188 protein-coding genes and 1 riboswitch (2 of these 189 cut by a window edge) are annotated in these 230,686 nt (G+C 45.5%); of the genes, 41 read left to right on the top strand and 147 right to left on the bottom strand.

Features of this window, described 5'->3' with window-relative positions:
• The 49 genes from NYE58_RS33860 to fni all read right to left on the bottom strand — a co-directional run.
• A protein-coding gene (locus tag NYE58_RS33860) for a stalk domain-containing protein (protein WP_081387502.1) crosses the window boundary here: on the bottom strand, positions 1–2,671 show its 5' portion. The gene continues 62 nt to the left of window position 1, outside the view; only the first 2,671 of its 2,733 coding nucleotides appear in the window; the start codon lies at positions 2,669–2,671; its stop codon lies beyond the left edge, outside the window.
• A 215-nt stretch (positions 2,672–2,886) separates the two neighbouring features.
• Positions 2,887–6,921, bottom strand: coding sequence for an Ig-like domain-containing protein (locus NYE58_RS33865; RefSeq protein WP_341004062.1), 4,035 nt, complete (start codon positions 6,919–6,921; stop codon positions 2,887–2,889).
• Between the two features lie 202 nt (positions 6,922–7,123).
• The gene (metK, locus tag NYE58_RS33870) at positions 7,124–8,326 is read right to left on the bottom strand and encodes a methionine adenosyltransferase (RefSeq protein WP_076276914.1); all 1,203 of its coding nucleotides are present in this window, start codon (positions 8,324–8,326) and stop codon (positions 7,124–7,126) included.
• A gap of 340 nt (positions 8,327–8,666) precedes the next feature.
• Positions 8,667–8,936 carry an alpha/beta-type small acid-soluble spore protein gene (locus tag NYE58_RS33875; RefSeq protein ID WP_036681516.1) on the bottom strand — a complete coding sequence of 90 codons (270 nt, stop codon included), beginning with the start codon at positions 8,934–8,936 and terminating at the stop codon, positions 8,667–8,669.
• A gap of 153 nt (positions 8,937–9,089) precedes the next feature.
• On the bottom strand, positions 9,090–9,629 hold the full coding sequence (locus NYE58_RS33880; protein ID WP_076220031.1) for a hypothetical protein: 540 nt from the start codon (positions 9,627–9,629) through the stop codon (positions 9,090–9,092).
• 88 nt (positions 9,630–9,717) lie between these two features.
• A complete protein-coding gene (locus tag NYE58_RS33885) occupies positions 9,718–12,465 on the bottom strand; it encodes an S-layer homology domain-containing protein (RefSeq protein ID WP_076220030.1) in 2,748 nt (915 codons plus the stop codon).
• Between the two features lie 502 nt (positions 12,466–12,967).
• Complete coding sequence (locus NYE58_RS33890) at positions 12,968–13,309, bottom strand: hypothetical protein (RefSeq protein WP_036681520.1); 342 nt, start codon at positions 13,307–13,309, stop codon at positions 12,968–12,970.
• 219 nt (positions 13,310–13,528) lie between these two features.
• Positions 13,529–17,497 (bottom strand): S-layer homology domain-containing protein, encoded by a 3,969-nt coding sequence (locus tag NYE58_RS33895; RefSeq protein ID WP_076276915.1) that lies wholly within the window; start codon positions 17,495–17,497, stop codon positions 13,529–13,531.
• Positions 17,498–17,657: 160 nt separating this feature from the next.
• Entirely contained in the window at positions 17,658–18,785 is a 1,128-nt protein-coding gene (locus NYE58_RS33900) for a glycosyltransferase family 4 protein (RefSeq protein WP_036681523.1), read from the bottom strand.
• A 116-nt stretch (positions 18,786–18,901) separates the two neighbouring features.
• Positions 18,902–19,657 (bottom strand): WecB/TagA/CpsF family glycosyltransferase, encoded by a 756-nt coding sequence (locus NYE58_RS33905; protein WP_076276916.1) that lies wholly within the window; start codon positions 19,655–19,657, stop codon positions 18,902–18,904.
• Positions 19,658–19,663: 6 nt separating this feature from the next.
• Positions 19,664–20,797: a polysaccharide pyruvyl transferase CsaB gene (gene csaB / locus NYE58_RS33910; RefSeq protein WP_076276917.1), complete on the bottom strand. Its 1,134-nt coding sequence runs from the start codon at positions 20,795–20,797 to the stop codon at positions 19,664–19,666.
• Positions 20,773–22,809, bottom strand: a complete 2,037-nt coding sequence (locus NYE58_RS33915; protein WP_076219972.1) for a DUF5693 family protein — start codon at positions 22,807–22,809, stop codon at positions 20,773–20,775. Before NYE58_RS33915 ends, csaB begins: the two co-directional genes overlap by 25 nt.
• Before the next feature lie 128 nt (positions 22,810–22,937).
• Entirely contained in the window at positions 22,938–24,659 is a 1,722-nt protein-coding gene (locus NYE58_RS33920) for a phospho-sugar mutase (RefSeq protein WP_341004063.1), read from the bottom strand.
• A gap of 42 nt (positions 24,660–24,701) precedes the next feature.
• Positions 24,702–25,124 carry a 3-hydroxyacyl-ACP dehydratase FabZ gene (fabZ, locus tag NYE58_RS33925; protein WP_036681536.1) on the bottom strand — a complete coding sequence of 141 codons (423 nt, stop codon included), beginning with the start codon at positions 25,122–25,124 and terminating at the stop codon, positions 24,702–24,704.
• A gap of 263 nt (positions 25,125–25,387) precedes the next feature.
• Positions 25,388–25,612, bottom strand: coding sequence for a DNA-directed RNA polymerase subunit beta (locus NYE58_RS33930; RefSeq protein ID WP_036681538.1), 225 nt, complete (start codon positions 25,610–25,612; stop codon positions 25,388–25,390).
• A 10-nt stretch (positions 25,613–25,622) separates the two neighbouring features.
• Entirely contained in the window at positions 25,623–26,444 is an 822-nt protein-coding gene (locus NYE58_RS33935; RefSeq protein WP_076099680.1) for a flagellar hook-basal body protein, read from the bottom strand.
• A 51-nt stretch (positions 26,445–26,495) separates the two neighbouring features.
• Positions 26,496–27,374 carry a flagellar hook-basal body protein gene (locus tag NYE58_RS33940; protein WP_038573634.1) on the bottom strand — a complete coding sequence of 293 codons (879 nt, stop codon included), beginning with the start codon at positions 27,372–27,374 and terminating at the stop codon, positions 26,496–26,498.
• Positions 27,375–27,421: 47 nt separating this feature from the next.
• A complete protein-coding gene (locus NYE58_RS33945; RefSeq protein ID WP_036681546.1) occupies positions 27,422–28,420 on the bottom strand; it encodes a rod shape-determining protein in 999 nt (332 codons plus the stop codon).
• 129 nt (positions 28,421–28,549) lie between these two features.
• The gene (gene spoIIID, locus NYE58_RS33950; RefSeq protein ID WP_036681548.1) at positions 28,550–28,837 is read right to left on the bottom strand and encodes a sporulation transcriptional regulator SpoIIID; all 288 of its coding nucleotides are present in this window, start codon (positions 28,835–28,837) and stop codon (positions 28,550–28,552) included.
• 272 nt (positions 28,838–29,109) lie between these two features.
• Positions 29,110–29,853, bottom strand: coding sequence for a M23 family metallopeptidase (locus tag NYE58_RS33955; protein WP_341004064.1), 744 nt, complete (start codon positions 29,851–29,853; stop codon positions 29,110–29,112).
• 61 nt (positions 29,854–29,914) lie between these two features.
• Positions 29,915–31,057, bottom strand: coding sequence for a stage II sporulation protein D (gene spoIID / locus NYE58_RS33960; protein ID WP_341004067.1), 1,143 nt, complete (start codon positions 31,055–31,057; stop codon positions 29,915–29,917).
• A 216-nt stretch (positions 31,058–31,273) separates the two neighbouring features.
• Positions 31,274–32,650: a UDP-N-acetylglucosamine 1-carboxyvinyltransferase gene (gene murA / locus NYE58_RS33965; RefSeq protein ID WP_076123926.1), complete on the bottom strand. Its 1,377-nt coding sequence runs from the start codon at positions 32,648–32,650 to the stop codon at positions 31,274–31,276.
• Between the two features lie 199 nt (positions 32,651–32,849).
• The gene (locus NYE58_RS33970) at positions 32,850–33,107 is read right to left on the bottom strand and encodes a DUF1146 family protein (RefSeq protein ID WP_036681556.1); all 258 of its coding nucleotides are present in this window, start codon (positions 33,105–33,107) and stop codon (positions 32,850–32,852) included.
• A 195-nt stretch (positions 33,108–33,302) separates the two neighbouring features.
• Entirely contained in the window at positions 33,303–33,719 is a 417-nt protein-coding gene (locus tag NYE58_RS33975) for a F0F1 ATP synthase subunit epsilon (RefSeq protein ID WP_036681559.1), read from the bottom strand.
• A gap of 102 nt (positions 33,720–33,821) precedes the next feature.
• Positions 33,822–35,222 carry a F0F1 ATP synthase subunit beta gene (atpD, locus tag NYE58_RS33980; RefSeq protein WP_036681562.1) on the bottom strand — a complete coding sequence of 467 codons (1,401 nt, stop codon included), beginning with the start codon at positions 35,220–35,222 and terminating at the stop codon, positions 33,822–33,824.
• 238 nt (positions 35,223–35,460) lie between these two features.
• On the bottom strand, positions 35,461–36,330 hold the full coding sequence (gene atpG, locus NYE58_RS33985; RefSeq protein ID WP_036681564.1) for an ATP synthase F1 subunit gamma: 870 nt from the start codon (positions 36,328–36,330) through the stop codon (positions 35,461–35,463).
• A 191-nt stretch (positions 36,331–36,521) separates the two neighbouring features.
• Entirely contained in the window at positions 36,522–38,033 is a 1,512-nt protein-coding gene (gene atpA, locus NYE58_RS33990) for a F0F1 ATP synthase subunit alpha (protein ID WP_036681566.1), read from the bottom strand.
• An 11-nt stretch (positions 38,034–38,044) separates the two neighbouring features.
• Complete coding sequence (locus tag NYE58_RS33995; RefSeq protein ID WP_076123928.1) at positions 38,045–38,596, bottom strand: F0F1 ATP synthase subunit delta; 552 nt, start codon at positions 38,594–38,596, stop codon at positions 38,045–38,047.
• A complete protein-coding gene (atpF, locus tag NYE58_RS34000) occupies positions 38,593–39,081 on the bottom strand; it encodes a F0F1 ATP synthase subunit B (RefSeq protein ID WP_076123930.1) in 489 nt (162 codons plus the stop codon). Before atpF ends, NYE58_RS33995 begins: the two co-directional genes overlap by 4 nt.
• Before the next feature lie 97 nt (positions 39,082–39,178).
• The gene (gene atpE / locus NYE58_RS34005; RefSeq protein ID WP_036681574.1) at positions 39,179–39,391 is read right to left on the bottom strand and encodes a F0F1 ATP synthase subunit C; all 213 of its coding nucleotides are present in this window, start codon (positions 39,389–39,391) and stop codon (positions 39,179–39,181) included.
• 105 nt (positions 39,392–39,496) lie between these two features.
• A complete protein-coding gene (atpB, locus tag NYE58_RS34010) occupies positions 39,497–40,264 on the bottom strand; it encodes a F0F1 ATP synthase subunit A (protein WP_036681575.1) in 768 nt (255 codons plus the stop codon).
• A gap of 29 nt (positions 40,265–40,293) precedes the next feature.
• Complete coding sequence (locus NYE58_RS34015; RefSeq protein ID WP_036681578.1) at positions 40,294–40,671, bottom strand: ATP synthase subunit I; 378 nt, start codon at positions 40,669–40,671, stop codon at positions 40,294–40,296.
• Entirely contained in the window at positions 40,664–40,897 is a 234-nt protein-coding gene (locus tag NYE58_RS34020; protein ID WP_036681579.1) for an AtpZ/AtpI family protein, read from the bottom strand. The genes NYE58_RS34015 and NYE58_RS34020 overlap by 8 nt, the downstream gene beginning before the upstream one ends.
• 178 nt (positions 40,898–41,075) lie before the next feature.
• Complete coding sequence (gene wecB / locus NYE58_RS34025; RefSeq protein WP_076123932.1) at positions 41,076–42,236, bottom strand: non-hydrolyzing UDP-N-acetylglucosamine 2-epimerase; 1,161 nt, start codon at positions 42,234–42,236, stop codon at positions 41,076–41,078.
• A gap of 58 nt (positions 42,237–42,294) precedes the next feature.
• Positions 42,295–42,924 carry a uracil phosphoribosyltransferase gene (gene upp / locus NYE58_RS34030; RefSeq protein WP_036681583.1) on the bottom strand — a complete coding sequence of 210 codons (630 nt, stop codon included), beginning with the start codon at positions 42,922–42,924 and terminating at the stop codon, positions 42,295–42,297.
• Positions 42,925–43,346: 422 nt separating this feature from the next.
• Complete coding sequence (gene glyA / locus NYE58_RS34035) at positions 43,347–44,594, bottom strand: serine hydroxymethyltransferase (protein ID WP_038573642.1); 1,248 nt, start codon at positions 44,592–44,594, stop codon at positions 43,347–43,349.
• 115 nt (positions 44,595–44,709) lie between these two features.
• Positions 44,710–45,294, bottom strand: a complete 585-nt coding sequence (locus NYE58_RS34040) for a TIGR01440 family protein (protein WP_076099682.1) — start codon at positions 45,292–45,294, stop codon at positions 44,710–44,712.
• A gap of 74 nt (positions 45,295–45,368) precedes the next feature.
• A riboswitch (ZMP/ZTP riboswitch) is annotated at positions 45,369–45,451 on the bottom strand.
• Between the two features lie 48 nt (positions 45,452–45,499).
• Positions 45,500–46,087, bottom strand: coding sequence for a low molecular weight protein arginine phosphatase (locus NYE58_RS34045; RefSeq protein ID WP_076123934.1), 588 nt, complete (start codon positions 46,085–46,087; stop codon positions 45,500–45,502).
• Positions 46,088–46,132: 45 nt separating this feature from the next.
• Positions 46,133–46,705 (bottom strand): manganese efflux pump MntP, encoded by a 573-nt coding sequence (locus NYE58_RS34050; RefSeq protein WP_038573646.1) that lies wholly within the window; start codon positions 46,703–46,705, stop codon positions 46,133–46,135.
• A gap of 104 nt (positions 46,706–46,809) precedes the next feature.
• Positions 46,810–48,171, bottom strand: a complete 1,362-nt coding sequence (locus NYE58_RS34055; RefSeq protein ID WP_341004068.1) for an L-threonylcarbamoyladenylate synthase — start codon at positions 48,169–48,171, stop codon at positions 46,810–46,812.
• 105 nt (positions 48,172–48,276) lie between these two features.
• Positions 48,277–49,020, bottom strand: a complete 744-nt coding sequence (spoIIR, locus tag NYE58_RS34060) for a stage II sporulation protein R (RefSeq protein ID WP_076099806.1) — start codon at positions 49,018–49,020, stop codon at positions 48,277–48,279.
• Between the two features lie 98 nt (positions 49,021–49,118).
• The gene (locus tag NYE58_RS34065) at positions 49,119–50,306 is read right to left on the bottom strand and encodes an FtsW/RodA/SpoVE family cell cycle protein (protein ID WP_076276920.1); all 1,188 of its coding nucleotides are present in this window, start codon (positions 50,304–50,306) and stop codon (positions 49,119–49,121) included.
• 510 nt (positions 50,307–50,816) lie between these two features.
• The gene (locus NYE58_RS34070; RefSeq protein ID WP_076276921.1) at positions 50,817–52,001 is read right to left on the bottom strand and encodes an FtsW/RodA/SpoVE family cell cycle protein; all 1,185 of its coding nucleotides are present in this window, start codon (positions 51,999–52,001) and stop codon (positions 50,817–50,819) included.
• A 140-nt stretch (positions 52,002–52,141) separates the two neighbouring features.
• Positions 52,142–53,095 carry a peptide chain release factor N(5)-glutamine methyltransferase gene (prmC, locus tag NYE58_RS34075; protein WP_341004333.1) on the bottom strand — a complete coding sequence of 318 codons (954 nt, stop codon included), beginning with the start codon at positions 53,093–53,095 and terminating at the stop codon, positions 52,142–52,144.
• Between the two features lie 25 nt (positions 53,096–53,120).
• Positions 53,121–54,197: a peptide chain release factor 1 gene (prfA, locus tag NYE58_RS34080; RefSeq protein ID WP_036681601.1), complete on the bottom strand. Its 1,077-nt coding sequence runs from the start codon at positions 54,195–54,197 to the stop codon at positions 53,121–53,123.
• A gap of 233 nt (positions 54,198–54,430) precedes the next feature.
• On the bottom strand, positions 54,431–55,531 hold the full coding sequence (gene ychF, locus NYE58_RS34085) for a redox-regulated ATPase YchF (RefSeq protein WP_036681604.1): 1,101 nt from the start codon (positions 55,529–55,531) through the stop codon (positions 54,431–54,433).
• A 100-nt stretch (positions 55,532–55,631) separates the two neighbouring features.
• Positions 55,632–56,999 carry a S41 family peptidase gene (locus NYE58_RS34090; protein WP_143761912.1) on the bottom strand — a complete coding sequence of 456 codons (1,368 nt, stop codon included), beginning with the start codon at positions 56,997–56,999 and terminating at the stop codon, positions 55,632–55,634.
• A 167-nt stretch (positions 57,000–57,166) separates the two neighbouring features.
• On the bottom strand, positions 57,167–57,637 hold the full coding sequence (locus NYE58_RS34095) for a GNAT family N-acetyltransferase (RefSeq protein WP_232061473.1): 471 nt from the start codon (positions 57,635–57,637) through the stop codon (positions 57,167–57,169).
• Between the two features lie 36 nt (positions 57,638–57,673).
• Positions 57,674–58,813: a type 2 isopentenyl-diphosphate Delta-isomerase gene (fni, locus tag NYE58_RS34100; protein WP_081387504.1), complete on the bottom strand. Its 1,140-nt coding sequence runs from the start codon at positions 58,811–58,813 to the stop codon at positions 57,674–57,676.
• A 389-nt stretch (positions 58,814–59,202) separates the two neighbouring features.
• Here fni and NYE58_RS34105 point away from each other — a divergent pair, with 389 nt between their 5' ends.
• Entirely contained in the window at positions 59,203–60,633 is a 1,431-nt protein-coding gene (locus tag NYE58_RS34105) for a phospholipase D family protein (protein WP_081398271.1), read from the top strand.
• A gap of 51 nt (positions 60,634–60,684) precedes the next feature.
• On the opposite strand, the gene cls is transcribed toward NYE58_RS34105, so the two are convergent.
• Entirely contained in the window at positions 60,685–62,193 is a 1,509-nt protein-coding gene (cls, locus tag NYE58_RS34110) for a cardiolipin synthase (protein WP_076123942.1), read from the bottom strand.
• 226 nt (positions 62,194–62,419) lie between these two features.
• On the opposite strand from cls, the gene NYE58_RS34115 reads away from it, so the two are divergent.
• Positions 62,420–63,337 carry a TetR/AcrR family transcriptional regulator gene (locus NYE58_RS34115; RefSeq protein ID WP_076276923.1) on the top strand — a complete coding sequence of 306 codons (918 nt, stop codon included), beginning with the start codon at positions 62,420–62,422 and terminating at the stop codon, positions 63,335–63,337.
• A gap of 115 nt (positions 63,338–63,452) precedes the next feature.
• Positions 63,453–66,638: an efflux RND transporter permease subunit gene (locus NYE58_RS34120; RefSeq protein WP_341004072.1), complete on the top strand. Its 3,186-nt coding sequence runs from the start codon at positions 63,453–63,455 to the stop codon at positions 66,636–66,638.
• Positions 66,639–67,390: 752 nt separating this feature from the next.
• Here NYE58_RS34120 and NYE58_RS34125 read toward each other — a convergent pair.
• Positions 67,391–68,083, bottom strand: a complete 693-nt coding sequence (locus NYE58_RS34125) for a TorD/DmsD family molecular chaperone (RefSeq protein WP_076123947.1) — start codon at positions 68,081–68,083, stop codon at positions 67,391–67,393.
• A gap of 416 nt (positions 68,084–68,499) precedes the next feature.
• Here NYE58_RS34125 and moaA point away from each other — a divergent pair, with 416 nt between their 5' ends.
• Complete coding sequence (moaA, locus tag NYE58_RS34130) at positions 68,500–69,501, top strand: GTP 3',8-cyclase MoaA (RefSeq protein WP_076276925.1); 1,002 nt, start codon at positions 68,500–68,502, stop codon at positions 69,499–69,501.
• Positions 69,502–69,626: 125 nt separating this feature from the next.
• Here moaA and NYE58_RS37600 read toward each other — a convergent pair whose 3' ends face one another.
• Genes NYE58_RS37600 through NYE58_RS34145 form a run of 4 tightly spaced genes read right to left on the bottom strand, consistent with a single transcriptional unit; the run spans position 69,627 to position 73,277 of the window.
• A complete protein-coding gene (locus NYE58_RS37600) occupies positions 69,627–69,731 on the bottom strand; it encodes an S-layer homology domain-containing protein (protein ID WP_081387510.1) in 105 nt (34 codons plus the stop codon).
• 33 nt (positions 69,732–69,764) lie between these two features.
• Positions 69,765–70,817: a HAMP domain-containing sensor histidine kinase gene (locus tag NYE58_RS34135; RefSeq protein WP_341004073.1), complete on the bottom strand. Its 1,053-nt coding sequence runs from the start codon at positions 70,815–70,817 to the stop codon at positions 69,765–69,767.
• Positions 70,814–71,491: a response regulator transcription factor gene (locus NYE58_RS34140; RefSeq protein ID WP_076123953.1), complete on the bottom strand. Its 678-nt coding sequence runs from the start codon at positions 71,489–71,491 to the stop codon at positions 70,814–70,816. Before NYE58_RS34140 ends, NYE58_RS34135 begins: the two co-directional genes overlap by 4 nt.
• Positions 71,421–73,277 (bottom strand): ABC transporter ATP-binding protein, encoded by a 1,857-nt coding sequence (locus tag NYE58_RS34145; RefSeq protein ID WP_076192341.1) that lies wholly within the window; start codon positions 73,275–73,277, stop codon positions 71,421–71,423. Before NYE58_RS34145 ends, NYE58_RS34140 begins: the two co-directional genes overlap by 71 nt.
• Positions 73,278–73,639: 362 nt before the next feature.
• On the opposite strand from NYE58_RS34145, the gene NYE58_RS34150 reads away from it, so the two are divergent.
• Positions 73,640–74,875: an MFS transporter gene (locus NYE58_RS34150; RefSeq protein ID WP_305953522.1), complete on the top strand. Its 1,236-nt coding sequence runs from the start codon at positions 73,640–73,642 to the stop codon at positions 74,873–74,875.
• An 85-nt stretch (positions 74,876–74,960) separates the two neighbouring features.
• Here the strand turns inward: NYE58_RS34150 and NYE58_RS34155 are convergent, their stop codons facing one another.
• A complete protein-coding gene (locus NYE58_RS34155; RefSeq protein ID WP_341004335.1) occupies positions 74,961–76,667 on the bottom strand; it encodes a glutamine--tRNA ligase/YqeY domain fusion protein in 1,707 nt (568 codons plus the stop codon).
• Positions 76,668–76,896: 229 nt separating this feature from the next.
• On the opposite strand from NYE58_RS34155, the gene NYE58_RS34160 reads away from it, so the two are divergent.
• Positions 76,897–77,445 (top strand): GNAT family N-acetyltransferase, encoded by a 549-nt coding sequence (locus NYE58_RS34160; RefSeq protein WP_036681941.1) that lies wholly within the window; start codon positions 76,897–76,899, stop codon positions 77,443–77,445.
• Between the two features lie 90 nt (positions 77,446–77,535).
• Here NYE58_RS34160 and NYE58_RS34165 read toward each other — a convergent pair whose 3' ends face one another.
• From NYE58_RS34165 to NYE58_RS34250, 18 genes are all read right to left on the bottom strand, one after another.
• Positions 77,536–78,180 (bottom strand): MOSC domain-containing protein, encoded by a 645-nt coding sequence (locus NYE58_RS34165; RefSeq protein WP_081387505.1) that lies wholly within the window; start codon positions 78,178–78,180, stop codon positions 77,536–77,538.
• Positions 78,161–78,691, bottom strand: a complete 531-nt coding sequence (locus NYE58_RS34170; RefSeq protein WP_076276928.1) for a GNAT family N-acetyltransferase — start codon at positions 78,689–78,691, stop codon at positions 78,161–78,163. Before NYE58_RS34170 ends, NYE58_RS34165 begins: the two co-directional genes overlap by 20 nt.
• 68 nt (positions 78,692–78,759) lie before the next feature.
• Positions 78,760–79,980, bottom strand: coding sequence for an MFS transporter (locus NYE58_RS34175; RefSeq protein WP_076123961.1), 1,221 nt, complete (start codon positions 79,978–79,980; stop codon positions 78,760–78,762).
• A gap of 461 nt (positions 79,981–80,441) precedes the next feature.
• Positions 80,442–81,269 carry a formate/nitrite transporter family protein gene (locus tag NYE58_RS34180; RefSeq protein WP_036681949.1) on the bottom strand — a complete coding sequence of 276 codons (828 nt, stop codon included), beginning with the start codon at positions 81,267–81,269 and terminating at the stop codon, positions 80,442–80,444.
• 1,679 nt (positions 81,270–82,948) lie between these two features.
• Positions 82,949–84,313, bottom strand: a complete 1,365-nt coding sequence (locus NYE58_RS34185) for an FAD-dependent oxidoreductase (protein WP_076276237.1) — start codon at positions 84,311–84,313, stop codon at positions 82,949–82,951.
• 335 nt (positions 84,314–84,648) lie between these two features.
• Positions 84,649–86,283, bottom strand: coding sequence for a formate--tetrahydrofolate ligase (locus tag NYE58_RS34190; RefSeq protein ID WP_339188800.1), 1,635 nt, complete (start codon positions 86,281–86,283; stop codon positions 84,649–84,651).
• Between the two features lie 249 nt (positions 86,284–86,532).
• The gene (locus NYE58_RS34195) at positions 86,533–87,009 is read right to left on the bottom strand and encodes a glutathione peroxidase (RefSeq protein ID WP_036681956.1); all 477 of its coding nucleotides are present in this window, start codon (positions 87,007–87,009) and stop codon (positions 86,533–86,535) included.
• Between the two features lie 141 nt (positions 87,010–87,150).
• Positions 87,151–88,017, bottom strand: a complete 867-nt coding sequence (locus NYE58_RS34200) for a M15 family metallopeptidase (protein ID WP_076276238.1) — start codon at positions 88,015–88,017, stop codon at positions 87,151–87,153.
• 200 nt (positions 88,018–88,217) lie between these two features.
• The gene (locus NYE58_RS34205) at positions 88,218–90,017 is read right to left on the bottom strand and encodes a DEAD/DEAH box helicase (protein WP_081387414.1); all 1,800 of its coding nucleotides are present in this window, start codon (positions 90,015–90,017) and stop codon (positions 88,218–88,220) included.
• Positions 90,018–90,407: 390 nt separating this feature from the next.
• Complete coding sequence (locus NYE58_RS34210; protein WP_076219506.1) at positions 90,408–92,075, bottom strand: ABC1 kinase family protein; 1,668 nt, start codon at positions 92,073–92,075, stop codon at positions 90,408–90,410.
• Positions 92,076–92,423, bottom strand: a complete 348-nt coding sequence (locus tag NYE58_RS34215) for a phasin family protein (RefSeq protein ID WP_036681962.1) — start codon at positions 92,421–92,423, stop codon at positions 92,076–92,078. It abuts the gene before it with no gap.
• Positions 92,424–92,521: 98 nt separating this feature from the next.
• Positions 92,522–93,160, bottom strand: coding sequence for a ThuA domain-containing protein (locus NYE58_RS34220; protein WP_076123974.1), 639 nt, complete (start codon positions 93,158–93,160; stop codon positions 92,522–92,524).
• 205 nt (positions 93,161–93,365) lie between these two features.
• Positions 93,366–94,178, bottom strand: a complete 813-nt coding sequence (locus tag NYE58_RS34225; RefSeq protein ID WP_076123976.1) for a uroporphyrinogen-III synthase — start codon at positions 94,176–94,178, stop codon at positions 93,366–93,368.
• A gap of 103 nt (positions 94,179–94,281) precedes the next feature.
• Positions 94,282–96,294 (bottom strand): methyl-accepting chemotaxis protein, encoded by a 2,013-nt coding sequence (locus NYE58_RS34230; RefSeq protein ID WP_218640426.1) that lies wholly within the window; start codon positions 96,292–96,294, stop codon positions 94,282–94,284.
• A gap of 220 nt (positions 96,295–96,514) precedes the next feature.
• Positions 96,515–96,910 (bottom strand): Fur family transcriptional regulator, encoded by a 396-nt coding sequence (locus tag NYE58_RS34235; protein WP_076123979.1) that lies wholly within the window; start codon positions 96,908–96,910, stop codon positions 96,515–96,517.
• 91 nt (positions 96,911–97,001) lie between these two features.
• A complete protein-coding gene (locus NYE58_RS34240; RefSeq protein ID WP_076191747.1) occupies positions 97,002–98,099 on the bottom strand; it encodes a Ger(x)C family spore germination protein in 1,098 nt (365 codons plus the stop codon).
• Complete coding sequence (locus NYE58_RS34245) at positions 98,096–99,196, bottom strand: GerAB/ArcD/ProY family transporter (RefSeq protein WP_076276240.1); 1,101 nt, start codon at positions 99,194–99,196, stop codon at positions 98,096–98,098. The genes NYE58_RS34240 and NYE58_RS34245 overlap by 4 nt, the downstream gene beginning before the upstream one ends.
• On the bottom strand, positions 99,196–100,554 hold the full coding sequence (locus NYE58_RS34250) for a spore germination protein (protein WP_076123985.1): 1,359 nt from the start codon (positions 100,552–100,554) through the stop codon (positions 99,196–99,198). Before NYE58_RS34250 ends, NYE58_RS34245 begins: the two co-directional genes overlap by 1 nt.
• A gap of 159 nt (positions 100,555–100,713) precedes the next feature.
• Here NYE58_RS34250 and NYE58_RS34255 point away from each other — a divergent pair, with 159 nt between their 5' ends.
• From NYE58_RS34255 to NYE58_RS34265, 3 genes are all read left to right on the top strand, one after another.
• Entirely contained in the window at positions 100,714–102,261 is a 1,548-nt protein-coding gene (locus NYE58_RS34255; protein ID WP_076191737.1) for an FAD-dependent oxidoreductase, read from the top strand.
• Positions 102,262–102,410: 149 nt separating this feature from the next.
• Positions 102,411–103,130: a 3-ketoacyl-ACP reductase gene (locus tag NYE58_RS34260; protein ID WP_076221202.1), complete on the top strand. Its 720-nt coding sequence runs from the start codon at positions 102,411–102,413 to the stop codon at positions 103,128–103,130.
• A gap of 952 nt (positions 103,131–104,082) precedes the next feature.
• Positions 104,083–104,394 (top strand): antibiotic biosynthesis monooxygenase, encoded by a 312-nt coding sequence (locus tag NYE58_RS34265; protein ID WP_341004077.1) that lies wholly within the window; start codon positions 104,083–104,085, stop codon positions 104,392–104,394.
• 478 nt (positions 104,395–104,872) lie between these two features.
• Here NYE58_RS34265 and NYE58_RS34270 read toward each other — a convergent pair whose 3' ends face one another.
• The 7 genes from NYE58_RS34270 to cidR form a co-directional block, all read right to left on the bottom strand.
• Entirely contained in the window at positions 104,873–107,098 is a 2,226-nt protein-coding gene (locus NYE58_RS34270) for an MMPL family transporter (protein WP_341004078.1), read from the bottom strand.
• A gap of 211 nt (positions 107,099–107,309) precedes the next feature.
• A complete protein-coding gene (locus NYE58_RS34275) occupies positions 107,310–109,205 on the bottom strand; it encodes an ABC transporter ATP-binding protein (RefSeq protein WP_076123991.1) in 1,896 nt (631 codons plus the stop codon).
• Positions 109,202–110,962: an ABC transporter ATP-binding protein gene (locus NYE58_RS34280; RefSeq protein ID WP_076123992.1), complete on the bottom strand. Its 1,761-nt coding sequence runs from the start codon at positions 110,960–110,962 to the stop codon at positions 109,202–109,204. The genes NYE58_RS34275 and NYE58_RS34280 overlap by 4 nt, the downstream gene beginning before the upstream one ends.
• Positions 110,955–111,476 carry a MarR family winged helix-turn-helix transcriptional regulator gene (locus NYE58_RS34285; protein WP_081383179.1) on the bottom strand — a complete coding sequence of 174 codons (522 nt, stop codon included), beginning with the start codon at positions 111,474–111,476 and terminating at the stop codon, positions 110,955–110,957. Before NYE58_RS34285 ends, NYE58_RS34280 begins: the two co-directional genes overlap by 8 nt.
• Before the next feature lie 270 nt (positions 111,477–111,746).
• The gene (locus tag NYE58_RS34290) at positions 111,747–113,144 is read right to left on the bottom strand and encodes a DNA-binding protein (RefSeq protein ID WP_076105042.1); all 1,398 of its coding nucleotides are present in this window, start codon (positions 113,142–113,144) and stop codon (positions 111,747–111,749) included.
• A 164-nt stretch (positions 113,145–113,308) separates the two neighbouring features.
• Positions 113,309–113,617, bottom strand: coding sequence for an aspartyl-phosphate phosphatase Spo0E family protein (locus NYE58_RS34295; RefSeq protein ID WP_081382514.1), 309 nt, complete (start codon positions 113,615–113,617; stop codon positions 113,309–113,311).
• Positions 113,618–113,692: 75 nt separating this feature from the next.
• Positions 113,693–114,622: a cidABC operon transcriptional activator CidR gene (cidR, locus tag NYE58_RS34300; protein ID WP_076219737.1), complete on the bottom strand. Its 930-nt coding sequence runs from the start codon at positions 114,620–114,622 to the stop codon at positions 113,693–113,695.
• 111 nt (positions 114,623–114,733) lie between these two features.
• Here cidR and NYE58_RS34305 point away from each other — a divergent pair, with 111 nt between their 5' ends.
• Together NYE58_RS34305 and NYE58_RS34310 are read left to right on the top strand one after the other, a co-directional pair.
• Positions 114,734–115,108 carry a CidA/LrgA family protein gene (locus NYE58_RS34305; RefSeq protein ID WP_076219738.1) on the top strand — a complete coding sequence of 125 codons (375 nt, stop codon included), beginning with the start codon at positions 114,734–114,736 and terminating at the stop codon, positions 115,106–115,108.
• Positions 115,102–115,785: a CidB/LrgB family autolysis modulator gene (locus NYE58_RS34310; RefSeq protein ID WP_076123999.1), complete on the top strand. Its 684-nt coding sequence runs from the start codon at positions 115,102–115,104 to the stop codon at positions 115,783–115,785. The genes NYE58_RS34305 and NYE58_RS34310 overlap by 7 nt, the downstream gene beginning before the upstream one ends.
• 76 nt (positions 115,786–115,861) lie before the next feature.
• Here the strand turns inward: NYE58_RS34310 and NYE58_RS34315 are convergent, their stop codons facing one another.
• Together NYE58_RS34315 and NYE58_RS34320 are read right to left on the bottom strand one after the other, a co-directional pair.
• Positions 115,862–116,830, bottom strand: coding sequence for a Gfo/Idh/MocA family protein (locus NYE58_RS34315; RefSeq protein ID WP_076276244.1), 969 nt, complete (start codon positions 116,828–116,830; stop codon positions 115,862–115,864).
• A gap of 53 nt (positions 116,831–116,883) precedes the next feature.
• A complete protein-coding gene (locus NYE58_RS34320; RefSeq protein ID WP_341004079.1) occupies positions 116,884–119,196 on the bottom strand; it encodes a helicase C-terminal domain-containing protein in 2,313 nt (770 codons plus the stop codon).
• Positions 119,197–119,478: 282 nt separating this feature from the next.
• On the opposite strand from NYE58_RS34320, the gene NYE58_RS34325 reads away from it, so the two are divergent.
• Positions 119,479–121,344 (top strand): LTA synthase family protein, encoded by a 1,866-nt coding sequence (locus NYE58_RS34325; RefSeq protein WP_076124004.1) that lies wholly within the window; start codon positions 119,479–119,481, stop codon positions 121,342–121,344.
• A 112-nt stretch (positions 121,345–121,456) separates the two neighbouring features.
• Here the strand turns inward: NYE58_RS34325 and NYE58_RS34330 are convergent, their stop codons facing one another.
• Positions 121,457–121,888: a MarR family winged helix-turn-helix transcriptional regulator gene (locus NYE58_RS34330; RefSeq protein ID WP_081383619.1), complete on the bottom strand. Its 432-nt coding sequence runs from the start codon at positions 121,886–121,888 to the stop codon at positions 121,457–121,459.
• A gap of 243 nt (positions 121,889–122,131) precedes the next feature.
• On the opposite strand from NYE58_RS34330, the gene NYE58_RS34335 reads away from it, so the two are divergent.
• Positions 122,132–123,829 carry a methyl-accepting chemotaxis protein gene (locus tag NYE58_RS34335; protein WP_076303575.1) on the top strand — a complete coding sequence of 566 codons (1,698 nt, stop codon included), beginning with the start codon at positions 122,132–122,134 and terminating at the stop codon, positions 123,827–123,829.
• 77 nt (positions 123,830–123,906) lie between these two features.
• On the opposite strand, the gene NYE58_RS34340 is transcribed toward NYE58_RS34335, so the two are convergent.
• From NYE58_RS34340 to NYE58_RS34360, 5 genes are all read right to left on the bottom strand, one after another.
• Positions 123,907–125,922 (bottom strand): bifunctional diguanylate cyclase/phosphodiesterase, encoded by a 2,016-nt coding sequence (locus tag NYE58_RS34340; RefSeq protein WP_341004081.1) that lies wholly within the window; start codon positions 125,920–125,922, stop codon positions 123,907–123,909.
• Between the two features lie 233 nt (positions 125,923–126,155).
• A complete protein-coding gene (locus tag NYE58_RS34345) occupies positions 126,156–127,814 on the bottom strand; it encodes a hypothetical protein (protein WP_076220347.1) in 1,659 nt (552 codons plus the stop codon).
• Positions 127,807–128,613, bottom strand: coding sequence for an ABC transporter ATP-binding protein (locus tag NYE58_RS34350; RefSeq protein ID WP_036682032.1), 807 nt, complete (start codon positions 128,611–128,613; stop codon positions 127,807–127,809). The genes NYE58_RS34345 and NYE58_RS34350 overlap by 8 nt, the downstream gene beginning before the upstream one ends.
• A 680-nt stretch (positions 128,614–129,293) precedes the next feature.
• A complete protein-coding gene (locus NYE58_RS34355) occupies positions 129,294–133,013 on the bottom strand; it encodes an S-layer homology domain-containing protein (RefSeq protein ID WP_341004084.1) in 3,720 nt (1,239 codons plus the stop codon).
• Between the two features lie 73 nt (positions 133,014–133,086).
• Positions 133,087–133,857, bottom strand: a complete 771-nt coding sequence (locus NYE58_RS34360) for a hypothetical protein (protein ID WP_076219136.1) — start codon at positions 133,855–133,857, stop codon at positions 133,087–133,089.
• 356 nt (positions 133,858–134,213) lie between these two features.
• Between NYE58_RS34360 and NYE58_RS34365 the strand changes: the two genes are divergently transcribed.
• A complete protein-coding gene (locus tag NYE58_RS34365) occupies positions 134,214–135,569 on the top strand; it encodes a dicarboxylate/amino acid:cation symporter (protein ID WP_036682429.1) in 1,356 nt (451 codons plus the stop codon).
• Positions 135,570–135,657: 88 nt separating this feature from the next.
• Here the strand turns inward: NYE58_RS34365 and NYE58_RS34370 are convergent, their stop codons facing one another.
• From NYE58_RS34370 to NYE58_RS34385, 4 genes are all read right to left on the bottom strand, one after another.
• A complete protein-coding gene (locus NYE58_RS34370; protein WP_076219135.1) occupies positions 135,658–136,653 on the bottom strand; it encodes a Gfo/Idh/MocA family protein in 996 nt (331 codons plus the stop codon).
• Positions 136,654–136,815: 162 nt separating this feature from the next.
• Entirely contained in the window at positions 136,816–137,769 is a 954-nt protein-coding gene (gene menA, locus NYE58_RS34375; RefSeq protein WP_341004086.1) for a 1,4-dihydroxy-2-naphthoate polyprenyltransferase, read from the bottom strand.
• Between the two features lie 38 nt (positions 137,770–137,807).
• Positions 137,808–138,584, bottom strand: coding sequence for a DUF6081 family protein (locus NYE58_RS34380; protein ID WP_256721868.1), 777 nt, complete (start codon positions 138,582–138,584; stop codon positions 137,808–137,810).
• Positions 138,585–138,619: 35 nt separating this feature from the next.
• Complete coding sequence (locus tag NYE58_RS34385) at positions 138,620–139,537, bottom strand: prenyltransferase (protein WP_341004089.1); 918 nt, start codon at positions 139,535–139,537, stop codon at positions 138,620–138,622.
• A gap of 336 nt (positions 139,538–139,873) precedes the next feature.
• Between NYE58_RS34385 and NYE58_RS34390 the strand changes: the two genes are divergently transcribed.
• The 4 genes from NYE58_RS34390 to NYE58_RS34405 all read left to right on the top strand — a co-directional run bounded on the left by NYE58_RS34390 (position 139,874) and on the right by NYE58_RS34405 (position 143,104).
• Positions 139,874–140,497, top strand: a complete 624-nt coding sequence (locus NYE58_RS34390; protein ID WP_036682044.1) for an acetate uptake transporter — start codon at positions 139,874–139,876, stop codon at positions 140,495–140,497.
• Positions 140,498–140,551: 54 nt separating this feature from the next.
• Positions 140,552–140,869 carry a hypothetical protein gene (locus NYE58_RS34395; protein WP_076124017.1) on the top strand — a complete coding sequence of 106 codons (318 nt, stop codon included), beginning with the start codon at positions 140,552–140,554 and terminating at the stop codon, positions 140,867–140,869.
• Between the two features lie 121 nt (positions 140,870–140,990).
• Complete coding sequence (locus NYE58_RS34400; RefSeq protein WP_036682046.1) at positions 140,991–141,467, top strand: DsrE/DsrF/DrsH-like family protein; 477 nt, start codon at positions 140,991–140,993, stop codon at positions 141,465–141,467.
• Between the two features lie 125 nt (positions 141,468–141,592).
• Positions 141,593–143,104, top strand: a complete 1,512-nt coding sequence (locus NYE58_RS34405) for an aminotransferase class V-fold PLP-dependent enzyme (RefSeq protein WP_076219133.1) — start codon at positions 141,593–141,595, stop codon at positions 143,102–143,104.
• A 12-nt stretch (positions 143,105–143,116) separates the two neighbouring features.
• On the opposite strand, the gene NYE58_RS34410 is transcribed toward NYE58_RS34405, so the two are convergent.
• Positions 143,117–144,028, bottom strand: coding sequence for an aldo/keto reductase (locus tag NYE58_RS34410; protein ID WP_076276250.1), 912 nt, complete (start codon positions 144,026–144,028; stop codon positions 143,117–143,119).
• A gap of 59 nt (positions 144,029–144,087) precedes the next feature.
• Positions 144,088–144,705: a TVP38/TMEM64 family protein gene (locus NYE58_RS34415; protein ID WP_036682051.1), complete on the bottom strand. Its 618-nt coding sequence runs from the start codon at positions 144,703–144,705 to the stop codon at positions 144,088–144,090.
• Positions 144,706–144,885: 180 nt separating this feature from the next.
• On the opposite strand from NYE58_RS34415, the gene NYE58_RS34420 reads away from it, so the two are divergent.
• On the top strand, positions 144,886–145,404 hold the full coding sequence (locus tag NYE58_RS34420) for a GNAT family N-acetyltransferase (protein ID WP_341004091.1): 519 nt from the start codon (positions 144,886–144,888) through the stop codon (positions 145,402–145,404).
• A gap of 222 nt (positions 145,405–145,626) precedes the next feature.
• On the opposite strand, the gene NYE58_RS34425 is transcribed toward NYE58_RS34420, so the two are convergent.
• Genes NYE58_RS34425 through NYE58_RS34440 form a run of 4 tightly spaced genes read right to left on the bottom strand, consistent with a single transcriptional unit; the run spans position 145,627 to position 150,033 of the window.
• Positions 145,627–145,878, bottom strand: coding sequence for a hypothetical protein (locus NYE58_RS34425; protein ID WP_076219131.1), 252 nt, complete (start codon positions 145,876–145,878; stop codon positions 145,627–145,629).
• The gene (hydA, locus tag NYE58_RS34430) at positions 145,878–147,305 is read right to left on the bottom strand and encodes a dihydropyrimidinase (protein WP_076276252.1); all 1,428 of its coding nucleotides are present in this window, start codon (positions 147,303–147,305) and stop codon (positions 145,878–145,880) included. Before hydA ends, NYE58_RS34425 begins: the two co-directional genes overlap by 1 nt.
• 2 nt (positions 147,306–147,307) lie before the next feature.
• The gene (gene preA, locus NYE58_RS34435) at positions 147,308–148,597 is read right to left on the bottom strand and encodes an NAD-dependent dihydropyrimidine dehydrogenase subunit PreA (protein WP_076276253.1); all 1,290 of its coding nucleotides are present in this window, start codon (positions 148,595–148,597) and stop codon (positions 147,308–147,310) included.
• Positions 148,598–148,641: 44 nt separating this feature from the next.
• The gene (locus NYE58_RS34440) at positions 148,642–150,033 is read right to left on the bottom strand and encodes an NAD(P)-dependent oxidoreductase (protein WP_076179221.1); all 1,392 of its coding nucleotides are present in this window, start codon (positions 150,031–150,033) and stop codon (positions 148,642–148,644) included.
• Between the two features lie 318 nt (positions 150,034–150,351).
• On the opposite strand from NYE58_RS34440, the gene NYE58_RS34445 reads away from it, so the two are divergent.
• Positions 150,352–152,040 carry a PucR family transcriptional regulator gene (locus NYE58_RS34445; RefSeq protein WP_076181983.1) on the top strand — a complete coding sequence of 563 codons (1,689 nt, stop codon included), beginning with the start codon at positions 150,352–150,354 and terminating at the stop codon, positions 152,038–152,040.
• On the opposite strand, the gene NYE58_RS34450 is transcribed toward NYE58_RS34445, so the two are convergent.
• From NYE58_RS34450 to NYE58_RS34475, 6 genes are all read right to left on the bottom strand, one after another.
• The gene (locus NYE58_RS34450; protein ID WP_341004093.1) at positions 152,015–153,373 is read right to left on the bottom strand and encodes an aspartate aminotransferase family protein; all 1,359 of its coding nucleotides are present in this window, start codon (positions 153,371–153,373) and stop codon (positions 152,015–152,017) included. The two genes, NYE58_RS34445 and NYE58_RS34450, sit on opposite strands and share 26 nt — an antisense overlap.
• A 31-nt stretch (positions 153,374–153,404) precedes the next feature.
• The gene (locus tag NYE58_RS34455) at positions 153,405–154,868 is read right to left on the bottom strand and encodes a CoA-acylating methylmalonate-semialdehyde dehydrogenase (protein WP_341004094.1); all 1,464 of its coding nucleotides are present in this window, start codon (positions 154,866–154,868) and stop codon (positions 153,405–153,407) included.
• 104 nt (positions 154,869–154,972) lie between these two features.
• Entirely contained in the window at positions 154,973–156,073 is a 1,101-nt protein-coding gene (locus NYE58_RS34460; RefSeq protein WP_341004095.1) for an ABC transporter substrate-binding protein, read from the bottom strand.
• A 136-nt stretch (positions 156,074–156,209) separates the two neighbouring features.
• Positions 156,210–157,127 (bottom strand): ABC transporter permease, encoded by a 918-nt coding sequence (locus NYE58_RS34465; RefSeq protein ID WP_081387417.1) that lies wholly within the window; start codon positions 157,125–157,127, stop codon positions 156,210–156,212.
• Complete coding sequence (locus NYE58_RS34470) at positions 157,127–157,939, bottom strand: ABC transporter permease (protein WP_051491222.1); 813 nt, start codon at positions 157,937–157,939, stop codon at positions 157,127–157,129. Before NYE58_RS34470 ends, NYE58_RS34465 begins: the two co-directional genes overlap by 1 nt.
• Positions 157,940–157,941: 2 nt before the next feature.
• Complete coding sequence (locus NYE58_RS34475; protein WP_076218929.1) at positions 157,942–158,724, bottom strand: ABC transporter ATP-binding protein; 783 nt, start codon at positions 158,722–158,724, stop codon at positions 157,942–157,944.
• 282 nt (positions 158,725–159,006) lie between these two features.
• Between NYE58_RS34475 and NYE58_RS34480 the strand changes: the two genes are divergently transcribed.
• Both NYE58_RS34480 and NYE58_RS34485 read left to right on the top strand, forming a co-directional pair.
• Positions 159,007–160,599 (top strand): histidine kinase N-terminal 7TM domain-containing diguanylate cyclase, encoded by a 1,593-nt coding sequence (locus NYE58_RS34480; RefSeq protein WP_341004096.1) that lies wholly within the window; start codon positions 159,007–159,009, stop codon positions 160,597–160,599.
• 141 nt (positions 160,600–160,740) lie between these two features.
• Complete coding sequence (locus NYE58_RS34485; protein WP_036682065.1) at positions 160,741–162,213, top strand: alpha-amylase; 1,473 nt, start codon at positions 160,741–160,743, stop codon at positions 162,211–162,213.
• 48 nt (positions 162,214–162,261) lie between these two features.
• Here the strand turns inward: NYE58_RS34485 and mprF are convergent, their stop codons facing one another.
• The 8 genes from mprF to NYE58_RS34525 all read right to left on the bottom strand — a co-directional run bounded on the left by mprF (position 162,262) and on the right by NYE58_RS34525 (position 170,766).
• The gene (gene mprF / locus NYE58_RS34490; RefSeq protein ID WP_341004098.1) at positions 162,262–164,928 is read right to left on the bottom strand and encodes a bifunctional lysylphosphatidylglycerol flippase/synthetase MprF; all 2,667 of its coding nucleotides are present in this window, start codon (positions 164,926–164,928) and stop codon (positions 162,262–162,264) included.
• Between the two features lie 367 nt (positions 164,929–165,295).
• Positions 165,296–165,646: a FlxA-like family protein gene (locus NYE58_RS34495; RefSeq protein ID WP_076099710.1), complete on the bottom strand. Its 351-nt coding sequence runs from the start codon at positions 165,644–165,646 to the stop codon at positions 165,296–165,298.
• Positions 165,647–165,761: 115 nt separating this feature from the next.
• Positions 165,762–166,994, bottom strand: coding sequence for a multidrug effflux MFS transporter (locus NYE58_RS34500; protein WP_405168801.1), 1,233 nt, complete (start codon positions 166,992–166,994; stop codon positions 165,762–165,764).
• Positions 166,995–167,148: 154 nt separating this feature from the next.
• A complete protein-coding gene (locus NYE58_RS34505; RefSeq protein ID WP_076276259.1) occupies positions 167,149–167,769 on the bottom strand; it encodes an alpha/beta hydrolase in 621 nt (206 codons plus the stop codon).
• A complete protein-coding gene (locus NYE58_RS34510; RefSeq protein WP_076276260.1) occupies positions 167,766–168,716 on the bottom strand; it encodes a ring-cleaving dioxygenase in 951 nt (316 codons plus the stop codon). Before NYE58_RS34510 ends, NYE58_RS34505 begins: the two co-directional genes overlap by 4 nt.
• Positions 168,717–168,733: 17 nt before the next feature.
• A complete protein-coding gene (locus tag NYE58_RS34515) occupies positions 168,734–169,135 on the bottom strand; it encodes a DoxX family protein (RefSeq protein WP_036682076.1) in 402 nt (133 codons plus the stop codon).
• Positions 169,136–169,250: 115 nt separating this feature from the next.
• The gene (gene ypfJ, locus NYE58_RS34520) at positions 169,251–170,099 is read right to left on the bottom strand and encodes a KPN_02809 family neutral zinc metallopeptidase (RefSeq protein WP_076124048.1); all 849 of its coding nucleotides are present in this window, start codon (positions 170,097–170,099) and stop codon (positions 169,251–169,253) included.
• A 196-nt stretch (positions 170,100–170,295) separates the two neighbouring features.
• A complete protein-coding gene (locus tag NYE58_RS34525; protein WP_076124049.1) occupies positions 170,296–170,766 on the bottom strand; it encodes a MarR family winged helix-turn-helix transcriptional regulator in 471 nt (156 codons plus the stop codon).
• 281 nt (positions 170,767–171,047) lie between these two features.
• Between NYE58_RS34525 and NYE58_RS34530 the strand changes: the two genes are divergently transcribed.
• The 3 genes from NYE58_RS34530 (at position 171,048) to NYE58_RS34540 (ending at position 173,573) form a co-directional block, all read left to right on the top strand.
• The gene (locus NYE58_RS34530; RefSeq protein WP_081387418.1) at positions 171,048–171,743 is read left to right on the top strand and encodes a futalosine hydrolase; all 696 of its coding nucleotides are present in this window, start codon (positions 171,048–171,050) and stop codon (positions 171,741–171,743) included.
• Positions 171,743–172,594: a 1,4-dihydroxy-6-naphthoate synthase gene (locus NYE58_RS34535; RefSeq protein WP_076297019.1), complete on the top strand. Its 852-nt coding sequence runs from the start codon at positions 171,743–171,745 to the stop codon at positions 172,592–172,594. The genes NYE58_RS34530 and NYE58_RS34535 overlap by 1 nt, the downstream gene beginning before the upstream one ends.
• Before the next feature lie 157 nt (positions 172,595–172,751).
• The gene (locus NYE58_RS34540; RefSeq protein WP_076276261.1) at positions 172,752–173,573 is read left to right on the top strand and encodes a class I SAM-dependent methyltransferase; all 822 of its coding nucleotides are present in this window, start codon (positions 172,752–172,754) and stop codon (positions 173,571–173,573) included.
• A 66-nt stretch (positions 173,574–173,639) separates the two neighbouring features.
• On the opposite strand, the gene NYE58_RS34545 is transcribed toward NYE58_RS34540, so the two are convergent.
• The 7 genes from NYE58_RS34545 to NYE58_RS34575 all read right to left on the bottom strand — a co-directional run bounded on the left by NYE58_RS34545 (position 173,640) and on the right by NYE58_RS34575 (position 180,864).
• Entirely contained in the window at positions 173,640–174,620 is a 981-nt protein-coding gene (locus NYE58_RS34545) for an alpha/beta fold hydrolase (protein WP_341004101.1), read from the bottom strand.
• A 225-nt stretch (positions 174,621–174,845) separates the two neighbouring features.
• Positions 174,846–176,213 (bottom strand): sensor histidine kinase, encoded by a 1,368-nt coding sequence (locus NYE58_RS34550; protein WP_076278281.1) that lies wholly within the window; start codon positions 176,211–176,213, stop codon positions 174,846–174,848.
• Entirely contained in the window at positions 176,210–176,884 is a 675-nt protein-coding gene (locus NYE58_RS34555) for a response regulator transcription factor (RefSeq protein ID WP_076191697.1), read from the bottom strand. Before NYE58_RS34555 ends, NYE58_RS34550 begins: the two co-directional genes overlap by 4 nt.
• A 175-nt stretch (positions 176,885–177,059) precedes the next feature.
• Positions 177,060–178,133, bottom strand: a complete 1,074-nt coding sequence (locus NYE58_RS34560; RefSeq protein WP_341004103.1) for an ABC transporter substrate-binding protein — start codon at positions 178,131–178,133, stop codon at positions 177,060–177,062.
• Positions 178,130–178,963: an ABC transporter permease gene (locus NYE58_RS34565; RefSeq protein WP_036682094.1), complete on the bottom strand. Its 834-nt coding sequence runs from the start codon at positions 178,961–178,963 to the stop codon at positions 178,130–178,132. Before NYE58_RS34565 ends, NYE58_RS34560 begins: the two co-directional genes overlap by 4 nt.
• The gene (locus tag NYE58_RS34570) at positions 178,953–179,765 is read right to left on the bottom strand and encodes an ABC transporter permease (protein WP_036682096.1); all 813 of its coding nucleotides are present in this window, start codon (positions 179,763–179,765) and stop codon (positions 178,953–178,955) included. Before NYE58_RS34570 ends, NYE58_RS34565 begins: the two co-directional genes overlap by 11 nt.
• Complete coding sequence (locus tag NYE58_RS34575; protein WP_036682445.1) at positions 179,755–180,864, bottom strand: ABC transporter ATP-binding protein; 1,110 nt, start codon at positions 180,862–180,864, stop codon at positions 179,755–179,757. The genes NYE58_RS34570 and NYE58_RS34575 overlap by 11 nt, the downstream gene beginning before the upstream one ends.
• 309 nt (positions 180,865–181,173) lie before the next feature.
• Between NYE58_RS34575 and NYE58_RS34580 the strand changes: the two genes are divergently transcribed.
• Positions 181,174–182,274 carry an FUSC family protein gene (locus NYE58_RS34580; protein ID WP_052097383.1) on the top strand — a complete coding sequence of 367 codons (1,101 nt, stop codon included), beginning with the start codon at positions 181,174–181,176 and terminating at the stop codon, positions 182,272–182,274.
• Between the two features lie 86 nt (positions 182,275–182,360).
• On the opposite strand, the gene NYE58_RS34585 is transcribed toward NYE58_RS34580, so the two are convergent.
• Complete coding sequence (locus NYE58_RS34585; protein ID WP_076276263.1) at positions 182,361–183,251, bottom strand: DMT family transporter; 891 nt, start codon at positions 183,249–183,251, stop codon at positions 182,361–182,363.
• Between the two features lie 97 nt (positions 183,252–183,348).
• Here NYE58_RS34585 and NYE58_RS34590 point away from each other — a divergent pair, with 97 nt between their 5' ends.
• The 3 genes from NYE58_RS34590 to NYE58_RS34600 are packed head-to-tail and all read left to right on the top strand — an operon-like array spanning position 183,349 to position 186,665.
• A complete protein-coding gene (locus tag NYE58_RS34590) occupies positions 183,349–184,221 on the top strand; it encodes a LysR family transcriptional regulator (protein ID WP_076276337.1) in 873 nt (290 codons plus the stop codon).
• A gap of 35 nt (positions 184,222–184,256) precedes the next feature.
• On the top strand, positions 184,257–185,231 hold the full coding sequence (locus tag NYE58_RS34595; protein ID WP_076276264.1) for an aldo/keto reductase: 975 nt from the start codon (positions 184,257–184,259) through the stop codon (positions 185,229–185,231).
• A 42-nt stretch (positions 185,232–185,273) separates the two neighbouring features.
• Positions 185,274–186,665, top strand: coding sequence for an aldehyde dehydrogenase (locus NYE58_RS34600; RefSeq protein WP_076219755.1), 1,392 nt, complete (start codon positions 185,274–185,276; stop codon positions 186,663–186,665).
• 51 nt (positions 186,666–186,716) lie between these two features.
• Here the strand turns inward: NYE58_RS34600 and pgmB are convergent, their stop codons facing one another.
• The 5 genes from pgmB to NYE58_RS34625 form a co-directional block, all read right to left on the bottom strand.
• Positions 186,717–189,722, bottom strand: a complete 3,006-nt coding sequence (gene pgmB / locus NYE58_RS34605) for a beta-phosphoglucomutase (protein ID WP_081387419.1) — start codon at positions 189,720–189,722, stop codon at positions 186,717–186,719.
• Positions 189,723–189,768: 46 nt separating this feature from the next.
• Positions 189,769–190,860 carry a carbohydrate ABC transporter permease gene (locus NYE58_RS34610; RefSeq protein WP_076124061.1) on the bottom strand — a complete coding sequence of 364 codons (1,092 nt, stop codon included), beginning with the start codon at positions 190,858–190,860 and terminating at the stop codon, positions 189,769–189,771.
• Positions 190,860–191,978: a carbohydrate ABC transporter permease gene (locus NYE58_RS34615; RefSeq protein WP_445671776.1), complete on the bottom strand. Its 1,119-nt coding sequence runs from the start codon at positions 191,976–191,978 to the stop codon at positions 190,860–190,862. The genes NYE58_RS34610 and NYE58_RS34615 overlap by 1 nt, the downstream gene beginning before the upstream one ends.
• A gap of 143 nt (positions 191,979–192,121) precedes the next feature.
• Positions 192,122–193,543, bottom strand: a complete 1,422-nt coding sequence (locus NYE58_RS34620; RefSeq protein ID WP_341004104.1) for an ABC transporter substrate-binding protein — start codon at positions 193,541–193,543, stop codon at positions 192,122–192,124.
• 335 nt (positions 193,544–193,878) lie between these two features.
• On the bottom strand, positions 193,879–194,883 hold the full coding sequence (locus NYE58_RS34625) for a LacI family DNA-binding transcriptional regulator (RefSeq protein ID WP_036682112.1): 1,005 nt from the start codon (positions 194,881–194,883) through the stop codon (positions 193,879–193,881).
• A gap of 258 nt (positions 194,884–195,141) precedes the next feature.
• On the opposite strand from NYE58_RS34625, the gene NYE58_RS34630 reads away from it, so the two are divergent.
• The 4 genes from NYE58_RS34630 to pepT all read left to right on the top strand — a co-directional run bounded on the left by NYE58_RS34630 (position 195,142) and on the right by pepT (position 199,727).
• Positions 195,142–196,155, top strand: a complete 1,014-nt coding sequence (locus NYE58_RS34630; RefSeq protein WP_081383185.1) for an LLM class flavin-dependent oxidoreductase — start codon at positions 195,142–195,144, stop codon at positions 196,153–196,155.
• A gap of 477 nt (positions 196,156–196,632) precedes the next feature.
• Positions 196,633–197,709, top strand: coding sequence for a hypothetical protein (locus NYE58_RS34635; protein WP_341004105.1), 1,077 nt, complete (start codon positions 196,633–196,635; stop codon positions 197,707–197,709).
• A 36-nt stretch (positions 197,710–197,745) separates the two neighbouring features.
• Positions 197,746–198,399, top strand: a complete 654-nt coding sequence (locus NYE58_RS34640; RefSeq protein ID WP_076124065.1) for a sortase — start codon at positions 197,746–197,748, stop codon at positions 198,397–198,399.
• Positions 198,400–198,494: 95 nt separating this feature from the next.
• Entirely contained in the window at positions 198,495–199,727 is a 1,233-nt protein-coding gene (gene pepT / locus NYE58_RS34645) for a peptidase T (RefSeq protein WP_076220750.1), read from the top strand.
• Between the two features lie 95 nt (positions 199,728–199,822).
• On the opposite strand, the gene NYE58_RS34650 is transcribed toward pepT, so the two are convergent.
• The 3 genes from NYE58_RS34650 to hxlA all read right to left on the bottom strand — a co-directional run bounded on the left by NYE58_RS34650 (position 199,823) and on the right by hxlA (position 201,482).
• Entirely contained in the window at positions 199,823–200,200 is a 378-nt protein-coding gene (locus NYE58_RS34650) for a winged helix-turn-helix transcriptional regulator (protein ID WP_036682121.1), read from the bottom strand.
• 84 nt (positions 200,201–200,284) lie between these two features.
• Positions 200,285–200,842: a 6-phospho-3-hexuloisomerase gene (gene hxlB / locus NYE58_RS34655; protein ID WP_036682124.1), complete on the bottom strand. Its 558-nt coding sequence runs from the start codon at positions 200,840–200,842 to the stop codon at positions 200,285–200,287.
• A 7-nt stretch (positions 200,843–200,849) separates the two neighbouring features.
• The gene (gene hxlA, locus NYE58_RS34660; RefSeq protein WP_341004106.1) at positions 200,850–201,482 is read right to left on the bottom strand and encodes a 3-hexulose-6-phosphate synthase; all 633 of its coding nucleotides are present in this window, start codon (positions 201,480–201,482) and stop codon (positions 200,850–200,852) included.
• Between the two features lie 263 nt (positions 201,483–201,745).
• Here hxlA and NYE58_RS34665 point away from each other — a divergent pair, with 263 nt between their 5' ends.
• From NYE58_RS34665 to NYE58_RS34685, 5 genes are all read left to right on the top strand, one after another.
• Positions 201,746–203,137 (top strand): MATE family efflux transporter, encoded by a 1,392-nt coding sequence (locus tag NYE58_RS34665; protein WP_076124068.1) that lies wholly within the window; start codon positions 201,746–201,748, stop codon positions 203,135–203,137.
• A 152-nt stretch (positions 203,138–203,289) separates the two neighbouring features.
• The gene (locus tag NYE58_RS34670; RefSeq protein ID WP_076219649.1) at positions 203,290–204,963 is read left to right on the top strand and encodes a GAF domain-containing sensor histidine kinase; all 1,674 of its coding nucleotides are present in this window, start codon (positions 203,290–203,292) and stop codon (positions 204,961–204,963) included.
• Positions 204,964–204,979: 16 nt separating this feature from the next.
• Positions 204,980–205,672, top strand: a complete 693-nt coding sequence (locus NYE58_RS34675; protein ID WP_076219648.1) for a response regulator — start codon at positions 204,980–204,982, stop codon at positions 205,670–205,672.
• A 153-nt stretch (positions 205,673–205,825) separates the two neighbouring features.
• Positions 205,826–206,389 carry an NADPH-dependent FMN reductase gene (locus tag NYE58_RS34680; RefSeq protein ID WP_076276267.1) on the top strand — a complete coding sequence of 188 codons (564 nt, stop codon included), beginning with the start codon at positions 205,826–205,828 and terminating at the stop codon, positions 206,387–206,389.
• On the top strand, positions 206,386–206,847 hold the full coding sequence (locus NYE58_RS34685; protein ID WP_076276268.1) for a VOC family protein: 462 nt from the start codon (positions 206,386–206,388) through the stop codon (positions 206,845–206,847). Before NYE58_RS34680 ends, NYE58_RS34685 begins: the two co-directional genes overlap by 4 nt.
• A 69-nt stretch (positions 206,848–206,916) precedes the next feature.
• Here the strand turns inward: NYE58_RS34685 and NYE58_RS34690 are convergent, their stop codons facing one another.
• From NYE58_RS34690 to NYE58_RS34700, 3 genes are all read right to left on the bottom strand, one after another.
• Complete coding sequence (locus NYE58_RS34690) at positions 206,917–207,147, bottom strand: cold-shock protein (protein ID WP_036682139.1); 231 nt, start codon at positions 207,145–207,147, stop codon at positions 206,917–206,919.
• 118 nt (positions 207,148–207,265) lie between these two features.
• Positions 207,266–207,466, bottom strand: a complete 201-nt coding sequence (locus NYE58_RS34695; RefSeq protein WP_019914790.1) for a cold-shock protein — start codon at positions 207,464–207,466, stop codon at positions 207,266–207,268.
• A 262-nt stretch (positions 207,467–207,728) separates the two neighbouring features.
• Positions 207,729–208,007: a hypothetical protein gene (locus NYE58_RS34700; protein WP_076276269.1), complete on the bottom strand. Its 279-nt coding sequence runs from the start codon at positions 208,005–208,007 to the stop codon at positions 207,729–207,731.
• Positions 208,008–208,245: 238 nt separating this feature from the next.
• On the opposite strand from NYE58_RS34700, the gene gdhA reads away from it, so the two are divergent.
• The gene (gene gdhA / locus NYE58_RS34705; RefSeq protein ID WP_036682144.1) at positions 208,246–209,631 is read left to right on the top strand and encodes an NADP-specific glutamate dehydrogenase; all 1,386 of its coding nucleotides are present in this window, start codon (positions 208,246–208,248) and stop codon (positions 209,629–209,631) included.
• A gap of 93 nt (positions 209,632–209,724) precedes the next feature.
• On the opposite strand, the gene NYE58_RS34710 is transcribed toward gdhA, so the two are convergent.
• Together NYE58_RS34710 and NYE58_RS34715 are read right to left on the bottom strand one after the other, a co-directional pair.
• On the bottom strand, positions 209,725–210,438 hold the full coding sequence (locus NYE58_RS34710; protein ID WP_076219645.1) for an HAD family hydrolase: 714 nt from the start codon (positions 210,436–210,438) through the stop codon (positions 209,725–209,727).
• A 34-nt stretch (positions 210,439–210,472) separates the two neighbouring features.
• Positions 210,473–213,046: a DUF2339 domain-containing protein gene (locus tag NYE58_RS34715; RefSeq protein WP_076276270.1), complete on the bottom strand. Its 2,574-nt coding sequence runs from the start codon at positions 213,044–213,046 to the stop codon at positions 210,473–210,475.
• 191 nt (positions 213,047–213,237) lie between these two features.
• Here NYE58_RS34715 and NYE58_RS34720 point away from each other — a divergent pair, with 191 nt between their 5' ends.
• A complete protein-coding gene (locus tag NYE58_RS34720; RefSeq protein ID WP_341004110.1) occupies positions 213,238–214,278 on the top strand; it encodes a stalk domain-containing protein in 1,041 nt (346 codons plus the stop codon).
• 459 nt (positions 214,279–214,737) lie between these two features.
• On the opposite strand, the gene NYE58_RS34725 is transcribed toward NYE58_RS34720, so the two are convergent.
• The 8 genes from NYE58_RS34725 to NYE58_RS34760 form a co-directional block, all read right to left on the bottom strand.
• On the bottom strand, positions 214,738–217,455 hold the full coding sequence (locus NYE58_RS34725) for a CHASE3 domain-containing protein (RefSeq protein WP_081386188.1): 2,718 nt from the start codon (positions 217,453–217,455) through the stop codon (positions 214,738–214,740).
• Between the two features lie 214 nt (positions 217,456–217,669).
• The gene (locus NYE58_RS34730) at positions 217,670–218,377 is read right to left on the bottom strand and encodes a DNA alkylation repair protein (RefSeq protein ID WP_076218263.1); all 708 of its coding nucleotides are present in this window, start codon (positions 218,375–218,377) and stop codon (positions 217,670–217,672) included.
• Between the two features lie 33 nt (positions 218,378–218,410).
• Entirely contained in the window at positions 218,411–219,985 is a 1,575-nt protein-coding gene (locus tag NYE58_RS34735) for a histidine kinase N-terminal 7TM domain-containing diguanylate cyclase (protein WP_341004111.1), read from the bottom strand.
• 83 nt (positions 219,986–220,068) lie between these two features.
• A complete protein-coding gene (locus NYE58_RS34740; protein WP_341004112.1) occupies positions 220,069–220,590 on the bottom strand; it encodes a YcxB family protein in 522 nt (173 codons plus the stop codon).
• A gap of 131 nt (positions 220,591–220,721) precedes the next feature.
• A complete protein-coding gene (locus tag NYE58_RS34745) occupies positions 220,722–220,970 on the bottom strand; it encodes a type B 50S ribosomal protein L31 (protein ID WP_036682161.1) in 249 nt (82 codons plus the stop codon).
• 223 nt (positions 220,971–221,193) lie between these two features.
• Positions 221,194–221,982: an SDR family oxidoreductase gene (locus tag NYE58_RS34750; protein ID WP_076218249.1), complete on the bottom strand. Its 789-nt coding sequence runs from the start codon at positions 221,980–221,982 to the stop codon at positions 221,194–221,196.
• Between the two features lie 16 nt (positions 221,983–221,998).
• On the bottom strand, positions 221,999–222,769 hold the full coding sequence (locus NYE58_RS34755; RefSeq protein WP_076218250.1) for a DODA-type extradiol aromatic ring-opening family dioxygenase: 771 nt from the start codon (positions 222,767–222,769) through the stop codon (positions 221,999–222,001).
• Complete coding sequence (locus NYE58_RS34760; protein ID WP_076218251.1) at positions 222,766–223,419, bottom strand: alpha/beta hydrolase; 654 nt, start codon at positions 223,417–223,419, stop codon at positions 222,766–222,768. Before NYE58_RS34760 ends, NYE58_RS34755 begins: the two co-directional genes overlap by 4 nt.
• A gap of 144 nt (positions 223,420–223,563) precedes the next feature.
• Here NYE58_RS34760 and NYE58_RS34765 point away from each other — a divergent pair, with 144 nt between their 5' ends.
• A complete protein-coding gene (locus NYE58_RS34765; protein WP_076191653.1) occupies positions 223,564–224,115 on the top strand; it encodes a helix-turn-helix domain-containing protein in 552 nt (183 codons plus the stop codon).
• 6 nt (positions 224,116–224,121) lie between these two features.
• On the opposite strand, the gene NYE58_RS34770 is transcribed toward NYE58_RS34765, so the two are convergent.
• The 5 genes in view from NYE58_RS34770 to wsfD are tightly spaced (at most 52 nt apart) and all read right to left on the bottom strand, a layout consistent with a single transcriptional unit that may run on beyond the window.
• A complete protein-coding gene (locus tag NYE58_RS34770; RefSeq protein ID WP_036682174.1) occupies positions 224,122–224,973 on the bottom strand; it encodes a diguanylate cyclase domain-containing protein in 852 nt (283 codons plus the stop codon).
• Complete coding sequence (locus NYE58_RS34775) at positions 224,963–227,059, bottom strand: cellulose biosynthesis cyclic di-GMP-binding regulatory protein BcsB (RefSeq protein WP_081398165.1); 2,097 nt, start codon at positions 227,057–227,059, stop codon at positions 224,963–224,965. Before NYE58_RS34775 ends, NYE58_RS34770 begins: the two co-directional genes overlap by 11 nt.
• Before the next feature lie 52 nt (positions 227,060–227,111).
• Positions 227,112–228,362 carry a glycosyltransferase family 2 protein gene (locus NYE58_RS34780; protein ID WP_036682179.1) on the bottom strand — a complete coding sequence of 417 codons (1,251 nt, stop codon included), beginning with the start codon at positions 228,360–228,362 and terminating at the stop codon, positions 227,112–227,114.
• A 28-nt stretch (positions 228,363–228,390) separates the two neighbouring features.
• Positions 228,391–229,941, bottom strand: coding sequence for a hypothetical protein (locus NYE58_RS34785; RefSeq protein ID WP_341004114.1), 1,551 nt, complete (start codon positions 229,939–229,941; stop codon positions 228,391–228,393).
• Positions 229,938–230,686: the 3' end of a glycan biosynthesis hexose transferase WsfD gene (gene wsfD / locus NYE58_RS34790; RefSeq protein ID WP_076276275.1), read on the bottom strand. 805 nt of this gene lie beyond the right edge of the window; 749 of the gene's 1,554 nt are visible here — the last part of the coding sequence; its start codon lies off the right edge, out of view; it ends in the stop codon at positions 229,938–229,940. The genes NYE58_RS34785 and wsfD overlap by 4 nt, the downstream gene beginning before the upstream one ends.

Consider the following 230,686-nt stretch of genomic DNA (forward strand, 5'->3'; position numbering starts at 1 on the left):
CAGAAACCAGTCTCAGAGGTACTAAAGTCCTACCCTGTAAAATAATAGGTGCTACTTCAGCACTTTGTCGCTTACCATTTAACAGGTATTCCTTTTTATTTACCGTCAGATCCAGTGCCTTGGCTCCGCGCAACACCATGATCTTCTTATTCACCTGATCCCAGGTAGCATTCCCTCCAAAAGCATCCAGCACATAACGGATCGGCACATAAGTACTGCCGTCTTTCACAATTGGAGCTACATCAATAGCCTTCTTATTTCCATTTACAGTCATTGCTTTGGAGCCGATGCTCATCGAAGCTGTACCCTTTGGTAACCCTGCATCACTGGAAAGTGAAGGCATTGTGAAGGTGATATTATCAAAAGCAACGGTACCTGTCTTCGCCCGTTCATCTTGGCCTTCCTCTACGTTGACTACATAAAGTCTCTTCAGCGTAGCCGGGAATTTAATCCCTGATCCTGACAAGTCGATGTTTATGTTCTTCCAACCGTTCCAATCGATAATCTTCGCAAGATCTACATAGGCTGTAGCTCCACTATTGTCTACAAACTCAGCACGCAGCCAATTTAAGCTCATATCGCCCATCACATCAACTGACATCGAAGTTGCAAGCGCTGGAACGGCTTTTCCACTTGTGCCGTTAAGTTGAGCATAAGCGTACATTTTACCGCTGCCAGCCGTCATATCATAACTGAGTGACAGCACCTTGGAGCCTACTCTTTCAGCCGATCCGTCTACGATTGTTGCAGTCCCCTGTACCGCTGGCACATTGGTAGTAAAGTTGACTGGATAACTTACCTTCTCGAAATCTTCCCATGTTGTAGCTGCTGCTGTCGATAATACAACCGCTGTGCTAAATCCATCATAACGAGCAATAGCGTAACCTGTAGTAACCCCTGCATCCACAGAGTTTACAGTAAGCTTGCCATTTTGCACGACTCCCTTAAAGCCTACAAACTCCCACTTCAGCGCTGAATCTGGAACGCTTATGGTTGCTCCACTCTTCGTAGAGGCCTTTACAGGGACAGATACAGTTGTCCCAGCTGTCAGTGGCGCTGTAGCAGTGCCTACACTCATGCTGGATAGATCATCTCCACCCAAGACTGTAAGGGTTGTAGAAGCACTTGCTACGCCGCTTTTAGCCGTTAAGGTAACGGTGCCTGGCTTCACTGCCGTTACTTCTCCTGCACTTACAGTTGCGCTTCCTCCGCTTGATGTCCAAGTAGGATTGCCTGCTGCTACATCTATAGGGTTATAGTAAGTGTCATAACCTTTTAACGAATAAGTAGCCTTTTGTCCAACTAATAGCGAAGTGCTTCCGCTAATTTTAATTCCTTTTACTTCACCTTGTGGTGCGTTAGTATAAACACCAAGCGCGTTAACAATGCTGCGCTGCTCTGTGCCATACTCTGTATTAAAGGTTAGTGTGGCTGAGCTTTCACCAAGAGGCCGGTCTACCATCGTTGTAGAGCCGCCTCCGTCTAAGTTAAGCCCTTTCCAGACTCCAATATTGGTCATAAAAGATTGCAGCTCGGTCAATGACATTCCTGAGCTGTTGCCATTTTTTTCAGTAGCTATGATATATACATAACGTCCATCCTGAGAATATCCTAAAGCCGTACGTGCACGATAACCGCCAATACTGCTAGTCGAGCGAGAGAACGTTGCTGCTTTTCCGTTATTTACAAGAATCGTATGTCCACCAATCATTGTTTGCAGATTAGCAGGATCTAGCGATTGCTGTGTAGTCTTGGATTTCAGGGAGTACACACTTGTTACCGGTTGTCCTACAGTCAGATGGGCAGTAACATACCGTGCGGCTAAGCCATGGGCCCGCAAAATATAAGCTCCCTTTGGAACCGCTGTAGGAAGCGCAGCATTTTCAGATATTTGAGTAACTACGCCGTTTTCAACGAGCACCTCTGTCGGTGTGGTTGAGCTGTTTTTGGGACGATCGAGTGCGGTCCATACATCCGTATAGATATACATTGCATTAGCATGGCTATAAGTAGAGCTTCCACCTTCAGGACTATAAGCACCTTTATTGATACCGGATATCTCAAACTGTGCGCCGTCAGGTGCGGTTACCATTCCTTCAAAACTGAACTCATCAATAAGAGGCTTGCGATCCTTAGTCACTGCAAAGGCATACATGCCATCCAATTGCGAAGGGGTGGAAACCAAGACTCCACTGGATACTTGTCCACCAATCGGAGCGCCTTCCCCGCCTGTATTAAAATAATCTCCGTTTACTGCAGCCACGGCTCCAGTTTCCTTAGCCATCCCGCCAGTACTTTGACGTGTTGTCAGGTTTCCACCTTTACCTGTCATAACATCTAAAGATACATATGGATTGTTGAGGTCAACGCGAATAACATCCGCCAAGCCAGAAGCGCTCGCTCCTGAACGCGTAGCCGTATATTTGTATTTCATCATAATGGCGCCCGAAGTAATTACTTCTTCTCCCAGCTTGCTTACTTTAAAATTAGATGTGGCTGCGGCAGCAATTGGTGTGGAACTATGACCAAACATAGCTAAGCCTTCACTGCCAATTACCGGCATAATCCACAACACACCTGCTAATGAAGCGGCAACCCATTTTTTAGTAGATGATAATTTCATTCCCCGAACAATTTCTCTACTCTTCTTCTCCATGAAAACTTCATTCATTTCGACGTAACTCTCCCATCTCTTTTTTACTCTTCAAGTCCGTTATCAAAAGTTTGGAAACTGGTTCCTATTTTTCTAGTACTCTTTTAATAGACTGAAAATAAGCGAAAAAGTTGCGAAATTGAGAGATTTCAAGCTTTATAGAGTCACGTTACACAAACTATTAACATAAAAAAAAGCCCAGCAGAATGCCAGGCTTTACCAATCTATTAATTCTACAAATAATCTGTTTGCTTCAGCATCCGATGCAGCATCACAGCAGCTTGTGCACGAGTGGCATTACCCTGAGGTTGGAACTCACTTGTGGTCATTCCCAAAATAATCCCCGATTGCACAGCTTTAGCTACGAATTCTGCACTTTGATTCTGAATTTTGGACTTATCCTTAAAGCGAGCCAGTGTTGAGGCAGAAGTGCCGCTTAAAGTAATAGGATGTTTGGTGTATTCCATTGCCCGAATCATCATGATTGCCATTTGCTCACGAGTGATATTATCATTAGGCCGGAAGGAGCCATCCGTGTTCCCTGTAATAATACCAGCCTTAGCTGCTGCACCAATATAGTCTCCCGTTTGTGTGGAAGGTTGCACATCCCGGAAGCGCTGTGCGGTCTCACGATCGCCCAGCAAACCAAGTCCCCGGCTAAGCATTACTGCAAACTCTGCACGGGTAATCTTTTTTTCTGGACTAAATGTAGTCCCGTAGCTGCTATCAATGATAGTTTTTGCACTAAGCTCAGCTACAATCGAATTACTCCAATGCCTACTCATATCTGAGAAGGCCCGGGTTGATAAAAAGGTTCCTAACACCTGATTACCCTCTGTACGAGCACGAATAATTGTATAGCTACCAACCGTACTTACTTTTGTTGGCAGATAGGCTGCATCGTAATAGGAAAGATCCAGTCTAGCGGCAGATGTCTGCGCACTATTTAATGAAGAAGTTGTACGCACCGTGTATTCTCCAGGTACAGATAATGCCTTAGCATTAGAATAATTACTGCTAACTATCGCAGTCACCCGGACATCCATAAGACTTGTAACGCTCTGCATCCCCATAGTTTTTAGCTTTTGTTCAAATGGGGAGAACGTACCTGCCGGAACCTTTTCTAATCGGAACACCAACGAGATATTTTTACTGTCTGCAATCAAGCTACTCGCTAATCCGTTCATATCGATATCGTCTAATCCAACGCTATATAAGTGATCGCCATAACGAATCATAAATTTAGTGGCTTTACTACGGTTAACAGCATCAAGCATAGGCTTTAAAGGAACAGTCACATAGGCCGATTGTTCTGTAGCAGGCACCTCAAAAGCTAATGTATCACTACTCGCCTTATACAGATATTCATAACTGGCCGCCAGGCGATCTGCGTTTAAGGTATATCTTTTTACAGATTGATTGTATAACGAACGGTCATCCACGATTTGTGAAGAGTCACTCTTCAGCAACGCGTATTCTTTTCCAAACTCACTTGTTGCAAGCGTCCCTAGATAGGATGGACGATTTCCCGTTCCGGTGCTCACGCCGGTTAGGTTCTTAACAGAGAGAGAAGAGAATGAGGACAGTATATTACCGTTCAAATCCTTGATCGTACCTGAACCTGACATATAGGACAAATCGATAGTTTGCCCAGTCTTTACTAGTGAAGAGGTTGTTATTTTTAAAATATCCCCTGACAAAGAGTAATTTTGTACGCCCATACTGCTTCCATCTGCTCTAACTCCGAACTGATTAGCATAGAGGGAACCGGATGCCTGCATGTTTTTACTGAATGTAACCGTAAGCTCGTCGCCATTGATGGTAGCAGAACTAATTTCAGGAATGCTAGTACCGCTATTTTCCGAGATGGACACAGGCTGCAGGTTAATATAAGCTGCACGGTTTCCATTTAAATCGCTTATTCCGGTAGTTCCCGGAACATAGGAGACAGTAACATTCTGATTCACCGTCAAAGCACTCTGGAGCGTCAGCGTAACCTGTGAGCCACTGACCGATACATTCGTAACATAGTTAGGAGTGCTGCCAACAAGTACAGAGAACTGACTGTTCATCGGGAGGTTAGTTGTTGACAAGCCTTCATTGTAATTCAGAAGGATTTTATTTCCACCGCCGGTTGCACTTTGGAACACGGGTGGAATTGTATCGTTGCTGTTGCGAATATAGAAATCTGTGAAATCCGCAATATTTTGTCCAAAAGAATTCTGCAAAGGATAAGAGCCTGCATAATAGGAGACACGAACGGCCTGGCCGTTATATGCGTCGCTGTTTAACCCTAAATATACTGTGTTCCCGCTGGAGCTTATGGAGTTAACCCCTAGGGATCCCCCATCTGAAGTCACTAGAAACTGACTATGTGCGTAAGTGGAAACAGCCTTTAAGGTGTCATTGAAATTCAATGCTACGGTTCTACCTGTGATCCGCCCATCCTTTGGTGTAGGCATGGAGGACTCGATAGTGTTAGTGACCTGCTTTGAGCTAAAAGTGCTGGCTGCATTTCCACTTGGATCTTGAATAGTCCGCAGACCACCTGTATAGCTAACCTTCACGATTTGTCCAACCGCTACCCCTGTACTGAGCACCACATAGGCGCTGTCTCCCTGGATATAAACACTTTCAATTGTACGACTCTCATCATTCACCGTAGCACTAAAACTGGAGCTCAACAATGCAATGGAAGAGTTAAGCGTCTCATTGTATTTTAAACGAATGGTCCGATTGTTCTCGAGCGATGCAGATGTGAGCTGTGGAGCTGTCTTGTCCTGAGACAAGGTCCGGAAGCTCCATGAATTTTTGCCATTTAGTCCATCATAGATAACATTAGCATCAATAGCGTCTACAAAAGCCCCTTTAGCGATATCAATATAATAGGTTGAGTCGCTATCTAAAGCTGTTTTAGGCGTAATTACATATTCGTTTACTGCAGTTGTACTCCGGTTAACAGTAACTGGAACCTGTGCTCCACCATTTTTATAAAGCGCTACACCATTTGCCACAGCACTGTTATAATTCACATCACGATTGAATGTGATAGATAATGATCGGTTGTTAGCTATGGATTCGCTCCGGTCAGCTGGATTTAGCGCGCTTACGTTAAGTCCTGTCAAAGAAGCCGTTGTAAATGTCCAGGTATACACACCCGAAGCTGGAAATACATTCCCATCTTGATCGTAAAAAGCTCCCTGCGGAATCGTCACCGTATATTGCGTACTGTTTAGCAGGGGTGACGCTGTTGATGCCGGAATCAAGGTAATAGTCCTGCTGCTTCCTCCTGTAACGGCTGGGGAGTTTACATTAAGCCATCTCGTTCTAGCATCGTTAGCGGCCCCTGGAGATACTGTAATTACTCCGCCTGCAGGCATCATAGGACGATCAAAAGTAAGTTGCAGTCCTCCAGTGGTAGATACCCCACCTGCTCCATTTACTGGTGCGGGAGTCACTGGAATCTCAGCCACACCCTTAGTAGAAAAGCTCCATACATTACCGCTAGAAATGCCAGAATAAGTTCGATTATCAACATCCTTAAAAGCGTAGGAATCAATAAGAATATAATAATTAGCTCCGGTAGCCAATGCTTTATCCAATGTTAATTTAACTGTAGTAGAGTTAGCATCAGTCTGAACGTTTACTCTAGATTCGTCATCCTTTATTTTGAACTCCTGCACGGTTGCGTTATCTGCAGACGACAAAATTCGGATGGAACCTCCACCTTTTTTCAGGTTTTTATTTAAGGTTAGACTTAGCTCTTTAAGGGCTCCAGCATCCACTCTTGTATTATTAGCAGGTGTAAAGTTGCCTGCCGTAATCGCTGCATTACTCTCAGGTGCGGTGGTAAATGCCCATGAAGTATCTCCTGACTCATTACCATCATTATCCTTGAACAACCCCTTAGGGATTGTCACTGTATAGGTCTTGTTTGAAGTAAACTGTTGATTTAGCTTAAGCTCGTAATCTTTTGAACTACCAATTAGACCGTAACTACCAATAGGAATCGTTAAAAAAGGTGAACTATCACCCTGACCCGTGATGGTAATTTCACCAGACTGTGGGTTTACTTGACGATCAAAGCTCAGTCTAAGAGATGATCCGATATTTACATAACTTGCTCCAGGCGCTGGTGAGACTGTTATACCAAACTCTGATGCAGCATACACTGCTGAATTCCCTACTCCAATAGCAGGATATCCCGAACCAAGTACTAACTCTCCCGCTAGAATAAGTGCCGTCCATATTGAAATTTTTCTTTTCATTCCGTGATAGACTCCTCTCAAGCCATACTAACGTCTTTATGTATATTCTTATATTTCGGCTAAAAGGCTGGCAAAGTTTAGTAGTCTACTTCCCTATGGCTAGATTCGCTAGCCTTGCTCGTGTTCGCACGCAAAAATAGCCCGCAGAGCTGACAGTAGGTGCCAACTTGCGGGCTAACATATTATAAGACCGTATGATGAATTACAATCCAGCTTGATCTCTTAGCAATTCTGCCTTATCTACGCGTTCCCATGGAAGATCAACATCAGTACGTCCGAAATGACCGTAAGCTGCAGTTTGTCTATAAATCGGTTTACGCAAATCAAGCATAGAAATGATGCCCGCAGGGCGAAGATCAAAGTTGTCGCTGATCAGTTGAACCATTTTCTCTTCACTGATTTTACCTGTTCCGTATGTATCCACATTAATCGAGACAGGAGTAGCTACACCAATTGCATAGGCGAGTTGGATCTCACATTTGTCGGCTAAACCAGCAGCTACAAGATTCTTAGCTACATAACGAGCCGCGTAAGCTGCTGAACGGTCCACTTTAGTTGGATCCTTACCCGAGAATGCTCCGCCACCATGACGGGCATATCCGCCGTATGTATCGACGATAATCTTCCGACCAGTCAGACCTGCATCCCCCTGAGGACCTCCAATAACAAAACGTCCGGTTGGGTTAATAAAGTATTTGGTTTCTGCATCAAGCAGTTCCGCAGGAACAACAGGCAGAATAACATGTTCTTTAATATCCGCCTGAATTTGTTCAAGAGAAATTTCCTCAGCATGTTGTGTAGATACTACGATAGCGTCTACGCGTACAGGTTTTTCATCTTGATACTCAATTGTAACTTGTGTTTTGCCGTCTGGACGAAGATAGTCCAAGGTTCCGTTCTTACGAACTTCAGATAAACGACGTGCAATACGATGTGATAAAGCAATCGGTAGCGGCATCAGTTCAGGTGTCTCGTTCGTAGCAAAACCAAACATGAGCCCTTGATCGCCCGCACCAATATTAGCTGTTTCTTCAGCCACTTGAGCAGGATCACGGTGCTCAAGAGCAGAGTTAACGCCTTGAGCAATATCAGCGGATTGCTCGTTAAGAGAACTCAACACAGCACAAGTATTATAGTCGAATCCATATTTTGCACGTGTGTAACCAATCTCTTTAATGGTATTGCGTACGATGGCAGGAATATCAACATACTCTGATTTGGTACTGATTTCCCCGATCACCAATACAAGACCTGTTGCTACTGCTACTTCGCAGGCTACACGTGCATTTGGATCATTAACTAAAAATGCATCCAATACCGCATCGGAAATCTGGTCACAGATTTTATCCGGATGCCCTTCCGTAACGGACTCAGAAGTAAACAAATGACGCCCTTTAATAGACAAGTATAACAACCTCCCATATGGTTAGTCTGACACTGTATAAGGGATTCCTTAATGATCACAGGCCAAATAATAAAACTACATAATATAAATAAATTCAGGTTTGCCTGATTTCTTTTTATGAAGGATTTTCGCAAAATTTGATGTCTATATTCACTAAACTCTTCAAAAAATGAACCTTTTCCATATGGAAAAGGTTTAAGGCTTTCCTCAAAGGTCATATTATCTTATTTAGGGGGTGGTGTCAATTAAACACAAGCCCCCCCGTGACAGTATGAATATTGATTTTACGCTATAAAAAGCAATATCAGTTAAGGAAATAAGGGCATTCTACCCCCTGATATTATTGAAAAAGAGACTGTTCAGCTTGCTTAATGAGTCTCTTCGTAATTTCTCCTCCAACAGACCCATTATCCCTTGAACTCAGATGTCCAAGGTACTGACTACGGCCAGAACCACTGCCTCCGACTGCGCCTAACTCAGAAGCAAATTCCGTGTCTGCCCCGCCTCCATAATGAGCCCCATATAAACCAAATTCAGCTGCAATTTCATATTGCATTTGTTTCAGCATTGTCCGACTTTCAGGTACGACTGTACGATTATTACGTGCCATGTTACAGCACCTCCTGTGAATTTGTAAGATTACAGGAATATTGTGCGTCCATCACTTAATCTTCAATCGCGCCAATGATTTGTAACTTTGGAAAACAGTTTAAAGGTATGATTAAGTCCGTTTACGGGCATTATGAATATATATCATTACAGATTATTTCAAGGTATATCCACCACGAACCATCACAACAAGACCTAGCTTTTGACCCTCTTGAACAGCTATTCCACGACCATCACGAGGGAAGGACAATAAGTGGTTAGATGGTGCAGCTAGTCCATTTGTAAGATCTTTACCATCTGTTAAATCGGCCACTCCATTCGCATCCTGTGATACGATGACTGCTTTACCCGCGCGAACTATAAATTCAGCACCTGCCGAAGCAATTAAAGTTTGGCCAGGCTTCACATCGACAATTACAGATTCATCACTGCTATTTTGGCCAGGTGTAGCTACGGGTGCTGTGGTTGCACTAGGCGCAGGTGTAGCAGTCGCGATCGGAGTCGTTACTGTGCCACCCGAAAGTGCTTTCTGAATTTGCTGATCTACGTAGCTTTTCGTAACTACAGGATCATCCGATGTACCGGGTTGAGAACCAACACCTGCACCTTCAGCGGTAATGTTTAACAAAGAACCAGCCCATACACCACCAGCTAGTAATACAGCAGCGGTTGTTACTTTCCATACCGATTTCAAAGAAGTTCCTCCTCATTATTGGGGATAAAAACCTATAAAAAAAAGAATAGCCTCCGAAGAGGCTATTCTGTGCTTCAGTAATCGGAGATTACTTAGCGTACTGTACTGTACCAGTTGTGATGTCGTTGGAAGCTTCATCAGTAATCTTACTGGAATCAAGTACTTTAACTTCAATAGTATTGATGTTATTAGCATTCAAGTTAGGGTATTGAGTAAATGAAGCATAGTATTTACCAGCGTCACTTCCTGCACCTTTAGTAATTGTAATGCCAGATGTTACAGGGCTAGAGTTGATAATGAAACTGAAGTCAGATCCATCAACTTTAACGTTCTTAACATTTTCAGAGAAGCTCAATACCAAGATTGAGTTATCGCCTGAAGATACAGCAGCACCAGTAAATGTAGGAGCTACTCTGTCAGTCAGAACAAGATCCTTATCTTTAGCATAGCTACCGTTACCAGCAGCATCAGTAATACCAACTGCTACAAAGTTATAGGTATCATTTTTGCTAATTGCAGATTTAGGAATTGTAATTTCAACTGTTGCAGTAAGCGGCTTAGTAAGATCAGAACCAGTGGAATTAGTAATTACTGTGGTTGAACCAGCTGGAAGTGCTTTACCAGCCAAAGTATAGCTGTTCAAGTCACGCAATGATGATACATTCAAGCCTTTATCGTCAGATGCATTCACAACCACTTTAATATCAGCACCGTTTTTAACGCTGTCTGTATAAGTGATTTCACCAACTGTTGGTCTAGTAGTATCAGTTGAGGAAGCTGCTGCTGCAGTCACTGTAACAGAACTTGCTGCAAGAGTGTTTCCAGCAAGAGAAATATCTTTAACCAATTTTGCTGGCAGACGCAAAGTGTACGGACCACTTAGAGCAACATTTGGATAAGTTACAGTAGCACCGTCAATTTTAGCACCGCTAAAGTTAGCACCATCTTCAAATTTAACCAACTTACCAGTAGTATCGTTGACCAAAGTTGGAGTTTCAGTAGTACCGAAAGTACTATCGATATTTTCGGAGAATGTTACTACCAATCCTTTACCACTTGTGAACACAGCACTTACAACTGTAGGAGCTGTAGCGTCCTTAGTAAGAGTTACTGGTTGAGTAACAACAGCACCCAAAGTGTTACCTAGAGTATCTTTAATTGTTGCGCCAAACGAAAGTGTACCAGTGAAAGTACCGGATTCTGGAAGTTTAAATCCAGCTGGAACTTGCAGTCTGATAGTATCACTATTTTGTTTAGTTTCTACGCTCAATGTACCTTTGCTTTCGCCATAAGCATCAAGCAATTTCACATTAGCAATAAAGGACTCATAATTCACTTTTTTATTGAATTTAACATCAAGGTACTTATCACTTACTGGTGTGATGCTTGCAATTGTTGGAGCTGCAGTATCAGAAGTTACAGTTACAGTAGTTTTAATCGGGTTAGGATTAGCTACATTACCTGCAAAGTCAGTTAGATTCAACAAGGAAACATCATAAGTTTTTCCACTGTCAAGAGTTCCAGTAGTCAAAGTAATAGTGTCATAAGTATCGTTAGATACTGTTGCAGTGGAAGCTACACCGTTAACATAAGCAATGATTCCAGCTCTCTTAACAGGTTCGCTTACTTGAATAGTAACCGTATTAGTTGTTGTTTTAGCTACAGCTGTTGCACTCACTACAGTAGGAGCAACAGTATCAGCAACAGTTATAAGGTTAGTATAAGTAGCGAAAGATGTTCCGCTTGCTGTTTTAACAGCGTCTGTAACAACCACAGTATATTGGCCCTTCAAATAATCTGTGTTAGGGAAAGTAATTGTTGCTTCGTTAGTAGTTGTGTTCAAGGAAACGTAAGATCCGTCAACAGCAACTGCTGGTGCACCGTTCACTGGAACTACTTGCACAACGCCTGATTTGATTTTGTCACTGGAAATCAGTGAAGAAGCATCAATGGCACGGTTGAATTTCAGTACCAATTGTTTAGCATTTGGAGCTGTTGCAGCAAGTACTTTTGGAGCTGCCAAAGTTACTTTAGTTGTGTAATCACGATCATTGTGTTTGAAGGTAATTGGAGTTTCAACACCTTCTACTAGTGCAGTAGTCAAAGTTACAGTAGTAGTAGTTTTGTCAGAGAAAGTCACAACTACGCTAGTTGGGCTTACTGCTTCAGCAGAAGCTACAGTCAATTGTGGTACTGTAAGCTTTTGGTCAACAGCATAAGCTGTTTCAACTACCAAAGAACGGCTAGCGTTAGCTTTGAAGTTAGTGTCTTTAGCAACCAAACCTGCGTCGATTACTGCTTGAGCGTAACCTTTAGCCCATGCGGATGCAGAGTTGTCAGTTGTAGTTGGTTGTTCCAGTTTCAAAGCACGGAACAATACAGCCGATACTTCTTCAACAGTCACTTTACCGTTGTAATCAAAGATACCTTTAACAGTATCTTTACCTTGCATCAAGTTAGCTGCAGTAACAGCTTCGATGTAAGGAACTGCCCAGTTAGAAGCATTGTAACCTTTGTCTTTGTAAGACAATTTGTTAGTTACTTCTGTAAGATCAAACAATTTAGTAACGATCTTCGCGAATTCAGCGCGAGTAAGATCTTTTTCAAGGTGAGCTTGACCATCTGGGTATCCGTTAAGAATACCTTTCGCTGCCAAAGCATCAAATTTTTGTTGCGGAGTTGTTGCTGCGTCACCAAACGCTACAGAGGCAAACATCGAGAATGCCATTGCTGTAGATAATGCTACGGATAAAATTTTCTTCATAACCTTTTTTTCTCCTCCTTGGACGTTCATAAACTGAGATTTTTCTTTAGTTGAGTAGCTCATATCACTCATTAGCCGATGCACCCCCTTTCCAGAGTTGAGCAAATTAAGTATAAATAATGTCTGTGACGGGTATCACAGAAACTGGTAAACGATTTTAGGACATGACAATACTAGATTCCTAATTATACCTAAGTATTATACAATGTGCCTCAAGTCACGTAAAGCTAATTTTTCCATTTGTTCAAATTGGCTTTACCAGCGGTTAATTTCAGCCCCTGTGTAAATGACTCTACACCTTAAACGCAGAAGATTTGAAAAAGTTGCGGTTTCTCAAAAAAAAAATCTTCTTTTTATATTTTCCGGTGAGATCCCATTAGAAGATACATATGTATGTTCTACTAACTATTGCTAATCATGGGCGCCTACGGAAAATAGTATATCATAGTCGCTTTCTAAACGTCATTATGCAATATTTACTAAGAATCATTAACACTAGTGCTAATAATTTAAACATTCCTACAAATAAAACAAAAAAGCGCCGGTATCGGCGCTTGCTTCTATTACGTTGTTTCTAACGAATCTTCATAGATAACTGGATCAATTCCTGACGTTTCTCAGGACTCGAGTTCACATTGTCATACATTGCATCAATAGCTGCGCGGTTCTCGCGATAGCTCTTTTCATGCTTGATTGTAGTATGAGACCATTCGATCAGAGCGTTCTCAGTAACAACAAGCTCGTTGTACGAATCATGGAATCCTGTTGCTTGCACAAGCTCTTCCATGACCTCCTGAGTAATTTCCTGTAATGCGCGCTTAGCTGCAATTTCCTTTTCCAACACTTTTGCTCTATTCTCAAACATATTCTTGGCTTTCATGTAATCCAGCTGTGCTTTTGATAAAATCGGTTTCATCGATGGCTTTCACCTTTCAGAAAATAATATTTTCTACATTATTGTATCGTAAATCGGTGCAGATTACAAAATTTATGTCGCTGGTAAGTTTACGCTTTTTCCTCCACCGCCTTATACACAAATGGAAATGCGGGTTGTAGCTGCTCCACTAAAGTAGTAAGAAGAACGACCAATCCGCAAAAGTTCTCGCGAGATTGGCCGTTTTTTAATTCTAATCAATTAGTTAAATGTTTTTGGGAAAATACTTGTGCTCTTTTTAAGTAGCTCTACAGCAATCTTACCAGCCTCTGCACGAGTAAGCTTGCCCTTTGGATTGAAATTATATATAGGCTTCTTCTGCCCTGTAATCGTCACTGCACTGCCTTCCATGATCTTTGCCTTGGAAACTGCCTCAATGGCTGGTCGAGAGTAGAAATCCATATTACCGGTGTCTACAAAAGATTTGGATAGACTAGTTAACAGCTTGTTGTCATTTGTAGCCATCTTTAGCTTAAGTGCCCGAGCGATCATCACAGCCGCCTGTTCGCGTGTAACAGGTTGGTCAGGACCAAAGAACCCATCGCTTAATCCAGTAATAATACCTGCTCTTGCTGCAGTCTCAATATGCTTGAAGTCCCAAGTGGTAGAAACTGCCTCCGGAACAATATCGAAGAAAGTCTGCTGATTGTTATTATAGTTTAACGGAAGACTCAAGCCCTTCACTAACAATGTAGCAAACTCGCCCCGAGTAGTTGTATTATCCGCGCCAAATTGGTCAAAACGCAAATTTTTCATAATGCCTTTAGAATAAAGGCCATTCAGAACATTTCTTGCCCATGGATGATTAGTAATATCCGTATATCCACGACGAAGCTTCATTACAGTATAATACCCAAATTGATCAAATGGGACTGTAATCGTGTGCTTCTTTGTATCTACTTCTCCGCCAATATTCTCCCATTGACCGGAATCTGTATAACGGAAAACTGTAATCGTTGTGCCAACCTCATCAACAATATTTGGATTAAAGGTTAGTGTAAGTTCACCCCGCTGAGAAGGTACAATTTTGCGTTCAGCTTCAATTTGCGTGAAATTACCTTCTATAGAATATGGAGCGATCCCATTAGTTGCTGGTTTATAAAGAGCCGTACCTTTCGCACCCTTCTCTCCAAGTCCACCGCTGAGCCAATAAATATCAGACACACGTGAGAAGTTATTAGTTTCTACTGTTGAGTTAAACCGCAATACTAGATCTGAGGGAATCAACAGTGTACTCAAGCCCCCTGGTGTCCGGGCATCAGAATCAACGTTGATAGTATTCCCATAATCATTTTTACGTTCAACAACACCATCTACAGGATCAGCTATTCCGAACAATAGCTTTGTATCTGGATAATACTTAGCTGCCCCTGAGGTAGTGTAACCTTTCATAAGTGTTCCTTTAGGGAAGCTTAGCTCAAGTCCTTTATTAAACGCACTATACTTCGTTGCAACTTTCTCGGCCATATATTGCGTATCTACTTGAACCGCACTTGCATAATACACACTTACCGTATCACTGAGAGTAGAATCTGCTCGTACAATTTGAATTTTAATTGTTGTTGCTTTATCTGCTTTTAACCCCACATAGTCCAATGTGAAGCGATTTGGCAAATCTGTACGCTTTTCAGCCTCATATTTATCAATGATGACTTTAGTCGCACCTTCTGCTTCAATATCAAAGCGAACAAAGTTTTTGTTAACTACAATCTGTTCACCTACTGTTGCCACTGGAGACAGTATGCGATATGGAGATACTTCCCGAACAACTTCTAGACGTTGATTCGTACGTGCACCTGTATCATTAATTAATTCGAGATTATAAACAATGCTTCCAGCGGTTTCAGCTGGGATATCACGAATACGAAGCATAAATTCTGTGCTGTTACCCGAGAAATCATAATAATATTTTTGTTTATTATAAGTGAATTCATTCAACTTTCTATGTCCGGCAGCATCTGCTGTTAAAACTTCACTACCAAAAGAGAGAAAGAGATCTGATCCTTGGTACAAGTTAAGCTTAGTTGCAGCTCCACCCCTTAGTACCAAATCATATTTGGTTTGACTTGTAACGAACTTTTCATCTTTATAAATAAACTCTGAAGTTAACCCTAAAATGTCATTAAGCTCTTTTTCATTGTAGTCCTTCACTAAATCATGGGTAAAATCAACTCGCCCCTTTGATATAGCCGGATGGAATTGCGACAAATTCGAGACATTCGTATCGATAATATAAATTCGTAGTTCTTTTCGAATTTCTCTTTTATTATTTGCCTTATCCATCGAGGTTCCAACAAATACAATCTTGTTCTCGCCATAAACTAGTGGACCGGAAGAGGATATAGGTAAATCAAATGAAAACTTTGGATTAGCGAGCGTTACATCAAATTTGTATCCATCTTTATGTGCATCTGTAATTATTTTTTCATTCGAAATCCCATTAATGAAGAATTGAGGATTACCGATACTTTCAAATCCAATATATTCACCAGCAATAGTCATACTATTAGAGCCAGTAGCTGAATTAAAGGTATAAGTCTGCCCGTCATTCAAATTAGCTACATAAATATAGTTCTTCGAAACATAGGCAATATCGGCATTATAAAAAGACTGAGACCCCGAAAATTGAAATTTAACCTTTTGCTGTCCATTCGAGAAGCCTTCAACTTTATAAACCTTTTCATTATCCTTTAAGTTTGTAACATTAGTTTGTTCTGTTAACACTAATGAAGCACCTAAAGGCAGGTAAGAGGCCTGCAATTTCGCTGCAGCTTTTGCAGCAACATTTGTTTTCACCAGAATGTAGAAATCCGGTTTTTCGACCTGAGAACCATTTAACGCTAGTTTAGAAACGGAAGAAATGTCTACACTTCCCGATGTAGGTTCTGTATATCCAGAAAGATAGAACATATCTGTAATCACGGTCTCATCTTTCAGATATTTATAACTTTCCTTGGTTGAGGTTTCGTAAGATCCATATTTAATAGATAACACTACATTGCCAGAACCTGTAGCAAGGGTAAACGGTGATGTAGTCTCAAAAGAAACCAGTCGGTATTGAGGCGTCACACCGTCTGGGCCCGGAATAACTATTTCCTTCTGCTCTCCAGCATTCCCCGCCACTGATACATAAACACCATCTGCCGAAATCGTATATGACTTTAACACTTTAACCGGAACAACCTGATCATTAATTTTGACTGTATGATCATCTTCAAAAGATTTATCACTTGCACTATAAGGTAGGAGAACTTGTCCTATGATATTTGCAGTAGTATCTGAAGCAGTTAGTGTAGGAACATTATCAAGAATACTGTGGGCTCTATAATTCGTTCCATCCCCATGATAAATCTGCAAATCAGTAAAAGGTCTATTTGTATCAAAGTAATAAATTGAGCGTTTAATAGTAATCGAGTCCGCTGCATTCTGCACAACGATCTCCAAGGTATTTTCTCCTGATTTCAACGTTAATGCTGGTGTGAAAAACGTACCATCCTCAAGCAATGAGGTTTGCAGCGATGATCCTCCATTCAGAGAAACGCCAACTCGAGTGGCATTGGTCACATTACCTTGAAGCGTGATCTGTTGATTAGGAACAACAACCTTAGTTCCCTCATTCAGATTAATCGCAGAAGGTCCACCTCCGAGCACTTGCAGAGACGATATATAAGGAACCTTGTCATAGAGGACATAAAACGACTCTGAGCGTTCTAAAGTACCCTGCATCCCTGAGAAAGTAATTTTATTATAACCAGTAAACAATGTGAGACCGCTAGCAATAAAACGGTTAGTAGGATTCGTAGTATCAGTTGTAACCGCACCTGTTGTTGAGTGAGTAGCATCAGTAACCCACTTGCTACCATCCTGAGTCAATTGCTGCACAGTGACCTTCATTGTAGAAGTTGTTACTTGAGCATACGTACCAGTAATTGAGAAATTTGGGTTGCTTGTCTTGTAGACAGTTTGTCTAGAAATATTATATTTGGCATTCGAATCATTATCCGGCACAATCTCCTGTTTCAGCTCAATTGTATTCCGCAGCGTGAGATCATCCGGACTGAAGTATGTTGTGGTAGCCGCTGCCGCTATGGGCGTGTATTTACCTGGGAACATAGAAACGATCAAAGCCGCCAGCATCAGCCAAACGAACGGTCTCTTAAAGCGTTGCATGTGTTATATCTCTCCTTTGAGTATAAATTCTCGTAAACCTTCACTTTGTTCTTTATCGGTCATAGGAAGCGATATTTTTAGGGAAAACAACAAAAAACTCATCCGAAAAGGGATGAGTTTTGTTAGTTATAGAAAATATTAGAATAATACCATTAATAAATTAAGATTTGGAACCTCTTTCCGGATTAGCCTTCATACGAATTCTTAAAAAGAAATCAATCAGCGGACGTTTAGTCTTACCGATCAAACCTGTAACTTCCGCACCGATCTGCAAGAAGAAGAGCATGATGCAGATGACTACGAAGGTAACCCAGTTCGCCTCGTAAAGAGCGGCAGAGGATTGAATAACAGCTAAAACTCCAAAAAATGCAGCAATACCATAAATAATGAGCACAGTCTGACGATGACTAAAGCCTAGCTCGCGAAGGCAATGATGCAAGTGACCTTTGTCTGGTGCAAAGATTGGTTTCTTCTGCAGCTTACGGCGCACGATCGCAAAGAACGTGTCCGACAACGGTACACCAATAATAAGCAAAGGTGTAATAAACGAAACCACGGCAATCTGTTTAAACCCTAGCAAAGCAAGTAAAGCTAAGCAGAAGCCTAAGAACAGCGATCCCGTATCCCCCATAAAAATCTTGGCGGGATGGAAGTTGAAGAACAAGAATCCGATTATGCTACCCAGAAGCAACAGGCATAACATGGCAACCATCGTGTTACCCATCAAGAAAGCCATTACCGCAATCGTAGCAATCGCAATCCCTGATACACCAGCAGCAAGCCCGTCCAACCCGTCAATCAGGTTAACAGCATTGGTGACACCAACAATCCAGAAAATCGTAAGCGGGATAGCAATCCAGCTTTCCAATGAAGAATACGTATTGTTAAATGGAATATTCACAAAATCTACAGTAATACCAAAACCGAAAACTACAATACATGCTGCAACAATTTGGCCCAGCAGCTTCAACTTTGCTGATAATTCAAATCGGTCATCCAACCCTCCGATAAGTACAATCAGTCCGCCGCCACACAGCAGCGCTTTGATGAAGTTGGCCTCCCGCGGAGTGAACTCATATGGAATAATCGGCAATACGGCAAGCAGGCCTAACACAAACGCCAGAAAAATAGCTAATCCGCCAAGGCGGGGCATAATTTTCGTGTGCACTTTACGAGCATTCGGCACATCTGTCGCACCAATCTTAATGGCGAATTTCTTCACCAAAGGTGTGAGGCCAAGTGCGAGTCCCATGCATACGATAAATCCAGCGATGTATATGATTAACATTTGATCAGTCGACCCCCATTTCTCTACCGCATTGAATTATACGCTGTTACAAAAACAAATTCCAATCCCTTTTTTAGGCTATTCATCTGATTTTCTAGGTGAATATCGGCATTTGACTAGACTTTTGTTACTTTATCTTTCTCACGCGCCACTTTTAATGCGAATTTCGGCAACGCAAGCATTCTTTTGTACCGCGTAGGCTCTTTTAATAAACGGTACAACCATTCAATTCTCATTTTTTGGAAAACTTTTGGTGCTCTCTTGCTCTTGCCAGAAATTACATCAAAGCTGCCGCCGACCCCCATCATGATCGGAACACCTAACTTGGATTTGTGTTTTGCAATCCATGGTTCCTGACTATCCGCGCCTCTGGCCACAAATAATAAGTCAGGATTGGTTTTAACAATTCCAGCAATAATTTCATCGTCCGATTCCGGACCAAAATAACCGTCATGATATCCTGCAATAATAACACGCGGATATTGCAATTGTAACCTTTCAGCGGTTTCCTGAATCACCTCAGGTGTAGAACCAAGGAGATATACCTTCCAACCATATCTTTCACCCTGTTGCATCAATTCATGTAACAGGTCAAAACCAGCTACCCGTTCGGTTACAGGCTCCTTACAATAATTAGCAGCCCATACCACACCGGTTCCATCTGGGACAACCAATTCAGCTGACTTCATTATCTCCATATAAGCTGGATCTTCCAAAGCAGCCATAACCATGATCGGATTAGCTGTAATCACTTGATGCGGGATACGGGTATGAACCGCCTCTGTCAAATAAGCAACAGTTGCTGCCATATCAACCTTGGAGACTCTAATCCCAAAAATAGGAACTGTAGGTACCGCGCTTTCTGCTTTCACTTTAGATCATCCTTTATGGTGGAAATATTCTACGATTTGCCGTGCTGGAGCCCCTGCTTCTTGAATCAACGAGGAAAGGATCGTCTCCCGCTCATTTTTCCATCCCTCTGCTGTTTCCAAAAGATGGCCTATCTCAGCAGCAACTTGTCCAGCATCTAATGATTGGGTCGTGCCCACAGGCTGACACCGAACTCTGTCTAGAAAATGATCAATTTTCGGATCATAAGAGATACCAATCAGCGGAACTCGCCGCCCTGCGGCATAAATCAGGCTATGAAGACGCATTCCGATCAGCACTTCACATTGCCCTACTTCCCGCAGCATGTGTTGCGGATGACTGGCATCTTCACAAATACTGACCTGCCCCCCATGCTGGCTTATATTTTCTTCCAGCTTCTCCATCACATAACGTGAGGCTTCAATATCAGATGGAAGATGAAACGGAAGGAATCTTAAATGCAATGGTTTTTCAAGATTCGCCTTAATCAAGCCTTGAGCAAGAGCGTTCAGCTCCTTGTGATCTTGTTCCCAATAACGTACCGAAATACCTACTACCGGAAGTGAATCTGAAGACTCTGGTAATTCAGCAGCATCAGTATCTTCAGGTAAAGATAAGCCCATCACCGGGTCAGGAACAACCTCTATGTTCTTCCGTTCTAATCCCATAGAAAGTAAAAGCTCGCGGGATTGTTCATCCCGCACAGAGATATAGGTACATTTGCGAAACACTGATTTGATTAATGGGTGGAAAAGCTTACGATTCACAGGACCGATTCCTTGAGCATAAATAAAGGTCGGTTTACCCATCCACTGCGCAAGCTTGATAATACCTAAATAGTAAGGAATACTCTTGCTTCCTGTTACATCTTGCAGCAAGCTGCCTCCACCGCTGATCAGACCAGAACTCTCATAAATAGCTTGACGGACTTCAACCAGCTTCATCCGGTGCACAGATTTCACTCCATATGTGGCGCTAGTCCACTCAGGATCGATGGACAAGACAATGGGTTCTATCTCTATTCCTGCAGCTTGAGCATGTTGTTGCAGTGCAATCAATATAGATTGCAGTACCGCCTCATCCCCGCTGTTATGGAAACCGTAATAACCGGAAATAACTATCTTTTTAGGAGTGGCGACCATCGTTTCCAACACCCTTCTGCAATTTGCCATACGATTACGGCAATCACACCAATGATCAGTCCTAATCCAAGACCGAGCAAGCCACGAATGAGCGAGATCAGAACTGGCGAGTGAATATGAGCAAAGGTATCTACCATCGAGAGCTGACCGATTACAGCAATAATCATGATAAACGCTGCATTCCGATATCTAAAGGCCAAGAATGCGCCAAGAATTAATAACGGATGCGCTAGCAAAAACTCTTTATTACGCGGTCGAACGCCAACCGTATTTTCCAAGAATGTACGTAAAACCATTTCCAACGGACTCACACTGCCACCGTTACCTGTACGGGTCATGTAATAATAGCCAACAACCGCCAAAACAAAGGCAATAATAATCATCGCAAATGTGATTGGTGTCCGCAGCAGCTTACCTGTCTTGTTAAAAACAAAATCCCCGCGATACAAAAGCACGTAAAGTGCCACAAGACCGATAGGCGCCATATGAAGCAGACTGACACCACGGAACTGGTTGAGAACCAGGCTATAAGTAACATTATTAAGCAGTGCTATCATAAACGGCACAGCGCTCAAAGAGATCAGTGAAGTCTTAAAATAAAGCACTAAGCTATGTGTAAACCGGCGTTGCGGGCTCATAGCCTTATAGGTAAGGGGATTGCTCCGTAGAGGTGGCCCCATTTCATTAACCTTACGAATGGCAAGCACAACGGCAAGCGTTGGTGCACTTATCGCAGCGGCAAGCGCGAGCGCTTGTTCAAACATTTCAGGCTTCACTAGCATCAGGCCTGCACTTCCAATCAGACCTAACACCCAGGCAGCAAGCGTGAGCTGTGGAATGAAGTAAGAGACCAGCAGAGCCACTAAAGACACTGCCCCAACCACCGCAACTAGCTTAAAGTAACGTTGATAAGAGGAATCTACAACCTCAAATGCCGTAGCTTGTCCCAGTTTAAATCCATTGTCTTTAATCTGCTCAACTGCTCCGCCTGGTTCGCTTAGGCTGGTAATAAGGTTATCTAATGTATCTGTAACCTGTGCCTTAGCAGTATTTCTTGCAGGAATCGTGTTTAAGTAGATCATGCGGATATTCCGATCCTTTGTTGCCAGAGCGAAACGGTCCGAAATTACTTTTGGATCTAAGGCAGAATCTCCCTCACTAAGGGAATATAAACGTGTCACATTATAATCCAGCAAATAAGCGAGCCTGTTAAAGCCCTTTTGCTGTTTTTTAATATTCTCAATTGCTGCAATCCCCATTCCACGTTCCTTAAGGAGATTAGCAAAGTCAGTGATACTGCCAGTATCGGCATCATCATTAAACCCTTTAACAGACTCACCTTCAAATAGAATCCGTTTAACACCCAATTCCTCATAACGATCCAACAGCTTCTTTACCGTGGCTTCATTATAAGTCAGAGAATCCACAAGACGAGGTACAATACTGAATCCCTTGTTATGCAGCATGTCCAGTGTAAATGGATCGGGCTGCAGCGGCTTCAATGTAGCGTCTTCTAGCGGGGTCTCGATGATAAGACCCTGCTGTCCGCGGAAACTCCAGTCTCTTGAATTAATCCCAAGATTACTAAATGCTTCTTTAATTACAGGCGCTAAAGTATCGCTGTAATCAGCACTGGTAAAAAGAATATAGGTATAGTTTTCATTTTCAGGAATGATCGTGTCCGTAAGATTAGCTATATCAGCCGCACCCCATATCATTAGACGACGCGCCTTACGGTAATCTTCCAATGTGCTTTCGTAAATCGCCATGCTCTGTACACCAGCGTCTTTAAGGCGATCTAACTGTTCGGAAATATAATCTTGTGGATTTGCACGATAGCTGGCTACATCAACCAGATCACGATAATCAAATACAAATTCTACTGTCTTGGAAGACTTCTCCGTCTGCAGTCGATCATAGACCACAGGCAAGGCTGCTATAACGCCAACCACAACTATGATCCACAGCCACTTTCGGGAAGTAATATTCCAACGTTGCCATTTTTGCCGCACCAAAAGTACCTCCTCTTTCGCTTTAAAAACTCTTTTAACAAAAGTAGAAACGGATCGTCATCCTTTTAGAGACGGTACCCGTTTCTACGTAAAATATAATTCACAATATAGAAAGCACTCTATATTTATTATTGTCCCCCGTCAACGCGAGCCATAACCTGTTTCGACAGTGCAGCAACCTTATCCTTAGCATTCTGCAGGGAGTCACCCACTACTGCAAAATAAACCTTAATCTTAGGTTCTGTGCCGGAAGGGCGCAGGCAGAACCAAGATCCGTCAGCCAGCAAATACTTCAGTACATTTTCCTTCGGCAGTCCATTTAAGCCCAGGGAATAATCCTGAATTTCTGTTACGGCAGATCCAGCAATTTCTTGTGGTGCATTAGAACGCCAATCATTCATGATTCCTTGAATTTGCGCAACGCCATCTTTGCCTTTCAGCGTACGGGACTCCAAGCTTTCCAAGAAGTATCCGAACTGCTTGTACAATTCCTGAAGAACATCATATAATGTTTTGCCTTGAGCTTTATAATAAGCACCCGCTTCAGCGATAAGCATAGCAGCAAGAACAGCATCCTTATCACGAGCATAATTGCCTGCAAGATAACCATAGCTTTCTTCATATCCGAAAAGATATGTGTATTCTCCGGATTGTTCGAACTGGGTCATCTTTTCTCCAATATATTTGAAGCCAGTCAGCGTATTAAATACAGTTGCACCATAATGAGAAGCTACAGCAGCCCCCATTTCACTAGTAACGATAGTCTTTACAACCGCACCATTGCTAGGCAGCTTTCCTTGTTCCTGCAAACGACTCAAATAGTAATGAATCATCAGTGCTCCGGATTGATTACCGGACAGAACAACAAATTTACCTTCATTGTCGCGAACTACCGCACCCATACGGTCTGCATCAGGATCTGTACCAATCAAAAGGTCAGCATTCAACTCTTCGCCCAGCTTCATAGCCAGCGTAAAAGCTTCACGCTCCTCCGGGTTCGGCGATTTCACTGTAGAGAATTCAGAATCCGGCTGTTCTTGCTCAGGTACAACATGTACCTGGGTGAACCCGATTTTCTCAAGTACACGGCGGACTGGCAAATTACCTGTACCATGCAGCGGAGTGTATACGATTTTGAAGTCTTTTCCAAGCGTAGAGGCAATCTCTTCACTTGCAAGACTGACCGCAGCAACAGTATCGGTAAACGCTTCGTCATCCTTCTCTCCTATCCAGTGCAACAGCCCTTGAGCTTCAGCTTCTTCTTGCGAAATCCGCTTTACACCATCAAAAGTGTCAACCTCTAGTATGTAAGAAATGACCCTTTCGGCTTCGTGTGGTACAAGCTGTCCGCCTTCCGAATTATAGACCTTATAACCATTGTATTCAGGAGGGTTATGGCTCGCGGTGATTACAATACCACCCGTTGCTTTCAAATAACGCACGCTGAATGACAGCTGTGGTGTTGATCGAAGGGAGGTAAACAAATGCGCCTCGATGCCATTAGCAGCCAGTACAAGAGCAGCCTCAAGTGTGAATTCAGGCGAGAAGCGACGAGAGTCATGCGCGATAACAACCGAAGGTCTGCCTTCTCCAGTATGCTTTTCTAGAATATAATTAGCGAAGCCTTGTGTAGCTCTGCCAACAGTATAACGATTGATACGATTGCTGCCCGCACCAATAACCCCACGCAAGCCGCCTGTACCAAACTCTAAGTCTCTGTAAAAACGCTCTTCAAGCTCCTGTGGCTCATTCTCCAGAGCGCGAAGCTCTGCCTTTGTAGCCTCGTCAACAGAAGGGTCCTGCAACCAGCGGGATAATGTGTCTGCCGCTTTCGCACTTAATTGAGTCATATGAATCTCTCCTTTAGATATATTTATAGAAAAATAAAATATTTAGCTCAGAGCAAACATAATTTCTCCAGAGGCTACAACCTTACCTTCAACGGAAGCAGTAGCTTGTCCTTTTCCGATGCTGCCCTTAAGGCGGGTGATCTCTACTTCAAGAGTAAGTGTATCGCCCGGTACTACTTGACCGCGGAAACGGAATCCGTCCAGCCCAGCTAAAAAACCGATTCGGCCGCGATTAGCCTCTACTCCCAGGATAGCAACCGCACCCACTTGTGCAAGGGCTTCTGTAATCAGTACACCCGGCATTACCGGATAGCCCGGAAAGTGACCTACAAAGAACGGTTCATTGATCGTTACATTTTTGATTCCTACAGCTTTTTTGCCCATTTCAATCTCGATAATTTTGTCCACCAGCAGAAATGGAGGCCGATGGGGGATGATTTCTTGAATTTGGTTGATATCCAGCATTATGACAAAACTCCTTTCGGATGTTGCACATTTTCTTTTATTCTTTGCCGAAATGCATAAAATTAGGCAGGTTCGGTAAAAACTATATTTATCCTTCACCAACTGCAGAAGTGGAGGTTGAGATAAGGGGCTTTCTCCACCGGATGCGGCAGCATGGCGGAGAGGGCCCTTTTTGCTGCCCGAGGCCCCCCACCATTATACATTTTTCAGCATAAAAAAGAAAACTCCCTTGTATAACAAGGGAGTGGTTAAATCATCTTCATTTATGGAGCAAAAACCAAATCATATACATGTCTCCACGTGCTCCACTGCAGAGCATCGCTTAACTCTTTCTTACCCAGGACAACGTAACCGACGGCCAGGCCGCCTCCAAGTGCAGCTACGAGAAGCAAGGGAATAAGAACCCATTGTATCATGGTCCATTTGGAGATCCCTCGTGGAGAGGGTTCTTTCTTCTCTTCCGATTTAACTTTTTCCTGTCGATCCATTCCTTCACCTCTACGCGCGCATGTTATTGGCTAGACCAAACATCTGATCACTGGACGAAAGTGCCCGAGCTACGAGTTGATACGTGCGTTGAATCTGCATCATTTCTGTCATTTCTGAGGTCATATCGACATTCGACTGCTCCAGCCATCCTGAGCGCACTCCAATTCCAGATGCCTCGCCTGCCGCTCTTTGTACAAAAGCCTGCTGTGCTGTAACTCCATCTGCAAGCATATAGAAATTCCCGTCGACAGCCTTTAAGGCATTCTGTGTCTTAGGTTCTACTATCATTATAGTACCCGCTACCTGAACAGGTCCATTCTCTGTCTTTTTCGTTAACACACGACCGGATTCATCGATAGCAGCATTCACACCTACAGGAACCGTTAGAGGTTTGCCCTCTGTATTTAAAACAGAGTTTCCAGTGTTATCAACCAATACCATCTTTTTAGCATCAGTCGTATCAGGAATAAAGTGAAAATCACCCTGACGTGTGTACGCCGTAGTACCATTGACCTGAACACCAAAAAGCCCGTTGCCCTGAATGGCTAAGTCGGTCGGACTCCCTGTTTCTTTAAGGGGTCCCTCTTCCCAATTCGTTGAGATCGAAGGCACATAAGTCCCAAAACCCATATTAAAGCCTAGAGGTGTAGAACGGCCCGGTTGGTCATAATCATCTGATTGCTGTTGTACACGAGTCAGCACGTCCTCAAAAGAGCCCTGCTTGCTCTTATAACCATTGGTATCCATGTTGGCTAGATTATCCGCTATAATATCAAGCCGCTGCTGAAGGCTCGACATGGAGACTGCTGCACTAATCGTTGAGTTGTTCATAGATCAAACCTCCTATAAGCTCTACCTGTAAAGCTCATTCCTAAGCACTGCCTATACCCTGCCAACTTCACTTACAGCCTTCTGCAAGCTGCCATCATAATATTGAACAATCTTCTGGTTCGCTTCATAAGCCCGATAGGCGGCATTCAAATCCACAGTAACCTGAGTAGGATCTACATTGGAGCTTTCCAGGTAACCTTGGCGTACTTGCATGTTATCTGTTCCGTTAGAGAAACGGATATCTGCCGCCTCTACATCATCAGCGTGAAATACACCATTACCGTCACGTACAAGCTCCTGTGGCTTTGTTACTACACTCACACCAAGCTTGGTCCCTGTCGGAAGTCCTGTTACTGGATTAAGCAAATTACCCTGCCCGTCCACTTTAAGGGTGTCCTGATTTCCTGTCAAGACAAGGGGCTTGCCTGTGGAATCAAGAACCTTGAAGCCACCACTGCTCAGTACCTCTCCTGTAGCCGCGTTTATTGAGAAGCTCCCATTTCGCGTATACAGATTATTCCCTTCAGCATCCTGTACAGTAAAGAAGGCCTGTGGACGATAAACAACCTCACCCTCAGGGCTTACATATTTGCCTGAACCATCAAAGGAGATATTTTGACCTGTCACAGGATCAGCTACTTGCAAATCCGTAGATAAAGCAAAATCCATGGTCTTGCCGCTCTCCCTTAAATCACCCTGTAAATATTGGGATATCGATTGTTCTGCAAAAACCCCAGTGTTAAGGCGCCCCACTGGCTTTGTATTGCCATTACTCATAGCAGAGATCAATACATCCGGAAAAGCATGATTGACACTGTCAACCTGCTTGTACCCCGTTGTATTCAAGTTAGCGATGTTCTGTGTTGCCGTATCATGTCTACGCTGCTGTGTAACCATACCTGCAGCGGCTGTATATAATCCTCTTATCATGAAGGTAGTCCCCTTCCGAATCTTTTGCTACCTTTTATATCGGCTGCTTAGAACTTTTTCTTAACGACCTTGTCCAAATTATCTAGCATTATTCCGGTTCCCTTAACTACACAATGCATCGGGTCTTCCGCTATCCACACCGGAACATGTAATTCTTCTGAGAGGAGCTCGTCCAATCCATTAAGTAAAGCGCCACCACCAGTTAGAACAACACCCCGGTCAATAATATCTGCTGATAGCTCAGGCGGTGTACGTTCCAGAACGGACTTAGCAGCTGCCACAATAGAAGAAACCGGATCCCATAGTGCTTCTTTTACCTCGCCTGAAGTAATAGTGAGCGTCTGAGGGAGTCCACTTACCATATCACGACCACGAATATCCATTTCAGCCTGCATCAGGCCTGGACGCACGGTGCCAATTGTAACCTTAATATCCTCTGCCGTACGTTCACCGATTAACAGCTTATACTTTTGTTTAATATATCTTAAAATGGCCTCATCGAACTTGTCTCCTGCGACTTTAATCGAAGAAGCGGTAACGACGTCGCCCATAGAAAGTACGGCTACATCCGTCGTTCCGCCACCGATATCGACGACCATGTTCCCACTAGGCTGATAAATATCCATTCCCGCTCCGATTGCAGCGGCTTTTGGCTCTTCCTCCATAAAAACTTCCTTAGCCCCGCTCCGCTCTGCCGCTTCCCGTATGGACTTCTGTTCCACAGATGTAATATTTGTAGGGGCGCAAATCAGAATACGGGGCCGTGCGTACCAGGACCGGCCGCCAACGCGGTCGATAAAATACTTGAGCATCATTTCTGTGATTTCAAAATCTGCAATGACACCATCCCGTAGAGGACGGATTGTTATAATATTTCCAGGTGTACGTCCAACCATGCGACGTGCCTGTTCTCCCACCGCAAGGACTCTCTTCGTATCACTTTCAAGTGTGACCACGGAAGGTTCATCCAGAACGACTCCCCTTCCTTTAACATGTATGAGCACATTGGCCGTGCCGAGGTCGATTCCGATATCCTTGCTAAACATAATGAAAGAGCCCCCAAAGTGTTATTTTAATTGAAAAAACAGCAGTTAGTACTAAATTTAAAAATACCATACTTTAGGGGAAGTACACAATGTATTAAAGCTGAATATTTCCTTAAATTTCCGAAAATCTCATGGCTTTGATGCTACAGCAACCTCACGTTTTTTCCCCGTCGATTTTTTATATTTGATTTTTGTGGCTTCTCCCCCCCGAAGATGTCGGATGGACTTGTGATATTCGAGAATGTGCTTCACCTGATCGGCCAGATCAGGGTTGATCTCTGGCAGACGCTCAGTTAAATCTTTATGCACCGTGCTCTTTGAAACGCCAAATTCCTTGGCTATGGTCCGGACCGTATGCCTGGTTTCCACGATGCAGCGTCCGATTTTGATCGTACGTTCCTTGATGTAATCGTGCACGCTCCCGCCTCCCAACTGTGGATAGTTTGGTACATTATATGAGGGGCGGGCTTATATATTCGCGCTTTCAAGACATGACAAGCTATGGAGGGCTCATTTTATTTAATGGACAACCTAATAACCCGTGTTATTAGCATGATGAAAAGCCGTCGTTCTCCCTTTAGGTCAACAACCGTTTCCCGCGTAAACAAAAGGCTCATCACAAACACAACCTTAAAAATCCTTATATACACAAAAAAATAGGGGGCTTTCGCCCCCTGCTATAGAAATTTTTATCGCTGTGGCAGTAAATCCGATGGATTGACTACTTTGCCATCTTCGTACACTTCAAAGTGTACATGATTTCCAAGGTCCTTTTCGATCTCACTGCGACCAGCTGTGGCAAGAGTATCTCCTTGCTTCACTACATCGCCTTGTTTAACTTTTGTTTCACCAAGACTTTGGTATACAGTCTTCAAATTACCTTGATGGGTAATTTCAATCACTTTACCTAATACCGCAACATCTTCCACTCTGGTCACTTCACCGCTGAGCGCTGCTTTAACATCGAACGTATTGTTGTCTTCACGGGCAATATCGATTCCGACATTAGGAATAAATTTGTCGTTATATTGCACCATAGCGGCAACGTGATTGTCCTCTGTACCATTCTCATCATAATACGGCTTAACTACTTCTACTTCACCTGGATTAGCTACTGGCCAAGTCATACTTTCCGTTGAAGCAACAACTTCAAGTGCATCTGGACCACCGGTTGTTGTACCAGCTTCGTTAGCGGAAGTTCCTACTTGATGCGAAGTGGCGGCAGTGTCCTGGTTGAGCGGCTTCTGGCCGGCATCCTGATAGACCCACACCAAGGTTAGTATAATTGCCGCTGCCGCCGTGTAGACTGCTGGGAATACCCAACGTTTAGATACCAGTCTGTTCCATGAAGAAGGTTTTGCGCCAGGTAAATCTCCCTGAGTTTTTTTGAGAGATTCATCTTGGTTTGTTTTGTTTTTGTCTTGTTCATTCATATGGTTATCACCTCAGTAACCAGTGTTACCGGGGTTTTCTCTTTTATACGTATCTTTCAAGTTATTTTTTCAGAAGAGTTGAGATTTGTGTAAATGAGATACCACTATAATAGTGTTTGAGAATTTGGGTAGCAGTTCCACCCTCTTTAGCCATACCATTTGCCCCCCACTGGCTCATCCCTACTCCATGCCCATTTCCGAAGGTCGTGATTAAGATCTTATTCCCCTTACGACTCCAACTGAATTGGCTGGATCGTAGGCCCAGCTTCTCTCTCACTTCACGTCCAGTAAATATAGAGCCTCCAATTGAGACCTCTTTAATCCGATGTCCAGTGGTAAGAGACAACACTTCCATAGGTAATCTCGAAGATGATGAAATCTTCGTTGTAGTTCCTGAATTGGTAGTTTCTTTGGAGGCTGGAATGACTTTATCGTTCAGACCCAATCTAGTAAGTATTTCAGCAACAGTAAAGGTGTTAGTCACTGCATAGTTTGGGGTAATCTCTTTCTCCCAAGGACTCGTCACGCTGCGCAGATAGGGAATCGCTGCATTCCAATACTCTTCTGAGTTCTCAGTATATCCTCCACTGGAGGCGAAAAAGGAGGCCGTTATCGGCTGCCCTTTATAAGTCATGATCACTCCGCGCGTCTCAAGGACCGCGCGCTGCAGCTTTGCAAGGTCGGCGCTTCTTCCGCCGAGCTTCCATTGCCGTTCCAGCGTGTCCTTAGATATGTAAGCCTGATGGCTTACCGTATCGGTTACATCCGCCTCCGGAACGGGTACGCCGCTTCTGTCGCCAGCCACCAGGCGGCGCATGATAAAGGTGCGGGCCGCTACGGCCTGCGCTTTGAGCGCTTCAAGCTCAAAGTCGGCCGGCATCTCGGCCGCAAGCACGCCGCGGACGTAGTCCTCCAGCGGCAATGTCTCTATTTGTCCGCTGTGCGACAAATAGACAGAGACGTCCGGCTGCGGCGCTTCCTGCGCAGCCGTCTCCGGCGCCGCCGGAGGGGCCGTGACCGCCGGCACGGCCACAGGCGCCGGTTGTCCCCGGTGTAGCGGGACAACCGCCACCGGAATCAGCAGCGCCGCCAGGAAAGGCGCTGCGAGCCAGGCGACGGGGATGAGTCGCCTGCGCCGGGGAGCAAGGGGACGCGAGTGCCAGCGCGTTGTCTTGTTTCTTCGCAAGTAGCGGAAATCTTTCATCTCTATGGCTCCTTCCGTGAATCACTGGTGATTCTTATAGATATGAATTTGCAGCAACTGCTAGAACACAATTTGAGAGAAAGAGAGTTCCTGTCCTCAATCTATTACTAGACCACAGGCTATTAAATTGCATACAAAAAAATCCCCATCAAATGAGGATTCCATAAAAAAAGACCAAGCTGCAAACTGCAGCCTGGTCTCTCCTAATGATTGATATTATACCCAAGTTGGTTGAACCTGAAAGCGTGGTTTAACCTCTTCGTTTTTAGTCGATTCACTCTTGGATACTTCCGGTTTAAGAACTTCATCCTTCACGGTTTGCGCTGAAGTGTCTTCCATGGAGATGCGCCAAATTTCCGCACCCAGTCCGGACAGTTTCTCAGCCAAATGAACATACCCGCGGTCAATATGATGAGTTCCGCTTACTTCAGTAGTGCCTTCAGCAACCAGACCTGCCAAAATAAGCGCAGCTCCCGCACGCAGATCCGTAGCACAAACCTTAGCTCCGACCAATTGTGCATTACCTGTAACGATCGCCGAGCGACCTTCGATTTTAATCTCAGCGTTCATGTTGTGGAATTCATCCACATGCATAAACCGGTTCTCAAATACAGTTTCTGTAACGACACTGGTACCTTCAGAACGCAGCAATAATGCCATCATTTGCGACTGCATATCCGTAGGAAAACCTGGATACGGCAAAGTCTTCAAATCAACAGCTTTGAGAGGCTTGTCACTGATTACACGAATACCGTTCTCGTCAGGAATAATGGTTACACCCATTTCTTCCATCTTAGCAATAACAGGACCTAAGTGATCAGCAATTGCGCCTTCCACATATACATCGCCACCGGTAATTGCTGCAGCCGCCATGTACGTACCTGCTTCGATACGGTCAGGGATTACATGATGTTTGACCCCATGCAGACGTTCTACCCCTTCAATACGGATAACGCCTGTTCCCGCACCGCGTACGATTGCGCCCATACCATTCAAGTAATTGGCCAGGTCGACAATCTCAGGCTCCTTAGCCGCATTCTCGATAACGGTCACGCCTTCGGCTAGTGTAGCTGCCATCATTATATTTTCGGTCGCACCTACGCTTGCTACATCCAAATACACTTTGGCACCGCGCAGGCGTCCGTTGCTTTTCGCTTCAATGTAGCCCTGGCCGAGACTAATCTCCGCACCCAGTGCTTCAAACCCTTTCAAATGCTGATCAATCGGTCGTGTACCAATGGCACAGCCGCCTGGCAGGGAAATTCTTGTCTGACCAAGTCTAGATAACAGTGGGCCCATGACTAAAAAAGACGCCCGCATTTTTCGAACCCATTCATAAGGTGCTTCACAGGATGTGATATTTGTAGCATCCACTTGGATAATATCGTTCTGATATGTAACCCCTGCACCCAGAGATTCCAGCATTTTTGATATCGTCATCACATCATCAAGCGGAGGTGCGTCTACAATGACGCTTACTCCTTCTTCTGCCAATAGAGAGGCGGCTATGATCGGTAATACGGAATTTTTTGCGCCGCTAACTTTCACGCTCCCGGTCAATCTGTTGCCACCGCGGACGATAAATTTGCTCATTTTCGGTTTCCCTCCGCGTCCATTATTTCTTAAATTATTTTTTTAGATTAAAGTAATTGCAAAAAAGTTCTCTACTCCATCAATACGCCCATTTACTCGGGCATGTTCCTTAAAGTTCAGTGTTGACATAATAAAACCTTATTATTCGACACCTTTTGACCACTGCGACCTAAGACACTTATAACCAAACTACATCCCCTTAAAACATATATCGGATCATCCCACTCCAGCTCAGGTAATCCAGGAAGAACCCCGCTACAAAACGACCAAGTACAATGGCCAACAGCAAGTGCAGCAGCCTTCCCTGAGGACTCTTGGGATATCTTATGACCAAATCGAGCTTAAGGTTCTGCAATGCCCACCAAGATAATACAACACTGAGCAAAGATACAATCATTGAGACCATACTGCTGGTTCCAACTGCGCTAGACAACCCACCCGACAATATATCCTCCATGCTAACCCTCCGTGTTCGTATTACTCGGAAATCGACTCTTATATCATACTTGTGAAGGGCAAAAGAATCCAGTACTTTTACAAATTTTTAAACAATTCAACGCCATTATCCAAAATAATGAAGAAATTTTAACCTTTTTTCAATAGATTACTATAATAAAAAGCAGTCAAACCCTAAGGCTTGACTGCTTTTATCCTACTGTTGTCCTTTTCCAGTGGACACTTTAATCCGTGTAACAGCGCGTTGCAGCGCCAATTCCGCACGGCGGTGATCGATATCATCTTGTTTGCTCCGAGTCTGGAGACGGCGTTGAGCCCGTTCTCTAGCCGCTTCGGCGCGCTCAACATCGATATCTGTCGGCAGCTCGGCACTTTCAGCCAGCACGGTTACTTTGTCCTTATGCACTTCAACGAACCCGCCATGAACAGCGATGGAGATCGTAACACCGTCCGATTTGACGGATAACGGAGCAACCTGAAGTGGAGTCACAAGCGGAATGTGTCCCGGCAAAATACCCAACTCGCCTTCGACCCCTCTTACAATCAAGCTATTCACTTGCTTGGAGTAAACGAGATGCTCCGGCGTGACAATTTCCAACAAAAAGGTATTCACTTCCATTCCTCCTTAAAGCTTTACATTGTAAAGCTCGCTTCGAAAGCATGCACTAAGCTTTACGAAGTAAAGCTTGCATCGAAAGCATTAGCTAAGCTCAGGTTACATCGATTTCGCTTTTTCTACTGCTTCTTCAATCGTACCTACAAATAGGAAAGCTGCTTCTGGAAGATCATCATGCTTACCATCCAGGATTTCCTTAAAGCTGCGTACAGTTTCTTTGATTGGTACATATTTACCCTTAAAGCCAGTGAACTGTTCAGCCACGTGGAATGGCTGCGACAGGAAGCGTTCAACTTTACGAGCACGAGCTACGATAACCTTATCATCCTCACTCAATTCATCCATACCCAAGATGGCAATGATGTCTTGAAGCTCGGTATAACGTTGCAGCAATTGTTTAACACCTTGTGCCACGTTGTAATGTTCTTCACCAACAATTTCTGGAGCGAGCAAACGCGAGCTGGAAGCCAGTGGGTCAACCGCTGGGAAAATCCCCTTCTCGGAAATTTTACGCTCAAGGTTAGTTGTTGCATCCAAGTGAGCAAACGCTGTAGCCGGAGCAGGGTCAGTGTAGTCATCCGCCGGTACGTAGATTGCTTGAATCGATGTAACTGAACCTTTTTTAGTCGATGTGATACGCTCTTGCAGCTGGCCCATTTCAGTAGCCAGAGTCGGCTGATAACCAACCGCAGATGGCATACGGCCGAGAAGAGCGGATACTTCGGAACCCGCTTGGGTAAAGCGGAATATATTATCGATAAAGAGCAGCGTATCGCGGCCTTCCACATCACGGAAATATTCCGCCATGGTCAAACCGGTCAAAGCTACACGAAGACGTGCACCTGGAGGCTCGTTCATTTGTCCGAAGACCATTGCTGTCTTCTTAATAACGCCGGAATCCGTCATTTCGTGATAAAGGTCATTACCTTCACGAGTACGTTCACCGACACCTGCGAATACGGAAATACCACCGTGCTCTTGGGCAATGTTATTAATCAATTCCTGGATTGTTACTGTTTTACCTACGCCGGCACCGCCGAAGAGGCCGACTTTACCACCCTTAGCATAAGGTGCGAGCAAGTCGATAACTTTAATACCTGTTTCCAAGATTTCCGCTTGTGTTGACAATTCATCAAATGTTGGTGCGAGACGGTGAATCGGGTTCTTTTTCTCAGCAAGAACTTCACCAGCGTTATCAATTGGATTGCCAAGTACGTTAAATACACGGCCTAATGTCGCTTCCCCTACAGGAACCGAGATTGGACCTCCTTGATCGATCGCATCCAGTCCACGAACCAGACCATCAGTAGAAGACATCGCGATACAACGTACCAGATTGTCTCCCAAGTGATTGGAAACCTCAAGTGTTAGGTTAAGCTGACGACCATTGTCCAAGACGGTTTCAATTTTGATAGCGTTGAAAATCTCGGGCAACTGGCCGCGTTCAAATTCAATATCGACAACCGGACCCATAATGCTTACAACGCGTCCTTTGTTCATCTTCTTTTCCCTCCTCGAAAGCTGTTACATCAAGAAGAAACGACGTTGTCGTCATATAAAGATGACAACCGTTTCTCGTAGAAATATAAGCATTTTGTATAGTGTAAAACCATACTTTCTTATATTTTAAGAAGAACTTACAGTGCCGTTCTTAAGGAGCTATGCACCCTAAGCAAGCGACACTGTTTCTCGTAAAACACAAGACAAGTTAAGCACTTAGTTTAACTTTTCTTGTATTTTAAGACTGCGCGTTCGCTCCGGCCACGATCTCGGTAATTTCCTGCGTAATTGCCGCCTGACGGGCACGGTTGTACGTAAGGGTAAGTTCTCCGATCATTTTCGACGCGTTCTTCGTTGCACTGCCCATAGCTGTCATTTTCGCACCCAGCTCACTGGCCTTGCCATCCAGAATAGCGCTATAAATCAAAGTTTCAGCGTACTTTGGAAGCAATACTTCTAGCACGCCTTCCGGTGAAGGTTCATATTCGTAGTTTGCAGAAGCTTCATGATGCTCTTGATTCCCTACTCCATCCATAGGCAACAGTCGCTCAACGGTCGGGATCTGGGTGATAGCATTGACGAATTGATTGTAACAAACATACAACTCATCATACGTACCATCTACAAACTGCTGTACTGCCGAATTCGCGATAGACTTGATGTCAGCAAACTTCGGCGCATCCGATAGCTCAGTAACTTCCTGTACAATCGGATATTCACGGCGACGTAGAAAGTCACGGCCCTTACGACCAATAACAAACAATGCGTACTCATCTTTGGACTTATGCTTCTCCGCGATGAGCATCGTCACCTTACGCAAAATATTAGCGTTGTAACCACCTGCAAGCCCTCTATCAGAGGTAACGATTAGATAACCAGTCTTCTTCACAGGGCGGCTAACCAGCATAGGGTGTTGAACACCTTCTGTGCCAGCCGCAATGCTCGATACAACCTCTTTTAGCTTCTCAGCATAAGGACGGGCGGCAATTGCCTTCTCCTGAGCTTTTCTCAGCTTGGATGCGGCTACCATTTCCATCGCTTTTGTGATCTGTCTTGTGTTTTGAACACTCTTAATTTGACGTTTAATATCACGCATGCTTCTTGCCATGATTTCACCACCTTAGAGCTTTGACGGAGTCAAAGCTAACTTCGTAAGCATCATCTTAGCTTTGACGGAGTCAAAGCTAACTTCGTAAGCATTCTCTTAACTTTGACGAAGTCAAAGCTACTTCATAAGCACAGCCTGAGCTTCGGCAGAGCCAAAGCTCACTTAGTAAAATCCGTTAAAGTCTATCTATATTAGCTAGTAGCGAAACCTCTTTTAAAGGTATCAATCGCTGCTTTAAGAGCGGCTTCGTTATCAGCTGTCAAATCTTTTGTATCCCTGATGGATTGAGCTACATCAGCTGCACTGCTATCCATGTAAGCAAGGAATTCCTTTTCAAAACGTTTTACGTCTTTAACTGGAATATCATCCAAATATCCTTTTACAGCTGTGTACAAGCTAAGCACTTGATGCTCAACAGACAACGGCTGATTCACACCTTGTTTCAGAACTTCCATCATACGTGCCCCGCGATTCAGACGGGCAAGTGTAGATTTATCAAGATCTGAGCCGAACTGTGAGAAGGCTTGAAGTTCGCGATATTGGGCAAGATCCAAACGGAGCGAGCCGGCTACCTTCTTCATCGCTTTGATTTGAGCGGAGCCCCCTACACGGGAAACGGAGATACCGACGTTGATTGCCGGACGTTGACCAGAGTAGAACAGATCGGATTCAAGGAAGATTTGACCATCTGTAATCGAGATTACGTTCGTAGGAATGTAAGCTGATACGTCAGATGCCTGTGTTTCGATAAATGGAAGTGCGGTTAATGAACCACCACCGAGCTCATCACTAAGCTTAGCTGCACGCTCCAAAAGACGGGAGTGCAAGTAGAATACGTCACCCGGGAATGCTTCACGACCCGGTGGACGACGAAGCAGCAAGGACAATTCGCGATAAGCCGAAGCTTGTTTCGAAAGGTCATCGTAAATGATCAGTACGTGCTCGCCCTTGTACATGAAGTATTCGCCCATTGCGCAACCTGCGTATGGAGCAATATACAACAATGGGGACGGCTCGGAAGCCGATGCAGTTACAACGATTGTATATTCCAAAGCGCCATGACGGCGAAGAGTTTCTACAACCTGTGCTACTGTGGATTGCTTTTGACCAATGGCAACATAAATACATTTCATGCCGTTGCCTTTTTGGTTGATAATCGCGTCAATTGCGATTGCAGTCTTACCTGTTTGACGGTCACCAATGATAAGTTCGCGTTGTCCACGACCGATTGGTACCATCGCATCAATGGCTTTAAGACCTGTTTGCATCGGTTCATGTACCGATTTACGATCGATAACACCTGGTGCATTATTTTCTACAGGACGGAATTCAGTTGTAGCAATTGGGCCTTTGCCGTCAAGCGGCATACCAAGTGCGTTAACTACACGACCGAGCAGAGCTTCACCAACAGGAACTTGCATAATTTGTCCTGTACGTTTTACTTGATCGCCTTCACGAATTTCCTTGTACTCACCCAGAATAACAACACCGACGTTGCTTTCTTCCAGATTGAGCGCCATGCCCACTACTCCGTTGGAGAACTCTAGCAATTCGCCTGCCATTGCGTTTTCCAGACCGTAGACACGGGCGATACCGTCGCCGACTTGAATGACGGTGCCGACTTCGGCAACTTCGATATCGGCTTTATATTCCTCAATTTGACTTTTGATCAAAGTGCTGATCTCTTCAGGTCTGATGCCCAATATCCTCACCCCTATCTTCTATGCTTATCATTAAAGGATTTCTCGAGACGCTCCAATTTGTTAGACAGACTGCCGTCATACAGCGTATCGCCGATATAAACTTTCAGTCCTCCCAACAGGCTTGGGTCCACCACATTCGTAATCCGGATTTTACGGTTTACGAGTTGGCCGAATTCTGCAGCTACAGCTGCTTTTTCTTCTTCACTTAAAGAATAAACAGAGTATACCTTAGCATCACCAATGCCAAGAGCGTCTCCTTCAATCTTGATATACGTATCCAGCAGATCGGCAAAAATATCGGTTCTGCCTCGCTCTACTAACAATTCTACAATGTTCATCACGATGGGAGAGAGCTTATCTTGAAGCGCTGTGCGCAGCACTTTCAGCTTGTCGGACTCCGAGATGCGCGGTGCAAGAATAAACCGCTTTATCTCTTGGTCGGAATGTAATAATCCAACCACTGCCTTGAGCTCTTCTTCTACTTCAAGGGTAATCCCTTTCTCTACCGCTGCACTGTACAATGCTCTAGCGTAGCGCTTGGCAACTACCGTATCGCGGCTCATGATTGGCCTCCTACCTCTTTGAGGTATTGGTTCACAAGTTGCTCCTGCTCGCCGTTAGCACTAACTTCTTTCTTAAGAAGTTTAGAAGCAATACGAACAGATGCCGTTCCAATTTCGCTGCGCAACTCTTCCACTGCTTTGTTCTTTTCGTTCTCGATATCACGCACGGCCTCTTCTTTGACACGTGCTGCATCTGCTTTGGCTTGTGCCAAAGTTTGTTCTACCTGTAGATTGCTTGTGATTTGCGATTGTTGAATAATCTGTTGAGCTTCCTGGCGTGCACTGTTCAGCGCTTGCTTCTGCTCTTCCACATACGCGACCGCTTGTTCTCTAGTCTTCGCAGCTTCGTCCATTTGCTGCATTACCAGCTCACGGCGTTTCTCCATAACTGCAAAAAGTTTGCTGAACGCATACTTGCTAAGCAAGAAATATAAAATCCCAAAGGCGACAATTGAAAATACTATGTTTGTCCAAACAATATCCACTGAGGTCACTCCCTTCCGTTACCGCGTCATGCGGACGTATACAAAAGTAAGGCGCGGATGGCATCGGCCGTCCCCGCCAAACCGTAACTACGGTTTATTAAGTAAACATAATCAGGAATGCGATAACTGTTGCTGCCAACGGAATAACTTCGACGATACCTACACCAATAAACATTGTTGTTTGCAAAGCATTTTTCGCTTCTGGTTGACGAGCGATGGACTCAACTGTTCTACTAACGATCATACCGTTACCAAGACCTGCGCCAAGTGCACCCAATCCAACCGCTATTGCTGCTGCTAAAAATTCCATTTGTAAATATCCTCCTTTAATTTCGGTTCATATTTGTGTTTAATGATATAAGATATCTCCCACGAAGGAAAATCAGACGATAGCCGTTCTCTTCGCAGCAGTTCATTAATGTGCTTCTTCTTCGTGAATCGTCATCTGTGCGATATAAACCATCGTCAGAATCGTAAAGATAAATGCTTGTAGCGCCCCGACGAAAATACTGAAGCCCTGCCATACAGCCAGGAACGGAATACTGAGAATCCCCAGCTTCAAAATGACTGTAATTAGTACTTCTCCGGCGAAAATGTTAGCGAATAGACGAATAGCCAACGCTACAGGTTTTGCCAGGTTTTCGATAATGTTCAGTGGCAAAAAGATTGGAAACGGCTCGATGTAGTGTTTGAAATAATGTTTGCCGTTGAGCTTAATGCCCAGAAAGTTCATCAGTACAAATACTATGATTGCCAATCCTGCAGTGACATTAATGTCAGCAGTTGGCGACTTGTACCATAAAATTTCTGCATGCTCACCATTCGCCAAGTTCTTAGTTGCTTCAATCACGTGGCCAAACACTGTTACAGGTCCATGCGCCTCAGTTACAACGGAGAAAGGCAATCCAAGTAGATTGGAAACAAAGATAAACAGAATCAATGTCAACCCTAAAGATATGTAAGGTTTTCCTTTCTTCAGATCCATGGCACTGCTTATGACACCCTCTACAAATTCCACAACCCATTCCATGAAGTTCTGAAGCTTGGATGGATTTTCAACGGAAAGCTTACGAACCGAAAGCATAACCAGAACAAATACCACTGTACAACTGATCAGAAGCATCAACACGGCGGATAAATCTATCGGTATTCCCCCGACAAATATTTTCGGCATGTCATGCATAGTATCATCCCCCTTTCTCTTTAATCTGGTTAAAGCTTATTCTTCACACTCAGATATATCCCCGCAGGAATGGCGAGAAGCTGAGGAATGAATACGCCCGAAACAGTTGCTACCAGGGAGAAATGCTCAATCTTGACCGAGAACATGGTGACCAAAATTGCGAAGCTAATCCGTGTAACAAAACCGAGGCTGAAGGCATTCCCTTCGTTGCTCGCAATCGACTGCGTAACCCGTCGAACCTTGACGGCCAGATAACGAAAGTTTACCAATCCCGCCACCAGACCCAGAGTCATGCCCAGTGTAATTGCCCGGGTCTCATGATGAAGCACCCAGCCCATTAAGAGTCCTGCCATAAGGACGAGCGTAACTCTAGTGACGGTATTGATCATGGGAGTCATATTATCCATTCTGCTCCCCCAAAAATTTTTTAATTAACAAGGCGACATTCACAATTCCCAGAATCATTCCAGTTATAGTGCCAATGGCGAGCCAATATTTCGGCCCCTCCATCAGGTCTTTCAGCCATCTTGCCGCAAAAAAACCAATAAGAATGTAAGCGGCAAGCAAAGTGCCTGCACTTCCAATGACAAGCGCGGTCTGTAACAAGCTGTCCTTGCTATTTTGTTCTTTCATGGGCTACAATCCCAACTAATTTTACTGAATTTCCTGAGTCTTTGTCAATTCATTGAACATTGCCTAAAAACCCTTGAAAACATGAAAATAATCACAGCAAAACGTTCCAAAACCATATAAACCGTACAGTTTCACTGTATGTTGATTTTAATCAGATCAGATATTAGTTTAATTGAAATTATTTATTTTTTGTGAACATTCTGTGAAACTCTTCAGGACGTTCCTTATTAACACCAAAATGGTGCAAAATCGCATTGACAATCCGTTGGGAAGCCTTGCCATCTCCATACGGGTTGGCGGCCCGACTCATCGACTGATAGAGCTCATTATCAGTCAAAAGAGCATGTGTCCGTTGATACACCTTCTCCTCGTCCGTGCCCACAAGTTCCAGCGTTCCAGCCTCTATCCCTTCGGGACGCTCCGTTGTATCACGAAGCACAAGAACAGGCACTCCATAAGAAGGAGCTTCCTCTTGCAGACCGCCGGAATCGGTCAATATCAAGTGGGTATGCGGATAAAAATTATGCAGGTCCACGACATCCAGCGGATCAATCAGCTTAATTCTCGGATGTCCTCCCAGTATCTCATGCGCAGGTTCCTTAACGGCAGGACTCGGATGCACAGGATAAACAATGGCGACATCTTCGAATTCATCAGCGATTCTTTTAATAGCTCGGAAGATATTACGATGCGGTTCACCTTGAGATTCTCTGCGGTGAGCGGTCATCAAAATAAGTCTTTTTCCTGAAGCAAAATCCAAAACAGGATGCCGGTAATCCGGCTGTACGGTATATTGAAACACATCAGTTACGGTGTTGCCTGTGATATAAATACTTGATTCTTTTTTGTTCTCGTGTCTCAGATTGTTAGCTGACAAATCGGTTGGAGCGAAATGCAGATCAGCTAACACACCTGTGAGTTGACGGTTCATTTCTTCAGGATACGGAGACAATTTGTTCCATGTCCTAAGTCCTGCTTCTACGTGCCCAACCTGAATTTGCTGCAGGAAGGAAGCGTAACTAGCTAAAAACGTTGTTAAGGTGTCCCCATGCACCAGCACGAGGTCAGGTTTAACTTCTTTCAGTACAGGTTCCAAACCTTCAAGCACACGAATAGTAATCTCATTCAAGGTCTGACGGTCCTTCATCACGTCCAAATCGTAATCAGGGGTGATATTAAACACTTCCAACACTTGATCGAGCAGTTCTCTATGCTGTGCTGTTACACATACTATTGATTCGATATGCTCAGGATGCTTCTTCAGTTCAAGAACCAGAGGAGCCATCTTGATCGCCTCGGGGCGCACTCCGAAAATAGTCATTACTTTGATTTTGGACATAACCCCTACCCTCTCATCAAATATTCTCGCATTACTATACTTAATACTTAATTACTTATTACTTGGTTCCATAAAGACGGTCACCAGCATCACCAAGACCTGGCACGATGTAACCATGTTCATTCAAATGATCATCAAGCGCTGCTACATAAATATCAACATCCGGATGAGCTTCCTGAACTGCAGCAACACCTTCTGGCGCTGCAATCAAGTTCATCATTTTGATCTGTGTACAGCCACGGTTCTTCAGTGAGGTAATCGCAGCAATTGCGGATCCGCCTGTAGCAAGCATCGGATCAATTACTATCAATTCACGTTCCTGTACGTCCGTTGGAAGCTTGATATAATACTCCACTGGTTGAAGAGTGTCTGGATCACGGAAAAGCCCTACATGTCCTACTTTAGCCGCAGGTAGAAGCTTCAGTACACCTTCAAGCATACCTAAACCCGCACGAAGAATAGGAATAAGCCCCAGCATTCTTCCCGAAATCACTTTGCTTTCCGTCTCAGTGACCGGTGTTTGTACCGTAATGGTCTCTAGTGGAATATCACGTGTAATCTCATAAGCCATCAATGTGGCAACTTCGTCAACATGTTCTCTGAAATCCTTCGTGTTTGTTCTAACGTCGCGAATAAATGTTAGTTTGTGTTGAATTAAAGGATGATCGCAAATCACCAATTTTCCCATTTACTGTCCCTCCGGTAATTGTAAGTCTTGTCTATAGCCATAGAAAGCGCTTTGCTTCTCAGTGGCTAAATCCTGTCTATTATAGCACTCCCGCCGCTGCATTTCACCTCAGAATGGTACTTGAACTCACATTGAACATATTCCTTTGTATTTCCTTGTTTTTAAAGGTAATGATTGGCTTAATTAGGAAACCAATCACTTATAAAACCTAGATTATGTTGTGCAACTTTGGCTTTTTCATACTATTCACATTATTTTCACTAATTTTATTGAAAATTCCATGAACTTTCATGATTAATTTCATTCAATTTCATCTATTACCTACAGTGATATTTGTGAACAATATGCAACAAAAAAGCCTCCATCAAACCCGGAAGAGGGTATGGATGGAGGCAGAATCATTTCTTATTAGAAGCAAAGAATTAGTATTTCAACTCTGGATAAAGAGGGTATTGGTCAGTCAACTCAGCCACTTGACGCGCAGATTCTGCCAAGTTTGCCTCATCCTTCGGATTCTTTAGAACATTAGCAATGATACGTCCAATAGTGACCATCGCCTGCTCGTCCATACCACGGGATGTGACTGCAGGTGTACCAATACGAATACCGCTTGTTACGAAAGGACTTGTAGGATCAAATGGAATTGCGTTTTTATTCACAGTAATCCCGATGGAATCTAGTACTTTTTCCGCATCTTTTCCGGTAATGTTCAGATTACGGGTATCCAGCAGCATCAAGTGGTTATCTGTACCTCCGGATACAATGTTAACCCCTTCGCTGATCAACGTTTCTGCAAGAACATTAGCGTTCTTCACTACATTTTGAGCATAAGTCTTAAAGGATGGCTGCAATGCTTCACCAAATGCGACTGCTTTTGAAGCAATTACATGCATCAGAGGTCCACCTTGGGAACCAGGGAATACCGCTTTATCAATAGCAGCTGCCCATGGCTGTCTGCACATAATCATACCTCCGCGGGGACCGCGCAAAGTCTTATGCGTAGTAGTTGTAACGAAATGAGCATGAGGAACCGGGCTCGGATGAAGACCAGCAGCAACCAATCCTGCGATATGGGCCATATCTACCATAAATAGCGCACCCACATCATTGGCGATAGCGCCAAGTTTTTCGAAATCAATAATACGCGGATAGGCACTAGCACCAGCTACAATCATTTTTGGACGGTGTTTGAAGGCTGCTTTACGTACTTCATCATAATCAATTAGGAAAGTATCTTCTTGTACTCCATAAGCAACGAAGTTATAAAGCAATCCAGAAGCATTAACTGGGCTACCATGTGTCAAATGACCACCGTGCGCCAAATTCATTCCAAGAACGGTGTCGCCAGGCTTAAGTGCAGCCAGATAAACTGCCATATTTGCTTGAGCGCCGGAATGTGGTTGTACGTTGACATGATCCGCGCCAAACAATTCTTTTGCCCGATCACGAGCAAGGTTCTCAACGATATCTACATCTTCACAGCCGCCATAATAACGTTTGCCTGGATAACCTTCTGCATATTTGTTCGTAAGCACGGAGCCCATAGCTTCCATTACGGCTTCGCTAACGATATTCTCTGAGGCAATAAGCTCAATGTTGGCACGCTGACGTTTCAGTTCCAGTTCCATCGCTTCCAGTACTGCCGGGTCACTCTTACGCAATTGTTCCATGTTCTTATTTCCTCCCTAGTGTGTGTAGAAATGTTGTATTTAAGTAGAAACGATTTGCCCGCCATAAAGAGACTTAGGTCTACGTTTCTGCAAAAAATATAAAAACTAAAGTTCGTTAATCACAAAACTGTGAACCACTTTGTTCTGGAGCACGATATACCGCACGTTCCCCGCCAATTAGTGGGGGTCTGGTCCATGCCGCATTCACTCTGGCTGCTCCAATGTATCGTAGAGTCGGACGGAAAGGAACGGCTACCCGCCGTAAATGCATTCCTATCAGTGTCTCGCCAATATCTAAACCAGCATGAGCTTCTATCGTTTCCGCCAAAACAGGATCTTTCATAGCGTGATAAGCAGCCGTAGCCATCGAACCTCCAGCACCTCGTATAGGTACAGCTGATACTTCCTTCAGACCAAGTGACTCTAGCAGAGAGCGTTCCATGACAAGTGCACGATTTAAATGCTCGCAGCACTGATACACCGGATGAAATCCTTTTTCCGCTGCTACTAAACGAACACCTTCAAGCAGTTGTTCTGCAACTTCAAGTGCACCACCAGTTCCAATCCGGACACCAGCAACCTCACTTGTGCTCACTCCGACGACAACAATTTTGCCTGACCCAAGGTTACCAGCCTCCGCCAACTCCCTTAACACAGTGACGGTGGCTTCAGTTAATGATAGCTCCACAACTTCGTCCATCACTCTACCTCCTCAAACTTCAAACAAGCTTATTTTAAACAAAAAAGAGCAGTCCGCAGGTAGCTGCGGATTTGCTCTTTTGCCCAGGCGACCGGCCGTTTATTCCGATGCTCCATCGTGGTTTGATCCACATTTGTCGCCAGTTACATCGGAACCGATTATTTGTAACTTCATCTTAAAGCAAAGTGAACTGAAAATCAACCATTTACAAATGGCGGAAGGTTTCCAGCTTATCCAGCAAACTGAATAGCGCAGTGCGAATCTCAGCAGCAGTTAGCTCATAGTCCTCACGCGTGCCACCAAATGGATCAGAAATATCGAAGCTCGGAATACGCTGGCGAATCTCAATCATCCGCTGCAGATCCGTTGCATTCGGTTCACCACCAAGGGCTAAGCTCAACTCCGCATCTGCGTAAAGGCTGTCCAATTCCTTGATATCTTCCGTCACCGCATCTTCATTATGCACGTATTCCTTCAATGTATAGGTTTTCGTTACAGCATCCGGAAAATACTGCAGCAAATGCTGCTTATGCCCACCCGTCAAGGTCAGCACAAGGTCGGCCCAAGCGACAGCTTGACCTGTCAATTGTGACGACTCCATTGAATCATGAATTCCTTCTTCCTGCAGTATAGCTGCAGCATGTCTTGATATAGAAGTACCGGAAATGGCGGATACACCTGCAGACCGCACTTCCAGGTCGATTCCACGTTCCTTCGCGAGCTTTCGTAAAAGCCCCTCAGCCATAGGACTTCGGCATGTATTCCCGGTGCAGACGAATAAAATATGCAGCATGTTTTGCACCCCCATGAAATTAAATATTCTAATGCCGTTATTGTATCAAAAGATGAATAGCAAGCCAAACCCCAAAAGTATTGCACCGCCTAGCGCTTCTCCATAATCCCCGAGACCACGACTGACATGCCGTCCAATTAGCAACCCTAGAATCGACATTAGTCCCCCGCAAGCACCGAAGGCTAAGATGGTCAAAAGTACTCCATTCACAAACATCCCCAGTGATACCCCCACGGAGAAAGAGTCAATACTGACACTGAGCGAAAGAAGTATCATCCCCCACAAGGTTCGATGATCCATAGCTCGTGAGCTTCCTGTATCCGGACGAAAGGAGTTGTACACCATATGCCCGCCCAAAAGAACTAGAAGACCTCCAGCAGCATAAGTCGTTACTTGACCTAACAGGTGTCCGACATAACTTCCTGTCAATAAACCCAGGAGAGGCATCAGCATATGAAAAACAGCAATGAGCAGACTCATTTGCAGAACATGCAGCAGACGAATACCTTTCATCCCGATCCCTACACCGAGCGAAAAGGCATCCATCCCTAATGCAACCGCCATTATAGTAATGGTAACAATCTGCCCCCATTCGGTATATACATCTCCTAAGCCCATGCTTAACCCCCCAAGTCCGAAATATCTTGTACAACAACGATATGCGGACAAGGGGGTATTCATGACTTCATATGGGAGTCATATACGAAAAAGCAATGCCGTGGTCATCCGGCGTCGATGACAGATCCGCCGGCGGCTTTCATAAGCCGGTTCATAATGGCAGCGCCGAGGCCGGTATACGGGCAAGCCTCGGCTAAGATGTAAGTCGCTCCCGCTTCATCGAAGCGCCGCAAGGCGGCATATAGGGAGCGAGCCCCTTCCTCCGGCGAGGATAACGAGCCGAGGGAAAGGACACAGGCGGCAGGGTCGGCGGGATAAAGGGCCTTATGCTCCTCGAAGAGGAGTAAGCCCGTGACCTCGCCGTTTAGCTGCGCCGCCTGAAGTTGACTAGCGGCTTCATCCGCCACGCGCTGCGGGGAAGAGCCGCGCACTACAGCAAGCCAGCCGCGCGGTGCGTAGTGCGTGTACTTCATGCCCGGCGCGCGCGGCGCCGAAATATCGCCAGCAGCATCCGCACCATACTTCTCAATAGATGCGGAAGCCCTTTCGAAAGGCTCACGATTGTTAACATTCAGGCAATCCGCTGAAGATTGCGCGGTAGTTGCTTTAGCTGTGATTGGCTCAGCAGTACTGAAATCAATAACAGAGTTTGTCGTCCCCGAATCAGCCAAGACAGTAGCGGTTGCGGTTGCGGCAGCAGTTGTCTCAGCATTACCGGGCTCTGAGCTTACAGCTTCTGCTCCCACCACTGCAGCCAATTGTTCCGAAGTAATCCCGCCGGGGCGCAGCACAGCAACTTTTCCGTCAGGCTGTACCTGCACGACTGTTGACTCTAGTCCAACTCCAGCAGCACCACCATCAAGGACGCCATCAATGTATCCAGCCAAATCTTCCATCACATGCGAAGCTAATGTCGGGCTCGGGCGACCCGAACGATTAGCACTGGGCGCCGCAACTGGACAACCTGCGGCACTTATCAGTGCTAGAGCTACCGGATGATCCGGCATCCGCACACCAACCGTATCCAAACCCGCCGTCACACAGGGCGACAGTACACCTTCACGAACAGGAAGCACAACTGTCAGCGGACCAGGCCAATAAGCTGCCATCAACGCGGCCGCCTTAGGATGCACCTCTGCAACAAGCTCGTCCAAAGCTGCCGTATCCGCAATATGCACAATTAACGGATTGTCAGAGGGCCGTCCTTTTGCCGCAAAAACAGCCTCAACTGCCGCCGTATTTCGGGCATCCGCCCCTAGCCCGTAGACGGTTTCGGTTGTAAAAGCCACTGTTCCGCCTTCACGAAGCATTATTGCTGCCTCCGCTATCGCCAGCTTGTCAGCTTCATTCGGCTGAAATACCTCAGAGTTCGTTCCCTCAGCGGAATTCAACTTCCAGTATACAGTCTCATCTCTATTTCCACTCCGCCGCTGAACGGCGAATAAAGGATTATTGTGTTCACTCATTCTCATCACAGGCTTTCTAGAAGATATAATTTAGCTTAGCAAAAAAACGGCCCCAGTAGGGAGCCGTGATAGATCTGCTTATAAAATAGTAACATATCTGGGGTCTTACGACCATAATCCACTGATCCAGTTCCAAAGGTTCTGCAGCAGCTCCCAGACGAAGAACCGTACCTCTGGCTCAGCAGCAGTTTCTCCTGATGAAGCACTTCCTGCCGAGGAATCAGCCTGCACTGTTTTTGCAGCTGCTGATTTCACCTTAGCACTGTTATCCGCACCAGCAGCGGACACTGTTTTTGTACCTTTGTCAGCAGCAGGTGCTGCCGCATCTCCAGAGCCTGCATCGATAAAGCAAAGCGGAGGAAACAGTACACACCACCAATTTTGCCCCTTGCCCGCACCAAGTGTGACCCGAACAGCTTCATACTCCCCAGCAGGATAGACGGTGCCACCGTATAATTTGGTTGGAAAAGGGACTACGCCCAGCTCCACTTTATAGGAATATTCAATGCCCCGTTTCTCCAGCTCTGATCCAACCAACGCGTTAAGCTCCGGCAGATGATTTCTAATCAGAGCACGTGCCTGCTCCAAGCTCTGTGGATCCTCAAGAGCAGATACCCACTGGTTCATTTGCTCCACAATTTTATCGCGAATTTGCCGCTTCACCAGCTGATCTTGCGCTCCGTCAGAATTAGCCAGAATACGTAACCGGATAGATTCTTGGGGAATAGATACTTCAGCTACTGCAGCATCGGTTTTTTGACCTTCCCAAGCCATCATGAGGACCATAAAAAAACAAATTAAAATGGCAGTATACTTAAAAGTTACACGTAAGGAATCTCTTTTATCCATATGATTATCGTTCATTTGTTGCAGCCCCTCTCCTCTTAACTCTCATGCTAGTAGTATGCCCGGAGATAAGAGACTGCAAACCTATGAATCTATTAAATTTATAACTTCAATGCCAGCTCCTTATGCAGCTGCAAATCTTCCTCTACATCCTGCCCATAAAGATGCACGCTCATCACGACCCCCATGCTGGCCATATTAATCAGAAGAGACGTGCCTCCATAACTGATAAACGGAAGTGTTATTCCTGTCAACGGCATCAGGCCGATAAAAGCTCCAACATTCTCAAGAATTTGATACAACAGCATAGCCGTAATTCCAATGATTAGAAATGGTCCGCTACGCTCCTTACTCTCGAGAGCAATCAATATCATCCGATGCAGCAAAATAAAAAAGAGCAAGAGCAGCAGCGCAGACCCCACAAATCCAAACTCCTCGGCAATCTGCACGAATATCGCATCCGAATAGGTATATGGGACACGATTATTCTGCACAGAGCTGCCCTGCATATATCCCTCCCCACTCATTCCCCCGGAGGCTATAGCTATTTTGGCATTTTTCGTGTGATAGCTCGCCTTCTCTGTCGCTAAATCAGGTACCAGCCAAGGGTCAAACCGCTCCACTAAATGATCCTTACCAATGCCTTCAAAAAAATTGACTGCTTCATCATGATAGTTTATATAGCTCAAAATCCCAGCAAGACCAATCCCACCCACTATAAGCAAGCCGATGAGCGCATGCGACAATTTGATATTCCCAATCCATAAAAGTCCAATTAATATTACGATGTAGCTAAGGGCATTCCCCAAATCATTTTGCATAATCACTATACCAAATGGAATGAACGTAAGAATGGTGAGAGGAACAATCCCTTTCCAGAAGGTTAAGGTAGACCCTTGTTTTCGAATTAAGATCGATGATAAAAAAAGAATCAATACCAATTTAAACAGCTCGGCAGGCTGAAACCTAAGTCCACCGATCTCAAGTCCCAATTGAGCACCGTTCTCTACTTTACCAATAAAACTAACCGACACTAACAAGACTAAGCCCAAGAGATAAATATAAAGTGCATGTTTAACAAATATCTTAAAGTCCACAAAAGCGAGCACAATAAAAACTACAAAACCTAAAATATAGTATTTAAGCATTTGTAAATGAAATCCATCCAATTTCATCGGAGGCGTTATTCTTCCATTGGTTACACTGTATATTGAAAAAATACTAATCACCATCAACATAATCAGAACAGTAACGATTACCTTATCAATCTTTTTGAACTTTTGAAGCATCTGCAAGCCCCTTACTCTGTTAAGGTTTCAACTCTCCTCTCTCAGGGAAAGTCGTTCCTTTCTATTGTAGAACATTCGTGAATATAATTCCAAATTTATGTAGCCAATCTATAAAATATCTTTCTATTAAAATTACACTCTGACGTGATTTTACTCTATGATCCAAACCTAACGGACTCCGCAGACTTTATTTATGGATTTATTGCTTCACGGGAACTTTTGCGGACTCCAGAGTCGTTATTACTTGCCATTTTGCAGTAAATCCAGTCTTTTTGATCAAATAACGTCTTTGCGGTCCGATACTATCCAATACGTAGTTAATATTCGAGTATAAGGGCATCTGAGTCCGAGTCAGGATACAAATACGAATACGAATTACTTCCAGCCTGCTTACCTGAAACGGCCCGTATTACGTATTACACCAATCCGACGAAGCCGTCCTCCATCAAAAAGAACCGCCAGCACCCCTATTAAACAATAAGGACCTGACGGTTCTACTTTATTTCGTGGTTACACCTGTTTGGCAGCTGCATAAGGAGTAGGTTTAGGAAAATCCTCTTCCACTTCTTGCCCGTGCAGGCGCACACTCATTACCAGCCCGATGCTGGCCATATTAATGAGCAGTGATGTACCCCCGAAGCTGATGAAAGGTAACGTAATACCAGTCAAGGGCATCAAGCCGATAAATGCGCCGATATTCTCAAAAATCTGATACAACATCATCGCGACAACACCGACAATCAGGAAAGGGCCAGCTCTATCCCTAGACTCCAGCGCAATCAGAATCATCCGGTGAATCAAAATAAAGTACAGCAGCAACACAAACGCCGAACCTACAAACCCAAATTCTTCGGCAATCTGCACAAAGATAGAATCTGAATACGTATATGGCACCCGATCCGTCTGAACGGAGCTGCCGTTCATGTAGCCTTCGCCGCTCATTCCACCTGATGCAATCGCCAGCTTGGCGTTTTTAGTATGATAAAGGGCTTTGGATGTCGCTTTGTCTGGAACAAGCCAAGGATCAAAACGTTCAATCCAGTGAGATCGTCCAATATCCGTTAGGAAGGTTTTAATTTCATCGTGATAATGGATATAACTCATAATTCCTGCAATCGCAGAACTAGCCACGATGACCAGCCCGATTAATGCATGCGTGTATTTAATATTGCCAATCCACAACAGACCCGCAAGAATCACAACGTAAGACAAGGCATTCCCAAGGTCATTTTGGGTAAGGACAATAAGGAACGGAAACAAGGTCAGAAGGCCGAGCGGTACAACATCCCGCCAGAACAGAAGCTTACTCTTATTCTTGCGGACAAGCATGGCTGCCAGAAAAAGAATTAATATCAGCTTGAACAGCTCTGCAGGCTGCAGACTCAGGCCCCCCGGCAAGGTCAACCAACCTTGCGCATTATTTTTGGTCTCGCCCAAAAAGCTGACGAGCACCAGCATCCCTATCCCAAACAAATAAATATATATCGCATATTTCACTAATATTCTGTAATCCAAAAAGGTCATTCCAATAAAAGCTACAAAACCAATAGCATAATACATCATCATACGAATATGATGTCCGTCCAGCTTCTCTCTTCCATGAGTAACGCTATATATGGCGAAGATGCTGACCACCATGAGTAATAACAGAACGACTACAATAGCACCATCAATCTTTTTAATCTTCTGAAGCACGCTCTGCCTCCCTACTCTATATCTGGGCTTTCTTTATGATCCCCTAAGAAATCCTGCTAAATTCTATTGTAAAGGAAGTCGGATTGAAAATACAATTTCTCTACTCCGGACAAAATGAACCCTCTGCATAGCAGGCAATATTATCTCGTTATGCCTAGCACATGACGCGGGATTCCAGCCAGATCATTAATGGTGATAATCTCGGTCCAATGGCCCGCTGCCGCAAGGAGTGCAGCGACTTGCTCAGCTTGACCGAAGCCAAGCTCAAAGCCGATCAGGCGCGGCGGTGCCGGGAGCAGCATCAGCTGCTCCATCATGCGGCGGTACGGGTCCAGCCCGTCCGCTCCGCCATCCAGCGCAGTGCGCGGCTCATGGTCGCGCACCTCACGCTGCAGCCCGGCGATATCCTCGCCGGGGATGTATGGCGGGTTGGAGACGAGAATATCCGTCTCCATCCCCGCGAACGGCTCGAGCAGATCGCCGAGCCGAAAGTCCACAGCTGTGCCATTGCGCAAAGCGTTGCGCTCGGCCACAGCCAGAGCCGCCGGCGAAATATCGCCGGCGCAGACCCGCCACGCCGGCGCTTCCGCCGCCAACGTGACGGAGATCGCACCGCTGCCGGCGCCGATATCGACGGCGGTCAGCGGTCTTGCGGTGCGCGCGTCCCCCGCGCCGCCTCCGTTGCGGGCCGCAGCGCCGCCCGCGCTATCCAACGCCGCTTCGCCCGGCGTTACGACGCCTTCCGGCCAAAGCTCCGCACCGTAACGTAAAATCGCCTCGACAAGCAGCTCCGTCTCCGGCCGCGGAATAAGCACGTCAGGCGTCACCTCAAAAGGCCGCCCGTAAAATTCCTGCTCACCGATGATATACTGCACCGGCTCACCAGCACCCCGGCGGGTAACTCCCGCCTCAAATGCTTCCTTAACCGCAGCTGGAAAAGGATCTGCCAGCGCCATGTAATAAGCTGCGCCAGACACTCCAAGCACATGCTCCAGCAGCAATTGTGCACTGCGCTGCGGTTCATTGCAGCCGCTCCGGCTCAAAAAAGAAGAAGCCTCCGCAAAGGCTTCCCGGATGCTTTTGACTTCCGACATGACATATACGCCATCGTTCAAAGCATTATTCTCCATTATCCATATTATCCATCAAGTCAGCTTGTTCAGCGATTGAAAGGGCTGAGATAATTTCAGTGATTTCTCCGTTCATAACCTGCTCCAAACGGTGCAGTGTCAGGCCAATACGATGGTCTGTAACCCGGCTCTGCGGGAAGTTATACGTCCGAATGCGCTCACTACGGTCACCCGTACCTACTTTGCTCTTCCGTTCCCCAGCATACTTCGCTTCTTCTTCCTGCCGTTTCATATCAGAGATACGGGCACGAAGCACTTGCAGCGCTTTTTCTTTATTGGAGTTCTGTGACTTACCGTCCTGACAGGTAGCAACGATGCCTGTAGGTACATGGGTTACACGTACTGCAGACTTGGTCGTATTTACAGACTGTCCGCCTGCACCACTTGAACAGAAGGTATCCACGCGAATATCTTTATCATGGATCTCGATCTCAAAAGCCTCAGCTTCCGGCATCACAGACACCGTAGAAGTAGAGGTATGAATACGACCTCCGGATTCGGTCGCTGGGATACGTTGTACGCGATGCGCACCACTTTCGTATTTCAGCTTACTGTATGCACCACGGCCGTTAATAAGAAAGATTACCTCTTTGAATCCACCAAGATCACTCGCGTTAACATCCATTAACTCAACGCGCCATCCTTGTGCATCAGCATAACGAGTGTACATCCGGTAAAGGTCTGAAGCGAACAATGCTGCTTCATCTCCACCCGCTGCACCACGAATTTCAACGATTACGTTCTTATCATCATTCGGGTCTTTAGGCAGCAGCAATACGCGGATTCTCTCTTCCAGCTCCACTTGACGTTTGGAAAGGTCATCAATTTCCATCTTGACCATTTCTTTCATCTCATCATCAAGCTTTTCGCCTTGCATCTGCTTAGCAGCTTCAAGCTCTTCCATTACACTCTTATATTCAGTATACGCCTCAAATGCGGGCTGTAGGTCTGATTGTTCTTTGGAATAGTCCCTCAGTTTCTTACTGTCGTTTGCAACATCCGGATCACAAAGCAGTTCACTGAGCTTCTCATAGCGGTCCGCCAGGGATTGCAATCGGTCCAACAAGGGAATTCACCTCTCCTGATTCAATTTCAAATTCGCAAATATAACATCAAATTTGTACTGTCATAAAAATAGATATACGACTTTATATTATACCAAAGATATTGTGAAATGGCTACAGTTCCGTACGCACAATACCTTAATAAAAAGCTTATATTTTTAAAAAGGATCATCCCAGCAATAGAAACTCCCACTGCTCGAGATGACCCCTTTATCATTCGTACACTTAAAACTTCTTAAACGTTAAAACGGAAATGCATTACGTCGCCGTCTTGCACCAAATATTCTTTACCTTCAAGACGTAGTTGACCACGTTCCTTCGCACCGTTCATGGAACCAGCTGCCACAAGATCCGCGTAAGCCACTACTTCAGCACGGATAAATCCGCGTTCGAAATCTGTATGAATCACACCGGCAGCTCCAGGTGCTTTGGTGCCGCGGCGAATCGTCCACGCCCGAACTTCCTGAACGCCTGCTGTGAAATACGTATACAAGCCAAGCAGTTTATAAGCCGCTTTAATCAACCGGTTAAGGCCGGATTCTTCCAGTCCCAGCTCTTCCAGGAACATAGCTTTATCTTCGCCTTCAAGCTCAGCAATTTCTGCTTCCACCTTAGCACTGATCGGAACCACTTCTGCACCTTCAGTAGCTGCGAAATCACGAACTTGCTGTACATAAGGATTGTCCTCAGCACTTGCCACTTCATCTTCACTTACATTCGCCGCATACAGCACTGGCTTCAATGTTAACAAATGAAGATCACGAATAATAAGCTTCTCGTCATCAGACAATTCTATACTGCGTGCAGGTTTATCTTCGTAGAGCACTTCTTTGACGCGTTCTAGCAGTTCAACTTCTTGAGCGTATTTCTTGTCGCCGCCTTTGATATTCTTACGGGAACGCTCAATCCGCTTCTCAATGCTCTCAATATCAGCAAGAATCAGCTCCAGATTAATGGTCTGGATGTCGCTGATCGGATTTACTTTTCCATCAACGTGGGTAACGTTCTCATCTTCAAAACAACGAACCACATGCACGATAGCATCTACTTCACGGATATGGGCCAGGAACTTGTTGCCTAGTCCTTCTCCTTTACTCGCACCACGCACGAGACCAGCAATATCCACAAATTCAAAAGCAGTAGGTACGGTCTTGTTCGGCTGTACCAGCTCAGTCAGTTTATCAAGACGTTCGTCTGGAACTTCAACAACACCAACGTTAGGGTCAATGGTACAAAAAGGGTAGTTAGCGGATTCTGCTCCCGCTTGCGTTATCGCATTAAACAATGTGGATTTTCCTACGTTAGGAAGACCGACGATTCCAGCTTTCAAAGCCATTTATATGACAACTCCTATTTTCAGCTAAATTGATCATCCGAATAAGCTATACGATCTAAACCATTATATATTAGAACATATTCGCCAGCAACACCGGATGTCAAGCAGATGTGTCCGAACGCGCAAGCTCTAATACCTTTTTTATCGCCGGCTGGTCCAGTAATGGCTTAGATTTATCTGGATCAACCTCCACATCAGGCACAGTCTTTACCTCTTCATTACAACTTCCATCAGAATTCAGACCCATTTCAAAGGAAAACCTGAATACATAACCGCTATTTGGCAATGCAACAACAAGCGGATCTATCCCTAGTCCATCCCCACCTGTCCTGCCGCCTACAACCGTTGCAAACCCGGTGCCTTTTGCAAAGGCTGCAAGACCTTCCGCTGATGAATACACAGAGCTATCTACCAGCAAATAGATTTTCCCTTCAAATCCAACAGATTTATTAGGAGTTACTACATCATTTATTTTTCTATATGTCTTGAACATCTTTAAAGCCTCAGATGGCAGATTAGGCAGTTGCTCATCTTTGATGCCGGAAATAGGTTGTTGCCCGGCTGTGATCTGACGTGCCTGCATAAAAGTCTCCGCATATTTGCCTCTTGTATAAAGGAAGTATGTATTATATTCGATAGGTTTATTAATCAACAGAGGAACAATATGAATTCTCCAATAATTACTGTTTCCTCCCCCATTTCCACGGATATCTAATATTAAGGTCTTATAGTCCTTTACCTCTATTAAAAAATCATGGATCTCGGAGCTGTCCATCTCCATGAGACTCCCGTCAAAGCTTTGCATGCCGAGATAAGCGATTCGATCGGGCTCTATAATGACTTTTTTTACATTCCCAGAAGTCTTTTTTGTTACATCTCCTACTCCATCTCCACCATTATGTATATCGTTATTGAGTTCATTAGAGTTTTGCTGCTCCGTTAAAGGTTTCTGGTTGTAACGGGCCAATACGTTAGGCTGTTGAACCACGTCGATCCAAGGTTCATAACCAAAACCTGCCTGAACATAGGTATGTAGGTACCAAGGATATTCCTCCTTGGATATAAAATTCGTATGCCCATTGTTTAATCTGCTAAGGACAAATCTCATTCGTCTCAAAAACTCATCATCCGATTTCACGGCTGCTATTTTATTGCGGTATTCCTCTTTTTTAGCAAGCCAATCCTCTCCATTGAGACGTTTATTCACCTCTAGGAAAGGATAGTTCTCCTCAATAATCTTCCACATGTAATCAAAATCTTCTAGCCTTTTTTCCACTGTCAATGAAGGCAACGCTACTTTCGATTGTTCTTCAACTACAGCTGAAGAGGCTAGCGGTGCAACCGGACTTGCCTGAACTTGCTCAGACTCAGATTTCTTCTTTCCTGGTAAATTGCCACTGTTGCAGCTAACCAGTAATAGTAATACTACTGCGGAAACAACCACCCACGATACAGTCCTTGGCCTCACCTTAATCCCCCCTTTTCTCTCTTTATGACTTAATCCATTTTCAGGAATTTATTTTTTAATCATATTTTCCTAATCATCCTAAATCAAATATATTTATCACAATTATTTACATAATAATTCAGTAGAACAACAAAAAAAGACCTCTTTCGAGGTCCTCACCTTATGGACTATAGATCTTTAGACATCGTGATGTCAGTTACGATATACCCCATTTTTTTGTATAGCTCAAATGCACGATTGTTCTGGCCGAAGACGTGCAACCCGATTTTGGTAACATTCATCTCCCGGGCTTCTTCATCGAGTGCGATCATAGCCTGCTTGCCATAACCCTTACTCTGGAACGGTTCAAAAACATAAAAATCATAAATGAAAGCCTCGCGGCCACCACGGCCTTCACTTACGTTAAACCAGATATAACCCACCTGTTCATCACTGCTTATTTCTACTATGGAATATAGATAAGCACCATCTGTGTGCAGCCCTTTTGGCAAAGAGCGTGTTATAGCTTCCTCAGACAGCTTCATCGCGATCTCTGGATCCCAAGCACCGGCGCTGATCTTATCTTCCGCATAATCCCGGGTAGCTTGACCTAAGAAAAATTGAAAGGCCGACTCATCCATATGGATCAGTTTAATCATAATCTTACTCACTTCCTCGCTTCAATATTTACCATCCTATTTACGTATTAAACGGGAAGTTCCACGTAAAGTTGCTAAATCTGGAGCGCCAATACCAAACATTGCTATTTTTAGCTCCAGTTCTACCTGTGCTAATGCAGCATCCAGCGCCTCTTCAGAATCGACAGCCGGCCCTAACAGATTGCGGCCAAAGCCTGCCAGATCAGCTCCAAGTGCCAATGCTTTCGCTGCATCCACGCCATGTTTCAGTCCGCCGCTGCCAATCAAAGCGCCCTGCGGAGAAACTGCACGCACCTCTGTGATACAATCAGCTGTTGGAGTGCCCCAATCCGCGAAAACCTCCGCCGCTGCCCGCCGTATAGGATCTACACTGCGGAACTTCTCCACCTGACTCCAGGATGTCCCGCCTGCACCCGCAACATCAATAAAAGCCGCTCCTGCATTATAAAGACGTGCAGCTGCATCTCCATCAATGCCCCAGCCTACTTCTTTCACACCTACAGGGACTTCAAGTGCCCGGCATACCTTCTCTATCTGCGATAGCAAAGAGGCAAAACCAGTGTTCCCTTCCGGTTGAAAGACCTCTTGCAGGCCATTCAGATGTAGTACAAGAAAATCAGCACCTGCGATATCCACAGCCCGGCGACATTCCTCAATCCCAAAACCATAGGACAGCTGTACAGCACCAATATTGGCGATAACCGGAATATCAGGCGCTTGATCCCGCACATAAAAGGTTGCCGTAAGCTCAGAACGCTCCACTGCCGCCCGAACCGAACCTACACCCAGCGCCCAACCCCGACGCTGCGCAGCTGCGGCTAACCGGGCATTAATCGCTCCTGTAGCTGCACTGCCACCTGTCATCGAGCTGATGAGCAGCGGCGTACGCAGCTTACGATCCAAAAACGTAGTCTGCAATGATATATCGTCGAAATTCAGCTCTGGCAGAGCATTATGCTGAAATCTGTAATGTTCAAACCCTGTAGTCACACCGACGCCACCTACTTCCTCATTTAGGCAAAGGCGTACATGTTCAATTTTGCGTTCGCCTGTCTTCGATGTAGGCAATAAAGATCTTTTGTCAGAAGCCTCTGCAGCCGGTAGGTCCTTGCCATGATCTGCGCCAGACTGCCTAGTCGCATCATATGGCACGGCCTCTTCTGGCGAATGATTCATGCTGCGTTCCTCCTATTTCCAAACTCGATTTATTATAACATATCCCTACAGATGAATTTACAATATGAGGTTAGCGATTACAATTCTCCGGTTTCGTAATCATTAATTTCATAAACATCGTACTAATCGCTCAAACTCATTATAGCTAGCCGAATGTTATTTCATTACTGTTAAGGATATTTGGGCTGCTTCATTTCGCTCCACTAGGTGTTAATAGGTTGGTAATACACCGGAGCATAACAATCACAAGGAAGTGCTCTGCAATAATTTCAGGAGGAACTTCCATGAATTCAGATCGTCAGCAACCCGTTCACCCCTATAAACCTAAAGAAATAAACTACGCTCCCGGTTTAACTACGAAGAAACGTTCCGGTTCACACCGCCGTACAATGGTGTTATGGGCTGTCTTCATTCTAATTCTCTGGCTAATCGGCGTAATGACTTACCAGACCCACAAACCTTTACCCCGCGGCATTTCCTATGAAAGCCCTATATACAAAACGAATCATGTATCCTTCTGGCACGACCTGACCTATTCGGACGGTACAGCCACGGGCACTCAAGAGAGTCAGATTCTTTCGAGGATTCTACAAATTATCGAGGAGTCCAAAGAATTTTTGGTGATTGACCTCTTTCTTTTCAATGATTATACCCATAAAGATCAGTCATTTCCTCCGGTCAGCCGAATGTTGACGGACAAGCTTATTTTACAAAAAACAACTTATCCTGAGATGGAGATCGTCTTCATTACAGATGAGGTTAATACCAATTACAACTCTGCACCCAATCATCTTCTGGAAGAATTGAAGGCTTCGGGGATTAAAGTGATTTTGACCGATGTAAATGCTCTACGCGATTCTACGCCTGCTTATTCCGCTGTCTGGCGTACCTTTATTCAATGGTTCGGACAGTCGGGCGAAGGCCGGATTCCCAATCTTATGGCCAGCGGAGGACCGGATATTACCGCACGTTCTTATTTGAAGCTACTTAATGTGAAGGCTAACCACCGTAAGGTGGTTGTTAGTGAGAATACCGCTCTAGTCTCCTCAGGAAATATCCATGATGCCAGCGCCTATCATTCCAATATCGCTCTGGAAGTACAAGGCCCAATTATTGCTGATATTCTCCAGACGGAACAAGCCGCGGCCAATCTTTCGGATGCAGGGCCACTACTCACTTATGAGCCAGACTTCACCAAGGAGAAGGATCAGCACTCTGAAGAATCTATGGAGGTCCGCTATTTAACGGAAGGAAAGATATATAAATATGCACGGCAAGCCCTCCAATCTGCGCAGAAGGGTGACACCATTTGGATGGGTATGTTCTACCTTGCCGATGATGCCATTCTCGATGAATTGGTAGAGGCTACCGGACGAGGCGCTACGGTAAAATTGATACTGGACCCCAATCAGAACGCCTTCGGCCGTGATAAAATCGGCATTCCTAACCGTCCAGTTGCCATGAACTTGAACAAGCGCACAAACGGAGAGATCTCTATTCGCTGGTACAATACGACCAAAGAGCAATATCATCCAAAGTTGCTCTTCATTGCCAAACAGACTGGAAGTTCCATCATTCTTGGCGGTTCCACCAACTTCACGACACGCAATCTGGATGACTACAACCTGGAGAATAATCTGTGGGTATCTGTAAAACAAGACCAGCCTCTTTATGCCGAGATGGAAACCTACTTCAATCGACTGTGGAATAACGAGGACCATGAGTATACTCTGCCTCTTGAGGCTTATCAGGGCGAAGTGACTTGGTTCAAGTACATTCTGTTCCGGTTGCAGACCACCTTGGGTTTAACCACTTTTTAAAGCAAAAACCACCTCAGATGAGGCATAACACCCTCTGCGGTGGTTTTTGGGTTATAGTAACGGTGACATAAGCCGAGCAGCAGATTCCAGTATACGGATCACCATACGCTTATTCATAAATTCCTCATGCTCAATTAAGCTGGTAGATAATAAATCCCGTTCAAAATCAGCAACAATACGAGCAACGCTCTCCGTCTGAATCAGTAGTGCATTCACTTCAAAGTTAAGGTGGAAGCTGCGCATATCCATATTGGCCGTGCCAATGGTCGCTATTTCACCATCAACGATAAGCAGCTTCGAGTGGATAAATCCCTTTTCATATTCATAAATCTTCACGCCAGCTTCCAGCAACGCCGGAAAATAAGAGTGTGAAGCCAGAAACGGAATCCATTTATCCGGCTTAGCCGGGAATAACAATCGCACATCTAAACCAGAAACAGCAGCTACACGCAGTGCAGTTAAGATGTCCTCATCAGGAATAAAATATGGACTGGCAATCCACACCGATTTCTCGGCAGAAGTGATCATGGAGAAGAAAATGTTTTTGAGCGCACGACGTTCGTTATCCGGCCCACTAGCAATAATCTGTACGGCACCATCACCTGTCATAAAGCGAAGCTGCGGAGTGAGATAGTCTTGCTCCAGTATTTTTTCACCCGTAGTGTGCATCCAATCTTGCAGGAAAATAATTTGCATCGTCCGTACCGCTTCGCCTCTAACCAACATATGTGTGTCACGCCAAAACCCATAAGTCTTACTGCGGCTTAAATATTCATCGCCTACATTGAGCCCCCCCATGAATCCGACATCGCCGTCGATCACAACAATCTTACGGTGATTCCGGTAATTCACACGGCTGGAAAAAAAGGATGTTGAATTTCCGTACGAAGCCACCTGAACCCCGGCATCACTCATTTCCTTCAAAAAAGCTTTGGAAAGCTGAAAACTGCCAACGGCATCATACATAAATCTGACTGCAACACCGGCGCGAGCTTTATCGATCAGAATTTGTTTAATGCGTGTTCCAATGTGGTCCGCCCGGAAGATGTAATACTCCATATGAATGTGATGTTTAGCTTGACGGAGCTCCAACAATAACGTACCAAACGTCTCTTCACCATTAGTGAGGATACGAGTTTCTGATGCAAAGGAAATAGGAGTACGTGCTAAAGTTTTGGATAACAGCAGCAGTTTTTGGCGCGAGGGATCAAAGACTGACCAATCTTGGTGCGTACGTAAAGCGTCATTCTCAATTCTTTCGTAGGCCATAAGGTCTCTTTGTGCCTTTTTATCATATTTACGGCGTTTGAACACATTTTGCCCAAATAGAAAATAGAAGACCAGTCCCAGCACCGGGATCAACGCAAGCAATAAGATCCATGACATTGTTGTAGAAGGATTACGGTTCTCCATAAAAATAGCCAAGCTAATCGAAATGACTGTCAGAGTGGAGAAGATACTAATAATCGTTCCCGCAGTACTCCCAAAAATGCCGAAACCAAAATAATAAAATGCTATGAATGCCCCAATGATAATTATAGATTGAAGTCCTCTTCTCATACTCTACCTACCTTCTTATTCATACAAGCAACACGAAATTGACACATTTTATATATTACATGAAGAACACATTTCTTCCTAGCAAATTACTGTTTAAAGTCTATTTACGACAAAACTGTAACCCTTCTGTTCCGATATTTGTAATGCCTGGTTGTATAGAATATAATTATTCTGACCAACTAGTCAATTATAGAACCGGGTAGTCAGAAAGGAGGTTAATCCTTTAATGAATGATAAAACTGTTGATAAGCAGGAGCAGATTATTAAGATTGCTATGCAGTTATTCGCTGTAAAAGGCTCCTCGTCCACATCCATGCAAGAGATAGCTGAATTATGCGGGATTTCGAAGGGCAGTTTATATCTGGTATTTAAATCAAAAGAAGAACTGGAGCGCAGTATCTTCCTTTATTGTTATCGGATGATTCGGGACCCCTTGTTACGTGAAGAACAGGAAACCCGACGAACACCACGTGAGAAGCTTAGGAATCAGATAGAAATTCTGCTAAGTCATGTGTACGAATTACGTGAGTTCTTGCAGCGTCAAATTCAGGAGGTTGCGGGCAAAGGATTTGATACTGAAGTCCCGGACTGGCTGCGTAGAAACAACGCTTCCTTCTTAAGATGGTTCCAGGTGAAAATGGAGTTGCTCTACGGAAAAGACGTCGTTCCCTATACCGGAGATTTATGTATGATCGGACATGGTCTCATCAAATCTTATATTGCGGTTATTTTTCGTAAGGATACGCAGGTACCTATTGCCGATATGGCAGATCATCTAATGAATTTAATGGATATGATCGTGTCTGGCTTGCTTACTAGTAAACAGGCTCCGCTAATCAACTCTGCTACTTTAGCAAACTGGATGGCGGAGAATGAGGAGAACAAACGAAAAAATCCATTACAGCTCATTAAAGAAATGAAGACTGCGATCAGTAAACTAGATAGTATAGCATCCGAAGAAGCAGCCGATCTGCTGGAATCGCTCAACATTCTGGAAGGTGAAGTCCTTATCCCTCACCCGCGAAAAGCAATCATTCAGGGGATGCTGTCCAACCTCCAATCCTGCTCTGAGCTCACAGCAGAATTGGAAGAGCTGAGGAAGCTAATTGCCTCAATTCCGCACAATTCATGTGTATTTCGTTAATTGACTCTAAGAAGAGTTCGGTAGAGAGAAAGTCATGGATAGTGAGTATTATGATTTTTTATAATGGCGCCTTATTTCGTAAAGAAAAGGGCCGAGAGGAGCAGAAACGAAACTTATGAAAAGCTTAATTAATTTCTCGCTCAGGAACAAATTTGCCATTTGGCTTCTGACGATAATTATTGTGTTTGCCGGTTTATATAGCGGACTGACGATGAAGCAAGAAACCTTGCCTAATATTAGTATACCCTATCTTAGCGTAACAACCATTTATCCGGGGGCCGCACCAGAAGGCGTCGTTAATGATGTCAGCAAACCGTTGGAGCAAAAGCTCCGCAATGTGGATGGTGTAAAGACGATCACCTCCACTTCTCTGGAGAATGCCTCCAGTATCCAAATTGAATTCGATTATGGAACAAATCTGGATAATGCTACAGCAGCAGTGCGCGAATCATTAAATGAAGTCTCATTACCTGACAATGTGCAGAAGCCTTCCATTTCCCGCTTTAGTCTTAGCTCAATGCCTGTTGTCTCCCTCAGTCTTTCTAACGGGGATACCCAGGATCTTGAGGAACTGACCCGCATTGCTGAGAACGATATTCGCCCGGCCCTAGAGGATGTTGAGGGTGTCGCTTCTATTCAAATCTCTGGTCAATACGTCAAAGAAGTATCACTTAAATTCAATCAAGATAAGCTCAGCCAATATGGACTGACCGAAGATACCGTTAAAGGTATCATTCAAGGCTCTTCCCTCCGTGTTCCACTCGGATTGTTCGAAATGGACAAAGCTCAAAAGGCAGTTGTCGTGGACGGCAACATCACTACCGTTGAGGATCTTAAAAATGTAACCATTCCGGTAATGCCAACTGGCGCTAACGCTGCTGGTGCTACTGGAGCTACTGGAGCTACTGGAGCTGCCGGCATTGATGCTGGTGCTGCTAACGGAGCTGCTGGCGCAGGCGCTGGAAATGTAGCTCCTGGCGGAGCTGCAAGTATGGGACTTCCAACCGTGAAGCTGGGAGAGCTGGCCACGATTGAGGTTGTGGGCAATTCTGAATCCATCTCCCGTACAAATGGTAAAGAATCGATCGGTATTCAGATTGTCAAAGCCAATGATGCCAACACTGTTGATGTTGTAAATGGCGTTAAAGACAAAACTGAAGAATTAAAAGCACAATATAAAGGCATTGACCTTACTGTTCTACTTGACCAAGGTAAGCCCATTGAGGACTCCGTAAATACGATGTTGTCCAAAGCGGTATTTGGTGCCTTATTCGCAGTAATTATCATTTTGGTGTTCCTGCGGAATATTCGTTCGACGATTATTTCCATCATCTCTATTCCATTATCCCTGCTGATCGCAGTGCTGTGTCTGCGGCAGATGGACATTACGCTTAATATGATGACACTGGGAGCGATGACGGTCGCGATCGGGCGGGTAGTCGATGACTCGATTGTAGTCATAGAGAACATATATCGACGACTCTCCTTATCTGGTGAGAAGCTGAAGGGCAGAGAATTAATCAGTGCGGCCACACGTGAAATGTTCGTGCCTATCATGTCCTCTACAATTGTAACCATCGCGGTGTTCTTACCACTTGCTTTGGTTAGTGGTATGGTTGGTGAGCTGTTCTTGCCTTTCGCTCTAACCATGGTCTTCGCCCTGCTCGCTTCATTAGTAGTTGCGATTACCCTAGTTCCTGCAATGGCTCACTCGTTGTTCCGTAATGGATTGAAAGGTAAAAAAACTCACAGCGAGAAACCAGACAAACTATCTGCTGGCTATCAAAAGATTCTGAACTGGTGTCTTTCTCATAAGCTCGTTACTTTTGGAGTTGCCGTTCTTCTCCTTGCAGGCAGCTTGTTCTTAATCAAACCTATTGGTGTAAGCTTTATGCCATCCCAAGAGGATAAAACCGTAATGCTTACTTATTCACCAAAGGCTGGACAACGGATTGAGGAAGTTCAAGAGCAAGGTCTGAAAGCTGAAAAATACATTTTAGCGCAGAAGCATATAGACAAAATGCAATATTCCATTGGCGGCGGAAGCCCGATGGGTATGGGTGGATCCAGCAATTCAGGACTATTTTTCATCGTTTATGATAGTGACACTCCTGATTTTGAAGCTGTTAAAGAGAAGCTTATTGAAGGTTTGACCGCAGAAGTGCCAGATGGTGTATGGGGTGACATGTCCGCTCTGATGAGTGGAGGCATGGGTGGAAGCACTCTGACCGTGAATGTATTCGGAGATGAACTGGATCAGCTGAAGCCAGTCGCGGATGAGATTGCCTCAATCGTACAGGCTGACACCACTAATTTCAAAGACGCAGAAACAAGTCTCAAGGAAGCTTACGATCAATATACGATTGTAGCGGATCAACAGAAGCTTAGCTCCCTTGGACTTACAGCCGGACAAATTGCGATGAAGCTGAGTCCAGCAGGCACACGTCCAGTGCTCACAGAAGTAGAATTGGACGGCAAGAACTACAAAGTCTATATCGAAACAGATAAAGAAACGTATAAGAGCATTAAAGAAATGGAAGAGGCTACTTTGACTTCCCCACTAGGCATCTCCGTGCCAATCGGGCAAGTCGCTAAAATTGAAAATGGCTCCTCCCCTGACTCGATTACTCGTATGGACGGTAAAATGAAGGTAGATGTTACTGCCGAAATTATTTCGAGTGACGTGAATAGCGCTTCGAACAGCGTGAAAGAAAAAATAGACGCTATGGAATTGCCTGATGGTGTAACTGTTTCCTTCGGCGGTGTAACCGAGCAGATCAATGATACGTTTGGTCAATTAGGAATTGCTATGGCGGCTGCTATTGCCATCGTATACTTCGTGCTTGTGGTTACATTTGGCGGTGGATTAGCACCATTCGCTATCCTGTTCTCACTTCCTTTCACAGTGATCGGGGTACTCGTTGCCCTTCTGATCGCTGGGGAAACCTTAAACGTGTCCTCGCTCATGGGTGCGCTGATGTTGATTGGTATCGTAGTAACGAATGCGATTGTCCTTATCGACCGCGTTATTCATAAGGAAAAAGAAGGCCTCACTACGCGTCAAGCCTTGCTTGAAGCAGGTGGCACACGTTTACGTCCAATCCTGATGACTGCACTTGCAACGATTGGTGCATTGCTGCCATTGGTTACTGGACTTGAAAACAGTGCTGGAATTATCTCTAAGGGGCTCGGTGTGACCGTAATCGGTGGTTTGGTCAGTTCCACGCTGCTGACACTTGTAGTAGTACCAGTCGTGTATGAATTCCTGATGAAATTCCGCAGCAAAAAGGTAATTGATTAGAACTATGATGTGAACAAGTAAATAGGCTCAAACGAGAGGCTGTCTCCAAAGTAGTGAATTCTACTTATGAGGCAGCTTCTTTTTTTTTAGTAAAAGGCTGCACAGCGGATTCTTGCCTTAGCCAATAGACTGTGTGCTGTGCCAATTGTTCAACGCCATTAGGTTGGGTGGTGAGTAGGGAGAGTTGAGCGGTGAAAAATACGTGATGAGTGATAGCTGATGTGCAGTGGGCGCTGGATGATATACAATGTGCGGTGAACCATGTGCGATTTATGGTGGGCGTTTGCGATATGCGGTATACGGCGGGTGATCTGCGTTGGCCGTTTGGACGGCGTACATTTGTGTTTACTACGTTCTGTGTTTGGGCGATGTGCGGAGTGGATCTTAAACTAATTAGGGAAAAACTCCCTGATAATAAGGGGGATTTCTTTAATTACCGCCGAAACAGCTATACTTTAGGGAGGTTTTCCCTAATTATTAGTCTGATGACCAGAAACTCTTGAATTTCAGGGAGAAATTCCCCAATTAGTCTGTCGGTGCTTCAGTTGGGCAACAAGACTGCGCTTCGATTGGTACTTCAATTAATGCTTCGGTTGGTGCTTCAGCCTCTACTTCTATCGGAGTTTAATTAGATCATCACTAGGATGCTTCACACGGTACTTCTATTTGCTACAGAGCTTCTATTAAAGCTTCATATCTACTTGAATAGCACGCAAAAGCCCGACCTATCAATTAGGCCGGGCTTTCTAATATTAAATGCTTGTAGCTGCACTGCTCTCCAGTGAAGCTCTCCAGGAACGAAGCATTTGCAGATCAAGTGGCAGAAATTCCTCAAGCATATGTGAGAGGCCTAGATATAGCGGACTATCCGTTGCTGCATTCAGTTTCTGACAGAACTGCGGTGTCCATTGCAGTAGATGCTTTTCCAAAAAGGACTCCTGAATATCAAGCAGCTCCATAGCACTTCTTATTGAAAAGCTATTGTAAAGCATACGCTCATGCATGACTGCCATAAATTCGAGCTCAATAGCAATATGATCATCGGCTTCACCATTACACTTATTGAATACAATTCCAGCGGAGGTGTACACATCCGCAAGCACGTTACAGAAATCCTCCGAGCGTCCTAAAATCGCTGCTTCGCGCAATTTAAAAGAACTAACGGACTGTTCTTGCATAAGCCGTTTATATTCTTTGCTCTCTTTCTCGCATATCATTGGCAGCTTGTTCGGTTCCTGACTCAAATAGCGCTTCAGCTCCCGACCGCCTTCCGTCATCTCAGCCGCTACACTCATCTGGCGATTGCGGCTCCATTGAGCCACTAGAGAGAGTGATGGTTTTCTACCCAAAAAATCCACTAAAAGCTGATATATTAATCCCCGACTTTCCAACCAACGGCTAAAAGCCTCCGGAACGGTGAGCGATGGAACAGTATGTGTACTCATTTTGCAAATCCTCCTCAATGGTTTCCCGGTCACTCTCCGTCACATTACCGACGTGCGGTTTCCGGTATCCTATCTGTTTTCGCAAAAGTGAACGTTAAAACTAATCCGCACCTAGATTATATCGGATATTAAAAGCGCTTTCCGTGAGCATTCTATGTCTAAAAACTATATTTGTCGTACTTTTGTCACACTTTCCGTTGTTCAATATGCGTTATCTTCTTATCTAGTTTGTCCAGTTTTATGTAATGAAACCCTGTCGTCCAGAACTTTGCTCATTGACGTGAAACCAAGCGATCTTTAAAATTCTAAACAAGTATAAACAACTTTGCGTTCTGTCCTATTAGGGACGTTATACGTGTATACGAGAAAGTATAAGAGCAATTTATCAGCCAGATTTAAAGGAAGGGAGCAACGCCATGGAGCCGCTGACGGACCCTTTTGGACGTTTACACGATTACATCCGCATTTCGGTTACCGACCGCTGCAACCTGCGTTGCATCTATTGTATGCCAGCGGAAGGGATGCAATTCCAACCGCAGGACGAGATTCTGAGTTACGAGGAAATTACCTCAGTCGTTAAGTCGCTAGCCCCTCTTGGATTACGTAAAGTACGACTAACTGGTGGAGAACCTCTTGTCCGCAAAGATCTGGAAAAGCTTGTTGCTATGATATCTGCGATCCCAGGTATAGAAGATATTTCGCTGACTACAAATGGTTTAATGCTTCCAGCCAAAGCAGCACAGCTAAAAGAAGCCGGTCTGTCACGGGTAAACATCAGCCTAGACTCCTTACGGCAGGATCGATTTTCTATGATTACTCGTGGCGGCGAAGTCGCCAAGGTATTAAAGGGGATCGAGGCCGCACAAGCCGCCGGACTTCAACCGATAAAGCTTAACGTTGTATTGATGAAAGGAATTAATGACGACGAAATCAAAGACTTCATCTCCCTTACGCTGGAGAGTCCTCTAAATGTACGCTTTATAGAATACATGCCGATTGGCAGTGCTACTGATGCTTGGCGCCAAACTTATCTGCCTCTGGAAAGGGTTGTAGAAGCTTGTACTGAGGCTGGTTGGGAAACGGAAGCGGCAGAAATGCCCTCCGGGAATGGCCCTTCCCAGAATCGGCGGGTTGTCGGAGCCCCTGGTACATTCGGCCTGATTCATCCGGTGAGCGAGCACTTCTGCGATAATTGCAACCGCCTGAGACTTACCGCAGATGGGCACATCAAAGCTTGCCTGTATTGGGCAGATGAATACAATGTCCGCCCTTTGATAAGCGATCCTGTTGCTGTGCAGGCCTTATTCCGGAAAGCGCTGGGCAACAAACCCCATAATCATGAAATGGCCTTAGCTCTGGAGAAAAAAGCACAGAGCCACACGCCGACAGCTCGGCGCATGTCTCAAATTGGTGGATAAACGTCCATCCCGGTATTATAGTTCCTCTTTTAATTGCATAAATACAAAAAACGCCGCTTTCCCACTGAACGATCTGGGAAAGCGGCGTTGTGCTTAAAGCTTAGCGATGAGCTATTCAATCACTATTAGAGAGATAGAGCTTCGAGCAGCTTAGAAATAGTCGCCGCCGCCTCGGCTCTTGTAGCCTTATTCTCAGGACGGAAGGTATTGTCTTCGAATCCACCCAGAATACCGGCTTCAGCTGTTTTTCACATACAGCAAGTTTATTTCATTCGTACTGGCAATCTCACCTTGAACGCTGTCCCATCCCCCGGGCGACTATTTGCAGTTACCTTACCTTCATGCAGCTCAACGATTTTTTTAACCAATGACAGACCTAGTCCACTACCGCCACCACTTGCGGTTCTAGCTTTATCTGCCTTATAGAAACGCTCGAAGATCCGAGGCAGATCTTCCTCCGAGATGCCAATCCCGCTATCTTGAATCTCCACCTCTACCTGCTCATCCACCATGCGAAGGCTAATATGGATGCAACCGTTCTGCGGAGTAAACTTGATACTGTTATGCAGCAGATTAGTCCAAACCTGACTCATTAAATCTTTTACAGCAGATACATTCACTTCTTCCAGTTCAGCCTCTACCTCTATTTTTTTCTCCAACCACTGTGGTTCAGAAGCCAGAATCGTATCTCTAAGCTGCTTATCCAGGCGGTAAATCTGATTTTCAAACGGAAAATTGCCCGATTCAAGCGCGGACAGCTTCAATAAATTATCACTAAGCCCAGATACACGGGTACTCTCAGCCACTATAATATTAAGGTAGTGCCTCCTGCTCTTCACACTCAGAGTTTCATCCTGCAGTGCAAGAGCAAACCCCCGAATAGAGGTTAGCGGAGATTGAATTTCATGCGATACATTAGAGATAAAATCCTGACGCATGGTCTCCATCTGGCTCAGTTCGCTGGCCATTACGTTGATACTCTCTACAATCTCACCGAAATCACCGTAGTCCTTTGTATTATCAAGTACCACATTGAAATCACCCTTAGCAATCCGCCCTAAACCTTCGATAATTGATTTATAAAAAACACGTTCCCAGCCCCGGAATAACTTGGAGGTTACCAATGCCATCAAAAACAAAATCACAATTCCGACCATCACGCCGATTAACTGGGTCAAATACTCCGAAGAGGGGCGTCCAACCCTGCCATATATCCAGTTCATCAAGAAATAAGCTGCACTCCAGCTAATCCCAACACCACCGAAGTAAATAAAAGTCATCCCAATCCGCTTAAGAAGCTCCTTAAACCGGTTCATGCCTCTGCCTCCAGCCGATAGCCTAATCCGCGGATGGTACGAATAACAAACCCGTATTTATCAGGAGCGAACCGTTCGCGTAAACGGTTGATATGCACATCGAGCGTCCGCTCATTCCCTTCAAAATCATAACCCCATATCTCTTCGATTAGCCTGTCTCTAGTCAATGTCTGCCCCGGATAGCTGCCCAGCTTAAATAACAGCTCAAATTCCTTAAGCGGCAAAGTGACTTCTCCATACGCTGAGGATACCTCGTAGGTTTTACGATTCATTCGCAGCCGGCCAATCCCCACACTTTGTGCAGCAGAGATTTGGTAGCGTTTGAGCAGCGCCTTTACTCGCGCAATAAGCACCACTGGCTCAAAGGGTTTGACGAGATAGTCATCACTTCCCAGCTCAAAGCCCTTCACAATTTGTGAGGTCTCTCCCTTAGCCGTCAGCATCAATATCGGAAAATCATAGGTTTGGCGCATCTTCCGGCACAGCTCCCAGCCATCCAAATTGGGCATCATCACATCAATAATGGCTAAGTCTATGTTATGGCTCTCCAGAATCTGAAGAGCCTCCAGTCCATCAGAAGCTCCATAGATGTCATCCATCCCCTCAGCTCTCAGAAATACTTCTACCAATTCGCGGATGTGCGGATCGTCGTCCGCTACTAGTATTTTTGTCATGTATCACTGGAGCCTCCTCTTTATTGTCTTGAATCTCAAGGTTATTCATCTGCAGCTGCTGGGTGGCAAATTCACGATATAGCTCATGGTTTTCCAGCAGTTCTTCATGTCTTCCCATCCCGGTAATCTGGCCCTTTTCCATAAAAATAATCTGCTCAGCATTTACAACAGTAGCCAAACGGTGCGCAATTACAATCGTAGTCCGGCCCTTCATCAAATTGGACAGTGCCTTCTGCACTACGGCCTCTGATTGGCTATCCAGACTGGAGGTCGCCTCATCAAGCATAAGAATCTTTGGATTCCGCAGCAGCGCTCTAGCAATAGCAATCCGTTGCCGCTGTCCACCCGAGAGCTTCACACCTCTCTCACCAACATCCGTATTATATCCTTCAGGAAGCTCATCGATAAAGCCATCTGCATAAGCCATTGCTGCTGCTGCGCGCATCTCCTCCATGCTAACGTCTCGATCCAATCCATAGGTTAAATTCTCAGCAATCGTACCTGCCAACAATGGGCTTTCCTGTGAGACGTACCCGATCAGTTTCCGCCATGAGCGTAATGAGAAGGTTGACACTGGTTTATCGCCTAACTTAACCATACCTTTCTGAGGCTCATAGAATCGTTCGAGCAGTGAAAATAATGTAGTCTTGCCTCCCCCGCTCGGTCCAACAATAGCCGTCACCTGACCCGGAAGCATCCGGAAGCTTACATCGGTTAGCACATTCTCACCATTTTTATATCCAAAGCTTAGATCTTCTACCGAGATAGGACCCTCTGCACCGTTCGCCTCTTCCTGGCCCTCATATACCTCCTCTTCTGCTGCCAGAGTTTCAATAATGCGCTCTGATGCCCCTTTAGCTTTCTGAATCTGTGTAAAGAACGTGGTCAATTGAGTAAGCGGCATAATAATCTGAATAAGATACAGGATAAAGGCTACCAGCTCTCCAGCTGTCAAAGCACCGGAAGATACCTGCATTCCGCCATAACCGATAATGACCACAAGTAACATCATAAAGACAAAAGAGACAAGTGGACTGATCATAGCGCTGATTTTGCCTTCACGAATGCCAAAGGAGAGCAGGTTCATAATTCCGGTTTTGCCTGCTTCGTACTCTTTTTTCTCTGCACCCGAGGATTTCACCAGACGGATCTCTGACAATACACCACTAAGTGTGGCGGTAAAAGAAGCTGTTTCGTCCTGCATGCCTTTGGAGATTTTGTACATCTGCCGTCCAAGCGGCACCAAAATCAACGCAGATAGTGGAAGAACGGTGAACAGAACAAGCGTCATCTTCCAGTTTAAAAATAACAGCACAGCAATGGAGCCCACAATGGAAATCACTCCGGTAAATAAGCTGGCCAGATGTTCAGAGATCAGCGTTTTGATGATCCCTGTATCATTCGTCATCCGGCTGACGCTTTCTCCTGTCCGATTATCATTGTAATAAGCTACTGGCAACACTAAAAATTTACGCCATAACCGGTCACGAAGACCTGCAACCATCTTCTGGCCTACATAATTCAGCAGATAGATAGAGATTCCCCCGGCGATCGTCTGCGCGATAAAAGCACCCGCTATGCCTGCAATTTGCAGCTTGCTGACAGAAGCCAAAGAAAAGCCATCCACCAGATTTTTGGTGAACATAGGGATCACCAGACTAACCAATGTCGAGATCATGCTTAGTGCAATGGCTATTGCCAATAAGCCGTATGAAGGCTTGGTTTCTTTTAATAATGTGAGGAATGGCTTCAGCGCCGTTTTCCCCTTAGCTTCGGATTTTTTCATGCAAAAACTCCCCTTTTCTTGGTGAATCTGCGAGAAGAATGTATCATCTCTGTTTCGCTTAACCCTATCCTAGCCCTGAATTGTAAACTGAAGTTAAACCCATTGATTCTCTTTTATACAAACGTAGATAGGGTAATCCTCAGGTATATTCCTAGTAAGGAAGAGCAAACGCCTAACATTTCTGCCACCTGCAAACTTGTTATATGCGTTTTTTGTCACTTAGCGGATCAAATTTAAATAAACGTTAAAAAAATGTAAAAAAGTAAAAAAGGAAGTTTGTATCCCTTTTCAACACGTGTTACAGTGATAGAAGGGCCTAATATTGGTCAGTATATCCATGCAAGACATCTAGTGGGAAAGGAGTGACGCATTTGCGGAAAGGCGTTAACTATCCATCTTCTTTCACGTCTTTAAAATGGTTCAATTTTTTTGTATACGGAACCATGGTCCTCTTCTCCAGCTTCTTTCAACTATACCTGCTGGATGTAGGGATGAACAAATTAGAGATCGGTGCCGTATTTTCTATGGGTGCGCTAGTATCCATCTTTGCAAATCCATTCTGGGCAATCTGGACTGACCGATACCAGAATATCCGGAGAATCGTTTTGCTTATGTTAATCGGAACGTTAGTGTTATCCCAGCTTATGTTTCGGGCAAATACATATGAGATGATCTACATCTCCATTCTTTTGTTCTATTTCTTCCAAGGACCGTTATTTGCTCAGAGCAATACGATGATTCTCAGCTATATTGACGGAACTAACTATCGCTTCCGTTCTTTTCGGCTTTGGGGTTCATTGGGGTGGGCACTAATTGCAATTGCCGCCGGATTGGTCCTTGATTGGGCTGGTGTATCTATCTTGTCCTATCTGTTTGCAGGCTTACTATGTGCATCAATGTTATCCATTCTTGCATTACCGAAACTTAACCATACCATTGGCATGGCTCCTATGCCGTATAGAGGCTTCAGCAAACTAATTTATAATCCCTTTTTCTTGTGTTTCATATTGTTTGGTATCCTAGTTTCCATACCGAACACCATGAACACTACATTCATGTCTTTGTATATTACGGACCTAGGCGGCTCCAAGGGAATGATTGGTCTCGCAGTATTCCTCTCCTCTATTTTGGAAGTGGGTGTATTTGTTCTCTGCGACCGATTCCTTAAACGTAAAATATCTGTTCTGCTCGGCTGGCTTGCGCTGGTTAGCGCTTTATTCGTACTACGATGGTGGTTCATGGCGGACGCGACTACAGCCCTCCAAGTAGTGCTCATTCAAATTTTACACTGCATAACATTTGGTGGTTTCTTCTATGTAGGCACTCAACTGACCATGCTTCTTATTCCAAGACCTTACCGTGCTTCAGGACAAGCGCTCTACACACTGACTTGGAGCGGTATAGCCGGTATTGTTGGAGGAGTTCTCGGCGGGTGGATGTATCAAAATCTAGGGGCACAGAGCATGTATCAAGCGGGTGTCTTCTTGACACTGTTTGGAACGCTAGGCTTTACTTTCATGTGGCTCTTTGTAAACCGTGGAGGCTACCGGCCCCCTACAGAGGATGAGGAAGAACTCTCTCACATCGAAATATTATAAGCGAAAACATAAAAAACAGGCACAAACGTACCTAAACGGGACGTTTGTGCCTGTTTTATTATAAAGAACCTGAACGAATCAAGTGTTAGCCTTGTTTTGGAGGCTGAAATGAACTCTTCAGTGAAACGATAAGATTGAATACGAGATGCCCAGGCGCCGAGTATTTGCTATCTACATTAAAATAGCCATGACGGAAGAACTGGAATTTATCCTGAGCCACACTGTCCTTAAGCGCGGGTTCCACAAAACCTTGTAAGATTTCAATGGATTTAGGATTAAGCTGATCCAAGAAGCTAGGCTCCGCTTTCTCTACCGTGGAATCCAGACCTTCAACTTCTGCAGCTTCATCTACTTCTTCAGCAGAAATCAGTGGCTCGTATAAACGGAATTCTGCAGGCACAGCTTGACTAGCTTCTACCCAGTGCAGAGTACCTTTTACCTTACGGCCTGTAAATCCACTGCCACTCTTTGTTTCCGGATCATACGTACAATGCAGTTCAACAACCTCGCCATTATCATCTTTAATGACTTCATTACATTTGATGAAATAAGCATGCTTCAGGCGTACTTCATTGCCGGGGAACAAGCGGAAATATTTATTGGGCGGATTCTCCATAAAGTCGTCGCGCTCAACATAAATCTCACGAGAGAACGGAATTTGGCGTACACCCATTTCTTCATTCTCTGTATTATTCTCCGCTTCAAGCCATTCTGTTTGGCCTTCCGGATAATTGGTGATAACAACCTTAAGCGGACGAAGTATAGCCATGGTGCGAGGCACAGTTAACTTAAGGTCTTCCCGGATAAAGTGCTCCAGCATTTGCAGGTCCACTAGACCCTGACTCTTGGAGATCCCTGCTTCGTACACGAATTTACGAATCGCTTCCGGCGTATATCCTCTGCGGCGCAGGCCGGAGATCGTTGGCATCCGCGGATCGTCCCAGCCATCCACATGTTTTTCGTCTACCAGCAGCTTCAGCTTACGTTTACTAGTCATGGTTTGAGCGAGATTCAGACGGCCGAATTCATATTGATGCGGAACAGAAGGCATCTCACATTCCGCTACGACCCAATCATAAAATGGGCGTTGATCTTCAAACTCAAGCGAACAAAGGGAGTGAGTTACTCCTTCAATGGCGTCCTCAAGTGGATGAGCGAACGTATACATCGGATAGATGCACCATTTATCCCCTGTATTATGGTGATGCGCATGAGTAATCCGATAGATGACAGGATCACGCAGATTAATATTTGGTGATGCCATATCGATCTTGGCACGAAGAACCTTCTCACCATCTTTGAATTCCCCTGCCCGCATACGGCGGAACAGATCCAAATTCTCTTCGATGCTGCGCTCACGATGTGGACTGTTCTGTCCTGGCTCTGTCAGCGTTCCCCGCAATTGGCGAATTTCATCCGCGCTGAGGTCATCTACATAAGCTTTGCCTTTAGTAATTAATAATTCGGCACGTTTGTACATTTCCTCAAAATAATCCGATGCAAAACGCAGCTCTTCCCATTCATAGCCCAGCCACTTTACATCTTCCTGAATGGAGTTCACATATTCCGTATCTTCTTTGGCAGGATTCGTGTCGTCAAATCTTAGGTTAGTCTTGCCACCGAACTCGTCCGCCAGTGTAAAGTTAATCCAAATCGCCTTGGCATGTCCGATATGTAAGTAACCGTTCGGCTCCGGCGGAAAGCGTGTGACAACTTCTTTTACTTTACCCGTACGGAGGTCTTCGGTAATAACATTTTTAATAAAATTGGAGGGGGTATTACGGTTCTCCACAGCTATCAACCTTTCGTTCTGTAGTGTTACACTACTTCTTGTATAAACATGTTTCCTACTAATATACCCGTTAACTGTAGATTGTTCAATAAAAGGGGGCACATGGCCTGGATCAATTTTTAGCATCTTTAGACCTTTTGACTTCTCTGCGGGCGATAGAGTAGCATGATAATCATAAGAAAAAATCCATAATCATACATAAGGCCTTGTGCCGAAAGGAGGCAACCACTTGTTTAATTATGTCATCGACGAAGAGCTTATCTTAAAGCCACTCATGCCTGAGCATGCTAGGCACATATTCGCGTTAGTGGAGCGCTCGCGGGAACGACTTAGGCAATGGCTTCCTTGGGTTGATGCCGTTACGGAACAGGATCACACCCTTAATTTCATTAAAAATGCTATAAAACAAGGCACCGACAATGGCGCCTTCACTGCTGGACTTTGGGTCCGCGGCGAGCTCGCTGGCGTCATTGGGTATCACCAGATTGACTGGCATAACCGTTCCGTAGGGATTGGTTATTGGCTTGGTGATGGATATGAAGGCAAAGGTTATATGACCAGTGCCTGCCGAGTTCTAGTAGACTACGCCCTGCTTGAAATGGAGCTGCAGCGGGTAGAAATTCGCTGCGCAACCGCCAACGTAACTAGCCGGGCAATTCCTGAACGGCTTGGTTTTGTGCTCGAAGGTGTGATCAGACAGGCAGAAAAGCTGCCCGATGGCTACGTGAATCACGCCGTATATGGTTTATTGCGTAGTGAGTGGCAGCTGCTCGGCTAAGTTACAAGCAAAGCAAAGTTAAACAAACACGCAAGCAAAAAAAAACCTGGCTGGCATACGCCTCCAGGTTTTTTTTTGAGCAGACCAAGATTAGATCTCTGGCATACCCAGTTGTTTTCGAAACTTGTTCCGTACTACGGCTGAGAGAGCTTCCAGCTCCACAAGCTCTGCCAGAGCAGCCTTCTCTTGCAGCCCAACCTGCATTAAATACAGTACATGCGCCACGGACGCATTGCTGTCTCCGTTTTCTTTTTTGACAATTGCATCACCGGTTGAAATCTTTCCTTCACGAAGTACACGCAAGTAAAATCCGCTATACCTTGTATCCAGAACTTGAGCCGGTAGATCTGCGGGTCCATGCTTTTGTGAGATTTTGAAGCAAGGGTATCGTGGTTGGCTAACCTGAAGCAAAGTGGTTCCTATTTCATATACATCGCCAATACATACCTCTGTCTCCAGCAGACCTGTGATGGTGATATTTTCTCCAAAAGCCGAGTACTCCAGTTTCTTTCCCAGCTGCTGTTCCCAATAAGGATAGTGCTCAATGGGATAGGCGCATACCGCCTTGTCAGGACCTCCATGATGTTTAAGATCTGCCTGGCCATCTCCAACAAATCCATTGGTATGTAGCTGAACTGGTCCTTCTACAGGTGTTTTATAAATTCCGGTCTCCAAAGGTTTTCCCCGATAATCCACCGTCACCGGCCGACCGACATTAAGCGAGATGATCTCCATATTCATTTCCTCCTGTCAGCATGCAGCTCATAAATATCTCATCTACATAACGGCCGCCAAGATAAAACTCCTCCCGCAGACGCCCCTCTTCCACAAAACCGCATTCCCGGTAAAAAGAAATCGCTGATTCATTGCAGGATAATACACGCAGGCGAAGCTTACGAATAGCATGCGCCGCAGCATGTCCCTTAATGGCTTCCATGAGCTGCCGGCCGATGCCTAAACGTTGATAGTTCGGATGAACAGCAATATTAACCTCGCACACATGCCGGTTGCTCTCCATTCTACTAGGGCAGCCAAACCCGACATATCCACATAGCTTGTCATCTTGCAGCGCGACGAGCTGTGAGCCCGGGGGAGCATTCAGTAAGAAATCTTCTTGTGAGCGCCACAACATAGGTCCCGGGCTAGTGTCCTCTGTCCAAATCAGATGGTCCAGATCAATCAGTTCTCGCACGTCTTTAATCTCTGAGGGTCTAATAGTTAACCTTGCCTTGTTGATTTGTTTCATAAGATGTACACCCCTTGCCTTGCACCTCTATAGAATTCACAGCAGATGTTGGAATCCACTGTGTATAGTTATCCTACGGACCGCTCTAACGAATGGCCTTTACGATTGACTAAAGCATGGATGACGAAAAACCCTACAGACAGCAGCGCCATCGCACAGGCCAGCCAGGCTGTTGGTGCCAAACCACCGCTATCATACAGTCTGCCCATGAAGTAAGGGCCAATGACTCTCCCGACTGCACCAATCCCTCCGCTTAGTCCCAAATAAAACGGTGCGCTGCGCCCCGCATGATCCGAGATAAAGGATGGCATCGCTGGAGAAATCAGCATTTCTCCCAGTGTAGCAAGCACCATTCCAAGCACTAAGCCAGGATAATTAGGCATCCACAAAAGAAACGCATAGCCACCCAAATAAAACAGGGCACTTGCAGTCATTTGCGCCGTTGAGGTAGACGCGAACCAGCGCTTAATCATTGTTACCAATGGCTGAGCTGCAAAAATCAAAATACCGTTCAGTGTCCAGAGAAAACCATAAGTTTTCTTAGGCCAGCCCTCTGAAATAATGAACGGAGATACCCCTGTATTCCAGATAGAGTTACCGAGAAGCAGGAACAAAGAACCGATCCCCATATAAAGATAAATACGAGTATGCCCCATTAGCTTCCACGTGGATTGTTTCTCTGGTTCATTCTTCTGATGCCCCATTACCTCATGCGCAGGTTCTCCACCGATTTTCTTCAGATATATAAAAAAGAAACCCGCAAATACCGCCGAGGTTACACCATTCATTACAAAGCTTAGCATATAGGAAATATCGGCCAAAAAACCACTTAATGCCGTCCCCAGTGCTACACCAATATTATTGGCGACATAAATAACATTAAACAGCTCACCACGCTGCTTCGTGAAACGAAAGCCGATAAATGCCTGAATGGCAGGTAATGATAAGGAATTAAATAATCCCACTAGTCCCATTGCAACCATAAATAACGTCCAGTTGTTACTAGCTGCCGGCAAGGTGAACAGTGCCAAAGCATTCATGGCGAGCGCTCCGACAATCAGCCGGTTCACGCCTACCTTATGATAGAGTGAGCCCCCGAGTAGTTGACCCACGATCCCACCAACCGATTGAATAAGAATCACCAGTCCAGCATCTGACATGCTGCGTCCAAGCTCATCAAATACATACATCGTAACGAGCGGCCACATCAGCGCACTACCTGTTGCGTTAATTAGGCTGGCAATGAGAAATATTTTCACTTCTTTTGGATATGCCTGTAAAAACTTCATAAGTAGTGTACATCCCCTGTTATATATGTGTCATTAATTCATCCAGTATCATCCCAAAACAGGGCTATGAGCAAGCATACACATTGACGTTTTATCGTGATAAAGTGCGCATGAAATCTAGAGGATAAAACGCACATATCGCATGAAATATCCCGTCTCCCTTGGGGTTCACGTCCGCAGTCCTCCCTAGTTCTAATATCTATTCTTATTTTAAAGCCGTGGCTGTCGTCCGTAAAGCAAACTAAACAAGAAGAAACTGATTCGCTTTTAGAAAGACGGGGTAATAGAGCCTAGAAACACTCCCCCTTCAAAATTCGCCGTGATCCGATTTCGTTCCCCCGAGCGCGGATATATCACGGCGGATTTTTTTTGTGTCTACATAACAAAAAGCACCCCTAAAACATTAACGCCACCAATAAGGCAGACCTTGAATGTTCTATGGAGTGCTCTATAAGACGAGCTTAAGCGTGTTTCTTGACACTGCTGCCGGACATGCTATCTACGGATTGAATAGCCGTAGGTGCTTTACGCAAGTATGCCATCCAATAGGCAGCTGCGACAAATATTGCCCCACCCGTTAGATTGCCGAGCCAGACGGGAACAAAGTTAGTGAAGTATTGCCCCCATGAATAATAACCTTCAAAAATAGCTGCTGGAATTAGGAACATGTTAGCTACAACGTGCTGGAATCCGATCGCAACAAAGGCCATCGTTGGAAACCAAATACCAAGGATTTTGCCGCTGAAGTTATCTGCTCCATAGGAGAGCCATACGGCCAGCGCAACGAGCCAGTTACAGCCGATACCCGAAACAAATGCCGGAAAGAATTCTGCATCGATTTTATGACCAGCCATATCCACCAATTTTTCTAAATACACACCCTCTGAAGTTAAACCCACCACATGACCGAAGAAATAAGCTACAAATAATGCCCCTGCCAGATTACTAATCGTAATGAGCAAAAGATTCTTCACAACTTCCCAGAAAGAAATCTTCTTAGCCATAAAAGCGAGCGGCACGGCCATCATATTCCCTGTCAGCAGTTCTCCACCTGCAAGGAGTACCATGATCAGCCCAACGGGGAAGACTGCGGCTCCGATAAAGTTAGCAATGGAACCCCATTCCTGTGGTGCGCCAGCAATGACGCGAATATCTAATAAAAACCCGAGCGCAATAAACGCTCCTCCCAAAAAGCCCAGAATAAGTACGGTACTTAGCGGATTATGAGCTTTTTTTATGCCGTTCTCTACAGTTACTTCGGCAATTTGCTGCGGTTTGCTATAAGCCATGGTTCCTATCCCCTTCATCTATTTACTTCAAATTTGTTCCTTTATGACCATTGTAGCGTGTCGTAAAACACATTAACGTGATAATTATCACTTTGAGAAAACTAAGTGAAAGTTTTCACTGACATGTCAAATTTACTGCGACCTGTGCACAAATAGAAGTTTGTGTATGACCGGCTAAGCCAGCATATCTTGTTTCGTTGGATTACATTTGAGCGTACGCAGCAGCTATCGGACTCAATTGACTCTAATCGTAACTTTCGAGCACATTTGGCCCACAACCGGACATCGGACTCAGATGACCCTATTCGTAGCTTTCGAGCACATTTGGCCCACAACCGGACATCGGACTCAGATGACCCTATTCGTAGCTTTCGAGCACATTTGGCTTGCTATCGGACCCCATTGTCGCTATTGGCACGAAAAACACTCTATTTGTACCTCATTCTATGTAATAGCTGCATTGGAGTCCGAAACCAGACTCAAAAAGTGATTAATTGCTAAATAGCGGCTTCTGAGTCCGAAAGCTTCTGCGGAGGGTGAAAACTCAGCACAATCGGACTCAGTTGACCCTATTCGTAGCTTTCGAGCACATTTGGCTTGCTATCGGACCCCATTGTCGCTATTGGCACGAAAAACACACTAGTTGCACCTCATTCTATGTAATAGCTGCACTGGAGCCCGAAACCACGCTCAAACGGCGATTATTTGCTAAATAGCGGCTTCTGAGTCCGAAAGCTTCTGCGGAGGGTGAAAACTCAGCACAATCGGACTCAGTTGACCCTATTCGTAGCTTTCGAGCACATTTGGCTTGCTATCGGACCCCATAGTCGCTATTGGCACCAAAAACACACTAGTTGCACCTCATTCTATGCAATAGCTGCACTGGAGTCCGAAACCACGCTCAAAAGGCGATTATTTGCTTATTAACGGCTTCTGAGTCCGAAAGCTTCTGCGGAGGGTGAAAACTCAGCACAATCGGACTCAGTTGACCCTATTCGTAGCTTTCGAGCACATTTGGCTTGCTATCGGACCCCATAGTCGCTATTGGCACCAAAAACACACTAGTTGCACCTCATTCTATGTAATAGCTGCACTGGAGCCCGAAACCACGCTCAAACGGCGATTATTTGCTTATTAGCGGCTTCTGAGTCCGAAAGCTTCTGCGGGGGGCGATGACTCAGCATGATCGGACTCAGTTGACCCTATTCGTAGCTTTCGAGCACATTTGGCTTGCTATCGGACCCCATTGTCGCTATTGGCACGAAAAACACACTAGTTGCACCTCATTCTATGTAATAGCTGCACCGGTGTCCGAAACCACGCTCAAACGGCGATTATTTGCTTATTAGCGGCTTCTGAGTCCGAAAGCTTCTGCGGGGGGCGATGACTCAGCATGATCGGACTCAGTTGACCTTATACAGAGCTCCTGAGTCCGAAAGCTTCTGCAGAAGGTGATGACTCAGCACGATCGGACACAGTTGACCCTAGTCGTAACTTTCGAGCACATTTGGCTCGCTACCATCACCGAAGCCATTGGATTGCACCTACCCATGCAGCTAATCATTCTGCACCTAACAAAAAAAAGCAGTGACCCTCCTGTTACAGGAGGATCGCTGCTTCTCAAGCTTTATAAGGTTGTCTTTTTCGTCGATAAATCACTCAGAAACAATCTTTTCTTTTTAAACCGTTACAGCCTCTTTGCTTGGTACTGTTGTCGGCAGCGCTTGAAGACCTACTGTATTCAGGAAGTTCCAAGGTTTGTTGTAATGCGGTTGGAAGAAGAAGTCGATAAAGGCTAGTTGGTCAATTGTCATTTGATTTTGAATACATACAGACACTGTGTTGATCGATTGCGTCAGATCCATCTTGGACATAATTTGAGCCCCGAGAATACGGCGTGTGGCGCGATCAAACACTACTTTTAACTGAACCTGCTCAAAGGTGGGCATAAATTCTGGACGGTAGTTATCAATAATCATGGCGGTTTCTACGTCCATTCCTTCAGCCTTAGCTCCTTCTTCAGTAAGCCCTGTTGCAGCGATATTGTCTTCATAAATCTTAATGCCCGAAGTCCCTTGTGTACCCATATAAGGAATGGTCTCTGTTACCAAGTTGCGCGCAACTAAGGTTCCCATCCGAACGGCATTGGTTGCCAGTGGGATATAGGCGTGTTTGCCTGTAGGGTTGTAGTGAATTGCACAGCTGTCGCCAGCGGCATATACATCCGGGCAGCTAGTCTGCATATAGTTATTGACTACAATGGCACCATTAGGCAGCATATCGACTTGACCTTTTATGAGTTCAGTATTAGGACGGAAACCAATGCAGAGAATGACCAGATCTGTCTCATGCTCCCCTTTGCTTGTAATAACCTTTGTTACCTTACCGTCTTTGCCTGCAAAAGAGCTAACCTTCTCATTCAGTGCCAATTTAATCCCATGATCCTGAAAAGATTGTTCGATCGGTGCAGTAAATTCTTGATCCAGGTATTTACTCAGAATGCGATCTTCACCATCAATTAGTGTAACTTGCTTGCCATTCATTTGAAAAGCTTCCACCAGTTCTACGCCGATATATCCAGCGCCGACGACGGTGATTTTATTTGCTTGTTTAGCTTTTTCTATAATAGTGTTGGAATGATCATAGTTCTTGGAAAGTAAAATCCCCTCGAGTTCAAATCCTTCAAGCTTCGGTACAATCGGCCATGAACCTGTAGTCATAATCAGCTTATCGTAGGTATCAGCGAACTCGTGGCCTGTCTCCAGATTGCGTACACGCAATGTTTTGGACTTCGTATCCACTGCAGTTACTTCATGACGCATATTGGTCTTTACGCCAAGCTCTGCAAGCTTTTCTGGTGAAGAATAGAATAGCCCCTCTGGGTCTTTTACCACTCCACCTACATACAAGGCAATCCCACAGGATAAGAAGGAAATATTATCATTACGCTCATATACAGTAATCTCGGCATCCGGGTAAAGTTGAGCAGTATTCACAATTGCGGCGGTTCCGGCATGGGTACATCCAATGACAGCTACTTTCATTATTTCTTCCTCCTTCAAATGGACAAACGGGTTATATATTTGACTTGCATGACCGATCAATGATGGAATCTGATCAACAATGGGTTAGTTGTGATTTATTTCACTTTATAAACTGATTATATTGTGATATTTATCACATTACAAGTCTTTTTTACCTATATCCTCATATTGTTCACAATTTTAAGTTTTTTTCCGCCACTGCTGCCGAATGCGACTCCGTTAGCTTTGCCACGTGGGAGGTACATTATGATCCGCATTTGCAGGAATCCAAAGGAAGCATAAAAAAAGGCCTCCCCTCTAATACCAACAAGGAGAAGCCTTTGATTAAAACACTTTTACACCAAACCGTGAATCTCTCCGTCCTCATCCATCCATAGCCCCTCAGCGGCTGGCTTAGCTGGCAGACCTGGCATCGTAACGATATTGCCTGTAATAACTACCGCAAAACCTGCACCAAGCGAAAGGGTAATATCTCGGACACCAATCGTAAAGCCTTCCGGTGCTCCGAGGAGTCTAGGCTGGTCGGAGAAGGAATAAGGCGTCTTCGCCAAACATACTTGAAGATCATTTAGCCCAAGCCGCTCGATAACCGCCAGACTCCGCTTAGCCGCCGGGGAAAAGTTCACTTCTGCCCCGCGGTAGATCTCACGGACAATTTTGTTGATTTTGGATGAAATGTCGAGATCCTTCTCATACAGAGGAGCAAACTGGCTCGGGCCACTATTGTCCAAGAGCTTGTTCAGTTCAGAAGCCAGCTCCTGTCCACCTGCACTACCTTCCGCCCATACTTTTGAGATCGCGGCTGGCACGTTTAAATTGCGGCAGGCCTCCAATACATCATTAATCTCGCCCTCACTGTCCCCTTCAAAATGATTTATGGCAACTAAAACAGGGACTCCAAATTTACCGAGATTCTCTACATGACGTTCTAAGTTCACCAATCCCGCGCGAAGCGCCGTCCGATTCTCGGTTAGAAGCTCACCTTTAGGCACACCACCGTTATATTTTAAGGACTTAACAGTTACGACAAGAACAGCAGCAGAAGGGTTTAACCCGGCCTGTTGGCATTTGATATCCATGAATTTCTCTGCACCAAGATCCGCTCCGAAGCCTGCTTCGGTGACCACAACATCTCCCAGCTTAAGGGCATAACGAGTGCCAATAACACTGCTGCAGCCATGAGCGATATTCGCAAACGGCCCCCCGTGTACAATAACAGGCGTACCTTCCAGAGTCTGTACCAAGTTTGGCTTAACTGCTTCCTTAAGCAGCGCTGTCATCGCTTCAACGGCCCCGATTTGCTCGGCTGTTACCGGTTGTCCCTCTTGGTCATATCCAATCAGAATACGGTTTAAACGCTTCTTGAGATCAATAAGGTTATCGCATAAGCATAACACAGCCATAATCTCAGAAGCCGTTGTAATCTGAAAGCCACTTTCCCGTACCGCTCCATTTCCGTCCCCGAGCCCAGTCACAATACTGCGCAGGCTGCGGTCGTTCATATCCATGACACGTTTCCAAACGATACGCTGCGGATCCAGTCTTAGTTCATTGCCTTGGAAGATATGATTGTCAATCATTGCGGACAATAAATTATGCGCAGAAGTTACCGCATGAATGTCACCGGTAAAGTGCAAATTAATTTCATCAGCCGGAACAATCTGCGACTTCCCGCCGCCTGTTGCGCCGCCCTTCATCCCTAAGCAAGGTCCAAGCGAGGGCTCACGTAAAGCAGCCACGGTCTTCACTCCTGCTGCATTCATTGCCTGCGCCAACCCGATGGTTGTTAAGGTCTTACCCTCTCCAGCAGGGGTCGGATTCACCGCAGTGACCAGAACCAGCTTGCCATCTGGCTTGTTTTTCATATCCTCCCATAAGGAAGGTGAGAGTTTGCTTTTATATTTGCCGTATAGTTCCAGATGCTGCTCGTCGATTCCTGCTTGTGCTGCTACCTCTGTAATTAACTTCATGCTTGTATAAAACCCTCCTGCCGTTATTATCCTGCTGTACTCCGCTTTTTTATGCATGTTCGCACAGTTGCTATATTCTCTTCAAAGGATACATCGTCTTTTTAAAGCGTCAAGTATAATTTATCACAATAAAAATTCAAGGCAATCTCCATTAATCCTTTAAAAAAAAGAAAATCCCCGCGAGCATCGGTCGAAACCGAGTCGAGGGGATACTTGGAAGATCACTCTGCAACTGACCCCATTATGGATCTACAGTAGTGACTCAATATGTTGTTTCATCGTTTCCGGCGATTCTTTGGGCTCCACACGAGCCACTACATTGCCGCTGCGATCAATTAGAAATTTCGTAAAATTCCAGCTAATGTCGCTGCTGTCCCCAGCACCAGGCTGCTGCTCCTTCAAATAATTGAAAAGCGGGCTGGCATCCGGTCCATTAACATCAACTTTGGCGAATACCGGAAAGGTAACTCCATAATTAATCTGACAGAATTCCTCAGCCTCTTCACTCGTACCTGGCTCCTGGCCCGCAAACTGGTTGCAGGGGAATCCTAATACTACAAGTCCTTGATCGCTATACTGTTCGTATAGTTTCTGAAGATCTCCATACTGTGGCGTAAGTCCGCACTTACTAGCCGTATTAGCAATCAGCAGCACCTTACCTTCATACTCCGCAAACGGCACTTCTTTACCCGAAGGTGTAACGCCGGCAAAATTGTAGATCGACATCTTTATTCCCCTTCTTTCCTTTTACTTAGACTACACTACGTATCTTACCCGAACTGTAAGGGAATGCAACTTCTGAACTCTTTTTATAGCCATAGAAAAAGCAGCCCTACAAATTTCATAGGACTGCTCTCTGCGTCTGTGTTATTTCGATACCGGAATTGCGTCATAATATTCTTCCAACGTAATATCCTTCTCATTGATATAGGCAGCAATGTCCTTACCTACATAACGGATATGCCAAGGCTCGTACTTATATCCGGTAATGTCTTGCTTACCTTCAGGATATCTGATGATAAAACCATATTCCCCTACATGCTTGGCCAACCACTCGGCTTCCTTCGTCCCACCAAAACAGCTCTCAGCGGCACACTTGCCGTCACTTCCCGAGACATCAATAGCCAGCCCGGTCTGATGCTCGCTATAGCCAGGGACTGCACTGTAGGTACGGGCTTTTTCTTCCCCATCTCTCTCCACATAACGGTTATACAAAGTCGTCTGGGTTGCCTGTGAGCGGTAGGCAGAAACGCCTGCTAAATAAATTCCGTCTTCCTCTGCACCTGCGAACATCTTCTCCAAGGCTTTAGCGGCTTCGCTGCGCATCATACGCTTTTCGATTTTCTCTTTGAAGGTAAACCGGACATCAGGATAGACAAGATCCGTTGGTTTATAATTATCAGGCAAACCATACTGCTTATTTACCATCACTGTAATACTATCAGGCTCTGCAGATATAGGATCTGGAACACTACCTGCATTATCACCGCCTGATTCAGGCGGACTAGAGGGTTCTGATGGATCTGGTGTATCCGATGGATCAGCTACTGCCGGGTCTGTAATCCCCCCTCCATCATTTTCCCCCGTATCCCCAGGCTCACCTTGAAGATTATCCCCCACATTTATATTTGAACCGTTACTCTCCGAAGCAGAAGGAGACGTGTACTTTCCTATTCCCCAACCGACAGCAATAACGACAATTAACAAGATTATAATTTTAAATTTTTTTGACATCTGTAAGTTCTTCCTCCTCGAAGCCGAACATTCTATTTATCTATTAGACAGGCTTTCCTTCATAAATGTTTCACTAAGAACCTATTTTTAATATAAAAATCAATATGTTCCACGCTATAAAATAAAGGTTACCATAGGTCATTAGCTTCAGCGCTAACTACCCTATGGTAACAAGTTTTATCTATAAAACTCTACTAACTTTATCTGGAAGTGCCGCGACCGCCGCTTTTAAAGCCACCGGATCCATTGCTACGGCCACCGCGTGAAGATCCGCCGCCGCTGTTGCGGCCGCCTTTGCCAGCAGCGCCACCCTTGGCACCGGCGTATCCGCCTTTGCTGCCTTTACCACCTTTGCCGCCTCTAGACGGGCCTGCACCGTAGCCGCTGCCTAAGCCGCCACGTGGAGTGCCTCCAGTGTAGGCACCGCCGTCCGCACCTCTAGCTACGTTCTCACTGTAGCCAGTGCTTGGTCCGCCCTTCCGGTTCGCACCGCGCGAACCGGCACTAGGCGTTGCCGCGTTACCGCTGGCAGACGCTTCGCCTCGGGAGGCGAAGGCGCCATAGCCGCCGCCTACTCGCACTACGCCGGCAGACTTGCCGCCGCCCTTAGGAGCAGCAGCGTCATATCCGCTGCCGCCACGCTTGCCCGCCGCCGCATCGGAACGACCGCGGCGACCTTCTGCAGGCGCGCCCCAGCCGCCTGCTTCTTTACCGCGGCCACGGCCACCTTGCCGCGCTCCGCCTTCGCCGCGCGGAGCTCCGCCGCGGCCAGAGCCGCCGGTCTTCGGCCCGCGGCCCGTGCGCGCTGCTTCAGCGCCGCCGCTTTGGCGACCGCCGTGGCGTCCGCCGCCTTGCACAGGGATGAATTCGCCAACGCCGAATTCATCCTTCTCGTAACGGCGGCGATCCAGCCGCTGCGAGATGCCATGCTCGATCAAATCCAGACCCTCTTGATCACGTGGAGATACGAAAGTAATCGCAAGCCCTTTACCTCCAGCACGGCCAGTCCGGCCGATCCGGTGAATATAGCTATCCACATCAAGCGGCATATCATAGTTAAAGATGTGAGTGATACCTTCAACATCCAGACCCCGAGCTGCTACGTCTGTCGCTACAAGCAGCTGCAGCTTCGCATCACGGAATCTTTTCATCACGCCTTCACGTTTACCTTGGGACAAATCACCGTGCAGCTCGTCACATTCATAACCGGCTGCTTGCAGCGCTTCGTTCAGATTGGATACCCGCCGTTTCGTCCGGCAGAAAATAATTGCCAAGTAAGGACGATCCCGTTCAATGAGGGATTTGAGCGCTTCTTCTTTATTACGGTCCGAGCATTCCACTACTTGCTGTTTGATATTATCCAGCGGAATCGGAGAACCACTCTTAATGATGATATCCAGTGGCTCTTTCATGTAATTAGCAGCGAGACGTTTAATCGGATCAGGCATTGTCGCGGAGAACAACATAGTCTGACGGCGATAAGGCACAGCCGTAATGATAGTCTCAACATCCTCCAAGAAGCCCATGTGCAGCATTTGATCGGCTTCGTCCAGAACGAGCATTTTTACACCGCTAAGATCCAGCGTTTCCCGGCGCATATGATCCAAAAGTCTGCCCGGTGTACCGATGATAAGATGTCTGCCGCCTTCCAGTTTGCGCAGTTGCTTCTCTACATCCTGACCCCCGTAAACCGCCAATATTTTGATATCCGTATGACGCGCCAGCTTGCGTGCCTCTTCTGTAATCTGCAAAGCCAGCTCACGTGTTGGAGCCATAATCAGCGCCTGAGGATAAGCCCGCTCCGTATGGATCTTGTCCATAATTGGCAGCAAAAAGGCCAAAGTCTTCCCTGTACCTGTCTTCGCTCTAGCTATTACGTCCAATCCCTGCACCAATGGCGGAATGGCTTCCTGTTGCACTGGCGTAGGTTTAACAATGCCTTGACTTTGAAGCAATGTACACAGTAATTCTGAAACTCCTAAATCTTTAAATCCCGGCAAATTCTCCACCTCACTATTTTCTCGGTTTAATTTGATTACATCTCTTTCTTAACTTCCGTCTTCAAAAGCCCTGTATGAGGCAGCCTGCATAGGCTGTCCTGTTCTGGGGCATATGCTTCAGATTCAGCTATATTCAAACAAAAGCGGAAGAACACCGTCACCGGCATCCTTCCGTCCCATGTATCCCTTGACCCGTTAAAAGAGTGCGGTCAAAGTTCGGTTTCTGGGCAGCAGCGATCCACCGGACGTTAAGACGGCACTCCATTTGCGTTCCATTCCACTTTATACAATAGAAGTAAAGTTAAGCTTAGAAAGTTATCTTTTATATTGTACTTGATAGAAAGGCATTTGTGTGAAACTGCTGAAGAATAATTATTCAAATCCCTTAAGCTAGAACCTTCCCGATTTAAAAATCGCATAGATCAGCCACAAGAACATCAGAAGTGCCACTACGCTGCCAACCTCCACTGTAGGGAAATTCCATAACACTGAGGGCTGTCCACGCATCGCAGTACCAATAATGAGTCCTGTCATGATGATGCTAAACGCGAGCATCACAATACTGAAAGCTAAACGGTTACCTACCCGGTCCAGCTTACGCTCCAGATTCTGCATCTCAGGTGCCACAATCTCCACCTTTATCTTCCCCTTACTGATCAGCGCGGATAACTGCTTTGCCTGCCCAGGAAGCTCCAGCAGACTCTCTGTTAAGTCTGCTACGCCTCCCAGGAACTTACGCTGCAATCGACTGCCGCTAAAGCGCTGCTTCACAAGTTCCCGCCCAAAGGGTTCCGCCATCTCCAAAATACTGATGGTTGGATCTAAGTTGCTGATGACTCCCTCCAGCGTGAGCATTGTCTTCCCTAACATCGTCAAATCCGGCGGCAGCACTAGACGGTGTTTTCGCGCTATGCCGAACAGATCATTCAGGGCCTTGCCTATACTCATTTTGCTAAATGGAACATCATAATATTCATCCCGCAGCCGATCCATATCATCATGCAGCGCACTTCGATCAGCATCCTCGGGAATGACTCCAAGACGCAAAATTGCCCGGACCATTGCATCCGTATTTTTGCGCATCAGAGCGATAATAAGTGCAGACAGCTGCTCCTTCATCTCCTCATTCAGCCGACCCATCATGCCAAAATCAATCAAAGCCAGCTTTCCATCACCCATCCGTATAACATTGCCCGGATGAGGATCAGCATGGAAAAAACCATGAATGAAGATTTGTCTAAGCATCATCTCCACAAGTTGCTGAGCAATGGCTTTAAGCTTAACGCCTTTACTCAGCAACTCATCGCGACGACTCAGTGTTGTCCCTACCACATATTCCATCGTCAGCACTCGTGTTGACGTATAGTCCCAATAGATATCCGGGATGTACACTCCCTCATAATCCATCTGCTGATCGATTTTCTCTGCATTACGCCCCTCTTGGCTGTAATCCAGCTCGCCAAGCAGCGATTTCGAGAACTCCTCTACCATACGGCACAGCTGATATTGCCTCGCCCAAGCGAGCCGCTTTTCAGCAAGCGTGCTTAAATCTTTGAGAATTTCCAAATCCCTGCTCATCGTTCGCAGAATACCAGGACGTTGAACTTTAACAGCTACGACTTGTCCACTGTGGAGCACAGCCCTATGCACCTGACCGATGGATGCCGCAGCAAGTGGCGTATCCTCAAAAGAATTAAAGATTTCATCCATATGCTGGTCCAGTTCCTGCTCAATGATCGCGCGCACGCGGTCGACAGGAAAAGGAGGCACATTATCCTGTAGTTTTACCAATTCCTGAATAATAGAATCAGGCAGCAGATCTGAACGGGTACTGGCGAGTTGTCCCAGCTTAATAAAGGTTGGACCCAAATCCTCCAGCACCAGCCGAATCCGCTCCCCGAGCGTAAGGCTTGCGTGTGCTTCCTGCGTTACAAGACGACGTGGAAGGGATAGTAAGTGATAGAGCCCCAGCTCTTCCACCATATAGCCAAAACCATGGCGCATAAGCGCCATGGCAATTGCCCGGTAACGTCCGGCATGTCTAATGCGTACAGCCATTTAGTCCGAACGCGTTTCCGCCGATGTTCCCTCTAGATGGGAAATTCCCTCTAGCTCGGCCAACCGGCGCTCCAATACTGCAATTCGCCCTTCCAGCTCGGCAATATCGTTTTGTACAGGCACATTCATTTCCTTCAGCACGCGTTGTACTTGCTCTTGTACAGCAGATTTGAACATGCCTCGTTCTTCCTCACCACGTTCAATTAGCCGATCGACGAGAGCCCTAGATTCCGAAGGAGCAAGCTCCCCGCGTTTCACTAGTTCTTCAACAACCTTCTCTACTTTTTCCTTACTGACAATGGTGAGGCCCACTCCTAAAGAGATCGCTTTTTTAAACAAATCACTCATGGCACTTTCCTCCCAAAGATTCCGTTTCATTACATAACGGAGTTTATGATTAAAGTATACCCCACTGTGTACGTATTTCAAAAAAAACACAACATTGCTTAGTTAGTGACCGGAATACGGGCAGCCCAAGTAGCCGCCTGTAGAATTAGTTTACGTAGTGCCGGATGACGGAAGGAGGGTTCATGATGACCAGGCATAAGGAATACTACTCGTCCTAAACCATAGCTATGGCACCATGCAGCTGGAATCCATTGCCCCTCAGATTCATATTGAAGTAGAATAGTCCGTTCTGTGAACGGGTCAAATTCAAAATGATAGGGCTCCTCATCCAATTGGAAATCTTCCACACCTTCGGTGATGTCATGCTCTAGCACTTTGAAGTTCAGGGGTTCGTAAGCTGTGTGTCCGTTAAATCGACCCCCGATTAGCTGTGCAAGCTCGTTACGTTTCGTCAGCGAAGCTCCCGTATGAAGAACAATGAGTCCGCCTCCTCCACTTACATAGCTAAGCAAACCAGCCGTTTGTTGAGGGGAGACTGTTTCGTTCCACAATTCATTGTAAGCAATACATAGGTCATAACTTGCTAAATGCTCAATGCGCATTAATTTTTTATTTTCTGAACATTGCACGGTTAATAAATCATTTAAGATCTCACTAATTTGTTGGTCCACTCCTTGAAGTGGATGAAACCGGGGATGGGTGTAATCACCAAGTAATAGACATTTTCTCTTGTCCATGGGATCCTCCTCCTTATTCGTTGTTATTATTCGTCACATGTTGCCTATATTCTAAGGAAAACTGCCGCGAATGTCCATGCAGATGGCAGGTATATTGCTCTTTGGGCTTATTTTTCCGGGTAAAAAAGCATCCCCGGCCATGATAACAGGCGGGAATGCTTCTGTGCGAAAACGTCATTCGTGTAAAGCTGACGCAACTTGTGACTTAGCGATTCGCCGCCACATATTTGCCTAGCTCTACAATCATGCTTCCCATCCGTTCATGCTCAGGCATAATGATACGCTGTACGCCCTCTTCTTTAAGCGCCTCAGAGGTAATCCGTCCTACAGAAACAGCAAGCACTTTATCCTCGAAAGACTTCAGCATTTCTTCCAGCTTTCCCTGTTCCCGGGCAAATTGACAGAGGAAACGAAACTGTGGTGCACTTGTAAAAGCCACGGCATCAATTTTGCCTGATATGATTTCTAGAAGCAATCTTTCCAGTTCGCCCGGCTCAGGTGGGGTATGGCGATACGGCAGCACTTGGCGGGTAGTAGCCCCAGCCTCCTGCAGCCATGCAAGCATATGAGGAGCTGGATCGCCGTGCAGCTGAAGAACGACTTCTTTCCCCTGCAAATTCAGGGATTGAAGCCCACGAATCAATCCGATTGTACTTCCGTCGTCGTCACGAACCTCCGGCGTAAGTCCTCTTTTTTTCAAAGCATTCACTGTCTTATAACCCCGTGCGGCAATAATAGAACCAGAAAGTACTTCTAAGAAACGTTCTTCGATCCCCATTCGCTCAGCCATATCGAAGAGAGCATCAAGTCCCATCCCTGTAGTCAGGATCGCCAAGTAGGGAGGCTGATTGATCCATGCATTCAAACCTTCCTGCAAGGCCTCGTCATCAAGAAATACAGTCCCTTGAGCAGGCCGGCCTACTGCCGTCCCCCCCATATTCTGAACCAGCTTGGCCATTTCTTCCGATTTGCGCGGACCCGCCAAGGCGACAGTGATCCCTTTTAATTGCTCTGCCATTTCCTATTATCTCTCCTCTCTCCATTGCCTAACCTAACATTATTGTTTATCAGTATACTTGCAAAGGAGTTCAAAAGGGAAGATAAAAAGCACGGTTCTCCTATCAGAAATCATTCTTATTACCAGAAGCGTTTATCTTAAAGCGGCTCGCCAGCTTCTGCAGTTCTTCTGCAAGATGGCTAAGGTCGGTAGACGAGGATGCCATCTCCTCTACAGAAGCAAGCTGCTCTTGTGCGGCAGTTGCGATAGTTTCCGTATTCACAGCCGCCTCTTCCGATATGCCGCGAATTTCCCCAATAGCCTTCTCCATATCATTAGATTCCACCAATAAAGTCTGCACAACCCCACCCATGGCTTCAATCTTCTCCGCGGCACTCTTTACTGCTCTTCGGATACGGGAGAAAGAACGTCCGGAAGTATCCACAGCCTCAATACCTTCGGATACGCGCTGTCTGGTGTCTTCCATCGTATGAGTTACCAGCAGCATTTCACTATTAATAGCGGTAATCTGTTCGGCAATCAAATGTGCGGATCTCTCTGATTCCTCTGCCAGCTTACGCACCTCGGCAGCAACCACCGCAAATCCACGCCCTTGTTCCCCGGCTCTGGCTGCCTCAATGGAAGCATTGAGGGCCAGCAGGTTGGTCTGGCGGGCAATCCCGGTGATGACACCAACAATGCCCTCAATTTGACTGGTTCTTTCATTCAGCTTGTCAATTACACTGCCCAGCTCTCCGACCGTTTCATGGATACCATTGATTTTGTCCACCACGCTGATAACCGAATCATTGCCTTCTGATGCTGAGAGTGAAGTCTTGTCCATCATTGTGGATACTTGCTCCATATATGTGGAAATCTGCTCGACCTCGCTAGCTGTAGCGGCAGTGCTCTCCATTCCTTTTCGTACACTAACCACCTGTCGCTCCGTCCCTGCCGCTACGTCCTGAATCGCTATGGTCACCTGCTCAATCGTTTGGGCAGTCTGATCCGCACTAGCCGTCAGTTCTTCCGCTGAGGAGGAGACATTGCTTGTCATCTCCTGCACGCCAATGATCATCTCGCGCAAGCTGATAACCATTAATTGAAAATTCTCTGCCAGCAGCCCTATTTCATCTTTACGGAAAACACCCATGTCTTCCGACAGATCACCTTTGGCTATCACCGCAGTTGCTTTCCGCAGCCGGAAAAGCGGTCTCAAAATCGATTGAATATTAAAATAGATCACAACCAGCGCAACCAGAACGGAAACTACAATAACAAGCAGAGCTGTATCGCGGATTCCACTAGTTGCTGAGTTAACCTCGTCAATGCTGATCGTACCTCCGATTCTCCAACCCGTCAGTTCATTGACCATAAAGGTCATCTTTTTGGACGTATCCTTGAAGACATAATCGAAGACCCCTTGTTCTTTCTCGAACATTTTCTTAACAAAATCATCAGACGATTCCTGCCCGATAGCTTCTGTAGGATGAACTAGAAACTTCTTGCTGTTATCAACGATGAGGATATAACCTTCCTTGCCTACCTTAATTGAGGTCAGCTCTGCTAATGTAGACAGGTTAAGATTCATTGTGATCACCCCATCACCGCCCTTAAGAACCGTCGATATCGCAATCGCGGTTTCCTTATTTACGGTTTGAAAAGCCGGAGAAATCACTGCCCCTTTTCCTTGCTTCAGAGAATTAATATAGGCGCTTTCCTGCCTTGGATCATAACCCTCTGGCAGCTTAGCATCTAAAGCATGAATAGCCTTGCCACTGCTTGTACCCACATAAATGTCCAGTACATCGGGATGCAGCGCTACATATTCCTTCAATCTGGCTTTTACAGCAGAGGAAGTTCCCCCAGATCCCTCACTGTTGATCCCCTCAGATGAAAACTCCGCGGCAAAATAAGAAATCGCATCTATTTTGGATTGAATATTAGAGTTAATGATTTCATTTACGGCCAACACACTTTCGGTAGCATTGTTCACCAGTTGATCTTCCACTTCCTGGCTGGCAGCTTGATAGGTTCGCCAGCCTATTATAATACTGGGCAGCAGCAGTATTATTAGGTATGTAAGAATTAACTTGGTACGGATAGTCATACCCGCATTTTTTTTCATAGACGTCATCATCTCTCTCTCATCTGAGTCTTAGGCAAGGATACATTTACCAGACTTAATATATAATTTAAAATCTGTTTTAGGAACCGATTTTCCTCCTATCTTTCTTTGTTTTTCTCATTTTTTTTGAGAATTGTCATATAAATGCAACAAAAAAGGCCGCCTCAATGAAAGCGGTCTCTCCGGATATACATATTATTACCGCAGCACAGGCTCCGGCACCTCTATCCTAATTATTCTTTTTGTTCTTACAGTTTGGGCAGACGCCCCCGAATACTACATGAGCATGACCAATGGTATAACCGGTATCCTTGGCCACTGTATTCATCCATTCACGCGGAACTTGATTCATAACCTCATCCACTGCTCCACAAACTTCACAAATGATATGCTGGTGATCATCCATACGTGCGTCATATCTGCTGGCAGCTTCACCAAGCTTAAGCTCACGAATCATTTGTTTATCTGAAAGATAACGCAGAGAGTTATATACCGTACCGTATGCTAAGCTATGTCCCTGCTCTACTAGCCGATTCATTACTTCCGCAGCAGTAGGATGGTCATGTGAATTAAGGACGATATCGTAAACGGCTTGACGTTGGGAGGTCAAATTTAGACTTTTCATTCCTATCATCCTCTAACTTATTTTTAGATCAAGTATAAATCTTGTGAATGGGAACGTCAATCCCATTTTTATCCACATGTTACTTTACAAGCTACCTAATCATTCCTGAATATTTAATGTTTACATCAGCCTTCACTTGGAAATCAAGTTTAGAATAGAGCTCCTTCCACACTTTCATTTCCGTATCGTTATTAAAATGCCTTGCTCCATAATGCAGCCCCCAACCCAAGGGATCTAAGCCACTGGCTTGTATTTTGGTCAGCAATGCTAAGATATCCGCTTCCAATTCCTTTTCCCCGGCTTCCTGGATCTTCTTCAACATGTGATGTGTCACCAGATCTGGGCTACTACTCTCTTCGAGAATACCTTTTATCTTAATATGATAACGAATAGTAGCTTTCCCATGCTCTGGTGTTACAATTTTATAGTGCGAGGATGACCTCTCTGTGTAATATTGAAACATAATTCCCTCGGAATGGGCGGGTAAGTTAGTCCGCAGATTCGGGCGTGACAGCAGATTATATAGCCGGGTCTCATTTGGCGTAAGAACCATTTTGATTTTCTCATTATTCAGCAGAGCAATTTTATCAATTAAAAACTCCTTATCCCCTTTGGCCTCAATAATCGGCAGGATTGGATCAATCCCCTCCTCAAAGATATTTCTCATCAGCTGAAAGGAATACACACTAGAAATAAATGGAGACTCTGTGCCTTGTCCACTCATAGCCAGAATAAGAGAATTCGATGGGATCCGCTCCGATTCGGGTCTTACCTTCAGCACTTGAAGTGCTTCCGGACGCCCTATTGCAAAATTGACAATAAGCTGGATATCTCTACGTCGCACAGCCCAATCCATAACATGGAGAATATCTTCACGGGCAACCCCTTCCCCCAAAACAATTGATTTACAATGGGAGTAATCAAGCTCCTTTTCCACTCTGGATTTCATTCTACGAAGGGCTTCCGAAATGCTTGGAGACTCCTCAGTCAAGATTTGCATCTTCTCATCAATCTTAGTAACATCCCCCTGAGGGATGGCAAGCTTCAAGCTAATCTTAAAATTCCCTGCTTCTGTACCTTGGTCAACGCCGATCGCTAACACGAAAATCCGCAAATCAATCTCCTTGAAGTCACAACCGGGAAGAAGAAGGAGCAAGGTAATTCCAATTCCAGCAAGTACTCTTCTCATAGCTTCCCCCTCCTAGCTTTGCGATAACAATAAAACAACAGAGCGATGATGAACATCTCACCAAACCAGCGAATTTGCAGAAACCAGGCACCAAACATATTAAGTTGATACTGATCCTGCCCCATTAAGGACAGAACCATCGCACTAAACAAGCCTAGGATCCCCCACTCTTTCCAGCGCTCTGCTTTTGGGGACTGTTTTTTTGCAGATGAAAGAGCACCTTTAAAAAGCTCTAAACCTCCATGCCAATGAACGATTACACTCACCAGAGATAAACTTAAATAGGCAAAATAAAAAATAAACAGCATCCGTTCAATAATAAAGGATTCCATCCGAATACTGTCGGCCGTCGAGAACCATGTATACACATGCCTATCAATAGCAACGGTTCCGAAATAGCCGATGGGAACTAAAAAAGTCAAGAGTAATACGAAAAGACCCTCCACCCCTAAAATCCAGACATGCTTCAGCTTCAGCCCATGAAATACCCGATTAAATATGGCCAGGTTTAAGTAACCGCTAAACGAAAAGGTAGCCGCCGCAAGGCTCATTAGGTCCGGCTTATGCCAGAAGTATGTAGTGACCTGCAGAACAGAATCCCAATTAAAGTCCGGATTGGTCAATGCTTTTACGAGGCCATAAATAATTAAAGGTAAGGATACGCTGAGAATGATTTCAAGCCCATACAAGAGTGATAGAGAATCGAAGCGACAGCAGATGCAGACCAAGACTAAAAAACTGATCACAACCGTATAAGGACTCGAATCCGGACTGATAAACCGCAGCGTAATATCTACAAAAGAAAGCAATGTAACTCCCCCGGCCACACACCATAAGCCAGCAAAAAGGACCAGTAAGATTCTGGATAACTTCTTAGGAAGCAAAGAGTAAAATATTTCCGGGAACCCCTTGCCGGGGAATTTAGCAATCAGTACAGTAAATATATAGACAAACAAAGTGCCCAAAATCGTTCCGATTAGTATGGACATCAAAGCGCCACCAAAACGTCTGTCTATAAGTTCCCTTGGAACAAAATTAATGATGTTGATCAGGCTGTTCATCAGAAAAAGACAGTAGAAATAACGGCTTTTGGCCATCAATGCTCTCCACCCTTCTTCTTGCCGAGATTATCGAGAAAAAACAATCTGAAATAAGGTTGTCCGAAGGTACGCTGTTTGCATAAATACATTGCGAATCCCACGACACAGACTACTACCCCAACCAATCCTAAAAAAGCTGCGGCAATTAGAAAAATATACTTCAGCACTCGTATGGACAAGCTCATCATATTCAGCGGAATTAGAAAATTAGATATCGCAACAGCAGAAACCAATATGATCATGATATTTCCTACAAGTCCTGCTGCCGTCGCTGCCTGCCCCAAGATAAGCCCCCCTACCGTCGTGGCCGTTGGACCAATTGCCTTGGGGAGCCGTAAGCTCGCCTCAGTCAGAAACTCCATCATCATGAGCATTAAAAGCACTTCCACAAAAGAAGGATAAGGCACAGTCGCACGACTGCCCGCAATAAGCAAGGCAATCTGCACACGAATAATCTCTGGGTTATACGAGGTGAGTGTTACATAGAGCGCAGGCAGCCACAACGTCATGCACACACCGATAATCCGAAGCAGCTTTAGGAATCGCCCCACGATAGGAAATTGTATTTTATCATCCATGGATGTAAAGAAATCATTAAAAATAGAAGGCAGCACTATCGCATAACCGGTTGTATCCAGCACTATCGCTACTTTCCCTTCAGACAAATTAAACACCACTCTATCCGGTCTTTCGGTGATGATGGACTTAGGGAGTATTCTTAATTTGTCACTGCTTATAAACTTTTCAAGCTCTCCTGTCGCCTGCAAAATATCAACCTTTAGCGTTCCCATCTTCTCCCTTAATTCTTTTAAAACGTTATGGTCAACACGACTGTCATCGTATAAAATAGCTATCTTTGTTTTAGAGACATCGCCGATGACCATGGTCTCCATTTTGAGATTAGTCGATTGATAACGCCGCCGAATCATGTTCAAATTAATCGCTATATCCTCTGTCAGTGCATCTGACGGCCCCTGTGAAATACTTTCGGCAGACGTTTCACTAACACCGCTGCTCTCCGTACTCATAGCATCGAAGAAATATATCACATCTTTTATACCCAGAAGCACATAACCACTGAGCAAAAGGTCGATCGCCTTCTCTCTCGTAGTCGCCTCTTCAGTGCCCGGATAAGTCATAATGTAATCCTGATAAGCGCTAATACTCTCCATTTCATAAAACGGCGCAATCACGTGGCGGCTGAGTGTCTGCGCATCTGTAACACTTTTGATATAGAGCAGGTTGATTTGCCCAAAAGGGGCAACGCTTGTTTTATCGATTAAATCCGCGAACCCGTTCAGCTGATCTTTGATCCATTCCAGAGAAATATTGTCCTTATCCTGTTGAACTGACATGGAACATCATCCCTCCTATTTATCCTTTACGTCCCAGTTTCCACCTTATTTTGGCACTGTTTCTCTGAATTCATGCACAGCACGATGGAATGGGAAGTTTCTTTTCACAGGACTGTGGTAATAAATGAGATGAAGATTGTAAAGATGGAGGGATAATAGATGGACCCAAACCGTAAGATAACGCAAAGTCTTCCACAATTTCCGGAATCATTATGGAGAGATACCACGGATTTACCGGCTTTTCCAAAGCTGGCTGAAGATATTTCTACAGATGTGGCAGTGGTAGGCGGTGGAATTACAGGCATTACAACAGCCTATCTCCTCAGCAACGCAGGCTACAAAGTCACACTCTTGGAAGCCGGGGAAATTCTGAGTGGCACTACGGGTTTTACCAGTGCAAAAATCTCAGCACAGCACGGGTTAATCTATCATCATTTGATAAAGCATTTTGGGCAGGAGCAAGCCCGGCTCTATTATCGCTCGAATAGCGAGGCTATGAATTGGATCCAGAATACGGCTGAGGAACTTGAAGTATCCTGCGGCATGAAACATGAGGCGGCTTTTCTGTACGCGGATGCTGAAGATCATAAAACGCTTAAACAACTGGAGGAAGAGTATAAAGCCTATGAACAATTGGGTCTGCCCGGAGAATGGCTAGATAACGTCTCTATCCCCCTGATGGCCAGTGGTGCCATTAAATTACCAGGACAAGCCCGCTTTCACCCGCTGCAATATCTGAAGGGGCTACTGAAGGTCATTCAGGATAAAGGTGGCGTAATCTATGAGCATACGATGATGGCGGATAAGGTGGAGAAGAACGATAAGCTTACGCTTTTTACTGAAAAGGACGAGCATCGGATCACCTGCCGCTACGCCGTTTCAGCTTCTCATTTCCCATTCTACGATGGAGGAGCACTATATTTCTCGCGGCTGCATGCTGAACGTTCCTACTGTCTGGCGATCCAGCCTGAAACGGATTTTGAGGGTGGAATGTATCTAAGTGCAAGCGAACCCACCCGTTCTCTTCGTGCAGTAGAGTGGGAAGGCAGGAATCTGGTCATTGTCGGGGGAGACAACCATAAGACAGGCCAGGGCATCTGTACGATAGGACATTATGAGAATTTGGAGCTTTTCGCAGGAAATCTGCTCGGCATCAAAACAATCCCTTACCGCTGGGCAGCACAGGATTTAATCACCCTAGACAGAGTGCCCTACATCGGTAAAATTTCTGACAACGAAGAGATTTATATCGCCACAGGTTTTGGAAAATGGGGCATGACAAGCGGTACGCTGGCCGCACAGATCATCTCGGATCAGATTCAGCGCAAAGATAATCCATATACCGAACTGTATGATCCGTCCCGCTTCAAAGCTGGCACCAGCCTAAAAAACTTCATCGTGCAAAATGCCAATGTGGCAAAAGAGCTCGTGGCGGGCAAAGTGGAAATCGTCCATAAAAAGACAACTGATTTGGAAGCTGACGAAGGAGCCGTTGTGTTCCATGATGGCAAACGTGTGGGAGCTTATAAGGATACAGAAGGTAAACTTCATCTGGTGGATAGAACCTGTACCCATATGGGCTGTGAATGCGAATGGAACAACGGGGATCGTTCTTGGGATTGCCCTTGCCATGGTTCCCGCTTCTCTTACGATGGCGAGGTTTTAGAGGGCCCAGCTTCGGTACCGCTGACGAAACTCCATGAATAATACCTTTTCATGAAAAGGCAGTTCGGCTTCATGAAAATTTGCAGACTATTTTCTAAGGGGCGATTGTAATTGCCCTACAGCATTCAGGTATAATAAGACTTGAATGAAGCAGCTGCTTCAAAAAAGTTTGAAGGAGAGTGACGATAGAGATGGATTTGAGAGGAAAGAGTGTTGTAATTACTGGTGCAGGCAAAGGGATCGGAAAAGCCTTGGCTATGGCACTGGCTAAGGAAGGTGCTAATTTAGGCCTGATCTCCAGAACTTCAGGTGATCTCGAAGCGTTAAAATCAGCCTTAACGGAAGTATATGACGTTAATGTCAGCATTGCCGTGGCCGATATCGCCGTACGCGAAGAAGCTGAACGTGCTGTTGCTTCCCTGCAAAATGAGCTTGGAGCATTTGATGCATTAATCAACAATGCCGGGATCGCAAAATTCGGCACTTTAGTAGAAATGGACCCTGCTGACTGGGAGCGCCACATCCAAGTTAATCTCTACGGTACTTATTACGTAACTCGTGCTGCGCTGCCTGCGATGATTGAGAAAAATGGCGGAAATATCATCAATATTTCATCCACAGCCGGAGAACGCGGCTTCGCGACAGGCTCTGCTTATTGCGCGTCCAAGTTCGCTCTCATGGGCATGACCGAAGCCCTCGCACAAGAAGTGCGCAAACACAATATTCGCGTCGTAGCCTTGACTCCAAGCACCGTCAACACTGGCCTAGCTTCCAATGCTGGACTTAAAATCGGTGACGAAGACCGCATGATGCAACCTGAAGATGTTGCTGAATTGGCACTGACAGCTTTGAAGCTGCCGGATCGCGTCTTCCTAAAAACAGCAGGACTATGGACCACCAATCCGCAATAAAATCGCGCTGGACGCGGGGGAGCCGGGTGATCTGGGGTGATTGCACTTTGTGCAATAGAATCGCTCTAGACGAGGGTGAGGCCTTGGGTGATTGCACTTTGTGCGGGATAACGCTTCAGGATTGCTCTGCTCCGTTTTCTAATTGCACTTTGTGCAATTGAATCCCTCTAGTTGAGGGCGAAACCTTGGGTGATTGCACTTTGTGCAATCAGTTTAGTGGCTCCCCTCCTTTTTAGGCGATTTGGGCTTGATTCTATTGTACAGAATGCAACAGACTGCCTTATTCAGATAACATTCAGTCCATTCTGTTGCACATTCTGCAATGCTACTTCATTTGGGGGCTTTATTAGGGAACTGGGACTGGAATTAGGTGCTAGCTGTAATGGTGGTTTTGAGTAAAAACTTTGGAGTTGGGTTGGCACTTTGGCTAAGAGTAACATTACGGTTGAGGTGGCACTTTACTTGCGGTAGTTACTTTAACGTGCAGTAGTTACTTTAACTTGCTATAGCCACTTTACTTGCAGTAGACACTTTACTTGCAGTAGACACTTTGATTTTCCGCAGGTACCTGAGTTTGCACAATACTTAACGTTTAAATAGATAATAGTTGCACTTTGTACATCTATTCAGCGCAATTAGAGGAGAAATCATACTTTAATTGCACTCTATACAGTTAAAAGAAGGCTAATCTCGGCGATTCACCAGATTCGCATAAATTAGTTGCAGAGAATACACTTATTCGATCGTTTCTGGTGTTACGGATAATTTAAGTGTACAAAGTGCAATTAAACGCCCGCACTCTTGTGTCTTGTGGGATGGTCTTTTATTTTGTAAGTTGAAAATCACGATGTTACCTTGAGATATTGGCTAATTTTCGAGGTTCCCATGTTATATTATTTCGATTCACAATGTCCTGAAATATACTAACTTTCTGATCGGAGGTTTATCTATCATGCTGGTAGTAACTAATACTATTAAAGTAAAAGAAGGCCATGGCGAAGCTATTGCTCAACGTTTCGGAGGAAATAATGGTGTGCAGGATATGTCAGGGTTTGTACGTATGGAGGTTTGGCGTGGAAATGCCAAGGAAGGTGTCGAGGAATTAAAAATCTGCACCGTATGGGAGAATGAGGATGCATTCAAAGGCTGGACCTCCAGCGAGTCCTTCCGTCAGTCGCACCGTGGTGCTGGTGGTAATGACGCAATCCTGGGTGCTTCCATCGATAAATATGAATTAATGATCAGCCGCACGCCCAGTAACTAAGGATTTGGACCACCCAAACAGAGCAGTAGCTAGATTGAACCAGCAGTGTGTACGGAATGGTAGCCCGATAAGTACAGTTAACTAATTGATTATTACTGCTAGGTAACCGGTGCTACGAGCTAATTGACTATTATTGATGCAGCCACCTAATTGTCTTTTACCACTGGGCTTTCCAATGCAGCACGCTAATTGTCTTCTACCACTGGGCTTTCCAATGCAGCACGCTAATTGTCTTCTACCACTGGGCTAAGAGAATCAGCGGGCTAATCAACACAGTTATCGCTTCTAGATACTAATTAGCACAGTGAATACTTAGAGTAACTATCGTCTAGCAGACTGATTAGCCTAATAGATACAATTAAGTTAGTTGGTACAAGCAGCGCTATTATCCAGCGATGTCCTGTGCCCAAGCCTAAAACAAACAGGGATGTCCGGAGCCAATATGGCTCTGAGACATCCCTATTTGTTTATAAACTCATTATTTACTTACATCTGGCAGAGGGGTCTCCACCTCTTGATGTTTACCCGGCCAGAACGACCAACGGCCAAAGAGCGTTGTAATAGCTGGTACAAGGAACGGCCGAACCACGAAGGTATCCAGCAGAACACCAAGAGCGGTGATAATACCGAACTGCACAAGCACCTGAATCGGCAAGCTTGCCAATACAGCAAATGTACCTGCCAGAATGAGGCCGGCAGAGGTAATTACCGAGCTGGTCTCATTCACTCCTTCCGCGATAGCCTGCTTAAGCGGCATGGTTTTACGCTTTTTCCAGATATTCGAGATCATGAAGATGTTGTAGTCTTCTCCAAGTGCCACCAAGAAAACAAAGGAATACAGTGGGATCGCTCCCTGAATAGCATCTGCTCCCATCACATAGTGAATGATAATCCAGCCTAAGCCAAGCGCTGAGAAGAAGGAGAGAATAACAGTGCCGACCAGATAGATGGTGGCCACTATTGAACGCAGATATATCAACAACAGTACGGTGATCATTCCGATGACTACGGGGATAATCAGATCGGTGTCCCGATCCCCAATCTCTTTAGTGTCGTGCTGTGTCGCCGTCTGTCCGCTTACCCACACGTGATCCGCAGGGTTCGCAACGTCTACATCGATTAATGCCTGCTCTGCGGTATCAAGAAGGGTGGGAATATGCCCCATCGCTTCTAGTGAGTAAGGATTGCTTTTAAATTCAATATCAAAACCAACAATATCTTTGTTTACTGCCCCCTGCTGCGGATCGGAAACCGTGTCCACATAGGTGAGTCCGCCAAGAATGACCTTTAGATCCTCTCCGCTCGCTTTTCCTTGGGTATCAATAATCAGCTTCGCTGGAGCTAATTCTCCGGGAGAGAACTGTTTGCCAATAAGGTCGAAACCTTCGCGGGATTCCATATTTTTAGGAAAAGAGGATAGGATATCATAGGTAAATTTGATGCCACTGGAGAATGAAGCCAGAATCCCCAGTCCGATAACGGTCACACCCACGATAGCCCATGGCCGGGTTACTACCAAGCCGCCAATACCCTTTTTACGGGAAACCTTGGGTTCAGGAACAGGTTTGCCTTTAGCCTTAGCCCGTTCTACCTCCATTTGCGGTGTGCGCGGAATGAATGGGAAGAACGAGGTCCGTCCGAAGATTGCCAGCAGTGCTGGTACGAGAGTTAGACTGGCAATTCCCATGATGAAGATAGACACGCTAAATGGAACGGCAAATCGATGATAAGCTCCATACTTAGCCAGCAATAACGCGAACAGCGCGAGCACGACGGTGAAGCCACTCATAGCAATGGCACCTGAAGATTCGGTAATGGAGCGAAGAAGCGCACGACTCTTACTCTCTTCTACCTTCAATAACTGCCGGAACCGTGAGATCAGGAACAGGCAATAGTCCGTACCAGCTCCGAATAGCAAAACAGTCATAATCGAGACAGCCTGTGAATCCACTGTGATCCAGCCTTCTTGTGCCATTTTTCCAAGAATCGGACTAGTTACACCATAAGCGAATCCAACCGCAATAAGTGGAATAAAAGCCAAGATCGGTGAACGATAAATCACCAATAAGAACACCAGCACAAGCATAACCGTAGCAATTAACAAGGAAACGTCTGCGTTCTGAAACAGGCCTGAAGCATCTATAGAGATGCCCACTGGACCCGTAACACGTAAACTCAGGTCTTTTCCATCTACCTTAGCCGCGGAGGGGTCTCCACCCGTCTCTGTGTTTATGATCTTCTTCATTTCTGTCACAGCTTCACCGAGCTGATCACTATCTGCCGTTTTATCAAAAAGCACCGGGGTTACCAGCGTGCTAAGATCCTCAGATAACGAGGCTTGTAATGCCTGTGGCGGCAGTTGTCCTAATGGGGGAACAAAATTCTGATGGGGCAATGGTTGCTGCTCCAACTTCTTGTACACAGCAGTGATATGTACTAAATCATCTTGTGAAAGCCCACCTTCTCTATGCCATACGAGCAGCGCCGGCACTCCACTTCCACTAGGGAATTCTTGCTCTGCAATAGCTGCTGCCTGTACCGATTGTGAATCATCTGGGAGGTTAGGCGCATTATTAGCAACCTGAGAATTCACTGCAGGCCATAACAGGGTAAGTGCACCTACAAGCACTATCCATACGAGAAGAGTAATCCACTTCGTCTTTTTTCCTGCCACCCATTTTCCGTAGCCTGACATTCCCTTCATCCTCTCCTTTACCTTGCAGCCTTAAAAATGAGCCGCTGGTCATTTTTTATTCTATCATATATATGCTTTAATTTTTAATCAAACTTTTTTTATTTTTCAAAAAATTAAAACACATCATCACATATAAAATACCCCTCTCTTCACATAAAAAATCAGCAACATGTGAAAAGAGGGGTTTATGGGTTATCTATACTTTTTTCTTCACTTCAATTTAGCCTACGTCCAAATCTCCTTCAGAGAACTGACTGTTATAGAGATCCGCATAGAATCCGCCTTGGGCCAGCAGTTCTTCGTGGTTGCCTTTCTCGATTACACTACCTTGATTCATGACAAGGATGAGATCCGCATCACGAATCGTCGAGAGACGATGGGCAATAACGAAGCTGGTTCTGTTTTGCATCAGCGCATTCATCGCTTTTTGAATCAGCAATTCAGTCCGTGTATCGACACTGCTCGTTGCTTCATCAAGAATAAGGATCGATGGATCGGCCAGAATAGCGCGAGCAATAGTAATCAACTGCTTCTGTCCTTGTGAAATATTAGAAGCTTCTTCATTTAACACCGTATTGTAGCCAAGCGGAAGTGTGCGGATAAAGTGATCGGCATGTGCAGCTTTGGCAGCCCGCACCACATCAGCTTCAGATGCACCTTCACGACCGTAAGCAATGTTGTCACGAATCGTACCGTTAAAGAGCCAGGTATCCTGAAGCACCATACCAAACTTGCTACGTAGGTCACTCCGTTTCATGTCGGTAATGTTGACGCCATCAATGATAATTTCCCCGTCGTTAAGCTCGTAGAAGCGCATCAGCAGGTTAATCAAAGTGGTTTTACCAGCACCAGTAGGACCGACAATCGCTATAGTCTGACCTGGACTAACCTCAATATTCATGTCCTCAATCAGAATAGCATCCTCTTTATAGCCGAATTTCACATGACGGAACTCAACGGAACCTTCCGGAGCACCTTCATCAAGCTTCACAAGTGTAGTATTAACTTCCTTAACTTCCTCTTCTTCATCCAGAAGTTCAAATACACGTTCTGCGGAAGCAATGGTGGATTGAATAATGTTAGCAATATTAGCCGTTTGTGCAATCGGCTGGGTGAACTGACGTGAATATTGAATGAAGGCTTGAATATCCCCGACATCAATCATTTTTTTAGTAACAAAAATACCACCCACAACACAGATAAGCACATAACCCAAGTTACCGATAAACATCATAAGCGGCATAATCATACCTGACATAAATTGAGACCGCCAGCCAGAATCATAAAGCTTATCATTTATTTCATCAAAATCTTTAAGCGACTGCGGTTCGCGGCCGAAAGCTTTAATAATCCGGTGCCCCGTATACATTTCCTCTACATGACCATTCAACTGGCCAAGCGATTTCTGCTGTCTCACAAAATAAGTCTGCGAACGTTTAGAGATCGCCATAATCACAATAAAGCTGAGTGGCAACGTAGTAATCGTGATTAACGTCAGCCATGGGCTGATGGTAAGCATCATCACAATAACACCAATAATAGTGACGATTGAAGTAATTAGCTGCGTTAAACTTTGCTGCAACGTGGTACTGATGTTATCCACGTCATTCGTAGCACGGCTAAGAATTTCCCCGTGTGTACGGGAGTCAAAATATTTTAAAGGTAAACGCTCCAGCTTGCTGTTGATCTGCTCACGCATGTCATAAACTACCTTCTGCGCTACACCAGCCATTACATACTGCTGAATGTAACTAAACAGAGCACTAAGCAGATACAATCCCGCGAGCAGGATCAGAATATCATTAATATATCCAAAATCAATGGAGGCACCCTCTACACCCATCAGTTTACCGTAAGCACCTTCGAACAGTTTGGTTGTAGCTTTACCCATAACTTTTGGACTGAAGATACTGAACACCGTACTGGCAATCGCCATAATTAGTACAATAATCAATTGAACCATACGCGGGCGCAAGTATTTGATTAGGCGACGAAGTGTACCTTTAAAATCTTTAGCTTTTTCTGCCGGCATCCTCATTCCAGGACCACCCGGTCCACCCGGACCTTTATGGCCGCGGGGAGCTGCAGGTTTATGTTCTCTGTTTTGTTCACTCATGCTATTTCCTCCTCTGACAGCTGCGAGGATACGATCTCGCGGTACACATCACTGCTCTCGAGCAGTTCACGGTGAGTGCCCATTCCAGCAATTTCACCCTCATCAATTACAATAATCCGGTCCGCATCCATAACGGTGCTAACCCGTTGAGCTACGATCAATACGGTGGATTCCGTAGTTTCAGATTTGAGAGCCGCGCGAAGTTTGGCATCTGTCTTGAAATCAAGAGCTGAGAAGCTATCGTCAAACAGATAAACCTCAGGTTTTCTCACAAGCGCCCGAGCAATGGACAACCGCTGTTTCTGACCACCTGAGACGTTATTCCCGCCCTGAGCAATTTCCGAGTCAAACCCATCCTTCATCGCGGATACGAAATCGTAGGCTTGAGCCACCTTAGATGCATGAATGATTTCTTCATCCGTAGCATCCTCTTTACCGTAGCGGATGTTCTCATTAATCGTACCCGAGAACAATACTGCTTTTTGTGGGATGTAACCGATTTTGCTCCGCAGCTCTTCCTGTGTCATCTCACGTACATCCACTCCGTCTACGCGTACAGCACCTTCATTAACATCATAGAATCTTGGAATCAGGCTAAGCAGTGTAGATTTACCCGATCCGGTACCCCCGATAATCGCGGTAACTTCACCCGGACGAGCACTAAAGCTAATTTTCGAAAGTGCAGGCTGTTCTGCCCCTGGATAGGAAAAAGATACATTCTCAAACTCAACAAAACCACGCAAAGAATCGCGTCCGTCTTTTTTAGTAGCTTGAGCTGTTGTATGCAGTTCACTCTCAGTAGGATCAGTAAATTCAGGCTGCATATCCAGTACCTCATTGATACGCACGGCTGAAGCTGAAGCACGCGGAATTAACACGAACATCATCGATACCATAATCAGAGAGAACATAATTTGCATTGCATATTGGATAAATGCCATCAGGGACCCAACTTGCAAGTCGCCATCACCAATTCGTATTCCACCAAAATAAAGAATAGCAATCATAGAAAAGTTCATTACAATCATCATCAGCGGCATCAGGCCGGCCATAATTTTATTGACCTTGATAGCTGTATCCGTAAGATCACGGTTAGCTTCGGTGAAACGTCTATTCTCATGATCAATCCGGTTAAAAGAACGAATAACACGAATACCTGTCAGATGCTCACGCAGCACCAGGTTTAATTTATCAAGCTTAATCTGAATGGCTTTAAACAGTGGCAGACCCTTCATCCCAATAAAGAAGATCGCCCCTACAAGTACAGGAATAACGACTACAAAAATCAATGATAATTTAGCATCTTCAGATACTGCCATGATGATACCACCAATCATCATCATCGGTGCTCCGATCATCATGCGCAACATCATAGTAAGTACCGTTTGAACTTGTGTAATATCATTTGTTGTACGTGTAATCAAGGAAGCTGTACCCAGCTTATCGAATTCATGCAGCGTAAAATTTTCTACATGGTTAAATACTCGTGCACGGGTGAGCTTACCAAACCCGGCTGCTACTTTTGCCGATAAGTAACTGGCAATTACCGAACATAAAGCACCGCCACCTGCAACCAGGAGCATGAAACTACCTATTTTCCAAATATAAGCGCGATCTCCTTGAACAATCCCTTTGTCGACGATGTCGGACATCAGAGTAGGAAGGTATAAATCGCCCATGGACTGCAAAAATACAAGGATTAATACAGCACCAATAGCTACCCTAAAAGGCTTCAGTTGTTTAAATAATTTAATCAAGCTTCTCATCTCCGTTCATTTGTAGCCTATCCCAATCAGGTGGTGGATTATCCTCAACGTATTCATGTACCTTAAGCAATAGCTCTGTGAGCTGTTTAGTGTCTTTTTCGCCTAAGTGTTGCACAAGCTTATCAAGCATCACATCACGATAATGTTCTGCTTTTCGTGTGAGTTCTTTTCCACTTTCCGTTAATTTCACGCGTACAACCCTTCGATCCGAAGGATCCGCGCGTCTTTCCACCATCTGTTTCGCTTCAAGACTGTTAATCAGCTGCGTGATGGTAGGAGGAGTGAATCCAAGTAGTCGGCTGATTTCAGACACCTTGAGACCCTCTTCATCAGAATGATTCCATTTTTCAATGCATATCATTAAAGTCATCTCACTTGGCTTGTGGCCTTCAACGCCCTTTTGCCATTGAGCTTTGTGCAGGCGTTTCATCGCCGCAAAAAGCCCGTGTGCGACTGAATTTTCAGTATTTTCTGTATTTCCTCCGTTTATCCCAATTTCCTTCACCTCTATTTTAGTTAGGTCAACTAATTATTAAACACTATATTATTTAGGCTACCTAATTATATTTTCGCCAGATTGCTTTGTCAAATTATGAATGCGCTATCAATTATTACGAAAAAGAAAACTCCCTAGCACGAGTGCAAGGGAGTAGTTATGCGTATATGTATCTGTATATAGAATATTGCCAAGGATAACCTTTAGAATCCTGCTCCGTGCTCATAAGTTGTGATTGGTCCGTTACTTCCGGAACCAACTGGGCCGATAATGATGAAGCTAAACAATGCTAAAATGCCTGCCATCATCAATAGTGATTTTTTCATCTTTTCTCACCTCCCTTATCAGCTTTCTGTATTTCTCCTGTTGATTCAGAGTTGCATAGTCCCTATTGGTCTCAAACAAGGTCACGCACTTAATGAAGTCTATTCCATTATTAGTCTTAATAGATAACTCTAAAGACTGTATGATATAGTCCACACCCGTAATATATTGTCCATTGTTTATTAGATACATGGCAATTTGATAGTACAACCGATATAATCGGTCAATATTAATGGGATCTTCAAACTGTTCAAATCGTAACATTTCCCGTGCAAAACGTTTAAGCACATCGTCTACAGAAAATCTGTAATGATTAGCCGATTCCATAATAATAATGAGTCCTGGCAATATTTCTCCGGGGTGCTCAGCCAAAAAAGCTACATAGTCCGGTACAACCTTTACGTTTCCCTCCAACATTTCCAGTGTGAAACTGTTCCCAACTGCAAATAATCGGAATTGTTCTACAGCTTGCTGGCCTACTTCATCCAACATCTCAAACCAGCCTAAGTCTGCATAACCAGCGGTATATTTCTTCGCCGCTTCATATTGACCTTGCTTCGTCAACGAAATTGCTTTAAGCAAATATCCGTGTCCATAATAAACAACGAGCGGACGTTCCGTACAGAGTTCTTCTCTTCGTTTGTCTCCGCTCCTCCGCAGTTCTTGGCGGTAAACTGCATTGGCTAAAGCTCTCAACTCATCAGCATAGATCTCCATTTCTTCCCATCTGCGAAGGGCGAAACATAGCTGTGTCAGCATCAATAAACCATCTAATTGCAAATTTTCCGGAAGGCGCCCCCTAAAAGGACTAAAGCTAATGACTGCGCGTAGCTTCTCCTCCATATCAAGTGTTTGCAAAAATTTAAAATTACGATAATGACTGATCGCGAGACGTTCACTATAACTATCCGACTCGTTCTCTACTACAATCTTGTAAAAAAACATGGATTCCTGAACTTTGCCTTTATTGAATAATTTATCAGCAACAGAATAAATGATATCCAGCGGCTTGGTAGACTCTAATAATCTGCTTATAGTTTCATCAATGCAATTCTGTTTGCCCAATTCAGCACAACGAATCAGAAAAGGCTCCACTCTACGGCGTGAGACCTTCTCATCATTGAAGCATTCATCAACATATAGAGGATATAACCAACCTTCTGGAAAACCAAAGGCTTTTATAATTGCATCTACTTGTCCCAAGGACATAGGCTTCGGCGGATTTCCATGCAGAATTGCACTGAGGCTGCCTCGATTCAGGCCACAAATTTTTGAAAATGAGGCGAGATTATGGCCGGAGCGGGACAAATTTTTCTCAATTTCTGAGCGTATAGTTGTTAACTTTCCCTCCACTCGGCACCCCCAAAGTTTGACTTGAAAAGATTCTATTAATTGACATTATAGGTGAAAGTTATGGATTGTACAACAAATAGATTGTACGACAAATAGAGGAGCCTAATACGCTCCTCTAGATCAGTAACATCTTCATAGTATTATAATTCTATGTTGTTGGTAGTTTAGCTAACAGTGATGGCGGTTTTGGAACTTCTACTATAGGATGTAATGCCGGCTTTCCGGTTGCGCAAATTTTCCATCATCTTATTTTGTGCCAGCAAAATATAGCTGTCTAATCGCTCACTGAGCTCTAGAACAGCACGGTCACTAAGACTGCGTTGCTCTGCAACCTCCAGCAATTCACATCTAAGACTCTCTATAGTTACAAGTAGCTCATCTTCTTTATAATCTTTTCTATGATTATTCTTGGAGGAATTTGGATTTTGTGTCACATCTCTCTCCTTCTCTCTATCAACATCTTCTCCTATCATAAGTCATGATACCAAAAAACATATTTTCAAAAAAAAGAAAAATTGTAGAGCTTCTAACAAAAACGGAATTACTACTTATTCAGAGTCCTCCGCAAGTTCGTCAGGGAGCTCATTTGGATACTGTTCTCGCAAAAGTCCCTTTGCAAAAGCAATCCATTCGCGTGCCGCAAAAGATAAATAACGGTCTCTACGCCACGCCATAGCAAGCTGCCACGGAATTACCGGATCCGTCAAAGGCACAACGACCAATCGTGAACGATCCATATCCCGGCAAATGGTTTCTGGCAGCAATGCGATTCCCATTCCGGCAGCCACCATACGGCTAATTAAGTCCCATTGGGAGCTCTCATAGATAACCTTAGGCTGAAATCCCGCCTTCACACATTCCGTAATAATCCGATCATGCAGCGTGAAATCCTCCCGGAACAGCACAAACTCCTCTTCGGCTAGTTCACTTAACGGAACAAGGTCTGCCTCGGCCAATCTATGTCCAACAGGTAAAATAAGATTCAGCTTCTCTTCAACAAAGGTGAAGCAATGAAGTTTGGCTGTATTTACAGGCAGCACAACCATTCCGATATCCAGCAAGCCCGTTTCCACGTCATCCTCCACTTTTTTCGCGCCATCCTCATGCAGACGAATAGTAACCTGGGGATAACGTTTATGAAATTGACCAATCACCGAAGGAAAAAAGCTCGCTCCTACCATTGGAGGCAGACCGATGCGGATGTGGCCCTGCTCCAAATTTCGTAAGCTATCCAGCTCAGAAGACAAGCTGGCGAACGACTCCACGATATTTTGCGCTTTGGTGAATAGAATTTCCCCCGCATCTGTAAGCCGGACACTTTTTCCTTCACGGTAAAACAGATCAGCTTCCAGCTCGATCTCCATATTCCGGATCATTTTACTGATCGTAGGTTGTGAAATATATAAGGATTCGGCAGCCCGAGTAAAGCTTTTCATTCGTGCTGCTTGGACGAAATATTCTAATTGTCGGATATCCATTTTCCAACCTCCGATCCATAGACAAAAGGAATGTCATTTATTCAATCTATTCATTTTACCTATGAAAACAATTGATGTAAACTTTCATTATCATGAAAGGAGCGAAGCCTTATGAAAAAGATTGTTATAGGCTTGCTGCAGGTAGCGGGACTCGCCCTATTCTCATTACTAATCAATGCTGTAACCCCATTTTTGCATATCCCTATTCCCGGAAGCATACTCGGAATGATTATATTGTTTCTTCTGCTTGAGTTTGGTGTCATTCATCTGAATTGGGTTGAAGTTGGTGCTTCTTGGCTACTGGCTGAGCTCTTGCTGTTCTTTATTCCATCTGCTATCGGCGTAATGAAATACGCCAATATTCTGGAAACTGATGGTTTACGAATCCTCGCGGTGGTCATTTTGGGTACGATTGTTGTAATGGCCAGTTCCGGATTACTTACCAGTAGAATTTACAAAGCAAAGGAGCGGAAAGGATCATGTTAAACGCTCTATTATTCTTCGGTCTTACGGTTGCTGTATATCTACTGGCGAAACGCATTTATGCTTCTAGTGGCAAAGTGTACACCTCTCCATTGATCATTACACCCGTGCTTATGATTATCTTCTTACTCATCACAGGCATTACTTATGATTCTTACAATGCGGGAGGCAAATGGCTGACGGATTTGCTGCAACCGGCAACTATGGCCTTTGCAATCCCTCTGCATAAAAACTTCAAGGTACTCAAAAAGCACGCCGCCGAAATTGCGGCAGGCGTGCTGTCAGGGACGATAACAGCGGTGATCTCTTCCATTCTGCTCGCCAAATGGCTGCATGTCAGCGGCGATCTGGCAGCCAGTCTGGTTCCACGTTCGGTGACTACACCGATCGCTATGAGCATCTCGCAAAGTATCGGCGGCGTACCGAGTATTACTGCAGTCTTCGTCATCATTACCGGGATACTCGGTACAATGATGGGCCCTACAGTACTCCGCATCTTCCGCATTGACAATGAAATCGCGCGTGGTGTATCGCTGGGAACCGCTGCGCATGGTACAGGAACATCCAAGGCCTTCGAGCTTAGTTCGCTGACCGGAACCATCTCCAGTATTGCGATGATTCTGTCCGCGCTGTTATCCATAGGTGTGGCGCCAGCTTTACTCGCAATATTCCTCCACTAGGCTAACCCAGCTTGAGCCAAGGACATGTCTCTTTAGCACATCTAAGGCGGCATGTCCTTTTTTTAAGAATCCAAACTTAGAATTTAACCGGAAGTCCACTTTGTGCGGACTCGTAAGCCGCACAAGTTACTTTAAGCGTCTTGAATCCATCCTCATAGTCACTGAGAATACGCGAACGATCTCCTGTCCGTACAGCATACAGAAAAGCTTCACTTTCCACTAAATATGGATTTCCTGTGTTTTCAAATTCGGTGCTATTGCCACTTCGCACTTCCAAGAGACGATCCGGGTTCCAGTCCAGCAATCCCCGATCATTATAGAAACTAAGACCTACACTTCCTACCGGATCAGGCAGCACACATGTATTTGAAATATTAGCTATGATTCCATTCTCAAGCTTCAGAGATACGGTACCTACATCGGCTACACTCACACCTTCATGCTGCTCATGCATAATTCGATTTCCGAACATGCCGTATACTTCTTTTACCTCTCCTGCCAGATAACGCACCAAATCGACGATATGAGTGGTTTGCTCGGTGAACTGTCCTCCAGATTGCTCCTGATCACGCCACCAAGCTACGCCCGGCATGCCGCCCATCCACTGGCCCATGACCATACCGATCTTGTCACCACGTAATGTTTCCTTGAGCCTTTTAACATTCTCTTGATAGCGGAAATGGTAGCCTACCGAGGTCAATAAATTATGTTCTTTAATATCTTGCAGCAAGCTGGCAGGAATTTCAGTAGTCATACTAAGCGGCTTTTCTATAAAAAAGGGAATATCCCTCTTGATTAATGAACGTTCAATCGCACCATGAGATTGTGGAGGCACACAGATATAAACAGCATCAAGCTTCTCCGCATCCAACATCTCTGTAATATTACCATATCCAGCAGCTCCATATGGACGTGCCATATCTTCGCCTTTGGCTTTACTGCTTCCACAGACTGCCTGCAACTGGACATCAGCCATCCCTGCCAGCAAATCAGCATGTACCTTAGAGAACCAACCTGTACCCACAATACCCACTTTTATTGTCATATTATTTCCTCCTGCCGATTGATTATGAATACCCTTTCGTAGATTATAACCTCTTATGAGCGTATAAGATAATCTCTCCATTCTTCGGGAAGCAAATGCATATATGGACTCTGCAAAAAACGGTCATCCGCCAACACGATAATGCCCGTATCCGTCTCGCTGCGAATCAACCTGCCTCCGGCTTGGAGTACCTTACACATTCCCGGATAGACATAGGCATAATCAAAGCCATTTTTTCCTCTGGCATTAAAATATTGACGCAGCAGATTGCGTTCAAGACCAAGCTGTGGCAGGCCAACGCCAACAACCATAACCCCATTGAGGCGATCCCCTGGCAGATCCACACCTTCTGAAAAAATCCCTCCAAGTACAGCAAATCCCAATAACGTCTCGTCATTATCTGGACTAAATGCGGCTAAAAAACTTTCTCTAGCTTGCTCGCTCATGCCAGTATCCTGCATCAATGTCCGGATTTCAGGGTAATACTCCGTAAAGGCCTGATATACGTTTTGCAAATAGAGGTACGAAGGAAAAAACACCAGATAGTTGCCCTTTTTAGAGACCATTTGGCTCAGTGCTTTAGTCAACGGAACTAGGGAGGCTTCCCGGTCATGATAACGTGTGGAGACAGGTAAGACGGTTACTTCCCACTGCTCTTTCTGAAAAGGGGAAGACACGGTTAAACTGTAATCTTCCTCCGCAGCACCAATCATATCCCGGTAGTAAGATAATGGAGAAAGTGTAGCTGAGAACAGGATCTGACTGCGAAAGCTCTTGGACATCTGCCGTAGCAGATGCGAGGGATCCAAATTGAATAGCTTGAGATAGACATCCCCTCTACGAACCTCCGCATAGGTAATGTAGCGTTCATCATAGGTCTTAAAGGTGCGGAGCATGCCCTGAACTGCAAAATAGGTATCCAAGAGGACATTTTCCCCTTCTCCTTCCCCATTCAGTGAGACAATACTGGAGCTCGGGTTAATAAGCTCCTGTTCCGCCTCCAAAGAAAATATCTCAAGCAAAGTCGGCAGCTCCTCCGGGAACGAGTCCCACTGCCCTTGCCCCTCTTCATTGCAAATTTTGCGAAGGGAGATGAAAAAAGCATTCACCGATTTAGCGGCTGTACTCAAATTCCGGTTCATTTCTTTATATTGGCGCTGGATTTCCAGGAAAGGGGCTTTCAGCAAAGAGGCGGAGAACATCTCCCGTCCCCGGTCTACCAGGTTATGTGCTTCATCTACTAGAAGTACCGTTTCTCTCTTTCTTTCCTCTGTTAGCCGTTTCAGACTGATGCGAGGATCATATATATAATTGTAATCGCAGATCACAGCATCACAGGCATAGGCTGCATCCAACGAGAACTCAAATGGGCACACTTTGTGTTTGTGAGCATACAGTGCAAGGGTGTCTCTGCTCATCAGCGTCTCATGCTCTAACAGATCCATTAATGCCTCGTTGATCCGGTCATAATAACCATCCGTATAAGGACAGGAATCCTTACCACATATCCCCTCTTCGCGAAAACAGGCCTTCTCTTTAGCGGTAAGTGTGATGACATGCAGCTGAAGACCCTGCGTTAGCAACAGCGAGATGGCTTCCTGCGCGGCAAAACGGGTAACCGTCTTTGCCGTTAAATAGAACAATCCTTTAGCTTGTCCTTCGCCCATCGCTTTAAGGACAGGGAACAACGTCGACATTGTTTTCCCGATACCTGTGGGGGCTTGAGCGAACAGACTGACCTTTTCCACGACGGACTTGTATACAGCTCCTGCAAAATGACGTTGTCCCTTTCGATAAGAGGAGAACGGAAAGCTCAACTCCCGAAGACTCTGCTCCTTCTTAGCATCATGACGAACCATCATCTCAGCGTATGGAGCATATCTAGCCACTGTGTCATTCACAAATGAAATCAGTTCTTCAAAAGACAACGTTCGGTACAAGCTTTTTTGCTCATCAGTGGCCCGGTGGACATAGGTAAGCTTAACCTGAATAGAAGAAAGCTCTTGCTCCAGAGCCACCATATATGCGTACATCAGCGCCTGTGCCCAATGAACCTCATGTCCTTCATCCAGTAAATCCAGCAGTCCGGAGGTTGATTTGATTTCTTCGACCGTAAAGCTCCCATCCTCCGAGACAAGCAATCCATCACAACGCCCATCTACAACATAAAGCAGGTTTCCATAAGGAATCTCCGTTTTCAAATAAACCTCCTTGCGGTCACCTTCCTTATATTGCTTTTGGATCTTCTGATGAATTCTTGTGCCTTCGATCATAGCGCCCGTTCCATGAAAGCCAGGTTCAATGCTTCCGCTGCGAAAAACATATTCAACGAGAGTTCTAACTGATAAAGCTACTGTAGAGCTCATCCAGCATCACCTCCTTTTATTATCCATATATCCTTTTTGTTCCCAATTGCCATTTTAGTCCTGAATTCGCTGTATAACCCTGCATGAGAGCAGGAGCGTCAGCTTCAACCCTTTGTGTTCAACTTTACGCGCTTCACTAAGCTTATACTTAGGTTCTCGATTTTTGACATTCTATAGCCAGCCCTGCATAATAAATTTAATTACTATGGAATTATTTTGTCTGGGCGCTGTTTCTTCCTAGCCGGGAAATGGCGTTTTATCATGTAGAAAGAAGGCGAAGCTGTGTCATCCTTTAACTTTAAACAGTGGATCGTTAAACCTTTTGTGTTTTTCACAATAATTTTTATTCTAAAAGCTTTCTTGGCATGGGGCGTAATCTTTGACGATATATTGCCCTGGAAATCATTATTAACTGAAATCCCCTTTGCTTGGGCGCTCTTCTGTATCATTGAACGTTTTGGTTCCAAGCGCAAGCTCGGATATTACATGACCGTAAATTTATTAGTGACAGCCATTTTCTTCGCAGCCATTATGTATTTTAAATATTACGGTGTTATTGTGACTTACCATGCAGCGGAGCAGGTGAATCAAGTCACCGCCGTCAGCAACAGCGTATTCTCACTAATGGATCCATACTACCTGCTGATTTTTACAGACATCATTATTCTTGGCGTCTACTTCTTCTTTAATAAAAAAGGCCGGGTCTATAAGAAAGAGAATATCAACCACCGCCGTGGCGGAAAACTTAAGTATAGTGTTCTGTTTGCAGTCTCACTTGCTTTATGTTTGTTCAACATCTTGCCTAATAAGGCCAGTATGAACGAAATTAAGAAAGCTCAAGAAATGGGAATTCTTAATTATGAAGCTTATACGATCTTCGCTAAAGAAGAGCCTGAGCTAGTCGATTCAAGTGACATTACACAGGATGCCATCAACAAATTGAAGGGGATTAATACTGCGGCTAGTTCTCCACTTCAAGGCATCGCTAAAGGCAAGAACCTTATTATTCTTCAAATGGAATCTTTCCAGAATTTCTTGCTGGGACTTAAATTAGACGGTCAAGAAATTACACCGAACCTGAACAAGGTAATGAAGGATAGTCTTTACTTCCCTAATTTCTATCAAATGGTTGGCCAAGGGAATACGTCGGATGCAGAGTTCGTAGTTAACACTTCCTTCTACATCCCTCCACGTGGAGCGGCAACGATGTCTTATGTGGATAAGGTACTTCCAAGTCTGCCACGCGTGCTTAAAGAAAATGGATATCAGACAGCAACCTTCCACACCAATGTCGTAGAATTCTGGAACCGCGGCGAGCTGTATGACTCCCTCGGCTTCGATCATTATTATGACCGCAAATTTTTTGGTGAAGATGATGTCTTCTTCTTTGGAGCTTCTGATGATACGCTCTACAGTAAGACAGCCGATAAACTAAAAGAAATGGACCAACAGGAGCAGCCTTTTTACGCTCAAGTCATTTCAATGTCAGCGCATCACCCTTTTACTATTCCGGAAGAAAAATACCGCATGAAGCTGCCGGAGCGTTATGAAGGTACTTTTGTTGGTGACTATATCCGTTCCCAGAACTATGCGGATGATGCTTTTGGACATTTTGTAGAAGAGCTAAAAGCAAATGGTGTCTGGGACAATAGTGTAATCATGATTTATGGAGATCATATGGGATTGCCGATTTATTCCCTCGATCATGATGATAAAGAATTGATGACTGAAATCTATGGTCATGAATACAGTTATGCGGATATGATGAACATCCCTCTGCTTATTCATGCAGGTGCTGGCGTAGCATCGCAGACCATTGACGAAGTAGGCGGGGAAGTAGATATCATGCCAACCGCAGCCAGTCTGCTTGGGATTTCATTAGAGAATAACGTATATTTTGGTCAAGATCTACTCAGTCAGACTTATAATTTGCTGCCAGAACGATATTATTTACCTTCTGGTTCATTCATTGCCAGCTCAGGATTGCTTATTCCTGGTAACAGCTTTGAAGACAATACTCAGTACTCTATTTATAACAATGGAACAACGCCGAGTGCCACTGAAGACGAATATAACCGTGCCTTGAGGCTTTTACAGCTTTCCCACAGCTATATCACTCAGTTGCCTGACAAACAACCTAAACAATAAATTACAGGGCGTAGGCAGCCAACGAACAAAAACAGCAGAGCAGCGATTCTCCAATAAGGAGAACCGCTGCTCTGCTGTTTTTATAAAGATATCCATTCCGAAGCTTAGCTGACTAACGCTCCTGGTCCTCGATCATACGGTAATACTCTGCAAAGTTGCGTAGTTCTTCGGGCTTCAGTATGGATAAATGCTCCGCCAGCAGTTCTTTGGACCGGAAATGTCCTTCTTCGAGCACCTGCTGACCTTTTTCGGTGATCGTCACTACAACCGCTCTCCGATCCTTCCCATCCGGCTCACGTTTGATATAACCCAGCACCTCCAAACGGTCCAGCATCACCGTCACCGCACTGGATTTGACCTCCATACATTCTGCCAGCTGTACCACCCGCGACTTCTTTTCTTTCGCTATCATATTTAACAGACCCATCTGTGGCACCGTAAGTCCGAGTTCTTTGTGCAAAGACATTTGAGACATAATCTTACGCTGTACTCTCCACATGGATAGTCCTAGACGATCTATTAACGGATCTATTTGATGTGGCATATTTGTTCAACCCCAATCCGTTTTTAATAACTCAAGCGTACCATTAGAACTGGTTATGATTCAATGGTTTTGTCTACTAAACCATTGAAAGCATGATGGAAAGCGCAAACTTCCACGATTCTCCAATTTCCGACACAGAAATACTATATTCCATGTAAGGTTATAAGCATATCAATACGATATAATCGTAGAGGTGAGAGCTATTATCACTGAGAACATAATTTGTCAAGGTTGGTGCGAAGAATGAAATTAGCAACTAAATTAACTTGGATGATGTTCGTCGTCTTACTTCTTGTAGGATCATCCATCGGGTTTTTCGGATACCGTACAGCTTATAAGCAAGTAGACGAAGCCGCAGGTATCGAATTGGTAGGATGCGCTAATATTACAACCGGCCTGATTGACCCCGCAGACATTTCTGCATTGTTGGCAGGCGATCAAAGTAAACTGGAGGCTGTAGAGGATCGAATCGGTTGGATTGTAGCACATAAGGCTATTTTTAAAGAGGCATTCATCTTATCCTTAGACGGAAAAGTACTTGCCGCAGATTCAAGCTTCCAGGCTAGAGGTTATAAAGCAGGCGATACTTTTTATTTCCCAGCTGAAGTTAAGCAACATATCACTGAGTCCAAGCATTCCTCCTACTCCAAGGTTTATACATACGAAGGTACCTCACTTAAGACAGGTTACGGCCCCATCTATCAGGATCATGATCCATCTAAACCTATAGTTGCGCTGATGGCTATTAATTTCGATGGCTCCATAATTCAAGACCGAACTCAAGATATCATTGTTCAGCCTTTTATTATCGGTGCTTCCATTCTGGTTATAGCTATTGTGGCAGCTTATCTGTTAATCCGCCGAATGATTAGTCCGTTAACGAAGCTGTCCAAAGGGGTCAATCTTGTTGCACAGGGCGACCTTACTCATAATCCTATTTTATTCAACAGCAAGGATGAGATTGGTACATTAGCCCGTAATTTCAATGACATGACCCAAAGCCTGCGCTTACTTATTACCGAGGTCAATGAGACCTCCATGCAGGTAGCCTCCTCTTCCGAAGAGCTCTCCGCCAGTGCGCAGGAAACCAACCGGGCCGGTGAATATAGCGTCAATGTTACGATTGAACTTGCCGATACCGCGAATTCACAGCTGCAGAATATGGAGGGTGAATATAAGTCTGTACAAGACCTGTCTCGTTTCATCACAGAGATTGCAGGCAATGCAGATAACGCAATGAATAATGCGGTCAGCAACGCTAATAAAGCACGTACAGGCCGTGAGGCAATGGATTCCACCACACAGCAGATGAGAGTCGTAAGTGACAGTATTACCGACCTAGCACTCATTATTGAAACCTTGGGTGGTTATTCCAAAGAAATTGAAAATATCGTGGGTACTATTGCCAGCATCGCAGAAGAAACCAATCTCCTGTCCCTGAATGCAGCGATTGAAGCCGCAAGAGCTGGAGAAGAGGGAAGAGGGTTCGCGGTCGTTGCTCATTCCGTACGTAAGCTGGCTGAGCGCTCAGCCCATTCCGCTGCACAAATTGGCCAACTGGTCAACATCATCGTGAACCAGATGGATCAGGCTGGAGAAACTATGAAACGCTCTACAGAAGAGATGGAGCACGGCAGAGAAATGATTGCCACGGCAGGCCAGTCCTTCTCGGAGATTGAAATGTCTGTCTCGGGAATGGCCTCACAAAGCCAGCAGATCTCAGGAACGGTTCGCCAGCTTTCGCTGATCTCCGACCGTCTCGTTACAACCCTTCAGAATATCGTAAATGTCGCTAATCAGACAGCCAGCAGTGCAGAGACATTATCCGCTTCCTCAGAAGAACAGCTTGCCGCAATGGAGGAAGTTGAGTCTGCAGCAGCTTTCCTGTCCTCCCTAGCTGAGAAGCTGCAAATTCTGATTGAACGATTTAAGGTTTCTTAATAGCAAAGGGGCTAGCATCCAAGCAGAGATATTCTGCTTAGACGCTAGCCCCTTATTCTATGTATTGAGATCATCTGCTACGATACTGCTGTATTCGCTATAAACCACTGGCCCAGCTCATGCACCGGCATTGGCCGCCCATAATAATAACCCTGCATCACTCTGCAGCCTAAGGATTGCAGCAGCTCAATCTGCTCTGGTGTCTCCACGCCTTCCGCCACGACCTCCATATTAAGATTGGTGGCAATCGCAATGATATTACTGATAATGGCTTTCTTGGAATGCATCTTGCTCTTACGAATAAACACTTGATCAATCTTGAGTGTGTTAACTGGAATCTCATCTAAATTACCAAGGGATGAAAAGCCTGTCCCAAAGTCATCCAGTGATACCCTTACCCCAAGTGCCCGAAGTCTGGAGAGCTGCGCAACCGTCTCTTCCATGTTATTCATCGCAATGGACTCTGTAATCTCCAGTTCAAGGAAATGCGGCTCTAGACCTGAACGTGTGAGTGCTTCTTCTACAACATCGTATAAGCCCCCGCCCTCAAACATCCGTGCTGACATATTAATAGAGACTGCGACATTTGCTATCTCTTCCTTATGCCAAAGCATGTTCTGGCTGCATACATCATGCAGCATCCAATAGGTAATCGGGACAATCAGTCCCGTTTCCTCTGCAATGGGAATGAATTCAGCCGGGGAGATTATCCCATGTTCAGGGTGCCGCCAACGCAGCAGTGCTTCAAGACCCACGGTAACGTTCATATACGAATCCCATTTTGGCTGGTACACAACCATAAATTCGGAGCGTGCCAGCGCTTTACGAAGATCCTTCTCCAGCGACATCCGTCGCAGCTGATGGCGGTTCATCTCCTGATCGAACACACTGAATTTATTCTTACCCGAATCCTTAGAGGTATAAAGAGCTGTATCGGCTGCCTTCATTAACGCTGAGCGGTCAGTTCCATGCGTAGGGGTCATACTGATCCCAACGCTTGCAGTAACATATAGCTCATTACCTTGAATACTGTAATATTTCTTAAGCTCATATAAAATGTGCTCTGCTTCCTCTTGCGCATCCTCCACAGTACAATCTGGAAGAGCGATCAGGAATTCATCTCCGCCCAAACGAAAGACCTTGCCCTTACTTCCTACAGAGCGTCTTAATCTTATAGCGACCTCTCGCAGTAACAAGTCCCCTATATCATGTCCAAGCGTATCATTAATCGACTTAAACCGATCCAGATCCACAAAAAATACGGCGCCAGATCTACTCCCGAAAAATTCATCTTTAAAATAACGTACCAGGCCATGCCTGTTCGGAAGATCGGTTAGCGGATCATAATAAGCCATCCGTTCCAGCACATGCCGGTCCAGAAATACAGCACCACCAGAAATCGCAAGCATAAATAGCGTTACCAAGGACACTCCCATTAAAAGAATAACATCAGTCTCCATAAAAAAAGTTGTATTGCCTAGCAGACCGTTATATTCAAAATGAGTCGCCCTTACACTCGTATAATGCAATCCAGTCACCGAAAATCCGATAAAGAGAGCAGAGTATAACTTCCAGCGGTTAAAACCCACATAGTCTTTAAACTTGTGAAATAGAAATAATCCGATAAAAGACGAGAGCATAACGAGGATTACAGCACATGTCTGAGTCCATATCTCATAATGAATCTCCGCTGCGATCTTCATGGAGGACATTCCGATATAATGCATAGCCGAAATTCCGCTGCCTAGAAGAACACCACTAACTATTAAACAACTTTTTCTTAAACGTGGCACAAACGTAATCCGGAATGCCGAATAGCAGCACAACACCCCAACCAATAACGATAATACAGCCCTGCCTGGATAATAATTCACGCTAAAAGGAAAACGGCTCGCCATAATCCCTACATAATGTATCGACCATATGCCACTGCCGAGTACACATGCCCCCGATATTAACCATAAGCGACGAACTTTCCCAAACGAACGAGGGACTTGCGAGATCAGATTCAGCGCGGAATAAGCTGCAGTCGCCGCTAGCGCAAATGATAGTAAAACAATCCAAACGTTATAGTGGATTCCCATTTTATCCATTAGTTAACCTCTTCACCGGTTTTGAATACCGTAATCGCTGCAGCGTATTTCTCAAGTAAAAAATCAGTACACGAATATCAGATAAATGGAAGAGTGCGTAAAGATTATAGGTTATCCCTGAAAAGCAACTTTAGATGTATTCTACCTTGTATTCAGCCGATTGTCTAAGAAAATACTGGAATTTATACCCTTTTTTTATGTCGGCAAAAAATGTCCATATTTGACGCATTCACTTACCCCGAAAAGTTGGATATGTGACCTGTGGTTGATGGGGTTTTGGGGAAGGTCTTTCGCCATAACCATTGATTCAAAACTACCAGAACTAACAGATAGATGTAAATTCCTCCGGTAAATAAAGTGAAGACGTAATGAATACCCGCCATCCCCATCAGCAAAAACATAAGCATGAAGGCGACTCCAGTGTAATCCTTTTGTTTGGCTGCCTCATAACGCTCTGAAAAAGGTAAGCTCCGCGGATAAACACGAAAGCAGATGACTGAGAAAATCAGCATGGCGAATAATACCACTACTAAATCAGGTACAATGTGCACACCGAACAACAGAATGAACAATACCGCATCTACAGCAAATAAAGGCAAGACTAGCCGTAGCAGTGCCGCCTTAAGCATCCCACGGTAAATAGGCGTGCTATCGGGTAAAGGAATCAGCCTATAAATCCAAGCTCCTTTATAACTTGTAGAGTATCGTAGCATCTGTATTACAGTCTGCATTAACATCGTGCAGAAATAGATTAACAAGTACACTTTTGAACCTTTAAGGGAACCATCATAACTATTCTGCAATATACCAAATATAAAAATAAACGGGAATGCGATAGAAAAGCCAAGTGCAGGATAGACCTTCAGCTTAAAATCGCGCTCATTCTTCATCATGGACCAAGTAAACCGAAAGAAAATCCCCTCTGCCGGTTCCTTGCATACTCTGCGCGAGAGCCACTCTGCGATCTGGCCCTTGTCTTTTCCACCGGAGCCTTGCTCCGCCAGCTTTTGCAAATTCCGTTCAAACTGCGGCATCAGCTTAATATAGGCTGCGATCAGTACAAGTGGGGTTATCAAAGCCAGCATTGAAAGAATGAAGTAATAGGGTTCTCTAGCTCCACCAAGCAACAGTTCAAACGGAGCCGCGAACCAAACCGGAAAAATAAAGTACTGCCACCAAGCAGGATGATAAGCAGCGCCAAGCTCAGTGAGGTTGAACAACCGGGAGATGAATTGATAGCCCACCATTATTCCGATCGTCAAAAGGATTTGCGTATAATTTATAATATCCTTGAGCTTCTCCCCATCAAAAAACCGCATGATCATCAGGTAGAGCAGTGCAGTTATTACGAGGATAAAACAGTCTAACAAGACAATTGTCACCGCATACATCAGAAAAAAAGCGATACCCTGCTTAAATAGGCTGAATACCAAAGATGGACCAGTGATCGACAATGTAACTGTCCCTAAGTAGAGAAGTACGTGGATGGTTTTGGCCATATTTAAGGTGGTACGGTTGACGGGTTTGGAAAAAAGAATATTTTTATCACGTAAATCAAGCATTACTGAAGAAAAGTCAGAGATCAGGGTTGTGGAGACAAAAAACATAATGATCCCAAAGGTTAAGCTCATTTGCAGCATATAGTGATCCTTGGATAGCGTTAGCGGAATTAATATTAAACCAAACAGTAAATAAATCCACTGTAATCGCAAGGGTGAACCTTCTTTAGCGTTCTCCTTTTTCTGCATACCTGCAAGCGCTGTAGGCGTTCTTCTTCCGTCCATGGTCAGTTTGATCTGTAAAATACTCCGCATGGTGTCGTAATCGACTCCAAATCTTATAAAGGCACCCCGCAGCTTATCCAACAGCCTCAGCACGAAGAAATCAGTCATAAGAGGATACCTCTTGCTCCTGCATGACCGCAACAAATTCACCAGCGATATCACGGTATTTATCAAATCCGGTTAATTGATTGAAAATATCTTCAAGCGTCCCTTCGCGGCCTTTCTCCTTCAGCTCTGCAAAACTTCCGTCCGCCACAATATCCCCGCCATCAATCAAAATGATCCGGCTGCTGATTTTCTCAACCACATCCATGATATGTGAGGAGTAAAAAATGGTCTTCCCCCTTGCTGCCAGCGATGCAAAAATCTCCTTCACTATCATCACGCTATTAGCATCCAAACCACTCAGCGGTTCATCCAGGAATAAAATATCAGGGTCATGCAGCATGCTGGAGATAAGCAGCACCTTTTGCTTCATCCCTTTTGAGAACGAAGAAATCCGCATATCGTAAGACTTCTCCAAACCTAACAGTGTAGTTAATTTTTTGGCCTTGTAGTCCGCCTCCGCGCGGCCTAACCCATACAGCTCGCCAACAAAGGTTAGATACTCTCTTGCAGTGAGGCTATCATATAATTCGGCTACCTCCGGCACATAACCTATACGTTTCTTGTAAGAAACATCTCCATCGGCAATATCCTTACCGAAAATCTCCACTTTACCGTTATATCCTTCTACCAGACCGAGCATAATCTTCACCGTTGTACTCTTGCCTGCCCCGTTAGGGCCGATATAACCAATAATTTGTCCTCTATATACCTTAAGATCAATTCCCTTTAGCACCATTCGGTCTGTATAGTTCATCCATAAACCTGAAATCGCTATGACCGGATCGTCAGCTAAACCCATATCTCAGTCCCCTTTCTAGTAACTAATCAATAATGTGAAATATTACTACTTTATGTAATTACAATAATTGTATCATTTAGTAGAATCCTCTTCCATGATTTAGTCTGCTAATCTTATGTCTAGTTAAAAAAAGAGTGGCCATTAGGCCACCCACTAGAGATTTATAGCGAAAGGCAGCGCCACCGATGCCACGAAATGGCTGTTGGCACCCCCTTTATTTGAGCAAACCGGCCTAAGATCAGCGTACGTTTGGTCGGGTAGCATTTATAAGTAAGAGAGCGAGCACGCTAGCGGACACAGCTGACCTTATACGCGGCTTTTTCCCACATTTGGAGTGCTAAAGGACCCCATAGTCGCTATCAGCATGAAAACCACCCTAAACGCATCTTTTTCTAAGTGATAGCGTCGCTGGAGTCCGAAACTATGCCCCAAAGGCTGGAAAGCGGAAAATAACGTCATCCGGGTCCGAAAGCCGCGCCGATAATGAATGAGCTGCTGAATCAAGCGGGCAAGAGGACAAGCGGACAGGGCAAGTGCAACCAGCCAGCTAACAAACAAAAAAGCAGAGCAGCGATACTCCAATAAAGGAGGAATCGCTGCTCTGCTGCCTTAGTCAAACCAATTCGCCGCATTCATAGTTGACGCTACTTATGTGACGTCCGCTATGTCTTAGTGGCTGATTATTTGGATAGCAAATTGTAAATAACCTGTGCTGCTTCTGCTCTTGTAGTGACTTCCTTCGGATTGAGTTTACCGTTCGCTCCGGTCACTATGCCTCTCTCTACCAGCGCTTGAAGGGCTTCTTGTGCATAACCAGCGATCTGTCCAGCATCGCTAAAGCCAGAAAGCGTGGCCGCCGTCTTCTCAGATGGCAGTTCACCTAGCGCTACAAGCGAGCGGTACAAGAGTGTAAATAGCTCCTGCCTAGTGATCTGAATATCTGGCTGGAATTGATTATCTCCAGAACCCGTTGCTACCCCAAGACGCTTAGCTGTAGCAAGATAATTCGTATAGTACGTATTGCCTGCATCTGCAAAATTATCAGCAGCAATGGCATCCGGTGTGATGTCATAAGCCTTGAGCAACAAGACGATGAACTGCCCTCTAGTGATTGCAGCATTCGGACTGTAATGTTCGGCATCCGTACCAGATGTGATACTGCGTGCTGCCAAGAAACCTACTGCATGGCTATACCATGATGCCTCTGGAACATCTGCAAAGCTCACCTGATTATATCCAATAATATATTGGGAGAAATGTGTGGTTACGAAATCTACAGTTCCCTTGGCGGCATTGTAATTTCCACGTACATTGTCCAAGCTTCCAGTGCTGTTAATGTGATACACAATAACCGCATCTGACCGTTCTCCTGCTTGCAGCACATACGGTACGCTGATACGAACACTCCCCCCACCGAAGGTGGAAATCGTACTTTCACCCGCTATAACCGACAAGTCATAAACCGGTCTGTCTCCGAGAACCGCCTTGCCTTCTGCCGTTAATGACACCTTCGCGATTCTAACAATGATGTCTCCGGCATCTGAAGCTGCACTAATGCTCGCCAATGATTTGGCATCGAACGTAATCGTACCCACATTCTCATAATCAATGGTAATCTCCACCTTCGTTCCGGCGGCTAACTCATTAATTATGCTTCTTGGAAGAGTAAGATCAGCTGTTTGAGAATCCGAAGTAGCTGCAACTTTAATTTCAAGAACAGCCTTCTTCCCATCAGCTTCTGCCTTCTTAGCGAGACTCACAAATTCAGCAGCCGTTTCTTTTGTGATCGTTGCAGTAGTAACTCCTGTGGTTTTATCCGTTTTAGTTACTGCTGTTGCTGATAGGTTCACGGTATTCCCTGCTGTTGCCGCAGCAACCAGTTGCGGGCTTGCTGATGGTGTTGGTGTAGTCGTGCTCGGTGTAGAATTGCCACCCGATCCACCTGTTCCAGGATCTGAAATAGGCACATAGGCCGGAACCACAATGTCAGTCGCTGGACTTGCCTTATAACCTTCTTTGGCTGCGTATCTCACTTGATACGTGCCCGGTATTAATCCTGTAATTTCTTTATCTGGTGCATACACATAATTAGTTACACTAGACAGCTTATATTCTAAGGCTGTCGTGGTTCCCGTAATTCTTCCATCGTTGTTCGCTGCCGAGGTAGGAGCAACTCCCTGTAACCCAGTTGGAGCTGCTTGTTCCGCAGTGAATGCTGGAACGATTACATCTGCTGCTCTACCCGCGTTAAATCCCTCTTTAGCTGCGTATCTTACCTGATAGATACCCGGCACCAGTCCAACAATCTCTACATCTGATGCGTAGACATAATCGGTAACCGTAGACAGCTTATATTCCAGCGCTTTCGTAGTTCCTATAATTTTACCGTCATCATTAGCTGCACTGGTTGGTGCTACACCTACTAATCCTGTAGGTGCCGCTTGCTCACCATATGCCGGGACCTCAACTGTAGCGTCTTTACCAACGCTGTATCCCTCTTTTGCCGCATATCGCACATTATAGAAGCCCGGAGTAAGACCAGTGATGGCTACACCTGTTACAGGCTTATAATCAACTTCTCCAACGCCTTTATACTCCTGTCCTTCAGCAGAACCCGTAATTTGCCCATCATCATTAGCTTCAGAAGTAGGCGCTACACCTACCAGTCCTGTCGGGGCTGCTTGTTGATGCGTGTAAGCAGGAACTTCCACACTTACGTCTTCGCCAGCATTATAAGGAATGATTGTGGGTCCAGCTGCGGAGGTTGGCCCTTGATAGCCCGATGTTGCGGCATATCTTACCTTATATACACCAGGTGCAAGCCCTGTGATAGCTGATCCCGAAACTGGGGTGTAAGCCTCGTCTCCAGCAAGCTTAAATTCCAATGCTGCACTGGTGCCTACAATTTGCCCATCCTTATTGTCGGCCGTTGTTGGTGCTACACCCGTAAGTCCTGCCGGCACAGCTTCGAGCCTGGAGAATATTTTATCCAGTGCTGTTGTAGTGTTATTGTATCTCGCTCCGATTGGGTAATTAGCCTGCACGTAATCCGGTTGGATATTCGTCCAGCTGTACATAAGTTCAACATGCCCTAGAATCGGTGTGTTTTTGCCTCCTGCATCCCTGTTGTCCTTGTTATAAGTGAACAGATATGGAACCTGAAGTCTGTCTCCGCTCACAGTGTTTCCAAGTCCGTCTACATAACTAATTACAGTTGGTTTAGCAGTTGTATTGTTTTCGGTCTTGATATTGGTCAGATAAGTACGAACCAGATCAACATAAAGCTGCGCATACGGATGATTGGTGGTTCTAATCTGAAGCTCATTATTATTATGCGGATTCGCACTGCCCTTAGTGCCGCTGTTGTTATTAGGCTCAGCAACGGTCACACCAGCATCCAGCTTAGTGTCGAAGAAGTAGATCTTATGGATATTATGTTTTTTGGCATATTCGTTGATATATTTAATCACCGCTTGCGTGTTAGGGCACCACGAGCCGCCTAACAAAATCGCATAGTTTCCCTCACTCGCTAAAATTTGCTTCAGCTGATGATAGGTCACATGTTCATAAACAAGCGTGCCATCCGCTTCGTTGAAGATCGTAGGTTTGCCCTCATTTTCCCCTTCATAGTTCTTATTAAATGCCGCCTTGATATAAGCCGACTCGTCGATAGTGTCATATTGGGTAGCGGCACCCAGCACCTCACTTACTGATGTTTTATACGCATTAACCTTCGCCGCATCAAGTGTTCCGTTCGTCAGGAACTCATTCCACGAATAGCTCTTATCCAGGTAGGATACGACAGGAGCACTATTTCCCTGTGCATCCTTGTGATCCTTGTTGTATACCAATAAGAATGGAGACTCGAGCTTGTTAGCAGTCACAACTTCCCCGTTTGTATTGGTATAGCTGACATTGCGTTCTGGATCATCTTTGGAAGACAGATTTAAATTCTTCAAATACTTGTTGACCAGATCAACATATTTATAGGCAAATTTATTATTGCTGTCTGCAATCTGAAGGGTGTCCCCGTCCAGCTTAGTATCAAAGTTATAAATCGTAGAGATGCCATATTCCTTAGCTGCCTCGTTGATAAAGCCGATATCAGCCTGTGTATTCTCGCTCCAAGCACCGCCAACCAGAACAGCGTATGTGCCTTCACTCTCAAAAAGATGAACGATATCTTCATACGTCGCTGTTTTAAATACATGGTTAGCATCATTTAGACGGTCATAGACATGACTGAAATAGTCAAACTGGTTAACGCCGCCTTGTGAAGAGGTTATCGCCTCTGCGGTATCCGGATTAGCATAAACTCTTCCTGCCTGAGTAGGCAGGATTAGCAGGGAGGCTGCCAGCAGCAGCGTTACAATTTTTTTGAAGGTTAATGGTCGTATCATTATGTGCACCTCGCCTTAAATAGGTTTATGGGAAGAATGGGCTGAAAGGAATCCTGAATGAGCCTGCTGCTCATCAAGGACAAACCTCTTCCTCAGCGGCTGGTGCCGGTGCGGGTGCCTGAACCGTTTCCGCTGGAGCAGGAGCTGGTGCGCTGACCGTGGATGCAGGTGCAGAAGACGATGTTTTCGGTTGAGAAGACTCAACTACCGGAGCCGGGGTCGCTTTAACTACCTCTGTGGTAGAGAAGGTTATAGCTTTTTTGGAAGGTGTCTCCGTTGCTTTTGATACGGGAGCGGCGGTTTCCTTAGGCTGTTCAGATAAAACAGGAGCGGCGGTCGGCTGAACGGCTTTAGCGGTTACGTTTGCTTTTGGAGCAGTCGTAGGCGCAGCAGTTGGCACAGGCGTTGCCGCGCTGGTTTGCGGTTTAACAGATGCAGATACCGTTGTTGCAGCTGTTGCCGTCTTAGCGGTGTCCGCAGCCGGGGATGCAGCTGCTTTAGGCTGAACTGCACCCGCTTCTGGAGCTGCTGAAGCCACAACCTTCGCCGCAGAATCAAAAGCTGCGGCTGGGGCCGCAGTAGCTTCTGCCGTGACTGTCTCAGCTGCTGGAGCCGAAGCTTCCGGCTGGACAGCTTCTGTTACAGCAGCCGCAGTAGCTTCTGCCTGAACAACAACTGCTGCCGCAGAAGTAGCTGCTGGTAAAGCTGCTGCGGTTACTGCTGTATTACTACTCTCTTGAATGGGTGCTGCCTCTGCTGTTTTTTTGTTAGCGGATACCGCGGCATACGTCAATGCGGAGAAGACGATAGCGGCGGCAACCAAAGAGATCGAAAGCTTTTTCATATGTGTACCATCCTTTTCAAATAAAATAAGAAACCCCTTCACTACATTCTTGTACCTTAAATCCGTAACTCTCCCTTCTCTAAAGTAAAAAAAAAGAGACTCAACGGGACGCAATTTACGCGTCTTTCGTTGAATCTCCGGCTGTCCAGTCGATTCCAATTGGCTTGTGATTAAGTTCCATATTATTCATGCCATAGTGCCTTGTCAATCAATTTTTATTTTTCACATGGTTTTTATCGGAATTAATTATTTTTAACATATAATTACATTGACTTTACTATAAATTCTATATAGATTGATCTCAATAGGATTAATCACATTAAAAAACTAGGTTTAAGGGGGTATTGGTAGTGAACATAGATAACAACTTATTATCGGCCATCGAAACGAACTGGTATGGATTTGTCGCCTCCATATTTGTGTTTGCAATTTTGTTTCTACTGGCACGTAAACGAATTGGATTTGGTACCCGGGTACTCATCGGACTTGGCATCGGACTTATTGCCGGTATATTCTTTCAGTACTTCGATTTAGAGACCAAAGCTATTAGCACATTCGGCAGCATTTATGTCAGCTTGATCCGCATGCTCGTCATTCCTTTAGTATTCGTACTCGTATTAAACAGCATTTCTTCCTTAACCAATCTGGAGTATCTACGCAAAATCGGGATCAAAACCTTCGCCTGGTTCCTCGGAACAACGGGCATCGCTTCTATTATCGGCCTATCCGTTGCGCTGCTGTTCAATCCCGGCCAAGGTATACAACAAGATGTACCCGCAGATTTTGCAGCCCGTGAAATCCCGACCTTCTCCCAGGTTATCCTCGATCTTGTTCCATCTAACCCTGTTAATGAAGCAGCTACGGGTAAGGTTGTGCCTCTACTCATTTTCGCGATCTTCCTAGCAGTGGCTATAATCAAGATTGGCTCCAAGAAACCGGAAGCCGTCAAGCCTGTACGTGATCTTATTGAATCCCTGACACTGATACTGCATCAGGTTGTGAAATTCATTATTCGCCTGACGCCTTATGGCGTATTCGCACTGATTGCCGGAATCACCGCACGTTATGGCTGGGAGACGTTGCAGGAGCTAGGCAGTGTAATTATAACCTCGTACGTAGCAATGATTATACATTTTGTACTTATCTTTGGCGGATTGGTTCTATTAGTAGCGAAGGTGAATCCAATTCGTTTCTTCCGCAAAGTGTATCCAACCATTACCGTTGCCTTCACAACCAGAAGCAGCTACGCAACCCTACCGGTCAATCTAGAAGTGATTACGAAGCGGCTTCATGTCTCCCCGCGGATCGCGAGCTTTATCGCACCGTTAGGGGCATCTGTGAACTTTAATGCGTGCGGTGGGATTTGGCCAGCTATTGTGGCTGTATTTACCGCCCAAGTATTCGGTATTGATCTGAACTGGACCGACTATATTACACTGGTATTAGTAAGTATTATTTCTTCCATTGGTGTAGCTGGCGTACCTGGACCAGCCGTAATCTCCACCACAGTAGTCTTAACTGCTCTCGGCCTGCCGCTTGAAGGAATCGCTATCGTTGCAGGTGTTGAAGCGCTCATCGATATGGGCCGTACCGCTGTAAACGCAACTGGAACAGCTGTAACAGCTCTGTTAGTAGCTAATTCCGAAGGTGAATTTGACCGCGAAGCGTTTAATAGCAATGATGACGATGATATTCTCTTGAGCACCGTGTAAAAGCTGAAACTGTAAAAACCTCCGGAATCTGCGTAAAGCAGAGCGCCCGGAGGTTTTTTTTGCATAGATTCCTATTGGATTCATCTTCTTATAGCATACTAATTCTTTCCCGCTTTTTAGCAGAAGCTAGACAAGTCTCGATCAATTGCATGCCCAGCACTGCATCCTCAGGTGCAAAGAATTTTTTTCCTGTAAATACTGCGGCGGCAAAATCATCGACCTCCCGTGTATAGGGATTCGCCCCGGTGGCATCAACCCGTCTTACCCCTTCTCCCGTATGCACAAAAAATTCAGCATCCTCATCTCTAGCATTAAAAGGCATAGGCACTTCAACCATTCCATCGGTCCCCAGAATCTCTAACAGCTGGCGGTTATATGCCCACATCCCGCAATCAAAAATCAAGCTTAGCCCCTTCGGAAACTCTACCAGTCCTGAAGCCATCATATCTACGTTGTCATGCTCCGGAGAGAACATAGCATGTACTGTCACGGCTTCCGGCTCAGCTCCGAACAGCAGTCGTGCTGCACTTAGCGGATAACAGCCGATATCATAAAGCGAGCCGCCGCCCCAAGCGGATTTAAAGCGAATATTAGAGGTATCTGTAGCGTCATTATAAGTAAAAGTGCCTCGAATGGAGCGTAATTCGCCAATTTCACCGCTAGCTATAATCTCTTGCAATTCCGCAATCCGAGGATGATGCCGATACATATAAGCTTCTGCCAAATGGACTCCAGCATCATTACAAGCTTTTACCATCTCAGCCGCTTCTTCACTGTTCATCGCGATCGGTTTCTCACATAAGATATGTTTTCCAGCTTCCGCCGCACGGATTACCCATTCCCGATGGAGGTGATTTGGCAGTGGAATATACACCGCATCAATATCCTTATCCGCCAGTAATTCCTCATAGCTGCCGTAAGCTTTATCTATTCCGAACTCTGCGGCTACAGCGCTGCTTTTTTCTAAACCGCGACTGGCTACCGCTGTAATCATTCCCGTCTCCGAATCCATTATAGCCGGCATCACTGAACCTGTCGCAATCTGCGCACAGCCCATGATTCCCCAGCGAAGTTTTTGCACCATCGTTGCTAACCTTCTTCCTTATAGATTACTTACTATACTTAAAGCCACCTTATCATAGAATGAAACGTTTCTCTAACAGAAAGAAGCCTGCAAATTGCAAAAAACAGTGCCAAAAGGAGCTCCAACCCCGATAGACACTGCTTTTATATAAAATATGAATGTTTATATTAGTGCATTTAACAGCACAGCCGCACCCAGCACAACTATACGCGCAAGGTTCATCAATACGAAGTTTTTGACGGCAAGAATAAAGGTACTCGCCTTCTCCTGTTTCTCTGTGAACAAGGCAATATTTCGGCGAAGCGGGATCAGCGTAAGTAGAATCAACAGAACCAGAATAGGGTTAATCCTTAAGATCAGCAGCACTACAAGATCCAGATAAGAGACATAGTAGAGATATTTAAAAAGCACAAGCGCATTGCGGCGGCCAATGTACACCGGAAGCGTGTACCTGCGATTCTCCACATCCTCATCAATATCACAAATATTATTAGCGAGCATAATCCCTGCGATCCCCAGAATAGCGGGCACGGAAAACCAGAAAAGGTACAGCACTTCCACGATGTTGATATTCAAGCTGACCCAGCCGTTCTGAAGCAGCAGTGAAACCACATGCTCATCCGTATGGATATAGGCAGAGATAAAAATAATAACAAAGCCCATAAACAAACCCGAGAACAGCTCACCTAACGGCATACGCGAGATGGGAATCGGCCCGAACGAATAAAGTATACCGATCAAGAACGACAGTCCACCCAGCAAAAAGACCAGCAAACCCGTCTGAGTGACAAGCGCAATCCCGCCCCCTGCTGCCAGCGCCAGCAAAATAACAATCGTCGCCACGACGGTGCGCTCTTTTAGCTTAAAATGAACAATCGGATTATGCGTTTCGTAGCCGTAGCCGTGGGTTTTGGAGGCTTTTTTGAAATCGTAATAGTTGTTAATCGCCGTCGTCGCCATATCGAAGCTAAGCAAAGACACGAACATCAATCCAAAACGCAGTACGTAAAAATCCTCAAACCGGTACAGGGCATACAACGTTCCCATTAGAAACGGAATAATACTGGCTACCTTCGTCGGCAGCTCCACAAATCTTAGAAAGCTTTTAATATTCACACCATACACCCTTATCTGTCAAATGAGCCTGCAAGGCATTACTGTTCAGTTGTTGTAACCGTCACTGGGGACCATTCTGCAATAACTGTTTGTCCATGTACAGACACACTGCCTTCAGGACTCAGATCCTTCTCTGTCATAATTCCGAGCGCTACAGTGAAGTTATTGAATTTAAGCGGTATATTTTTCTCGCGGCGTACTTCCGTGCCGTTCAAATAGAATACAGCCTCATCATTGCCACGGTGATAGGTAATACGGTACGTATTGAATTCCCGTGGTTTGAAATCCGTATTTTCTTTAAAGATGCAGAAATATTTCGTTCCAGTGCTTTCTGGCACTTGTACACCCGGGAACGGCAAAATACCATATACACTAGCATATTTGTCATTTCCCGCGAAGAAATCGAGCGCAGCGCCTGTCGTGAAATCCAGCAGGTTCAGCGATACATATCCATCATACAGATCTCCAGGTGCAGTTCCTTGTGTACGGCAACGAATTTGCAGCTCAATGCTAATCTCTCCAGCTTCCGGAATCTCCACTGGCTTGGCTGAATAATACATGTGCTTGGCATTGTCCAGAATTTGCACTTGATGGTTCTCACGAGATAACTTCGCACGTACATACAAGGTATCATTACGAACGATAACTACAGCCTCCGGCTCACGGTAAGCCCAAAATGATCCGTCAGGCAGTGTAAATCCACCCGTCTTCCAGACCTTTCCTTCTTCTAAAATGGAGTGGAAATCCCCAAGAACCATGCGATTGCCTTTAACTTGTTGTTCTTCTGCCATCAATTCCTTGTCCTTCTTTTCCATGAAAGCTCACTCCTTCTGTAGTCCATCTATTAGTATCAGATCAAGCCTTGAATTAATAAAGTTATTGCCATTACTACTCCGCAGCGTACGGAGGCTTTTTGTGAAGCGCCCATCAGCGGGATATAAGCCGGCGAAGCATTATGTTGCTCGAGACTACTGTAAATGCGCAGCGGCCAGAAAGCTGTAACCAGCGCCAGCAGTGCGTAAACAGGAAGTACACCCAACAGCACACAGACTATCACCGAAGCGTAGCCAGTGAAAAGAAGTACCCGTGAGAATACAAGTGCCTTTTGTTCTCCCCATACTACAACAAGCGTAAGCTTACCCGCCTGCTCATCCGCCTTCCAATGTAGGAAATGGTGATTAAACAACAATAATGTAGTTAAAAATCCGACAGGCAGCGAGAGAATTACAGGCTTCATGCTAAACTGACCGGTTTGTACGAAATAGGAGCCTAATACAGGCATAATCCCAAAAGCAATAAAAATGGCCATCTCACTATAACCTTTGCCGCGATAGCCATAACGCAGTGGCGGAGCCACATAGAAATAAGCGATTAAAGCACCAACAAGTACAAACCAGAGGATATTCCAACCGCTATATATACTAAGAATCCCACCACAGATAAGGGCAATCGCCAGCATACTCCAAGTCATCCTTGCATAAAAAGACTCCGAGAGAATCCCACCTGTCAGTAGCCCGGAGTTTGTGCTGATTTCACCAGCGGAATTCTTTGCTTCTGTATCGGTTCCGTTGCGGAAGTCCCACAGATCATTCACCATATTGGAGAACAAATGCGCCGAAATCGCCCCTATTAAGGTAAGAATAAATAAAACCGGATGGAATGTCCCTTCCCATACATATGCCCCAACGGTCCCCAAAACAATCGGGATGAGCATAACAGAAAAACTCCAAAACCGGGTCGCCTTGGTAAATAATGTCCATTTGTTCACTTCAAGCTTACCGCCTTTTTCATATGATTTGATAATAATTATCACTGACTATTATACATCAATTTTCGATAGATTGTGAAGATTATCACTGCATATAATGTCTATTCTTGACATAATACTTCCGTTTGTTTGGTTAAGTATCTTGATAATGGAAGATAAAAATGTAAACCATTCCTTTTTTTCACGCAGGACCCCTATTTTACGACAAAAAATGAGTGTTGTTTTATAGGCAAGCACATACCGATATGATATGATAGGCAAGCCTATGAACAGTGCCCCTTACGGGCTGTTTTTAAGAGCGTAAAACTATATATAATAATGGAGGCTTTTACTGTCATGTCAGCGCAATCCCCTAACACCCAATCTGTCAAAATCGTCACTGCCGACCCTAGCGCCATCGGGCTATTCGGACTGGCTATTGTCACATTGGTCGCTTCTTCACAGAAGCTTGAATTTACAACAGGACTTAGCTACGTTATTCCTTGGGCTATCTTCCTGGGAGCATTCGCGCAGCTATTCGCCGCCATTCAGGATGCTAAGCACAACAATACCTTTGGTATGACCGCCTTTGGCGCCTACGCTTTCTTTTGGTTCGGCATGGCTAGCAGCTGGCTAATCAAGCTTGGCGTATTTGGTCCAACGCTTGCGGAGGCTGTAGATCCTAAGCAGCTCGGATTTGTATTTCTGGGTTACTTGATCTTCACACTCTTTATGACGATTGGTGCCGTTGAGGCAAATAGAGTTCTGCTTATCATTTTTGTATTGATAGATTTTCTCTTTATCGGACTAACCTTTGATTCCTTTGGGATCGCTCCAGAATTCTTCCATAAGCTAGCTGCTTGTGCTGAGCTTGGTATTGGTATCGTGTCCCTTTACGGATGTGGAGCATCCGTGCTAAACGCTCATTTCGGCCGCAGCTTCTTACCGATTGGAGCTCCGCTGGGCATCTTCAAAAAATAGAAATTGTTCTGATCTGAAACTAATACTTTTGCAAGCCGAAAGGATGCTGAGACTATGCATGTCCTGTCCTCTTCTGAATTAGCGGTAACTGCTATTTTCGCCCTTATTCTCGCAGTTATTGCCTACCTGATCATTCGGAATATCCCGAAGATGGTTGGCGATATTGCGGCTTTTCGCAAAAGAACACTGGTTTGGACCCAAGTTTCACTAGTACTAACGGTGCTTCAGTTGAATTTTAAAGCAGGCGATTGGCGCTTTTCTATCGTCCTTGGACTCATTGTGTTATTCACCGGAGCTATTTGGCTGTCCGCCCGTTATTACGACATCAGTCGCAATGCAGGTCCAGAATCTAAAGATCCTGAAGTACATTAGTAAATCTCAAGCTCCCGAAAGGGGGCTTTTTTTTATAATTTCAGAAAGCTTCTTCGCATAGTTCTCCCCCTCACAACCATACTAATGACATTCTAATAAAAGTAACGGGAGGATTATCAGGGTGAGCAAAAAAATCAATCTGCTAATGTTCAGTGGGGAATACGACAAAGCGATGGCTGGACTGATCCTAGCGAATGCCGCAAGAGATATCGATGTCGAGGTTACTATGTTTTTTTCATTCTGGGGTCTATTTTTAGTGCGTGATCCGGAGAAAATGACTCTTGAGGACAAGAGTATCTACGAGAAGCTGATGGATGTTATTACACCGAAGGGCCCTGGGCAGCTGCCGCTCTCTCATCTGAACTTTAGCGGGCTGGGACGAATGATGCTGGAGGAAATGATGGAGGAACAAGGCGCACCGAAGCTGATTCATTTTCTAAAAGGGGCTCGTAAAAAAAACATCAAATTCTATGCCTGCAAGCTCTCTGTGGAGATCATGGGCTTTAAGCCCGAGGAACTGCTGCCAGAGGTCGAAATCATCGATGCTGCGGCATATTTAAAAGATGCTTTAGAAAGTGATGTACAGTTATTTATTTAAAGTCTGACTAGGCTTTAACCCAATCCCCCATGCAGGCATATACTGTTGCCATAGAAACTACTGGCACGCCGAAAATACACCCCATTAACTTAACACTGACGGCGTACGGGCTGGAGGGAATATCCGTGCTAAACATCATCCACGCCTCTTCTGCAGAGACGCCCGCTTCATTACAAGACCATTTTGATACTTTTCGTGGTCACACCATCGGCATTCGGCATCAAATCAACACCCCTTATGGCAGACAGCCGCTTCTGTATGCCGATTGGACCGCAAGCGGGCGCTTATATGAACCGATCGAACGCAAGTTGCAGGAAGCCTTCGGTCCCTACGTCAGCAATCCACATACAGATTCCAACACCACCGGACTAATCATGACGCAGGCTTATAATGAAGCTCGCCAAATCATCAAGAACCATGTAAATGCTGGCCCTCAGGATGTACTGCTCTTCTGCGGCAATGGAACAACAGGAGCCGTGAACAAGCTGCAGCGTATCATGGGATTAAGGCTCCCGGAATGGCTACTGGAACATAATAACCGTGCACTGGAAGACCGCCCCGTTATCTTCACCAGCCATATGGAGCATCATTCCAATATTCTTCCTTGGCAGGAGGGACTTGGTGACGTCGTTACCATTCCCGCCGGAAAGGACGGAAATATTGACCCTCAACAGCTTGAAGACCAACTGCGACTGTACCCCAATCGCCGTTTCAAGATTGGTTCATTTACAGCTTGTTCTAATGTGACTGGAATTCAGACGCCTTACGCAAAGCTAGCGGCTACTATGCATCGTCATGGGGGCGTATGCTTTGTGGATTTTGCCGCCAGTGCTCCCTACGAGCCTATCAATATGCACCCCCCTTCTCCACTGGAGAAGCTTGATGCGATCTTTTTTTCTCCGCATAAATTTCTGGGTGGGCCGGGCACAAATGGCGTTCTAATCTTTGATGAAGCACTGAGCAATGGACGTATTCCTGACGAACCGGGTGGAGGTACAGTAGCCTGGGTCAACCCTTGGGGAGGACGCCGCTACACCAATGCGATTGAGATGCGGGAAGACGGGGGAACACCGGGGTTTTTACAGGCTTTTCGCACGGCACTTTGCGTTAAGCTGAAGGAGCAGATGAATGGAAAAGGTCAATATATGGTGATTAGAGAACACGAGCTGTGTCAGGAATTAATGGCAGGACTCCGCAGCATCCCGGAATGCGCGCTGCTGGCCGGAGATCATACAGAACGTCATGGAATCGTCTCTTTTACACTTCGTGATATCCATTACAACCTCGCTGTTCAGCTGTTGAATGACCGTTTCGGCATACAAGCTCGAGGCGGCTGCTCTTGTGCAGGTCCATACGGACATTACCTGCTTGGATTAGGGTGGACGCAATCCGCTCAGATTGCCGGAGCGATCATGAGCGGCGACCAATCCTTCAGACCAGGGTGGATTCGCATCTCCCTACATCCCATTATGACTAATCAGGAAGTAGAGAGAATTGTATCCGCTGTAAGGAGTATTGCGACCCATGTCCAGCAATGGAAGCAGGACTACCTTTACGATACTTCCACGAACAGCTGGAATCATATCTACGCGCAGCATTCACCCGAGATGAAGCTCCAAGAACTCTTCACCATGTAACAATCTAACTTATCACACGTTGCCCTTCACCATGTCCAAATCGGCAGCACTGGCATTGGAGATGACCTGTTCTACATTTTTGCAGCCCGGAATTACACTGGTTACTGCGGAATGCTGGAGACACCAAGCCAAAGCCCACTGCGCCATATCCAGACCTGACGGCACTTCATTAGCAGCAATTTCTGCTACTGCGCGCAGCTGCTTTTGTCTTACATCCTCTTTATGGTTAGCTCGCACATCACCCTGAGCAAAAACCGCATCTGGCTTATACTTGCCGCTCAAATAACCACTGGCTAACGGAACGCGAGCTAACACACCTAATTGATGCTCGATGCACAGCGGAAGAATCTCTTCTTCAGGTTGACGATCCAGCCGATTATATACTACTTGTATGGCCTCTGCTTGCACATCCGCTGCCGCAGAGGTCTGGTGCACCCCCGAGCCGGATGCACTGATCGACACGCCCAAATGACGGATTTTTCCGGCTTGCTTCTGTCTGTCGAGCATACTCCACAGCTTATCATTATCGAATTGCTCATCCGTTCCGGAATGGAATTGATAGAGGTCAACATACTCTGTTTGGAGTGCGCGGAGGGAGTCGTCCAGCTGCTTAAGCACATCCTCAGCACGCCATAGCTGTTCCCGCTGCAAATGCCCCTGAAAATGATGGCCAAATTTCGTAGCTACAACCCAGTCCTCGCGTTTGCGGCGCGCCAGATAATCCCCGATGAACTTCTCCGACAAGTGATCTCCGTAACATTCTGCCGTATCAATCAGATTAATACCCAGCTCTCCAGCCTTATCCAGCATGGCATCGACTTCAACCTGAGTGAAATCCTTGCCCCACTCTCCGCCAAACTGCCAAGTCCCTAGGCCAATCACCGAGACATTCATTCCTGTACTGCCAAGCTTACGATATTTCATCATCATTTCCTCCTTTATTCTATTTAAATTTAGGGATTCCAGTTAATTCGGACTCTATGCTAAGCTATCTTGTTCCCATCCTGTGCTGTTCTAGCAAAACGCGCTTCGATGGCTTTGACTCCCCATAACGACAGCCCGATAAACAACAGAACATAGATAATCTCCCACGGCTGGCGAATGAAACGTTCCAGATCGTTGCCAATGTATGAAACTGCGAATACCATAATCGCTTTGCCTACCGTGAGCGCAAGAAGATACGAACGGAACCTCATCCCGGCAAGCCCCGCTGCCATATTAATCACAACAAAAGGCCCTACCGGAAATATACTAAGCAGAAAAACATAGCTAAATCCGCTTTGCCGCACCCACGTCATGCTTTTGGCTACTTTGGGCCGCGCTGCCCATTTTCGTAAATAACGATGGGAGGCTACTTTGCGGATAATCCAAAAGGTAGTCACACAGCCTGCAACCAGACCGATCCAAGAATACAAAAAACCTAACCATAAACCATATACGGCCCCATTTAACCCTACGATCGCAATAGTTGGCAGTGGTGGTATAAATGATTTCATAAACGTTAACGCAATGCCCGGAAAGGGCCCAAACGAACGATATTGTTCAAGCAGATGCCGCAGATTATCCTCTGTCAGCCAAGACATAATATCAAGAAAATACATAACCAGCTGATCTCCTCATCCGATTGGAATTCTTAACACTTGGTCTCAATTATACACGAAGTTACGTTCATTCCTACAGTGCCGCCAATATAGAGTGAGCAACCGGGACTAATTAAATGACAGGGAGAAAATTCTTCGTTACTATAGACAAAAATACATATTAGACGGGGGCATAAGGTTATGATCATTCATTCAGAAACGTTGGATCTGCAAACTACCACTGAGCAGGATTTAGCGTTCGTTCTAGCCATTGAACAAAGTGAGCTTAATCGTGCCTATATCGGACAGTGGAGTAAAGAGGAGCACATTACGGCTATCCATGATCCAGATATCCTGCATCTTACAATTTGGGAGAGGTCCGGGAAAAGAGTCGGCTATATCATCGTATCAGGACTTCAAGATATTCATCTTACCGTTTGTATTAAACGAATCGTCATCCATTCCAAGGGCTTTGGGTATGGCAAACTGTCGCTTCGTCTCGTGAGCGACTGGATCTTCCAGCACACCGAGACGCATCGGCTATGGTTGGATGTTAGAGATCACAACCACAGGGCTCGCCATGTCTATGAAAGCTGTGGCTTTACACTGGAAGGGACTCTACGTGATTGTATGAAGGTTGAGGGACTTTTTGAATCTCTGCATATCATGTCCATATTACGGTATGAGTATATAGAGCGTGAGCAGCAGCGACAGAAATAGATTAGGGGAAACCTCCCCTAATATTCAGCGAATTTGAGCAAAATCGGCGTATTTCAGTAATTTTTAGGGAGGTTTTCCCCAAAAAGTGTATGCCGCGATGATAATCGGCTATTTTCAGGGAATTTATTTCCTCGCCCCCTTTCAGGAGCACAATAAAAAGCCGAGCAGTAGGCCCCCCCTATCCTGCGCAGGCTCACTACTCAGCTTTCAATTCCATTTCCCTCAAACCTCTCCACTGTAACAACCCGCCTGCTCACCTTCCGCCTTCAGCCCCGCAACCACAAGGGTTGTCACGTACTTACGGGCATCCGCTGTGAGTAGTAACAGCTCTACCGAGCTTTTAGCCGGCTCCCCTCTGACAAACTTTATTCGGGCACCGTCCAAACCCTCTTGGATGCCGGCAATCGTATATCCTTTAAAAAGCAGCCCATCAATCTCCTGCTGTTCTTTGGCATATTCCGCAAAAGCAGACACTAGACAACACCTCCGCTGATTTCTGCCTTAGAAGGAAGAGGAGCCTCCGCTGCAAAACGTTTGCGTTTCAAATATTTTCCCGAACCTGCTTTGCCGACAAATTGTTTGTCACGAATAACAAATTCGCCTCGACTGAGAACAGAAACAGGCTCTCCCTTCACTTCAAAGCCCTCAAACGCATTATAATCTACGTTCATATGGTGCGTGTCCGCAGAAAGGGTTCTTTCTACAGAAGGATCAAAAATGACCAGGTCAGCGTCACTACCTACTGCGACCGTGCCTTTTTGCGGATACAAGCCAAACAGCTTGGCGCTAGAGGTAGCAATAATGTCTACGAATTTGTTCAATGAGATCCGGCCTTTCTGCACACCTTCCGAATATAGAATTGTAAACCGGTCCTCAATGGTCGGCCCACCGTTCGGGATTTTGGAGAAATCGCCTAGCCCCAGATCCTTTTGTCCTTTGAAATCAAACGAGCACTGGTCAGAGCCAATCGTCTGCAAGCTGCCGCTCCATAACGCATCCCACAAAACATCCTGATTCCACTGCTCACGCAGGGGCGGAGACCACACGTATTTAGCACCTTCGAAATTAGGCTTTTCCAGTGCCGTCTGATCCAGCACTAAATACTGTGGACAAGTCTCGCCGTAGACGCGCAGTCCCTTTTTACGCGCTTCAGCAATCTTCCAAGCAGCTTCCGCACAGGTCACGTGTACAACATACAGCTGAGAATCTGTCAGTTCGGTTAGATAAGCTGCGCGTCCCGTAGCTTCACCCTCCAGCTCCGGCGGGCGGGTCAGCGCATGAAAGATCGGATCAGTGTTGCCTGCGGCCAAGGCCTGCTCAACAAGATATTCAATGACATCTCCATTCTCCGCATGCACCATAACGAGTGCACCTTCTTTTTTCGCAGCTTGAAGGGTCTTAAAAAGTGTGCCGTCATCCGCCTGAAAAGTATTCTTATAAGCCATAAATACTTTGAGCGAGGTAATGCCTTCATTCTCAATTATCTCCGGAAGCTCACCCAGTACTTTATCGTTTAATTCTGAGACCATAAGGTGGAAGCTGTAATCAATCACCGCTTTATCCTGCGACTTATGATGCCATGTATCTACGGCTTGCTGTAGCGGTTGTCCTTTGGTGGTTAAGCAAAAATCAATGACTGTGGTCGTTCCGCCATATGCAGCCGCAATAGTTCCCGTCTCAAAATCATCAGCTGTAACCGTGCCGCCAAAAGGCATATCCAGATGGGTATGAGGATCAATGCCTCCAGGAAAAACATAACACCCCGAGGCATCTATAATTTCCGCACCAGGGGCATCCAAATGAAGGCCAATCTCCGTAATAACCCCGTTTTCAATCGCCACATCGCCTGTATAAGTATCTGCTGCGGTAACGATGATGCCATTTTTAATAATCTTTTTCATCCTTACACCACCTCCACTTCCGAATAGGTGCCATTCAAACTGCCGATCACTTTCTGCCGCTGATTCCAGGTCAGTGGAGCTGCCCCGGTATCCACTGGAACCATATCGATCGCGCCGTCTGCTGGACAGACAATAGAACAAAGATTACAACCTACACAATCTTCCTCGCGGACCTGTAGAATAGCTTTCCCATCTGCATTAGTTAACATATCAATACACTGATGTGAAGCATCTTCGCAGGCAATATGGCATTTATTACAGTTGATGCAGTTGTTCTCATTAATACGGGCAACTACCTTATAGTTGAGATCCAGATCACCCCAGTTGGAGTAACGGGATACCGATTTACCGATTAACTCTGTTACGGAAGCCAAACCTTTGTCATCCAAATAGTTGTTCAGGCCATCGATCATTTCCTCTACAATCCGGAAGCCATGATGCATGACCGCTGTACATACTTGAATGCCCGTAGCACCCATCAGCATGAATTCAACAACATCCTGCCAGGTCGAAATCCCTCCAATACCGGAGATAGGAATGCCTACTCCCCGGTCACGGGCACACTCGGCCACCATACTAAGCGCAATTGGTTTCACAGCCGGCCCGCAGTAACCGCCATGTGCACCCTGACCCCCAACATTCGGAATTGTGTTCCAGCTATGAATATCTACACCAGCAAGACTGTTGATCGTGTTGATCATACTAATCGCGTCTGCTCCACCCTTAACCGCATGGCGGGCAACGACGGTGATATCCGTAATATTAGGCGTCAGCTTCACAATCACCGGGGTCGTTGCAACTTCTTTTACCCAGGTGGTCTGTGCCTGCACCAGATCAGGCTGCTGCCCCGAAGCAGCGCCCATTCCACGCTCAGCCATCCCGTGCGGACAGCCAAAGTTAAGCTCCAGACCGTCTACACCCACATCCTCTACCCGCTTAACAATCTCATGCCATTTATGCTGCGATGGTTCTACCATCAGGGAGGCTATAATCGCATGATTCGGGAATCTTTTTTTCGTTTCATAGATTTCCTTCAGATTAACTTCAAGCGGACGGTCGGTGATCAGTTCAATATTGTTAAAGCCCGCAACCCGTTGCCCATTGAAATTTACTGCCGCAAAACGCGATGAGGTATTAATGATCGGATCGCCGAGCGTCTTCCACACCGCACCGCCCCAACCTGCTTCAAAGGCCCGCTGCACTTGATAACCTGTATTCGTAGGCGGCGCGGAGGCCAGCCAGAACGGATTCGGTGATTTGATTCCTGCGAGATTAATACTTAAATCTGCCATGATGTTCCCTCCCTGTCATGTAAAATCCAATTTGATTTCTACGCTCAGCCCGCTGATCTAACAACGACCTCCTGCTGGCCTGAGAATTGTTTAACAATCGCATGGGCTGCATCTTTTCCCTGCTGTGCCGCTGACACAACCATGGCCTCACCCTTACCTGAACCAAAAATAATGTCCCCAGCGGCATAAATCTGCGGATCGGAGGTTTGGCAGGTGACCTCATCCACCTTAACAACCCCACGGTCATGCATAAGACCTAAGGAATCTATTAGATCCAGACGACGCTTTTGACCAATAGCTATTACAACCGCATCTACAGGAATCAAGAACTCAGAACCCTCGATCGGCATAGGTATTGGACGCCCATCTTTGCCCAGCTCCTCCGTCAGCTTCATCTGCACACATTCCAGTGCGGTTACATTCCCAAGCTCATCACCCACGATACGTTTCGGTAAGGTAAGCCAGCTGAACTCCACACCTTCCTGCTTCGCGAATTCATATTCAAAGTCATATGCCGTCATCTCTTCGCGGGTCCGGCGGTAGACCATTTTCACATTGGTGGCTCCCAGCCGCACTGAGCAAGTCGCTGCATCAATAGCCGTATTCCCTGCCCCAATGACAGCGACCCGCTGACCCATCAGCTCTAGCAGAGGAATGCCCGTCTTAGTAGATTCTACAAGCGCAATAGCGTCATAAACTCCAGCCATTTTTTCACCTTCAATCCCTATTGGAGGCACATATCCCATACCCGCTGCCAAAACGATAGCATCATAATTCGACTTCAGCTCATCTACAGAAACATCCACTCCGACTTTTACACCTGTACGTATTTCCACACCCAGCTTCTCTACCTGCTCTACTTCCCAAAGAGATACAGACTGCGGGAGCCGAAACGATACAATCCCATGTGTATCCAGCCCACCCGCTAACGCCTTTGCTTCGTAGATCACAACAGCAAAACCTTCACGGGCGAGCTCCCTAGCCGCAGACAATCCCGCAGGACCACCACCAATTACGGCTACCTTTTTCCCATTAGGGGTGCCAGCCTTAAATAATTGAACTCCGCTGTTCATCGCCCAATCTGTCGCATAACGCTGCAGCAGTCCGATTTGGATCGGCGCCGAGGCATCATTTAACACACAGGCTCCTTCACACAGCTCATCTGTAGGACAAACACGAGCACAGCTGGCACCCACAGGATTGGAATCCATAATCGTCTGTGCCGAGCCTTTCAAATTGTCAGTAGCGATCCGTTTGATAAAGGAGGGAATATTAATGCTGGTCGGACATGCTTTTATACATGGGGCATCGTAGCAATATAGACAGCGATTAGACTCATCCAAGGCACCTTTATGGGTCAGAGGCGGCTCAGCCTCGGCGAAATTGCGCATGAACATATCAGGTGTAAATGCTGTTAACGGAGATGAATGCTCCATCACTAGTCCCTCCTTATGGGTAATTTTTCATATTAGTGTTATATAATATAACATTATTTCAAGTTTTGTCTGAATATTTTGCTTACATCTTTAATTTATTGTAGTAATATAAGCATTAACAGAAATTATCTCTCAACGTTCTTCCTGACTAGGTTATATATACTGACATCCGTTAATCAAACTATAGTCATTTCGAATTTTCGTTGCATTAGACACTTTGTCTAATTTCAAAACTGTATTTTTTACGTGTGAGAATAGGCTGAGAATAACAAGGCGTTAGCCGAAGGCCAGAGCGCAGAAGATCGAGGGGGAGTAACTATGGACTGGGAGCTTGTATTAACCATTCGTGACGCTTTAAAAAGACCACTATTCGCAGAAGCCGAGGTGATCGGCGGGAAAAGCGGCCTAAGCCGTGCCATTCGCTGGGTGCATGTGCTGGAAAGTGCCAACTTCGAGACTCTGATTCATGGCGAAGAAATGATTTTGACTACGGGGATTGGTGCAAGTGTCGATCTCCCTTCCTCCTTGGAGTTTATGCAGAACCTGATCGACAAAAATGCAGCTTGCCTATGTATTGAGTTAGGTACGTATTTCAGCACCATCCCGCAAGAGATGATCGACTTAGCCGACAGGCATGACTTTCCGCTAATCATCTTCACCCGCACGGTTCGTTTCGTAGATATCACGTTGGATCTTCACTCGATTATCATTAACCGGCATCACCGGATGCTCCAAGAACTTGAAAAAATCTCACGTGAATTCCACCGCCTGACCTTAACTTCACAAGGAACGCTGAAAGTGCTGCAATTATTGTGCAAAAGTACCCGCACACAAATTGTCTATATGCAGCTGCAAGGCAAACCCTTATTTTTTCCGGCACTTCCGCCGGAAGAGCAGGCTCCATTACTGAATTTTTTCACCGCCTTCGGCGACGAGCTGGAAGGAATTCAACCTGACGTTGCCCCCTATATCCGGGAATATGGACAGAAGACCATCGCGCTCAAGCCTGTAGGTGCGCTGGATCAGACCTGGGCTTACATTCTGATGGTATGCAATCACAAACCACAGGAGTTCGACTGTCTGCTGCTGGATTCCGCCTCTTTGTCCATTGCACAAGAGCTGCTGCGGACGCGGTATATGGAGGAGCGTAAGCTTTTTTCAGAAAATCTATGGGTCGACGAGCTGATCAATGGCCGCATCGAAGATGATAACCGCTTAAAGGGCCTGATCGGCTCCAATTTCAACGTGGTCAACGAGCTCCCTTACCGTGTATGCCTTATAGAGATCAAGAATCCCAGAGATGTAAAATGGAACAGCTCGGAGAACGAATGGGAGTCCATTACCTTCCACCTTTCGCTCATCCTGCGTTCCATCTTTGAGAAGTATTCTTTACGTCCGCTGATCACCCTTAAGAACAATCGCCTCACCGTCATCGCCCTCGATATCCAATCGAAAATGCCTGGAAAAATGCGACTTCAACAAGCACTTGAAGCCCTGCAGAACATCCGCTCCGATGAGAAGCTCAAGGATTTGCAGCTCGTCATTGGAGTCAGCAAATCGCATAAGCGCCTAAAACGAGCCTATTCCGGTTATCAGGAAGCCCTACAGGCATTGTCGTTATACTCCTGTTACCAGAAGTCACTACTCTTCTATGAAGAGTTGGGTGTATTCCAGTTGCTGTTGAGCTTAAATGACGGAAAAACGTTGCAGAACTTCATTCGCAGTTATCTCGGCCCGCTAATCGACCACGACCAAACCAAAGGCAGCGAGCTGCTGCTTACCCTTCGTGTTTATCTGGATCATGATGGTTCCAAACAAATTGCCGCTCGAAACCTATTCATTGTCAGACAGTCCCTTTATTATCGCCTGGACAAAATAACAGAGCTACTGGGTGAAGACTTCATGCAGCCAGAGAATCGGATCTCCATTCAAGTCGCCCTGCGCGCTTACCAATTTCTATATCCAGACAAAATCACTTTACCTAGCCCCCGTTCAGCACAGATTTAAAGGTATCGATAATAAATTCTATATCTTCATCCGTGGAGGATAACGGCGGGGCGAAGGTAAGCACGTTGTTGAACCCAGCTACGGTATCGCCATTTTTGCCGATGATAAGCCCCCTGGACTTACATTCGGCAATAATTCCTTTCACAATACTCAGATCTACCGGTTTCTTACCGACCTTGTCTTCAACCAGCTCAACCCCTGTCACCAAACCAAAGCTGCGGACATCACCTACAAGCTTGTGATCAAGCAGCTCAGTAAATTCTGTATTTATTCTTTTACCTAAAAGATCCGCACGTTCCACCAGCTTCTCCTGCTCGATAATTTCCAGATTACGCAGCGCCAGCGCACAGGAAGCAGGGTTACCACCAAAAGTATTCACATGGCGAAAATGCCCATAGTCATCGCTATTGTCCTTAAATACCTCATAGATATCCTTACGAACAGCAGTGGCAGATAGAGGAAGATAAGCGCTAGTCAGTCCTTTAGCCATCGTTACGATGTCAGGCTTCACATTAAAGTTGTGATGACCAAACTTACGTCCAGAACGTCCGAATCCACAAATCACCTCATCCATAATGAGCAACACACCGTGCTTACGGCAGATTTCCTGCACCCGATCCAAATAAACCTGATGCGGTACAATGACGCCACCACCCGTAATTACAGGCTCCATAATCACCGCAGCTACCGTCTCCACGCCTTCCCAGATGATCATATCCTCTATGGACTGTGCACACTGGAGGTTGAATTCTTCCACAGTCATCCCGGCCGGGCGGCGATAGCTGTCCGGGGGAGCTACATGCAGAAAACCACCCGCCAACGGTTCATATTTATATTTGCGCTGGGCCTGGCCCGTTGCAGATAATGCCCCAAGTGAACTGCCATGGTACCCACGATAACGGGCAATGAATTTATGGCGATAATGCTGGCCGATTTGCTGCTGGTACTGGCGGGCCATTTTGAAAGCAGCCTCATTGGCTTCCGATCCACTATTGGAAAAAAAGATCACATAATCGTCTCCGAGCCACTCATTCAGCTTCTCCGCCAGTGCAATCGCCGGGAGATGACTTTGTGTCAGAGGAAAATATGGCAGGGTCAGCAATTGATTGTAAGCAGCTTCCGCCAGCTCCTTGCGCCCGTATCCCACATTTACACACCACAGGCCAGACATCCCGTCCAAAAATCGATTGCCCTGTATATCTGTAATCCACGACCCACTTGCCGAGGCGGCAATCATAGGCGGATTCTTTTCACTATAAGGCGTAATGTTGTGCCATAAAAATTCCTGATCCTTCTTCACCGCAAGCTCACTATCGTTCCCCAGAATCTGCATAACATTTTCTCCTCTCAGCAGCTCATTTTCTCTAATAACGGGCAGTGATCATCTTTTTACGCGTATAGAACTCCACCCCATCACGCCCATTGGCATGCAGGTCTCCGTAGAACGATTTCTTATAACCCGAGAAGGGGAAAAATGCCATGGGGGCAGGCACACCCAGATTCACACCCAACATCCCTGCATCAATTTCTTCCCGAAATTCACGGATCGCCTTTGCGCTATCTGTATAAATACACGCCCCATTCGCGAATGGGGATTGATTCGTTACCGCAATCGCTTCACTCAGACTTTTCACACGAATCACAGACAATACCGGCGCAAAAATTTCATCCTTCCAGAGGGTCATTCCCGGCTGTACATGATCAAATATCGTCGGCCCGATAAAATAACCCGCACCACCCGTAGCCGCATCCTTCCGCCCATCTCTCACAAGCTTGGCTGCCTCAGCTTCACCAGTCTCAATGTAATAAAGCGTCCGCTCCTTATTCGACTGGCGAATTACCGGACCCAAAAACACCCCGTCATCCGCGCCATTACCAATTTTAAGCTCATCCGCAGCCGCAGCCAGACGGTTCACTAGCTCGTCAGCGATATCCTCATGAACCACTACGACCGAGCAAGCCATACACCGCTCACCTGCCGAACCAAAGGAAGCCGCAATGATATTTTTGACCGCATTGTCCAGCTCCGCATCAGGCAGCACAATCGAGTGATTCTTGGCTCCAGCTAGCGCCTGCACCCGTTTTCCCTGCGCTGTCCCTGTCTTATATACATATTCCGCAACTGGCTGCGAACCCACGAACGAAATCGCCTTCACTTCATCATGCTCCAGCAGCCCATTCACAACCTCGTACGCCCCATGTATCACATTCAGTACACCTGGAGGAAAGCCCGCTTCGGCAAATAACTCTGCCAGTCGATTAACCAGCAGCGGCGTACGCTCAGAAGGCTTCAGCACAAAGGTATTTCCACAAGCGATGGCAAGCGGAAACATCCAACAAGGAACCATCATTGGAAAATTAAACGGGGCAATTCCCCCGATCACCCCCAATGGATAACGGTACATCCCGGATTCAATACCGGTAGCAATGTCCGGAAGCTGACTGCCCATCATCAACGTGGGGATGCCTGCGGCAAATTCCACACACTCAATTCCACGCTGCACCTCACCTTGCGCCTCTTCCAGACTTTTGCCATTCTCCAGCGTAATCAGCTCGGCCAGCTCATGCCAATGCTTTACCAGCAGCTGTTGATATTGAAAAAAGTAGCGGGCACGACGCGGCACAGCGACCCTTTTCCACGCTTGAAATGCCGCCGCAGCCGCTTCTACCGCCGCACCCAGCTCTTCCTTACTGGAAATGGGCACATAAGCAATCACTTCACCTGTCGCCGGATTATAAACCTCTTCATCTCGCCCGGACGACGATTCTACCCAAGCTCCATTCACATAATTCTTAACTCTTTCAGCCTGCGTTACTAGGAGAGACATAGCTCGCACCTCTTTCTCTGTTTCAGATGCACTGATGGACTGCTGATTATAATAGATGACCGCCAGATCAGGCGGCCATCCACTATAACATTAAGCTCAGTTAGTTATTTTGCCGCCATTTCTACGATTTCGTTCGTATAAGCCTCATCTACCTTAACCGGTTCTTTAATGACACCAAATTTAAGTGAAATATCAGCGGTTTGCTGGAACGCCGCCGCATCGGTATATCCCATTTTGGCACTGTCAAAGCCTTCAGGCAGAATCAGCTTGGCAACCTCAGTCATCATTGTCAGCTGATGTTCCTTCGTCGTACTGCCGTCTTCCGCTTGCTTCATCACACTGTCCACGGCGGCTGCAGGATCAGTAATTGCATCTTTCCAGCCCTTCAGGGAGGCACGCACAAACTTTGCCGCAGTCTCTTTGTTCTCCGCAAGCCATTCCTTATTCGCGAACAAGTTATCCTCAAGCATTGCAACGCCTTCTGTATTCATGTCAATGACATTCAGATCCTCAGCCTTAATACCTGACTCCAACACCACTTGGTACTCGTTATAAGTCATCGCTGAGGCCGCATCGATCTGATCGGCCAAGAACTGATCCATCGTGAACCCTTGCTTCGTAAAGCTTAGGTCCTTATTCGGATCGAACTTATATTTATCGAATAACGCTAATAGTTCAAATTCGTTGCCACCCATCCAGTTGCCGACTTTTTTACCCTTAAGATCAGCGGCTGAGTTAATGCCAGCAGTTTTTTTGGAGACCAGGATCAATCCGCTCTTTTGATAGATTTGCGCGATCTGCACCAGCGGCATTCCCTCTTCAAGACTCGGCAGCAAGCTGGCTACCCAACCCACACCGATATCTGCGGAGCCACCTGCCACTTGCTGTTCCGGAACGATATCAGGCCCACCCGGCAGAATTTCTACATCCAAGCCTTCTTCCTTGTAATATCCTTTATCCTGCGCCACAAAATACCCAGCGAATTGCGCCTGCGGCACCCATTTCAGCTGTAGCTTCACTGTAACTGGATCAGCAGCCGGTTCAGTAACAGCACTTGCGTCAGGAGCTGCTGAAGCTTCAGGGGCAGTCGTAGCTTCAGCTGCCGAGTTATTATTGTTGCCACCGCAACCCGCCATTAAAGAAACACTCAACATCATCACGATTGCCAACAAACCACCACGAAATTTGCGTTTTTTCCCGTTCATCAATCGAACTCCCCCTATCGTAATTTAAGTTTGTAACAAGCACAGTATGGACAATCATCGTGGTGCGTTTATGCATACAGCCGTGGGCGGTTTCTCTTTTCCATTCCCGCTATGGCCGGATGTAATGAGGGGAAGATTAAGTACGCTGCGAAGGATGCCACTTAATGAATACTTTCTCCAGCCGCTCAACCACTAAATAGAAGAGCACGCCTGCAATTGCAGCCAACACAATACAGGACCACCCCAGTGGCATTTTGGCAACTTTAATGGAATTGGATAGCAGATATCCAAGCCCTTTTGAGGAGAAAAAGAATTCCCCAACAATGGCGCCAATCATACTGGCAGTAGCATTAATCTTGAGTGCTGTAAATACATAGGGCAGACTGCTCTGAATCCGCAGATAACGGAACACTGCCGGTTTACCTGCCGCATAGGAATGCATCAGATCCAGCGCCAATGGATCAATCGCCGCCATACCTTTATAGGCGTTGATCGCCATCGCTGCCATTGTAGTTGCTGTTACTATGGCAATTCGTGAGCCTATCCCATCTCCAAACCACAAATTCATGATGGGCGCGAGGGCGACGATAGGCACAGCATTTAGGGCGGCAACCAGCGTCAAGCTTCCACTCCCCCAGCGCGGCCAAGCTGTCGCGACTAAAGCGATCAGGAAGCCGATAGCAGAACCAGCCAACATTCCCAGCACAGCTTCAGCAAGAGTGTATCCGGTATAGGACAGCAACAAGCTGAAATTATCCCGCATGGTTTCGGCGATGGCTGTAGGCAGCGGGAGTTGATATTTTTTCAGATCAAAGATCTTATGAAAAAATTGAAATTCCCATAGTGCAAGAAATAACAGACCTGCCAGTACAGGCAGCAGCACCCCTGCGCTAAATATCCTCTTCAGCATCCGTGAGCCGCCGCGACTCGCCGTAGCTTCCGCAGGTTTCGGAACGGTTACAGCATTCTTTGGTGTAGCCGTTAGCGCCGGCTGAGCCATTTCTTTACCAGTAGAGCCTATAAACGTGGTCTCCCGAACGGAGTTAGTTTCCATTAGCGGCTGCCTCCTTTCGGACGATATTCAGGCTGCCAAGGCGTTACCAGGCGTTCTATCAGACTGATTAACCAGTAGCTTACGATTCCCAGCAAGGCACCCACAATCACCGTAGACCAGAACATATAGGTGTGAGAGCTTCCATAATAGAGATTGCGCAGCATAATTACACCAATGCCATGCTGGGCACCCATAAGCTCCACCAGAATAGCTCCAGTCACAGCAAGTGGGGCAGCTATCTTAAGCCCACCGAACAAACCCGGCAAAGCCGCCGGGAATCTGAGTTTCCAATAGACCGCCCAAGGTTTCGCCGCGTAAGAATGCATCAATTCGAGCGCTGATGGATCTACACTCCGCAAGCCGCGCAGCATGTTCAGAGCCACGGGGAAAAAGGTGATATATCCCGAAATAATAATCCGCGAGGTCTGCTCATCGCGCACAATCCCGTAGATGATGGGCGCCAACCCCAGAATCGGAATCATCTGCGAGGCAATAGCATAAGGAAAAGTTAATTGCTCTATTGTCTTCGACAAGCTCATCAACACCGCCAATGAGGCACCAGCTACCGCTCCAATCAGGAAGCCAACACCAGCATTACCGAAGGTCGCAGCCCCTTCCTTCAAGAGCGTGCCTCCATACTGCCATAAGGTAGCTAACACCTCATGAACATATGGCAGCTTGGACTGTGCTAACGGCGTCTCCACCACATGGAGCAGCATCCAGGAAGTCCCTTCCCAGACTAGCAGCAGGCCAAAAATCCAGACGAACAACGGCAGCAGACGGCCTCGCACAAAGATACTGCCCCCTTTCATCACTACACCCCTTCGAAGCTGTCGCGAATACGTGCGATCAGTTCGAAAAACTCTGGGCTATTTCTCATTTCCGCCGTTCGCGGACGTGGCAGAGGAATTTCGACCACAGCGGACAAGCGACCTGGATGCGGGGAAAGAACAAACACCCGGTCAGAGAGGAATATAGATTCAGGAATACTATGAGTTACAAAAACAATTGTGTTCTGCACTTTACTCCAGACAGACAATAACTCTTCATTCAATCGCTCACGCGTAAATTCATCCAGTGCAGAGAACGGCTCATCCATGAGCAGAATTTCCGGCTCCATCGATAGCGCTCTGGCAATCGCTACACGCTGCTGCATCCCGCCGCTGAGCTGCCACGGATATTTATCCGCAAAGCTCTGCAGCCCCACCAGATCAAGAAGCTCCATCGCCTTTTCCTCACGTAATGACTTCTTTACCCCCATCAGCTCCAGTGGCAATGTGATGTTATGCTTCACTTTCCGCCAGTCGTATAACACTGGACTTTGAAAAACAATGCCATATTTTTGCGCCAGCCTGGCTTCTCTGGCACTTTTCCCAGCTACCACAATGTTCCCGCCTGTTGGTGCTATGAGATCGGCCATCAGTCTAAGCAGCGTCGTTTTGCCACATCCGGAAGGTCCGAGCAGGGAGACGAACTCCCCTTTTGCAATATCAAGACTCACCTGATGCAGGGCAAGCACTTCCGCAGCTTCTGTCCGATAACGCATTTCAACATTCTCCAGCTGAATCTCAGGAATATTTGTCGCTAGTGATGACATCCTCAGTCCCCCCTTTTCAAAATAAGCCATGTTTATAATGTTATATAAACTGACGCTATTTAGATAAAATAAAGAAAACTTCTATTGCATGTAGTATTAACTAACATGTTACACGCTGCTCACTGGACTCTCACTAGACAATTAGTAAAATAGCTCCTGTTAAATTGCGTCATTTTGTCTAGGAGACATTTTTTTCACCACAAACCCGAAGTATTTTTTTTATATCCGCAGATATGTGGTAATATTTATCCATATCTTTCCTCGGTAGGTGACAATAGACCCATGGGATCTATAATCTCGAATTATATTGTAATTGTTGCTATATCAGGTGTGCTGAGTGTCTTACTAGCCCTTTTCGCCTATTATAAAAAAACTGATTTCTTAGGAATCAGGGCTTTTGTTATAAGCTCCTTTACCTCTGCTATTTACACCTTCGGTTTCGCATTAGAATTATCGGGGAAAACTCTGGAGGAAATCAGCTTCTGGATTAAGTTAGAATATCTGGGGATGCCCTTTATTGCGCCGGCTAGTCTAATCATGGTGATCCATTTCGTTGGGCTGGAGACGCTGTTTAAAAAAGGCATACGGGCGGCGTTATTTATCATTCCATTCATTACAACGCTGCTGGTCTGGACCAATGATTACCATCATCTCTTCTATAAATCCATTTATTTACGGGAAAATACGCCCACCCCACTCGTTGATGTTGTGATGGGACCTTGGTATATCGTTCACGGCAGCTTTACTTTCGGCTGTCTGCTGTCAGCCATTTGCCTCATGATATGGCAGTGGAACCGGATGAAAAGGGTATACCGCAGGCAGATCATCACAATAATAATCGGGTTAAGCCTTCCAACCCTCGGCGCTTTTTTGTATCTGATAGGCTTGACTCCTTACGGAATGGATCCCGTCCCGATCATTATGAGCCTAACCTCCTCCCTATATATTTGGGCTATTTTATCCCGGGGCATGTTAACGGCTGCACCTATTGCTCGTGAGAATCTGTTCGAGAGCATGCGGGAGGGAGTACTTGTCACCGACCGCTCGGACATGCTCGTCGATTACAATCGTGCAGCCGCGGATATGATAGAGGGGCTCAACTCCTCATCGATTGGCAAACCGCTAGCACAATTGTTTCTTAACGCAGGCAAAGATGCCTTGTCCTATGTGATGGATGCCGAGCCACTGTTGCGCGAAGAACGGGAAGTGGCTTGGAACAAAGCAGAGGAGATCTGCTATTATCAAATCCGCTCCTCTCCGGTACAGAAACAAGAAGGGCACATAGCAGGACAGATGATCATGCTGATTGACGTGACTGAACGAATACTGCTTCAGGAGAAGCTGCGTCAATTGGCTACGATGGACAGCCTAACGGGTATCTATAACCGCTCCTATTTTTTGGAGCTGAGTCAAGCATTGCTTGCCCGGGCTGCCAGCCTGCGAAGCTCATTATCTATGATTTTGCTGGATGTGGACTTCTTCAAGAGCATTAATGACCGCTATGGGCATCAATATGGAGATCAAGCTCTACAGCATATTGTCCAGGTGTGCAGCAGACATCTGCGGGAGGGAGATCTCTTTGGCCGTTATGGTGGTGAGGAATTTGTGATCTGTCTGCCAGAGACGTCACTGAAGCAAGCAGCATTGCTCTGCGAAAATATCCGCGCGGATATTGAACAAAGCACCTTATATACCGTCATCGGGCCCATTAATGTGACCGCAAGCTTTGGAGTTGTGGAGGCCCTAAATCCAGAGGCCACTCTAGAAGAACTGCTATCTGAAGCCGACCATGCTCTCTATAGCTCCAAACGGAATGGACGCAACGCTGTGCATCTCTCCCAAAGGTCAGAAATCATTCTTTTCAAGCCTGTTTAATGACAATCATGTCCCTTCCTGCACATTCAACAACTGGCCTTATTTTTCATAGTCTGTTTTTAAGTTTAATAAGAGTTATCTGAAAAACTAATCAGAGTGTTGAGAGTAAAATTTGCTTGATGGGATATGGAGGCGTAAGAAATAATGAGGAACCATACAATGATGCAGTTTTTTGAATGGCATGTTGCTGCGGACGGGAAACACTGGGATCGCTTAAAAGAAACTGCACCCGCGCTAAAAGCCGTAGGCATTGATTCTGTTTGGGTACCTCCTGTGACAAAGGCCGTCTCCGCTGAAGATACAGGCTATGGCGTGTATGATCTATACGATCTGGGCGAATATGACCAAAAAGGTACGGTACGCACCAAATATGGCACCAAACAAGCACTGATCAACGCAATTTCGGAATGTCAAAAGAATGGCATCGCCGTTTACGTTGATTTGGTGATGAATCATAAGGCTGGCGCGGATGAAAAGGAAGTATTCCAAGTCATCGAGGTCGACCCCAATGATCGGATGAAAGAAATTTCGAAACCTTTCGAGATTGAGGGCTGGACAAAATTCACCTTCCCTGGCCGCGGGAATGAACACTCTGCCTTTAAGTGGAATCACAATCATTTTAACGGCACTGACTTTGACGCCAAAGAAGAGCGAACCGGCGTATTCCGTATAGTAGGCGAGAATAAAGCGTGGAATCAGAATGTTGACGACGAGTTCGGAAACTATGATTATCTAATGTTCGCTAATATTGATTACAGCCATCCGGAAGTCAAAAAAGAAATGATCCAATGGGGAAAATGGCTGGTGGATACCCTCCACTGCAGCGGCTTCCGCTTGGACGCCATCAAACATATCAACCATGAGTTTGTTAAAGAATTCGCGGTAGAGATGTTTAATAAATGCGAGAAGGATTTCTATATCGTCGGTGAATTCTGGAATTCCGACTTAGAGTCCTGTCGACAATTTCTGAATACCGTCGATTATAAAATTGACCTCTTCGATGTATCCCTTCACTACAAGCTGCATTCAGCTTCTTTGGAGGGCAGAAACTATGATCTGACCAAAATTCTTGATGACACACTGGTGCAGACCCATCCCACCAATGCTGTAACCTTCGTTGACAATCATGATTCTCAGCCTCACGAAGCCCTGGAATCCTGGGTAGATGATTGGTTCAAGCAAAGTGCTTACGCGCTTATCCTGCTGCGACGGGATGGATATCCTGTGGTCTTTTACGGGGATTATTATGGGATCGAAGGACCAACACCTGTAGCAGGTAAAAAAGATGCGATTGACCCTCTGCTGTATACCCGCTATCACAAAGCTTATGGTGAACAGAAGGATTATTTCGATCATCCTAACACGATTGGCTGGACACGGCTCGGCGTGGAGGATATTGAACACTCCGGTTGTGCGGTTGTGATCAGTAATGGTGAGAATGGCCAGAAGAGAATGTTCGTAGGAGAACATCGCGCCGGTGAAGCATGGGTGGATTTCACCCATAACCATAAAGCCACCATAACCATTGAAAAAGATGGTTGGGCGACCTTCCCGGTCAATGGCGGCAGCGTCTCCGTCTGGGCTTTGCCAGATGCAGAAGCTGACAAGAAGTAAACCTGATTAAAAAGGTGCCCAACGCCGTTTGGCGTTGGGCACCTTTTTTTAGTTATTCGTTTTATGCTCCGGATGGCGGGATACAAGCCTCACCAGATCCAGCGTTAAGACGGGTAATGTTAGGGACGCTGGATAAGCTAAGTAACGCGGCTCCCACTCCGGATTGAACTTTTCCTTGTAACGACGCAATCTGGCAAAACCGTAACCATGCCCATGCCCACCTCTATTAAACACTTGATGAGCCAGCTTCTCCTCCTTCAGAGCTCCGGGGTCCTGACCCCCACTGGATGATAGAGGAGTGTTGCCTAGATTAAATCGCCGATACCCCTTGGACTTCGCCCATTCCAGCATACAAACCAATAAATAATCTACCGTCCCGTTTGGCACATTCTTCCGCTGGCGCAACAAATCTACGGACAGGGTCAATCCTTGATCATACCCTGGGGCAATAGAAGCAAATGCCAGTATTGTACCTTTGGTGTTCCGCAGCACCACAATGGGAGCCCGTTGCAGATACTCGACCTTAAACCACCCTAACGAATAACCCTTTTCCGCTCGGCCATTCAACCACTCGTCCGAAATCGTTCGCAGATCTCTCAGCAAACTATCAGCATGCGGCGCTTCTGTAATTTCAACAATCATGCCTTCCCGTTCAAAACGATCGCTTACCCTTTGCAGATCACCATTCTTCAGATCACTGAGTGCAAAGTTATCAAGGCTTATCACTGCCTCTTCACCCAGCTTAAAAAAGCGATAGCCCTGCTCCTGATAGACCGATAAAAAAGCAGGTGAAGCTTGATAGAAAACTACAACCAGACCATACTGATCTGCAGCTTGTCTAAATTCACTGACGGCTTCACTTATTAAGCTTCTCTCTCCCAGCGGATCACCCAGCACAACGAGTTTATCCCTAACTCTGGCGAAAGCGAGCAGCACTTTATCGTTCTGAGCCCAGAAGAAGCCCTTATCACCCAAAAACAAAGTATGAGTTAAGGTATTGCCTTGAACTCCATCTAGAAAATGTTTCAGCTTAGCTACATCCAAGGTCCCGAACAGCTCGTTCTCCTTATGATGGGGCCTGAGGTTTACCCACATTATGAGCAGTACCCAAGACAAGACCAATCCTCCCACTGCCGTAAATGCAACATGACTATATCGCTGCAACCATTCAGGCTGTACACCCGGAGGCAGATGCTTCAGAAATCCACGATGTACATAACAGCCCATCAGATAGTAGCTTAGTGCAATTACTGAAGTGAGGGCAAACCACCGGATCGCGCTCTGTCTGCTGATTGGCGCACTAATCCGATAAAACCGCGATCTGGATATCCAAAGAATAAGCGCTACTATAAGTAGCAAAAGCGCCTCTTCATAATCAAAACCCTTAGTGACTGCAAACAATGATCCAATAAACAGAAGTATGCTAGTCCATACATATGCACTATGGACCCGCAATGTAATGCCCCGCGACAATAAAATCAGCATAAAACCAATAAGGACAGACAGATGATGAGAAAGCTGCATTACCGGAAACGGCAATATTTCCTCCGTAATCTTCAACCTATACAGCAATCCGGGTACTGCTGCAGATAGTAAGAGAATAAGCCCGCTAGCTAGTACCAGCTTACCAAGAGCCCACATCCCAAGATCGCTCAGAAAGGTATACTGACCCGGCCAGCCCCAGATCTTCTGCCATTTGTTAAGAGAGGGTTCGAACCCTGGAACTGAACGATCTTGATCCTTTTTTCCTTGCAGACCAATTTCCAGTGCAGCCAGCACCAATCCAATCAACCAAGGAATGACATAATAAAACAATCGAAAGATGACAAGCACCGCCATCGCCTTATCGGTCTGGTAGCCAAGCTGTGTCAGCCCGAGCAAGGCGATAAGGTCAAATGCACCGATACCGCCGGGTGCCATACTCAAGATTCCGGCAATAGCAGCAATCGTAAATATACCAAAGATAGCTATAAAATGGACCTCATCCAAGAGATGGCTGCTGATGGTCCAAAACGTCACGCCAGCAAAGCTCCATTCCAGAAAGGAAGCACCGACGGAGTTAACGACTGTAAGCCAGGATGTTCTGCCTTTTCCCCGGTTAATCCATTTCGCATAAAGCGATGAGCGCTGCACAAACACAAAAACCGGCAAATAAAGCGCCATACCCCATACTGCAAATACCAGCCAGCGATGTTCTTCCAGCAAAGCCGTTGCCGGGAGTAAACCAAAGATATTCGCCCATGAAAGTAGTGATAACCCGGTAATCATAAGCGGCGAAAGAAATACAATGGCGGGTGTTAGCACGGAGGTCGGCACTCCGCTTTTTTTATACAGCAGCGTCCTTAAACCAACTCCAGCCAGACCTGCAAACCCAATCAAGTTATTAAATGTATTAGCAATCCATGCATACCGAAAGGTACTCCACAGCCCTACTTTTAAACGAAAATGTGCCCGAATCAAATAATCATAAGCACTCATCACAGCTACGGAAAGAAGTGAAAAACCAATCATTTGCAAAATAGCAGACGTAGGTACTCGCCTTAGTTCACGCATTATAAGTCCTAAATGAACCTGCTTCAGCTCATGTTGCCCCTCCCAGTATACGAACGCTATGATAGCCACTGGAAAAAGAGCTCTGACCGCCCGGATCCGATAGATAGATAAGATCAGTCTTACAATTTTGAATCTTTCTAATGTCTGTTGCTTTGAATGCATGAGCCCACCTGCCTTTACCGCTGACACACGTTGTGCTAGACAATTTTTACAACTAGTCCATTATAGCAATTCTTGGAATAGAAGACCCGTGATAATCAACACCTACTCTATTAGACTGCCAGCAAATCCCTAACCCCTGCAACAGTTAAAGATTTTTTGGGAAATGAGGATAAGCATAGTTAATATATTACGAAGCTGGACAGATCAATATGACGGAACTTTATTTTAGGGGTATCTTTCTAGTATTGGCCAACAATGTGATAAAAGAACATTTAAATTGTAGTCTAAACTTAAAAATACATAACAAAAAGGACATCCCTCACGGCAAAGGATGCCCTTTTTGTTATGTAACACGACTTAGTATGGTTTATACACGAATATCAAATCTGCCTTGGCTATTCGTTGTTGCGGTAGCGATTTCTTGCGGGCTTGCCGCAGCAAGCGCGTTGTTTGCAGGTTTGGCAGGTGCTTCTGCACTACTGCTTGCAGCGGAAGCACTGCTCTGCGACTTCTGGGAAATTTGTGCCTCGATTTGCTTGATCTGCTGCTCAATTTGTTTCGTTTTCGTTTCTTTGGTCTTCGCGTCATCCGAGCTGGCATCAATCTTGTCCAATTCGGCTTCCAGCTTCGCTTTTTGTTTCTCGAGCGCGCTGGTATCTGTAGTACTAGACGTCGAGGTAGTATACGATGTAGAACCTGAGACTGCGGATATACTCATAATCATCCCTCCCTTCCTTACCTCCAATATAATCCTTTTGCAGATAAGGAACGTTAAAACCCGCTGAAAGTTTGCTGAAAGTATTGCTCTCTTTCAAGGTTATAAGGATAAACTGTTAGGAATTGGAATTCCCCCGTTTGACCAACAGAAGATAAGACAGAATAGAGAGAACACCCGTACAGGCAATCACAATCGCCATTGGAAGGGCTGAATCTACGCCTCCAAGACCCACAAGCGGTGCTACACAGCTACCAAGCAGCAGCGGGATCAGCCCTATCAAGGCCGAAGCGCTGCCTGCGGCTTCTCCTTGGTCCTGCATTGCAAGTGAGAAGCTGGTTGCGCCGACAATCCCCACACTGGAGACAACAGCGAACAGACAGATTAAAATAGGGATCAGCCCTCCCCCTATCAGGATCGTAAGCAGCAGCAAGACGCCCCCCATTGTACAGAGCAGCAACCCGCTAAGCAGTAGCTTCGTCTCACTCACCTTACCAGCAAGTCTGCCGGCAATTTGACCTGTAATAATAATCCCAATCCCGTTCACAGCAAAGATCAAGCTATATACCTGCGGAGTAACCGCAAAAATATTTTGCAAAACAAAAGATGACCCAGAGATATAAGCGAACATAGACGCTGTAACAAAACCTTGGGACAAGGCATAACCCATAAACTTGCGGTTGCCAAGTAACACCTTAAAGGTAAGCAAAGTACCCTTCAACCCACTCTTGGAGCGCCGCTCCTTCGGCAATGTCTCAGGCAAGCGCAGGAGAATCGTTAAGCAAAAAATAATTCCGGCAGCAAATAATACGAGGAATATCCCCTGCCATGTAGTCACTCTTAAGAGCTGGCCTCCAATGACTGGAGCCAAAATCGGACCCAGACCATTAACAATCATCAATAAAGAGAAAAATTTCGTTAGTTCAGAGCCACTGTACAGATCACGCACAGCCGCCCTAGAGACAACTACACCCACTGAACCAGCAAGACCTTGAATAAACCGCAAAACAATTAAAAGTCCAATCGAAGGACTAAAAGCACATAGCACTGAGGAAACGGCATAGATGAACATCCCTATAAGCAGTGGACGGCGACGTCCATATACATCACTCAGTGGTCCAGCTACTAACTGACCCGAGGCCAGTCCCAATAAAAAGAAGGTGAGACTTAGCTGCACCAAAGCAGCTGTCGTACCGAAATCGTCGACAAGTGTAGGCAGTGCTGGCAAATACATGTCAATCGACAACGGCCCAATGGTTGTAATGGAGCCCAGAATAACAGCAAGTTGCAATCTCTGCTTCCTTGAGGGTCCATCTACAGCAAGTTTATTAGCATTTTGCATTCCAATCATGATCCTTACGTCAACCTTTCTAAAGCAACCCGGGGGCCTTTTTTGTATTCTTCATACTAACGTAAAGGAACTCAAATGATCAATCCTTTTATAAGGCCTCATTCGGGGCTAATAACTTAAAAATAACCGCCAAAAGGCGGTTATCCTAATTGTTTTATGCATTTTGAGATGTGCTAAACCCATGTAGCCAATCTTTGGCGGCTTCGGCTTCCGCCATACTCAAGCGGTGACCTTGATTGCCCCAATGGGTTGTAACCTCAGCGCCTGCTTTCTGCAGAATCCCCTCTAGCTCCTGAGTTTCCGTAGATGTTATTAGCGGATCATTCGTACCTGCCCCAATAAAGATAGACACCCCTTCTAGAGAAGGAAGCTCCACATTGCGTAATGGCACCATCGGATGCAACAGCACTGCCGCGCGGAAAATGTCCTTATAATGAAACAGAAGGCTACCAGCAATGTTTGCACCGTTAGAATAACCAACCGCTACCAGATTGTTGGCATCAAACCCGTATTTCTCTGCCGCCTCATCCAGAAACTGCTTAATCTCATGGGTACGGAAAACTAAGTCCGCTTCATCGAACACTCCTTCTGCCAGCCGACGGAAGAATCGTGGCATGCCATTCTCCAGCACATTACCCCGTATACCTAGCACCGATGAATCTGGGGATAACATCTCAGCCAGCGGCAGCAAATCCTGCTCATTACCACCTGTGCCATGAAACAACACTAATGTAGGTTTAGTTATATCTTTACCTTTACGGAATACATGAATCATCCCTGCTTCACCTCAATTTCTCTTACTTGAATAGGCGTTAAGTTTTCTTCGATGGCCGCGCGATGCGGCTCAAACCAGGACGGCAGCATCAACTTTTCACCCAACGCATCTGGGGCTTCATCACGGGCAAAACCTGGAGGATCTGTAGCGATTTCGAACAGGATTCCTCCTCTTTCACGGAAATATATCGCATTAAAATACTGACGGTCTTGAACGGGTGTAGGTCTATGCCCATGACTCTGTACATGGCGCGACCATTCCAGTTGCTCTGCATCATCCTTTGCCCGCCACGCGATGTGATGAACTGTCCCTGCACCTCCCGCTCCGAGCGGAACGGGTGATGTCTTCAAATCAATAATATTACCTAGTTCCCCATTGGTTCTATAGCGAGTATATCCATCTCCGTCAGCAATATGTTCCATACCCAGCGTATGAACAAGTGTCTCAGCTGTTTGCAACGGATTGCCGCTATACAGCACAGCCCCGCCAAAACCTTTGATCGCGTATTTAGTAGGAATCCCACCAAAGGACCACTTACTGAGCGGGCCTTCCTCACGTTCCACCAGTTCAATCCGCAGACCGTCGTAATCGGCAAAAGATAAATAGGGTTCCGAGATCCGACTTCCCTTTGTAACCGAAATTCCGTATTCAGCAAGGCGTTGTTCCCAGAATTGCAGAGCACCGACCGGCACTGCGTAGATCGTTACGCCAACTTGACCACTGCCTATTCTGCCTCTACGCCCTACAGGTGAAGGGAAAAATGTAATAATCGTTCCCGGCGAACCCTGCTCATTCCCAAAGTATAAATGATAGACCTCTGGAGCATCAAAATTAATCGTTTTTTTCACGAGCCGTAGGCCCAGAATCCCGGCGTAGAAATCAACATTGCGCTGAGCGTCTCCGACAAAAGCTGTAATATGATGTATTCCTGCAGTTTGAAGTGTCATTATTATAAACTCCCTTCTTAGTTAAAAAACAATGCATCTAGAGAAATCGAACCTGGTCCCGTAAGCGCCACACCTACCGCAAATACCAAAACCGTGAGTGGAAACTCAATTCCGTTCGAAGTGGACCAGAAACCATTTGGAGCATGAACCTTAACGATTGCCCCCAGCATCGTGGCAGCGATTAACACCGCTGCAACAGGCGTTAACAGTCCTGCCGCGAACATAAATCCGCCCACCAGCTCCATAATCCCTGCTAAAATCGCCATAGTCACACCCGGTTTGATTCCGATGGACTCCATCCAGCCTCCCGTACCCTTCGGACCGTATCCTCCGAACCATCCAAATAGCTTTTGTGCGCCATGTCCTATAAAAGCAAGCCCAATCACCAATCTCATTAATAACAGTCCTACACTTATCATTTTTACCTTCCCCTATTCCTTCGATTTAATTATCTTAATGTTAAGATATTGGGTAAAAAAGAGCGCCAGGCGAACCGGAATAACCTATGGGCTGCTCTCCTCTTCCCTCTTCTATCTACAACTCGGAGGCGTTAAACGTATCGCCGCCCTTAATCGTACCCGAGTTAAAACCTTTGTAGAACCAGCGCTTTCTCTGCTCTGAGGTACCGTGAGTGAAACTATCCGGCACTGCATAGCCCTGAGCTTGCTTCTGAATCGTATCATCGCCGACGGCGCTTGCAGCTGCCAGAGCTTCCTCTAAGTCGCCTTCCTCCAGCAGATTCATACCCTGAGCATGATTGGCCCAGACACCGGCGAAATAATCAGCCTGCAGCTCAAAACGAACCTGATATCTGTTGTACTCCTTCTCACTCAACGTCTGGCGAAGGGAATCGAGCTGTTTCGAGGTGCCTAGTAATGTCTGTACATGATGTCCAACCTCATGGGCAATGACATAAGCCATGGCGAAGTCGCCCGGCGCGTGGAAGCGTTGCTGCAACTCATCATAAAAGCTCAGATCAATATACAGTTTGGCGTCACCCGGACAGTAGAAGGGACCAACTGCCGAGGTGGCTGTTCCGCAAGCAGAGTCTACACTCCCACTGTATAGCACTAAGGTGGGGTCCGTATAGGTCATTCCCTGCTGCTGAAAAATCTCACCCCAAACCTCCTCTGTGTCGGCAAGAACTACCGATACAAACTCCGCAAGCTCTTGCTCCTCTGCGGTCTGTTCATAAGGGGCCGTTGAACTGGAGCCTGTGGAAGTCAAACTTCCCAGGATATCCCCGGCATTGCCTCCACTGAGTAACGTGATGACCAGGACAAGGATAATTCCTCCGATCCCGCCACCAATCATCTTGCCGCCGCCGCTCATGCCTCTGCGGTCCTCCACGTTCGAACTCCCTCTTCTTCCCTGCCATTTCATGGCCAAGCCCCCAGTCGAAATATCAGGTAATCTTAAGTAAATGGCTACCTGGCTTCGTTAAGTTAAATATCTTATTAGTGATATACCCAAAAAAGCAGGGTTTCACTTATACTTACTGGAGTTGGGAGAATGAGGATGGAGCCGAACTACTTCCAACCTTATAGAAGCGCCTAGTTATTCGTCATGTTCGCAGCGCCTATACACCTTTGCCAAGCTTTTTCATTAATTCGATAGCCTGAACTTTCTCTTCCTTATCTAATCCACCCATCAAATCATGAATTGAGGCTACATGACGGGGGAAAATCTCATCAAACAGTTCACGGCCTGCATCCGTAATCTCCGCATAAGTAACGCGGCGATCCTCGCTACAGGGTACACGTTTCAGCAGTCCCTTTTTCTCCAACTTGTCGATATTATAGGTAATGCTTCCGCTCGTAACGAGAATTTTCTCCCCAATCTGTTGCAGCGGAATCCGCGTTCTATGGTAAAGTACTTCAAGCACCATGAATTCAGCCGAAGCCAAGCCATAACTCTTCATATCCTTCACCGCATGATCCATTAGGCTTTTATAAGCCTTAGATAAGACTACGAACAATTTCAGTGAGGCGGCTTGTTCTTCGTCAGGTGCACTCTCTGTATTACGCAGATTTATTTGTTTATCACTCATCAATTCCACCTCCACTTCAATCAAACTTGTATTCAATCCATTTATTTGTCTTTACGTTAAGTATCTTTAATTTAAGATAACTATACGACTTCCCATCCTCCTTGTCAACCTCATCTCTAAAAAAGTCACTTCCGTCTAGAGACCGGTAAGTTTTCCTTTGACACTTTACAGGGAGTGATAAAAATCACCCCAAGTTTGACCTGACCTATAAAAGGGCGTATTCTTGTCTTTACGAATGACTCTTTAGTAAGCGATTTCAATACCCTAAAGGAGGCGACCTGATGAGTTCGTTCAATCCAACCCCTACCGAAGGAGCTATGGAGGGGCAGGCTGGAGCACGACGCGTGCTGATCGTGACAGCCGTAGACGCGGAGCGTGACGCGGTCCTGCGCGGCCTGCAAGGCAGCGACAGGTTCCATGTTATCGCTGCCGGCGCAGGGCCGGCAGCGGCGGCGGCGGGAACCGCCGCGGCACTCGCAGCCGGTTCTTACGGCTGCGTATTGAGCGTCGGGATCGGCGGCGGATTCCCGGGGCTGGCGCCTTTAGGCTCGCTGGTTGTAGCCAGCGAGATGATTGCCGCCGACCTCGGGGCCGAGACGCCGGAGGGCTTCCGCAGCGCTGCCGAGCTCGGCTTCGGCAGCGTGTCCGTGCCGGCTGACCGCGGCACGGTGCAAGCGGTTTCGGCCGCGCTGGCTGCGGCCGGGTTACCCGTAAGCACGGGCACCGTGCTTACGGTCTCGACGGCGACCGGCACCGCGGAGACGGCCGCCGCCCATCTCGCGCGGCATCCCCATGCCGTCGCGGAAGCGATGGAAGGCCACGGAGTTGCCGTGGCCGCTCAGGCGCTGGGGCTCCCGGTACTGGAGCTCCGCGCCATCTCGAACCCGGTCGGTCCCCGCGACCGGGCCGCTTGGAAGATCGGTGATGCAATGGAAGCATTAACGGCGGCAGCCGCTATATTACTGGAGGTGCTGTAATGACAACTGAGCTTAATATCGCTTTTTCCCCTTGCCCTAACGATACCTTTGTATTTCATGCCTGGGCGCACGGGCTTGTCCCGAATGCACCTAAGCTGAATGTAACCTATGCCGACATTGATATTACCAATACGCTGGCTGCTGACGGAGAAGGACCAGAAGTCCTCAAAATCTCCTACGCTGCTCTGCCTTGGGTTCTGGAGCGGTACAAACTGCTGCCATGCGGCGGTGCTTTAGGACGCGGCTGCGGCCCGCTGCTGCTTACAGCAAGTGGACCCCATGCGGTCAAACGCCCAGAAAAGCTAGCCGGACGCCGGATTGCTGTACCTAGCGAACGCTCTACGGCTTATTTGCTTTTCCGATTATGGGCAGCACAAAATGTAACTGGAGGCATCGGCGAAATAGTCGTAATGCCTTTCGATGAGATTATGCCTGCCGTACGGGATGGCCATATCGATGCAGGGCTGGTTATTCACGAAGCCCGCTTCACTTACGCCTCTTATGGTCTTAATATGCTGACTGATCTAGGCAGCTGGTGGGAAAGCGATACCGGACTGCCCATTCCTCTCGGCGCTATCATTGCCCGCCGTGATTTAGATGCCGATGCTATCACCGGCTGGATTCGCAGCTCTCTTCAGTATGCGTGGGATCATCCAACGGATTCCAGAGACTATGTGCTTAGCCATGCTCAAGAGTTGGCTCCTGAAGTGGCTAAATCCCACATCGATCTCTACGTGAATGACTTCTCGATGAATCTGGGTGATGACGGCTATGCCGCAATCTCTGCCCTGCTTAATCGTGCTGCGGCAGAAGGACTTGTGCCTGCAATCGATCCAGCACTGCTTCGTTAGCATTTACCAGATAGTTTAACAATCCCCGGCCACACCTATAAGGTGTTCTCCGGGGATTTTATTTATTCTACGTAGCCTTCCAGCCAGACATTATTTGGCTTATCGAACCAGTGATTATACAATAGACCTATAAACATGATCTATGAGGGAGGATCACATGATACCTGAAAAAAACAGCAAACAAAACATCGACCGCTTTTTGGGCTTTCAAAATGAATATGACCGCTACCGTCCCGAAGCCCCTGAGATGATTATCAAATTGCTAACAGATTACCTAGGTACCACCCCTTCACTCGTCGCAGATATAGGCTGCGGTACGGGTTTGTCTACTTTTCTCTGGAACGATGTCGCAGAACGCGTAATCGGTATCGAACCCAATCCAGATATGTTGGGAAAAGCAATCGATAAACTTAGCAGATTAGAAGCACCCCAATCAATTACTTTTGTGCAAGGCTACTCTAACCAGCTTCCGCTTGCATCAGATAGTGTAGACATAGTTACCTGCTCGCAATCATTCCACTGGATGGATCCTGAAAGTACACTGCAAGAAATCTCCCGGGTCTTAAAAAAAGGCGGAGTCTTTGCCGCCTACGATTGCGATTGGCCTTTATCTCTTCAGCAAAATGTAGAAGAACGATACAACCAGCTGATCTCCAAAACAGAAGAATTGCTGGCTTCGCTTTTACCTAATGAGGAGAGAGCACATAAATGGGACAAAGAAGGTCATTTGTCACGGATCAAAGCTAGTGGGGCCTTCTCTTTTGCCAGAGAAATCGTATTCCACAACCTAGAGTCCTGCGATGCCCAGCGATATATTGGTTTAACCCTAAGTCAAGGGGGAGTGCAAACTGTAATGAAACTAGACGCTACCTTGCTTGAGCAAGACATCGCCGATTACACCGCCGCAGTTGAACAGCATTTTAAAGGCAGAACATTAAAGGTTCTGATCAGCTACCGAATGAGAATCGGCATCAAATAATCTTCGATCACAACCAAAAAAACGCCCCGCCCCCTCATATGAGGAGTTCGGAGCGTTTTCTTCTTTTTATTTAACTTCCTCCATGAATACCCTTAGGTTCTCTACGATTTCTTTGGATTTTGAATGATGTAAGTAATGTCCGCCTTCAAATGTCATTACTTTTCCATGCACTGAATCCTTGACTTGCCCTTCATGTAGAGGAATCCAGTCTTTCACGGTAGTATTATTCGCTTGTATAAAGAAGATAATGGGAAGATTCTTGTCGAATGTTAAGCCTCTGGAGGCAACAAAGTTAGGATAAATATGTTCCATTTCATTTAAGGTAGTGGAATTGTTCATATTTTTAAGCGAAATCAATTTCATTTGTTTTTTGGTTTCATCATCAAATGGCAGTCCATCATAAGGGTCACCGCTTAATTGCAAGCCCAATCTTATAATCCCTGAATCTTTAAGCAGCTTTAATTTTTTAATTGGAAATTTAACATCCATACCGCCTTGTTCCGGAACACTACTATCAATACCCACAAAAGCACTCACTTCGTTTGTATATTTCTTCGCATATTCCAATCCGTAAATACCTCCAATCGAGTGGCCCATTAGAATGTATTGGTCAATGTTAAGATTCTGAACGGCTTCATGAATTTCACTAACGATATTCTCTGTAGTTCGTTCTTTTTTCGTTTCATCACTGAGTCCATACCCAAACGGTTCAACCGCCACCACTTTGTAGAATGGTGATAACTCATCAATCAACGGCTTGAAATCAAGCGCTGGCGCTCCTGTTCCAAAGCCTGGTATGAGCACGATCGTCTGTTTACCTTCTCCTTGAATCAAAACATTCATATTTTTCCCGTCAACAGGGACTAACTGACCATAGTGCTGTATTTTTTTCTGATCTGTTTTGTTGCTGATCACATTAACTGTATAGACAACGGCTAGAAAAAGTACGACCACGATCACTATTGCTCCTAATATTTTGAGCAACAGGTTACGCAGTTTATGTTTTTTCTGTCCATTCCCCGTTTTTTTGTCCGCTTGTTGTGTCACCCTCATCTTCTCCTGTCTTTAATCTGTTTATTAAGTTCCCTTAACGTTTCGCTAATGAGATCATAACTAACAAAGATGTACCCCTCATGACGACAATATGAACTGAAAATGAACAGGTAAAAAAAATGCTACGGCAGCACAAGACAAGAAAACTTGCCTGTACTGCTGTAGCATGAAAAATTCGGGATGCATTCAAGCCCTCGCAAGGCACCGCCTGGAAGCTAATTACTCTGTCGGCGCTATAATTGGGAGGGTGACAACGATGGTCGTTCCTTGGCCGGGTTCGCTTTCCACGCGGATATCCCCTTTATGAAGCGTTACGATCTGTTTAACAATGGCAAGTCCCATCCCGCTGCCACCATATTTACGGCTGTGGGATCGATCAGCCTTAAAGAACCGTTCAAATATACGTTGCTGATCCTCAAGTGAAATCCCGATGCCAGTGTCTGTTACCCGAACGGTCACGTTGTTGATATCTTGTTTGAGGCTGACGTTAATTACACTGTTATCCTTAGAAAACTTGATGCTGTTGCCAAGGAGATTAGTCCATACCTGACTTAACAGGTCATAATCAGCCAGTAGGATAATAGGCTTCAGATCAAGGTCGAAGCTGATGTTACGAGCTGACCATTGCGGCTGAATCGCTACGATTACTCTTCTTATCTGTTCGTCCAGATTGAATGTAGTTAGCCGTAGCTGCTGGGACTGCGATTCTAATAAACTCAGCTTCAGCAGGCTGTCACTCATTTTAGACATCCGTTCTGCTTCAGCGATAATAATATCCAGATAACGATTTCGCTCTTGTTCTGCAAGATCTACTCGCTTGAGCGCAATCGCATACCCAGATATTGAGGTGAGCGGAGACTGGACCTCATGCGACACATTGGATACAAACTCCTTACGCATCTGCTCAAGCTGCTGCAGATCGTGCATCATTTCTTCAAAGCTGCGAGCCAAGGTACCTAGCTCACCGGTTTGCTTAATATTCAGCTCGACGTTAAAATCACCAGCTGCTATTCTTCTGGTCGCTTTGGTTAGCTTCTTGATCGGTCTGACTAAGAACATTGCAGCTACCAGAATCAAGAGGCTTCCAGCTATCAATGAATAGAGCAAGAAATTTAATACCAAGTTCCTTCTGGCAGTGACGGAAGGGGGATTAAGCGTCTCCACAAACATCGCTTTGGTGCCGTCTTCCGTTCTCAGTTGTAAGCCTAGGAGAAGCGCAGAAATATTCCTGTTATGAGGTTGATATACTTCTCCTGCGAGAACTTTTTTTATTTCTTCCATAGTTACAGGGACCGGCTTGTGCCCATTAAGCGTTCCGTAAGATTGGAATTTACCCGCTTCGTCGAAAATTCGGATGTGGTAGGAATCAAGCTGCTTCATTCCACTTACGAAAGAGTTGGCTTCACGAAATGGGAAGGTCTCGTAAACCCTGACAATATCCTGCCCAAAATGCAATAAGGGAATTCGCGAGTTCTCGTTCAGTTTATCTTCGAATACCCAAGTTGCCACAAACAAAGCAATGATTGTGCCCCCGATTACGGAGGCTAAGAAGGTCAGTACAACGCGTGTATATATGGATCTAATCATTCGTACACCTCAAGCCTGTAGCCAAGTCCACGCACCGTCTCAATACGAAAATCAGGGGTAGTCGCAAACCGTTCACGCAGGCGTTTAATATGCACGTCAATCGTCCGATCATCTCCAGTATAATCAATTCCCCAAATTTGATCGATCAACTGCTCGCGCGTATAGACTTGTCCAGGGGTTCCAGCAAGCTTGTACAGCAACTCGAACTCCTTAAGGGGTAAGGCAAATGACTCCGTGCCTTTCATCACCTTATAGGTCTGCCGATCAAGGATGACATTGCCAATTTGGATCATCTGCGTGGAGCCAATCCGATATCGTTTCAGCAATGACCTAACACGAACCGTCAGCTCTAACGGATCGAAAGGTTTAGTTAAATAATCGTCCGTGCCTAATTCGAAGCCCTTCACTTTCTCCCAGGTTTCGCCTCTGGCAGTCACTATAAGTAATGGAAGATCAGGATTAGCTCTGCGGAGCTCCTTACAAAGCATCCAACCATCCATATTTGGCATCATAATATCCAGCACGACAAGATCGACATGTGTTCCAGCATATACGGCGAGCGCTTCCTTGCCATCCACAGCTTCAACTGTTTCGAATCCGTCGTTGCGGAGAAATAAACAGACAAGTTCGCGAATGTTCGCATCGTCGTCAGCAACCAGTATAGTAGGCATTCGTTTCCTCTTTTCCTGTTGTCCATTCTTACTATTATACTATATTATACTTTCGGCTAAACTGTCTGTTGTCTTGAGGTTACACGATGATCAAACCGAAAAAGAGCATCTAACACGGTTACCCGTATGTAGACGCTCTTAATGTCGTTTAGCTTTAGCTTTAACTTTAGTCAGCTTACTTCTTATTCATCTTAAACATTAGGAACAGCTCATTATAATGAGCAAGCATCCGTTTGCCAAGGTTATCGTATACTTCAAGCCGGTCCGTAATTTCGGCTGGTGGATAGAAACGGGTATCATCAGAAGTTTCCTCAGGAAGCAGCTCCAGCGCAGGAATGTTAGGCGTGGAATAACCTACATATTCTGCATTCTTAGCAGCAACGTCTGGGCGGAGCATGAAGTTGATGAACTGATGCGCTCCATCCACATTTTTCGCTGTCCGAGGGATAACCATGTTATCAAACCACTTGTTCGAGCCTTCTTCCGGCACTACATAATCCAGCTTATCATTCTCGTCCATGATCTCGGAAGCATCGCCGGACCAGACAATCCCAACCGCAGCTTCTTCATTTGCCAGCAGCATCTTGATCTCATCACCGACAATCGCCTTCACATTAGGAGACAACTTGTTGAGCTTGGTCAGTGCTTCCTGCAGATGTGCCTCTTCCTTGTCATTAACGGAATAATGCAGGCTGTTCAAAGCCATGCCCATCACTTCACGGGCTCCGTCCACCAGGAAGATGTTATTATGCAGTCTGCTGTCCCAGAGAGAATCCCAGCTGGTGAAGTCCATGCCTTTAGTCATTTCCGGATTGAAAATAATCCCGACGGTCCCCCAGAAATAAGGCACAGAATATTTGTTACCCGGATCAAACGAAAGGTCCATAAAGCGTGAATCAATATTCTTTAGATTCGAAATCTTGCTATGATCCAGCGGGATGAGCAGATCTTCTTCTTTCATCTTGGCAATGGCATAATCCGAAGGGATTACAACATCAAAGGTAGTTCCGCCCTGCTCAACCTTGGTCAACATAGCTTCATTGGAATCGAAGGTTTGATAAATGACTGTTAAGCCGGTCTCTTTTTCAAATTCCTTCAATAGATCGGGATCAACATAGTCGCCCCAGTTATAGATAGTCAGTGTGTTTCCACCCGAATATCCCTCTCTCGAATTCATCCAAGAGCCCAAGTACATGAGCGCAAATGCCGTGATAAGGATCGCCAGAAAAGCATTTATCAGCTGTTTCATCTAGGCACCCCCGCTTCTGCAACAGGCTCCGCCACAGCTTCTGCTGTGTTATGGCGATTTTTCTTAAGGGTCAGGAAGTAATAACCCACCACGAGCAGAATGGTGAACAGGAAGATCAGCGTCGACAGCGCATTAATCGATAGCGACACCCCTTGCCGGGCTCTAGAGTATATCTCAACCGATAACGTCGAATAACCGTTGCCTGTTACGAAGAACGTAACCGCAAAGTCATCCAGTGAATACGTAAGCGCCATAAAAAATCCGCTGAATATCCCTGGTTTAATAATCGGCAAAATTACTTTAGTCAGCACATCCTTACGGCTTGCCCCAAGATCACGGGCTGCATCCGTTAATGTAGGGCTCATTTCCTGTAGATGCGGCAAAATCATCAATACGGCAATCGGCACACTGAATGCAACGTGTGAGAGCAGAACAGATGCGAAACCCAGCTTGATGCCAGCAATGGTGAACAGGATAAGGAACGAAGCACCAATAATGACATCTGGACTGACGATCAGCACGTTATTCAGAGACAGCAAGGTGTTCTTGGCGCGGCGATTCTGCACACTTTTAATGGCCAGCGCACCAATAATAGCGATAAGGGTCGCAATAGCCGAGGATAGCAGCGCGATCACAAGCGTATTGATTACGATGATGATCAGGCGCTTATCTTGGACCACCTCACGGTAGTAATCCAGCGTGAAGCCCTCGAACTTATGCATCGTCCCCCCACTGTTGAACGAATAGTACATTAAATAGAAGATAGGAGCATACAGAACAATGAACACCAGAACTAGGTAGAGGTTAGAGAATCCATTTTTATTTCTCATTCCGCGCCCCTTTCCGCGATCCGCCTGTGATAATCATAAACAGCGCCATAATGGCAATCAGAAACACTGCAACTGTAGAACCCATGCCCCAGTCCTGAGTGACCAGGAAATGCTGCTCGATTGCGGTGCCCAGCGTAATGACCCTGTTGCCTGCAATCAGACGGGTGATCATAAACAGGGACAGCGCAGGTATGAATACTGCCATACAGCCTGAGCGTACTCCCGAAATGGTCAGCGGAAAAATAACACGTCTAAACGTGGTCCAGCCCGAAGCCCCTAAATCACGTGCCGCATCCAGCAAGGATAAATTCAAATCCTCCAAAGCGCTGTATATCGGCAGGATCATAAACGGAATAAAAATATAGACAGATACAAATACAAAACTGAAGCCCGTAAACAAAATTTGCTGTTCTCCGATTCCAAGCAGATCAAAGAAATTATTAATCGGACCAAATGTACCGAATATCCCTATAAAAGCGTAGGTTTTTAGCAGCAAATTAATCCATGTCGGCAAAATAATCAGCAATAACCACAGCTGCTTATGTTTGGTTCTCGTCAACAGATAAGCCGCCGGATAGGCAACCAACAAAGAGAATGCTGTAATCAGAAACGCGTACCAGAACGAGGTCAGCGTCATTTTTAAATATACAGGGGTGAAGAAACTGACGTAATTATCCAGAGTAATATGGCCATCCAAATCAAATAACGAATAATAGATGACAAGCACTACCGGTGCAATTACAAACAATGCGATCCAGAGGTAATAAGGGATGAGATAGTACGATTTGCCCTTATTCTTCATGACTCTCCACCTCGCCATAAGCTTCCAGACGTCTGTCGAATTCTTCCTCCGTTTCACCGAAACGCATAACATGAATCGCTTCCGGATCAAAATACAGGCCAATTTCACTGCCTACAGTCGCCTTACGTGTAGAATGCACAAGCCATTCATGCCCGGATTCATCATAACAGCTGATTTCATAATGCACGCCCCGGAATAGCTGGGAATCAACCCGCACACGTAGTTTACCCTGTTCCAGCGTAGAAATTTCCAAATCCTCAGGACGAATAACAATCTCTACGGATTCATTCGGTTTGAGCCCGGCATCGAAACATTCGAAGCGGCGGCCGTTAAACTCCACCAGATAATCCTCGATCATAACTCCCGGCACAATGTTCGATTCGCCAATAAAATCCGCCACAAAACGGTTAATCGGCTCATCATAAATATCGTTAGGGGTGCCGCTTTGCTCGATTTTCCCCTTATTCATGACAAAAATCCAGTCGGACATCGCGAGTGCCTCTTCCTGGTCATGCGTTACAAAAATGAAGGTAATGCCTAACCGCTGCTGCATTTCCCGCAGTATGTACTGCATCTCCGTGCGCAGCTTGAGATCTAGCGCCGATAGAGGCTCGTCCAGCAGTAGAACCTGTGGCTCATTCACAATCGCCCGGGCAATGGCAACCCGCTGGCGCTGACCGCCGGACATTTCATTAATCGCACGCTGCTCATAACCCACAAGGTTAACGAAGCTTAGCGCTTCCTGCACCTTCTTCGTGATAACATCCTTCTTAAGCTTCTTAATGCGCAGTCCGAAAGCCACATTCTCGAATACGTTCAGGTGTGGAAACAATGCGTAATCCTGAAATACCGTATTGACCTGCCGCTCATTGGCGGGAATGTGGTTAATTACTTTTCCATTTAAATAAATAGAACCGCTCGTTGGCTCAGCGAACCCGGCGATCAATCGAAGAATAGTCGTTTTACCACAGCCAGATGGACCAAGTAGTGTATAGAATTTGCCGCGCTCTATCTCAAAGCTGACTCCTTTTAACACCGGATCTTCGTCGTCATATTGCTTAGTAACTTCTTCAAATGAAATGATGGTACCTTCCTGAATAGCTATAGCTAACAACCTCCCTTACCTTAGTAATACAATACTATTTTACCCGCATCTTGCGGAGAACAATCGAAATGAGTATGCTCAGCGCTAATAAGCGACAATTTTCCCTCTCCTTCGACGCTCCAATAGATATAGCATATTAGATTGTACCATTATATGCGATAGCTTACATTGTTAAATGCTAAGCATAAACTTAACAAGTTTGTAAAAAGTCCAGTCTTCCCTGCCCTTTTTGAGGTGCTATAATGAAAACGAACTGAAAAGCCAGTGTGGTTTTCTTATTTTTGCGAAAGAAGATGAATGATAATGAACGAGGGGTTACTAGACCGCCTTGAAAAATATGGATTCTCGCTTTACATGATACGAATTACGCTTGCCGCATCACTATCCTGGGTAGCCGTACACAGTTTATATGGTGACCAATATTTATACTTTGCACCGCTTGCAGCCATTCTAATTACTCAAGCCAGTGTGAAGGCTTCACTTGAAAAAGGAATCTACCGCCTAATCGGCATTATTATCGGCGGAATTGTCAGCCTGATTGTAGGCCAATTCTTCGATGTAGGTGCATTTTCCATTCTGCTAATTCTGCTCATCGGGATTGGAATTGCCACAGCCTGTCGGATGAATATCCAAGCGGTTTCGCAGGTGGGGGTAACCTCGGTTCTGGCCCTTACCTTTTATCACAATGATTACGTGCTGTGGAGAGTCGCCGAAACCTTTATTGGTGTGCTCATTGCCTTGATCATCAATATGATTATCGTTCCACCGAACAGGTTCGTCAAGGTAAAAGCATTGGCACTCGATGGAAGCCTTCTACTTTCGGATGCTTTAAAAGGTCTCGTAGGCATAAGAAGAGATTCATCAAAGGATAATAATATGCTGGAGCAAGCAGGTAAACTGCTGTCTGCCAGCAATCAACAACAGAAGGAAATGTTCTATACCATTGCTCACTATCAGTGTCGTGGTGATCTAAAGGGACTTATACAAGCCACAGCACATCTAAAGACCATTCATTCCTATGTTAAAGAAATTGCCGACGATATTTGCTTGCTGCCAGCACATCATGCCAATTCTGACTGGATGCTGGAAGTGCTGGAGGCAACAGCCGATTGTATAGCTGTTTATGGTACCAAGACCTTATCCAAGGCTGAATGCCAACGTTCACTTACAGATTGTCTGCATCGTGCCCGCGACTTGCAGGCGGCCAGCTTCTCTGAACTGCAAGGACGGTGCTCACTGTCATCTGTTCGTGATCTAGGAGCGCTCTTCAGTCACTTAAACCGGGTACTCGAAGAAGTGGAACGTGCTAGTTCTGCTACTTACGTAGTTGCAGCTCGGCCTTCAACAGCTGAAATCACACGCGCTATACGCTTAATTAAAAAAGGACTCTCCCAGAAGCTCTAAGCTTGGGAGTGTCCTTTTTTTATGTTCAATCCCTATTAGACATAATGCCCTTTAGCACGATTGGTTACTACAACCATCCAACAAATTTAACTGACTGATTGTTTGGCAGCACGCCCTATCTTCACATTTACCAGTACAATACTGCTGACAATCAGCAATAATCCGATCACAAGGTTTATGGTAATCTGCTCTTTCAAAAAAACTACGCTGGTTGCTATCGAGATCAGTGGGATCAAGAAGGTGAATGAACCTACTTTTCCTGCTTCTCCTTCGTTAATCAGCTTGAAATAAATTAGCCAGCCCAGAGCAATAACAAAGATTGCGATAAACAAGGTATCCACAATAAAGGTTCCACTCCAGGTGATATCCGACCATTTCTCCGTAGCTGATCCCGAAAGTAGCAGAATGATGCCACCGATCGTGATTTGCATAGCCGTCATCCACAGCATATCCACACGTACAGCATTCCGTTTCATATATATTGTTCCTAATGCCCAGCTTAAGGCACTGGCTAAAGCCAACACAATTCCCCATATGGAGATACTCCCATTAATTCCGCCGATACTAAGAGAGGCTACCCCGAGAAAGCCAAGCAGCAAACCAGCCATTTTAAGCCCGTACATGCTCTCACCTAACCACAGCCAAGAAAAAACACCTAGCAATACAGGCTGCAAAAATACAATCGATGAGAACAATCCCGCCGGAACATACTGCAAGCCAATCGTCTGAAATCCATAATAGAACACAATACTAAGTACCGCCGAGATCAGATAGATCGGCCAGAGCTGCTTGAAGCGAAGCTCCTTCACCTTGGGCAGTGCAATTAGAATCAGAATAATACCGCCTACGACGGTTCGAATACCTGCAAATAATAGAGGTGGAGCATAGTCTAAGGCGATTTTGGATATAGGCCAATTAATGCCCCATACAATCACCAAAAAAATAAGAAGGATCATACTTTTCTTCTGCTGATTCATTTGTTCACTTCCTTGGTGTAGATTCATCACAAATGATACAATAAACAAGAGCATAAATGAAATGAATAATAATCATAAGGGGCATATCATATTTGTTATGAACAATACTCAAATTCGTTTATTCGTCAAAATCGCCGAAAGCGGCAGCTTTACTAAAGCTGGTGTAGAACTGAATATGACACAGCCTGCGGTCAGCCGGGCGATCTCGTCCCTCGAAGCCGAATTAGACGTAAAGCTCTTGCTTCGAGACCGGCGTAATGGCCTGATGCTTACGGATATCGGCAAACGTATTCTTGTTATTTTCCGTGAAATTCTAATGGGCTTTGATAAGGTCAATCAGGAGATTTACGCGGAGAGAGGTCTTGAAAAAGGAAGTATCCGCATTGGAGCTTTCCCTGTGGCAGCGGCTCATTTTCTACCGAAGATTATTAGCTCTATCACTAAAAAATATCCAAATATTACAATTAGCTTACAGGAGGGTTCTATCGCTGAAGTCAGAGAATGGCTGGATTCAAAAGAAATTGATGTTGGCTTATTGCTCGCTCCCAGTGCAGAATTCGAAACCATTCCATTATATAGAGAGAAATTGTTTGCCGTTTTTAGAGATGACCATCCCCTGCAAAAGCGATCCATTGTATGTGTGCAGGAATTAGCGAACGAGCCCATGTTGATTTGCAAAGCAGGATATGAACCGCCCGTTGTAGAGCTATTCCGCAGAAGTAATAGCCATCTGAATGTGAAATATGTGGTTAATAACTTTGCAACAGCTCTTAATATGGTTCAGGAGGGACTGGCGATCGGCGTGATGTCTGAGCTGTCCTTGTTATCTCTGCCTCCAAATGTGGTTACCCGTGAGCTGCAGCCGGATGCTTATAGAGATATCCAAATTGCGGTCAGCTCGCTTGCCGACACTTCAATTGCTGTAAAGCTCTTCATTGAGACAGCGCTGGATCTTTTTACTCAAAAATGAATGGATAAATTAATAGACGATAAGGAGTGCTGAGGATGAACTTTAAGAGATTAGGAAATAGCGGATTACAGGTATCCGCATTAGGACTGGGAACGAACGCTTTCGGCAAACGTGCGGATCAAGAGACCTCCATTCAGATTGTACATGCTGCGCTTGATCAGGGAATTAATTTCATAGACACTGCTAATATTTACGCTGGCTCAGAATCCGAGCGAATCATCGGTCTGGCCTTGGAAGGTAGGAGACATGAGACTGTTCTAGCAACTAAAGCAGGTTTAGTTAAAAATGAGGGTCCCAACGGCAGCGGCTCCTCCCGTCGCCATTTGCTGCAGGAGCTTGAAGATAGCCTTCGCCGCCTTAAGACGGACTATATCGATCTATACCAGATTCATACCTTTGATCCCTATACTCCGCTTGAAGAAACCTTACGAACCTTGGACGATATGGTATCCTCGGGGAAAGTCCGTTATATCGGGGCCTCCAACTACACAGCATGGCAATTAATGAAGGCGATTGGGATTAGTGAAGCACGCAACTTCACCAAGTACATTTCAATTCAGTGCAGCTACTCCTTAGCAGACCGGACACCGGAGAATGAGCTTCTTTCGCTCTGCCTGGATCAAGGTGTAGGGATCATTCCATACTTTCCACTAGCTGGCGGAATTCTCACAGGCAAATATAATACAAGCGACTCAGCCCCATCGGGGTCCAGAGCAGATACCGATCCTAATTTCAAAAGATTCCTTGATGCTGACCGGATCAAGCTCGGAAGCCAAGTGAGTCAAATTGCTGAGGAAATGGAAACCTCATCTACCGCGCTCTCCTTAGCTTGGCTTATGAATCGGCCTGCCGTCTCGACGGTTATTGTCGGGGCTACACGTGTGGAACAGCTGGAACAAAATTTGCTTAGTACCTCGCTTGTACTTAATGAAGAAACTTCGGCCAAGCTGGATGAAGCCAGTGATTCCTTCCGTTATCGCGAGCCGTTCGCTTTTTACCGGCTCCCATAGAGTCGTATGCTCTAACTTCTTACAAGGATGGAGGAAAGATTAATGACAACCTATACAGCTGACGGCATTCAAGGAATGCTTGAAGAGCATAAGGATTTTTTTAATAGCGGCGTAACTAAAGAGGTTTCTTTTCGTCTCCAGCAGCTGCGAAAACTTAAAAATATTATTAAACAATACGAAGGACGTATCATCACCGCACTACAACAGGATTTAGGAAAAGGTGAGTTCGAAGCCTATGCCACAGAAATCGGCTTTACGCTGGACAGTATCGGCTACATGATGAAACATCTTAAGCGTTGGGCGAAGCCTAAAAAGGTTCGATCCCCGCTGCACTTATTTCCTGCAAAAAGTTATATTTTAAGTGAGCCTTACGGCACAACGCTCATTATTGGTCCGTTTAATTATCCATTTCAGTTGCTAATTGAGCCCCTAATCGGCGCCATTGCCGCTGGTAACTGCGCTGTCCTCAAGCCATCTGAGAGCACACCTGCCATCTCGTCCGTGGTTGAGCAGCTTATTCAGGAGACCTTCGAGCCGCAGTATATCCGCGTAATTCAAGGGGAAAAAGAGACCACTAATTTGCTGATCCACGCCAAGTTTGATTATATTTTCTTTACGGGCAGTGTGCCTGTCGGCAAAATCGTAATGGAAGCGGCGGCGAAAAATCTAGTGCCTGTAACCTTGGAGCTTGGCGGGAAAAGTCCGGTTATTGTTGATAAGACCGCTAATCTTGATGTTGCAGCGAAACGGATTGTCTGGGGCAAGCTTCTAAACGCGGGTCAAACCTGTATTGCACCGGATTATCTGTTAGTCCACAAGGATATTGCCAAAGAATTGATCACCAAACTCAAACATCACATCACTGAGTTCTACGGTCAGGATGCACAGCCTAATACAGATTATGGCCGGATCGTGAATGATCGCCAGCTGCAAAGACTTGCTGACCTCATTGCGCGAGATCAGAGCAAGGTGATTATGGGCGGCACCATCGTGCCAGAAGAACGTTATATTGAGCCTACTTTAATCTATCCTGCCACTTGGACGGATGCTGCTATGGAAGATGAGATCTTCGGTCCGATCCTCCCAATATTGGAATATCATCAATTGGATGAGGCCATTCAGAGTATTAATGAACATCCAAAGCCACTGGCACTATACCTATTTACGGAGGATAAGAGTGTAGAACAAGAGGTGCTGTCCCGGGTCTCATTCGGGGGAGGGTGTATCAATGATACGATCTCACATGTGGCGAGCACTTATCTTCCGTTTGGTGGAGTAGGAAACTCTGGAATCGGGGGTTATCACGGGAAGTATAGCTTTGAGGTCTTCTCCCATCGTAAAAGCATCGTCAAGCGAGGCACACGGATCGACCTCGGAATCGTATATCCTCCTTATGGCAATAAAGTGAAGCTGGTTCGAAAAGTAATGAAATAAACAAAGCAGCAAACCTCTCATGATCGGGAGGTTTGCTGCTTATCAGGGTAACTACGCAAACAGCTCTAACAATTTCTCAACACTTATCTCTGCGGTGGAAGCCAGACATAGATCCGCGGTCCCGGTTACGAGCGCCAATCCAGCTCCCACTGACCTCATACCAGCAGCATTAATTGCGGCTATTCCTTCCTCGGTATCCTCAATCGCCACACAGCAGTCTGGGGATATGCCCAGCATTTCCGCAACCTGCAAGTGAATCTCTGGATCTGGCTTGCTTCTACGCAAGTTGCCAGGGTCAGCCACCGCCTGAAACCAATGCCCGATCTGCAAGCGTTCGAGAATCAGCAGCGCATTCTCATTCACTGAAGCCAGTCCGAGAGCAATTCCTCTTTGCTGCAAATCGGACAACACGCTGTGGATACCCGGATACAGCTCAGCAGGCGTCATTTGCTGAACCAGCTGTCTATACTTCTCGTTCTTTTTGTTGCAGAGCATTCCCTTTACCGGTTGCGGCAAATTCAGTCCACTACTCTCCAGAATGACTTCTAAAGATTCCATTCGACTTAGGCCCTTAAGACTCTTATGCTTCTCTCGATCAAAAGAAAGCGCAAGCTCATCCGCCAGATCCTTCCAAGCCTCATAATGATACTCTCCAGTGTCAGTAATTATCCCGTCCAGCTCGAAAATAACAGCTTCAAGTTGCTTCACATTCGAAAGCCTCAGCGGCTTCTGTGCAGACAACTGTATAAGGTTTCCCTTATGCATAATCTCAAGCTCTTCGCCCTCCAGCAGCGTATAGATCACTTCTGTATCACTCACAAAAATATCCAACAGCTGTCCAGCGCATGTTATTTTAAACCGATAGCTCTCCCACTGCGCTGGCACACTAGGATTAAATGATAACATCCCGCCGCATAAGCGCATGCCACCAAAACCATTCACAATCGACAGCCAGGAGCCTGCCATAGCAGCAGTGTGCAGTCCATCCTTTACGTTGCGGTTGATATCATCCAAGTCCATCCGTACCGTGCGGTCAAAATAGGAATAGGCTCCCGTCAAATCACCAATCTCAGCAGAGATTATACTGTGAATACACGGTGACAATGAAGAATCATGCGTCGTCAGCGGCTCATAATAATTATAATTCCGGATCTTATCCGCCAAGCTGAATTGGTCACCCAGTAGAAACATCGCCATTACCAAGTCCGCCTGTTTCAACACCTGATGACGGTAAATTACCAGCGGATGGTAGTTGAGCAGCAGCGGATATTTGTCAGCTGGTGTATGCTCGAAATCCCATTTTTTCTTGGAGAGAAACGTGTCGTCTTGAGCATAAATGCCAAGTCCCTCATCAAAGGGGATAAACATTTTGTCCGCCGCTTCCAGCCACACTAATGTCTCATGCTCAGTCAGACCGATTTTTTGCTTCAGGCGTTCAAAATGCTCAGGATACTGCTTAGACAATATCCCTGCCATCTCGTGTGCATAATAAAGCTGATCCTGGACCATAAAGTTGGTGTATGCATTATTGTTGACGATAGCTGTATATTCATCAGGACCGGTTACTGCATCAATACAAAAGACACCGCCCCTAGCCGGATTAAAGTACCCCAAGTCCAACCAAAAGCGGGAAGTTTCGAATAAAATTTCCGCTCCCTTCGTAACCAAAAAATCATAATCTCCGGTAGCCAGTACATACTGCTTGATGGCATACGCAATATCCGCATTAATATGCATTTGCGCCGTGCCTGCCGGGAAATACGCAGAGTTCTCTGCCCCGTCTATAGTCCGCCAAGGGAACAAGGCTCCCTTCTGCGACATTACCGCTGCACGCTCCCGTGCTTTGTCTAACGTGGCATAACGAAATTCGAGCAGCTTTCGGCTAATCTCCGGCTGTGTAAACGTAAAGAAGGGCAGCATATACATCTCGGTATCCCAGAAATAGTGCCCTTCGTATCCTTCACCCGTTAATCCCTTGGCTCCAATATTCGTAACCCCATCACGGCCTACGGATTGAAGCAGTTGAAAAGCATTAAAGCGAATGCCCTGCTGAAGCGCAAGATCACCATGAATCTCCACATCCGTATGTGCCCAGTATCGATCCAGATAAGCCTGCTGTTCCTGGGCAAGCGCTTCAAACCCGCTATGGTCTGCTAAGTGTAATATTTCAGTACTTCTACTAAGTAGTTCGTCTTCTGGATAATCTTTAGAGGTATGATAAGAGATATATTTGGTTAGTGAGACGCTTTCCCCACGCTCCACCGGGACGACAAACTGCATGGATAATTTCTGCCCCTCATGCTGCACGGTCCTTTTACCCTCAGATCTTGAATCGAGCTTATGACTTACCCCTGTTAATAGGGCAAACCGGGTATGCCGCGTCCGCTGCTTCATCCATAAGAAGGACTGTCCCGGTTCATGACCGGTATCCTCCAGGAGCAGATTGGGCTCCTTGCCTCCCGAGCCCAATCTGGGATCATCCGTTACCTTAGGTCTTTGGATCTTGCCGTCGATGGATGAAGTGAAGGTAAGCACTCCGCTGAAATTCAGCGCTTTAACCTCATAATCTATCGCCGCCAGATGTTTGTGCTGCAAAGTCACCATCCGCCGGATATGAAGCTGTACCCGGTGACCAGCTGGAGATTCCCAATCTACCTGCCGATGCAGAACCCCGCTTCGCATATCCAGCTTTCGTTCATAATGATGCACTTGCCCACTGTTTAACTGAAAGGTCTGCCCTTCAATACTCAGTTCAATAATCTTGGCATCTGTTACGTTCAGCATCGCTTGATTGCGGGATGGATATCCGTACGCTCCTTCTGGATATACAATGGGCTCCGAATCAAAAAAACCATTCAAATAATTGCCTGTTACAGACGAGCCTGAGCTGCCGTGGTAACCTTCTTCGAAATTACCGCGCATACCAATATATCCATTGCCAAGAGCAAAAATACTCTCGCTTCTTTGATTGTTCTCTTCACTATAAGCTTCCTCATCAAGACTCCACTCCCGGTAAGGATATACCGCCTCCGGATGTACGTATGGTTTCATCTTCATCTCTCTAAGCTCCCCCTGATCACAGTTTCATTCGGGTTCTAAATCATTAACCTTTCACCGACCCACCCATAAGCCCTCTGACGAAATACTTTTGCAGCAGGAAAAAAATAGCGAGCGGCATCAGCATAGAGATAAATGCAGCCGAAGTAAGTAAATGCCAATCGTTGCCTCTTGAGCCTACTAAATCGGCAATTTTCATCGACATGACTTGCACAGACGGTTGATTGCCGATAAAAATCAATGAGACTAAATAGTCATTCCACACCCACAGGAATTGGAAGATCCCGATAGAAGCCAGTGCTGGCACTGATAGAGGCAGAATTAACCTACTGAATATAGTGAAATGACTTGCCCCATCCATGAAAGCCGATTCGAACAAATCCTTCGGCAATTGACTGATAAAGTTGTACATAAAGTACGTAACCAGCGGTAATCCAAAAGCCGTATGCGCCAGCCAAATTCCCAGATAACTTCCGTTTAGCCCAAGTGCGGTATAATCCTTAAGTACTGGAATAAGCGCAACCTGTATCGGAATGACGAGCATTGCAATAATGATTACAAAAAGGATTCTGCGCCCAGGAAACCGCAGCCAGGCAAAAGCATATGCAGCAAAAGAAGCGATCAGCACCGGAATAACTGTTGCTGGAACAGCAATCGTTAGCGTATTCCAGAAAGCCTGTGACAATCCGGAGCCTTTTTGCACCGTTTCACTACCATCAGCCTGTTTCAGCTTGTATTCCTTACCGGAAAGCACATTATTATAGTTATCCAGCGTGAGATCCGGTGTCATCTTCCAACCTTGTATCTGTTCATTTACGGTACGTGCTCTACGATTCTCCCACATAAGCCGGCTGCCATCAGCCTTCACGCCAGCCTTCAGCTCATCATCTGTATAAGTTTTACCGTTCACCTCAATTGGCTCCCGAAGATCCACATCCTTGGATAGCTGAATCGTCTCTCCAGCCTTCCACTCCTGATGGGGAAAAGCTTTCCACCATCCAGTCTGCAGAATGTCAGCAGCCGGACGGAAGGAGGAAATAAATAGCCCAAGAGTCGGAAGCAGCCAAATAAAACAGATCACACCCAACACGATATTTACAACCGTTTTGCTGCCTTTTCTCTTCTTTTTGCCAGCCATTAGAATCCCCCCTGCTTACGGAACTGACGTAGATTGATTATGATTACAGGCAGCACCGCGATCAGTAGAACAATAGCCAGCGTGGAGCCGTAGCCGAAATTACGGTACATAAAGAATTGCCGGTAGAACTGTGTAGCAACAACCTCTGTATCGTATTGACCTCCTGTCATCACCATGACGACGTCAAATATTTTCAACGTAAAGACGATAATGGTCGTTGTCACTGTCAGAATGGTTGATGAAATATATGGAATCATGATTCCAAAGAAAATCTTCACCTCATTTGCTCCATCCACTCGTGCAGCTTCCAAAATGTCGTCAGGAACCCCTTTGATTGCTGCCGAGAAAATCACCATTGCAAATCCCGTCTGCATCCAGATCAAAATGATAATGAGGAAAAAGTTATTCCATGGCTGAAGCATACTCGTCCAGGCTTGGGGTTCTCCCCCAAAATAAGTAACGATTGCGTTCAACAGCCCGATTTGTTCGTCACCCGGTTGATAGTAATATACGAATTTCCAAATGACTCCTGCCGCTACAAAGGAAATAGCCATCGGCATAAAGATGATCGATTTGGCGATTTTCTCATAGCTGCTGCGATCGGCAAGAATAGCAATTAAGAGCCCGAATGCTACACAAGCAAGCGTGCCAACGAATACCCAAAGTAAATTGTTACGCAATGCCGTTGCCATCAGATGATCGCTAAAGATCGCTGCATAATTGCTCAGACCCACAAATTTTTCTGAAGAAGCATTAAAAAAGCTCAAATATAATGTTCGCAGTGCAGGCAGGACCAGTAACCAGCCCAGAATAATCACTGCCGGACCAATAAAGATATAAGGCAGCACCTTTCGCCGGATATGATCAGGGTACTGCTCAACCGCCCACGTCAGCGTATAGTAAATCAGATAAACACCTAGAACTCCCCAGAGGACAGCCAGAACCGCTGTTATCAGCGGATTTAATGTGGAATCCCGGAAGAATAAAAAGATTGCGCCGTTAACAACAATATTCGCTAACAACACAACTAGGGACAGCATTACCGCCTTCAGGCTGACGGTTGGCCTAGCTTGTGGTTGTGTTGGCATTTGTGGCTGTGGCTGTGATTGTGCACCCATATTAGCTCCAGCTCCTCCTATAAGTTTTGCGGAGCAAAACTCTTATCATAAGCATCGAACTCACTAGTTAGAAAACAAAAAGAGGGGCAGACAATCCTCTTTTCTTACTGCCCCTCTTTTTACTGTGTGCTATAAATATTAGGTTAGTTGTTCCAGCCGGACTGGATTTGTTCCAAGGCCTGATCCAGTGTCGCTGTACCGCTCACATAGTCGGTCATCCCTTTCCAGAAGGTGCCTGCACCCACTTTACCTGGCATCAAATCAGAGCCATCAAAACGCAGTGTGGAAGCATCTTGAACCAACTTCGCCATCCGGCGATCGGATTCAGAGGTATACCAATCAAGGGAAGCATCATTCATAGGAGCAATTACGCCGCCAGATTGTACCCAGCTCTTAATCGACTCTCCAGTGGTGAAGAATTCCATGACTGCACGAACCTCTGGACGATCGTTGAACATAGCGTAAATATCACCTGCAACCAGCACTGGTTTACCATATTGCGCATCAATTGGCGGCAAGTAGAACCAATCATAATCCTGATCAACCTTTGCCGTTTCAGGGAAGAAGCTTGTAATAAAGTTACCGAGCATATTAAACCAGGCTTTAGGCGGATCAGTGAACATTGGCGCTGGGGCATCCCCGAAGGATGTTGTCACGATAGACTTAGCACCACCGTAAACATAATCCTTGTTAAGCCAAATTTTAGACATGATTTCAACAGCATTTTTTACTTCTGGTGAAGTAAATGGCAGTTCACCTTTTACCCACTTATCGTAGTTCTCAGGCGTAGTCGTACGAAGCATTATATTTTCGACCCAGTCTGTTGCTGGCCAACCCGTTGCAGCACCACTCTCAATGCCAATAGCCCAGGCAGGATCGCCATCCTTGGCAATTTGTTCAGTGAGTGCCATCAGCTCATCCCAAGTTTCAGGAACCTTGTAACCTGCATCATCAAATTGTTTCTTTGGATACCATACCAAGCTCTTTACATTACTGCGGTTCCAAATCCCCGCCATGATCTTCCCGTCTTTTCCGTCCATCGTAGACATATCGAGCCAGCTCTTATTGTAATTAGCCGTCAATTTGTCTTGATCCAGCACACTGGTCAAATCGATAACCTTGCCCGTCTTAGCAATCGATGCCAGCAATCCCGGCTGCGGGAAGTCAGCGATATCAGGAGCATTTCCGCCGTCCACCCGAATATTTATTGTTGCTTCGAACTCCTTGGAGCCCTCGTATTGAATATCGATCCCTGTCTTCTCTTCAAATTCTTTAATGCTGCTCTCAAATTTCACTTGGTCAGCATCTACGAAGGGTCCAAACATGGTTACTTTAGTCCCTTTATATTCACCTTTCATCGCTAAATCTAACGGGGAACCCGAAGGTTCAGCACTAGGTGCATTTGTCGCTTCCTCGGTGTTATCTGCTGTTGGGCTGACTGTTGCCGCCGGTGGATCTGTAGGCGCCGCATTATTGTTGCCTCCGCCGCATGCGCTCAGCGTCATTGTGAAGGATAAACACAGTACTAAAGCCAACGACTTTTTACGTCCTGAGATCTTCTTCATCTTTTGTACATCCCCTTTAATGGTTATAGAGATAACATCTTATTCAATCATCCGGGCACCCTGGCATGTATTAGCAGCTTGTAGCAGATCACCTCCTTGCAAAGCTTTTCAGAAGACAGGTAAATATCCTAAAATCAAACTCCATCACAAATGTAATTTAATAATAGCGCTTACATTTTTTATATTATCATAATTAGTAACCGTTTCCAATCGGAAAATGAGATGTTTTTCATAAGAATTCATACTATTTTCTATCCTAACATTTAAATTTTAATTAAGACCGATACGCGGCTCTGAAAAGCTTTTCAGAAGAAGGTCACAAAAATAAAGAGCCTTTATTTTTCCCGCGTGGATTCCCGCACAATCAGCTTATGCTCCATCTTTTCATTCAATACCTGGACACCACCTGTTGTGAGCAATTCATGCAGCATCTCCGCCGCACGATACCCTAACTCATAAATCGGCTGTGCAATCGTGGTCAGCTTTGGAATGAACATACTCGACATCCGCAAATTATCAAATCCAATCACAGATACCTGCCCCGGAACTAGAATATTACGATCCTTCAGATAAGAAATCGTCCCCATTGCAAATTCGTCAGCAACACAGAAAACGGCGGTCAGCTCGGGATAATCAGTAAACAACTCATGCGCAGCTTGATAAGCGTGTTCGAACCTGTGATTGGCATATTTGCTCTTCACAATATTCTGCTGTAGTCCAAACTCTGTTAATGCCCTTACAAAACCTTCATAACGAGGCGGGCCGGATACGGAGTTATCATGGTTAAAACCAATCATGCCAATGTCCTTATGCCCTAAATCAATCAGAAACTTTACCGCATCGTAAGCCGCCTGTTCATCATCCACCTCCACAGATGGAATGTCGTACTCATCAGAATGCGAGGATACCAACACAAAAGGAATTCTACAACCGACTAATTTGTCATGTGTCTCAGGATAAAGGACATCACTGGCGAACACGATCCCATCCACCTGCTTCTCATGAAAGTTATCGATGTAAGACAGCATCCGTTCTTTGTCGCGGTCCGTATTGCAGATCATTAAACTGTATCCGAGCTTGATGCATGCATCCTGCATTCCCCGAATAACCCCTGCGAAATACAGGTTCTCAATATCCGGAATCAGCAGGCCCAGTGTAAAAGACTTCTTGTAGATCAGGCCGCGTGCAAACGCATTTGGTTGATATTGCAAACGTTCTACAGCCTCCATCACTCGATTCCGTTTGCTCTCTACGACCGTATTCGGTGCATTCATAACACGCGATACGGTGCTGATCGACACCTCCGCCATTCTGGCAACATCTCTTATGGTTGGCTTCATAACGATAACTTCCTTTTTTTCAGGTAACTTTTCGATGTGATTATAGCAAGCCCGTTAAGAAATAACAAGAGATATTTTAAAGCGCTTACATTTTATTTTAAAGACATACTTATTCCTTATCTAATCATTACAAAGTGCGTATAACTTACTTAAAGTGTGTATATAGTTTTATTACATGGTATACTAGGCGAGTAGCATTATTCGCAGCTACAAATACTGCTCTAGACTATCTGAGCGTTTATTATAGGAGGGATTACATTGAAGCAACAGCGCGATATTCGATTCTCCGTACTGGACTTAGCCTCTATTGTGGAGGGTGGCACAGCGGCAGACTCTTTTCATAACTCTTTAGCTTTAGCTCAACATGCTGAGGCATGGGGCTATCACCGGTATTGGTTTGCTGAGCATCACAACATGATTGGTGTTGCCAGTTCTGCTACCTCACTCTTAATTGGCCACATTGCTGGCGGCACAAAAAGCATACGCGTAGGCTCTGGAGGCATCATGTTGTCCAACCACGCACCACTTGTCATTGCGGAACAATTCGGGACCCTCGAATCCCTATATCCAGGACGGATTGATTTAGGACTGGGCAGAGCCCCAGGATCCGATCAACCGGCTTCCCGTGCGCTACGCCGTGGTCTCGGAAGCGACGGCAGTGACTTCCCCGAGCAGTTAAGTGAGCTCAGAGCCTACTTCGATCCTGCAGGTGCAGGATCACGACCGGCTGGGGTTCGTGCTGTTCCTGGTGAAGGCTTGAATATCCCCATCTGGCTGCTAGGCTCCAGCGGTTTTAGTGCTCAGCTGGCAGGGAAGCTAGGTTTACCTTTTGCTTTCGCCAGCCATTTCGCACCAGAATATTTACTACAAGCTTTACACATCTATCATAGTAATTTCCGTCCTTCAGCAGCACTCGACAAACCTTATGTGATGGTCGGAGTTGGCATTACAGCAGCCGATACCGTGAATGAGGCAAGACGACTGGCTACCTCGCAGCAGCAGCAATTCCTTAATATCATCCGCGGACGTACGGGGAAGTTACAACCACCGGTTGATAGTATGGAGGGGCTATGGACGATGCAAGAAAAAGCAGCCATGCTTGAGAAACAGCGTTACTCTTTCGCTGGTGATAAAGCAGCAATTAAAGAACGGCTTCAAGAAATCCTGCAAGAGACACAGGCCGATGAATTGATTGTTTCTGGTGGAATTTATGATCCTAACGCTCGTCTACGCTCTTATGAGATTGTAGCCGACGCTATGAAGGAAATCTAATTTATCATCATAATTAAGGCAAGACGATAGGTCTGGTATCGGGGTTTGAGCCCTATTCCAGATGTATGTCTTGCCTTTTTATTTTGCATTCATAATCGTTCTCAATAAAACACAATAAAAACAATGAATTACATAAAAATAAAGAGTTAAATAGAGAAAACTGGTGTAAACCCATTAACATAATTGATATTTGATCAAATATGATGGATTTCCTTCTAATATCCCATTTTTGTTTAGATATTATTTTGATTATACTTTAGTTATTCGCTATAACGAACGAATTGGCGGTATATCTCTACCCTCTCCTTCCGCTTTCACGGAGATTCCTATATACGCACAAGGAAGTGGTTCTGTGAGATACTACTTATTTCGACAATGTTTGATGAAAAATCCGATTAGAAGAGAAGAATTTGCCGGAAGCCCGCAAATGATGTCTACAAAATTTAATATGGGGTTCAGGAGAAAGGAGCGAGTAAAGTGAAGAAGAAATATCGCTCGGCTTTCATAGCTGCTTATATCCTGACTATTCTAGCAGGAGTCATCTGGCATGCTGGCGGAGTTAGTGCGCAAGATACCATTAAGCTTACGGTGAATTCGCATACGACAAGCACAGCCACCATGAACAATATGCAGCCTGGTGATGAAACGAACTCAGAATACACAATTATTAACGCAGGTAGTGAGGGCTTTAATTACTATGTGGACTTCAAATTCATCTCTGGAGACGCAGAATTATACGATATTCTCCAAATGACACTCGAAAAAGAGGGAGTAATCATCTATTCAGGGGTGATGAGTGAGGCTGCCGGAAGAGTTGCCATCGGTTCACTTGCCGGGGGAGAACAAAGTGTAATCCAAATGGATGTAATTTTCCCGTGGGAAGCAGGGAACGAATATCAAGGGAACACCACCACTGTAGCCTTTGAGTTCTCCGCTTCTGGAGGACCGGAGCCATCCGCTCAACCTAGTCCTTCACCGACAGCGACGGCCACAGCTCAGCCTACACCGGAGCCATCACCTACAGCGACTGCTACACCTACTGTAGCGCCAACTACGACACCTACTGCCACGGCTACAGCTACACCTGAAGCTTCGCCGACCGCAACAGCTTCACCAACCACGACACCTACAGATCCGCCGACGACTACCGCTTCACCAACTGCGGCACCTACGAATACACCGACGGCTACTTCGCCAACGGTAACAGCAGCTGCCACACCAGGGCAATCAACGACGCCAACACCAACACCATGGCCAACACCTACAGCTTCACCAGTAGTAGATGAAATTAGTGTTACTGAAGCGCCGATCCCACTGGGTGGAGGCGATAATGAGCCGACAGCATCACCAAGTGCTGGCAGCCAAACTACCAGTGCAACACCGCAGCCAAGCAATGAAATCGCCCTGCCTGATGATGAGCTTCCACTGGGAGCACCAGAGGTTGGCAACAAGCTTCCAAATACCGCTGAGCCTTGGTATAACTTGATTCTTGCCAGCTTAGCCATTGCGGTACTCAGCGTGATTATCATGCGCAGATTGAAATCGAAGAAATAACCACATTTTGCAGCATAAGTCTGGAGGTGAGAGAGTATGAAGAAGCGTAATGGTGTCTTGCTAGCCGTGAAGCTAATCTTCATACTCTCTTTAGTTGTGTTGATTTACTCGGTTGTACAAGTGGTCAAAGCACCGCTCGAAGCTAAACAGGCTTTAAATGATTGGGCAAAAAAGAGGGAGGAAGCTGTCGCCCGCCCCCTTTCTGCCGAAGAAATCCCTCTTCCCATGGGAATGATCAGTTCAGCCAAGGAACAGCCGCACCCCGCTCATTCCTATTCAGAAGGTGAAATCATAGGAGAGATTCGTTTCCCCAAATTAAACAAAAAGATCGCAGTGCTAGAAGGCACGGAAAGCCCCGAGCTAAAAAAGGGAGCCGGACATTATAAAGGCAGCGCAGCTATCGGTGCCACCGGCAACAGTGTGCTCGCAGGCCACCGCGATACAGTGTTCCGTAATCTGGGAGAACTCGTCGCTGGAGATCTTATCGAGCTGGAAAGTACCGATGGGACTTTTACCTATGAAGTAACAGGCAGCACAATTGTTGACGGGGACGAACGTGGTGCTATAAAGCCAAGTGATAAGGCCATCCTCACATTGATTACCTGTTATCCCTTTTCATATGTGGGATCTGCACCGGACCGTTATTTACTTTCAGCGAAGTTAGTGAAACAAGAAATATTGCCGCATTAAACTTAAATATTACCTCAATCTTCTTCCTCAGGGATGAGACCTTATATGGAAAGTGATACTATATATATACAATAGTAAAGAGGAGATGACCCAAGGTGAAGAAAGAGGTTGTAGAACGGTTTATTTCGTATGCACAAATGGATACCCAATCGAATGAAGATAATGAGACTTGCCCATCCACTCCGGGACAGATGGTTCTGGCCCACAAGCTGGTTGAAGAGCTTAAGGAAATCGGCATGGAGGAAGTCCAGGTGGACGAGCATGGCTATGTTATGGCGACACTCCCTGCGAATACGGACAAGGATGTTCCGACCATTGGTTTTTTAGCCCATTTGGATACAGCGACTGATTTTACCGGAACGAATGTGAAGCCACAGATTATCGAGAACTATGATGGTCAAGATATTCTTTTGAATAAAGAGCTGAATGTTGTATTATCCACAGCGAGCTTTCCGGAGCTGGCGGAATACAAAGGCCACACCTTAATTACAACCGACGGCACGACCCTGCTTGGCGCAGATAATAAAGCCGGTATTGCTGAGATTATGACCGCCATGCATTACCTCATTCAACATCCAGAAATCAAACACGGCAAGATTAGAGTTGCCTTCACACCAGACGAAGAAATCGGCCGCGGGCCTCATAAATTTGACGTAGCCGCTTTTAATGCTTCCTATGCTTACACTGTAGACGGAGGTCCACTCGGAGAATTAGAGTATGAAAGCTTTAATGCTGCGTCTGCCAAAATCTCAGTCTACGGCGTTAATGTTCACCCTGGTACTGCAAAAGGAAAGATGATTCATTCCGCCAAAATCGCCATGGCACTTCATCTCAGACTCCCTGCTGAGGAAGCGCCCGAATATACAGACGGTTATGAAGGCTTTTATCACCTAAGCTCTATAGAAGGCACACCTGAATTCAGCAAGCTGCAATATATCATCCGCGACTTCGACCGTGAGAAATTCGAGGCACGTAAAGCATATCTCTCAGCTGTCGTAGAAGAATTCAAAAACATCCATGGTGAAGAGAACATCGTGCTTGAAATGAAGGACCAATATTACAATATGCGTGAAAAAATCGAGCCAGTGCGTCATATCGTCGATATTGCCCATGAGGCGATGGAGAACCTTAACATCACACCGATCATCCGCCCGATTCGCGGAGGTACAGATGGCTCGCAGCTTTCCTACATGGGCTTGCCGACACCTAATATTTTCACCGGAGGCGAGAATTTCCATGGCAAATTCGAATATGCGTCTGCGGACAATATGGTAAAAGCGGTAAATGTTATCGTGGAGATTGCTAAGCTATTCGAACAGAAAGCCTAAAGTATTATCCGCATCACTCCTTTAAAACACCAAAAAATCCCTGTAGAGGCCGATCCAGACCTCTCAGGGATTATTAATGTTCATAGGCTATTCGATTAGCATCTTTCTTCCGGCGGCGTGTCCTTCCAGATCACGTTTTCTCCGTAATTTTTACCCCAATCATACATCAATCGAAGGACGGGAAGCAGACTTTGGCCATATGATGTCAGGGAATACTCTACTTTTGGCGGAACCTCAGCGTACACTTTTCTTAGAACCAGCTGGTCCTCTTCGAGCTCGCGAAGCTGATTGGTCAACATTTTTTGCGTGATATGAGGAATTAGCTTCTTCAGCTCGCTGAATCGCTTTGTCCCTTCAAGCCCTAGATGCCAGAGGATAATCAGCTTCCATTTCCCTCCGATCACCGCAAGCGTCAATTCCTTCTCACAGTTAATTTCCTTCAAGTTTATGCGATCTTTAATCTCGGTTGCCATACCTAAAGCGCCTCCTCTCTCCTGTTATCATACTAACACAAAAACGAATAACCTCCTTATAAGAAGGCATTCGTTTCTGTACGTTCACTCTAAATTAGCATGCTTGCCGAACATTTGCTGATTCGTCTGCCCCGTCTTCTCCATCATTCGCAGAATAATAGCATCATAAAAGACCAACATCGTCTGTTCGAATAAAGAAGCCATCGGCTGGATCGTGCTGTAGCTTCCACTGGCCGGATCTTTTGGAGATCCCGGCAGCTTCACTGTATAGCCCGCTAAACGTCCAACCGTCGAATCCGGCGCAATGGTAACGGCAACAACTTCTGCACCCACCCCTTTGGCTTTCTCAGCCATAGAGATCAACCCTTTCGTCTCACCGGAACCGGAACCGAGGACTAACACATCCCCCTGTTCAATCCCCGGAGTCACCGTTTCGCCTACAACATAAGCCTCTTTACCAACATGCATTAACCGCATAGCAAAGGCCCGTCCCATCAGTCCAGATCTGCCCGCTCCAGCCACGAAGATCTTATTGGACTGAAGCAGCAGCTCAGCCATTCGCTCAGTCTCTTCTTCATCAAGCTGAGATATGGAGCGCTGGAGCTCCTCTATAATTTGCTGCGCATATTTCATTGTATCCATTGTAATCTTAAGCCTGACTAACTAGACGTTTCATTTCTGCTGCGGCAGCCTTTTGATCCGCTTCACCTGTGATGCCTCCGCCAACGATGACAAGATCAGGGTTCGCGGCGATCACTTCTGGAAGTGTGCTTAGCTTGATCCCTCCAGCGATAGCTGTTTTGGCCTGCTTAACCACACTCTTAATCGCATTTAAATCTGCAAAAGAATTTTTACCTTCCGCTTGATGGTCATATCCAGAGTGTACACAGATAAAGTCTACGCCAAGTGCGTCTACTTCAGCCGCTCTTGTTTGGATATCCTTCACATTAATCAGATCAACTAGAATCTCTTTATTGGTTTTCTTCGCTTCCTCCACTGCACCTCTAATGGTAGAATCATCAGAAACACCAAGTACAGTAACGATATCCGCGCCCGCTTCCACAGCCTTCATCACTTCATATCCACCTGCGTCCATGATTTTCAAATCCGCCAACACAGTCAAAGCTGGAAAAGCCTCTTTGATTGCCTTCACTGCATGTAACCCTTCATTTATAACGATAGGTGTTCCAATTTCAACGATATCTATAAATTCGGCAACTTTTGAGACAACCTCTTTCGCTCCCGCAATGTCCACTAAATCCAACGCTAATTGTAATTTCATATTTATTTGCACTCCTTATTAATATATTTTAGTAAGTCATGTACAAATTGTAGTTCCTTACATCCCTTTAGGGAAGTAGGCACTTTATTGTGATGTAGTTACCTAGAGGATACTAATGTGCGGTTAAAGGGCTCTTTTCGACTTAAATTAAAAACGTTTTGTCATTTTTCTGTAAAAATACTGCATTTCCATGAAAGCTGTGCTAATATTACAGTTTGTTTATGAAATTTTAGGAAGTACATCATAATATAAGAAGGTGCACAATGAAGCAAAATAATCACCAGGAATTCAACCTGGTCAAACTGACCTGGCCGATTTTCCTCGAGCTATTCCTCTTTATGCTCATGGGCAGTGTGGATACTTTTATGATCAGTTCAGTGTCCGACGATGCCGTGTCTGGTGTCGGCGCAGCGAATCAGATCATTGCGATAGCAATTTTAGTCCTCAGTGTAATTGGTAATGGCGCAGCTATTGTGGTCTCCCAATATCTCGGTTCCAAAAAACCTCTGGAAGCCGCTCAAGTGACCGGCAATGCTATTACCCTAAACCTGTTAGTCGGCATTCTCCTAAGTACGTTTTTGCTGATATTCGGAGGGTCGCTACTGACTGCGCTGAATGTAAAAGGGGATATCCTCATTTACGCCAAAGCCTATATGAATATTGTTGGGGGCGGTATTTTTCTGCAAGCATTAATTAATGCTCTGGCGACTACTATCCGTACTCACGGTTTCACCAAACAGACGATGGTCGTATCCTTGCTGATGAATATCATTCACGTAGTGGGCAACTACCTGCTCATTTATGGTCATTTCGGACTTCCGGCGTTAGGTGTGGAGGGTGCGGCTATCTCAACAGTGATGAGTCGCTTTATCTGCCTGATCCTATTCTTCCTGCTGCTCTACAGAGTGATGGAGGTACGGGTGAAAGTAACCTATTACATTCATCTTTCTAAAAAATACGTGCTGCAAATTCTCAAAATCGGCATCCCGTCCGCTTTTGAATCCATCACTTATCAGTCGTGCCAGCTTGTATTCACACTGTATATTACTTATTTAGGCGCTGAAGCTATGGCTACCCGCCAGTACGCGCTTAATATTTCCAATTATATTTATTTATTCAGTGTAGCTGTCTCTATGGGAACTTCCATCGTTGTAGGACATCTCGTGGGAGCTAGACGACCTGATGAAGCCTATAAGCGTGTGTTCACCAGTGTAAAGTGGGCGTTGCTGGTTACCGTAATAATAGATGCTGTGGTGATTTTCTTCCGGGTACCGCTATTCGGGCTTTTCACAGACAATGAGAACATCATTAGGATGGGGGCGCAGGTCATATTGCTTAGCTTCTTCCTGGAAACCGGGCGCACAACCAATCTGGTTATCATTAACTCTTTACGTGCCTCGGGCGATGCCAAATTCCCTGTATATATGGGACTGATCTCCATGGTCTGCATGAGCTTACCTCTTGGTTATTTCCTGGTGTTCCAACTTGATCTCGGGTTAGCCGGCGTGTGGATTGCTACTGCGGTCGATGAGTGGGTGAGAGCCGTCATTATGTATTTCCGCTGGAAGAGCCGAGCTTGGGAGAAACATGGACTTATCGAACACGAAGCTCCAGAACACTGTACACCTTCCGCTACTCCTGCAGCTGTAAATTAATATGTATATACAGAGGGTTCTTTAAGGTCATATCAGATCTTAAGGAACCTTCTATTTATTTACGCCAACATTACATAAAATTTGAGAATGAAGGAACCATTCTACGTTACAATAGATAGAACATAATTCACAAAGCTAAAGGAGAGAACTTCATGCCGGAGGAAACCGGAATCCATGAGTTACTGACGCTCAAAACGATTGCGGAGACTTTAAACAGTTCCAATGAGCTCAGACCCATGCTCGACACAGTCATGGGCAAGCTACTTGAGTTAACCGGAAACACTGCAGGCTGGATCTTCCTGAGCGAAGAATACATGGAATATGAGTGTGCCGCTGATCGAGGCCTGCCACCTGCACTACAGCGCGACAATAAACAACCAATGCAGTGCGGAAGCTGCTGGTGCCTAAGCCGCCTATGGGACGGTCGGCTCGAGCATGCCGTTAACATTCTAAGCTGCAAGCGGCTGAGTAACGCCAGGCAGTATAACTGGGGCGACACGCTGGGCATCACCCACCACGCCACCGTCCCGCTGCATTCAGGTGAGCGTTACTTGGGACTTATGAATGTGGCCGCACCAGGCAAAGCACATTACGCCGACAGCGAGCTGGCTTTGCTGCAATCCGTGGCTTTGCAAATTGGCAGTGCTATAGAACGGATGCAGTTATATAGCACCGAGCAGCGCCGCGCGAATCTGTACGCCAAATTAGGCGAATTCAGCGCAGCTTTAAATCTAACCGCCAACCAATGTATCTCGCCCAGTATTCTGATCGAGAAAAGCGCCGCCCTGATTGGCGACTATTTCGATTGGCCCTTTGCAGCGATTATCGGGCAGCATGAGGGACAATTCGAAGTCCATGCTGCCTATGCGGCTAATATAACGCCGGAAATAGCTCCCTTCGAGCTCTCGGATTCTTTTAAAGTACGTCTAGGAGATATCACAAAAGGACAACGCTTTGCGACATTAACCCCTGATGAAGAGCAGGAAATTACGAAGTCCTGCTGTTCTAAACAACCTGTCGCGGAGCGTGTCGTGATGCTCGCTGTGCCCTTTCGGCAGATTGCCGCACAAGGTGCAGGAATTCTACTGATCACCTCACCCAAAGCACTAGCCTCCGCAACTGCGGATGGAGAGGTGCTTGAGGCTGTCGCTGAGCATATTTCCGCTACATTGGAAAGTGCTCAGCTTGGAGAGAAACGCCGCGAAATTGCGCGTCTTGACGAGCGGAATCGTCTGGCCCGTGACCTGCACGACTCCGTGAACCAGATCCTCTTCTCCCTCTCAATGACCGCCAAAGGCGTGGAAAGTATGCTGAAGCAGGAGCATGTCTCCCATCCTGCTACTGAGGCTGTCCGCGATATTCAAGCTTTATCCCAGTCTGCACTCAAAGAAATGCGTGCATTAATTATGCAGCTTCGGCCTGCCGGACTGGAAGCCGGTTTATTGACTGCGCTGCAGGCTCATGGCCAGCAGCTAGGGCTGCTGATACAGACGCAACGGAGCGGTGTTCACGAACTTCCCCGCAACGTGGAGGAAGGGCTGTGGCGCATTGGCCAAGAAGCACTCAATAATGTACGGAAGCATTCCGGAACCTCTAAAGCGGAGGTATCTCTGCATCTGAATGCAGCCGAGGTGGTACTGAGCGTTGCCGACCAAGGTAAAGGCGGGGCCAAACGGCGTTCTAACACAGACACTAATGAATCTCTTGGTCTGCATATTATGAAGGAAAGAGCAGAAGCTCTCTCCGGTCGTATTCATATCCACAGTGTGGAAAATCAGGGCACAACGGTTGAGGCAACCATACCTCTGCCCATCCAATCTACATGAAGTCGGGTGATCATAAATGACGATAAACTTATTATTAGTAGACGACCATGCAATGGTACGCCGTGGGCTGCAAGTATTTCTCTCCACACAACCCGATATCAAGGTGATTGGGGAGGCCTCCAACGGCCGCGAGGCACTGGAAAGAACAGCTGATTTGAACCCGGATGTCATATTAATGGATTTGCATATGCCCATTATGGACGGCATTGAGACCGCTCAAGCGCTGAGGATCTCCCACCCGCAGGTCAAGGTCATTGTATTGACCTCCTTTTCGGATCAGGATCATGTACTCCCGGCTATCCGCGTAGGAATCAAAGGTTATTTGCTTAAAGATATAGAACCAGAAGCGCTGGTAGTTGCGATCCGTAAGGTACATAACGGGCAAGTGGAGCTACATTCCGAGGCTGCCAGCCAACTGATGAATCTAATGGCGATTTCTACACTAGAGCAATTGAAACTTAACACTTCCGATCCGAACGGCCCAAACACAACACCTGCTGCGATCACCGGATTAGAGCTTCTTACCCCACGCGAGCAAGAAGTATTAGACCTGATTGCGCTCGGTATGAGCAACAAAGAGATTGCCAGCAAGCTGGTCATCACCGAAAAAACCGTTAAGACCCATGTCAGCCACGTTCTCGGAAAGCTAAACTTAGCGGATCGGACTCAGGCTGCCATTTTCGCATTGAAAGGCGGCTATAACGCCTAGAATCAAAACTCCTCTACAACTTTAGTCTTAGATGCTCAGCACAATGGCTGAGCGTTTTTATTATGTATGTTCATTCCATGTGCTGATGTTAACAGAGGCCGATTCAACTATCATTGGTTTATAGCAACTGACCTCACATAGGAGTGGATACAGATGAAAGTGATGATCCTGACAGGCAGTAATCGAAAAGAAGCAACCAGCACGAAGCTGGCAGAACATGCCGCCCATTTCATTAGTCAGCAAGGAGAAAAGGTTACCGTGTTTGATCTCTACAAACGCCCACTTCCCTTTTATTCACCAGACGAGGTTTACACAGAGCATGAACATTTAAACGAGCTTAAACAAGAGATGTTAGCAGCGGATGCAGTAATCTTGGTTACTCCGGAATATCACGGCTCGGTAAGTGGCGTATTAAAAAATGCGATTGATCATCTAGGCCAGGCGCATTTCAACGGTAAAGTTGTGTTATCCGCCAGTTCAGCCGGGGGAGCGGTAGGGATAAGCTCATTACTTCAATTGCAAGCCATCGTACGCAACCTGCATGGCATCAATACACCAGACTGGATCTCCATCGGTGGACTGCAACGCAAGCGTTTCGAGGTCGGGTACGACGGATACGAGGGCGGGCGAGAAATCGAAGATCGCATCCACCTAGTATTAGAAGCATTCCTGAACTTAGCCCGCAAAATCGGCAGACCGGCAGGTGCTATCCAATGATCAAAGGACTATATGAAGCACATTTACCAGTAAGCAATCTTGAAGTATCCATCGAATTTTATGAAAAATTAGGTCTGAAAATGGCTTGGCGGGATGAAGAAACTGTATTCTTCTGGATCGAGGAAGGTCGAAGCTGGATTGGTCTTTGGGAAGGCCAGGAGGTCCAAACCCCATACCATCCGTCCTTGCGGCATATTGCCTTCCGTGTCACTTACGAGGATTTGAAGCAATCACTGCAATGGCTGGAATCGATTGGTGTAGAGGCTGTTCCGTTCCGCAACCGGACTTCTGTTGAGCCTTTTATCCGGGCTTATCAAGGAAATGCTTCTGTCTACTTCAACGACCCTGACGGCAACAGCTTGGAATTTATGTGCCACGTAGAGGTTCCTGAACATCTGAAGCATATTTCAGAGAACATAACCTTAACGGAATGGGAGAAATTACTGCACAGTAAATAAAATACTCAAACAAAAAAACAGCTGCTCCCGTCCAAGGGTCCAGCTGTTTGAGTATATTAGCTTCTTCGATTACTTAATCGAAATGCCCTTCTTCATGGCCTTCATGTCTGCATTCGTATTCACAAGCGTTGGCAGTATCTTCATACTTCTAGTCATGGGAGAGTTGCATTGCCAGCAGGTAGGTACATATTGAAAGGCGAAATTATCGCGCATCCAACCTGTGCAACCTTCCTTGGTACAGGACCAAATAGCTGTGTCTTCTTGCGGAAGTTCCTCCAGTGCTTTTTTACGAAAATACATAAGTACCCCTCCTTGGATCGAATCGAGACGATATCGCTACCCTATTAGGGGCAGATTCATACTATGAAAATAAAAAAAGCTGCCCTCAACTTGTGTTAAGGGCAGCCTGATTTTTAAACTACAGTTTTACAACGTTTTCGGCTTGTGGTCCACGAGCGCCTTGAGTTACGTTGAACTCAACGCGTTGGCCTTCGTCCAAAGATTTAAATCCGTCGCCTGTGATTGCGGAGAAGTGTACGAATACGTCGCTTCCACCTTCAACCTCGATAAAACCGAATCCTTTGTCTGCGTTAAACCATTTCACTGTACCTGTTTGCATGATATTACCTCCAATATTTTATTTAACACATGTCCTTTTATTCCTACGTAGTGTACGAACAAATAAAAATTCACACATTGGAAAAGGACTCATACGCACAAATGATAACCTTTTACAATATGTGAATTAAGGGTTAAATTTATGATTGATTTCATTGTACCACACTAAATCACTAAAAGCAATGCGTATGCCTATTTAATTTTCACTCCGGCTCTTATTGCCTATAAACAGCAGCAGCAGCCGAGCCGGACGAACACCCATGTTAGTCGATATAACCTGCCAATCCTTTATCCATCAAGTAATCCATTTCTGCATCAAGAATGGTCTCTACTGTGATTTCATCCAGCTTCACATCACGTTGGGCAGTGACATAGTCGACCAGATCATCGCTGTCGATGTCTACCTCACCCTTGGCGTTCGCCTTGGCTTTATTGATAAAGGTCTGTTCATGCTTCAATACTAAGCGGATGATTTGCGGCTCCACTTTGGTTTTGGCAGATAATACATTTACTAGCTCCTGCTCATTTACTTTGTCACTCATTTTTTAAATTTCATCTCCTTACAATTATTACACAATCATTGTAGCATATTTCGCGCTTTAACGCGTCATTACGCGAAGTATACCGCGGTTTATTCACACTTTTCTTATCATCCCAGCGTCTATAACGTTCCACTTGAAGTAAGTTATTTAATAAAAACAGTTGTGAGGAACATTGACTTGTGCCAAAATATAAAAAAAGTGTTGGACCAAATGAATACTAGAAAAGGCGGTTGAATTCATGAGCTCTGTATCTACCCAGCAATTAGACACAAACAGCAACAAGGCACATCGTTATATCGAAGACGTATACGCACAGGTTGTTGCGCGTAATCCTTTTGAGCCCGAATTTCATCAGGCCGTAAAGGAAATCCTTGAATCATTGCTTCCAATCCTCGCTGCTGAACCTAAGTATCAGGAAAATGCCATTCTGGAAAGATTGGTTGAGCCAGAACGTTTGATTATGTTCCGTGTTCCTTGGACAGACGATCAAGGTAAGGTCAGAGTTAACCGTGGATATCGTGTACAGTTCAGCAGTGCAATTGGACCTTACAAAGGTGGACTTCGTTTTCACCCATCCGTTAATGCTAGTATTATCAAATTCCTTGGTTTCGAGCAAATCTTCAAAAATGCTCTTACCGGCCAACACATCGGCGGAGGTAAAGGCGGCTCCGACTTTGATCCTAAAGGTAAATCCGAAGGCGAAATCATGCGTTTTGCACAAAGCTTCATGACTGAATTGCAAAATTACATCGGTCCTGACCAAGACGTTCCTGCAGGAGATATCGGTGTAGGTGGTCGTGAGATCGGCTACATGTACGGACAATACAAGCGGATCCGCGGAGGATATCCGGCTGGCGTATTGACTGGTAAAGGTATTGGTTACGGCGGAAGTCAGGCTCGGACAGAGGCTACTGGTTACGGTACAGTTTATTTCGTAAACGAGATGCTGAAAGCAAAAGGCCTTTCTTTTGAAGGAAGCCGCGTTGTTGTTTCCGGTTCTGGTAACGTAGCGATCTATGCGATCGAAAAAGCTGTACAGCTAGGCGCTAAAGTCGTAGCTTGTAGTGATTCCGCCGGATATATCTATGACGAAAATGGGATTAACCTCGAAACTGTCCGCCGCCTGAAAGAAGTCGAAAGAAAACGGATTAGTGAATATGTGAATGAGCATCCTAACGCTGTGTATACTGAAGATTCCACGCAAATTTGGACCATTCCTTGTGATATCGCCCTTCCGAGTGCTACTCAGAATGAGATTGATGAAGCCATGGCATTGAAACTGATTGAGAATGGTGTAAAAGCAGTAGGCGAAGGTGCCAATATGCCATCCACCCTTGAAGCTATTCATCAGTTCCAACAAGCTGGCGTACTATTCGCACCTGCTAAAGCTGCTAATGCTGGCGGCGTAGCTGTATCTGCGCTTGAAATGGCACAAAACAGCATGCGGTTGTCCTGGAGCTTTGAAGAAGTAGATACGAAGCTGCATGAAATCATGGTTTCCATCTACGAACAATCTGTAAATGCATCCGAGCAATATGGACAGTCCGGCAACCTTGTTGCAGGAGCGAACATCGCTGGATTCAAAAAAGTGGCCGACGCTATGCTGGCTGAAGGTGTAATCTAAATAAATTACCGGCGCTCTAGTCACGAACGCCCGACATACAAAAGTCCCCGTAACCGGTCAGCAAGAATCCGGTTACGGGGACTTTTTGTGTGTCTAAGCGTTCCATCCGGGGATCTTCCGCAAATCCCCGTCCCAAATCGATTGAGTACTCTCCACAGTCGTATCGTGGGGTGAAGAAGCCGTACGAATGTAACAGGAATCTATTCCTATCGTTAGCGCCCCTGCAATATCCGTACGGGGATCATTCCCGATCATGATGGCCGAACGCAAATCCGCTCCATAATGTTCAACTAAATAACGATAAAATAGCGGATCTGGCTTACTCACTCCTGCTTCGGAGGAGATGGCAATACCATCGAATAAAGGAAGAATACCCAGCATCGTTAATTCTGCTTCTATAAAGGTTTTCTGGCCATTGGAGAGCAAAAACACCTTTTTGCCATGTTCTCTTAATGTTTGCAGAATTTCAACCACACCCTCATAAAGTGAGATATGGATCATCGATAATGTCCGCAGCCATCTAACCGTTTCATGTAACCACGCTTGATCCGGTTCCCCACCCAATTGACGGGCCACAGAACAAAACACATCCTCCATTACGAAATCTGGATACTGACAATTCCGTGCGGCTTCGGTGAGCTGTAAATCCCTCTCCCGCAGAAATTGTGCCTGTAGCTCACTTCCTGTTATGGACATCCCCTGATATCCGAAATGGAGCGATAATCGATCCCATACCTCCTGCTTCTCCTCATCTGTCTGAATATCGATTAATGTGCCATACAGGTCGAAAATATAAGTCTCGTACATCCACCGTCTTCCTTCCTATTATTCTCTCTGTGTTTTATCCCTTAGTACCATTGCCATTGTCGGTGGTTGTCTGGCCCTCCTCCATCCGGTTTGACACCTTTTGATAGAGATAGGAGATGCCGAGCAAGCAGATGCCAAAGCTGGCATAGGCTATGATTTTGCTGCCAGTATTCAGCAGACCCAAATCATAGAGCAGCAGCTTGCCCGTGGCCAGCAGCGTTAATCCAAGGCCGAAGCGCCGGATGTACACATACCTTTTGCGGAAGCCATACATGATAAACAGAACGGCTAATAGTAGATAAATGAGACTAAAAATTAACCCTGCATCACTCAATTGCAATTGCACTCCTAGGAAAGCGGTGATAATGCCAAGTAAATAAATCGCCATGAAAACAGGATAGATCTCCATACTCTTAAACTGGCGATTCAGCGCTGCGATCAGCAGATCACGTCCGCTAAACCAAACGAAGATATTAAAGATAATCAGTACGGCCAGTGCGATATAATCAGCTGCTGTATTTTGCGCGAAATTATTTTGCAGACTTGGCAGACCTACTGTAATCACTATACAAATGACGTAGCCAATCCCAAACAGAAGTCTCACAAAATATTTAACAATCGTGTCATACAGGACCTTCACCTTTGGCAGCACGTAAGCCAGAACCAAGGTCCATACAGCGGACAGCAGCAAATAATAGAAGGTTCTATGCGCAAAATCCTCCGGTACAACCAGATGATACAATCTTCCCGATTCATACAAGCCGTAAATCCAGAAATTTAATAATGCCGCATATTTAAACCACAACGCTAAGGTGATTTCATAAGGTTCGCTGCGCTGAAGAGCATCCTTACGGTTATGCTGAACAGCATACAACACCGCGACAATCAGCATGCCTGCTGTGATAAAGACATATTTTAGCGGGAAGTAGACATCTCTAAAATTCGTCCATTGATAGTCTGCAACCCACTGCGTCGGTACATTTAGACAGAAGAATACTACAAGGCAGAGCATCATAATGCCCCAGCCCGCCCTTTCCATCCCCTTAAAGCGGTTCAGATTGCCATACAGCGTAAGAACGACGCCCTCAATCAGCCAACCGATGGACCACCAAGCCGCTCCAAATTGAAATGGAATCATCAATATGCCGAAGGTCAGTGAAGTGGCATAGAACAGCAGCATGCTTTCTTTTTCCTGTGGCATCAGCTTCTCAAGCCCTCGACCCAGACCGAGATACAGCAGGCAGAAAAGCAACGCCAGTGCACCATTGTAATCCTTCAGTCCTGCATCCATAAATAAAATATACAAGGTGAGACAGCTAATAAACGTATTACATCCTAAGAGAGAGAAATCCCACCAGGACAGCTTGGAACGATATTTGAACGGGTACCACAAGGTAATTCCCAGATACATCGCAAAAGTCAAAACAGCATAACACATATTAATTCCGTTGCTATCCGACAAAGCTATTAATATGAGCATGGAGGGTGTATTAAATAAGTAGCTGATATAATTGACAACGTTCCAGCGTTTGCGGAAAGAAATCAATAAGATGAATAAATTCAATAGAAACAAGTAACCCATAGCCACATAAACCGCGTTGCCCGAAAGGCCAAACGCCCCCAGATAAGAGTATAAGGGCAGATATCCTCCGATTAAGCCCAGCGCACAAATACTCCGTGATTCATACCTTAAAGACAGGAGTACCGCAGTTAAAGTAACGAGTACAGACAAGGATAACCCTACATATATACTAATAATATCAAGCAGAAAATAGCTATAAAAAATAGAGCCATACAGCACCGAAATCCCGCCGCCAAGCAGCCCTAAAGCGAAGGTGCCCTTTCCTTTGCGGTATAACCACTCCCCGCCTCCCAGCATCAATAACCCCAGTAGAAAAAAAGCGCTTCCCTTCATATAACCTGTGAACCAGTTGGAATAGGTATACCGGAAGCCTGCCCCCACCGCCAAAATCAACAGCAGAATACCCAGCTTGTTAATCCAGCTTAGTCCAATCTTCATTTCGATCTGATTTTGTTTTCTTCGGCGCTTAAGCACCTCTTCACTGATCTCTTCCGAAGCAAAATCATGTAATCCATTATCCATGCCCGAGTTGAGGCGAAGCTCCGCTTCCCTCAGTCTCTGCCGCTGTGCCAGCACACGCTCATTTAATTCTGCCGCCAACGCCCCGAGTCGACTGGATATCTCTGCTTGTTCCTCACCCAGCTGCCTGGAGGCTGTGTGGTACAGCTGCTGAATATGGCGTTTCGTCTCCACTTCAAAAGCCGTCAGCCGATCCGTATGAGCGTGGCTTCTAGAGGCAAAATAAGTTTGCAGCTTCTGCCTCGACACTTTAAGAATGCCCAGCTTTTCATCTAAAATTTGTTCCGTTAGCGCAACTCTTAGCTCAGTATTCTCTTCTTGAAGCTTACCTACCTGAGTCTTTAGCTCGACCAAAGCGAGCTTATGCTTCTCATATTGCTTCTTCAAGTATTCATTCTCGTTGACCAGATCGTGACTTTCATATTCCGCGATCAGAGCCTCATATTCCTTAATCAGCCCGTCCTGCTGTACCTTCATGAATCTCAGTCGATCTTTGAATGACTCCATAGCGCCTCCTTATGTGAGCGATTGTTAATACTTACATATTACTACATATAGCTGGGGGGTCTTATGCTTTTTTTATATTTGCAGTGAATGAAGATTACAATCGGGATGCAATAAAACTGCAACATTTTGGAGGGGTGTCCCGTCAGAATAATAACAACACTAACAAAAGATTTTAAAAGGAGCTCACAACCATGAACAACATTTTAAAAACAAGTACAGTTCTTTTAACTTTGTCCCTAGCACTTTCTACAGGAGCAGCTTATGCTGCACCCAACACAACTTCTGCTAAAAATGAGGCTACACAAACCTCCGCTAGCGTTAATCAAAAGACGTTTGCGATTGAAATCAACGGATCGACTATTAAAGAAACAGGCTTCCAAAGCACAAGCGGCAAAGAGCCGATGGTACCACTACGTTCAATTACTGAAGCCCTTGGATTTGAATTAACCTGGAATGCACAGAATAAATCCGTTGAACTTATCAATGGCGCTGTATTCACTACAGTGAAAGCTGGAGAAGATCGTTATAGTATCAACAAAATGAATACAACACTTGGAACTGCACCACAATTGGTTGACTCCACTTTGTATGTCCCAGCTTCCTTTTTAAGCGAAGTAATTCATCAAAACATGACTGTGAAGGGAGATTCCATTGTGATCAACACAAATGCCGCCGAGCAGCACATGACTAAGACTGGTGTGATTACAGCAGTCTATGATGGTGGTAAATACCAATCCGTTCAAATCCAAGGTGTAGGTACGGATGGAATCGTATTAAATGTAGGGGAAGATACGGCTATTGAGATGGCTGACGGCACTAAAATTGCACTCAAAGATCTCCATATCGGGATGACAGTAAAAGCAGAACACTCCATGGTCATGACTATGAGTCTTCCGCCACAAACACCAACTTACAAAATCACCGTTCTGGATAAGCAAAAACAAGATGATCTTCTAGGTACTGCTGGTACTATTGAAGAAGTTCAAAAAGACGATAAGGGAAATATCAGTATCACTGTTAAAGGTAGTGGCCTGAGCGAATTGTCACAAAAAGAAGTAGTACTGCGCATTAGCGAAGACACAGTGCTCATTAACAAAGACGGCGAAGCTGTTAAAAGCAGCGAGCTTGTTAAAGGCACAAAAGTTATCGGATTCTACAGCCCAGTGCTGACCAGAAGCCTGCCACCCATCGGCATAGCTGTCAAAGTTGTAGTAGATTCTGCGCAACAATAAGAGAGACACTAGAATCTTATTAAAAATATTCCAAAGAGACATTAAAACAGCGATCCTTCCGTTATGGGAGGATCGCTGTTTTGCGTTATAGACTATAGGTTGGCTGACTCGCTTCAGCCGATTTGTGAGGTAAACGAAGGCCGGCTGAACGCTTGGTCACACTTTTACTTGCCTTGCTGCAGAGTTTGGGATGATCATAATCGCGAGCCTTACGGACCCAGCTGACGTTATTTGCGAATTTTCTGCCTTCAGAGCAGCGTTTCGGACTCCAGCGCCACTATTCATTAAAAAGAGGGGCATATTCAATGTTTTTTATGCCAATAGCGTCAGTGGGGTCCGTTAGAATTACAAATGTGGTAAAAAGCTGCGTTAACGGTCAGTTGTGTCCGATAGCAGAGCAGATTATAGTTACTTCGTTCGCGCAACTTCACTCGAGTTGTCCGAAGTTGGAGGTCTAGCTCATGAATCGCTAGCCAGTATCAATTGCATCAACGCTAATAAACGCTCCAAGTTAACAGGCTTACTGAGATAATCTGTTGCCCCAGCCTGTAGGATTTTAGCCTTATCTTCCTTCATCGCTTTTGCAGTCAGTGCAATGATGGGAATATCCTTCTTCGCGGGCATTTGTCTGATCCGATTGATTGCCTCATACCCGTTCATCACTGGCATCATAATATCCATAAGAACGATGTCTATAGAAGCTGCTTGCTCCAGTTCATACAGGCCGCTCTCTCCGTTAGTAGCTGTAGTTACATGCAGCCCGCGCTTTCTTAAAGTATTTGATAAAGCGAACAAATTCCGTTCATCATCATCCACGATAAGTACATGCTTTTGATTCAGAGAAGTGAAGTCAGTAAGTGTATCCTCAGCCGTTGTAGCGGCAAGTACCACTCCACTCCCGATCTCTTGAATAACAGTCGCTTGATCAGCCACTTCCTCAAGGCTTGGAGCCTCAAGCTGCAAAGGCAAATACACTGTAAAGACACTGCCCACACCCTCTTGGCTCTCCAGCGTAATTCTACCACCAAGTAAGGTTGCCAGCTCTCTGGATATGGATAAACCAAGCCCAGTTCCCCCATATTGACGTTCTGTATTTCCATTCGCCTGTTGAAATGCTTCGAAGATGATGGACTGTTTGTCTTCTGAAATCCCAATTCCAGTATCCTTGATGGCGAAGGCAATAAATACCCCAACACCCAAATCTGCCAAATCCAGCAGCTCGTCCTTAGTTGCTAAACGGATTTCCAGAGTGACTGCACCTTCCGCTGTAAACTTAAACGCATTGGACAGCAGATTTATAATAATTTGCCGCACCCTTTGAGCATCCGAATAAAACAACGGGGGTAAGTCCTCTCCTAGCTGTATGTGCAAAGGAATCTCTTTTTTATGAGCAAGCTGGCTGAAGTTCTGAGTCATCGCCTCCGGAATCTCCGATATATTTATCGCTTCAATTTCAATATTCAGCTTCCCCGCCTCAACCTTGGACAAATCCAGAATGTCATTAATCAACGCCAACAGATCTTGTCCCGAAGAATGAATAGCTTTTGAGAATTCAATATCCTCTTCACTTAAGGCTCCCGACTGGTTCTCCATAAGAAATTCCGAGAGCAGCAAAATGCCGTTAAGCGGAGTTCGCAGTTCATGAGACATATTAGCCAGAAACTCCGACTTATATTGTGAGCTTTGCTGCAATAACTCTGCATATTGACTAAGCTCCGTTCGTGCTTTTTCTGCCTCAACTGACTTTTGTTCTGCAAGCAGATTCTTATCTTCCAGCTTTCTATTCGTTGCATGCAGCGTCTCTGTCTGGATCTGCAGCTCCTCTGACTGAGTTTGTAGTTCTTCCGTATATACTTGAAGCTCTTCGTTAAGACGTTGAGATTGCTCCAGCAGCTGATCGATTCTCATACTGCTAATCGTGCTGTTAATGGCAGAGCCAAACGCATTCGAAATAGATTTCAAGAACCTGATCTGCAGTTCCGTAAGTGGAGCAAAGGAGGCGATTTCCACCACAGCAACTACCTCACCTGAGAAAGAAATTGGCAGCAGCAACAGCGACTTCGGTACAGAGGCGCCTAGCCCGGACTCAATACTGATATAACACTCCGGCAGCTCCTGTACATGCATCAGACGTGCCTCTTTAGCACATTGTCCAACTAGTCCTTCACCGATATAGAAGGTCTGCGAATCCGGGAAATTGCTGTTTCCGGCAAAAGTAGAGACTCTTTTTAAAAAGTCCTGCTCATGTTCTTGTGTCCGCACATATAAGGAACCATATGGGTAATCAATAACTTCTGCTGTTTTGCCAAGAAAAATGTCCCCCAGTTTCGGGATTTGTGTTATACCCTGATACCTAGCCAATAAATCGTTTGCGTTATCTTGAATCCATATCCGCTCTTGTTGCATGTCTATCAGATGATTCGTTGCTATGCTCAGATCTCTAATTTCATCATTTGTGGTAATCTCTATCCTTGTCTTCTTATCCTCGATAGAATCTAAACCCACAATCGTATGGGTAACTTTATGAATCGTACTAACGATGGCGCGTGAATTGATCCATGAGGCAATTATGGAAGTAACTGCTATAAATGCCCAAGCAATATAAAGAAGCTCAAGCAGAAATTTATTCTTGTCTGCTTGTCTAGCTATCAGGCTGTTAGTGTTCTCATTCATCGTCTCGCGGTAAGCGCTGATTTGATTACGAATCCGGTCCATTTGATCTTTGCCATCGTCTGAATTGAAGTATCTTAGGATCTCAGCTTCCTGTCCCTCTTTTTTTAACTGGATCAAATAATCACCAGATTGCTTGATCCACTGTTTAATATCACTTTCGATACCCACAAGTCGCTGAAGCTGAAAGGAATCATTAGCAGTCAGCACGTAAAGCTTATCATAATTAGCTTCCCATTCAGCCTTACCCAAATTGTAGGGCTCCAGATACTTGTTATCGCCAGTGATGACATATCCACGTTGGCCCGTTTCCATATCTAAAACATTCTTTTCGATCAGATTAGCCAAATTAGTAATCTCTCGGTCCTGATGAGAAATAAAGCTGGTCTCCCGCTGCAGCTCATTAATTCTTCCATGCATGACAAAAACAAATCCTAATAGACAGATCACGATTAAAACTGTAATTGACAGTATTTTATACTGCAATGTAAATCGGCGTTTGTTCACAACTAGCCCCCGTCCTGTCTTCTAACTATAAACCCCTTCCTATTCTACATCATTACAAAGGATTACTTGAACTACGGCTTTATTTATTCTTCTATGTAAGTTTTGGCTGTGGCTAATTTAAACAATTTCAGCAGGGTTGAAACACTTGTTTTTCCCGGAATAAAAAAAAACCCACAAGTGCCTTTCACCTTGAAGGGTTACCTAAATATCTAACTTAGCAAATACAAGTTTTCTTCTTCACACCAAGCTTCCCAGCCTGTTCAACCTTAGCAATATAATCAACAGCCATGGGAACTTTACAAGCGGTTTGTCCCATGTTCACCTGGACCTTACCTATACCTGCTGCGATCTTTGCTGTCTCCTCATGCAGTTCTGTGATACTGCTGCCCACCATAATTACGAAAGTATTCATCGTATAACGGACACGATTTCGCTCCTGATGAATAGTAGCACCCACTTGTTGTAACAACTCCCTAATCTCAGCAATGTCCAGCTTATCATCCGGTGTAATTGAAATGTAATTGGCATAAGTGCTCCAGCCGCAAATAGCTATTAGTTCATCTGAGGAACGAATCCACTCTCTCGCAAGTTCCAATCCATATGGACTCTCTGCGGCGAGAGGGGATACTATATATTCCACTACTGCATGCCAGTTGGCCGCCGAAGCCCAGCTTTGAAGCTCTTCCTTCGTCATAGTCTTAGGATTGACCGTTAGCCCAGCCAAATACATTGCATCGTAATTGCCTGTCTGATACAAAGCCCTTGCCAGACTCTGATCTTTTTTCACATCCTTAACCAGCTTCTTCATATCTCCTACCTTTACTCCAAATAAAGGTTCCACAGCGCCATGTCGTAAAAAGGTATGTTTCGTCTGCTCTGTACCCATCTCCTCAAGCTTGCTCATCACTTCATCAACAGTCAGATTCATTAGGACACTCCTTTATCTTCAATGTTCTTATCCCTTTACTGTTTCTCTTATGATCGGTTCACGACCTAACGTAACTCTGTTCTTCCCTGTATTCTTAGAGTGATATAACGCTTCATCCGCTTCCCGATATAAATCTTCGAAAGTCACCTCTCTACGCTCCGTAAAAGAGATTCCGATACTTGCGGTAAGATGAATGCTATCCTGTTCATTCAAGATTATCGTGTAATCACTCATCATTGTACGAAAATCCTCTGCTTCTTTTAAGGCTGCACGTTTATCTTCAGCGAAAAAGCATACAGCAAATTCCTCGCCACCTACTCTTCCAGCAATACCTTTATTCTGGTATACCTGAAGGATTTTATTCGAGAAATCAACTAACGCCTGATCGCCCGCTAAATGACCATAAGTATCATTAATTAATTTAAAATCATCGATGTCAAATAGCAGCAGAGCCAACCCTAATCCATCCGGGATCGTTTGATTCTGGACCCTTTGCATGAAATGCCTGCGATTATAAAGCCCTGTCAGATCGTCAACCGTTGCCTGATAGACCAGTTCACGCTCATATCGCTTTTTCTCACTATGATCACTAAACACAATAAGCATACCCTTATTCTCTGTTGCCGCATGTTCCGTAGCAATTAAAGAAACCCCATAACAGAGCTCCCCTGCGCCAGAACAAACTACCTCAAACTGTCCTTCTGTCCTCTGACTGTAATGAGCTGCAATGTCTTTGTGAGATTTCATAAAAAGATCAATGTTTTTTCCCATCCAGTTATCGTTCGCTATTCGGGTAATGTCGTATAAAATAGCAGTCGCCGCATCGTTTATGCCAATGATATTATCATAACGGTCAGTCAGAACTACGCCGTCTTTCATGTGCTCTAGAATTTTGTTTTTGGTTAGAGGGAAGATGGTTAATTTGGAGCTAACAAAAAGTGCGAAATAAGCCGCTATAATCGCAGGCAAATAAGTAAACGCCGTAAAACCTGTAATGGTAATCTTCAAGAGGGGAAGTAAAAAGACGGAAATAACCGGAACCAGCAAACCCGCCAACAGCAGGATATTAGTCCGCAAATAAACTCTCGGGGTATTCAGTAGGGAAACTGCCAGCAAGCAGACCGCATATAGCCCAAAAAGCTGATCATACGCAATAAAAGCCATACTAAGGAGCGTAGGCTTTACAGCAATTCCACTAACACCCGCGACCGTCAGGACGGACACTTCACTGCGCATCAGATGATGATAGCTATCCGTAAAAATAAGAAGTACATCCATAACAATAGGGATAGAGAAGATGGCAAGCTTCACGGGCAGGCGCCCTGTGGAAGGAGATACGTATTCTTTTACCACAGCATAAGTAAAGAGCGCACTAAAAAAAAGCGGAGCCTGCTGCACATTCTTCCACCACAGCTTAGACTGAAAAGAGGGTGACATAATCTCTCCCGCCGTTGCAACAAATATAAGGCTGACTAACAGCATTAAGATCCACAAATAGCGTCTCCCTGCTAACTTACGGTGCCGATAGGAGCTGACGCCCATGTACAGACTTAGAACACTGCCCATTAATAAGTAATACGGATATCCCTGAATCCATGGCATGCCATATTTCTCCTATTTTTCAAGTCGCTCCTATCATTATAGCCTAATCCTTGGTACAAATGAATCAACAATAACAGCACATCTTATGCTTTAAATTTCACCCGATTGGAGAACATATATTTTCTGGCTAAATCCTTAAATGTTATTTTATCTTGTGCCGATTCAAAGAAACGTTTAGGGATAATCAGCGCTCTCTGTGTGGACACAAAAAACACAAACAAGTTCGTAGTTTCACCTATCTTATGTATCTCTTCCCACTTCACTTGCCCAGTGCCCGCTTCGGAAAGATAAGATATGCCTTCATCTGAAATCGTATAATTTTGCGGTTGCTGAATTAGGTTATCTGTTTTGAACGCCTTTTTCGATTTTTTGATCAAGCTTGCCTTGGTCATATACCATAAGACAGCGGCAAGAATTATAGCAGTCACAGCCAGGATTGAGATGCTTTGAGTACTGTAATCCTTAGTAATTAATAACAAAATCATAAAGTAAGCGACTACGCTAAAAGAGTTGAGCATAATCCGGCTATTCAAGCTGAACCATAAGTTAAACTCCTGAACGTCTTCACTCTTTAGGACTGTATCTACTTTTATTACATTTTCCATCACTGATCGCTCCCTCGACGCCATGTATATTTTTAAATTCATCTCATTTTAACATGCCTGAACACAAAAAAGGGACATCCCCGAAGCGATTGCTTCTACATGGGTTGTCCCTCTTCAATCCGTAAGGATTCTTATTTCTTTTGTGCAAGACGTTGTTTGAACTTGTCAACACGGCCGCCTTGTTCTGTATCTCTTTGTTTACCAGTGTAAAATGGGTGGGATGCGGAACTTGCGTCCACACGGAGCACTGGGTAAGTGTTGCCGTCTTCCCATTCCATAGTTTCATTGGATGATTTAGTAGATGCACTCAAGAATTTGAAGCCTACGCTTGCATCCAAGAAAATCACTTGGTTGTACTTAGGATGTATGCCTTCTCTCATTCTGATCGTCCTCCTTCTGAATAAATTCGTGGAGCCTTTATGGTAAATTATCCAAATGATCTGTAGGTTTATATATAGAATAACCTAATAAACGTAGGAAAATTCGTAAATCTTACGATTTAGACCACCGCTCCATCATACGCTTATTTAGAGCACAAAGCAACTAATATTCAAATTACTAATTTTTCCATAACCTTTCAAAGCCTACCCATAACGCCGGAGGTTAGAGCGATTTCACCATTCCTCCATCGACTAAAAGAGATTGTCCCGTAACATAAGTATTCGCAAAAGAGCCTAGAAAAACAGCAGCCTTGCCGAATTCTTCGGGCGTGCCCAATCTTCCTAACGGGATTTGCAGCAGCGCTTCCTCTTGAATCTGCTCCATAGGGATCCCCTCTGCTTGTGCACGTTTGCCGTCTAGTTGAAGAATCCGGTCGGTTGCAATACGCCCTGGTGCGATCGTATTAATTAAAATGCGATCCGCAGCCAGCTCAGTAGCCAAGCTCTTGGTCAAGGCATACACGCCAGCGCGAAAAACATTGGAAAGAATTAACCCCTCAATAGGCTGCTTGATAGAAATCGAGCTTATATTAACGATTCGCCCTGCCCCAGAAGAGCGCAGATGCGGCAGTGATTCACGGATCAAACGAATGGTACTCATCAGTGTGAGCTCAAACCCCTGGTTCCAATCCGCGTCAACCATATCAGCGAAACCTCCGCCATGAGGCCCCCCCGCATTGGTCACTACAATATCAAGCCCACCGTTTAGGGCTACAGCCGTTTGAATAGCATGTACGATATCCTCTGGGACAGTCACATCCATCTGAACCATGTTCACCTGCTGTCCTGTGGCTGCCTGAATCTCTTTCTGTGCGTCTACAAGCTGCTCCATACTCCTGCTGGCGATCATTACCTTCGCTCCCTCACGGGCGTACTCCAGCGCAGTTGCGAGTCCTAACCCTTTACTTGCTGCGGCTACGAAAACTGATTTCCCACGAAGTCCCAAGTCCATCATTAATGCCTCCTTCTTAATTAAACTCCCAACAGCTAAGACTTAAATTGCCATACTGATAACTTCGGTGCAGCAGCTTCGCTTCTTTCCCTTTATCGCCAGTTCCCATAGCTATTATCAAGGGGATAAAGTGCTCATTAGTCGGCACTGCATCAACGCCATAAGGAGCAAGCTCCTGATAGTTAAATAGCGACTCTGTATCCCAAGCTTCCAACCTGTGCTGCAGCCAGTCATCGAATGTCTCCGCCCATTTCTCGACGTTCTCCATTCCCCACTTCACGCTACGCAAATTATGGACGGTTCCACCGCTGCCAATAATCATAATATCCTGCTCACGCAGCTCAGATAAAGCCTTACCCATTAAATATTGCTGTTCATTGGACAGCTCTCGATTAACTGACAAAGACACGACAGGAATATCTGCATTCGGATAGATTAATTTAAGAATAGCCCAAGCTCCGTGATCTAGTCCACGCTCTGTATTAAATTTGCTGACAATCCCATTCTTGTGGAACAAAGACATAATTTGCTGTGCAACCTCATTGTCCCCTTTGGCAGGATAAGTCATTCGATACATCTCATCTGGGAAGCCATAGAAATCATAGATGGTGTCGAAAGTCTCCATAACTCCAACCGATTGTGTGTGTTCTTCGAAATGTGCAGAAAATACAACTATCGCTTTCGGTTTGACATTCCTCTCAGCGAGCTCCCCAAGAAATTTCGTATATGCATTGTTATCAAGTACCAGAGAAGGAGCACCATGGGCAATAAAGTAAGAAGGTATCATAGTTTATCACTCCCTAAGTTCTGCCGTAACCAAGCGATCAGGTCCTGCTGATTCTGCGGTAATACACCATGATCCGAAGGATAAGCTTTAAAGGTTAATAATGGGGTTAGACCTTCGAAATAAGCGGCTGTTTCTGTCCCCACTGAAATTGGAAATACAGAATCATATTCACCATGCGAGATGAAGACCGATACCTCCTGCACACTCTTCAGCTCATAATCCGTCTTCACAAACCCCGGAACATAACCGTTCAGCGCTACAATTCCCCGAAGCAAATTCCCCATTGTAAGCGCGAGAGTCATGGACAAAATGGCTCCTTGACTGAAGCCAAGCAGATAACGGTGTTTAGCATCTATAGGGTATTTGTCGGTGGCGTATTCGATAAACTGCTGCAATTGCGATACAGCCTGATCAAACTGCTCGCGGATGGGATGACCTAGACTTTTGAGATCATAATATTGAAATCCTGCCCCTAAAATCATATTTCCCCGAATCCCGATAATAATAAATTCTTCAGACAAGGACTCAACAAGCCCGAACATATTCTTCTCATTGGAACCTTTGCCATGCAAGGTGAAGATAACCGGATAAACCCGATTCTCATCGTAACCGGAAGGTAGACTGACATCATATATATAAGGTGCCTTCATAACTAAACACTCCTTCAAAATATTTGTAATACAAAAATAATATTTGTAAAGATAATATTATAAACCTCTAGCTAGTATGTCAATTAATAATTTGTTAATATAAAAATATATTTGCTATTACTAATATCAAAAGGGGCTTTACTAATGAATATAGGTTCAAACATTCGTACAATCCGTAAAAGAAAACATATTACGATTGCCCAAATCTGTGAAACTACTGGCCTGTCACAAGGTTTTATGAGCCAAGTTGAGACTAATAAGACCTCTCCTTCGATTGCAACCCTTAGCCTGATTGCGGATGCGCTGAACGTTCCGTTGGCTTATTTGCTGTTAAAAAAGGAAGAGCGGATGCAGGTGGTACGCTCCAAGGAGCGGCAAATCACCAGTAGCGGAAGTGATAAACTGCAAGTTGAGCATTTAAGCTCGGCAGGTGGTGTACGAATGGTGCTTGTCCATTTCCCTCCGGGTACTTCTACGGGTGAAACTCCGCAGGCGCACGAAGGCAAAGAGGTCCATTTAGTAATAAAAGGTGAGGTTTATGCGGAGCAAGGTGAAGATTTCGGGATGTTCCAAGCGGGGGATTCCTTTAGCTGGAATGCCTGTGTGCCACATCTGGTCATAAATAAAGGCGATGAGCCGGCAAGCGTGCTCATCGCCATCCATACAGAGGCTGATAGTGAAACCGTTGATTTTTAAGCTGGCCTACACGTCGTACTCCAGCTGTTTTTTGGCCTGAACAATGAAATCCAGCGGATTCTCAATCGTGCCGGCTTGGTATTCGACCGCCCCAATCTTAAGACCCAGGCTGACCTTATATTTTCTGGAGAAATTATTGTCATTCAACTCCTGAAGCTTGAGCTTAATCCGCTCGATCACAATCTTCGCCCCATCGCTGTCCGTGAACAGCAGCAGGCCCCATGTTGCTTCATCCTTATCTAGCAGATAGAGTGCATCATTGGTACGAATACTCGCCTGACTAAGCTGAGACACGTCATAGATAGCTTCTGCCAGCTGATCTTCAGGAATGATCCGTCTGATCTCTTTCCAATACTTCACCTTCACCACTAGCAGGGTGAGCGGAATCTGATAGCGGGTCGAAATGCTTGTAAATAATGTAGCATCCGTCTGAAAAGAAATACTGTTCCGCAAATTTGTGTTTTCATCTACGATAGCCATATTGGCAGTCTTTTTGCGTAGCTGCTCATTCTCCACCTGCAAATCACGGCTGCTTAAAGTGAATACCCATAGAACGACCGTTAATAGCGGAGTCATAATTAACCAGAAATAAGTATTCAGGCTAATCGTTTCCCCCAGCGTTATCGTCTGGTACATCGTGTAGAATCCGTAAGCAAAGATAAACACCAGATTCAAGACCAGCCCCGCAGTGACCGTCGTAAAATACGTAACAATGGCCAGAATAAAAGCCACCGTTAAAATGATAATATTCTGGAGGTAATCATCCGGTGCACCTGCAATAAAGACGATACAGAGGAACGATAACACCAGGAATGATAAGAGAGCGATGTCCGACACTAAGCTGCGATTACGTCTCACGCTTATCACCACGTTTCTTCATGTGTTTGCGAAGCAGTAGGATCAGCGATAGAACTACCAGCGTCAGCACCAGTAAAATCACGATGATAAAACTGAGTACATCCGACCGTTCCATTATTTTCTGGGCCACAGAGTCCTCGGCTGCTCCAGTGATTGTTTTGAAGCGGTGTGCGCTGACATTACCGTCTTTATCAACGATTGCGCCATCGCCAAACACCTTCCATTTATCCCGCTCTGTAGCGAGCAGCTTCGATCCTAAGTAATACTCTTCCGAGCTGACCCCCGTAACCGCGAGCAATGCACGTCCCGCCTCAAATGGCGAATCAATCAGCTGCAGTGTTCCGATTCGTGCGCCGTATTGCTCTTCAATACTCATTTTCTCATTGGAGCGAATTGTGGTTCCATCTCCGTTATATTGAAAATAAAGCTTAGCATTCTGATCACGGATCACCTTATTATTCTTATAAGCACCAATAGCGATGATATTATTATTTTTCAAATGATCGGCGTTGACGGTATCGGTATAGAACTGGATATTCCCTATATTTCCGCTGGCATATTTACCAAGCAGATTAAAGATATTCGATACACTTAAATAGGCGTAATCATCCATTTGTTCGGGCAGTACAACCGCCACATGATTATAGATCCCATCGCGAATGAACGGATATGGATAGTTATTAAATAAGAGATCCGTGCGATCCTTCGTATTCAGCTGCATTACAGAATCTTTACTGATATAAGCCCACGGCATTTGGTCCCGATCGATAATACATCTGGCTCCTTCGATCTCCAAATCAAAAGCCACTGTCACCGAGAAATTTCCGGAGATATTCAAATTCTGAGGCACCGAGAGATTAAGAATATCGCCATTCGCCAGTTCCTTGGTCAGCTTCTTACTGCCAATCGGAGTATTATTGATGCTCACGGTAACCAATGAACGAGTAAAATCCAAATTCTGTGCATAACGGAAATCCAGGCTGATTTTACCGGAATCGGCAATCGAGCGGTTCGCTGGCAATGAAATAAAATACGTCTGCTCCTGATGATGTGCCCCGGTCAGTTTATCACCTGTCTCAGTGAACGTGATGTTAGAGCTAATCGAAAGCGCAGGTGCTGATACTTCTGTAGCATCCGTTACTGTTTTCAGATCACTGGTGATCTGCCCGATCAGCTCTGGATTAGCAATCAAACGACCCGCTTTAATCAGCAAGTTCTCATCCTTCGAGGTTACAACCAAGGTGGGCTGGGTATCCTTATTCACTAGCTGGAGCAGCGCGTGCGTACCCAAATCTTCAGTGGAGCTTAGCTGAGCTTTCAGTTCGCTTGGTACTCTGTCATACATAGCTACCAGTACAACTGCGGCCTTATTCTGCACAGTGTCTGCCCGGTAGGGAAGCAAGGGAATAGTCTCATCATTTAACGTAATCCCCTTAACAAACCCGGAGAGAGCATAAGTGGCTGCTTCCATTTCTGCCGCCGTGCTTTTGTCCGGTACAGTCAGAATACTCTGATTCTTTGTTAAGGTATCTATCCCGGCGAATCGCTCGCTGAAGTCACTGATCCCTCCACTCAAGGGCTTTGCGGTATAAATCACGTTAACACTGGACGTATTGAACAGATGCAGCCAATTATCCGACGTTTCATCGACCGAACAAAAGAGGTCATCTTGACGATCTGTCTTCAAATAGCCCTGAATGCCCAGCGTATTCGTCCCTTTTTTCAGAAACCCCTTGGGCGCCGCAAGGGTCAACAGCTGTTCGCCGTTGTCTTGTAGTGACGGACGAAACGTATAGAACGGGCTGCCGTTTAGCGTTAAGGTAACACTAGAAATCTGCTCTTCGGTAATTTGTGAAATTTGAAAATGCAGTTTGATCTTTACTTGATCCACATTCCAATAATCCAGAACCTCAAAATATTGCTGCTGGGCACTCGAACCTGTTAAGGACGAGTCCGTTCCCGTAAATGAGGTTGTGTAAGTGGACTTATGATCCTGCGGCAACGTCTCTGCGGCAGCAGGATGGATTGGAATTAACAAAAGGGAGAGGCAGGTTAACAGTATAACCAGCTGTTTTTTTATCTTCATGTTCTGTTTCTCCTGTGATTACATTTTTCTCATATGACTTTTTGGTGCCTCGTTAGTAGCGCTCCGTCTTATACCATTTGGCTTCTCTTTTGAAGATGAGGTCTTTCAGATATAGATATAATCCGTTAGCCGCGACAACCATCCACAGCTGGCAATAAGACACATACATCAACATTACAATCCCTAGATTGGACAAGCTCATCTCGCCCTTTTCTGTCGTTAGCGTGATGAAGGTCCCCACAACGAAAAGAATAATAGCGAGCAGCCATAAGAAATTACTAAGACCTGCAATAGTAGTATGCACATAACCCAAAGCATGCAGGATCAGCAGCACATCCGAGGTGATTAACGACAGCAGCAGTAAGAAGTAAATGGATAGAAAATAAAGAATATCGAACCGGACCTTTGCGGCCGATTTATTGAACAGCAGCGGAATATTTTTGACAATGACATAAATATTACCCTTCGCCCAGCGGGTTCGCTGCTTGAACCAGACCTTCAAGGTCTGTGGTTCCTGCTCCCACGTGACAGATTTCGGCTGGAACTTGATTTGGTAACCCATCATATAAATCCGGAAGCTGATTTCTGTATCCTCGGCTATCGCTTTAACATCCCAACCACCGATGCTTTCCACAATTGACCTGCGCATAATGAAATTGGTTCCCGGAATAGTGCAAAGCTTGAACAGCTTCCAGCGTCCCGCTTGAGCCATCCATTGAAAGGATAAGGTCTCAATATTAATGAACCGGGTCAGTAAACTTGCATCACGATTACGGGTCCGGAACTTCCCAATCACCGCACCGAGGCTGGAATCATGCATGATCTCAGCAACCAGATAACGCAAAGCTGTTTTCTCCGGAGTATTGTCGGCATCATAAATGGCGATTAGCTCCCCTTTACAGCTGGTAAAGCCTATATTCAAGGCATTGGATTTGCCTTTGCCTCCTGTAACTGCATCCGTATTAATGACTACCAGCTGACGCCCCGGATTTCGGGATTGTATGCCCGCAAGCAGCTCGGCACTGTTATCAGAGGAGTTATCATTAATCACAATAATCTCATACCGATCTTGCGGATAATCCAGCGCCAGCAGAGATTCAACCGTCTTACAAATCACTACCCCCTCATTGTGAGCGGGAACCATAATTGAAACAAAAGGATATTCGCCCTCTATCTCTGGTATATCCTCATTTTCGGATTTAATGTAATATAGATAGCCCGCGATAATGAGGGTCACATTCACCAGCAGCAGAGACCAAATACAGATCACCGCAATCACCATCAGCACGTCTGAAATCGTCATAGGGTCCTCCAAATCACGATTAGTTGTCTCATTTCAAAAACTTTCTGCGATATAACCGGTATCCGATCATCAACAATCCGCCAAACAGCAGCAGAGAAATCATGATCACAACAATAAAAAATTGATTCTGAATATTAAAAAGTCGGGTGAAGCTCTTTTGCTGCTCCTCTGTGTAGCGATAATCGCTATCCACTGTTTCCGGTGTATAGTCCAGGCTTAGAGGTTGTCCATTAATAGAAATCATTCCATCTAATGAGGAGATTGTGTTCTGATCAGTAACGACCTGATGCTCTTCTTGCTTATAATCGGCAAAAGAAACCCAATTCCGTTCCAGACTTCGCAGCATTTCTTCAAGCTGACGCTCATCCTCGGGCATGTCGACGGTGATTACAGTATCCATCGGCAAATGCGGTATCACTTTATTGGATGTATGCAAAGCTTGAAGAAATTCCAGCGGAACGCTATATAAAGAGGATGGAAAGGATTTAGAGGTGTCGCTCTGCTCCATATAATCAATCTGTTCATCCGGATATAACACCACAGAATCAAAAAAGCTCATCCCCGCTTCTGAATACTCTTTGTCATACGACCAATGCATTTCCGCTCCGACTCCAAGCGGCCCAAGCCCGTTTTCGGCCAACAGATTGATGAAATCATTCATCTTTCCTTTAAGCGTATGGTCACTGGAGCTTATCGTTGGCATCACCACTGGGGCATTGACCAGAATGCTTCCATTGCTGGATTGCACACTTTTCATAGCCACTAAATAACGCTGCATGGCCGGATAGTCGGTATTGCTGAACACAGGCCGCACACTTGCAAGAAACGGAATCCCCAGTTGATACAGCCGCTCACCCGTTTCTGCCAGCAGTCGCAGATCGGAGAAAGGATAGATTTCTTTGATCGCAAGGTACATTTTAGGAGTAGCAGTGATATGGAGCCAATCCTTCAGAACATACGCCATCCCCAGCGTACTGACATTCCCTTGTTCAAAATATGGGGCATATGTATCATTCCCCTTACTCACAGCGTACGGTGCTTGCAGACCCTCCTCCGCAAAAGAGAGTTGACCGAAGGATTTGACCGCCTGACTCGCTACAATATAAGGCATATCCTGCACCTTAGCTTGAATTCCGGAGAACTGTCCGATTTCGAGCTCAGCACTCCCGTCATAGATCACATCAGTGGTTAGCTGTAACGCCTTCGTTAGACTAGCGGGTGGGTTGTACCCGATATGCAAATACTGCCCCTGATAATGCTCCCAATCCTCTATATAGGATTTATTCGTGATCGAAATATCCGCTTCGTTACGGACCATGATCACTCTGGAGTAATTTTTCAGCATCCCCTGCTCGTATTGATCTAGGCTTCGAAGTGTAACCTTTGTCGAGTAAGCTGCCAGCAGACGTTGAAGTTCAGTCACATTTCCATCCTTAGAGGTCCCCTTGGCAAGGCTGTCATAGAGCAGTAAGACTTGTTGTGGCGATGCAGCAGATTGAACAGGAGTGGCGGGCAGCAATAGGATGGTTAAGCTCAGCGTCAGCAGCAATATACAGTATAAGATCCCTCTGCGCTTCAAACACTCACATCCTTTTGAGGCTTTGTAAATGGACTAGACATGGTGGGGCTCTCGTTAACCGGCTTTTTGCGATTTTTGGAGAATCTGCGTCCGATCACACTAGATACTGTCAAAAAGGTCACCAAATCAAAAGATAAAGTGAACAAGAATTCATGCTTGGAAATGTCGGCATCACCGGCACCGATAATCGATACAAAAATGCCTGAAAGACCAATGCCTATCGTAGCGACAATCAATACCATCCGCTGCAATCCTCTAAAATTGCGTGCCTTAATGGCTGTTACAAAGGAAGGCATATACAGACCGATGACAAGCACTGTCCAAAGGAAGATAAAACCTATCGTTCGTGGTGCTAAAGCCTTTTTCAGCTGACTGTATCCAGTAAAAAAGTGACTCTGTGCTCGAAATTCCTTCCCAACAGATTGCTCGTAATTGCCCATCGCCGCTGGTTTAATCGAGAATGCACTTTGAGCAGCTACATTAAGAATCGAGTTAAGCTGATCCGGATTCGATATATAGTATTTAAGGATCGAAACAAATCCGTAACGACTGTAAAAGTTCTCTTGGAGGATCGGCGAATTCACATCAATAGTTCCGTATTTCTCGTAGTAAATGCTATTTTTCAAGATGGCATATTGTTCATCAATATCGAATGACTTCAGTGCCTTCTCCGGATCGGAGGAATCCTTCAGCACCCCTCGGGTCATGGCATGGAACTGGTTAATATTCACGAACTCATCCGAGA

Source organism: Paenibacillus sp. FSL L8-0708 (genome assembly GCF_038009325.1).
In the GTDB taxonomy this organism is placed as follows: domain Bacteria; phylum Bacillota; class Bacilli; order Paenibacillales; family Paenibacillaceae; genus Paenibacillus_AQ; species Paenibacillus_AQ odorifer.

Coding starts and splice junctions, on each gene's coding strand:
- NYE58_RS33955 (WP_341004064.1), bottom strand. CDS start 29,853: ATGAATGAACAAGACAAAAACAAAACAAACCAAGATGAATCTCTCAAA.
- NYE58_RS34055 (WP_341004068.1), bottom strand. CDS start 48,171: ATGAGTGAACACAATAATCCTTTATTCGCCGTTCAGCGGCGGAGTGGA.
- atpG (WP_036681564.1), bottom strand. CDS start 36,330: ATGGCAAGAAGCATGCGTGATATTAAACGTCAAATTAAGAGTGTTCAA.
- NYE58_RS34700 (WP_076276269.1), bottom strand. CDS start 208,007: ATGAGTGACAAAGTAAATGAGCAGGAGCTAGTAAATGTATTATCTGCC.
- NYE58_RS34720 (WP_341004110.1), top strand. CDS start 213,238: ATGAACAACATTTTAAAAACAAGTACAGTTCTTTTAACTTTGTCCCTA.
- NYE58_RS34040 (WP_076099682.1), bottom strand. CDS start 45,294: ATGGACGAAGTTGTGGAGCTATCATTAACTGAAGCCACCGTCACTGTG.
- NYE58_RS34350 (WP_036682032.1), bottom strand. CDS start 128,613: ATGGGTTTAGCTGACGATCCGGTCATAGCGATTTCAGGTTTATGGATG.
- NYE58_RS34445 (WP_076181983.1), top strand. CDS start 150,352: ATGGACTGGGAGCTTGTATTAACCATTCGTGACGCTTTAAAAAGACCA.
- NYE58_RS34420 (WP_341004091.1), top strand. CDS start 144,886: ATGATCATTCATTCAGAAACGTTGGATCTGCAAACTACCACTGAGCAG.
- NYE58_RS33930 (WP_036681538.1), bottom strand. CDS start 25,612: ATGGATCGACAGGAAAAAGTTAAATCGGAAGAGAAGAAAGAACCCTCT.
- NYE58_RS34355 (WP_341004084.1), bottom strand. CDS start 133,013: ATGATACGACCATTAACCTTCAAAAAAATTGTAACGCTGCTGCTGGCA.
- NYE58_RS34125 (WP_076123947.1), bottom strand. CDS start 68,083: ATGAGTACACATACTGTTCCATCGCTCACCGTTCCGGAGGCTTTTAGC.
- NYE58_RS34330 (WP_081383619.1), bottom strand. CDS start 121,888: ATGCCACATCAAATAGATCCGTTAATAGATCGTCTAGGACTATCCATG.
- hydA (WP_076276252.1), bottom strand. CDS start 147,305: ATGAAAAAGATTATTAAAAATGGCATCATCGTTACCGCAGCAGATACT.
- NYE58_RS34295 (WP_081382514.1), bottom strand. CDS start 113,617: ATGATAGGAGAAGATGTTGATAGAGAGAAGGAGAGAGATGTGACACAA.
- hxlA (WP_341004106.1), bottom strand. CDS start 201,482: ATGAAATTACAATTAGCGTTGGATTTAGTGGACATTGCGGGAGCGAAA.
- NYE58_RS34615 (WP_445671776.1), bottom strand. CDS start 191,978: ATGGGTGCACAATCACAGCCACAGCCACAAATGCCAACACAACCACAA.
- NYE58_RS34105 (WP_081398271.1), top strand. CDS start 59,203: ATGGTGTTATGGGCTGTCTTCATTCTAATTCTCTGGCTAATCGGCGTA.
- NYE58_RS34410 (WP_076276250.1), bottom strand. CDS start 144,028: ATGAAATATCGTAAGCTTGGCAGTACAGGAATGAATGTCTCGGTGATT.
- NYE58_RS34540 (WP_076276261.1), top strand. CDS start 172,752: ATGATACCTGAAAAAAACAGCAAACAAAACATCGACCGCTTTTTGGGC.
- NYE58_RS34045 (WP_076123934.1), bottom strand. CDS start 46,087: ATGCTGCATATTTTATTCGTCTGCACCGGGAATACATGCCGAAGTCCT.
- NYE58_RS34215 (WP_036681962.1), bottom strand. CDS start 92,423: ATGAGTGATTTGTTTAAAAAAGCGATCTCTTTAGGAGTGGGCCTCACC.
- NYE58_RS34220 (WP_076123974.1), bottom strand. CDS start 93,160: ATGGACAAGAGAAAATGTCTATTACTTGGTGATTACACCCATCCCCGG.
- NYE58_RS34620 (WP_341004104.1), bottom strand. CDS start 193,543: ATGAAGAAGATCTCAGGACGTAAAAAGTCGTTGGCTTTAGTACTGTGT.
- NYE58_RS34740 (WP_341004112.1), bottom strand. CDS start 220,590: ATGGAAAATGTAATAAAAGTAGATACAGTCCTAAAGAGTGAAGACGTT.
- NYE58_RS34260 (WP_076221202.1), top strand. CDS start 102,411: ATGGATTTGAGAGGAAAGAGTGTTGTAATTACTGGTGCAGGCAAAGGG.
- NYE58_RS34360 (WP_076219136.1), bottom strand. CDS start 133,857: ATGAAAAAGCTTTCGATCTCTTTGGTTGCCGCCGCTATCGTCTTCTCC.
- NYE58_RS34475 (WP_076218929.1), bottom strand. CDS start 158,724: ATGTCATCACTAGCGACAAATATTCCTGAGATTCAGCTGGAGAATGTT.
- NYE58_RS34390 (WP_036682044.1), top strand. CDS start 139,874: ATGTCAGCGCAATCCCCTAACACCCAATCTGTCAAAATCGTCACTGCC.
- murA (WP_076123926.1), bottom strand. CDS start 32,650: ATGAGCAAATTTATCGTCCGCGGTGGCAACAGATTGACCGGGAGCGTG.
- NYE58_RS34755 (WP_076218250.1), bottom strand. CDS start 222,769: ATGATACCTTCTTACTTTATTGCCCATGGTGCTCCTTCTCTGGTACTT.
- NYE58_RS34145 (WP_076192341.1), bottom strand. CDS start 73,277: ATGAAAAAATCCGAAGCTAAGGGGAAAACGGCGCTGAAGCCATTCCTC.
- NYE58_RS34345 (WP_076220347.1), bottom strand. CDS start 127,814: ATGACTGATTTCTTCGTGCTGAGGCTGTTGGATAAGCTGCGGGGTGCC.
- NYE58_RS34625 (WP_036682112.1), bottom strand. CDS start 194,883: ATGAAGCCAACCATAAGAGATGTTGCCAGAATGGCGGAGGTGTCGATC.
- spoIID (WP_341004067.1), bottom strand. CDS start 31,057: ATGAAAGATTTCCGCTACTTGCGAAGAAACAAGACAACGCGCTGGCAC.
- NYE58_RS34735 (WP_341004111.1), bottom strand. CDS start 219,985: ATGCCATGGATTCAGGGATATCCGTATTACTTATTAATGGGCAGTGTT.
- NYE58_RS34335 (WP_076303575.1), top strand. CDS start 122,132: ATGAAATTAGCAACTAAATTAACTTGGATGATGTTCGTCGTCTTACTT.
- cidR (WP_076219737.1), bottom strand. CDS start 114,622: ATGGATATCCGACAATTAGAATATTTCGTCCAAGCAGCACGAATGAAA.
- NYE58_RS34750 (WP_076218249.1), bottom strand. CDS start 221,982: ATGGACTTGGGACTTCGTGGGAAATCAGTTTTCGTAGCCGCAGCAAGT.
- prmC (WP_341004333.1), bottom strand. CDS start 53,095: ATGTCGGAAGTCAAAAGCATCCGGGAAGCCTTTGCGGAGGCTTCTTCT.
- NYE58_RS34650 (WP_036682121.1), bottom strand. CDS start 200,200: ATGGCAACCGAGATTAAAGATCGCATAAACTTGAAGGAAATTAACTGT.
- NYE58_RS34765 (WP_076191653.1), top strand. CDS start 223,564: ATGAATATAGGTTCAAACATTCGTACAATCCGTAAAAGAAAACATATT.
- NYE58_RS34440 (WP_076179221.1), bottom strand. CDS start 150,033: ATGGAGCATTCATCTCCGTTAACAGCATTTACACCTGATATGTTCATG.
- NYE58_RS34270 (WP_341004078.1), bottom strand. CDS start 107,098: ATGAAGGGAATGTCAGGCTACGGAAAATGGGTGGCAGGAAAAAAGACG.
- NYE58_RS33945 (WP_036681546.1), bottom strand. CDS start 28,420: ATGTTTAGCAAGGATATCGGAATCGACCTCGGCACGGCCAATGTGCTC.
- NYE58_RS34380 (WP_256721868.1), bottom strand. CDS start 138,584: ATGGAAAAGAAGGACAAGGAATTGATGGCAGAAGAACAACAAGTTAAA.
- NYE58_RS34685 (WP_076276268.1), top strand. CDS start 206,386: ATGATCAAAGGACTATATGAAGCACATTTACCAGTAAGCAATCTTGAA.
- wecB (WP_076123932.1), bottom strand. CDS start 42,236: ATGTCCAAAATCAAAGTAATGACTATTTTCGGAGTGCGCCCCGAGGCG.
- NYE58_RS34470 (WP_051491222.1), bottom strand. CDS start 157,939: ATGAAAGGGGGCAGTATCTTTGTGCGAGGCCGTCTGCTGCCGTTGTTC.
- NYE58_RS33865 (WP_341004062.1), bottom strand. CDS start 6,921: ATGAAAAGAAAAATTTCAATATGGACGGCACTTATTCTAGCGGGAGAG.
- NYE58_RS34455 (WP_341004094.1), bottom strand. CDS start 154,868: ATGTCTCTCCTAGTAACGCAGGCTGAAAGAGTTAAGAATTATGTGAAT.
- NYE58_RS33920 (WP_341004063.1), bottom strand. CDS start 24,659: ATGACTCAATTAAGTGCGAAAGCGGCAGACACATTATCCCGCTGGTTG.
- NYE58_RS34495 (WP_076099710.1), bottom strand. CDS start 165,646: ATGAGTATATCCGCAGTCTCAGGTTCTACATCGTATACTACCTCGACG.
- NYE58_RS34515 (WP_036682076.1), bottom strand. CDS start 169,135: ATGATAAGTGTAGGACTGTTATTAATGAGATTGGTGATTGGGCTTGCT.
- NYE58_RS34185 (WP_076276237.1), bottom strand. CDS start 84,313: ATGAAAGTAGCTGTCATTGGATGTACCCATGCCGGAACCGCCGCAATT.
- gdhA (WP_036682144.1), top strand. CDS start 208,246: ATGAGCTCTGTATCTACCCAGCAATTAGACACAAACAGCAACAAGGCA.
- upp (WP_036681583.1), bottom strand. CDS start 42,924: ATGGGAAAATTGGTGATTTGCGATCATCCTTTAATTCAACACAAACTA.
- NYE58_RS34555 (WP_076191697.1), bottom strand. CDS start 176,884: ATGCCTACTATACTGGTTGCTGACGACGATGCGAACATTCGCGAACTT.
- NYE58_RS34580 (WP_052097383.1), top strand. CDS start 181,174: ATGAACGAGGGGTTACTAGACCGCCTTGAAAAATATGGATTCTCGCTT.
- NYE58_RS34585 (WP_076276263.1), bottom strand. CDS start 183,251: ATGAATCAGCAGAAGAAAAGTATGATCCTTCTTATTTTTTTGGTGATT.
- NYE58_RS33885 (WP_076220030.1), bottom strand. CDS start 12,465: ATGAGTGATATGAGCTACTCAACTAAAGAAAAATCTCAGTTTATGAAC.
- NYE58_RS34715 (WP_076276270.1), bottom strand. CDS start 213,046: ATGGAGTCATTCAAAGATCGACTGAGATTCATGAAGGTACAGCAGGAC.
- NYE58_RS34395 (WP_076124017.1), top strand. CDS start 140,552: ATGCATGTCCTGTCCTCTTCTGAATTAGCGGTAACTGCTATTTTCGCC.
- NYE58_RS34120 (WP_341004072.1), top strand. CDS start 63,453: ATGAAAAGCTTAATTAATTTCTCGCTCAGGAACAAATTTGCCATTTGG.
- NYE58_RS33875 (WP_036681516.1), bottom strand. CDS start 8,936: ATGGCACGTAATAATCGTACAGTCGTACCTGAAAGTCGGACAATGCTG.
- NYE58_RS34480 (WP_341004096.1), top strand. CDS start 159,007: ATGGGATCTATAATCTCGAATTATATTGTAATTGTTGCTATATCAGGT.
- spoIIR (WP_076099806.1), bottom strand. CDS start 49,020: ATGGATAAAAGAGATTCCTTACGTGTAACTTTTAAGTATACTGCCATT.
- NYE58_RS34500 (WP_405168801.1), bottom strand. CDS start 166,994: ATGATTGGAATGCAAAATGCTAATAAACTTGCTGTAGATGGACCCTCA.
- NYE58_RS33935 (WP_076099680.1), bottom strand. CDS start 26,444: ATGAACAACTCAACGATTAGTGCAGCAGTCTCCATGTCGAGCCTTCAG.
- NYE58_RS34015 (WP_036681578.1), bottom strand. CDS start 40,671: ATGGATAATATGACTCCCATGATCAATACCGTCACTAGAGTTACGCTC.
- NYE58_RS34245 (WP_076276240.1), bottom strand. CDS start 99,196: ATGGCCAAAAGCCGTTATTTCTACTGTCTTTTTCTGATGAACAGCCTG.
- NYE58_RS34230 (WP_218640426.1), bottom strand. CDS start 96,294: ATGACGTCTATGAAAAAAAATGCGGGTATGACTATCCGTACCAAGTTA.
- NYE58_RS34590 (WP_076276337.1), top strand. CDS start 183,349: ATGAACAATACTCAAATTCGTTTATTCGTCAAAATCGCCGAAAGCGGC.
- NYE58_RS34310 (WP_076123999.1), top strand. CDS start 115,102: ATGTTAAACGCTCTATTATTCTTCGGTCTTACGGTTGCTGTATATCTA.
- NYE58_RS34595 (WP_076276264.1), top strand. CDS start 184,257: ATGAACTTTAAGAGATTAGGAAATAGCGGATTACAGGTATCCGCATTA.
- atpB (WP_036681575.1), bottom strand. CDS start 40,264: ATGCATGACATGCCGAAAATATTTGTCGGGGGAATACCGATAGATTTA.
- NYE58_RS34210 (WP_076219506.1), bottom strand. CDS start 92,075: ATGGCTGTACGCATTAGACATGCCGGACGTTACCGGGCAATTGCCATG.
- ypfJ (WP_076124048.1), bottom strand. CDS start 170,099: ATGAAATGGCAGGGAAGAAGAGGGAGTTCGAACGTGGAGGACCGCAGA.
- NYE58_RS34320 (WP_341004079.1), bottom strand. CDS start 119,196: ATGAGCTCTACAGTAGCTTTATCAGTTAGAACTCTCGTTGAATATGTT.
- NYE58_RS34695 (WP_019914790.1), bottom strand. CDS start 207,466: ATGCAAACAGGTACAGTGAAATGGTTTAACGCAGACAAAGGATTCGGT.
- NYE58_RS34200 (WP_076276238.1), bottom strand. CDS start 88,017: ATGTCAAAAAAATTTAAAATTATAATCTTGTTAATTGTCGTTATTGCT.
- NYE58_RS33995 (WP_076123928.1), bottom strand. CDS start 38,596: ATGAGCCGCGATACGGTAGTTGCCAAGCGCTACGCTAGAGCATTGTAC.
- NYE58_RS34315 (WP_076276244.1), bottom strand. CDS start 116,830: ATGACAATAAAAGTGGGTATTGTGGGTACAGGTTGGTTCTCTAAGGTA.
- NYE58_RS34170 (WP_076276928.1), bottom strand. CDS start 78,691: ATGAAACAAATCAACAAGGCAAGGTTAACTATTAGACCCTCAGAGATT.
- NYE58_RS34275 (WP_076123991.1), bottom strand. CDS start 109,205: ATGAGTGAACAAAACAGAGAACATAAACCTGCAGCTCCCCGCGGCCAT.
- NYE58_RS34305 (WP_076219738.1), top strand. CDS start 114,734: ATGAAAAAGATTGTTATAGGCTTGCTGCAGGTAGCGGGACTCGCCCTA.
- NYE58_RS34135 (WP_341004073.1), bottom strand. CDS start 70,817: ATGAACCGGTTTAAGGAGCTTCTTAAGCGGATTGGGATGACTTTTATT.
- csaB (WP_076276917.1), bottom strand. CDS start 20,797: ATGGTCGCCACTCCTAAAAAGATAGTTATTTCCGGTTATTACGGTTTC.
- NYE58_RS34600 (WP_076219755.1), top strand. CDS start 185,274: ATGACAACCTATACAGCTGACGGCATTCAAGGAATGCTTGAAGAGCAT.
- hxlB (WP_036682124.1), bottom strand. CDS start 200,842: ATGGATACAATGAAATATGCGCAGCAAATTATAGAGGAGCTCCAGCGC.
- NYE58_RS34180 (WP_036681949.1), bottom strand. CDS start 81,269: ATGGCTTATAGCAAACCGCAGCAAATTGCCGAAGTAACTGTAGAGAAC.
- NYE58_RS34195 (WP_036681956.1), bottom strand. CDS start 87,009: ATGTCGATCTACAATTTTGCCGGCGTTACACCTTCGGGTAAAGAAGTG.
- NYE58_RS34680 (WP_076276267.1), top strand. CDS start 205,826: ATGAAAGTGATGATCCTGACAGGCAGTAATCGAAAAGAAGCAACCAGC.
- NYE58_RS34505 (WP_076276259.1), bottom strand. CDS start 167,769: ATGATTCATGTATTCCGTAAAGGTAAAGATATAACTAAACCTACATTA.
- NYE58_RS34780 (WP_036682179.1), bottom strand. CDS start 228,362: ATGACGATTTCAGACGTGCTGATGGTGATTGCGGTGATCTGTATTTGG.
- NYE58_RS34460 (WP_341004095.1), bottom strand. CDS start 156,073: ATGAACGGGAAAAAACGCAAATTTCGTGGTGGTTTGTTGGCAATCGTG.
- NYE58_RS34095 (WP_232061473.1), bottom strand. CDS start 57,637: ATGATTAAACTGATCCATATGGATGAGTCGGCCTTTCAATTTTTCTTA.
- NYE58_RS34525 (WP_076124049.1), bottom strand. CDS start 170,766: ATGAGTGATAAACAAATAAATCTGCGTAATACAGAGAGTGCACCTGAC.
- NYE58_RS34190 (WP_339188800.1), bottom strand. CDS start 86,283: ATGAAGTTAATTACAGAGGTAGCAGCACAAGCAGGAATCGACGAGCAG.
- preA (WP_076276253.1), bottom strand. CDS start 148,597: ATGGCAGATTTAAGTATTAATCTCGCAGGAATCAAATCACCGAATCCG.
- NYE58_RS34240 (WP_076191747.1), bottom strand. CDS start 98,099: ATGAGAAGAGTACTTGCTGGAATTGGAATTACCTTGCTCCTTCTTCTT.
- NYE58_RS34265 (WP_341004077.1), top strand. CDS start 104,083: ATGCTGGTAGTAACTAATACTATTAAAGTAAAAGAAGGCCATGGCGAA.
- mprF (WP_341004098.1), bottom strand. CDS start 164,928: ATGCATTCAAAGCAACAGACATTAGAAAGATTCAAAATTGTAAGACTG.
- NYE58_RS34690 (WP_036682139.1), bottom strand. CDS start 207,147: ATGTATTTTCGTAAAAAAGCACTGGAGGAACTTCCGCAAGAAGACACA.
- NYE58_RS34510 (WP_076276260.1), bottom strand. CDS start 168,716: ATGACACTTCAAACTGCAGGAATACATCATATTACAGCTTTTGTCGGA.
- NYE58_RS34255 (WP_076191737.1), top strand. CDS start 100,714: ATGGACCCAAACCGTAAGATAACGCAAAGTCTTCCACAATTTCCGGAA.
- NYE58_RS34745 (WP_036682161.1), bottom strand. CDS start 220,970: ATGAGAGAAGGCATACATCCTAAGTACAACCAAGTGATTTTCTTGGAT.
- NYE58_RS34020 (WP_036681579.1), bottom strand. CDS start 40,897: ATGAAAGAACAAAATAGCAAGGACAGCTTGTTACAGACCGCGCTTGTC.
- NYE58_RS34760 (WP_076218251.1), bottom strand. CDS start 223,419: ATGAAGGCACCTTATATATATGATGTCAGTCTACCTTCCGGTTACGAT.
- NYE58_RS34250 (WP_076123985.1), bottom strand. CDS start 100,554: ATGTCAGTTCAACAGGATAAGGACAATATTTCTCTGGAATGGATCAAA.
- fabZ (WP_036681536.1), bottom strand. CDS start 25,124: ATGCTGGATATCAACCAAATTCAAGAAATCATCCCCCATCGGCCTCCA.
- NYE58_RS34640 (WP_076124065.1), top strand. CDS start 197,746: ATGAAGAAGCGTAATGGTGTCTTGCTAGCCGTGAAGCTAATCTTCATA.
- atpE (WP_036681574.1), bottom strand. CDS start 39,391: ATGGAATTTTTAGCAGCAGCAATAGCGGTTGGATTGGGTGCACTTGGC.
- NYE58_RS33890 (WP_036681520.1), bottom strand. CDS start 13,309: ATGAAACCGATTTTATCAAAAGCACAGCTGGATTACATGAAAGCCAAG.
- NYE58_RS34225 (WP_076123976.1), bottom strand. CDS start 94,178: ATGGCAGAGCAATTAAAAGGGATCACTGTCGCCTTGGCGGGTCCGCGC.
- NYE58_RS33900 (WP_036681523.1), bottom strand. CDS start 18,785: ATGTTAATCATATACATCGCTGGATTTATCGTATGCATGGGACTCGCA.
- cls (WP_076123942.1), bottom strand. CDS start 62,193: ATGAGAAGAGGACTTCAATCTATAATTATCATTGGGGCATTCATAGCA.
- NYE58_RS33970 (WP_036681556.1), bottom strand. CDS start 33,107: ATGGAGGATATATTGTCGGGTGGGTTGTCTAGCGCAGTTGGAACCAGC.
- NYE58_RS34535 (WP_076297019.1), top strand. CDS start 171,743: ATGACAACTGAGCTTAATATCGCTTTTTCCCCTTGCCCTAACGATACC.
- NYE58_RS34565 (WP_036682094.1), bottom strand. CDS start 178,963: ATGAGAAATAAAAATGGATTCTCTAACCTCTACCTAGTTCTGGTGTTC.
- NYE58_RS34140 (WP_076123953.1), bottom strand. CDS start 71,491: ATGACAAAAATACTAGTAGCGGACGACGATCCGCACATCCGCGAATTG.
- fni (WP_081387504.1), bottom strand. CDS start 58,813: ATGAATCATTCGCCAGAAGAGGCCGTGCCATATGATGCGACTAGGCAG.
- NYE58_RS34610 (WP_076124061.1), bottom strand. CDS start 190,860: ATGGCTGGCAAAAAGAAGAGAAAAGGCAGCAAAACGGTTGTAAATATC.
- NYE58_RS34465 (WP_081387417.1), bottom strand. CDS start 157,127: ATGGAAACTAACTCCGTTCGGGAGACCACGTTTATAGGCTCTACTGGT.
- NYE58_RS34115 (WP_076276923.1), top strand. CDS start 62,420: ATGAATGATAAAACTGTTGATAAGCAGGAGCAGATTATTAAGATTGCT.
- NYE58_RS34450 (WP_341004093.1), bottom strand. CDS start 153,373: ATGCAGATTCTGGGGAACGATAGTGAGCTTGCGGTGAAGAAGGATCAG.
- NYE58_RS34370 (WP_076219135.1), bottom strand. CDS start 136,653: ATGGTGCAAAAACTTCGCTGGGGAATCATGGGCTGTGCGCAGATTGCG.
- moaA (WP_076276925.1), top strand. CDS start 68,500: ATGGAGCCGCTGACGGACCCTTTTGGACGTTTACACGATTACATCCGC.
- NYE58_RS34065 (WP_076276920.1), bottom strand. CDS start 50,306: ATGCTTCAAAAGTTCAAAAAGATTGATAAGGTAATCGTTACTGTTCTG.
- NYE58_RS33895 (WP_076276915.1), bottom strand. CDS start 17,497: ATGCAACGCTTTAAGAGACCGTTCGTTTGGCTGATGCTGGCGGCTTTG.
- NYE58_RS34550 (WP_076278281.1), bottom strand. CDS start 176,213: ATGATTAGATCCATATATACACGCGTTGTACTGACCTTCTTAGCCTCC.
- pgmB (WP_081387419.1), bottom strand. CDS start 189,722: ATGAAGATGAAACCATACGTACATCCGGAGGCGGTATATCCTTACCGG.
- NYE58_RS34570 (WP_036682096.1), bottom strand. CDS start 179,765: ATGAAGAATAAGGGCAAATCGTACTATCTCATCCCTTATTACCTCTGG.
- atpD (WP_036681562.1), bottom strand. CDS start 35,222: ATGAACAAAGGACGCGTTGTAAGCATTATGGGTCCGGTTGTCGATATT.
- NYE58_RS34165 (WP_081387505.1), bottom strand. CDS start 78,180: ATGGAGATCATCTCGCTTAATGTCGGTCGGCCGGTGACGGTGGATTAT.
- NYE58_RS34530 (WP_081387418.1), top strand. CDS start 171,048: ATGAGTTCGTTCAATCCAACCCCTACCGAAGGAGCTATGGAGGGGCAG.
- NYE58_RS34775 (WP_081398165.1), bottom strand. CDS start 227,059: ATGAAGATAAAAAAACAGCTGGTTATACTGTTAACCTGCCTCTCCCTT.
- NYE58_RS34415 (WP_036682051.1), bottom strand. CDS start 144,705: ATGTATTTTCTTGATATTATGTCTTGGCTGACAGAGGATAATCTGCGG.
- NYE58_RS34235 (WP_076123979.1), bottom strand. CDS start 96,910: ATGAAAAGTCTAAATTTGACCTCCCAACGTCAAGCCGTTTACGATATC.
- glyA (WP_038573642.1), bottom strand. CDS start 44,594: ATGGAACAATTGCGTAAGAGTGACCCGGCAGTACTGGAAGCGATGGAA.
- NYE58_RS34665 (WP_076124068.1), top strand. CDS start 201,746: ATGAAGCAAAATAATCACCAGGAATTCAACCTGGTCAAACTGACCTGG.
- NYE58_RS34175 (WP_076123961.1), bottom strand. CDS start 79,980: ATGAAGTTTTTACAGGCATATCCAAAAGAAGTGAAAATATTTCTCATT.
- NYE58_RS34670 (WP_076219649.1), top strand. CDS start 203,290: ATGCCGGAGGAAACCGGAATCCATGAGTTACTGACGCTCAAAACGATT.
- NYE58_RS34675 (WP_076219648.1), top strand. CDS start 204,980: ATGACGATAAACTTATTATTAGTAGACGACCATGCAATGGTACGCCGT.
- NYE58_RS34560 (WP_341004103.1), bottom strand. CDS start 178,133: ATGAAACAGCTGATAAATGCTTTTCTGGCGATCCTTATCACGGCATTT.
- ychF (WP_036681604.1), bottom strand. CDS start 55,531: ATGGCTTTGAAAGCTGGAATCGTCGGTCTTCCTAACGTAGGAAAATCC.
- NYE58_RS34710 (WP_076219645.1), bottom strand. CDS start 210,438: ATGTACGAGACTTATATTTTCGACCTGTATGGCACATTAATCGATATT.
- NYE58_RS34050 (WP_038573646.1), bottom strand. CDS start 46,705: ATGGGCTTAGGAGATGTATATACCGAATGGGGGCAGATTGTTACCATT.
- NYE58_RS34340 (WP_341004081.1), bottom strand. CDS start 125,922: ATGGATAAAATGGGAATCCACTATAACGTTTGGATTGTTTTACTATCA.
- NYE58_RS33940 (WP_038573634.1), bottom strand. CDS start 27,374: ATGATAAGAGGATTATATACAGCCGCTGCAGGTATGGTTACACAGCAG.